Genomic DNA, 230,686 nt, shown 5'->3' on the forward strand with positions numbered 1-230,686 from the left:
GGGCCGGCGACACCCTCGCGGTGGTGACCGGGCTCGGCGCCGACCTCCGGACGGCACTGGCGGCGCAGCGCGGGCGCGGCCGGGCGCTCCTCGTGGTCCTCGGCGGCCCGGCGCCCTCGCACCCGTTGCCCGCCGACATTCCGACGATCGTCGCCGGTTCGGCCGGGGAGTTCGTCGACGCGTGGAACGGGATGGTGCGGTGAGACTTCAGATGGCCCTGGCCGGCGGTGCCGTCGTCGCCGCCGCCACGGCTGCCGCGCTGCCGGTCACCGCCGTCTACGCCGGCGGGCACCTGCCCGCCCTGCTGGGTGCGGCCGCCACCGGGGGCGCGGGCGTGGCGGCATGCGCTCGGGCCCTGCGCCGCTCCCCCGCCGTCGCGCTGCTCATCAGCGTCGTCGTGATGGGCGGCGCGGTCGTGGCGATCGGAGGGTGGCTGCCCCGGCCTCCGGGCCCGTGGCTGGCCGCCAGCGTCACGGCCGTCGCCAACTCCGGTGCCGGCATTCTCACCAGTGCGGTACCGGTGCCACTCACGTTGCAGACCGTCGCGCTTCCGGTCGGCGCCGCCTGGTTGACCGCGAGCGCGTCCGTGCTGCTGCTGTCGACGGGTCGCCCGGCGACCGCCGCGCTGCCACCCATGGCGCTGTTCGCCGGGGCCGTCGCACTGGCCGGGCCGCCGTCGGCGCCGGCCTATCGCGCCACCGCCGCGCTGGCCGCCGCCCTGGTCGTGCTGTTGGGTGTGCTCGGCCGGTCTCGCGTCGACCGCGCCTTCGCCCTGCGCTGCGCCGGGTTCGCGGTAGTGTTCGCCGGCGTCACCGGCTGGCTGGGCCCGGCCGTTCTGGGCGCCACCGGCAGGCAGCCGCCCGATCCACGAGCGCACGTGGTGCCGCCGTACCAGCAGCCGCAGCAGCTCAATCCGCTGAGCCTGCTGTCCGGCTGGGCCGCCGATCCGGAACGCTCGCTGCTCGAGGTGCGCAGCGACCGGCCGGCGCGGCTGCGCTGGGTGACCCTGCCCGAGTTCACCGGCGTGACGTGGCTGCCGGCACCGGAATACCGGGCCGCCGGTGCGGTTCTGGGACCGGCGCCGGAGCCGGGATCCACGGCGGTACACCAAGAGATCAGCATCACCGGGCTCGCCGGTGGTTGGCTGCCGGTGCCCGACGGGGCCCGCGAGGTGCGCGGCGTGCGAGTCGCGGTGGACGCCGGCTCCGGCACCGTCGCGGCACCGGACGGCCTGGGCCCGGCGGTACGGTACACCGTCACCGCGGTGCCGCCGGTGTGGGTGCAGTCCCGCCTGGCCGAGGCGCGGCTGCCCGGCGACGAGGCGTTCGACAGCTACCGGTCGCTGCCGGCCGGCGACTCCGGCCGGCTCTCCGAGCTCGCTCGGACGGCGGCCGGCACGGGCAGCCCGTATCAGCAGGCCCGGAGGCTCGCCGACCATCTGCGCGAGCACTACCGCTTCGACCCGACAGCACCTGGCGGCAACGGCTATCCGAGCGTGCAGCGGTTCCTGTTCCACTCCCCGGCTCAGGGCGGCGGGCGCGGCACGTCGGAGCAGTTCGCCACGGCGTTCGCGGTCCTGGCCCGGGCGCTGGCGATGCCGGTGCGGGTCGCCGTGGGCTTCGACCCCGGCCGGGCGATGGGCTCCGGCCGGTACGTGGTACGCGCCGGCGACGCGCTCGCCTGGCCGGAGGTCTACCTCTCCGGCGCCGGCTGGGTGCCATTCGACCCGACGCCGCCGTCCTCCACAGTGGACGTGTCGGGCGGTGCGGCGCCGCCGCCGGCCAGCCCGACGCCGAGCGTCGCACCCGAGCCGGACGACGGCGACCGCACCGACGATCCGGAACCGGCCGACGACGCCGCACGGGTGCCGCACGTGGACGCACCGCGGGGCGGCCGGCGCGCCGCGCTCAGCGCGACGGTCGGCGGGGTGCTGCTGGTCGTGCTCGGCACGGTGGCGCTGCGCGTGCGTCGCGGCACGGTCGCGGTGCGGCGCGGCGCACCGGCCGCGCGGGTCCTGGCCGCCTGGACCGAGCTGCGCCACAGCCTGCGCCTCGCCGGGCACGCGCCGGCCGCGGCGCTCGTCGTGACCGAGGTGGCCGGACTGGCGGCCGCGGCGGCCGGCGAGCGGTGGCGCGGCGACGCGCCGGCGCTCGCCGCCGTCGTCAACACCGCCGGCTTCGACACCGCCGCGCTCCAGGGGTCGGACGCCGACCGGGTCGCCCAACAGATGCGGGCACTGCGGCGGGCGCTGCGCCGCGGTGCCGGCCCGCGGCGGCGGTTGACCTGGTGGATCGACCCGCGCCCGCTCTGGTGGCGCTGATGTGCCGAACGGGTTCAGACCAGGCGGTTGGCCGGAACAACGCGTCGAATGCCGACGACACTGCGGGACCATCTCGCAAGCGTGTTGATCTGGACAAGTTCGCCGGTCTTCGGGGCCTCCACGATCAGGCCGCTGCCGATGTACATGCCGACGTGCCCGGGATTGGAAGGCGTGCCGTACGCGCCGGCCTTGAACAGCAGGTCTCCCGGCCGCACCTGGCTGAGGCCGGGAACACGCATCGGCAGGTTGATCTGGTCGAACGTCACGCGCGGAATGCTGTACCCAGCGGCACGGTAGGCCATCTGCATCAGCGAGGAGCAGTCGCAGTGCTTGCTCAGGTTGCTCGAGTGGGCGTCGGTGCAGTCGCCACCGTACACGTACGACGTGCCGCACTGCCTGAGTGCCCAGCCGATGGCGGTTCTGACGGCCGGCGGTGTGTCGGCCGGCAGGGTGAGGGACAGGTCGACGTCGCCGCATTTCGGCGGGATACCGCACGGGTCTTGGTCGAGCTGGGCACCCGTGGACGGCGACACGCTGCCGAGAATCTTGGCCACCATCGCCTCCGCCCGTGCCACGAACTGGCCGTACCGGTCCGGGCGGCCGCTGCGCTCCACCTTCTGGGCCGCCACATCCAGCGGCAGGCTCTGCCAATTCGGCACCTTCAACAGCACCGAGTAGAACTTCGTGCTCGCGTAGACCGGATCGGTCACCTGGGCATAGCTGCCCCAGCCCATGCTCGGCCGCATCTGGAAGAGCCCGGCCGAGTCGAGGTGGCCGCCGGACATGTTCACCAGATCGGACTCCGTCATCGCGGCCACGATCGCGACGACGATGCCGCGCCGCGGCACCCGCAACTTCACCCCGACCTCGACGATCGTCCGCGCGTTGGCCATCTGGTCGGCTTTGCTGAATCCCCCGGAGCCGCCGGGAGTGAGACATGACATCGACCGCTCGCGGGCGATGGCCAGGCCGGGCACCATCGACAGGCAACAACAGCCGACCACCAGTGCCATGGCGGTCACGGTCAGGTAGACGGGAAGCTTGTTCACCACTCACCCCAAATGAACTCGTTGTCGGTGACCAGCCATCGGCCGTCGATCTCGGCCACGGTGACGAACAACGTGCCCGTGTCGGTGGTCAGCCGATAGAGGCCCAGCAGCTTCGGCGCCGGTCGGTTCAGCACGACCGGGCGACCGAACACCACGGACGCCGGCACGGTGCCCGGCTCCGTGCCGCGCAGCGCTTCGGCGAAACCGGGCTCGCACAGCGGCGCGATCGCGGCCCACCACCGGTCGGCGGGGAGGTCTTTGCGCACCCACGCGGCGGCGAAATCGGCGGCCTTCCGGGCCGGCGGTGACGCCGGACCGACCAGTGGGTCCACAGTGGACATCTGGAGCGACGTGCGTGTGATTGCCGGCTGTTGCTCAGTTTGCGATGACTGCTGCCCAGAACAGCCGGCCGTCAATGCCGAGAAAGCCAGCAGTACGGCCGTGAACAGCATGCTTCGACCCATCGTCACCCCTTCCTGGATCGCTGCTTCTGTTGCAAAATACGGGCATCAGCATGGTGCTACAGTCCACCAGCATTCGCCAGATCCGATTGGACGCCCCCGGCATGGTTGACTCATCGCCAGCAAGAACCCCGCAACCGGGCCTGCCGGTGGTGTCCCGCCCGCGGCATACCCCATCGGACCAGTGGCCGGCGTTGTGGTGGATCGGCTGCCACGGCGGCGCCGGCGCCACAACCCTCGCGCGGCTCACCGACCTCGGCGCCGACGCACACGCCGCGTGGCCGACCCCGCCACCGGACGACAGCGCACGTGTGGTGCTGGTGTGCCGGGTCAGTGCCACCGGCACCCGGGCGGCGACGGTGGCCGTCGAGCAGTGGAAGCGCCGGCTGGTCCCACCGCGGACCGAGTTGCTCGGGGTCGTGGCGGTCGCCGCGTCGAGCCGCCGCCCACCGCGCCGCGCCGCCGAGCGGCTGCGACTGGTGTCCGGTTGGGTGCCGGCGACCTGGCGGGTCGGCTGGGTCGAGGAGTTCCTGGCCGCCGACGACGCCCGTGACGTCGGCGTGCCGCCCGACGTCGCCGCCCTGCGCCATGCCCTCAGCCGTGCCATCGTCTCGAAGTGAGGAAGCCATGTACCTGATCGATGCCATACACCACCAGGTCCAGAGCATCGCCGACGCGACCCCGGACTTCGGGTGGGCCGCACCGTCGCCCAACAAGAACGCAAAGGTTCCGTTCGAAGGCAAGATTCAGCAGTTGATGGGCTGGGTCTACTGGATCGCCACCGCCGCTTGCGTCGTCGGTGTCATCATCACCGGCGCCAAGATGGCGATCTCCTGGCGTGGTGGCAACGATGCCAACGTCGCGCAGCTCGGTTGGGTGCTGTTCGGCTGCATCCTCGTGGGCGGGGCGGTCAACATCGTCAACGCGATGCTCTGACCCGCGCGGTCGCGAAAGGGGAACGACACCATGTGGCGAGGCGTGGAGCAGCCCGACTACGCGGGCCCGCGGCAGCCGTGGACCCGACCCGGGTTCGTGGCCGCTGCGGCATTCATGGTCGTGGTGGTGCTTTCTGGGATCGGTGTGGCCTTGTCGGCCGGAGGGGATTCGGGCGCTTCGGCGACCGGCGCCCCCTCGGTCGACGCGGCGTCGCCGCCGGACGAGGAGGAGTCCTCGTTGCCGACGGACATACCGACCGCACCGCCGGACGATGTGTCCTGGCAACTGTTCGGGCAGGTCGCGGTGCCGGTGAGCGCCACCGACGGTCCACGCCGGATCACCGAGACGACCGCCAGCGGCTACGCGCACACGCCGACGGGTGCGCTGACCGCGGCGGCCCAGTTGATGACGCGGGCCGGATACTACAACGGACGGCGGGTGTGGGAGCCTACCATCACGGAGCAGTTCGTGCCCAGCGCGGATCGGGATCAACTCCTCGCGAAGTTGCGGGCACTGCCGGAGGAGCCAACGGATCCCGGTCGGCCGGCCCAGCTCACCGGCTTCCGTTTCCGGTCCTACCGCCCCGAGACGGCGGTGATCGACCTGCTGCTGCAAGTGCCGAACGGCACCGACTCGTCCCAGCTTGCCACTGCCACGGTGTGGTGGCGCGACGGCGACTGGCGCATGGTTGCCCCACCGGACGGATCGTGGACCTCGCTGGTGCGTCCCGTCACCGACCTGACGGACTTCATCCCGTGGGGAGCCCAGTAGATGTGCAGACCGGACGTCGATCTATTTAATTGCCTGCTCCCCTCGGTCCCCGATCTGAATCCGAGCGGCATCGCATCCAACCTTTTCGAGCAGGTGTTCAATTGGCTCTCGACGGAGATGGTCAAGTCCGCGGTCGAGGTCCTGGAGCTGACCGTCACGTCCTGGGTCAACGTCTCGTCCAAAGACACGCTGCGCTCCGGCCAGTCGACGATCGACCAACTGATGAACCACACCCAGTGGCTCACGCTCGCGATCATGGTCACCTCGTTCATGATCGCGGGCGGACGTATCGCGCTGCAGCGCAACGGGCAGGAGGCAGGTGAGCTCGCCAAGGGCGTCGCCTGGCTGGCGGTCCTCAGCGCCGGCGGAGCAGGGGCGATGCTCCTGGTGACCGAGGCCGGTGACCTCTACACAGAGTGGATTCTGAACGCGGCAACCAGCGGCAAATTCAACGATGCGCTCATGGCCCTCCCCGGGATGCTGACCACGGGGATCACGTCGCTCATGGCCATATTCCTGCTGATCATGTTGATCTCCGCCGGTCTTCTGCAGATGCTGCTGTTCTTCGCGCGGAACGCGGCGTTGATCTTTCTCGTGGGGCTCCTCCCGCTCGCCGGCGCGATCGGAATGACCAGTGGCGGTCAGGCGGTCCGCCGGCGATACGTCACCTGGTTGATCAGCTTCGCGCTGTACAAACCCGTCGCCGGCACGATCTACGCCGGGGCGTTCTGGATGATGCAGAAGGGCAAGGACCTGACGACCTTCATCACCGGTGTCGTGGCGATGTGCATGGCGATAGTCGCGCTGCCGGCGTTGATGCGGCTGATCTCGCCCGTCATCACGATAGCCACGTCCGGCTGGAACGACCAGGGCAGCGGCATGGGCAGGGCCTCGTCGACGCTGTCGGTCGCCAACGGTGCGGCGCCGTTCTTCGACAAGCTGCGGGCGCGTGGCACGGCGGCGCTCAAGGACGGGCCGAGCGGCAGCGACAGCAAGCCACCGTCCGGCACCAAACTGCCCGACCAGAAGGCATCGGGTTCGGACCGCAAAGACGGCATGGTCCCCGGGCCGGACGGCGTCATGGTCCCCAAGAGAGGAGGCGGCCAGGTCACCGGGCCCGGGGGCGGTATTTCCAAGGTCGTGTCACCCGCGCCATCATCCACCGCGACCGCCGCCTCGACCGGCGGTGCGCCGACGGCCGGGGCGGGCGGCGCTGCGGCCGGTGGTGCTGCGAGCGGCGCCGCGGCGGCCGTTCCGATCGGCGCCGCCCTCGCCGCGGTCTACATGGTCGCGAAGGCACCCGCCAACGCGGTGCGGAAGATCGGCGCGACCGCCGCCTCGGGGATCGACGAGGCCGACTACTGATGGCAGCGTCCATGACCGAGCCGGCCCGCCGGCAGCGCACCTACGGCAACTGGCGGTTGGGCACGCGGGCGGGCCTGTTCGGGCTCGGCCCGGCCGGCACGATCGCCGCGTTCGTCGTCATCGTCATCGCCGCGGCGTTGCTGGTCGTGTCCTTCATGGCGGCGGTGATCGCCGCGGTGGTCGGCGCGCTGGTGCTCACGCCCCTGGCCATCCGGATCAACGGGCGCACCGGGTTGCAGGCACTCGCCGCGCGGATATCGTGGTGGCTCGGGCGCTCGGCCCGCCAGCACATGTACTTCTCCGGCATCGCCTCGCCGGTCACCGACAAGCACAAGCTGCCCGGCATCCTCGCCCAGTCGCAACTGTTCGAGGTGGAGACCGGCCGGGCCGGGCGGATCGCCGTGGTGGTGGTGCCGCAGAGCCGCCACTACACGGTGACGCTGCGCTGCGCCCCCGAGGGCACCGACCTGGTCGACCAGCCGGTCATCGACGCCCGGGTCGCGCGGCTGGCGGGCTGGCTGTCCTCGCTGTGCCGGGAGCCGATGCTGGTGCAGGCGCAGGTCTCGGTCGAGACGACGCCCGACCCGGGCACGGCGCTGACGGCCGAGGTGGAGGCGACCACCCGGCCGGACGCTCCGGCGCTGGCCCGGCGGGTGCTGGAGGAGGTCGTACGCACGTATCCGGCCGGATCGGCGAAGGTGGACACGTTGGTGTCACTCACGTTCACCCCGCCGGCGGGTCGGAAGTGGTCGCACGAGGACACCTGTCGCGAGGTCGCGGCCCGCCTGCCCTACCTGCATGCCGGGCTGACCGGCGCCGGCGGCTCGGCGATCGTGCCGCTGACCGCGGACGCGCTGATGCGGGTCGTGCGGGGCGCCTACGACCCGGCCGTCAACCAGGATCTGGAGCGGGACACCGAGACGAGCCTGGAATGGTCCCAGGTCGGGCCGGTCGCCGCCCGAGAGGCGTGGGACTTCTACCGGCACGACTCGGGCATCAGCCGGACGTGGGGCATGGCGGAGGCGCCCCGCGGCGTGGTCTTCTCCAACACGTTCAGCCGGCTCTCCGAGCCCGATCCGACGCTGCTGCGCAAGCGCACCACCATCATGTACCGGCCGTTCAAACCTGCGGAGGCCGCGCGTCTGGTCGAGACCGACAAGCGCGACGCGCGGTTCACCGCGTCGAAGAAGCCGCAGCCCACCGCGCGCGACCTCGTCGACGTGGCGGCCGCCGACCAGGCCGCCGAGGAGGAGGCCGTCGGGGCCGGCATCGTGCGCTTCACCGTGCTGGTCACCGCCACCGTCGAGACCGAGGCCGACCTCGAGGAAGCCAACAGCATCATCCGGTCGCGGGCCGGTGAGGCGCGGCTGTCCCTGCGGCCCATGTACGGCTGCCAGGCGGCCGCGTTCGCCGCGGGACTGCCCACCGGCGTGCTGCTCAACGCCCACGCCAGCATCCCATACTGAGCGAACAGGACATCGCATGGCGCAGCAACCCACCCGCGTGCGACGACCGACCCGCACCGGTTACGCCGGTCCGGGCGGCGGGCGGCACTCCTGGATCGAGGCACCGACCGAGTACCGTGGCACCACGGTCCAGGTCTGCGGGCTGTGGCCCTTCGGCACGGGCTCCGCCACGCCGATGGTCGGCGTGCCCATCGGTCGTCATCTCTACACGGGTGCCACCGTGTGCTTCGACCCGATCTCCTGGTACACCCGTGCCCGGCTGATCAACAACCCGAGCGTGTTCATCGAGTCCGAACCCGGCATGGGCAAGTCGACGGCTGTGCGACGGATGGTCCTGGGTCTCACCGCGCGCGGCGTCACCCCACTCATCCTCGGCGACCTGAAACCGGACTACGCCGCGCTCGTGGCCGCGCTCGGCGGGCAGGTCATCCGCGTCGGACCGGGCCTGGACCGGATCAACCCACTCGACGCGGGTCCCTGGCGCGACGTGTTGAGCAGGGCCGACGCGAAGGCCGCCGCGCAGATCCGGGCAGTGGTGGCCGACCGGCGGCTCAACATGCTGCTCGCGCTGGCGACCCTGGCCCGGCGCGGACCGGTCGGCGCCGACGAGGCCACCGTCATGGCCGCCGCCCTGCGATACCTCGGGGAGCGTGAAGGAGACGAGCAACCGGTGCTCTCGGACGTGGTCCGCGTCATCCGCGACGCGCCGCCGGAGGTACGTGCGGTGACCCTGTGGCACCGCGACTCGGACATCCCGAGGTACCAGGACGACACCGCCAATCTCCAGCGCACGATGTTGGCGTTGCTGCACGGCGCGCTCGGCAGCACCTTCGAGGGCCAGACGACCGTACCGATCGATTTCGACACCCCGGCGGTGTGCGTCGACATCTCCAGCATCGACGAGAGTGACGAGCTGCGCACCGCGGCCGCGTTGCTCACCACCTGGTCGTACGGCTTCGGCAAGGTGGAGGCGGCACACCGGATGGCCGACCTGGGACTGGCACCGCCGCGCACCTTCTTCGCCGTGCTCGACGAGCTGTGGCGCGCGCTGCGGGTCGGGCACGGCCTCGTCGACCGCGCCGACGCGCTGACCCGGCTCAACCGGCAGAAGGGCACCGGCGTCGCGTTCATCACGCACACCCTGGCCGACCTCGAGGCCCTGCCGACGCTGGAGGAGCGGGCCAAGGCGCGCGGCTTCGCCGATCGAGCCGCTGTGCTGATGATCGGACCGTCGTCGGACCAGGAGCTCGACTCGGTGGCGAAGGTTCGACCGCTGTCCGAGGCCGAACGCGCCGAGGTGTTGTCGTGGTCGGCCCCACCGTCGTGGGATGCGCATGACAACGACATCGTCGGCCGGGGCAACTTCCTGATCAAGGTCGGTAGCCGGGCCGGCATCCCGGTCCACCTCGAACCGACCGACATCGAGAAGCGACTGGGCAACACCGACTTCCGCTGGGCCATGCACCAATCGTGACGTTCCACCCTGGAGGTACCGGTGGCTTCGAAGCCTGACGACGACAAACTCGGGGGTCAGCTCATCGTTGCCCTGTTCGGGCTCGGTGGTTGTACCGGCGCGGTCGGCGCCGCGTTCTGGCTCGCCGGCCAGCTCTCGGCCGTCCTGACCGGGCACGGCTGGCCACGGTCGTCGCTCCGGCACGACCTCGTCCCCATCATCCTGGCCTGGAAGGACACACCCGGTGACCCCGCACGGGCGTGGGCGACAGCGGCCGGTGTGCTCATCGGTCCGGCCTGGTTGGTGTACCTCATCTTTCTGACGCTCGTCGCGCTGCTCGGCGCCGTCGCGTTCTGGCTGGTCAAACTCTCGCTGAACTGGCGGCGCCGGCGCGGGCTGCGGCTGATGCGGCTCGGCTTCGCGTCCGGTTGGGAGATCCGGCGGCTGATCGGCGCCAAGGCCACCGTCCGGCGGGGCCTCTCGGCCCGGCCCGCGGTCGCCCGGCGAGGGCCCGTCCGGCCGTTGGACGTCGGGTTCTTCCTGGGCCGGGACTACCGGTCGCGGGAGAAGCTCTACGCGTCGGTCGAAGACACCGTGCTCATCGTCGCCCCGCCCCGGCAGGGCAAGGACGCGCACTTCTGCACGCCGTTCACGCTCGACGCACCCGGTGCCTGCGTCGTGGTCACGACCGGCGTCGAGGCCTTCACCACCACCTACGAGCACCGTGCGGCCCTGGGTGAGGTGTACGTCTTCGATCCGAACAACATGACCAAGTGGTACCAGCGGATGCGCTGGTCGCCGGTCCGCGGTTGCGAGTCACCCGACACGGCCGACGACCGCGCGAAGGTCTTCGTCAAACAGGCCGGCTTCACGCTCGGCGACGAGGGCAGCTACTCGGTCGTGACGTCGGCGATCGTCATCCTGCGCTGCTACCTGCACGCGGCCGCGCTGCACGGCAAGGGCATCGCGGATGTCGTCGCGTGGGCGACCGAGCCCGCCGACCCGGAGCCCCTGCGTCTGCTCCGCCGGGCCGAGGAGGCCCGGGTCGGCGCGCCCGGTTGGGCGAAGCAACTGGAAGCGAGCATGCAGACCGACGCCGAGACCCGCAGCGCGCGGTGGGCCGCCGTGGTCCAGTCGATGAGCTGCCTGTTCGACGCCGGGGTCCAGCGGGAGTGCTCGCCGGATCCGAACGAGGTCTTCGACGTGCGGCGGTTCGTCGCCGGCCGCAACACGCTGTACGTGCTCGGCAAGGAGCGCGGGGTCAATCCGGTGACGCCACTGGTCACCATGTTGGTGGAGGACCTGTTCGGCAAGATGCGCGCCATCGCCGCGCGGATGCCCGGTGGACGGCTCGAGCCCCCGGCCAGCTTCGAGCTCAACGAGGCCGGGTTCATCTCGCCGATGGCCAGCCTGCCGCGATACATGGGCCTGATGGGCAAGTCGTCGATCAGCTTGCACGTGTACCTGCGGTCGCTCAGCCAGGCTCGGGACAAGTGGGGCAAGGAGGGTGCGGCGGCGATGTGGGACCACGCGGCGATCCGGATCGTCGCCGGTGGCGGCGGCACCGTCGAGGACCTCGAAGAGGTCTCGAAGCTGCTGGGCGACATCTACACGCCCAGCGGCGAGAGCCTCGGCCGGCGGATCCTGACCGCGGACGAGATCCGCACCATGAGGTTCGGCCGGGCGGTGCTCGTCGCCCGCGAGGCCCGTCCGGTCGAAGTGCGGCTCACGCCGTGGTGGCGCCGCCCCGACGCACGAGAACTCGCTGCCGCCAAGGCCGACACCGAGGCGCGGCTGCTCCAGTTCGCCGAGCACGCCGACGGCGACGACGCGGTCCAGCGATACATCCGCTCCGCTCCGACGACCTGACGGCGGTATCGATGAACGAGTGGGGAGCCGACGAACACCTGCTGACCGTGCTGCACACCGCGGCACGGCGGGACGACGACGAAACCTACCTGGCCACGCTGCTCGACATCGGCCTGGTCCTGCCGACCTCGCCGAGCGACGAGGGGTGGCCGATGACCGAGACCGACGACGGTCCGATCGTGTTCGCGTTCTCCTCGGTGGAGCTGATGCGCGCCAGCCTGGCCGACCACGTCGTGACGGGCGTCGTCTGGCCGGTCCTGGACCTCCTGCACACCTGGCCGGACCCGGCCTGGTCGCTGCTCGTCGACGGCTCGCACGGCTCGCAGGTGCTCATCCTGCCGGACGCGATCGCCCAACTCGCGACGCGGGCGGTCGACGCCTACCCGCTCGACACGGCGCTGCGCGGGGCCGCCGGGCACCCGCGGTCGTACCTCAACACGCTGATCGCCGCCGACGTGGTCGTGCCGCTGCGGCCGAAGGGCTCGCCGACCCATGACCTGGCCAAGCCCGACTTCGCGTGGTGGCGGACCGGAGACTCGGCCGCAGACCCGGCGGTGGTGCTGTTCAGCTCGCCGGTCCGGTTGCAGGTGAGCCTCGGCGACGTGCCCTGGCTGGTCGCCCCGTTCGTCGAGGTCGTACGGCACTTCCCGGACGGCTGCGCGGCGCAGGTCGACCCCGACCACCAGATCGGCATGCGACTGCCGGGCGAAGCGATGGCCGGGATGGCCGCCGTGCTCGACACCGTGTTGGATGTTCACCCGATGAGGCAGGCAGGCTGATGACGACCACGAGATTGTACGATCGCATCGTCGAGGGGTATCGCGTCGTCGGCCGCATCCGGCGCGGCCCGGAAGCAACGGTCTACCACGCCGTCCGCGAGGCCGACGGCACCGCCGTCGCGCTGAAGGTGTTGCGGACCGATGCCCGCGTCGATGCGGACCTGTCCCGCCTACGGCGTCTGCCCCGGCACCCGCACATCGTGCGGGTGCTCGACGTGGGGCGGGCCGTCGACGGCCGTCCCTACCTGGCGATGGTGTATTACCCCGACGGGTCCTATGCCGACGCGCTGAACCGCTCGGGGCCGGTCGAGGTCGCCGAAGCGGTGCGCGTCGGCATCGCCGTGGCCGAGGCGCTGCAGGCCGTCCACAACATGAACCTCATCCATCGCGACGTCACGCCGGCCAACATCCTGTGCGGCACCGACGGTGCGGCGCTGACCGACTTCGACATCGCCGAGAGCCCTGCCGAGTTGGCCGGGACGGTGGCCCTCGACCGGCTGACCCCGCCCAACGCGTCGCCGGAGTCGCTCCTGCGCCAGCCGCAGGATGCGCGCTCCGACGTCTACAGCCTCGCTTCCACGCTGTGGACGCTGCTCGCCGGCCACCCGCCCTTCGCGGTCGACGGCGACGCCTCACCCGATCCGTTCGACTACCGCGAACGGGTGCTGCACGACGCCGCGCCGCCGCCGGTGCCGGTGCCGGACGTGCCGCTCTGGCTCCAGGCGTCGCTTCGCCGGGCCATGGCACGAGCCCCCGAGGACCGCTACGCGAGTGCCGCCGACTTCGCCGCCGCGCTCCGGGACGCCAGCGAGCCGTGGCCGGACGGCGTGCCGGAACCGGGCCAAGCCGCCGAGCCGGCACCACCCGTCCTCGCACCGCCGGTAGACCCACCGCTCCTCGCACCACCGGTAGACCAACCCATGCTCGCAGCACCGGTAGACCCACCCATGCTCGCGCCGCCGGTAGACCCGCCCGTCCTCGCACCGCCGCTCGACGTGCCCGTGCTCGACCTGGACGACGGCTGGTGGTCACGCGAGGAGGGGTCGCCCGGTGCGCCACCGGACGGCGACCCGTCGGACGACGCGTACGAGTCCTTCCGCCCCTACCGCCCGCGTCGCTCCCGGCGGAGCCTGCGGACGGTCGGAGTCGCCGTCGTTCTCTTCGCGGTGGTCGGGGTCGCGGCCTTCGTCGTCGCGCCGATGATCCGCGCCGCGGTCCGGGGCCCCGGGGCCAAGCCGACCCCCCAGGCGTCACCGGCGCTCGATGCCACCCCGCAGGACGTCGCCTTGTCGGATGAACGGGTCGCGGTGACCCTGACCTGGCGCGATCCCACCGCCGGCGAAGCGGCCTTCTTCATCGTCGGCACGCCCACGGGTGGCACACCTTCGACCGTTGCCAACGCGGCCCGGGGCACGACCTCCATCCGCATCAACGGCATCAATCCGACGGTCGACTATTGTTTCGTGCTCGTCGCCGCCTTGTCGGTCGACCGGGTCGCCAACGCGAAGCCGGTCTGCACGCAGCGCTTCCCGGCCACGTCCGCGTCACCGTCGACGTCGTCCGGCCCCAAGTGATCGGGCGCGAGGCTGTCGCCGATGCCGACGGGCAGGGCGGCGTGCCACCAACGGTTCCGGCGCAGCCGTTGTCCCCGGCCTTCGGCGCCGTCTTCGTGAGCACCGTGGTGCGAGCCGGAACGCGCGAACAGAGGTCGGGCGCGGTCCGGACGAGGCGCACCCTCCGGCGCTCGGTGACCGGGGACGTCGAGCACTCGTCGGCGTCCCGTCTACGACCACCGTGGTGGCCCGGACCCGGGGACGACGAGTCCGGTCTCGTAGGCGAGCACGACGGCTTGCGCGCGGCTGGTGAGATTGAGTTTTGCCATCGCCCGATTGAGATGGGTCTTGACGGTTGCCTCGGTGATGACGAGGGAGGCGGCGATCTCGGCGTTGGCGGCACCGGTGCCGACCTGGCGCAGGACCTCCAGTTCCCGGGCGGTGAGCCCGTCGAGGTCGACCGGCCGTTCGGGCGGTGTCGGACCACCACGCTGCGCGTATGCCTCGATGAGCCGCCGGGTGACGGTCGGGGCGAAGAGCATGTCACCGGCCGCTACCGTGGCGATGGCGGCCAGCAGCCGCTCCGGCGGCGTGTCCTTGAACAGGAAGCCGTGCGCACCGGCTTGCAAGGCGTCGTACACGTACTCGTCGAGGTCGAAGGTGGTCAGGACAAGGATGCGCGGCGGACTGTCCCAGCTCTTGGCCTCGGCAAGGATGCGCCGGGTCGCATCGATGCCGCCGGTGCCCGGCATGCGGATGTCCATCAGCACCACATCGGGCCGGTGGGCGCTCACCAGGTGGACGGCCTCGTCACCGTCCGCCGCCTGACCCACGACCTCGTAGCCGGGCGCGGCGCACAGCAAGGCAGCCAGACCCGCCCGGATCAGCACCTGGTCGTCGACGACCAGCACCCGGATCGTTTCGATGTCGCGTCCCATCGCCTCCCCTGTGGCACAGTTCCGCAGGCCCCCCGCGCTGGCAAGACTAGCGCCACCGTGAACCCCCGCTCCGGCCGAGGACCGGGATTCAGGGTGCCGCCGTGGAGCGGTGCCGTTCCGCACGACGACGTCAGGCAATCCCCGGCCGATCGAAGGTGTTCCTCGGTGACCGCGCCCGGCTCGCGGTTCCCCGCGATGTTGGCCGTCATGGACAGAATGTCGGTCTTCTCACTAAATCAACCGTCATAACTATCTATAACAGAGGATGGGTGGCATATGCCGACTTACCAGCGGATCCTCGCGGTCCTGAGCACGTCGCTGCTGATGAGCGCCCTGACGGCCTGCGGCTCGTCGGACGACGGCCCGGGCAGCGGATCAACGGCCGCCAACGGCCCGGGTGCCGAGTTCCGGGACCGGAATCTGCTGGTCACAGCCGTCTGCTCGACCGGCGCGAACGGCGGCTGGCTGGTAGAGGTGGACGGCTGGGACCCGAAGACCTGGAAGCACGAGGCGAAAGCCGAGTTCCCGGTCCCGGCCGATGTCGTCGCCACCGAGGAGCAGGCCGACGCCGGATCGGAGGTCCGCTCGGGTCTGCTCGCACTGTGCACCCACGACCCCCGAGGCCCGCTGAGCAGGAGCACCCGAGACGGTGAGGGCGACGCGGCATCGGTGCGGCTGGTCCGATCACTGTTCGACCGCGACTTCACAAAAATGGCCGTGGTCATCCGGAACGAGAACAGCGGTGCCAGCCACGTCGGCTACATCGATCGCGGCGGCAAGCTCACCGACCTCACCGCGACCGACACCGGCTTCGGATCCATACCCAGGGAGCAGCGCGCGGTCCTCAGTTCGGACGGAGCGGACGTCTGGTTCATCTACCGCGCCGACGGCGCGTGGAAGGTCGGCAGCCGATCGACGGGCGCGGACCACAAGCTCACGGACCGAGGTGCCGGCAAGGTGCCCGACCTTCCGCTGTTCCTGGTCGGCGACCCGGTCCGCGCGCTGACCGCGTACAACGTCGTGGTCTCACCCGACGGCAAGCGCTACAGCGGCTGGACACCGGGCAACAACAACGACGACGTCTTCGCGGTCCCGGCCGGCACCGCGGCGCTCACGGAGACCACCCCGAAGGTCGCGGACAACGGCTGTGCGGGGGCCGTGGGCTGGATCGACGACAACACCCTGCTGTGCTCGATCGGCAGCGACGACAACCTGGCAGTGGTCACCGTCGACGGTCCGAAGGGCAAGGAGCGGCAACCCATCCTCCCCGACACCAACCGAAGCAACATCGGCATGGTGATCTCCCCCGACGGCGGGCAGGTCGTCTTCCTCAGCGCGTCCGGGACCGAACGCGAATACTGGATCACCGCAACCAAGCCGGGCGCCACGCCGAAGAAGGTGGAACGCACCGGCGAATTCTCCACCCTGGGCGACACCGCCGTCTTCGTCGAATGGCGCTGACGCCACGCGCAGCGAGCACTTCCCGCAAGCCGAGGTAGGCCGGTCACAGCAGCACGGCGGCGGGATGCTCGCTGCCCCGCGGGACGGTCCGGCGGCCGGTGAGCGGGGAGAGTGCGGCACCACGCGGGTCGCCGCGGAGTCCATAGTAGACTCACGCGGCGGCCCGCGGACGCATCAGAGGGTCACGCGCAGAAGTCGCGCCACGCCGCGACCCCGCCTGCATCGCGCAAGCGGTAGTCACCGGTTGACCAGTTGAGGTCGAACCAGAGATTCCACAGCGACCCGCGCTGTTCCAGATAGGCATTCATCGCGCGGACCCACGCCGCGCGGCCGGTGCCGTCGTCGCCGGCCGCGACATGGCTGCCCATCTCGGCGACGCCGAACGGCAACCCGACCGCCGCGTTGGCGGCCACGGCGCGATCCACCAACGTCGCCGGCGCGAGGTAGACGCCCTTCGCGGCGGTGGGATCGTAGTTGTACACGTCCCAGGCGAGCACGTCGAGCACTCCGTCACCAGGGTAGTAGTCCCGCCAGTTGCGCCCGGAGTCCGGGTTCACCGTCCACTCCATCAGCACCTGGGTGGCGTGCAACCGCGGGTTGCCGGCCGCGGCGGCGAGCCCGGCCAGCCGCTGCCAGGCGGACCGGTACTCGGCGGCGGTGAACTCACCGCCGCGGATGTTGTCCTCCGGCTCATGGTAGTAGACCCAGTAGATGTCCCGGTCACGTGGCGCCGACGCGAACCACTGCCGCATGAACGCATCGTGCACTCCGGCCGCGTGGTCGCGCGCGTTGCCCTTGAAGGACACGACGAGCGTACGATCACCGGTGTCGAGCGGGCCGGGCCAGGCGGGCGGCAGGCCACCGTGGAAGAACCGGACCGCCCCCATCTTGCCGAACAGCCCCTCCTCCCGGGCCAGTCCCTGAGTCCAGGTCTCGCTCCCCTCACGGGCGAACGAGGTGCCACATCGGGTGGCTGGCGCGACCGGCGCGTAGGTGACGGCGATCCGCGGCCCGTCGGCGCCTTGCTCGCGCGAGTGGAACACCGCCGCGGACTCGGCGGTCGGGTTGGCGAGAGCGAAGGAGAGGGAACCGGTCGCGGCCGCGACCGTGGCGGTGACGTCGAAGCTCAGCTTCGTGGTGCCCTGCGCCGGTACGGACGCGGTGGCGAGCAGTGCGCCGATCGCCGGCCGGGTGGCGTAGGTGATCGACTCGGCCCACGCGGTGTCCGTCACCGCCCGCAGCTCGACCGCCGCGGGCTGCTGGGTGAGCCTCTGGAAGGTCAGGTCGAGCCGCGCACCCGCCACCCGCTGACCGGCCGGCGGTGCGGGCAGGGCGAACCGCAGGAATATCTGTGAGTGCCACGGGGTGGACCAGGACGAGGCGGCCAGCTTGGCGGCGGTGCCGAACGCCGCGGTCGGCTGCTCCTGTACCACGTATGTGTCAACGGCGGCGGACACCGGTGTTTCGGCCGCCGCCGGCGCTCGCGCCACGCCCGCCGCCGCCGGCCCTTCGGCGGTGGCCGTGGCCATTCCCACTGCCGCGACCGCCACGACGACCACGCCAATCAGCGCGAACCGCCATCCCCTGCCGCGCAATCGACTCATGACAACCTCCAGAAGACGTGGTGCTGGTAGTACACAGTTCCTCCATCGTCCGTAGTGGACATTTGTGAGCGGCCAAGGTCGACGGTGCCGCTCAGCAGATTCCGCCTCCGGTCGGGGCGGTCGCGTAGGTGGCGATGGCATGCTCGCCGTCGAGCCGCATGAGCCGCGCTCTGGCTCGGGCTCATTCGACCGGCGGTGTCCCGGCCAACTGGACACCCACACCAAGCATCAGGCCCGTCGCGGCGGCACCGGCAGCCATCGGAAGGACGGTCAGGACCCGCAGCCAACCGCGACAGGACGGGATCGGCGGCTCGGGTGGCGGACCGAGAACCAGCTCCCCGGTGGGCAACGACGGCGCGGCCCGACCAGGCGGGCGAAGGACGATCACCACCCCCACTGACACACCTCCCGTCGTGGTATTACCTGCCGGGTAAAACCGTCGCAGTATGCCGACCAGTGCCGTCAAACCCTTGTGGTATAGGCGTTTCCTGATGTGCTGGCCCATAGTAGACACCGGTGAACGCGAGCGCGACCACCGGTTGGGAACGGTTTTCCGGAGGACGCGCAACCGCAACGACGCACCACCGCAGCATCGAACGGGTCCATGCCCTCGTGCCACACCTGGTCCGCCTCGCGACGACTGACCTTGCCACCGAACCGCCGGAGGACGGCGGTTGGGTGCCGCGCCGCACCACCGGCTCGGAGCTCCGGGCGGCTACCGGCCCCACCGGCCCTCTACGGCCGGGACGGGCCGCCGGCCGGGGCGCTGCGCTGCGGGGTCACCAGCCCGGTCTCGTAGGCGACGACCACCGCCTGGGCCCGGCTGGAGAGGTTGAGCTTGGCCATGCTCCGGTTGAGGTGGGTCTTCACCGTCGCCTCACTCACGGTCAGGTGTTCGGCGATCTCACCGTTGGTCATCCCTCTGGCCACCAGCCGCAGGACCTCCGCCTCCCGTGCGGTGAGTGCGCTCAGATCGGCCGGAATGTCGACGTGTGCCTTTGATTGCTGCGCGTACGCCTCCACCAACCGCCGGGTGACGGACGCCGCGAACAGCATCTCGCCGGCGGCGACGGTGTGGATGGCGGCGAGCAGCCGCTCCGGCGGGCTCTCCTTGAGCAGGAAGCCACTCGCTCCGGCACACAGCGCCGCGTAGACGTACTCGTCGAGGTCGAAGGTGGTCAGAATGAGGATCGCGCACGGATTGCCGCCCGCTTCGTGCAGGATCCGCTCGGTGGCCATGACGCCGTCCAGGACCGGCATCCGGATATCCATCAGCAGGACGTCGGGTCTGGTGGACGCGGCCAGTGCGACCGCCTCGAGTCCGTCGCAGGCCTGACCGACCACCTCGAGGTCCGGGGCGGCGTTGATGAGCGCGGCGAGTCCCGCCCGGACGAGCGCCTGGTCGTCGACGATCAACACTCTCGTCATCAGCAGCCTCCGGTCAGCTCACCGTAGCGCGTCCTTGATCAACCATCATAGCGTTTCACCATCCATCGATTGCGCAAGTACATCGATGCGCGGCGACTGTGCGGAAACGTCGAGCGCGCTACGCTGCGCCGATGCGGTCAGGATCAACGAGGTGGTTCGCCCGGGTCAACGCGGTCGTCGTCGACGCACTCATCGCGGTGGCGCTCGCGGGCGCGAGCTGCATAGCGGGTAACCAGTACACACCCGCCGGGTGGCCCCGATTCGACGCGCCCGCCTACATCCTGACCTGCCTCGTGAGCCTTCCGCTCGCCGCCCGCCGCCGCTTCCCTGTGCTCGTACTGCTGGCGACCAACGCCACCTTCGTCGCGTACGTCGTCGCCGGCTACCAACCGTCGCTGAACTGGTGGAGCCCGATGCTCGCCTTGTTCTTCGTGGCCGCGAGCCGCACGAGCGACACGGTGCTGGTCTGCTGGGCGGTGAACGGCTCCGCGATGCTGTACAGCGGCATAGCGGCCGGCCTGCCGCTGTTGTTGTCGGCGGCGCAGACGCTGCTGATACCGCCCACCGCCGTCGCGGTGGGGGTCACCAACCGGCGGCTGGCCGAACGCAACGCACTGCTCGCCGCACTGACCTCCCGGCTGCACGCCGAGCAACGCGAACGGGCACGGCAGGCCGTTGTCGAGGAGCGGGTGCGGATCGCTCGCGAGCTCCACGACATCATCGCCCACCACATGTCGGTGATCTCCATCCAGGCCGGCCTCGCCAAGTACGTGCTGACCTCGGACCCGAGCACCGCGAACTCCGCGCTGGCCACCGTCGCCGACACCAGCCGCGAGGCGTTGGCGGAGATGCGGCGCATGCTCACCCTGCTCCGGGTCGACCCCGCCGACTTCGACGACACGGCGGGTACGGAGCCTCAGGACGCCCGCGCGGTCAACGACCCCGCGCCCGGGCTGGACCGCCTCGACGCGCTGGTCGACCGGGTACGCACGGCGGGCCTACCGGTCGAAGTGGTCGTCACCGGCGAGCGCAGACCGCTCGCGCCCGGGGTCGACCTCTGCGTCTACCGGGTGATCCAGGAAGGGCTGACCAACATCCTCACCCACGCGGGACCGGCCCGCGCCACCGTGGCCCTGATCTACCGCGACGACGGCGTCGTCGTGAGGATCACGGACAACGGCCGCCGGCCACCGGCCCGGACGAACCTACCGCGGCCGGGCCGGGGCCATGGCCTGTCCGGCATGCGTGAGCGGGCCCGCGTCTACGGTGGGTCGCTGTCGGCGGGACACCGCAAGGAGGGCGGCTTCGAAGTGGTCCTCACGCTCCCCTTCGAGGGTCTCGGCCAGGCCCGGGCCGCCGATGACACGGCCCTGCCCCTATCGGTGCCGTACCGCGCCGGTTGACCGGGATCAGACCACTACCGCAGCGGATTCGCCCTTCCGCCGCCGAACCTCGGGAAGCGCGCCGGTGACGCCGGCTTCGGCTCGACCGGCGCCGGTGCGGGCACGTTGGGCAGAGCCGGCCGAGACGCACTGCTGCGCACTGCCGGCGGATCGGGCCACAGGCGGGACAGATGGCCCGGCGAGGTCGAGTGCCAGCCGATGTAGAGCTTTGCGAGCCGCCTCGACGGCGATCCCGACAGTTCGCCGCCCGCCCGGACGCGCGGGTGCGCATCGCAGGGTCGGGTCGCCGGTCCCATGTGGTGCGGGCACATCGGCCCTCGACGGGATGCCACCGGCGGCGCAGTGTCGGCTGTAGGACGATCGGTCGCGGCGCCGCTGTCAGGAACAGGGAGGGACCCATGCGCAGCACACGGGTGCTCGGGCTGGAGCTGATCGCGCTGGGCCTGGTGATCGCCACGGCCGCGGTGCTCGGCCCGTTCGTCACGGAAGTCATCCACTACCGCACGTCGGCGTCCGGGCTCAACCAGATCACCGGCGGTGACGCGGCGGCGCTGCTGCTGGTGGCACCCGCTTGCTTCGCTGTCGGGGCGCTCGCGCTGCGCGGGCACCGAGCCGCACCGGCACTTGCCCTCGCGCCCGCCGTGTTCGCCACCTACACCTACGCCCAGCTTATCGCCGGCGAGGAGTACGGGCGGCTACCCGGAAACAACGAACGCTTCTTCCCGCTGCTGTACAGCGCGTTCCTGCTCGGCGGCATCGCCACGGTCACCGCCTGGCGCGCCGTCAACCACACCGCGCTACCGGAGCCGGGCCCGCGGCTGCGGCGGATCACCGCGGCGACGCTGGTCGGCGTGTTGCTGCTGTTGGCCGGGCAGCACCTGCCCACCCTCGCCGACGCGTTGCGCGACAGCCCGCACCGCGCCGAGTACCTGTCCAGCCCGACCGCCTTCTGGCTGGTCAAGCTCATGGACCTCGGCCTGGTCGCGCCGGCGGCGCTGGCGACGGGCGTCGGGCTGCTGCGCGGCGCCGCGTGGGCGCGTCCGCCGATGTACGCCATTGTCGGCGCCTACACACTGCTCGGCGCCGCTGTGACCGGCATGGCTGTTGCCATGATCGCCCGCCACGACCCGGACGCCTCGGCCGGCTTCGCCGCCGGGTTCGCCACCCTCACCCTCGCCTTCGCCGGACTCACCTACGCCGTGTACCGGCCGCTGTTCGTCACTGACAGCCCCGTCCGGCCATCGGCGCTGCCGCCTCTCGCGGCCGGCTCACCCCGGTAGGCGTCTGCTCCCGGAGACCGGCAGCAACGCGGCGTTTGCCGCCGGATGTACGTCCGCGAAGCAGGACGGGAACGCGGATCGGCCGACCCGGCTCGTGCGGGGCGGGTGTCCGCGGCGGTGCCGAACCTTCCGGCCGGGCAGCGCCGAGCCTTCCGGCCGGGCGGTGCCGACCGGAAGGCTCGGATGCGTTGCGGCCACCTCGGCACAGGTCGGCGCTCAGAACTCGAACACCAGGCGTGCCGGCACCCGGCCGGCCAGGACATCGTCGAAGCAGGCGTTGACCTCGTCGAGCTTGCGGGTCTGCGAGATCACCCGGGTCCGGCCGGCCGCGTGCAACGCGAACACCTCGGCGAGGTCCTGCCGGGTGCCGACGATCGAACCGATGACCGACTTGCCGCCGAGCACGGTGTCGAAGATGGGAACCGGGATGCTGCTGCCGCCGGCGGGCAGGCCCACGCAGACGAGGCGGCCACCGCGGGCCAGCGACCGCAGCGCCTGCTCGAACGGCTTCTCGGTGGCGGCCAGCACGATGGCGACGTCCGCGCCGCCGACCGCCTGGATCTCGGCGACAGGGTCTGCGGTGCGCGCGTTGACCAGGTGGTCCGCGCCGAGTTGCCGGGCCAGTTCCAGCTTGGCCGGCTCGACGTCGACGGCGGTGACGAGACCGCCGACGATCCGCGCGTATTGCACCGCGAGGTGTCCGAGCCCGCCGACGCCGAACACGGCGACCCGCTCGGCGGGACGCAGGCGCGCGACCTTGATCGCCTTGTACGTCGTGACACCGGCGCACGTCAGCGGCGCGGCGTCCAGTGAGGACACCCCGTCCGGCACCTCGACCACGCCGCGCTCGTAGGCGGCCGCATACTCGGCGTACGCGCCGTTGACCGAGTATCCGCTGTTGAGCTGCCGCTCGCACAGCGTCTCCCAGCCTGTCAGGCAGTACCGGCAACGCCCGCACGCCGCCGCCAGCCAGGGAATCGCCACCCGCTTGCCCAACCAGTCGGCGGTGACGCCGTCGCCGACCGCCTCCACCACGCCGACGCCCTCGTGGCCGGGGATGAACGGTGGTGTGGGCTTCACCGGCCAGTCGCCTCGCGCGGCGTGGATGTCGGTGTGGCACAGCCCGGACGCCTTGATCCGGACGAGAAGCTGGTCCGGCGCGGGCGTCGGGATCGGGAGCGCCTCGATCTGCAACGGCCGGTCGAAACCGGTGACGACGGCTGCTCTCATGACGGTCTCTCCTTCTTCAGCAGGTCCGATGCTTGTGGCGTACGTCCATCGAATCCGATGATCTGCTCACCCGGGCGATCGCGCGCGTGCCGAAGGAACCGTCACCGTAGGGCCGTCCGTCCCCTGTTCCGGACCGGGCACCGCTGAACAGCACGATGTGCCCGGGCGGCCCGCCGTCGACCCGCCCCAGCGGGCACGCCGGCCGGGGCGCCGCACGCTGACCAGCGCGACGACGATGCCCCGGACCCGTACTCCGTCCTGATCGAGTGCCCGGACCCGGCGCAGCGTACGACCGGCTGCGGCGAGCGCGTCGGCGGTCGCCCGGGGGTCGACGTTACTCGTTGCGGGCCCGGAGCTCGACGAGGAGTTCGTCACGGTCGGTAAGCATCTGTCCCAGGATCCTGCGGCCGACGGCGAGCAGGTCCGCGATGTCGGGGGTGCTCAGCGAGTACATCACCAGCGGGCCGTCGCGGTAGGACGTGACGATCCCGGCGCGGCGCAGGACCGCCAGTTGCTGTGAGAGGTTGGACGCCTCGATCTCGATCTCGGCCAGGAGATCGCGGACCGGTCGCGGCCCGTGCTGCAACAGTTCCAGGACCCGGATGCGTGCCGGATGGCCGAGCGTGCGAAACATCTCCGCCTTCGCCTGATACAGCGGTACCGACATGTTGCCACCATCTCCGCCCCGGTCCTGGCTCGCAGGCTAGCAGGAACCGGCCGTCGAGCGCGGCTTTCGCGGGTCGACGCAGCAGCCACTTGACAACTTGTCCACTTGAAGAAGTCGTCAAGTCGACGCTTACGAACAGTAACAGCGTCTTATGCATCCGGCACACCATGTCGGACATCGTGTGCGACTCCTGTCCCGCGGTATACGCAACGCTTCGCTCCGCAACGCACCGTCGCACCAACCGAACCCGAGCGACACCGGATACGACCGCACCATCCCTGACACGACCGCCGCGGGGCGGCTCGCCGGCTTCGGTCGGCGCCGTCGCATCCGGGCACAAGGCCGTCGTCACATCGCAGCACCTGTGAGAACTGGAGGACATCGCAAATGCCGGACATGGACGTCGCGTTGAAGGACGCGATGCAGATCGACGGCGCGCTCGGCGCCGCCCTCGTCGACTACAACAGCGGAATGGCCCTGGGCATCGCCGGCGGGGCCAAGGACCTCGACCTGACCATCGCCGCCGCCGGCAACTCCGACGTGATCCGCGCCAAGCTGCGCACGATGGAAATGCTCGGGCTGAACGAGACGATCGATGACATCCTGGTCACGCTCAGTGATCAGTACCACCTCATCAGACCGCTCACCGGACGTTCCGGCCGCGGCCTCTTCCTCTACCTCGTCCTTACCAAGGCCCGGGCCAACCTCGCCCTCGCCCGCCACCACCTACGTCAGATCGAGCAGGGCATCGACATCTGACACAGCCCGCCGCACCGCTGCGCTCACGCCCACCTCGCAGATCGAACACTCCGCAGCCGGTGATGTGACACCGGTTGCGCGGATCCGTCATCGACCTCCGGTCCGAACGCCCGGACGTGATGGCCGCGCTCTACAGTCGGCTCAAGGAGATCTGCCGGGACGAGTCGAGCGGTTTGCCGTTCGACGTCCGCGTGACAGCCGGTGGCCGAACCGGCAGGTCGGCAGGGCAAGACGTGATTCGGGAATCGGGAGCAGTTGGTGAGTAGCGCGTGCTGCGGGCCGGAGCGGGCGTCCGCCGGGAGGGCGGTCCCGTTGGTCCTTGATGGTGGTTCGCACGGCCCCGGACCCAAGGCGGGCGGAGCCGGGACTGTCGGGGCCGGGGTCTCGGACGCCGCCGCGGTCGATCTGGTCGAACTGCCGGGTGGCACGTTCCGGATGGGTTCGCAGGACCCTGACGCGAACGTGGGAGACGGGGAGGGGCCGGTTCGTGAGGTGCTGCTGCGACCGTTCGCGATCGCGCGCACCACGGTCACGAACCGGCAGTTCGCGGCCTTCGTCGACGCCACGGGTCACCGCACCGGGGCCGAGCGGTTCGGCTGGTCGTTCGTCTTCGCGGCTTTCCTTCCCGCGGCGCTGCGCCGCGGTGCCCAGCGACCCGCGGCGGCGCCCTGGTGGTGCCGGGTGGACGGGGCGTCGTGGCGGGTGCCGGAAGGGCCGGGCAGCTCTCTGGACGAGCGTTGGGACCACCCGGTCGTCCACGTGGACCACGACGACGCGCTGGCCTTCTGCGCGTGGGCGGGCCTACGCCTGCCCACCGAGGCCGAGTGGGAGTACGCCGCACGCGGCGGGCTTGACGGGGCGCGGTACGCATGGGGGGACGAACTGCACCCCGGAGGAGAGCACCGGTGCAATATCTGGCAGGGGCGGTTCCCGGCGAGGAACACCGCCGAAGACGGTTGGCGCGGTACGGCGCCGGCGCACAGCTTCCCGCCCAACGGGTACGGCCTGCACAACGTTGCCGGCAACGTGTGGGAGTGGTGCGCCGACTGGTGGGGGGTCGAGCATCCCGCCACGAGCACGGACAACCCGCGCGGCCCGGCGTCGGGTTCGGCGCGGGTCATGCGCGGCGGGAGCTACTTGTGCCATGACTCCTACTGCAACCGGTACAGGGTCGCCGCCAGGACCAGCAACTCGCCCGAGTCTGCGAGCGGCAACCTCGGCTTCCGCTGCGCCGCCGATCGTTGATCGTTGCAAGCCACGAAGCCAACAGCCCTGGGCCAATAATTCAGGCGCGGGGCGTCGCCGCCGAGACGTGCCGGCCGGCGCAATCCGCCGTCATCCCGCTCGACCTCACGATCATGGGAAAGATCTGGCTGCCGGGGCAGCCGCATCTTTCCCATGATCATGGAGTCGCCCCGGCGATCGAACGAATCGGGCAGCGGCGGAGCCGCGCTATCCGTGCGTATCCGCAAGGTGCTTTCTACTCGTCCCGTGGCTGGCGCATGTGGCGGGACGTGTCGACGTCGAGGCGTCGAGATATTCGACGGACGTCGAACCGCCATCCGCCGGCGTCCTTCACGTAGAGATCCTGGTAGTCGTTGACCGTGATGACCTCCACGTTGCCATGGTCGGGATGGTGCTGGAGGACGGTGATGACCGCTCGTCCCCTGGCCTCGGAACCGCTGATGTCGACGCTGAGGTTGCTCACAAGGTGGAGGGTCCGAGGCGAGCCGTCCGGATACACGATGACGATCTCGTCGAGCCACTTGCGGATGGCATCGCTGCCGTGGAGGCCGCGCCAGGTGCCGTGTTCGAAGAGCGCGGAGAACCGGTCGAAGTCGCCGGCGTCGATGGCATCGGCGTACTCGTAGTTGAGCAACCGGATGCTCTCCCGCGCCAAGAGCAGCTCGACCCGCTCCTCCAGGCCTTGCTCCGTCATGCCCATGCTGTGACTCCGTTCATCACTCGTACTTCGGGGCGGGCACCCAGCGGTCACGGATCAAGGAGGACGCCCAATACCGGAAGCTGTCCTCGCTGTCGATGAAGTCGTCGAAGCCGGCGGCGCGAATCTTCGTGGTGCTCAGAATCCGGTGTCGAGCCTTTTCCCACCCGTACGCGAACGCCCAATCAGCGAACTGCGATGACTTGCCCACGATGGCCGCCAGGTCATGCTGGCGGAGCTCGTGCCGGGCGGCGAGTCGCGCCCAGACGTCGCCGTTCTCGGCGAAGAACTCGGCCATGCTCCTCGGGTTGTCTTCACCGACCTCGACACCGAAGGAGTCTGCGATGACGGGCCAGAGGCTCCGCCACTCGAACACGTCTCCGTTGGTCACGTTGAAGATCTCGTTCCTGGCCGCGGGGGCGTCTCCGGACCACCGGATGGCGTGAGCGAGGATCCTCGTGTCCGTCGCCTCCCAGATCACGCTTGGCCCGCCGGGGAAGGTGAACGGCTCCTTCCGCTCCCTGCACAGAGCCGCATAGGCGCCGAGGATGGGGACGATGCTCAGGGACACGCCTGACCCCTCGCCCCAAACACACTGCGGACGAAGCACCGACCACGCGACACCCGTCCGGTCCGCATAGTCCCGGACCATGTCCTCCTGGAGAAAGTAGAAGTTCTCGTGATCGTCTCGAGGTGCTCGCTCTCGCGCCGGAATCGGGATGTCGTGTCGGTGGGCGCCGTACGCCTTGGTCCCCTGCAGCAGGGCGATGTGCTCGATCCTGTTGTCGGCGGGGATCGCCGAGAGAAGGTTGCGGAACATGGTTCCGTTGGTCTGGATCTGCTGTTGGTCGCGCCACCCGGCGACGAGACCGTCGAGTTCCAGCACCGAGGCGTAGACGATCCTGTCGCTCGTGCCGAGTTCCTCGGCGACGGTCTGCACAGACGCGCGATCGGTGAGGTCCACGGAATAGAGGCTGAGCGACGGGTCCGGTGACAGGTCGGGAACGCGTCGTGAGATCCCGACCACATCCCAGCCCTGCGCGAGGAAGTCGGCGATGCACTGGCGTCCGATGAGCCCCGTTGCTCCGGCGACCAAGACCTTCGGCACTGTACCTCCCACTGGACGATGTCAGAGGATCGCGACGGCATTCGACGGTGAACCCACAGCGCCCCTGATGTGCAACGGCACCGAGACGAACATGAAGCTGTACTTCGCGCGTCGAGCGCAGGCGGCAGCGAGTTCGTCGAGCGCGAACAGCTCACCCATCGCGAAACCCAGCAACGGCAGCAGCCGCGCGTGGAGCGTCGGGCGGTTCGGGTCACGCGGAAACACCTCGACCCCGGGGTTGTCGGCTGCGACCGCGGCGACACCCTCGTCCCAGAGGAACTCGGCCATCTCCTCGTCCGGGACCAGACCGGTGAACGACCCGTCATCGCGGATCCGCGCCCTCGTCTCGTCGTCGGCGTCAGCAAGCGCCTGTAGGTACCCCGTCCGCACCAGCAGGATGTCGCCGCGCTGGAGTCGCACGTCTTGGCGCCGCATGGTGCGCCTCAGATCCTCGACCCCGATGGCTCTTGCCTCGGTCCCGAAACTCGGCGACTGCCCGTGGGCCACGTCGACGAGTACCCCTCGTCCGATAATGCCCTCGGTCGCCCAGTGCTCCACCCCGAGCCGGGAGCCCCCCGGCCCGGCCTCGGCGTCGCTGACGCCACCGTAAAAGCCGACATCGGGGTCCTTGCGATGCCGCAGCCCGTCCCACTGCGAGGATGCCTGCAGGAAGAAGCCGTTCACGTAGTCGTCCTGCACCAGTTCGTTGAAGTCGAAGATGACATGCTCGAACGGCTTGCGTCCGAAGTACGGCGGGTGCGGCTCGTTCATCGGCAACGAGAGGCAGACCCGCTCGCCGTACTGGACGTCTTGTGCCGCTGCCGCCCGGACGGTTTCGCTCGTGATACGTCGGACCGTGCCCAGGTCGTCGAGCGGCGTGTCAGCGGTCCAGGCAGTCCTCAGCCCGCTCGGCAGCATCGGCAGGTCGCGGTATTTGACGTCGATCAGGTTCAAGGTGCTCCTCCAGAGGGGGCACCGAGGCCCGAGGGGGTCGGGACCTCGGTGTCAGAGCGTGGGTCGGGCTTACTTGGCGATGTACGACTTTGCCCCGGGCCACACCATGGCCTGGCAGTCGGGGACGTCCGCCGCCGTGAGCTGGCCGACCTTCACGCCGAGGTTGGCCTGGTTGGCCAACGCCTGGCAATCGAACCGTCCGGTAAGCGTCCGCCCGTAGACCTTGACGACCTGCTTGAGGCCCGCCTTGGAGACCGTCGAGAGCTTGGCGCTCCAGATGTCGGCGACGCTGTCCTCGTTCTTGGGGTCCCGGATGTACTCGAGGGCCCTGTCCAGTGCGCGGCTCATCTTCTCGAGCGCGCTTGCCTTCTCGTCGGCGCGCTTCAAGGTCGTCGTGTAGCTGGACATGTGGAACGGCGAGAGGCCGGGGATCTCGGTTTGGGAGCCGATGTCGTAGATGATCTGCGCGCCCTGGTCGGTGAACAGGGAGGTGATGGGCTGCGTACCCATGACGGCGTCGATCCGCTTGCTGGAGAACGCCGAGAGCGCCTGCGGCCCTAGGCCCACTGCGAGGAAGGTGACGTCCTTGCCCGGGTTCAGACCTGCGTACTCGAGCATCATCTCGGCGGCCGCCTGCCCGTTGCTGCCGATTGCCGGAACGCCGATCGTCCTGCCCTTGAGCGAAGCGAGCTTGGACTTGAGGTCCTGGGACGCGTCGATGTCCCGCCCGACCAACTGCCAGTTGCCAATCATCTGGATTGGCCAGACCTGACTCAGTTTGTTGCTCCCCGTCGCCTTCTTCGCGGCGACAAGCTGGGTGAGCGTGTTGTTGGGTGCCACGTCAATGCTTCCGCCCAGCACCGCAGCCATGCCGTCGGGTGCCGAGGCGAAGTCAGTGAACGTGACGTCGAGACCCTCATCGGCGAAGTAGCCCATCTTGTCGGCGACCATGGCCGGGAGGTCGACCATGTTGCCGAAGAAGCTGCCGACACGGAGCGACTCGCGAGAGCCTCCACCGGAGTCACCGGCCGAACCGCAGCCACTGAGAGCGAGGCAGACCGCCGTGAGGCCGATGGTGAGGAGGCGCCCCAGACCGCGCCTAGGGATGTCGGTCATGATTGGTCCTTCCTGGAGCTGAACATGCGGGGGTGAGCCGGTCGCGCCCCAAGGGGGTCGCGCGGCCTGAAAGGGAATCGGTCGGGAAGGCGTACTAGACGCGCCAGCCGAGCATGCGACGTTCGATGAGAAGGACTATGGCGTTGAGGATCAGCGCGATCGAGGCAAGAGTGAGGAGCAGTCCGAGCACGCCGGCGGTGTTGAAGGTGGTCGCGTTGTACTGGATCTGCTGGCCGATGCCTCGTTGGGCTGCCAACATCTCACCCACCACCGCTCCCAGCAGGGCGTACACCACGGCCAAGCGCATCGAACTGAGGATGCTCGGGAGGGCGGCCGGCCACATCACCTTGGTGAACACCTGAAGACGGGTTGCCCCCATGGACCGGACGGCGCTGAGGTGCTCGATGTCGGCGGAGCGGGCTCCGGATTCCGCGTTCACCATGACGATGAAGAAGACGAGACTCACGGCAAGGACGACCTTGGACGTCTCTCCGATGCCGAACCAGATGATGAACATCGGCGCTAGCGCGACTCGGGGCAGGGAGTTGAACAGCGTCATGAACGGTGTGTAGGTGTCACGGAGGAACGAGAACTCCGCGAACAGCAGGCCGACCAGTACGCCCCCGAGCGAGCCGATGACCAGGCCGAGAAGGGTCTCCCGGAGGGTGACCCCGACGTTGACCCAGAAGACCTCGCTCGGGACCGAGGCGACGAGGAAGTTCACCACTTGGCTCGGGCTCGAGAAGAACAGAGGATCGATGCGCTCCGTTCTTGAAGCCGCCTCCCACGCTCCAAGGGAGATCACGAGCGTGAGCACGCGCGTGACCCATATCGCGATCGTCCGGGTTCTCCGGGCGCGGCGCTTGCGGTCTTCGTCCGCGGAGAGGCGGTCGACCACGGACATGGTCGCCTCGATCGGACGGTCCTCAGTCGTGGTCATGACCGGCCTCCTTGAGGGCCAGCCAGAGCTCCTCGTGGAGCTGCTGGTAGCGAGGATCGAAGCGAAGGGTCTCGACGTCCCGAGGTCTAGGGAGGTCGACGGTGACCTCGCAAACGATTCGTCCGGGGCTCGGCGCCAGTACCACGACACGGTCGGCGAGCAGGACCGCCTCGGCCAGGTCGTGGGTGACGAGCACCACCGTCTTGCCGGAGCCTTCGAGCACCCGTGCGAACTCCGCCTGCACCCGGATCCGCGTCTGGGCATCCAGAGCCGCGAACGGTTCGTCGAGGAGCATCGTGTCCGGATCGGTCGCCAGGGTGCGAGCGAGCGCGACGCGCTGGCGCATTCCCTGCGAAAGCTGACGCGGGTATGCGTGCGCGTACTTGGCCAGTCCTACACTCTCCAGCGTCGCGGTGGCCCGCTCACGCCGCTGAGCGCGGCCCACGCCCCGAAGTTCGAGGCCGATCTCTGCGTTCTCCCGGGCCGTCCGCCAGGGCATCAGCGCGTCGCGGGCGAAGATGTAGCCCGTGTGCCGGCTGGGGGCCCGCACGATGTCGCCGTTGATGGACACTTCACCCGACAGCGGCTTGAGCAGACCGGCGATCGCGTTGAGAAGGGTCGTCTTCCCGCACCCGCTGGGACCCACCAGCGCAACGAACTCGCCCACCCCGATCTCGAGGCTGACATTCTCCAGGGCGACGGTCGGCGCCTCGCCTCCGGCCGTGGTGAAGGCGTGGGACACGTTGTCGACGCGGATCCGGCCACCGACCGGGAGGGGGGACGCGGTCATGCCGACGCTCCCTTCGCTACGAGCGACGCTGCCTCGCCCGAGGCCGCGTGGTCGGCCTGCCGGCTGAGGTGTTGGCGGAGCACCGCCTTCGACGACTCCAGGAGGGTCCGAAGCTCGGACTCCGCCTCCTGCGGGTTGCGCTGCTCGAGCGCCCTGAGGATGCGCTGGTGCTGGTTGATCGAGTAGACCATCCGGCCCGGGCGGGCGACCGTGATGGCCCGGTACCGCAGCGCCCGGTGGTTCATCCCGCGCACCAGAGCCACCATCTCCTGGTTCGGGCAGTCGACCCGGTACGCGTCGTGGAACTTCTCGACCAGATCGAGCCAGTCCCACCGTGCGTCCACCGCCGGCGGGTTCTGCTCGATTTCGCGCATCGTGTCCAGCAGCCGGCGCATGACGGTGAGGCCCTCGTCACGCACCACCGGGGCCGCCAGGGCGATCACCCTGGTCTCGAGCAGCACGCGACAGTCGTAGAACTGGTCCACCTGGTCCGCGTCAAGCTCCGTGACGCGCACGCCCCGGTTCGGTTCCCGAACCAGGAGCCTGTCGACAACGAGCTGGTTGAGCGCTTCTCGCAGCGGCGTCCGGCTCACGCCGAGCTTCTCCCCCAGGGCCACCTCAGACAGGTGCTCCCCGGGCTTGAGCTCTCCTCGCACGATGGCGGAGATCAGGTTCTCCGCTGCGAGTTGGCCGAGTGATGCTGGTGCGACAGGGCGAAGAAACTTCTCCCCTCGCACGCCGTCGTGCGGCATCGAGTTCATGAGCGTCCTTCCGGTATCCTGTATACAGAATACGGTCATAGCCGTTCGGGTCAAGAGTTGCCGCCTATCAGTAGCGGCGCCGCCCGGACCTCACTCGAAGGTGAGGACGGCCTCGAGGTCGAGATCCGTGACCAAGTCGTCGGGCCAGTCATCGGCGACCTCCACGTCGACGGCGCGGATCGTGCCAGTGAACTCGAACGGGCTGGCATAGTCCGGGCTGACCGGTGAGAGGCCGTCCCGACCGATCTCGAAGGGCTCGACACCGTTGTGCACGACGGGCACCGGACGGAACGACAGGCCCGACGACGCTGGCGCTCCGTTGACGGTGAGGTGCAACCGGAGCCCGTTGTCCTCCTTCTCGCAGACGAAGCCCAGCGAGTGACAGCGCTCCGGGAGTAGGTCCGTGCTCTGCACCTGGAAGCGCGGCTGCAGGTAGTAGCCGCACTCGAAGCGGAGCCTACCGTCCTGCACGAAGAGCGTGTAGCCACCGAAGCGACCACCGAGGGCGACAACGACACCCTCCGTCGACGGCCCCACGTCCTGAACCTCGGCCTCGACGCGCGCGGGCAGTCCCGGAGACCCGGGTGCCATCATCGCGGGGATCCGAGCGCCTCGCGAGAGCCGCACACGTCGCGGGTAGCCGAGGCGTCGACGATACAGGTCCTGGAGTCGACGGCCTTGGATCCTGTCGTCGAGCGGCAGCACCTGATGCTCCCGGGCGACCTCCCACCAGCGGCTCACGAGTGCGTCCAGTTGGGTTCGAGCGTCGTCGTTGCCGTCGTCGGTGAGGTTGTGGACCTCGGAGAAGTCCGTGCGAGTGTCGTAGAGCTCCCAGCGGTCCTGATCGAAGGGAGTGCCCGGCCGGTGCATGGCGACCGCCTTCATCCCGTCGCGCCAGATCGCGCGGTTCCCGTGCATCTCGTAATGCTGGTACGGCTTCTGGTCCGCCGCCGACGGGTCCCCCAAGCTGTACGCGAGGCTGGTGCCCTCGATGGGGATCTGCGCGACGCCGGCGATGCTGTCGGGTGCCTTGACGCCGCACAGTTCGAGGATGGTGGGCAGGATGTCGCTGACGTGGTGGTACTGCGATCGCCACCCTCCAGCACCTTCAGGGATCGCTCCGGCCACGATCAGGGGACCACGGATCCCGCCACCATAGGTGTGACGCTTGTAGAGCTTCAGCGGAGTGTTGCCGACCATCGCCCACCCGGTCGGGTAGTGGGTGTGATGGGCCGGGCCGCCCAACTCGTCGATGTGGGGCAGGAGCACCAGCGGGTCGAACGCGACGTCCTCCACCCAGAGCATCTCGCTCCTGCCACTGGCGCCGCCTTCAGCGCTCGCGCCGTTGTCCGACATGAGGAAGACGACCGTGTCCTCACTCATCCCCGCCGCCTCGATGTAGTCGAAGAGCCTCCCGAGCTGGTCGTCCGTGTGCTCCAGGAACCCCGCGAACACCTCCTGCATCCGGGCGTAGAGACGTTTCTCGTCGGCCGGGATCTCGTCCCAGGGTCGGACGTCGGGATTGCGTGGCGCCAGCTCGGTGCCCTCCGGAATCACGCCCAACTCGAGCTGTCGGCGGTACACCCTCTCCCGGGCGGCGTCCCAGCCGTCGTCGAACTGGCCGCGGTACCTCTCGATGTACTCCGCCGGCGCTTGGAGTGGCGAGTGCGCCGCCCCCAACGCGAGGTAGGTGAACACCGGCCGCTGAGGATCCGAGGCACGACAGCTACTGATCATCTGGATGACGTTGTCGATCAGGTCCTCGGTCAGGTGGTAGCCCTCGCGCGCCGGAGGCTCGACGAACGAGCTCCCGCGGACCAGATCGGGCGTGTACTGGTCCGTCGAGGCGCCGAGGAAGCCGTAGTACTGGTCGAACCCACGTCCGAGCGGCCACTGGGTGTACGGGCCCGAGGGGGAGATGTCCGACAGCGGGGTGAGGTGCCACTTGCCGGCCGCGATGGTCGAGTACCCGACACCTCGCAGGATCTCCGCGACGGTACCCGCCGAGCGCGAGATCTCGCCGACGTAGCCCGGGTACCCGTTCGCGTAACCCGCGACCATCCCGACGCCGACCGAGTGCGGGCTGCGGCCGGTGAGCAGCGACGCGCGCGTCGGGGAGCAGAGCGCGGTGGTGTGGAAGTTGCGGTACTTCACCCCGCGCGCGGCGAGCGCATCCATGTTCGGCGTACTGATGTCGGACCCGTAGCAGCCGAGGTGCGCGAACCCCACGTCGTCGAGCAACACGACCACGACGTTCCTGGCCCCCGCGGGCGGCATCTGGTGCTTCGGCCAGCCGGCGGTCATCGGTTCAGTGGCGGGCACGGTCGATCCTTTCAGTCAGAACGAGCGGGGCAGGCCGAGGGCCCGGGTAGCCATGTGGTTCAGGGCGAACTCCTGGGACAGCGGCGCAAGCCGGTGAACGCGGGCCTCTCGCCAGTAGCGCTCGACGTCGTACTCCTTCGCGTACCCGAAGCCGCCATGGGTCTGCACCGCCCGGTCCGCGGACTGATACCCCGCGTCCGCGGCCAGATACTTGGCCATCGCCGCCTCGACGCCGCAGTCCTCGCCGGCGTCGTACAGGTCGGCCGCGAGGTCGGTGATGGCTGCCGCCGCGGCGAGCCGCGCGTAGGAGTCAGCGAGGGGAAACGCCACGCCCTGGTTCATGCCGATGGGGCGCTCGAAGACGACCCGTTCGAGCGCATACGTCCGCGCCCGTTCGAGCGCCCGGAACCCGATACCGAGCGCACCGGCGGCCAGGAGCACCCGTTCCGCGTTGAGGCCGGTCAGTAGGTGGTAGAATCCGTGGCCCTCGACGCCCACGAGGTCCGCCTCATCGACGAAGAGGCCGTCGAAGGTGACCTCGCAGGAGGCGACGGCGTTGCGACCGGCCTTCGGGATCGCGGACCGCGTGACGTTCGGGCTGTCCAGGTCAGCGACGAACAGCGACATGCCGAGCGACGGCTTCTCGCACTCCTCCCGAGGAGTGGTGCGAGCTAGGAGCAGCACCTTCTGGCTGTCCGTCGCCTTCGACATCCACACCTTCTGGCCGCGCACCTCGTACCCGCCGTCGACCTTGACCGCGCGCGTGGAGATGCGCGTCGTGTCCGTCCCGGCGTCCGGCTCGGTGACGCCGAAGGCCATCTGCAGGGATCCGGCCGCGGCCTGTCGCAGGTACTTCTCCTTCAGCTCGGGCGAACCGTACCGGATGATGGGTTCGAAGCCGAAGATGTTGCCGTGAATGGCGGTACAGCCGTTCATGGCGGCACCGGAGGCGCCCACCGCCTCCATGACGACGGCCGCGACGGCGATGCCCTGGCCACCGCCCCCGTACTCCTCCGGGATCGTCACGTTCGCCCAGCCGCTCTCCGTCATCGCCGCCACGAACTCGTGGGGGAAGACGTGGCGTTCGTCGTGGTCACGCCAGTAGCTGTCGGGGAACCTCTTGAGCAGCGGGGCGAGTCCTTCGCGGATCTCCTCCATGTGCGCGCGTCGCTCGGGGTTCGAGGCTCGTCTCTGGATGATCTTCATCGTTCCTGCTCCTCTAGACGCCAGACCAAGTGGGCCGACGTCCCTCGCTGAATGCTCGGGGGCCTTCTTGTGCGTCGGCACTTGCGTAGATGGGTTCGAAGATCTCGTCCGCACGTTCCTCCGCCTGCCGGACTGTCAGCTCGTCGGTCAGGTAGGCGATGCGCCTGTGCCCGGCGACCGTGAGGGGGGCATTGGCGGCGATGCGCGTGGCGATCTCCCGGGCCCGCTCCAGGACGTTCCGTGCGGGCGCGACGTCGTTGACGAACCCCAGCGCGTACATGCGCTGGGCGGTCAACGGTTCCCCGGTCAGCAGCATCTCGAGCATCACCCTGCGCGGCAGCATCGCCGCGAGCGGCACCGACCACGGGGCGCCACGACCCCACTTCGCCTCGGCGATGCCGAAGGTCGCGTGCTCGGCGGCGACACACAGGTCGCACTGCTGGGCGAGCCAGAACCCGCCGGCGGTCGCGATGCCGTTCACCGCGGCGATGGTGGGCTTGGAGAGCTCAATGTTCTTGCCCGGGACGGGGAAGAAGTCCGGGGGAAGGGTCCGCAGCCCCAGCTCGGACATCTCCTTGAGGTCCATGCCCGCACAGAACGCCTTGTCCCCGGCGCCGGTGAGGATGATGACGCGACACCGCTCGTCCTCCTCCGCCCGACGGAAGGCGGCGAAGAGTCCTGAACGCGCCTCGGCGTTCAGCGCATTGCGCTTTTCCGGACGGTTGATGGTTATCTCGGCGACACCGCCCGCGGCGGTGTACACGATCACGTCGTCAGACATCGAGAGCCCCTCCCCCGACGAGCGCGACCGGGACGGGTACCACCTTGCTGCGCAGATACTCGCCCACGGCCTTTCCCTGCGCGTCGATCCGCAAGCACGAGGACACGCCGGCGTCCAGGAAGTCGTGGATCAGGAAGTTGAGCGCGCGCAGGTTGGCGAACTCGACCCGCTCCACCTTGAGGTACCGGGTCTCGGGAAGGAGCTGCTGGATTCTCTCCACCGTCAACCAGTGACGGAGCCACGTCCAGCCTTCGTCCGAGAACGCGTAGACCCCCAGGTTGGACATCCCTGCCTTGTCCCCGGATCGGGTCCCGACGACTTCTGCAAGGGGAACGGCGATCTCGTCACCCGGCTCCGGAACGACAGCGGGTGCTGCCGAGCGGACCAACGCGGCGGCCAGCTCGTCCAGCTCGTCGGCCGCGGTGCACGGGCCCCACGGGACGGCGTTGAGCGCACCGTCCCCGACGGCGAACGACTGCCGGACCGCTGACTTCGCGATGAGACAAGGCCACTGCACCGCGACCCCTTGTTCGCGTTGCGGTGGCGCGACCATGAAGAATCCGGGCACGCTCGCGGTGATGAGCGGGGCGATGCGGTCGGAGAAGAGTCTTCGGCCGACCTTCGAGCGGTCCTCGTCACGGACCGAGATGATGAGCACTGCCATCCCCTCGGTCATGGTCCCGGGATCACCGGGCACGGCTGGACCCACCAGCGAGATGTCGTGGGCGTCGAAACTGTCGAAACCGCCGACGATCTCTGCGACTTGGTTGGTGATCCACTCGGCCTTCTGTCCGATGTCCTGACCGGTGAGCCCGATGGACACGGAGTTGCGAAATCCGCCGAATCCCGACAGGGACACCTTGAGCTGGTCGGTCGGTGCGTGCCCACGGACGTCAGCCACCCGCACCCCGTCGTCGAGCTGCTCCAGGCGGACGGTCCCAAGGTCGGCGACGACGTCCGGGTTGTAGTAGAGACGACCCTTGACCTCATAGATGAGCTGCTCGGTGACCGTGGCCACGGTGACGCCGCCGCGGGTTCCGCCGCTGCTGCGCACGACGGCGGAGCCGTCAGCCGACACCTCGGCCCGAGGCATTCCGGGCGTCCCGGTCGTGCCGTCCCGCAGGAAGCCGGAGAAGTTGCCTCCCGTGGCCTGGGAGCCGCACTCGATGACGTGACCGACGACCAGTGCCGTCGCCAGTCGGTCCCAGTCGTCGCGCTTCCACCCGTGCCAGTACGCCGCCGGCGCCATCGCCAGCGCCGCGTCGGTCACGCGGGGGCAGATGACGATGTCCGCCCCGGCGGACAGGGCCTCGACGATGGGCCAGATGCCCAGGTAGGCGTTGGCGGTCACGATGGAGTCCGGTCCACCCGAGTAGGGGACGCCCGAGTCCATGTTGACCAAGGCGGCACCGTCGCTCAGCGCGTGCTGGACCTGCGGTCGGACGTCGTCACCGTGGACCCAGGCGACGGTGAGGGGCACGCCGAGCTCGGCGCACTTCTCCCGGACCGCACGCGCGCAAGCCTCGGGGTCGTGTCCGCCCGCGTTGGTCACCACCTTGGTGCCCGACCCGCTGATCTGCCGCAGTAGCGGGGCAAGGTCGTCCACGAAGCCGGCGGCGTAGCCGACGCCGCTACGCTGCTGGGTCTTGCTGAGAACGAGCATGGTCAGCTCGGCGAGGTAGTCCCCGACGAGGAAGTCGACTCCCACATCCAGGTGGGCCTGCATCGCCTCCTGTCCACGATCCCCGTAGAACGCGGCGAACTGGCCGATGCTCACGGTTGGCTTGGTCATCGCTGCTCCTCGAGGTTCAGGGTCATCACAGGCTCCCGGTCACGCTCCGCCAGAGCCCCGGCCATCAACGGGCCCACCTCCCACGGTGCCGACGCGATCAACGCGCCTTCGGCGGCGAGTCGCTCGCACTTGGCCGCGGCGGAGTCGCCCCCGTGACGAATCAGGGCACCGGCGTGGCCCATCCGCTTGCCGGGTGGCGCGGTCTGCCCGGCGATGTAGACCACGAACGGGACCCCGAGACGCTCCATCTGGTCGGCGCACTCGTCTTCGAGCGATCCGCCGATCTCGCCGACGATCACGACACCCCGGATCTCGTCACGAGGCGAGATCGAGGCCAGTACCTGCCGCATGCGAGTCCCCACGACGGGGTCACCGCCGACGTGGGCGATCGTCCGCTGGCCCAGCCCCGCAGCGGTCAGGGACGCAACGACCTCGTGGGAGAGGCTCCCGCTCCTCGAAAGGACCACGATGTCGCCCGGCGTCGTGTACCCGTACGCCACGCCACCGAGCAGCAGTCCAGGGCGGAGCAGGACGCCCGCCGAGTTCGGTCCCACCAAACGGGTCCCTGCGACCTCGGCGGCGTGGCGCAGCGCCAGGGTGTCGTGCACCGGGACTCCCTCGGTGGGGATGACCACAAGCGCCGCGCCCGCGGCGATCGCCTCGGTGACCCCGTCACGGACCGCTCGAGGCGGCAGGAACGCGATGCTGGCGAAGGTGCCGGGGGTCATCCCGGCGTCTGCGACCGTGTCGAAGACGGGGATCCCGAGGACCTGCGATCCGCCGCGTCCGGGGGTGACCCCAGCCACGACCGGCGTGCCTGTTGCCTGCATCATCGATAGCTGCGACCTGGCGTAGGAGCCGGTGATCCCTTGCACGATGACGCTGGTGATGTCGGGCCACATCACTGGCGACCCCCGTTCGTGAGGTTGCGGGCGAGAGCAACGACCGCGGGGATGCTCTCTGCCCAGGAAACGGACGTGCCGCGGAGCAACGCTGCCGCACCGGCCTCATCCAGCGGCCGGGCGGCCGCGCCAGAGGCGTGCATGTGCACCAAGATCGGAAGCGAGGCCAGGGCCGGGGTCGACGCGAGAGCCCGCTGGAGACCTTCCACAACGCCCTGCAGCGGGGTGGCGACGAGCGAGCCGACGACGACCAGCGCGGACACTCCGCCACGGCCGATCGCCCATGAGCCCACGCTCGACACCATGGTCGCGACGACGTCCGCGGAGCTCCCTCCCGCGAGTTCGCAGTAATTCGCGGCCGCCAGGCCTTCTGCGGCAAGGGCGTCCATCGTCGTCAGGGTGATGCCCGCTCCGAGCCCGAGCAGGGCGATGGAGCCGTCGAGCTCGACGAGTCCCCGCGGGAGATCGTCGTCGCAGTCGTCGTCGTGGAACTCGATCAGCCGGCGGAACGTGGCGTTGTTGTCGAGCTCGACCTTGCAGTCGGCGGCGATCACCCCGGACCCGGACACGATCAACGGATTGATCTCCACCAGGAGGGCCTCGAGCTGGAAGAACATGGTGATGGCGCCCTGCACGGCGCGGGCGACTCCCGCCCATCCCTGCCCGAGTTCCTCGCGGTCGAGCCAGCCGAGGATCTCGCTGAGCTGGGGCGTCTGCCCGGCGACGAGGGGCTTGTTCAGGAGGGTCGCGGCACGGTCCACGGCCGACTCGATATCCGCTCCGCCCGACGGGTTGACGAGCAGCACCGGAACGCCGAGCGCCCCGTCGATCGAGACCGCGACGTACACCTCGCGGTCAACCCGTTCGACCGGCGCCTCGACACGCAGTGTGCGTGTGTGGTATCCGGAGACGACCTGGTCGAGCAGTTGGCCCGAGATGCGCGCGCAGTCCTCCCGCGAGTTGACACGATGGACAAGTCCGAGCTTGCCGCGCCCCGAGACGGGGACCTCGGACTTGATGAACGCGTCGCCGCCGAGCTCGTCGAGCAGAGCGACGGCCTCGTCCGGTGACGCCGCGCTCCCGCCCACGGCCGAGACGATCCCGAACTTCGCCAGCAGACGCTTCGAGGTCGATTCAGTGAGGTGCATGCTGTGATGCCCGCCCTTCCGGCCGCTCTAGTCCAGGCCCTGCGGCTTGCCGACACCGTCGACCGGCCACTGGATGTGCTTGACTTCGAAGAACTCGTTGAGTCCGTCCTCACCCATCTCCCGTCCGACGCCGCTCTCGCCGATGCCGCCCCACGGCGCGTCCGGACGCATGCCGCCGCCGCCGTTCACGGTGACCGTTCCGACCCTCAGGCGGCGAGCCACCTCGATGGCCTCGCTGGTGCGACCGACCACGTTGGCGTTCAGCCCGAATCGGGAGCTGTTGGCGATCTCGATGGCCTCATCGACGGTGTCGTAGACGAGGACCGCGGCCACCGGTCCGAACAACTCCTCCTGGCAGATCTCCTTGGAGTTGTCGGTGTTCCCGATGAGGACCGGGTTCAGGAAGAACCCCGGAAGGTCAGGACGTCCTCCACCGGCAAGGATCTTGGCGCCACCTTGGACGGCGCGGTCGATGTATGCCTCGACCCGCTCCCGGTGGGCGGCGGACACCAGTGGGCCGACGACCGTAGCGGGGTCCCGCGGGTCGCCCACGGCGAACCCCTCGAGAATCGGGCGCGCCGCGTCGACGAATCCCTCGTAGTCGTTCCGATGCACGAGGATCCGGGTCGTCGCACCGCACCCCTGCCCCGCGTTCCGGACGAACCGGAACAGGGAAGGAAGGATCGCGTCCCGGCCCAGATCCGTACCCGGCAGCAGGATGTTGGCCGCCTTGCCGCCGAGTTCGAGGATCACCTTGTGCACGGCCGACGCGGCCTGCGCCATCACCGCTGCCCCGACGGCGACCGATCCCGTGAACGAGACGATGTCGACGCGGGGGTCTCGCGTGAGGATCTCGCCCTGCTCGGGGCCGCCCAGCACGAGGTTGAGCACACCGGCGGGTAGACCCGCGGACTCGAGGACCTCGAACATCTTGACCACAGCGGGCGCGGCCTGCGGCGCCGGCATGGCCACCAGCGTGCAGCCGGCGGCGATGGCGCCGCCGATCTTCCAGCACAGGTTGTGGAGCGGGTAGTTGTAGGGGCTGAGCGCGACGACGACGCCCGCTGGCTCACGCACCAGGATGCTGGACGTGGTGACCGGGTCATGGTGGAGCGGAAGCGGACGCTCCCACCCGCCCGCAGGACCCCGGGCCGCCAGTTCCGCGAAGTAGCGGAACGTGTCCACCGGCCCTCCGACCTGCAGCGCCTCTGTGAGCGACCGGGTGGAGCCGACGGAGTCGATGATGAGCTCGGCGAGCTCGGCGCGGCGTTCGTCGATCGCCTTCCACATGCGTGTCAGGGCCTCGCTGCGGTCGAGCGGTGTCCACTTGCGCCACTCGTCGCCGTCGAATCCGGCGCGCGCGGCCGTGATCGCGAGGTCAACCTGCGAAGGAGACGCCTGCCGGAAGGCGACGAACGGCTCGCCGGTCGAGGGGTTGGTGATGGTGCGGCTCTCGCCCTCCCCGACCTGCCAACGGCCGGCGACGTACACGGTGTTGTCGATGGTGTTTGTCACGGTGCGTCCTCTGGTGTCGGCAGGTCAGGAGATGGTCAGGCCGCCGTCGATCGCGACGGTTGCGCCGGTGACGAACGAGGCATCGTCCGAGGCGAGGAAGGACACGACCCCGGCGACGTCCTCGGCGGTGGCAAGGCGTCCTGCGGGGACTCCCTTGAGGAAGGCGGCCACCTTGGCGTCCACGTCGTCGGTCCCGCTGCGGTTGAAGAAGCCCGAGAGCATCGGGGTGTCGGTCGGGCCCGGACAGATCGTGTTCGCGCGGATGCCGACCGCGGCGCCGGCGAGGGCGATCGAGCGTGCCAGCGACGGGAGCGCGCCCTTGGTGAAGGAGTAGAGCGGGCTGAACGGGGACCCGACGATGGCCGACGTGCTGGCGGTGTAGATCACCGAGGCTCGGCCGTCGGCGTTCTGCAGGAGGTCCCACGCAAGGGAGGTGCCGAACCAAGCGGACTTCATGTTGACGTCGACGGCCAGGGCGAACTGGTCCTCGGTCACCTCGGTCAACCCGCCTGCGCCGGGGATGCCCACGTGGTTGTGGAGGATGTGGAGCTTTCCATGCGTCTCGCGGATGGAGCCGAACACGCCCCGAAGGGATTCGAGGTCGGTCACGTCGAGCGCCACAGCGTGGGCGCGGCCCTGCTTGGCCCTGATCGCGTCCGCCACTTCCTGAGCGGCAGCACCGTCGAGGTCGGTGACGTAGACCTCGGCCCCGTCGTCGGCCAGGCGCTCGGCAACCGCGCGCCCCATACCCGATCCCGCACCGGACACCATTGCGATTCGACCGTGAAGCCTCACAGGCGACGCCTCCTTGCATCGTGGGTGCCGCAACTCTTTACGCGCAGCTTGTAGAATTGTACTCTGTATACATTACGACCCACGTTCCGACAAGGTCTCTAGAGAAACGAGCGCGCGTGAAACCCCATCGTCCGCACCCGCGCCCTGGGCCGTCGGCATGAAGATCGCACTGTTCGCCACCTGCCTCGGTGACGTGCTGTTTCCCAACGTCCCGAGGGCCACCACCGCCCTCGTCGAGAGGCTGGGTCACCGGGTCGTGTTCCCGCACGACCAGACCTGCTGCGGCCAGATGCACGTGAACACGGGCTACCAGGGCGACGCGATGGCCCTCATCCGTCATCACGTGGAGGTCTTCGAGCGAGCGCTCGACAGCGGATGCGAGGCGATCCTTGCTCCCTCCGGCTCGTGTACGGGCTCGATTCGGCACCAGCACGCCGACGTCGCGCGCAGAGCCGGCGACAACCTCCTGGCGGACCGGGCCAGCGCACTTGCCCGGCACACGTACGAGTTGTCGGAGTTGCTGGTGGATGTCCTCGGGCTGACGGACGTCGGCGCCGTCTATCCACGTCGGGTGACCTACCACCCGACGTGCCACAGCCTCCGCATGCTTCGAGTCGCGGACCGACCGTCGCGGCTACTGAATGCGGTGCAAGGCGTTGAACTGGTGGAGCTTCCCGACTCCGAACAGTGCTGTGGCTTCGGGGGGACCTTCAGCCTCAAGAACTCAGAGACGTCGGCGGCGATGTTGGCGGACAAGGTCGCGGCGATCGAGGCGACGTCCGCTGACGTCGTCACCGCAGGGGACGCGTCGTGTCTCATGCACATCGGCGGGGGGCTCAGCCGGCAACGGTCGCGGGTACGGACCGTCCACCTGGCCGAGATCCTCGCGAGCACCGGAGAGGGGTGACGCCGGTGACCACGTTCCTCGGCATGCCGGGTGTCCGCGGGCCGGCGGCCAGCGCGGAGAGCGTCGTCCAGGGTTCTGAGCCGTTCCAGGTCGCCGCCCGGCGGGCACTGCGCGACACCGCATTACGAGCGAACCTCGGGAAGGCCACGTCGACCATCCGCGCGAAGCGATCATCGGCCGTCGACGAAGTGCCCGACTGGGAGGATCTGCGCGACTCCGCCGCCGCGATCAAGGCGTCCGCCATGGCGCGGCTGCCAGAGCTGCTGGTCCGGCTCGAAGGCGAGGTGACCGCCAGAGGGGGGACGGTCCACTGGGCCAGAGACGCTGCTGAGGCCAACGAGATCGTGGTCCGCATCGCCCGACGGGCCGGCGCGCGCGAGGTCGTCAAGGTGAAGTCCATGGCAACCCAGGAAATCGGCCTGAACGAAGCGCTCGAACGTGCCGGAGTGACGGCGATCGAGACCGACCTCGCGGAGCTGATCGTCCAGCTCGCGGACGATAGGCCGTCGCACATCCTGGTGCCGGCAATCCACCGCGGTCGCGCGGAGATCCGCGAAATCTTCCTCGAGCACATCCCGGGGCTCGATGGGACGACATTGACCGACGAGCCCCACCAGCTAGCCACGGTCGCACGGCGGCACCTCCGCGACGCGTTCCTCCGGGCACGGGTCGCGGTGTCCGGTGCCAACTTCGCGGTCGCCGATACCGGTTCGCTCGTCGTGGTCGAGTCGGAAGGCAATGGCCGGATGTGCCTCACCCTTCCCGAGACGCTCATCACCGTGATGGGTATCGAGAAGGTTCTCCCAACCTGGCGGGACCTCGAGGTGTTCCTCCAGATCCTGCCGCGCAGCTCGACCGGCGAGCGGATGAATCCCTACACCTCGATATGGAGCGGGGTCACTCCAGGTGACGGCCCGCAAGAGTGCCACCTGATCCTGCTGGACAACGGCCGCACACGCGTGCTCGCCGACCCCGAAGGACGCTCCGCCTTGCACTGCATCCGGTGTTCGGCGTGCCTGAACGTCTGCCCTGTCTACGAGCGAACAGGTGGGCATGCCTACGGATCGGTGTACCCCGGGCCTATCGGCGCGATCCTGTCACCCCAGCTAACCGGGTTGGACGGCAGCGCGCCCAACGACTCCTTACCGTTCGCATCGTCGCTGTGCGGTGCGTGCGCAGACGTGTGCCCGGTGCGGATCCCGATACCCGAGCAGCTCGTCCGCCTGCGGGCGGAGCACGTCGAGGTACAGGCCGCAGCGCGCCGGCTACCCACCGTCGAGGCGATCGCCATGAGGGCCGCAGCCCGCACCATGTCCGACGCGCGGTCGTTCGGCCGCGCAGGCCGGGCCGCCACGCTCGCCCGTGGAGCGGTACGCCATGGCCGGCCGGTCCTGCCTCTGCCGCCTCCGCTGAACCGGTGGACCGCGAGCCGTGACCTTCCCGAACTTCCATCAGAGACCTTCCGGAGTTGGTGGTCGCGAACCCGAGGGAGCACGGACCAGTGAACGGTCGGGACGAGGTGCTGGCGCGAGTGAGACATGCCCTCGGCACGCCGACGCACCCCGTCGAGGTACCCCGGCGCTACCGCTCCGAGGGTTCTCGGGCAGCCGACTCCGAAGACCTCAAGGCGCTGCTCGTGGACCGCCTCGAGGACTACGGTGCGACCGTCATCCGCACGATCGGCGAGGGTGAGATCGTTGCGACGCTCCTCGACGTGCTCGCTGGTCGCGCCTCGGCGACCCGGCCCGCGCTCCACGCGCCTGGGCTGCCGGATCGATGGCTCGCGGGCCTCGAGGTCCGACCTGATGACGGGTCTGCGAGCCCGCGCGAACTGGACGCCGTTCCCGCGGTCGTCACCGGGTGCGCCCTGGCGATCGCCGAGACGGGGACCATCGTGCTGGACGGTTCGGCGATGTGCGGTCGCCGGCTCCTCACCCTGGTACCGGACGTGCACGTGTGCATCGTGCCGACCACGAGTGTCGTCGAAACCGTGCCCGAGGGCCTGCGCCGCTTGGCACCTGACCGGCCACTGACCTTCGTGAGCGGACCGTCTGCGACCAGCGACATCGAACTGCAGCGTGTGGACGGCGTCCACGGCCCCAGAACCCTCATCGTGCTGCTGGCCGAGATGGTCAGCTAGCCCGGAGTTCGTCACAGGTTGTACGGGCGCGGCCCGGCGTCCCGCACACCGTGGCCGCCGCATCCGGCAAGCGCGCCGTCACGGCACGTAGACGACCCTGCCGACGGTGCCTCCGTCGGCGATCCGCTGGAGCCCGTCCGCGACCTCGTCGTTCCTGAGCGTCTCGCCGATCAGCGGGCGCACGGCACCGGCAGCAGCCATTGCTGCGAGTTCGCGATGGCACTGTGCGACCGCCGCGGGGTCGCGGGTCTTGTACAGGCCCCAGTGCAGACCCACCACCGAGTAGTTCCTCAGCAGCGGGTGGTTGAGCGTGGCCGACTGGATCTCCCCGCCGGCGAACCCGACCAGCACGATCCTGCCCTCGAACGCGACGCACTTGGTGGAGCGCCGGTATGTCTCGCCACCGACCGGGTCGTAGACGACGTCGGCACCGCGTCCACCGGTCTCGGCCTTCACCACGTCGACGAAGTCCTGTTCGCGGCGGTCGACCACGACGTCGGCGCCCAACGTCCGGGCGATTGCGGCCTTCGCCGAACCGCCGACGACACCGATCACACGCGCGCCAGCCGCCTTCCCGAGCTGGACAGCGGCGCTGCCCACTCCTCCCGCGGCCGCGTGCACCAGCAGGGTCTCACCCGGGCGAATCCGTGCGCGCCGGTGGAGCCCGAACCAACCGGTCTGGTACCCGATCAGCAGTGACGCGGCCTGGGCATCGTCGAGTACGGCGGGCGCCGGAAAAGTGGCGACCCCCTGCATCAGCGCATATTCGGCGAGTCCTCCGAACGGGAGCACAGCGGCACCGAGCACCCGGTCACCCTTCTGGCAGCCCTCGACACCCTCACCGATCGCGACGACCTCGCCGCAGACCTCCAGGCCCGGGGTGAACGGCAGCGGGGGCCTGAGCTGGTGCTCACCTCGACACATCATCGCATCGGGAAAGCTCGCCGCCGTGGCTCGCACACGCACGACGAGCTGGCCGGGCCCCGGCTCGGGACGCGCGACGTCGACCACCTTGAGCACGTCGCGGGGCTGGCCCAGTCCGGTCACCTGCCACGCCCTCATCGTTCCTCCTCGTTGTCTGGGCACCCTCACGGCCGGTCTGTGCACAGGTCACTCCCCCGCGTACACCACCTTCGCGGCGATGAGATCCTCGATCTGTTCGTCGGTGAATCCCGAGCCCCGGAGCACCCGCACCGAGTGCTCCCCACGGCGGGGGGCGGGGACCTTCACCGGAAGCCGGGAGCCGTCGAAGAAGTAAGGGGTGGACAGGTACTCCTCGGCCCGGCCGTCCTCGTCGGGGGCCATCCCGAAGATCTCGCCCGCCCTGACGTCGGCTGCGGCGCGCACCTGCGGGTAGCTCCTCACTGCGCCGACCACGAGCCCGTTGTTCGAGAGCCATTCGACGCATTTCTCGCTCGAGAGTTTCGAGAACGCGTCATCGAGGACCGCGCGGAGCTCCGCCCGGTGCGCGACCCGGCTCGGGTTGTCGACGAAACGCGCGTCGGAGGCGAGATCCTCACGACCGATGAGGCCGCACAGCGTCCTCCAGTGAGCAGCCGAGTAGGCCGAGAGGACGATGTGTCCGTCTGCTGTCCTGACCAGTTCTGCCGCAGGGGCGATCGTGGGTTGTCCGTTCCCGTTCCGGACCGGCGTGGTTCCGGTCCGGAACGACTCCGCCCAGTTCGGGGCCTGGAGGTGCACGGCGACGTCGAGCAGGGAGATCTCGACGTTCGACCCGACCCCGGAGCGCTCGCGCGCGAACAGGGCAGCCAGGATCGCCTGGGCGAGGGCGTGCGCCGTGGTGGCATCGACAACCGCGAAGCCGACGCGCAGAGGGTCGCCGCCGAGCTCACCGGTGAGGGACATCATCCCGCTTTCCGCCTGGGCGGCGATGTCGAGGCCGGCGCGGTGCCTGGACGGCCCCTGGGTGCCGAATCCTGTGACCGTGGCGTAGACGAGTCTCGGGTTCAGCTCGCGGAGCGTCTCCGCGCCGAGCCCGAGGCGAGCCATGCCGCCGGGCCGCATGTTCTGGATCAGTACGTCGGCGGAACCGGCCAGTCGCTTGGCCACCTTCACGCCGGCCGGCTCCCGGAGGTTCAACGCGATCGAGTGCTTGCCACGGTTGTAGGCGCGGAGCACTCCGTCTCCCCACGATCCGATGAACCGCGCGGCCTCGCCCTCGTAGGGTTCCACCTTGACGACCTCGGCACCCAGGTTGCGCAGCAGCGCCCCGGCCCCGGGAGCCGCGACGTACTGCCCGAAGTCGACCACTTTGATGCCGTGCAGCGGGCTGTCCATCCCTACCCCACTCGGGTCCGAGCCGCGGCGTACTGCGCGAGCAGCCGGTCCATGACGACCCCCACCGACTCTTCCTTGTCGACCATGCCGATGATCTGACCGACCGGGCTCGTCACGAGGTCGTGCTCGTTCTCCACCATGCTGGTCATGGCCTCGCTGACGAGAAGCCCCTGGAGGGGCGCCTTGAGCAGCGACGGCGCCTCCCGCGACTCCCACGCGTCGAACCAGGGCGTCCGTAGCACGCGGGCCGACTTGCCCGAAAAGGACTTGGTCACAAGGGTGTCGTCCGAAGTCGCCTGGAGGAGCTTGCGCTTGACCACCGGTGCGGACTGGCTCTCGACGGTGGTGAGCAGGATGGAACCCAACCACACACCCGCCGCCCCGAGCGCCTCCGCCGCGGCCACCTGGCGACCGTCGCCGATGCCGCCGGCGGCGAGCACCGGCACATCGCCCACGGCGTCGACCACTTGCGGGACCAGCACCATCGTCGAGATACGACCGACGTGACCGCCGGCCTCGTTGCCCTGGGCGACGATGACATCGACCCCGGCTTCCACCTGCCGCAAGGCGTGCTTCGGTGAACCGACGAGAGCCCCGACGAACGCACCCTTGGCGTGGATCGCGTCCATGATGTCCGGCGGCGGGACCCCGAGGGCCGAGACGACGAAGGACGGGTCGTGCGCCAGCGCCACCTCGGTCTGCGCCCGGGCATTGGCCATGGTCAGGCGGTGCGCGGCATAGAGATCCCCACGATCCGGATCGCTGCCCTTCGGGATCTCGAAGCGATCCATCAATCGGTTGACGAACTCGACGTGTTCGGCCGGGAGGGTGCTCCGCATCGCGCCGAGGTCATCGCCCGCGGAGGTGGCGGGGTAGACGATGTCCACGCCGAACGGGTGGCCGCCGCCGTTCTCGCTGATCCACCGCAGGTCCGCGTCCAGGACTTCGGGAGTGCGTCGAGACGCGCCGAGCACTCCGTAGCCGCCAGCGTTGCCGAGCGCGACGACAACCTCGCGGAAGGGGGTGAAGCCGAAGATCGCCGTCCTCGTCCCGAACATCTCGCAAACAGGTGACCTCACTGGCCGCGCCCTTCCCTCATTATTTGAAGCGGATGCGTACTGTATACAGAGTACAGAACACATCCATCGAGTCAAGGGTTCAGGACGATCTCGGGTTGCGGCAGTCCAGCCGGTGCAGCTTCGCGGCCTTAGCTGGTCAACCAAGGCCACCAAGTTCAGCCCAACGGCCTCTTGTCAACCCGGATCAGGCCGACAATTCGGGCGGGGGCCTCGAAGGTGCCACCGCCGAGGTGTGCCGTCCGTGCGCGCGTTCCGCCGCCGGGCCGCTCGATCGATCGACTCCGCCGCTGCCGGCCGCACCGGCCAGCTATCGGGAGACGACGTCGACCCCAGACCGGCGGCAGCGGAGCAACCGGCTCCTGACATGCGCCACCGCTCATTCCCGGGCTGATGAAGCAAGCCCAGGGATGACGCCGTAGTAGCGCACGGTCGGGTGATCCCAATGCAGGTAAGCGGTACACGACGCGGTATCGATACGCCGCGCCGACACCGTGATGGTCCTCGCCTGGTACGGAGCGGCGCCCGACGCGTCGAGTGTGCTCGCCCCGGCGCGGACCTCTCCCGATCGCATCAACTGGCCATCGGCGTCCAGCCGCCACTCGAAGACCGCGCCGGCACAGCCCTCCGATCGGCTGAGGCGGAACTCGCCGTCCACACCGCGGAATCGCAGAACCCGCGGCCGGTTCGGGGAGGCGAAGGTGGTACCGGTCTGGCCACCCGGTCCGACCGGCCACCGATAGCCGGCTATGAGCTGCGTGCAGGTGATGCTGCCCCCAGCGTCGGCAGTGCTAGTGCAACGGGTTTCCTGGATGACTTCGGGCTGATCGCCCGAACGGTAGACGGGAGCCAGGTGTCCGGCCGCCAGTATGAAAAAGGCTACGAACACCACGCTCACCACCGCCACGCAGAGGCGCGCCCGCCAATCGAGCCACCTCGATCGCTCTCCGTCCACCGCTGTGCGCGTCTGTGGTTTCGTCTCCGCGGCGGGCGCGGCGGGTGGCGGGCTCGCTCCGCCGGCCAGATGCTCCTGCAGGAGCAGGTGCCGGAACTGGTACCGCGCACCCGACTGGCGTAGCACCCCTCGGCGATGCGCGTCCTCAAGAAACCGGGTCAACCGGAACGGCAACCGGCCGGTGACGAACAGCCAGACTCGGGCGATGAGGAACGAGCCCCAGGTGTGGTCGAGCATCGCGGCCAGGGCATAGGCCGACAAGAACACGAAGACGACGAGTCCCGCGTACGACAGTTCCAAGCCCAGGAACGCCGCCAACTGCAGGCCGAGCAGGGCGCCGAAGGCGCTGCCGCCGAGGAGGCCGCGGGCGATCGTGCGCGTTCGCTCTGCCGACAGGGCCGACCGGGGGGTCAACTCCTTGGTCTCGTGGCGTCCCTGCGGCGGCCCACCTGTGTAGGCCATCAGCGCGGCAGTGGCGAGACCCACCACGGTGGCAAGGACCAACCCGACGACGGGCCCGAACACGGGCCCGAACAGCAGCGCCGTCACCGAGGCCAACACGAAGGCGGACAAACCCGTGAAGGCGGTACGGACCATCTGGCCCAGCTCCGACCAGCCCACGTCCTGCGTGCCGTGCTCGCGCATGTGCCGGGCGAGAAACGTCAACCACCGCTGGGCCTGCTCGGGGCGGTAGTCGACGCCGGCCACCGGCTGCCGGTCGAGCGCGGCGCGGCGCGGCCGGGCCGCGTAGACCGACGGGACGAAGGCCGCCAGCAGCCGAGCCTCTAGCGCGGCCTGATCAGCCGGCTGCGCCTCGTCAGGAAGCTCGTTGTGAGTGGCGCCCGGCCCGTCCGCGGCGGGTGTGAGCAGGTCGGCGGGGTCGGCCGGCGAGGGGGCCTGGTATGCGCCGCGGGCCAGCGCCACCATCAGCGGGGTGGACAGCGCCCCTGCCAGCGGCCCGTCGGGATGCGCCCGTAGGTGCGCGAAGACCGGCTCCCACCGCGGATCGGGCGCAGGCTGAGACAGGTAGGCGATGGCCTCGTCGACACCGACCGACTTCAACTCGACCACGGCAGCGCGGGACAGCACACGGCTGCGGCGTACCGCCTGCTCGTACTCTTCGGGTCGGCAGGTCACCACCAGCGGCCATCCGGCTGCGGCGAACACGTCGAGAGCCTGCAGCGCGTCGGCGGGGTCGGCGAGTTCGTCCAGCCCATCGAAGATCGGCAGGATCCGCTTGTGCTCCATCAGGTGTCGGGCCAGCGTCTGCGGGTCGCCGTAGCCGGCCAGCACGTCGGCGTAGTCTTCGGTCAGGCGGCGAATCACGAAGGCGTCCGCCCGCTCAGCCCGATCCCACGCGGTGATCGCCAGCAACACCGGCAGCGGCTCTCCCTCGGCCGGACGACGGATCAGGCCCAGGGTCAGCAGAATCGCGAACACGCTCTTGCCGGCACCTGGTGCGCCGAGCACCATCAGGTGTCGGTGAGGTAGTGCTCGAAAGGCCGTCGCGATCTCCTCGTTCGGCGCGTCGATCCGCCCCTGCAACGGATACTGCTGCCATTCGCCCCCAAGCGGGTCGTCGAGCACCATCTGTCGGTCGGCGGCCGGCCGATCCGTCGACGACCAGGACACCCGGACCGGCGCCGGCCGGGTGACGTCCCGCAGCGCGGCCTCCGCAGCCCACTCCCGCTCGATCCGTGCCGCGAGATCCGTCACCGCCCGCTGGACTTTTTCCTCGTCGACCGCGGCGCGCTCCACAGGCCGGGCGGCGACCTTGTCGAACGCGATCAAGGCTATCCCCAGACCGCCCACCCACAGGGCGTGGATGTTCGCCCACCCCACCCACCGGTCGAACGTACTGTCGGTAGCCCCCGCCGCCTGGGCTACGACCCACACGCCGGGCAGCAGCACGGCGGCGCCGAACAGACCCCACCCCGCCCTGCGCACAAAACCCCACCGCCGTCGGTGCATACAGGTATCATCGCGCACCGACGCTCCGATGACGGTCGCCGGCCGGCCCGCGGCGGCCTACCCGAGGCCGGGTGGCGTCCGATGCGGGTGGTATCTGTCGATCGCGGTCGCCGCCGGACCCGGGACGGCGCGCTCCGGGCCGGGCGCCGCCGGTCGGACTGCTACCGAGTCCCGGCGCCCCGTTGGGGATTGGCTTGCGGGCGGACTCTCGCGCATCATCGATGGCCGTTGAGACGACAGAAGCTCGTCGTGGGTTCGTGTTCGCGACGGCGAGGGATCTGTCAGTGCGCTCGCTCGTGGCTTTCTTCCGCTGAGAGGCCGTGCAGTCGCCCTTCGATGATCGACCAGAATCGGGAGCACTTCATGGGGTCGCTGGCTGGGCATCGCCTACCGTGCTCCAAGGCGGTGCGGGCCACCTCGATACGGTCCTGCCGCTCGGCCAGCTCGGCCAACTTGTGATCGATCATCTCCCGTCGGCCTTGCCGCTCGCCTGCGATGAAACGACCGATCTCCGTGAGTGAGAACCCGATGTCGCGGAAGAAGAGGATCAGGCCGACGTCCCGGACCGCTGACTGGGCATAGCGCCGTCGTCCCGCCGCCCGAGCGGCCGGCCGCACCAATCCAATTTCGTCGTAGTACCGCAGCGCACTCGTCGGCACCCCGGTACGTTCGGACAGCTCACCGATTGACAACAACATCGGCGTGACCGGCGAAGCCGGGGCGCGCTCGGTAGCAGGCATTGACTTCAAGTGTACCTGAAGTGCTTTGCTCACCTCATGGAGATCAAGGAGAGAGCGCTGACCCGCATCATGCAATGGTGGGGACCCCGTGGTGGGCTGGCACAGTTCCACCGCCCGACCGGAGCCGTGGGGCACGTCGCCGGCTGGATCATGGGCCGGCGCTCGTCGAACGTGGCGCGCAACCGCTGGGCGGCACAGCTTCTCGATGTCCAGCCGACCGACCGCGTCATCGAACTCGGCTGCGGTCCGGGCGTGGCCCTCGCCGCCCTCGCCGCCCGGGCGACGCGGGGATTGGTGGTCGGCGTCGACCATTCGCAGGTAATGATCCGCCAGGCCCGCCGCCGCAACAGAGCCGCCGTCCGGGCCGGACGGGTACGCCTGATTGACACACCGGTCGAGCGCCTGTCCATCAGCAACGGGCCGTTCGACGCCGCGCTTGCCGTCAACACCGTCGGCATGTGGCCCGACCCACCGGCCCGACTGCGCGAACTCGCCCGGCTGTTGCGGCCAGGCGGGCGCACCGCTCTGGTATCCCAGCCCCGCTGTCCCGGTGCCACCGCGGCCACCGCGGCGGCGGCCGCCAACGAACTGGCGGGCCTGCTCACCGAAGCGGGTTTCACACACCTCCGAACCGAAATACTCGACCTCGACCCGCCGGTGGCGTGCGTCCTCGGGCACGTGGCACCTGCCGATGACGCCGAGCCCGGCGCCCGTCCGACAGCGCAGTCATGACCCGCAGGCGCCGCACGATCAAGATCGGGGATCGAATGACCGTGATCATCCGGTCCTCGCGGACGTAGACGTTCCGCGGCCGGCCCGGACCCACGGCTTCACACTGGAACGGCCGTGCTGACACCGGCAGGCCGATCTGCCGCGCGACCAGCACGACTCCTGGCAGTCCTCGAAGGACCGGCCTCGACGGCGAACAGGACATTGGCCGACGCAAGATCAGTACGTCCGATCTCGACCGTCGGCATTGCACCTCGACCGCCACCGTGGCAGCCCGTTTCGGGTTTCGGGGTCTTGGCGATGCGGTAACCGTAGCCGTCGAGGAGTCGCCAGGGCACCGGGCTCAGATGTCGTGAGGGAACAGGGTCATACCGCTCAGGCGGTCGCCGGCCGGGGTGAGCACTATCAGCCCGCCGGGTCGCTCGAACGCATCCCCGACCAGCCGCGAGACGAACGCCGACTGTCCATTCATGCGAGTGGTGCGCAGCCGGATCCGTAGCCCTTGGCTGACGCGCCAGGCGGCGCTGGTCCGCAGGAACGAGACGATGGCCGACACGCCGTGGTACTCGTGCGGGGCGGGCGGCATGGCCAGCCATGCCAACAGGCGGTAGCAGTGCACCAGCAACTCGCGCCGGTGCTGCGCTATCAGATCCTCAAACGCGATCTTCGCCACAGCCGTTCCGTTTCTCGGGTCGTTGGTGTCGTAACGGGCAACACCGGAAGGAGAGATCATGACCAGCCCAGCATTGCAGATCGCTCTGGCTCACCACCGGACGTGGACCGGCAAAGACCTTGAGACGGCAATGACCTTCATCGCGGACGACGTCGTACTGGACGCCCCAGCCGGGCGGCTCACCGGCATCCAGGCGTACCGCGCTCACCGAGCCCGGTACCGCTACGATGGTGATGCGCGGCCGACCCTCACAGGGCTGGATCACAGCGGCCGAACATGCCTGTGCCACACGTCCGGACCTGGCCTCCTGGGTGCGGCGCGGGCTGACGTACGCACTGACACTGCCGGGCCGATAGACCTCATCCCATGCCACAATCGCACACCGCCGAGCACTCCAGGGACCGAGACTCCGGCAACATCGTGAACGGCGGCCGACTTGACAGGATTTGGTGGCGACGCACCCGCGCTGCGATAACAAGGCTGGCATGACCAATTCAGATCATCATCGAAGTTCATAAATTTTATTGATCATTTCCGAAGTTGGTCATGCCCGCTCCGCAGTCCCCTCTCTGCCAGCCCGGCAACGTGAGACACCTGGGTTGACACATGCTCTGAGCAGGGCGGTTTCACGCCGCACGAACGCTGACCCACGGCGGTCGAGAGCATCGATGCCTCCGTCGGCCAGTGGTGTGTCCAGTGCGCCGACGAGCCCGTCCACGAAATGGCCTTCCGCCCTCAGCACCTCGACACTGTCTGTAGAAGGCATTGACTGTCGCTCACGTTACCGCTCCCCGCCCAGGTCGGTCGCGCCGAGCATCGCCACACGGCGAATCCGTACGCTGTACTGACCGTGTGCAATGTTTGATAGTGCGAATACACGGCCGGTACGCCTGTCGCGTCCGCTTGAACCTTGCGAACGTCCGAGTAATTTTGCCCGGCGCTTACGCAGCAGCACCTACCCCCGGGGTCACGACATAGGCGGGAAGCTGATCTCGACGGTGAGCCCGCCCTCAGGATGCGCGTGGGCCGTGAGCACGGCGCCGTGGGCGACGGCGATCGCCCGCACGATCGACAGGCCCAGCCCGTGGTGGTCGTCGGCCACTCGCCGCATGCGTTGGAAGGGCTCGAATAGCCGGTCCACCTCCTCGGCTGGTACCACCGGACCGGTATTTGTGACGACCAGGAGCGCCTGATCCGCGGCGCGGCGGGTGGCCACCTCGACCACGCCGCCGGGAATGTTGTAGTGGACGGCGTTGTCACACAGGTTGGCCACCAGCCGCCCGATCAGCGCCGGATCGCCGATCAATGTGGCTGGCCGGATCATAGTCTTGACCCGTAGCCCGTGCCGGTCAAGCTCGGCTGCCCGGTCGCGCACCGCCTGCTCGGCGAGCCCGGCGAGGTCGACCGGCTCGGCCCGGCCCCGGCCGTGCTCGCTGCCGGCGAGGGTCAGCAGCGACTCGAGCAGCCGGGCCCGCGCTCGGTTGACCGCGATCAGACTCTCGAAGTTGGCCCGGTACCTCTCGACGGTCACGTTCGGGGCGACGAGCGGCTCCTCGAGCAGGGCGTGCTCGACGGTCAGCGGCGTACGCAGCTCGTGCGCGGCGTTGGCGACGAATCGTTTGTGGCCGTCTAGTGCGGTCTCCAACCGGCCGAGCAGCTCGTCGACGGTGTCGGCGAGATCCTTCAACTCGTCGCGGGGACCCGCCATCGCGAGCCGCTCGTGCACGTTGCGGCCGGAGATCTGCCGCAGGCGCCCGGTCATCGTGCGCACGGGACGCAGGATCCGGCCGGCGATCAACCAGCCCACCGCCAGCGACAGCACGGCCATGATGGCCAGCGCGACGGCCGGCAGGAGTAGGATGTCCGACCGGTAGGCATTGAGGTCGACCAGTAGGGAGTCGGGCAGGTGGCCCGGCTCGACGGAGACGCCCTCCGGCGCCGGCGCGTCGGCCGGCGGCAGGCTGCGGGACAGCACCGTGATGATGAGGAGCAGCACGACGCCGGAGGCGACCGACGCCGCGCAGTACAGCAGGGTGAGGCGCCGCCGGAGCCGGTTGACCCGCATGTCAGATGCGGTAGCCGGCGCGCGCGACCGTCACGATCAACGGCGGATCGCCGAGCTTGGCCCGCAGCCGGTTCATCGTTGCCTTGACCGTCGTGGTGAACGGGTCGGCGGCCTCGTCCCACACCCGGTCGAGCAGTTCCTCCGCGGAGACCACCCGGCCCTGGGCGGTGAGCAGATGCTCGAGGACCGCGAACTCCTTCGGGCCCAGCGCAAGCTGCGCCCCGGCGCGGGTGGCGATCCGCCGTGCCGGGTCGAGCCGCAGGTCGACGTGCGCGAGGACCGGCGGGGTGGCCGGCTGGGAGCGCCGGCCGACCGCGCGGATCCGGGCCACCAGCTCGGCGTACGCGAACGGTTTGGGCAGGTAGTCGTCGGCGCCCAGGCCGAGACCCTCGACCCTCTCAGCGACGGTGCCCGAGGCGGTCAGCATCAGCACCCGGCTGGGCGACTCCCGGGCGACCAGCGTGCGGCACACCTGGTCGCCGTGTACGCCGGGCAGGTCACGGTCGAGCACGACGACGTCGTAGTCGAGCACGGCGGTGCGCTGGAGCGCGGCGGCGCCGTCGTACGCCACGTCGACCGCCATCCCCTCGTGGCGCAGAGCCCGCGCCACTGAGTCGGCGAGTACCACCTGATCCTCGACCACGAGCACCCTCATCGGGCGAGGTTATCCGCACAACGGTCACAATGCGGTCACACCCTGACCGTGCCGTGACCGCCGACTGGCTAGAACTGACCCCCACATCCATTCGAGATAGGGGATCGCTCCGTGACCACAGCAACAACGCCGGTCATCGAGACCGGGGGGCTCGGCAAACGGTACGGCCACACCACCGCCTTGGCCGACTGCACCCTGCACGTACCGGCCGGGCGGATCGTCGGCCTGGTCGGCCCCAACGGCGCGGGCAAGTCCACTCTGCTCGGGCTGACCTGCGGAGTCATCGCGCCCACGACGGGCAGCATCGAGGTGCTCGGCAACCGCCCGGGAGGCAGCGCGGCCCAGTTGGCCAAGGTCGGGTTCGTCGCGCAGGACGCCCCGGTCTACCGCGGCCTGTCGGTCGCCGACCACCTGCGACTCGGCGCCCGGCTCAACCCCCGCTGGGACCAGCCGCTGGCCGAGCGCCGGGTGAAGCGGCTCGGCCTCGACCCCGCGCAGAAGGCCGGCGGGCTCTCCGGCGGGCAGCGGGCCCAGCTCGCCCTCACCATCGCCGCCGCCAAACGCGCCGAACTGCTCGTCCTCGACGAGCCGGTCGCTTCGCTCGACCCGCTGGCCCGCCACGCGTTCCTGCGCGACCTGCTGGACTTCGTCGCCGAGCTCGGGGTCAGCGTGGTGCTGTCCTCACATCTGCTCGGTGACCTGGAACAGGTCTGCGACCACCTGATCGTGCTGGCCGCGGGCCGGGTGCAGCTGGCGGGCGACGTGGACGACCTGCTGGCCGTACACCACCGGGTGGCCGGTGCCCTACCGGCCGCCGCCGAGCGCATCCACGAGGACGTCGTGCGCTCCGACGCCGCGCTGCCGGGCGCGCAGCCGGTCGACCTCGAGGACCTGGGCATGGCGTACATGACCCGCGCCGCGGTCGAATCGATCGGCGGTGCGGCATGATCTGGCTGACCTGGCGGCAGTTCCGCACCCAGGCCCTGGTCGCCGCCGCTGCCCTGGCCGCGATCGCGATCTACCTGGTGTACCTCGGCTCTGGCATCCGCGACGACTACGCCGACGTCCTGGGCTGCCAACCCAGCGACTGCGTCACCGCCCGGCACACCTTCGACGAGTCGTACACCGGCCCGCTGTCGATCGTCGGCCTCCTGCTCATCGCCGTTCCCGCCGTCATCGGCATCTTCTGGGGCGCGCCCCTGATCACCCGGGAGCTGGAGGAGAAGACCGACCGCCTGGTCTGGAACCAGAGCGTGACCCGCACCCGCTGGCTGGCCACCAAGCTGGTCCTGCTCACCCTCGCGAGCGTCGCGGTCACCGGCCTGTTCAGCCTCCTGCTCACCTGGAACGCGAGCCGCTACGACCAGTTCATCGGAGACCGCTTCGGCGCGGTGAACTTCGCCTCCCGCAACGTCGTCCCCCTCGGCTACGCCGCCTTCGCGTTCGTCCTCGGCACCGTCGTCGGCCTCGTCGTACGCCGCACGCTGGTGGCCATGGCGCTGACCCTGGCCGTGTTCGCCATCGTCCAACTGTTCGTGCCCACCGTGGTCCGCGAGCACCTCATGGTGCCCATGACGACCACCGTGGCGTTCGACGAGGACGCGATGAGCCGATCGGACACCTTCGGCATCAACGACCGCGGCGCCACGATCATGGGCTACACCATGGCGGGCACCTGGTCCCTGACGGACGAAGCCAAGGTGGTCAACGCCGACGGCACCCCCTACACCCTCCAGCAGGCGAAGACGTGCGAGAAGAGCTCGCAGGCGGAGAACATGGCCTGCATGGCCGGCCAGAACCTGCACTTCAGCTACACATACCAGCCCGCCGACCGCTACTGGCCGTTCCAGTGGATCGAGCTCTCCGCGTACCTCGGAGTCACCCTCCTTATGGCCGCCTTCGGCTTCTGGTGGATCCGGCACCGCTCCATCTGACGCGTCTGCGCCCGTCTCCGCTTCCCGGGGGCGGGCTCAGGGCTTGCGGTACACCGACATGTGGCTCTTACTCGACGGACCGAACGGCTCGCGTCCCGGGTCGGCGTAGCGGGCCTCGATGCGCAGGCCGGCCTCGGCGGCCAAGGTGTCGATCTGCTCGGGCCAGCGGCAGTCCACCCCGAACGGGCTGGAGGCGGACGCCGACCTCGCTGAACCCGACGGTCTGCCGGACGAAACTTTGGGCCGCGCGGTTGAATTGGTACATCGGACGGTCACCGAGTCCTAGGTCACCGACCGCACCTGCACCTCACGCTCGTCGCGGTCGAAGTCGGCCAGACCCGGCACGAACGCCTCCATGACGAACGCCCCGCCGGGCGCCAGCACCCGCGCGACCTTGCGGAAGCAGTCCTCCTGCCGCCCGGCCCCGGTCAGGTTGAACAGGGCGTTGAAGACCAGGTACACCAACGGGTACGGCCCGTTCGCCGGCCCGTACCGTAGGTCGGTGGTTCCCCGAAGCGCGGCAGCCTCTTCGGAACCGAGGTAGCACCATGATCAGGTGCACATCTGCCGCGATCCGGTGCGGCCAGGTTCAGGCTATAAGCCGGCGTGCGGCTCAGACGGTGACTCACGGTCACGGTCGTGCCCCCAGGCGGGTGACCCGTGGGTAGGACCGGTTACGGTCATCCGCCGGCACCGGTTGATGCATCAAATCCGCCAACATCACCGAGAATCCTGCCGTTTCTGTCGAAGTCCAGCTCGCGGGCACCGACCGATGACATGATCCTTGGGACATCGAGCCACGTCGCATCTTGTTGACGCGACAGCCAGAGCCGAGACCACCTTGTGCGTCTCCATCTACTTGTCGCAAGCCAACTCACCGGAGCCTGGTAGTCTCGCCCTCCGCTACTGAACCATCGCCCGGGACTTCCCCTGTTTCGCGAGCGCCGTCGCCACTGGAGCTTCCGGGGCCGGAGTCGGCGGCGTCAAGGTACGGAGAGTGACGTATGCGGCAGCCGAATCTGCAGATCACAGGCGCGACCCTCGCAGCGCCGAATCCACGTCAGCTAGCTGAGTTCTACAGCAAGCTGCTGGGCTGGGAAAGCGAGATCGAGACCAACTGGGCGCAGGTCCGGTCGGCTGATGGTCAGGGTGGCCTGCGGACGCTGAACTTCGAGATCGAACCGAACTACACTCCTCCGATCTGGCCGACCGTTCAGGGCGAGCAGCAGATCATGACGCACCTCGACATCGCCGTGGACGACCTCGACGCGGCGGTGGCCTGGGCCACGGCGGCTGGTGCTCGAGCGGCCGACGTTCAGCCGCAGACGAGCGTCCGAGTGATGCTGGACCCGGCGGGCCACCCATTCTGTCTGTTCACGAGGGGCTGACCATCGCTGCGCCCGACGAGCTGCCGTTGATCTTCGAGCGGCTACCGCGCGGCATGAACGTCGAGCAGCTCGGCAGCGGCAACCGGTTGAGCTTCAACGGAACAGCCGCGGCGGTCAGTAACAGGCGCACCCACCGTCCCACGGCTTGCCGCCGAGTTCCGTCAACCCGGGAGGAAGGATCGGGCGGTGCTCCGGCTGCCAGGAAAACTCCCGCTCGTCGTCCTCATAGACGGTCGACAGCGGGCCGCCCTTGGTGCGGAAGAGCATGAGGTTGCCGGTCGGGGACCCGAACGGGCCGTGCCACTCCTCCTCAGGGCGCCAGAAGTAGGCTCCGGCGCGCATGGTACCGACGTGGCCGACAAGTTCTCCGGCCAACAGGTACATCTCCTCGACCACCGGGTGCTTCTCCGCCCGGCGACCCCACCGCAACGGCATCGTGCCCAGCACCCAGGTCTGCTCCCCGTCGTAGGGATCCTCACGCAGGAACTTCCGGCCCGCGCCGGAGGGGAACCGGGGATGGAAGTTGCCGGTCCACGGGCCGTCGAAGGCGTCGACGGCCTCGACGAGCCGGGCCTCGTCCACGCCTCGCGTCACCGCCGCGGCGGCGCGGGGCTCACCGGAGAAGAATGTCAGCACCACCGCGCCGTGCGGGCTCGCCATCGCCGGCCGGACATACCCCGCCGGCAGGTGGGCGTAACCGTACCGTTCGTGCCGCACGTCGCCAACCGTGAGCGACCCGGCCAGCACGAACAGCTCCTCGTCAGCGGTCAGCGCCTGCGGGTCGTCCTGCCGCCAGCCCGCGGGATAGCGCAGGAGCGTGCTGGACGATCCGCTCTCCTCATCCAGGCTCAGCATCCGCATCTCGACAGCGGGCCGCGCTCCCCCGTACAGGCCTTTCGTCCAAGGCAGCACCTGACTCTGAATGAATTCGATGAAGGGCCGACCCACGGTCACTCCTTTGCCGTCAGCGGTCGCGACTGGGACGCGTCGATCACGGGTTGGACTTCGCCCGGGTAGAAGCAGGCGGTGCGCACCCCCGGCCGGACTTCGATCAGCGGGGGGACCTCCACGGCGCATCTGGACCGGGCGATCGGGCAACGCGGATGGAAGACGCAGCCGGACGGTCGGTTGATCGCCGACGGCGGGTCGCCCGCGAGCACGATCCGCTCCCGGGTCGGATTGTCCGGCGTCGGGGTGGCAGACAGCAGAGCCGCGGTGTACGGATGCTGTGGTGACCACACCACCTGGTCCGTCGTGCCCTCCTCCACGACCCGGCCCAGGTAGAGGACGGCCACCCGGTTGGAGATCTGGTGTACCAGCGCAAGGTCGTGGGCGATGACCAGGTAGGCCAGATCGCGCTCCCGCTGCAGCGTGCCGAGCAGATTGATGATCTGGGCCTGGATGGACATGTCCAAGGCGGAGACCGGCTCATCTGCGATGATCATCGATGGTTCGAGGGCCAGTGCGCGAGCGATCGAGATCCGCTGACGCTGCCCGCCGGAGAACTGCGACGGGTAGCGGCTCATCGCGCTCGCGGTCAGGCCGACCAGCTCCAGCAACTCGACGACTCGGTCGGCGATCTGGCGGCGGTTGCCCCACCGGTGCGCGACGAGGGGCTCGGCCACGACGCGCGCGATCGTCATCCGCGGATCAAGGCTGGCATACGGGTCCTGGATCACCATCTGCAGGCGGCGACGCACTGGCTTCAAGCGGCGCTCCGACAGATGCGTGATATCCGTTCCTTCGAAGATGATGCGCCCGCTGTCGGGCTCATGAGCCCGCATCAAGGCCAGCGCAACCGTCGACTTGCCCGAGCCGGACTCCCCGACGAGCGCCAGCGTCTCGCCGGCCGCCACCGACAGGGACACCCCGTCGACGGCGACGAGAGTCTGGTGCCCCACAGTGAACTCGACCCGCAAGTCCTCGGTGGTCAGAACGGGTGCCTTCGCGGCGGAGGCGGAGGCGGCAGCGGCACCTTGGCCGGTCGACATGGCGTTCATGAGCTCAACGGGTGCCAGCAGGCGACGGTGGACAGGTCGCCAGGCACGAGTTCGGGCCGCTGCTCACGGCACACTTCGGAGGCCCGGGCGCAGCGCGGCGCGAACGGGCAGCCGGCGGGGCGGCTGTACGGGGTTGGCGGGGATCCCGGGATCGGGACCAGCGGCTTACGCTCACGGTCGAAACGCGGCGCGGCCGCGAGCAGTCCGGCGGTATAGGGATGGCGAGGGCGCGACAACAGGGTGAGCGCGACTCCCTCCTCGACGATGTGTCCCGCATACATGACGATGATCCGATCGCAAATCTGGCCGGCCACACCGAGGTCGTGTGTGATGAAGATCAGTCCGGCGCTGCTCACTCGGCTGCGCATCAGGTCGATGATCTGAGCCTGGATGGTGGCGTCCAGCGCGGTGGTGGGCTCGTCGGCGACGATGACCGCGGGATCGTGCAGCAGCGCCAGAGCGATCATCACCCGTTGGCGGAGCCCGCCGGACAGTTGGTGCGGATAGACCTTGACGCGCAGTTCCGGGGACGGGATGCCCACCGCGCGAAGCGCGGCGACGGCCGACTGGTGGGCCTGCGCCCGGCTCATCCGGCGATGGCGACGCAAGGCCTCCACGAGCAGCGAGCCCACCGTACGCACGGGGTTGAGCCCGGTCATCGGGTCCTGGAAGACCATCGAGACCTGGTTGCCGCGCATCCGCTGCAACTCCCGCTGGGACAGCCGCATGACCTCCCGGCCCGCCACCCGGATGGAGCCGCTCTGGTGGAGGGTCTCGGGGGTCAGCCGCAGCAGGCTCAACGCGGTGAGGGACTTGCCCGACCCAGACTCCCCCACAATGCCCAGCACCTCCCCCCGCGCCAGCGAGAACGAGACGTCCTCGATGATGGGCACCTCCGCGCCCGAGGGATCCGCCGCGTTCACCCGCAGGCCGTCGACGTTCAACACCACGTCCGTCGCCGCGCTCATCTGTTGACCACCGCCGTTACGTTGTGAGACCGGCTACTCAGGGCATCGCCGATGAGGTTGGCCGTCACCACGATCACCACGATGGTCAGGCCCGGGACCAGCACCATGTGTGGTGCCTGCGCCAGGTACTCCCGGCTCTCCGCCAGCATCCCGCCGAGAGAGGGGGTGCCCAGCGGTACCCCGAGGCCGAGGAAGGACAGCCCGCTTTCCGCGATGAGCAGATCGGCGAACATGAAAGCCCACATGACCAGGAGGGTGTTGCGGATTCCCGGCAGGACATGGGTGACCACGGTACGTAGACCGGAGACCCCGAGCAGGCGCGCGGCGAGGATGTACTCGCGTTTCATCAGTCCGATGGCCTCGGCGTAGACCACCCGGGCGAAGATGGGCCAACTCACGAGGCCCAAGGTCAGTGAGAGTGCCCAGAACCCTCGTCCGACGATCGCCATGATCGTCACGGCGAGCACGAGCGACGGGAACGACAGGCTCATGTCGATCAGGCGGGTCAGCAGCACCCGCACGAGTCCCCGCGCCGACGCCGCCCAGAGACCGACGACCGTGCCGATCCCGGACACCAGGCAGGTGGAGACGACGCCCACGGCCACCGACCAGCGCAGGCCGGCGACACCCCGGGCGAGCATGTCCCGGCCGAGCTGGTCGGTGCCCAACACGTGCCCCGTGGTGCCCAGGCCCTTGAGGCGGTCCACCGGGGCGGTCCGCCCGGGATCGAGGTGGCCGAAGGTCATCAGCAACAGCGCGCCGCCGATCACGACGACCCCGAGGCCGATGCCCAGGAACAACGCCAGCGGCCGGCTGCGGCCTGACGGCCGCCTGCGGAACAGGCCGCGAGGTGGTACGACCGGCGTTTCTGTCATCCTCTTTGCCGCCTCAGCCGTGGGTCGAGTATCGAGAACAGGACGTCGGTCAGGGCATTCACCAGGAAGACCAGGAACGCGACGACGAAAACGGTGGCCTGCACGACGGGAAAGTCCAGCCTGAGCACCGAGTCGATCAGGAGCCGGCCGACCCCCGGCCACGCGAAGATGACCTCGGTGATCAGCGCTCCGGACAGCAGGAAGGCGAACTGGCCGGCGACGAGCGCCGTGGCGCCGAGCAGCGCGTTGGGCAACGCGTGACGGACCACCACGGTGAGCTTCGAGGCGCCGCAGGCGCGGGCCGTGCGCACGTAGTCGTCACTCATCGCGGCGCTGACGTTCGTGGCGAGCACCCGCGTCAGCCGTGGAATGAGGAATGCGGCCAGGGTCACCGACGGAAGTATCCAACTCACCAACGTCGTGTTGCCGATGCTCGGCAGGAGGCGGAACTTCACCGCGAAGATCTGGATCAGCAGGAGACCGACGACGTAGCCCGGCACGCCCTGGCCGACGACCAGCAGACCCGTTGCGACGACTCGCGGGAGCGGGTGGGGACGGGACCCGAGCCAGGCTCCCACCGGCACCGCCACCAGCAGGTTGATCAGGATGCCGAGGGCGGCGAGCTGCACCGTCGCCGGCATCCGGGCCAGGACGAGACCCAGGGCGGCCTCGCCGGACTGCACCGAACGGCCGAAGTCGAGCTGGAACACGTGCCCGATGAAGTTGCCGTACTGCACGATGAGCGGCTGGTCGAGGCCGTACTGTCGGGCGACGTGCGCGATGAATTCCGGATCCGCGTTCTCCCCGGCGAGCACAAGCGCCGGGTCGCCGGAGATACGTAGCAGGAAGAACAGCAGCGTGGAGATGGAAAAGAGCAGCGCCAGCAACTGCAGGACCCGCCGCGTGAGGGCCCGGACAAGGACCCTCACGCGGCGGCTGAGCAGGGCGCCACTCGGTGCGTCAGTTCGCGAGGACGTGAGCTCGGCCATTTCGCTGAATTTCAGATTCTTCTGTCGATGCCTAGGACACGTGCATCTTGTCGTAGGGGATGGTGCGGTTGATGTTCTGGAAGCCCTGCAGCTTACTCGACACACCGGTGATGTCGATCTGCTGCACGAGGTAGAGCGCCGGCGGGTTGTCGTGCTGCATCTGCTGCGCCTGCGCCAGCAGCTTGTTGCGCGACTCGCCATCGCCCTCCTTGGCCGCCCGCCCGAGCACCTCGGCCACGGCCGGGTCGCAGAAGAAGGCGGGCTTCTTGAGGCAGGAGAACAGTTCCATCGGACGCAGGGCGTCGAGTCGGGGCAGCGTGTTCCAGGACAGCCCGAACGCCTGCGACGTCCAGGTGTTCTTCAGGTAGTGGTCCAGCCACTCGGCGAAGGTGACCTGGCGTAGCTCGACCTTGACGCCGACATCGGCGAGGTTCTGCTGCATCAACTGGTATATCTGCGCGTCCGCCGGGAAGGAACCCACGGTGACGTCGGCCTTGAGGCTGAAGCCGTTCGGGTATCCGGCGTCCGCCAGCAGCTTCTTCGCCTTCTCCGGGTCGTACGGGTACGGCTTGATGGCCGAGTTGTAGCCGGCGGCGCCGTCGGTGATGCCGGAGCCGCTCGGCTTGCCCACGCCGAGGAGCAGGTTCTTGGCCATCGACTCCTTGTCCACGGCGTAGTTGAGCGCCTCGCGGACTTCCTTCTTCTTCAGCGGTGAGTCGCCCAGCTCGGTGATGAAGGCCAGTGACATGACTTGCGCGGCGGCGAGGATGTCGGCCCGGGTGCGCGAGCCGTCGAGCTGCTTGCTCTGGTCGGGCGAGAGCTGGATGGCAAGGTCGATCTGGTCGGACTGCAGCGCCTGGAACCGCGCGGCCGGGTCGGGCAGCGCGTGGATCTCCATCTTCGCGGCCTTGGGCGCCCGCCAGGAGTTCTTGACGGCGCTCAGCTTGATGAGGTTGGCGTTCCAGGAGTCGACCTTGAACGGCCCGGTGCCGACCGGGTCGTTGGCGAACCCCTTCATGCCGAGTTCCTTGAACTTCGCCGGCGCCGGGATGTAGACCTCACCCACCCGGGCAGGCACCATGGCGTCCGGCGCGGCGGTGGTGAATTCCACGGTCAGCGGGTCGACCGCCTTGACCCCCGAGATCGTCTTGACATCGGCCGCGACGACGCTCGCCGAGCCTTCCGGGTCCTTCACGAGGTATTCGAAGGTGGCAACCACGGCCCCGGCGTCGAACTTCTCACCGTTGGAGAACGTCACGCCGTCGCGCAGCTTGAAGACCCAGGTGGTCGGCGCGGGCTGGGACCACTCGGTGGCCAGCATCGGCTGGATCTTGCCGTGTTGGTCCACGAGGGTCAGCGCGTCGTAGATGGCGGCGTGCGTGTAGACCTCGGGCGAGCCGATTCCCTTGTACGGGTCGCCCTTGCCGGGCGGCAGCGCGTCGACGCCGACCCGGATGGTGCCGCCACCCGCCGACCCCGCCGGATCCTTCTGCTCGCCGGATGAACAACCGGCGACAACGAGGACACCGGCAAGGATGCCTGCTGTGCCTAGCCTGACCCTAAATCGCATGACTGAGCTCCCTCGGCCTGATCCCCCGGGTTCACCACGGTTGTTTCGTTCTATGGAACGCCGTACCACTATATGCTTGTGGGCGTGAGGGTAACAGCCCTCACACCTGGGGCGTCAACGCTGAGGGTGAGTCGAGACCGAGCCGTGATGGAGGTTTGTAATGCCTCGCACCGTGATCAACAATGGACTGATCATCACGATGGATCCACACCGCACCGTATACGCGGCCGGACACGTCGTCGTTGACGGCGACGCCATCACCCAGGTGGGTCCGGGCGCGGCCGCCATCGGCCGAGACGATCTCGTGCTGGACGGCACGGGCTGCGCAATTTTGCCCGGCTTTGTCAACACGCATCACCACCTTGCCTCCACCCTGCTGCGCGGCATGGCGCCCGACCGTCCCCTGCGGGTGCAGGCCAGCACCGAGTCCCCGAGCATGCGCCTGCACCGCGTCCAGGACGAGGAAGAGTGCTACGCCGGCGCCCTGCTCGGCCTCGTCGAGCTCACGCGCTCCGGGGTGACCACGACCACCGACTCCCAGTCCCCGTGGAAGGGCATGCGCAAGAACGACGGATCGCTGCGGGCCGCCAACGAGTCCGGACTTCGCGTCGTCTACTCACCGGCGTTCGTCAACCGCACCGAGATGGTGCCCTCCGCGCACCACTTCACCGTCGCCGAGGCCGTGGCGGAGTTCGACCGGCTGGCCGCCACCTGGTCGGGCGGCATGGTCACCGTGATCCCGGAGGTCATGTCCCTGCCCCGGGGCACCGACGAGCTGATCAGGAGCCTGGCCCGGGCCGGGAACGGACGCATGGCGATGCACCTGACATATTCCGCGGAGTTCGCCGAGTGGGCACAGAAGGAGTACGGACACACCGCCATCGAGCATCTGGACCGTCTGGGGGTGCTCGGCCAGGGATTCCTCGGCGCGCACCCGATCTACCTGTCTGATCGGGAAGTTCAGATTTATGCGGATCGGGGTGCGGCCGGAGCGTACTGCGCGGTAAGCAACATGCTGATCGGCGTCGGCCACCTCCCGCTGATGCGGATGCGTGAGGCGGGCATCCGGATGGGCCTGGGCCTCGACTACCCCAACCACGCCCACAACTTCTTCGAGACCATCAAGATGTCGCTGTTGTCGCAGAAGCAGCTCGCGCTGGATGCGAGCATCGGCGACCCGGGTGACGCGCTGGCCTGGGCCACCATCGACGGAGCCGCGGCGCTCGGGCTCGCCGAGCAGACCGGCTCGCTGGAGCCGGGCAAACTGGCGGACCTGCAGGTGGTGGACCTGCAGCGCGCGCACCTGTGGCCGCCCACCGGTGTCCTGTCACTGCTCGTCTACGCCGGCAGCCCCGACGCCGTACGAGACGTGATGGCGGGCGGCCGGTGGCTCATGCGGGACCGTCAACTGGTCCACCTCGACGAGGCGGCTGTCATGGCCCACGCCGCGGCCCTGCAACAGCGGATGGCCGAAGCCGTGGGGATTCCACCGGGGCCGGTCGTGCCGAACGGGTGGACCCTCAGCCGCTGAGCAGTTCGACGCGAAGGCCGTCCGGCCCGATCAGCACGCCACTCGCGATCGCGTCCGCCGGCCGTACGCCCAGAGCCACGGACGCGACGCCGGGCGGTAGGTGCCCGGGCACGGTCGGCCTGGGCACGGCCTGTCTCGGATACTGATCGTGCTCGATAGCCGTCTGGTCCAGGAGTTGCAGCGAGCTGATCCGGTGCAGCATGTCCGCGGGCAGCTCGAACGCCTTGTTGATGACCTGGACGGCCACCTGGCGATCCGAGGCCCGCACGACGTCGAACCGCTCCTCGAACCACCCGCGGGTCGTCTCGAGGTCCGCCGCGGCCACCACCGCGATGAACACCCCGTCGATGTCACCGGAGCAGCGGGGCAGGTCGAACGGCGGCAGCGGGGCAAGGATCTCCGTGAAGTACACGAGCTCGCCGGACGGGCCCGCGCACTGCATCGCGCGCAGCGCCGGCCTCGACAGCCCGGCCAGCGCCGCCGGCGGAACGAGCGTCCGGAACGGGCTGCCGTCCAGGCGGCGGGCCAGACCGTCGACGTCCGGCACGCATATCTCTATCCCGGCCCAGCCGAGGGTGCGGGCCGGACGGTAGTCGTGCGGAACTCGACCTTCGACGAGCCGTACGCCGCCGCCGATCCCGCTGGCCGGCCCGACGACGACGTACGGCGCGCCGGCGCTGCGCGGTGCCCGCCACGCCGCCGCCAGCGCGCCCGGCACCCGGCCCTCGTCCTGCGTCAGGTAGCCGAGCCATCTGCGGTAGGCCTGCGCGCTCGCGTCCAGCCGGGGGGTGACCACCGTGGCATGGCGGATGGGGCCGAGGAAGGGTCTGCTCATGTTTCCTCCTGGACGATTGACCTTCTACTCAGGCGCGCCTACTGTTTTTGAAACAGTGTTCGGAATGGCGGAACAGTCGCCAGGTGCAAGGATAGGACGCGACGACGTGACCGTAGTGACCCCACACCGCCCCACCACCACCGAACTCCTCGCGTGGCCGGAGTCGGAGCTACCGCGCATCCGCCACCTGCTGTCGCTGCGCAAGTACCTCACCGGCCCGCTGTATCGGGCCATCCGGACACAGTACGAGGCGGCGATCGACCGCGCCGACCCGCCGACCACGACGGCGGAGGCTGCCGAGGTAGCCGACCGGCTCCCCACTGTGAAGTACTGGGTCTGGCTGGACCGCCACATCCAGGACGAGACCTGGCGCATCGTCGAGCGACTGGTCGAGCCGCGCATCGAGCAACTGGTCGACGTGCTGACATCCCGCGAGGGCGACCTCGGGACGCTGGAGGAGCTACCGGCCGGCGCAGCTTTGCCGGCCTACTACGTCGACACCGATTTCCACCGGCAGACCCGCGGCATCTGGCCGGACGAACGGGCCGCCGCCGTCTACGCCATGGGCGCTCGCGTGATCCATGTCGGTCGCAACGACAACTTCGAGATGCACGACAGCTTTGCCGACTCCCTCCCGGTGGAGCGCCCCCAGCGGATCCTGGACCTGGCGTGCGGCTTCGGCAAGACCACGTTCTCGCTCAAGAAGAAGTGGCCGCAGGCGGAGGTCCACGGGCTGGACCTGTCCGCCCCCTGCCTGCGCCTGGCACGCAGGATGGCCACCGAGCGAGATCTCGAGATCCACTGGCGGCAAGGCGACACGGAGCACGCGCCGTACGAGGACAGCGGCTTCGACCTCGTGACGGTGACGATGGCCCTGCACGAGATGCCCATCGACTCGATCTACGGCACGCTGCGCGAGGCCCACCGGCTGCTGCGCCCGGGCGGCACCTTCTGCGCACTCGAGGCCCGGCTGCTCAACGATCCGCTGCGCGACCTGCTGGGCGCCTACCACAGTGACGTCATCGTCGAGCCGTTCATGAACGCCTTCCGCCAGTCCGACTTCCAACAGTTCGCATCGGCGGCCGGATTCAGCACGGAAGCGCCGCACTGGTACGGCCCGGGCACGGTCCCCGGTGCGGAGGACGACCCGACGACGTGGGCCAACGGATGGACCCTCCTCATCGCCCGAAAGGACGCCTGACCATGATGGACAATCTCCCCACTCGCCAGTTGCTGGGCGAGGCGGAAGCGGATCGCCTCAGCGGTGTGGTCCACGCCTTGCTGACCGAGCTCGCCGTGCTGTCGGAGCGGGTCGCGGCCCTCGAAGCGCGTCACGGCCAGGACGTCGCCTCCGGGGCGCAGCAGCGGATCGACGAGCTCACCGCCCGGACGCTGCACCCACTGCTGAGCGCGTGAGCCCGGGTGCCGATCCCGGCTGTCAGGCCGGCTACATCCGGTATCCGGGCGGCGGACCGGGCTCAAGGGACGTCCACACCGACTTGGTCCGCGTGTAGAGCTGCACCGCGTCCGGCCCGCCCTCACGCCCGTACCCGGACAGGCGCTGGCCGCCGAACGGCACCCGGTCCGACAGGATGCGATAGGTGTTGAGCCACACCGTGCCGACCTTGAGCTCGGCCGCCATCCGGTGCGCCCGCCCGAGGTCGTTGGTCCACACGCCGGCCGCCAGGCCGAAGTCGGTGGCATGGGCCAACGCCAGCGCCTCGGCCTCGTCGCGGAACCTCGTCACGGCCAGTACCGGCCCGAAGATCTCCTCCCGCATGATGGCCATCTCGGCCGTGACCTCGGTGAACACCGTCGGCGGCGCGTAGAAGCCACCCGAGAGCCGCTCATCCGTGGGCAGTGACGCGGAGGCGACCACACGGGCACCCTCCTGCCGGCCCTGCTCGATCAGGGCGAGGGTCTTGTCGCGCTGAGCGGCCGTGACCTGTGGACCGAGCTGGGTCGTCTCCTCGCGCGGGTCCCCGACACGCAGTGCCCGCACGCGCTCGGTGACCCGGCGCAGGAACTCGTCGTAGATGGCGTCGTGGAGCAGCAGCCGGGAGCCGGCGATACACATCTGGCCGGTCGCGGCGAAGACTCCGAGCAGCACCGCCTCCAGCGCGGCGTCCACATCGGCGTCGTCGAAGACGATCTGCGGCGACTTCCCTCCGAGTTCCATCGCGGTCGGGGTCAGGTTGTCAGCGGCCGACCGCGCGATCACCTTGCCTGTGGCGTCGGAGCCGGTGAACACGATGAGATTCGCCCGCGGATCCCCTACCAGCGCACGTCCGGTCTCGGCGCCGCCGGTGACCACCTGGGCCACGCCCTCCGGCACGCCCGCCTCGGCCAGCACCTCCGCCAACAGCAGCGCCGTCAACGGCGTCTCCTCGGCGGGCTTGAGCAGGCTGACGTTGCCGAAGGCCAGGGCAGGAGCGATCTTCTTGGCCGCGAAAACGTAGGGGACGTTCCACGGGATGATGCCGACGACCACGCCGTACGGCTCCCGTCGCGTATAGGTGTGGAAGGGTCCTGGCACGTCGATGGTGTCGCCGGTCACCTTGTCGGCGAACCCGCCGTAGTACTCGAAGCAGTCCGCGGCCCGCTCGGCCTCGCGCCGAGTGTCCTTGAACAGCTTGCCGGTGTTGAGCGTCTCCAGGTGGGCGAATTCCTCGTGCCGCTCACGCAGCATCGCGGCCACCTTCAGCAGCAACCGCCCCCGCTGGTCCGCCGGAACCCGGCGCCACTGGTCGCTGACGTTCGCCGCCTTCTGGTAGGCCTCATCCACCTGGGCCGAGCCCATGGCGGCGACGTGGTCCACCACCTCGCCTGTGATCGGCGAAAATACCGCACTCGTCACCGGTCTGCTCCTTCGCCGGGCTTCGTTCGTCCACCAGACACCCGCGTCAACGCCGAGCCAGGCGACGAACAGCGGGAGATGGAGGCGTTGTCCAGACTGTTCGCGCCGCTCATGGCAGCGGCGCGGACAGGGCCGCGAACCATTCGGGGCGCAGCGGAGCCGCGGCGGAACCCGTCTCGGTGATGACGCGCAGCCATCGGCCGAGCAGCTCGTCGCGCGTCCGATGCAGCTCGGCCCGCTGGGTCTCGTCGGGCTGGAAACCGTCGACGGCGCCGGCGTCGAGCACCCCGTGCGACACCAGCAGCATCTCCAGGACCCGCTGCCGCTGGTTGGCGGCGTTGAGCTCCACGGTCAGTTGCAGGATCAGGTCGAGCAGCCGTTCCACCTGGGGATCGGCGAAGTACACTCCTGCCGCCTTGTCGTCGTCAGCACCCATCTCATCCTGCCTTCTCAGCACACAGCACGGTCCACGGGAAATGCCACTCGTTACGGGGTTCGTAGCCGTCCGGCAAGAGGCCCTTCGCGCGTTCGTCGAACCGCACCCAGCGCGCGCCGACCAACCCGTGCTCGGCGCAGGCGCTGAGCACGTCCGTGGCGAACAGGTCACGGAAGTAGGGCTCGTTGTTGCGCTCGGCGTGTTCGTACACGGTCACGTCGCGGAAGGGCTCGCCGGTGGGCCAGAACTCGAGGAACCGCAGGGATCCGCCGGGCCGCAGCAGCCGAGCGGCCTCGGCGATGGCGCGCACGATGACGTCGCTGGGCAGCTCGTGCAGCACCATCGTGCCGGTCACCAGGTCCATGCTGCCGGACTCGAGCCCGGTGTCCGCGCCGTCACGCTGCAGGAAGCGGATCTTCTTGCCGAGCCGCTCCGCCTCCAGGTGCGCCAGCCGCAGCACCGGAGCGGACAGATCAACCCCGATCACCTCGGCCCCGGGGTACCGGTCGACGAGCGGCCGGGTGCTCTTGCCGAACCCACAGCCGATGTCGACGACCCGCTCGGCCGTGTCGGGCAGTGCCGTTTCGACGAACAGCCGATGGAAGCGGTAATCGTCGTTGTCCCGGAGCATGACGATCCTCGCGCCGAGCTCGTAGACATACGCCGACAGATCGTCCCCCCACACCCCACCGGGCTGCAGGTGGATGTCCACGCCGGTGTACCAGTCCGGCAGTTCCAGGCCGGGATGGAGCACCAACTCGCCGGTCGGCTCAGCCGGGGGCTCGGCGAAGAGCGCGCGCAGCTTCTGCTCCCGCCGCAACGCGGCGTCCCCGGCCGTCCGCCACAGGATCTTCTGCTGGGCCCGCTCCATCCAGGAGAACCACGGGTAGAGCGGCAGCGTGTGCACGATCCGCGTCGCCTCTTCGAGCGACTCGCCACTCGCGCCGCCGGCAGCCCGCACGTACTGCTCGCGCAGCGCGGGGTAGACCGTGTCCGCCCAGCGCTGGCGCAGGGCGAGGACGAAGTCAAGCTGCGATCGTTCGTCAAGGGCCAATACGGCTTCGTCGATCGACACGACAACCTCTCCTCTCAGCGTCGCCCGGTGGCTGGGCGCGGTCTCATGGGGTGAGTGCAAACATGGACATCAGGTCCGCAACCGTCCGGCCGGTCGCGGTGCCCAGCGCCAACGCGGCCTCCTCCGCTGCGTCCACCGACGCCCGCGGCAGAACGCGGCCCACGTTGCTCCGGAACTTGCGGGCCAGCTCCGCATCGGTCAGCGGGCGCTTGGACCCGCCCCGGTTGGCCAGCACCTTCTCGACCAGCTCGCGCCCGTCTGTGGTACGCAACGTGAGGATGGCCGGGAACTGGTGCGGATAGATCGCATCGCACTCCGGGTCGCCGCCGACAGTGATCTTCGCCATCAACTCGCGCCGGAACGGGTCTCGCGCGAGTTCGTCGGTGTAGTCCTCCAGCCCTACCGCGAGGCCGCCGCCGCCGATCAGGCCCGCCGCCACGGCATACGGGCCGCTGAACTGCGCCTGGTAGCCGGTCTCCGGTCGCTGCTTGACCTCGAGCGGCTCACCGATGGTGCGGACCGTGGGCGTGGCCACGGCGAGATGCGCCGAGGCGATGTCCTGCGGTCGGATGCCCTTCTCCCGCAGCGCGGCGGCCGCGTCCACGGCCGTGTGGGTGAAATGGTTGGCCGGGTACGGCTTGAAGAAGATCAGCGGCACTTCCCAGCGCTCGCCGAGCCCGTCGGAGATCTCCGACGCGTTGAAACGCCCGTGCAGGAACGCCTGGTAGAAGCCGAAGCGCCCCTCCAACGCGGTCGGCGGTCCGGTGAGCCCGCGGTGCGCCAGGTCGGCCGCGACCACCCCGGAGTGGGCCGCCCAGCCGCAGTGCAACCGCTTGACCGTACCCCCGGTGCGGTTGGCCTCGATCACGCCACTTGCCATGGAGACGGCGATCCCCATGGCGTCGGCCACCGTCTTGGCGTCAGCGCCCGGCAACAGCAGCGCGGCCGCCGCCGCGCTGCCGACGGCGCCGCAGATCGAGGTGGCGTGCTGACCGTGCTCGAAGAACGTCGAGTTGTTGGAGTCCCGGTCGTAGCCGGCCATTCCCGTTCGTACGCAGATCTCCAGACCGGCGGCGATCGCCCCGACGACCTGTTCGCCGGCGGCTCCCGTGCGCTCGGCCATGGCGAGTGCGGCCGGCACCACGCTGGCCGAGGGGTGCAGGATGGACGGTAGGTGGGTGTCGTCGTAGTCGAGGCTGTGGGCGAGCACGCCGTTACCGAACGCGGCCCACGCGGCGCTGACCCGGCCGACCCCGATCGCGTGGGCCTGCGGCTGTCCACCCTGGTCGGCGACGAAGGCGAGGGCGGCTCGGCTCGTGTCGAGGTCGGTCGCCGCCACGCACAGCCCGAGCACATCGAGCAGGCGCCGCCGCACCGAGGTGGCCACCTCCACCGGCACGGTGTTCCGCGCGGCGACCGCGAACTGCGCCAGTTGCTGGACCAACGTCAGCCCGTTCGTGGACGGGAATCCACCGGTCATGCGCCCACCACCGCGAGCGGGCGGACCGGGGAACCCGTGGCACCGACGAAATGCAACGGCGACAGGATGAAGACGAACTCGCGGATCCCGGACGCGGCGAGTTCCTCCAGGCTCAACGTCTCGATGATGTTGATGCCGTGCTCGACCAGCAGGATCCGGTGCGCGGGCAGACGCGCGTGCCCGGCGTTCGCGGGCAGGTGCTCGAAGGCGATGGTGTCGGCGCCTACGGCCCGCACCCCACGTGCGGCAAGCCACTGCGCGCCCGCCGTGCCGACTCCGGGCACACCCGATTCGCCGCCGATGTAGGCCTCACGGTCATCCCAGCGCTGGCCCCATCCGCTGCGGATGAGGACCACGTCGCCCGCGGCCACCGGCGTCCGTTGCGTCCCAACGGCCTTTTCCAGGTCGGCGACGCTGATCTCGTACGCCGGCGGGCATGCCTCGATGCCGAGCGCCGCGGGCACGTCGAGCAGGACCCCTCGGCACACCATCGGCGCGACATCCTGGATGCCGCCGGTCATGAACCGTCCGCCCACCTGCTCGGTGACCGCGTCGAGCCCGCCGTGCAGCTTGCCGTCCTGCGAGACGTGGGCGAGCGCGTCGATGTGGGTGCCGACGTGGGTGCCGAGGACGATCAGGTCGTTGGCGGCCGAACCGCCGTCGGTCCGCACCGTGTCACCGTGGCGGCGGGACAGGCTGTGTGTGTACGCCGGGTGGTTCGGGGACTGCGGCATCCCCTTCTCGTAAGGCCGGCCCAGATCGAATATCCGAACGCCTCGCTGCACGACGTCCAGCAGGGTCGGACCGGACTGTACATCGGAATCCAGCAAAGCCTCAGTCACGTCCCAGCCCTCTGTCATGTCACTCGTCCCGGGCGTTCCACCCTCGGTGCCCGCCTTCCGCTGCGTCCCACCTTAGCGAGTTGTTCCTGATAGTGGAACCCGGTTCCACGACTGACCTGAGCGGACATCCGCGCTCAGCCGGACGTACGACGCGGCTTCCATCCCGGCGCCGCGTCCAGAGGTCATCGGCCATGCCGCGTCGTGCCGCGCAGTCCCCGATCGCGGACCTCAGTGCTCTACGCCGATCATGCTCGCACCCACGAGATAGCTCCTCGCCGCCTCCGGCGAGGCGGCCAGCGCGGCGAGCTGTTCCAGGCGCGCACCCCGCTGCTCCAGATCCAGCGCGTCGACACTCTGCCGGTTCGCCGTCGTGGCCGGCTGCACGACCCGCGTCGCCACGTCGCGTCGCCGCTCGGCGTACACGCTCGCCCCGACGTCCGGGGCGTCGGAGGCAAGGGCGACGGCGAGCGCCCGCGCGTCGTGGATACCGGAGTTGAGCCCCATGCCGCCGGTGGTGCTGCTCAGGTGGGCGGCATCGCCCGCGAGCAGCACCCGGCCGACGCGGAAAGCGTCGGCGACCCGCTGGTGGCTCCGGTAGAGCTGATGCTGCGTCAGTTCGATCTCCGCGGCCGGCACCGCGCCCTTGAGCAGCAACTCGACATCCGCCACAAACTCAGGGTGGGGCTGCTGGATCCGCTCGTCGTGCTCCTCGGCACGGGTACGGGTCGACAGCGCCGTCCGCCACGTGTCCGGCGTCCTGATCAGCGAGAAGCGACCGTGCGGCCCGGACCAGTAGCACACCGGCCCCAGCCCCGCGACGTGGCGCTCGAACGGGAACGGCGTAGCGGCCACCAGGCTCATGAAGTCGTAGGTGAACCCGGGGAAGCCGACGGCAAGCAATCGGCGCACCGCGCTGTGCGCCCCGTCGGCACCGACCAACCACGCGCTGCGAACGACCCGGCGGCCCTGAGCGGTGTCGACGTCCAGCTCGACCCGGTCGCGGTCCTGCCGCAACCCGACGACCGCGCTGTCGAACGACACGTCGACACGCGCCTCCTCCGCCAACGCGTCACGTAGCTGGCGGACCAGCTTGTATTGCTCGTACTGCAGCCGATACGGGTGCGCGGTGAGTCCCTCCAGCAGCGAGTAGTCGAACGTAGCGGCGGTCTCCAGCTCCAGGTCGCGGAACGTCAGCTCGTGCACCCGCACGGCCTCCCTGAGCACCGGCCCGGCCAGGCCCAGTTCGTCGAGCATGTCCACGGTCGGCGGATGGACCGTGGACCCGCGCCACTCCGAGCGGACCTCGTCGGGGCCCTGTTCGACGAGGGTGACCTCGATGCCGCGCCGGGCCAGTGCCAGCGCGGCGAACATGCCGACCGGGCCGGCGCCGACGACGGCAACCGCGGCGTCGAGACCGCCGTTGATACTGCTCACTGGTCGGCCCCTCCACTGCTTGCGCGGTGCGCCGGCGACGCGGCGGATCGGATGATTCGGTTCAAGTGGCGCAGCGCCGTACTGCCGGAGCCCTCCGCCAGGTCCAGCGCGCCCAACTCGTCCAGGACGCTCCAGGCGCCGGCGAGGTTCGAGGAGACGATCGGCACCGGGGAGCCGGACGCGCGCCGGTCGAGCGCCTCCAGGCTGGGGGCACCGGTGCCGGTCACAACAACGGCGTGACCCGACGCCACGGCGAGTTCGTCGTCCGCGAGCACCGAGTCGACCACGGCGAGGACCTCGTCGGGCGTGAGATCGTAGATCTTCCCCGAGCCCGATATGGGCACCACGTTCGTGACCGCTATGCCGGCCGCGGACCAGAACGCGGCCGCCTGGTCGGTGAGCCATCGGGGGTACGGCGAGACGAGCGTCAGCGACCGGGTGTTGAGCTTGCCCAGCACCCGGGTGACCGCTCCCGCCGCGGTGACGGCCGGGGAGTCCGTTGCCTCTCGGACGGCGCGAGCGAGCCGCCGGTCGCCGTCGACGCCGAGGCCGTATGAGCAGCCGGTACAGGCGAGCACCACCGCGGCCGGCCGCTGCGACCGTAGCGCGGCCGACGGCTCGGCGAGCCGATCGGCGTATCCGGTCAAGCGCTCCTGTAGCGATCCCTCGATGACGGGCAGGGCGGCGATCCGAAGATCCAGACCGGACAGCAGGCGGCGGTACTCCCCGGGTGCCGCCGGGTTCGCCGGCGGCACCAGCAGCCCGATCGACAGGGTCGTCGCACGACCCCGCACTGTCATGGTCGGCTGATCCGCGGCTGGTCGGGCCGGATCTCAGCCAGAACCTCGCCGGTGTCCGCGCCGAAGCCCCGACCGGCGGAGCGGATGACGACCCGCTTGTTGCGAGCGATCGTTATCCCCGATATTGTTCCGGATAGCGGAATCATGTTTCCATCTTACCGTACCTCCACCGGCCTGGCACGGCCTCGCCCCCGCGCCGCGAGCATCAGCACCCCGGGACCGAGCGGCACCCGAGACGATCACCGTTCCCATGGCGTTCGGGGACGTACCCGACGAGCGTCCTTTGTGGATAGCCGGCTGGCGGAATCATCCCGCGTTGCCGGGTTCTCCCGGTGTGGCGCGGCAGTCGGTGGTGCGGGCCTCCCAGTGACGAGGGGTCCACCCCGATGACGTTCCCGCGGCAGCCGACGGACGAGAGTTGCTAGGGTCTTCCCGTGGAGGTGGAGCGAAGAGGCCGGGTCATCCTGCTCAACGGCGCTTCGAGCTCAGGCAAGAGCAGCATCGGTCGGGCGCTCCTTCCGCTTCTTCCTGACCCGTGGTTCCTCGTTCCCGTTGATGCGATCGGCGCCATGCGCTCTACCGTTCACACTCGGGTGCTCGACGACAGGGACATCAGCGAGATACTCAGACGGACCCGTCTCGGCTATCACCGAGCCGTGGCGGCGCTCGCCTCCGCGGGCAACGACGTCATCATGGACTACCCGCTCAGCGAGCAGTGGCGTGTGGAAGACCTGCTCGAGACGCTTCAGGGGTACGACGTGACACTTGTCGAGGTTCGCTGCTCCCAGGATGAACTCGACCGGCGTGAGCGCGTTCGCGGAGATCGTCCGGTCGGGCTGGCACGTTCGCAGACCATGGTCTACGCACACGGCGAGTTCGATATCGCCGTGGACACCACAACCGCCGGGCCGAACGAGTGCGCGGCGACGATCGTGAACGCACTCGGCACGGTTCCGCTACCGAAGGCGTTCGATCGACTTCGCCATCGTCGTCACATCTGACGCCGCCCTTGCGGGGTTCCGAAACCCCGTCATCGTGGTTGACCTGGACAGACGCAGCGCTCGGGGGCAGCAAGCCGTCCGCGCGCGGATGCCCGTCCGCACCGAGACCGGTGAAGGAAACCGGCTCACGAAGGAACACCTCGTGCCAGAGCAGGCCAAGCTCCGCGCCCTCACCAGGTGCGGTTCGCCCGAGCAGGCCGGCGAGCTCGGCCGCCACGCTGCCGTCGATCCTGCCGATCAGGGTGAGCCGCCGCGGACGCCACTCGCGCTCGATCTGGTCCAGAGCGAGCACCGATCGCACCTGCGCACAGACCCGCTACCGGGCAGGTCCTGCCCGGCGCTTGACCTTGCCCCTTGGGGAAGCCCCATCGTGATCCGTGCCGGCCGCCAGACCGGCACGAGGAGGATGACACTGTGGAGCTGCTGACGATCGGCGCGTTCGCCCGAGCGGCGCGGCTGACACCCAAGGCGCTGCGCCTGTACGACGAGGTCGGGCTGTTGACGCCCGCCGCGGTCGATCCCGAGTCCGGATACCGGTTCTACGCCCCGGCGCAACTGGCTCACGCCCGGCTGATCGCCAAGCTGCGCAGCATCGGTATGCCGCTGGCCGACATCCGTACCGTGTGCGGCCTGGAGCCTGACGCGGCGGCCAAGGCGGTCACCGCCTACTGGCAGCAGGTCACCGCCGACACCGCGACCCGCGCGCAGCACGTCGCCCGCCTCGTCGAGCACCTGTCCAGGAAGGGCGTCACCATGTCCGACCCCAATCCCACCCTGACCGTCCGCTACGCCGTGCGCTGCGATCCCGGCCACGGACGCGACAGCAACGAGGACGTCGCCTACGCCAGCGACCGACTGCTGGCCGTCGCCGACGGCACCCGCGGGGCTGGCGCCGCCGCCAGCACGGCGGCGGTCAACGCTCTCAAGCCGCTCGAACTGGCCGACAAGCCGGCCGTTGAACTGCTCGCCATGCTGGCCGCGACCGTCAACGACGTCGATCGTGCGGTGCGCGACACCGGTACCGACGACAACCAGCCGGCCACCACCTTGACCGCGATGCTGCGTCGCGGCTCGCAACTGGCCCTGGTGCACGTCGGCGACACCCGCGTCTACCTGCTGCGCGGCGGTGAACTCTCGCAGCTCACCCAGGACCACACCTGGGTACAGAGCCAGGTCGAGCACGGCAAGCTCAGCCCGGATCAGGCCGCCGCCCACCCGCAGCGCGCTCTGCTCACCCGAGCGCTCGGCGGCGGCAGCCAGCCCATCGAAGCCGACCTCGCACTGCGTACCGCCCTGGCCGGTGACCGCTACCTGTTGTGCTCCGATGGCCTGTCCGCTGTCGTCAGCCGCCGTGACCTGCACACCGCCCTCGCCGAGACCGGTGAGCCCGAACCAACAGCGCAACGGCTGATCGACCTCGCCTACGCCGCGGGCGCACCGGACAACATCGCCTGCGTCGTCGCCGACATCAGCACCGCGTAGCGGCGGCACCGTCACCACGGCAGGACATCGCAGCACGGCCCGCCCAGCGTCGACGGCGAAGTCAGGCACCCCTCCGGCCGGTGCGATCGAAACGCCGATGGTCGCGTCGACCAAGCGGCCAGCCCGCCGTCGGCACGAGCCCGCACGTTCGACATCGGCCGGTCGGGGCCTCCGACCATCTCGCAGCCCGGACGTACTGAGCCTGCGCCTTGGCGCCCATCTTGCTGTTGATCGCTCAAGACCGCGAAGCTCGGCCCAACGACCTCCCGGCGACCCGGACAAGGCCGATAGTTCGGGCGCGGCTCGGAGGTGTCGCCGCCGCGGTGCGCCGGCCGGCGCAATCCGCCGCCATGCCGGGCGACTCCATGATCATGGGAAAGATGTGGCTATCGGGGCAGCCGGATCTTTCCCATGATCATGAGGTACCGAGCTCAAGCACCGTCAAGCGCATGCCGACCGTTAGGCATGGTCGCCCATCGGAGCGCGCGCGATCAGCCGGTCGATCGAGTGCACATGACGGACCGTGCCGCCGCAGTGCTCGTCCCGATAGTCGTAGCTGCGGAACTTGACCTGGTCCCAGCCCGGAAACGCGTGCAGCAGCTCGGTGCTGCCCTCCGCCGGTTCCGGCATCAGCGGTGCCAGGTCGTCGGGTATCGGCCTGCGGCTGTTGAAGGCGACTATCGAGACCAAGCCGCCCGGCTCGACCCACGAGGCGATCCGGCGATAGGCCCGCAGCCGTTCGCGCCTGGCCAGAAAGTGCAGGACGCCGTGACAGATCACGAGCCCGAACCGGCGGCCCGGAGCGAAGGAGCGCACATCGGCGACCTTCACGCGGATCCTGTCCGGCTCCAGATCGGCGAAGCGTTGCTCGGTCGCTCGTGCCGCCTCGGGGTCGGCATCGACGGCGTGGAGCGTGCACTGCTGCCCGACGAAGGGAACCAGGTTGCGGCCGGTGCCGCAGCCGACGTCGAGCACGGACGAGAACGTCGAGGCGGCGGCGAGTTCCTTGACGTCCTCGCTCGGGTCACCGTCCGGTGAGGGATTCCAGAACGTTCCGCCCACCGCGGCCCCCTGTCCACCCGTCACCAAGCTCCAACGCTCGTGGTGAAGCAACCCTACCCGCCGGCTCGGGCCCCTCGGTGCCGCACAACTCGGCCAGGTCCCCGCGATCTCGCCATGCGCCAGGCCCTGGCCGGTATCTCTCCCGAGTGGAGAGCATGTCGATCTTGTGGCTTCGGAGCTCGATGGGTTGACCCGGCTATGGCGGCCTCGCGAAGCCTCTGGCGATCGTGCGCCGGACGCCTCATTCTTTGATCACGACGGGCGGGTCACGGCGCAGTCTGGGCAGTGCCAGGGTCGTCCACGACCGCAGGACCCATTCCAGGGGTCCGTACTGGAACCGCCGCATCCACCATCGGCTGAGGCCGACTTGGGCCGCGTAGATCAACAGCGCGACAGCCAGCAGTGACGCGGGTCCGAGACGGCCGGCGAGACCGAACCCGATACCGGTGAAGAGCAGGACGTTGGCTACGGACTGGCCGAGATAGTTGGAGAGTGACATTCGTCCCGCCGGGGCGAGCAGGGCGGCGAGTCGACTCCCGCGCGAAGTGTGCAGCGCGTGTACGACGGTGCTGGCATAGGCGGCCGCGAGCAACGGCGCCGTGACTACATCGACTGCGAAGGCGAACGCCTCAGCCGCCGCGCCGGGGTGTGTCACCGAGGCCCACGCGTATACCAATGCTCCGGTCGCTCCGATCGGGTATCCGATGGTCCGCAGCTTGCGGGACCATTGCTGTACGCGGCCGGGGTTGTCGAAGATCCGGCGGGTACCGGCCGCGAATCCGACCAGGAACGCAGCGAGAGCCACCGGCGCTTGACCAAATACGATTGCGGTCACGGCGATTGGAAGCTGGGCGAGGTGCGTGGCAATCACCGACCCGACCCCGCCTCTGAGATCGTGCAGGGCCCGTTCCGCTTCGGGCTGGGCATACACGTCGGATCCGTCATATCCCGTCGCGGCCAGGACAACACCGAGGCAGGCGAACGCGGCGGCGGACAGGACGGTGACGACGAGTGCGAGGTTCAGTGCGCGTTGCGATGTGATCCTGCGCAGGGCCAGCAGGACCAGGCCGAGCAGGGCATACAGGGTGAGAATGTCACCGGGGAACAGCAGGACGGCGTGGAGTGTCCCGAGCACGAAGAGTCCGCTCAGCCGACGTAGAAAACGCGGCGCGAAGGAGGCTCCGACCCGTTCGGCACTGCGGAGTTGCAGCGTGAAACTGTACCCGAAGAGGAACGAGAACAGCAGGTAGAACTTGGTCTCGAACCCGGCGACGACCAGCCAGCGGACGGCGTGGTCCAGCGGGTCTGCGGCCGTCGGATCGGGTGCGCCTCGGAAATGGTGCGGCGAGGCGATGTAGCTGATGTTCACCACGAGGATGCCCAGCAGGGCGAAACCACGCAACGCATCGATGTCGGTGATCCGCCGGTTGATCGAATGGTCGACGCCGACCGTGCCGTTCACGGAGCTCTCCAATCATGGTCATGTACGTGCGCCCGGGGCATCCGGAATCTATCAGATCTCATACGACCGTTTCAATTTCGATAGTTTCGGATCGACGCAGGGGCCACGGTGCCCAGGTCGCAGGTCGGCTAGGGGGTGCCATGCCCTCGATGTTTCGCCAGCATCTTGATCCCCGGTTACATACGTGTGAGCATGTATGTATGAGACGAACAGCGGAGGCCGCTGCGGCTACCCGTGCTGCCCTTTTGGACGCTGTGCTCGTCGTCGTGGCCCGTCAGGGCTACACGGCGACGCGACTGGAGGATGTCGCGGCGCAGGCGCTAGTGACCCGCGGCGCCCTGTATCACCACTTCCGCAGCAAGGCCGAACTCTTCGCTGCGGCTGTCGCCGCGCGCTGGGGCGAGCTGGCCGGGGAGATTTTTGGGCTCCTTGACGGCCCGCAGGCCCCGTTGGATCGTCTTGAGCGTTTCGTGGCCGGCTACGTGGAACGAGTGTCGACGGATGCCCGTTTCCGTGAGCTGCTCGAGGTCGTGGTCCTCAGGACCGAGGCGGACCTGGACCTGGAGCCCGGCCTGGTCGACAAGCAGCAGGCCGTCGGTGCCTGGCTTGAGGCGCTGGTCCCCGTGCTCGACGATGCCTACGCCGCGCACGCCCTGCGGCCCGGGCTGGAGGCGAGGGCCGCCGCGGCGGATGTCGTCATCGTGCTCAACGGCGTCACCGTGACCGCCGCCCTGGCCGGAGCGGAGGACACCGGGTTGATGGACGCCGCCCGCATCGCCCGCACCGTCGTCGGCGGTCTCGCCCGATGATCGGCCGCGCCCTCGCCGCCCTCGGCGCCGGCGCCGCCCGCCACCCCTGGCGTGTCGTCGGCGCCTGGCTCGTCCTCCTCGTGGCGGCCGTGGCACTTCAGCCGTCATTCGAGACTCGGCAGACCGCGATCACATACACCGTTGACGACAGCGAGTCCGCCCGGGTGGAGCAGTTGCTCCGGACCGAGTTCCCCGACCTGGGCACCGAGCGGGACCTTGTCGTCCTTTCCTCTCCGGCGGCGCCGCTGAGCGACCCCGGCATGCAACAGAGCGTCAATCGCGTCCTGGACCGCCTGCGGCAGGACCCGGACGTCGTCCGCGTCGTTGCCCCCTCGGGCGTGCAGGGAACGCAGCTCGTCTCCCGCGACCAACACACCGCTGTCGCCATCGTCGCGCTGCGAGGCAGCCGGGCCGAGCTGCAAAGCCGGGCACCGCACCTGCAGCGAGTACTCGACGGGGCAAGCGGCGCGTCACTGCGCGCCTACCTCGTCGGCTACGCGCCGATCGCCGCGCAGGTGGTCGACGCCGAGACGGCGAGCGCCGCACGGGCCGAACGCATCGGTCTGCCGATAGCGTTACTCGTCCTGCTGCTCGCGCTCGGCACGGTCGTAGCCGCGGTGCTGCCGATCACGATGGGGGGCTTGGGCGTCCTGCTGGCCTTCGGCGTGCTCGGCGGGGTGAGCCTGGTGACGCCCCTCAACGGCATTCTCTCGGCGGTCGTGCCGATGATCGGGCTCGGGGTCGGCATCGACTACGCCATGTTCGTCGTGACACGGTTCCGCGAGGAGTTGGCGCGGCGCAGAGCATCGCGGGGGTACGGTCCCGACGACCGGACCAGCCGTGAGGATGTGATCGAGGTGGTCGGGGTCGCCCTGCGGCAGGCCGGCTCGACCGTGTTCTTCTCCGGGGTCGTCGTCCTGTTGTGCGTGCTGACCCTGACCGTCGTCGAGGCCCAGACGTTCCGGCACCTCGCGGTCGGCATGTCGCTCGCCGTCGCCACCGCGATGCTCACCGCGCTGACCCTGCTGCCCGCCGTGCTGGCGCTGCTCGGCGGGCGGATCGAGCGGTGGGCACTGCCCTGGCGGGGTCGTGTGACGACCAGTGCAGAACGGCCCGACGCCTGGCTCGCGCGCTGGGCACGGACGGTCATGCGACGCCCGGTCGTCGCCGCGGCGCTCGCCGTCACGGCACTCGTCCTGGCCGGGACACCCGTGGCGCACCTGAGGCTGGGCATCGACCTCGGCATGAGCGGGTTGGGTGACTCACCGGCCGGCCGTGGTCGGCAGATCCTCGCCGAGCAGTTCAGCGCGAGCGCCGTCATGCCCCTCGACATCGTCTACACGCACCCGTTGCGGCGGCTCGACGACACCGACGCCCAGGCCATCGCCACGCTAGTGCCAATGCCGGGTAGTTAAGCCCAGCGGTGGCTGGTCAAGTGGTGTGTTGGTGTGGATGTGGGCAGCGGGACTCCGGTAGAGAGGTACGTCCGCCAAGACATGCCTTGCTGCCGGGAGTCCCGCTGTTGGTTCAGTCTGTCATTACGCGTGTGGTGCGGGTCGCGGCAGGTCCGTTCGCGCCGGGTCATCTGGGTGAGTTGACCCAGCAGGTGCCGTTCGAGATGGTCGATGCCGTACTTGCTCAGACCCGCTGCATGCAGCGGCGGGTGCGGGATCTGCCGTCGCGGGTGGTGGTGTATCTGCTGCTGGCGGGTTGTTTGTTCGCCGAGTTGGGGTATCGGCAGGTGTGGCAGCGTCTGGTCGCCGGTCTGGACGGGCTGCCGGTCGCGTACCCGAGCGAGGCCGCGTTGACCAAGGCCCGCCGGCGGGTCGGCCCGCAACCGTTGCGGGCGTTGTTCGACCTGCTGCGCGGCCCGGCGGCGGCGATGGCGGGGCCGGTGCGCTGGCGGGGGCTGCTGGTCTGCGCGATCGACGGGACCATGTTGTTCGCGGCGGACAGCGCGGCGAACCTGACCCGGTTCAGCAAGCAGCGCGGCGGGCGCACCGGCGGGTCGGGTTATCCGATGCTGCGGCTGGTGACGGTGATGGCGTGTGGCACCCGGTCGGTGATGGACGCGGTGTTCGGGGCGATCACCTGCGGCGAGACCACCTATGCCAGGGATCTGTTGGCCCGGCTGCCCGCCGGGGTGCTGCTGCTGGCCGACCGTAACTTCGCCGCCGGGCATCTGCTCAAGATCGTGACCGGCCGGCAGGCGCATCTGCTGGTGCGGGCCAAGACCGGCCGCGGCGGCCCGAAACTGTCGATGCTGCACCGTTTCCGGGACGGCTCCTACCGATCGGTGTTCGGCGGCCAGCCGGTACGGGTCATCGACGCCGAGATCAGCATCGCGACCAAGGCCGGCACGGTCACCGGTGTCTACCGGCTGATCACCACCCTGCTGGACCCGCAGGCCCATCCGGCCACCGCGATGCTGCGGCTCTACCACGAACGGTGGGAGATCGAGACCGCCTACCTGGAGATCAAGTCCAGCATCCTCGGCGGCCGGGTCCTGCGGGCCCGGACCCCGGCCGGCGTCGACCAGGAGATCCACGCCTTGCTGGTCACCTACCAGATCCTGCGCACCGCCATGACCGACGCCACCAACAGCGACACCGCAGTGGACCCTGACCGGGCCAGCTTCACCATCGCCCTGCACGCTGCCCGTGACCAGATCGTGCACGCCGCCGGGGTGATCGCCGACACCGTCATCGACCTGGTCGGCAACATCGGCCGCCTCGTCCTGAACGATCTCCTGCCCGAGCGACGGCTCCGCGTCAACGCCCGCACCGTCAAACGAGCAATCTCCAAATACAACGCCCGCGGCCCGAACATCGACCGACGCACCTACCAAGCCACCATCAGCCTCACGATCCTCGCCGAACCCCCTTGACGACCAGCCCCGACCCTTAACTACCCGGCATTGACGCTAGTGCAGCGCTTGCGCACCGAACCGGGCGTCGCGGAAGTGACCGGTGACCCGTCTTTTGTCAGCCGGGACGGCCGATCGGCGTACCTGTCGGTGACGCTCGCCGTCCCGCCCGACTCCCCGGCAGCCGTCGACGTCGTCCGCCGGATCCGCGCCAGCCCGGCGGCGCCCGGCGAGGTCCGTGTCGGCGGGCCGACGGCGGAGTTCCTCGACATGAGCGAGGAGACACAGAGCAAGACCTGGCTCGTCATCGGCCTCGTGCTGGGACTGTCATTCGTCTTCCTCACCGTGATACTCCGCAGCGTGATCCTGCCGCTGAAGGCGATCGTCATGAACCTGCTCGCTACCGGCGCGGCGTACGGGCTGCTTGTCTGGGGCTTCCAGGACGCTCACCTGGCCGGGCCGCTGGATTTCGTCAGCAGCGGCAGCGTGCAGGTGTACCTCCCGCTGACCGCGTTCGCGCTGCTCTTCGGCCTGTCGATGGACTACGAGGTCTTCCTCGTTCGGCGGGTTCAGGAGGAGTGGCGCGCCACCGGCGACACCGAGCACGCGGTAGCGGTCGGGCTGCGGCACACCGCCCTGCCCATCACCGCCGCCGCAGCGATCATGGCCGCCGTGTTCGGCTCATTCGTCACCTCCGACATCCTCGAGATGCAGCAGATCGGCTTCGGCCTCGCAGCGGCCGTCCTCCTCGACGCCACCCTCGTACGAATCGTGCTTGTACCGGCCGTCATGCGCCTGGCCAGCAGCGCGAACTGGTGGCTGCCGGCCTGGCTCGACCGCTGGCTGCCACACATCGACGCCTAGAAGCCGGGCGGATCGGTCCTCCACCGCCTCATCACGGCTCGGCGACCGCCTGGTGGCACTCCCTCCGCTGGCCGCCGCTCGATTCGACGCCGGACCGGGGGTGACCGGACCGCTCGGGCCGAACGGGGCGGGAAAGACCACGCTGCTGCGGATCATCGCCACCGTCCTGGCGCCGGACCGCGGCACGGTGACAGCCAGTACAAGCCCTGCCCGGTCGCGAATGACTCGATGTCAGGCCGGGGTGCCCGGATCTTCCGTGCGGTCGGGCCGGAAGATTTCCTCGATGGTCAGGCCGAAGACGTCGGCGATGGTGAACGCCAGCGGCAGGCTGGGGTCGTAGCGCTCCGTTTCGATGGCGTTGATGGCCTGCCGGGAGACTTGGCACCGGTCGGCCAAGTCGGCCTGGCTCCACCGGCGAGCTGCGCGCAGTTCGCGTAGCCGGTTCTTCACAGGTGCTCGCCTTCAGCGGTGGAAGCGGGTGCGCAGGTCCGCGATCAGCAGCCAGATGGCCACGCCGCCGAGGAGGATCAGTTGCGTGAGCTGATGGAGCCGGATGATGCCGGCGGCGTCGAGCAGGGTGGCCACTTGCAGTGCCACGAGGACGGCGGCGAACGCGATGGCCATGCTCTCCAACTGGATCCGGCGCAGGTATTCGTCCGCGCGCCGGAATGCGCGCAGCAGCACCCAGGCCACCGCGAGGGTGAACACGGTGGTGGTCGCGATCCACCAGGCCTTCTGGGCGGTGCTCTGGTCGGGGCTGCTGCCCAGGGTCAGGGCGACGATGCCCAACGCGGACACGGGTATGCCGTCGATGAGCACAGCGCGGCGGGCCGCACGCGTCACCTGGTCCTGCTGTACCTGCTTCGCCATGCGAGGAATGTAAGGTTCACCTTCCACAAAGTCAAGCGACCTTGACTCGATGGAAGGTACACCTTACATTTTGGCGATGTTGAACGACAGACGACTCCTGAGCCGCCGAGCGCTGCTCGGCACCGCCGTCGCGTCAGCCGTCGCTTCCGTCCCGACGGCCACCGCGGCGTCCGCCCAGTCGCGACCCGCCGCGGATTCGCTGGTCGCGGCCAGCCCCGCGCCGGCTCCGGTGCGGCTGACCCTGCCCGCACCAACCGGTCCGCATCCCCTGGGCACGGTCTCCTTGCACCTGGTCGACCGGGCGCGCGTCGACCCCTGGCAGGCTTCCCGCCCGGCCCGGGAACTCATGATCCAGCTCTGGTACCCGGCCCGCGCCGCCCATGGCCACCCGCCCGCGCCGTGGATGTCACCCGGCGCCGTCACCTTCTTCGAGCAGGCACAAGGCATCCCGTCCGGCACACTGCTGCTGCCGGTCACGCACGCCCACCTGGCCGCACCGGTGGACCGCGGCCGGGGCGGCAGGCCGGTCGTCCTGTACTCGCCGGGCCTGCGCAGCGACCGCAGCCTCGGCACTGTTCTGATCGAGGAACTGACCAGCCACGGCTACCTGGTCGTGGCCATCGACCACACCTACGACGCCGACCAGGTCGAGTTTCCCGGCGGCCGGGTGGAAACCTTCGCCATCACCGGCGACATCGACGATGCCCTCATCGCCGAGGCCCTCGCGGTGCGCACCGCGGACACCCGGTTCGTGCTCGACCAGCTCACCGCGCTCAACGCCGGACACAACACCGACGCCGGACGGCGACCCCTGCCACCCACCATCGCCGGCGCGTTCGACCTGTCCCGCGTCGGCATGCTCGGCCACTCCCTCGGTGGCGCCACAGCCGCCGCGGCCATCCGCGCCGACCGGCGTCTCCGGGCCGGCGTCAATCTGGACGGCAGCCTCCCGCCGCCCGCCACGGACGGTACCGACCGGCCATTCCTGCTCTTCGGCAGCGACCCCGGCCCAGGCCCGGAGGATCCGAGCTGGGACAAGTTCTGGGCCAGCCAGTACGGCTGGAAACGCGAACTGGCCCTCATCGGTTCCACCCACACCTCGTTCACCGACCTGGAAACGCTGCTACCCCAGGCCGCGCCCACCCTGGGGTTGACGCCCAGCCAGGTGACGCAAGCCATCGGCACCCTCGATCCGCACCACGCCATCCACGCGCAACGCGACTATCTACGAGCGTTCTTCGACCTTCACCTACGCCACCTCGACAACCACCTGCTCCGGCGCCCCTCGCCCCGCTACCCGCAGATCCGGTTCCTTCGATGAGGTACCCGCTGTCCACACTCGACGGTCATCCCGTCAGGCCCGCGTCGATCCCGGGCGTGGATCGGCGAATCTCGGGAGCCGCACTCCGTTCCACCATCGGGCCGGTATTTCTCGCGCGAACGTGACGGCGACGACGAAGTTGCCGACGAAGACCAGGCCTCAGTTGCGCAACACGCCGCGTAGGCACCACCCGGGCGCCGGTCGATCAGCGCCAGGAGCACCAGCGTGAAGACCCCGGTGAGCAGGTCGAAGCCCAGCAGGTTGGATGACTGATCCGACGGGCCGGGACTGACCGCCTCGATGCTATGTCTGGACCGCCGCGCCGCAGGCTAGCAACTCGTCCACATAGTCGATGCCCCAAGACTCCAGAGCCATCCTGGTCCCCGCGCCGACATCGGTGGGTTGAGCGCCAAGCTTCGCGACGGTCCGGCTGAATCGCGGTGCCGGCCCAGGCTCGATCCTTCCCCCGCGCTCGACGAGGGTCCCCCTCGCGACCATGTGCGGATGACGCGCCGCTTCCCGCGGCCGCAGTACGGGAGCCACACATGCGTCCGTTCCTTCGAACACGGCGACCCATTCGGCCATGGTGCGAGAGGATATTCGCTGCGCGAACAAGGTTCGCATCTCCGGATGACGATCCACATCATCCTGATCCGGACACTCGGACTCAATGTCAAGCAGGCGAACCAGAGTCTGGAAGAACCTCGGCTCGAGCGCGCCCACCGACAGATGCCGGCCATCGGCGGTCTCGTAGACGTCGTAGAACGGCACGCCACCGTCAAGCAGGTTGGCGGCGCGGTCCTCGGTGAATGCTCCAGCCGCCAACTGTCCCCAGTGCATCGCACTGAGGTGCGCGGTGCCGTCTACGATCGCCGCGTCCACAACCTGTCCTTGCCCTGAGAGGCGCGCCTCCAGCAGAGCCGCGAGTAGACCGATCACGAGATAGGTGGAGCCACCACCGAAGTCGCCGAGAAGGTTCGCCGGAAACTGGGGACGGACAGGGTCCTGCCCTAACCCGAACAGGGCACCCGCCACGGAGATGTAGTTGATGTCATGGCCGGCGGTCGCAGCAAGTGGGCCATCCTGACCCCAGCCGGTCATTCGCCCGTATACGAGCCGCTGGTTGACCGCACGACAGGCATCTGGACCAAAGCCGAGCCGCTCAGCGACGCCAGGACGAAGGCCCTCGACGAGAACGTCGGCCCGCCCGGCAAGGTCAAGCACCGTTCGGACTGCCTCAGGTCGCTTCAAGTCAAGGGCGACGGAAGGGCGGCCCCGCGTCAACAAATCGTGTGGTCCACCGCCGAGTGCCTGCCCGCCGGGTCGCTCGATACGAATCACATCGGCACCGAGGTCCGCGAGGATCATGCACGCATGCGGCCCAGGTCCGATCCCACCGATCTCAACCACACGGACCCCCTGCAACGGACCACTGCCGGGCGCCGAATCCCTTCCATTCTCCGTCACGCCCCTGACACTACTTGGCTCGGCACCCCAGTACCGACCGCTCGCCGCGGCGGCGGCGGGCCCCCATCTGCGCGTCGATCTTGCAGTCGTGGTGCCGTGAAACTCCCACGATGCGCGGGTTTGTCAGGCACCACAACTGCAAGATCGACGCTGTCGTTGTCCGGCATGGGGTCAGGAAGCCTGGGTGGGCAGCGATGCTCATATGCGGCGGATGGCTCACCATCCAGGGGTGGCGAGTGGATTCGCGACCTGGATCGGGTGCGACGAATCTGGGCCGACTGCCAGGGCGGCCGGTATGAGGTGGGAGTCCAGCCCGGACACCCCTTGGGCTTCTACTCACACGCCTATGCCGGGGAGGTCGCGCTGTGCCGGGTGCTGGCCGATCCCACCGGTGAGTTGACCGATCTGCGGACGCGTGCGCGCGAGTACCCGGCGGCGCTGGGCGACGCACTCGTCGAGGGATTGTGGGAGGCGGATTTCGCGGTTCAGTTGGCGCACTACGGCACGGCCGGAACCGACCCGACGTATGCGGCCGGGTGCCTGTTCCGCGGCATCGGTGTGGCCTGCCATGCGCTGCACGGCCGCGCCCGCCAATGGCTGATCAACGAGAAGGGCATGGTGGCGTCCGCGGCAATGCTGGCTGTCGCACCACCGAGCTTCGCCGAACGAGCCCACTCGCTGCTGGCCGGCGTCGGGGGATCCCAGCAGCGCATTGCCGAGACAGCGGCGAAGGCGGAGGCGCTGATCGCAGAGGTGCGCGCAGCCATCGCACAGCCGGCGTCGTAGCCTCGCGTGACCGTCGTGCCGGGCTGACCAAAGGCGACATGGCCGGACAGGGCTCGGAGGTCGGTGCGGCGGTCACCCTCGGTCCGGCCGCCCTGCCCGGAGCCGGTTCGGCACGCACGGCACGAGCGATCCCGGGCCGCCGCTCGCTACGCCGACACGCTGCCCGCCCCTGGTGAACCACCGACCCCCGCGTCGGTGCCCGCGTCGCCGGCGCAGCTTCTCATGGCTGCGGCGTCGACGTGATGGACCGATAGATCGCGGCAGCGACGACGAGATCTTGCCAAGGCATGCCCACGAACTTGAACAGACGCGGTCGCGTTGAGTCCACATGCGCGTTGCCGGTCACGACATCGCTCAGAGTGACGAGGACGTCGCCATCGATCAAGCCCGATTCGACGGGTATGATGATGTCGCCAGCCTCGCGCAGGACGCTCGAGCGTGACTCAATGACGACGGTCGCACGTGTGATGAGCGTGTCGTCGGTCTCCCGGGTTTCGGGCGAGTGGGAACCCATGGCCACCACGACTGCCGAGTCCCTGACAAGAGCGCCGTCGAACAAGGGCGTGGGCGAGGACGTGCAGGTGCAGATGATGTCCGCCCGTGCCACGGCCGGCGCAGCCTCTTCGAGGATGTACGGGCGCGCGGGAGTCCCAGTCTGCGTGATCTCGGCGGCCAGCGCCTCGACAGACGCGGCATCGACCCCGACCAACGACACGTCCGTCACGTTCCTCAGGGCACACAAGGCGAGGGCATGCCCACGGGCCTGGGGGCCTGCGCCGAAAATCGTGAGCCGTTCCGGCTTCCGGTCAGGAGTGAGGAAGCGAAGTGCCAGTGCCGACAATGCGGGGGTCCGCAGGTTCGTCAAAGCGATACCGTCGATGATGGCGGCCGGCCGCTGGTCCGGCCCGTCAAACAGCAGATAGGCCCCTTGGATGAGGGGAAGGCCACGCCGCGGGTTCGCCTCGGTGCTGGACAGGACCTTGATGCCGCTCAGCTCACCCAGTGTCGACGGCATCATGAGAAATTCCCCGGTGGCGGTCTCGATCCGGCTGCGCATCGGGTCACACTCAGGGTCCAGCCCGTTGAGCAGTGCGTTCTCGAGTGCGTCGACGGCCGCCTCGAACGGAACGTGCGCCGCCACCTCATCGGCGGAGATCAGCCGCATCCCCGCAAAGTGCCGTTCGTGCGCCTGGGTTGGCTTTCCGCGTGGACGCAGATTGGTCATGTCACTCCTGCGGCTCGGGAGAGGGGGAAGGCTCGACCGCGGACGACCAGTCGCCGCGGACATGCGCGAGGTGCTTGGTCATCACCTGTTCCGCGCGGTCGGAGTCATGGTTGAGGATCGCGTCGAGCAGCTCGAAATGCTCCTGCGTCGACTCGGCCAGTCGATCCTCCGCGGCCAGACTCGGCAATCCGTAGAGCCGGGTCTGGTCCCTCAACTGGCCGACGAACTTCACGAGCCGGGCATTGCCCAACATCTCCGTGAGACGCAGATGGAACTCGCGGTCGGCTGAGAGGAAGCCGGTAAGGTCGCCCGCGGCAGCGGCAGCCTGGCACCGCTGGGCGTGGTCTCGCACGAGTGCCGCAGCACCGTCATCGAGTCCCTGGCGAGCCAAGCGACGCATGGCTGGGACTTCCAGCATGAGCCGGAGGTCGTAGACCTCGCCAAGGTCGTGCCCGGTGAGGGAGACCGCGCGAAATCCCCTGTTGCCGACGACCTCCATGATTCCCTGCTCGACCAGAACGAGCATGGCCTCCCGGACGGGACCGCTCGACGTGCCGAGTCGTGTCGCGAGCGACACCGTCGAGTGGATCTCCCCGGGCGCGATCTCGCCGGTGACCAGCGACTGACGAATCACATCCAGCGCCTGGTCCTTCAGCGTCGACCTGGTGAGACGCATGCGAATCCTCCGGTCCACGGTGCCGACCAGCCGGTCCGGCCGTTCGGCAGGCGGTGCCGCTGAGGCCTGTGATGTCCGTCAGTTCGAGGGAGCCTGTTGAAGACTCCCGTGTGAGGTAGTCAGTAGTAGATAATTAACTACTGGTTGACCAGGATGGCCGTGGTCGCATCTCCTGTCAAGGCCGCACACCAGGCTTGGCTCACGAACGCTCGCCGCCTTCGATGCGTTGATCTTGCAGTTATGGTGCCCAGCAAAACGGACATCCAGGGAGTGTCGCGGCACCCTAACTGCAAGATCAACGCGTGGAAAGCCGGCGAGCGTTCGTGGGTGCCGCGTGCTGGAGCCGTGCGGCAAGCACCGCCCCCGGACTGGGCCGCTGCCTGCGCCGCGTTGCGATCAGAGACGGCGCCTGCCCGGCAGAACCGGCAGGGCGCGGGAGCTGTCCGTATGGGGACTGTCGCGGCGTTCTCTATGTATATAGAGTTATGGGGTGACCCGGAACCGACGACCGTCCCCGCAGACCGTTGCGGTGCTGCACGCACTTGCCGAGGAGCCGTCCATGTGGCGGTACGGCTACGAACTGGGCCAGCGGATCGGCCTGCGGGCCGGCACGCTCTACCCGATCCTGATGCGGCTGCGCGACCGGGGCCTGCTCGAGGCCACCTGGGAGTCCGACCCACCCGAGGGCCGGCCGGCCCGGCACCTGTACCGGCTGACCGGCGCCGGCCGACACCTGGCCGCGGAAACCGCCACCGACACGATCACCGACGCAACGCCGGCGTCAGCCCGCACGCCGCGGCCGGGCGAGCTGCGAGGTGCCTGGTGAGCCGCCGCGACACCGCCGCGCGGCTGCTGGCGACGGCGGTGCGGCTGTTGCCGGCGCCGCGGCGGGAGTGGGGCGAGGCCATGCTCGCCGAGCTGGACAGCATCGAACCGCGCCAGGACCGCCGGCGATTCACCGCCGGGTGCGTCGGCGTGGTCGTCACCCGGCCCGCCGTATGGCGCCGCGCCGGGTACGCGCTGCTGCCCGCCGCGCTCGTCGGGTACGTGGTGCACTGGAGCGCCTGGATCGGCTGGGCGCCGCGGCGCTGGAGCGTGGTCGCGTTCGCCGCCGCCCTCGCGGTCGTCGCCGAGCTCGGCCTCATCGGGCCGCTCGGCCCGGTCGCCCTCAGCCGCACCGTCCGGTTCACCCGCGCCGTGGCATATCTGCTGGTCGGCGCCCTGGCGGTGGAGGCCACGTGGTTCCTGGCCCACCAGACCAACACCGACCTCGGCGGTGCGCCGGTCCTCGCCGTCATGTTCGCCGGCTACCTCGCCGGAGCACTCGCGATGACCGGACACCGCTCACCGGCGGCCCCGCGGACGCTGCTCGCCGGCCTGGCCGGCGGCGCCGCCATCGCCGCGGCCTGGACCGCCGTCGTGGTGCTGGACCCGCCGATCCCGCCCCACGTCGCGCTCGCCGTCGTCCTCGCGGGGATCTCGATGGCCGGGACCGGCATCGTCGTCAACCGCCGCCACGGCCCTGCCGCCGCCTGGTGCGCCGCGACGACCGCCGGCACCACCGGCGCACTGCTGATCCTCAACCTCGTCACCGTGCTGTCCGTGGCCGGCCCGGCCGACCTCATCCCGCACCTCATGCCACCCGCGCTCCCCCTCGCCGACCAGGTGAACAACAGCAGGATCGAGCTCACCGACCGGTACCTGTGGCTGCTGCTGCTCGGCTGGTTCGTCGCGATCACCCAGTGGGTGGCGTCCCGACCGGCCCTCGAGCCGTCCGACAAGACCGTCATCAGTACCACAACACCCAGCGGCGCGCCGAGCAGCAGATGACGCCCCGTGGCGGCCGCGGCTGACCTCGCGGTCGGCGATGGAGACGCTGATCTCCCGCCCGGCCGCCGAGCCGGAGCTGTGGACGGACCACAACGTGCTGACGACGGCCGTGCGCAACACTCCCCCGCCGCCGGCCGGGCCGTCAGGTGGTACGGCCGGCCCGGCGGTAGGCCAGCAGGCCGGCGTGGCCGGCCAGCACCACCGCACTTTCAGCCAGCTTGGCGTGGCCGACGCCGGCCGCACCGTGCGCCGCCACCCCCGGCACGCCGGGTGCTGCCGGAAGTCGACGGGAACTGCTTGCGGCTCAGCGACGACTACCTGCTGTCGTACCCGCCCAACGTGAAGGATGTTCGATGTCGCTGTCGCTGCGTGCCGGCGCCCTGCTGGCCACCGCCGGCATGGCCCTGGTGCTCACCTTGGCCGCCTGCGGTTCCGATGAAACATCCGGTGCCGCGGCCGCAGGGCCGTCCGTCCCAGCGACCAGTACCACTGCGCAGTCCCCGCTCACGGTGAAGGACCCCTGGGTCAAGGCCGCGCAGTCAGGCATGTCGGCCGCCTACGGCACCCTGATGAACACCACCGGCAAGGAGATCGTCGTCGTGTCGGCCACGTCGACCGTGTCGCCGAAGATGGAGCTGCACGAGACGACGATGGTCGACGGGAAGATGGCGATGAAGCCCAAGGAGGGCGGGTTCGCCATCCCGGCCAAGGGCAGCCACGAGTTCAAGCCGGGCGGCGACCACTTCATGCTCATGGACGTCACCACGCCGGTGAAGCCAGGCGACGAGGTCACCGTCACGCTCACCCTCAAGGACGGCGGCACGGTGCGGTTCACCGCGCTCGGCAAGGACTTCGCCGGCGGCAACGAGTCCTACCACCCCGGGATGGGCGGATCGGGCGGCCGGAGCGCCAGCCCGACGCAGATGGGCTGACATGGCCGACCGCGTACGACCGCCGGTCACCAGGCGCGCCCTCTTGACCGGCGGCGCCCTGTCCATGGGTGGCGCTCTCGCCGGCGCCGCCGTCGCTACCGCGGTGGCGGCCGGCCGCACCGAACCCGCCCCGGCATTGAGGTCCACAGTGGACTTCGGCGCGCAGACCGTACCGTTCCACGGCGCACACCAGGCGGGTGTCGAGACACCGGCCCAGGCGCATGCCGTGTTCGTCGCCCTCGACCTCGCGGCCGGCGTCGATCGGGCGGCGCTACGGCGCCTGATGCGGCTGCTCACCGACGACGCCGTCCGGCTCACCCAGGGCACGCCACCCCTCGCCGACGGCCAACCCGAACTCGCACACGTCCCGTCCCGGCTCACCGTCACCTTCGGGTTCGGGCCCCGGTTGTTCGACGCCGCCGGTGTCGCCGACCAGCGTCCGCTCACCTTGCGGCAGCTACCGCCGTTCGGCATCGACAAGCTCCAGCAGCGGTGGTGCGGCGGGGATCTGTTGCTGCAGATCTGCGCCGACGACCCGGTCACCGTCGCCCACACGCAACGGATGCTGGTCAAGGACAGCCGCTCGTTCGCCGCCGTACGGTGGGTGCAGCGCGGATTCCGTCGCGGCCGCGGCATGCAGGACGACGGGGTGACCCAGCGCAACATCTTGGGCCAGCTCGACGGCACCGGCAACCCACCGCTGGGCAGCAGCGTGTTCGCGGGTGCCGTCTGGGTCGACGACGGTCCGCAGTGGATGCGCGACGGCACCACACTGGTACTGCGGCGGATCCGGGCCGAACTGGAGTCGTGGGACACCGCCGACACCGTGGGCAAGGAGTTCGCCGTCGGCCGGCTCCTGTCCGACGGCGCGCCGCTGACCGGGCAGCGCGAGACCGACGAGCCGGACCTCGCCGCGAAGAACGCGCTCGGCTTCCCGGTCATCTCCGAGTTCTCGCACGTCGCCCGCGCGCACGTGGCCGGCGACCGGCAGCGGATCTTCCGCCGGCCGTACAACTACGACGAGCCGCCCAGCCCGGACGGCACCGCCGACAGCGGGTTGATCTTCGCCGCCTACCAACGCGACGTCGGCAGGCAGTTCCTGCCGATCCAGCGCAACCTCGCCGAGGCCGACCTGCTCAACGAATGGATCACCCCGACCGGCTCCGCGGTGTTCGCCATCCCGCCCGGCTGCCAGCCCGGCGGCTGGATCGGCCAGACCCTCCTCGGCTGAAGGCAGGTCTTACCTGACCGGTGAGGTGGGTGGGTGGTGTACATGCCCATCACACAGGAGTAGCGCACCACCCGGCTACCGGGACGCCGAGGTCGACGCGGACATCAGCGTCGGCCGGGAGCGGCGTCCAGGCGCGGACGGTGCCCGAAGGACTTGCGAAAGTCTGTGTCGGCGAGTATAGAATTTATCCGTCAGTTGGGTCAGGTTTCCCCGGTGGGGATGGGCCCGAAGGGGGTGATCATGGTGGCCTTACCAGTGCCCGCCCACTACCACCGCCGCCGTCACCGGTTGCGGTTCGGCAGCCGTCGTCCGCCGAACCGGCGGCACTGAAACCGCTGACATCCGCTGAGGATCCCTACATCGATCGCTCCGACATGTGGAGGTGTGTTGGTCATGCAGACCCTGCGTTTCGACCCGTTCCGTGACTTCGACCGGCTCGCCGCCGACTTGTTCGGCACCGCCCGTACACCGTCGCTGATGCCGATGGACTGCCTGCGCACCCGGGATGCGTTCGTGTGCCGGTTCGACCTTCCCGGCATCGACGCGGACAGTCTGGACGTGTCAGCGGAGAACAACACCCTGACCGTCAAGGCCGAGCGCCACCGACACGACCCGGACGAGGCCACCTACCTGGTCTCGGAACGGCCGTCCGGCACCTACAGCCGCCAACTGGTCCTCGGCGACGGGCTCAGCGTCGACGACATCCGCGCTGACTATCGCGACGGCGTGCTGACCCTGACGATCCCGGTCGCGGAGCGCGCCAAGCCCCGCAAGATCGAAATCGCACGCGGTGACAGCGGGGCGATCGGTTCGCACGGCGGCCACAAGATGATCTCCGGGGAGACCGGCCACGCCCAGAAGGATCCGGAACGCGAGCAGGTCGCCGCGGCCCGTTGACCGGGATGCCCCGGCCGAGGTGCGTCCTAGTGCGCCTCGGCCCGCGTGGACAGCACATGCGTGTCCCGAGAAGGTGACGACCGAATACCAACGCGACCGGCGGCGTGGTCCCGGACCGTCCACGCCACTAACGAAGTTTCCCGAGCCATCCCGGTCAGGGCCGCCGGAGCCGTCCGCCAGAGAGGACATACCCGAGATCGTCCAGAAGGAGGTGACCCCGAATGGCCGACCTGCCCGACCCGCTGAACATGGCCAGCGCACTCGATGACACCGCCTATCCCGGCTACGCAATGGGCGCGGCAGCACAGGCCATCGGGGTCACTCCCGCGTTCCTCCGGTCAGCCGAGGCCGCCGGCCTGTTCCAGACGGCCCGCTCCGAGGGCGGTCACCGCCGCTACAGCCGCGACGACCTACACCGCGCCGACCGCGCCCGGCAACTGGTCGACGAAGGCATCCGCATGGACGCCGCCGTCCGCATCGTCAGCCTGGAAGTCCAGCTCGCCGCAGCCCACGCGATGATCGACATCTTGCGGCGCAAGGCCGATCCGCCCACCCGGGGCCGCACCAAGAGGTGACCGGCCCGGCACGACCGCTGCTGCCGACCTTGACTCGACGACTTCCTCGCACCGACCGCGAAGCCACCGCGTTGAGGCTATCGCGTGGGGACCAGCACGCCGCGCAGCCGCGCGCCGACGCCCTGCAGCACCGAGCCGGACTTCTGCTGCTCGCCGGCCAGCGCCGATACAGCGATCAGTGCGCCGGTCAGCGCTGGTACAGACCACTGGACGACACGCTGGCGCCGCTGTACCGCCCGAACGGTGGCAGGGGTCTCGGCGGTCGGTTCGGTGACTCCCTCGACCGCGACCTCGCCCGCGTTCTCGAGCTCCTTGCCCAGCTTACGGCTGTACGCGGTCGCACCAAGTGCCGCCGCGGTCAGTGCGGTCTTCACTATGCTCATCGTGCCGACCCCTCGCTGCCCGACGACACGCCACCGCTCGGAGGCCAGGATGCCGACCGCGCCGAGAAGGTGAGCACCGATCGCGGCCATGTTGATCGGCGCCCAGCGGTCCCAGCCGATGGACGAGACAACGAGCCGTTCGCGCGGGTTGCCGACCTTACCCGCCGCTCCGTTGAGACCCACCGCACCCATCAACGAACCACCGAACCACGCCGCCAGGCCAGTGTCGTGCATAGATCGCAGGACAGTGTCCCGATCTTCCATGACGTTGCGCTTCATCATCGTGTTCGCCATCATGCCCCGGCTCTACCCGTCCCCAGCGGGTCCATGCCCGTACGGGAGCAGTTCGAGCAGGTAGGCGACGGCGACCGGTCCCGCGCTCGCGTGCGCTGCCGGGCGGCTGCCGCCGTAACGACATGCCGCACCCTTCGGGAGGCATGCCCAGCCTGGACTCCTTCAATCACTACGACGAAGTGCACACCAACGGGCGATCATCCGCCGAGCGGCTACCCGCCGTTGCACTATTGGGGCCGTTGCGGTATCAGACCGGAACGAGCTGTGTGGACGGGGGTGCTGGAGATGGGTTCGCGGGCCGGTCGCCCTGCCGCCGAGTCTCGATCCGTCGGGGTTTCGGCGCGGCGGACCGCGTTGATCGCGGCTGGAGGCGGGCTGCTCGTCGCGGCCGTGGCGGCGGTGGTCGTACCGCGACCGTATGTCCCCCTGATCGGCTGGGATGCCGCGGCCGTCGTATTCCTGCTCGTCACTTGGCGGCGGATCGCCCGGATGGACGTTCCGGCGACCGCTGCCGAGTCCGAACGAGAGGACCCCACCCGGGCGGGTGCGGACCTGGGGCTGTTGATCGCCGCCGTTGTCAGTCTGGCCGCTGTGGGTGTCGTGGTCGCGCAAGCCAGCAGCGGCCAGGCGCTCGTCGAGGTACTCCAGATCGGGCTAGGGGTCGGCAGTGTGGTGGCCTCGTGGGCGGTCGTCCACACGATCTACACACTGGCCTACGCCCGGCTGTACTATGCGGGCCGCGACGGCGGCGTGGACTTCCACGACCTCGATCCGGACAGCTTGCCGCAATTCAGCGACTTCGCCTACCTCTCGTTCACCGTCGGGATGACGTTCCAGGTCTCCGACACGGAACTGCGCACCGCAGCGTTCCGCTCCGCCGTGCTGCGCCAGGCCCTCCTGTCCTACCTGTTCGGCACCGTCATCGTCGCGCTCACCATCAACCTCGTGGCGGGGCTGAGCCGCTGACCCATCACCCGCGGGCTGCTCCTGGCTTGCCACGGCCGCGCGAAGCGCCGCGGAACGGCCGGTGACAGGGGTCCACGACCGCCGGTCGTCCGGACAGCCCGGCCGGCCCGGGGTGTGGTCGAGCCGGGTCCGTTGAGGATGTTGCCGACGGTGGTGTATCGGGAGCCGTGGCAGGCGCGGTCCCAACCGGTTTCGGCCGAGTTTTAGGCCAGCCGGCAGCCCAGGTACGTCCACGCGGGTCGGCCGGACTCGAGTAGACGTCGACGAGGTCACCGCAATGGCCGTTCTGGTCGCGGCGCACCGGTGACCCGGGTGCCCGGCCGACACTACTGCGTTTGCCGGTGGGCGGCGTGGGCACTGCACAGGTATGGACGATGCCGGCGCCTCTGTCACCACCTGCGAGGACGGCCCGCTGCTGGTGCGCGGCTCGTTTACGCTGCTCACCCAGGACGGCGAGGTCATCGACCCAGGTCGGCGCACCGTCGCGCTGTGCCGCTGTGGGCGCTCGGCGACCAAGCCGTTCTGCGACGGTACGCACAAGGCCGTCGGTTTTCAGGCGCCCAGTGCGCCCACCACCAGCCGTCCGCTGGAGCGCGGCTGATCCCGCAACGAGCTACCGCCGGCGGCCCACCGCCGCAGCAGATGCCCGGCGAAGCGCCCGTCGAGGGCAAGCGCGCAAGCGGCTCCGAACAACACCAGCGAGGTCTGCTCCGCGCGGCGCTGTGACGGCAGCCCGGCGCAGAAGGCGCCGCACAGGTCGTGCACGGCGATCTGCTCGTGCACGGCGTCGGCCTCGACGTGCTCGTCGTAGAACCGCGTCGCGTCCGCGTTGCCGCCGAGCCGGCGCAGGCCGTTGCCATAACGCCGGTTCGGCAGCGACGAGGTCATCTCGAAGACCGCGAGATGACCGAGGACGGCCCCGAGCAGCCGGCGGTGCAGCCCGAACAGCGACATGAGGTTGTTGGTGGCCAGCGTGACCGCCGGGACCGCATCGAGGTAGGCGCCGTAGGCGCTGTCCAGGCCCAGCGCGCGCATCGTGATCCGGAACAGTTCGGCGTGCATGCGCTCGGCGCGGCCTCCGCCGTACTCGTCGGCCTGGATCTCGATCAGGGCCGCCTTGGCCCGCCCGGCCAGCCGCGGGACGGCCCACGTATGCGGATCGGCCTCCCGCAGGTGGTAGATCGAGCGGTGCATGACGAACTCGCGGAACTGGTCGGCGGTGGCACGGCCGGCGAGGTACTTCGACAACTGCGGCCCGTCGTCGGCCTCGACCAGCGCGACGAGCGCGCGCGGCAGCTCCCCAGGGGGAACTGGGGCCGGGAGCGGCACCAGCCGGCGCAGCGCGGCCTCGAAGCGGCGCTCCGCCGCCTGGCGCAGGGCCAGCAGCGAGGGGTGCCACTCCCAGCCCTCGTCCACGCCGTCGAAGCCCTGGTAGTGCAGCTCGTAGCAGACGTGCAGGGTCAACTGCAGATCCTCGTCGGCGAGCGGGTCGCCGGCGGCAGTGCCCATTGCGGCAAGCCCGTCCGGCAGCTCGTGCGGGGCACCGTCCAGGGCGCGCAGGAGCGCGGCCGAGAGCGGTCCCCGGGGGTGCGGCATCTGCATGGGTGAGCACGTTCCCACCCACGCGTCGGTTAAGCGTGAAATTCCCGGGCAATTGCAGGGCATGAGGTCCACCATCGACGCCCCGCCGCTGCCGGACGCAGCGCTGGCCCGGCTCGGCGCGGCGCTCAAGGCGGCCGGGTACCGGTTCACCACCGTCACGCCGGCCACCCACGAGCGGGTCAACCGCCGGCCCGGCAACGCACTCGGCCGCAGCCTCACCGACGTGCTGGGCTGGAGCCGCCCGTTCCACCCCGGCGCGCTACCCGACGAGGTGGTGACGCTGCTCGACGCGGCGGGCGCACTGCGACGTGACGGCGACGTCTGGTCCAGCATGATCCGGGTCTCCAGCTACGACGGCGAACTCTTCGTACACTCGGCGTTCCCGCCGGACGCGCCCGACGCGGTGTTCTTCGGCCCGGACACCCACCGCACCGTAGACGCCGCGCTGGCGCACCTGGCCGGGCAGGCGGTCGTGCCGGAGCGGATCGCCGACGTCGGCACCGGCAGCGGAGCGGTAGCCGTGGCCGTGGCCAAGCGCGTGCCGCAGGCCGAGGTCCTCGCCGTCGACGTCAACCCGACCGCGGTGCGCTACGCCCGGGTCAACGCCGCGCTGGCCGGCACCGCGAACGTGGAGGCCCGCCGCAGCGACCTGCTCGCCGACGTGCCCGGCGAATTCGACCTCATCATTTCCAACCCACCGTTCATGATCGACCCTGAGTGCCGGGCCTACCGCGACGGCGGTGGCCCGCACGGGCACGACCTCCCCATGGCCGTGATCGGCGCGGCCGTGCACCGGCTCGCGTCCGGCGGCTCCCTGGTGCTGTTCAGCGGCACCGGCATCACCGACGGCCGCGACCCGTTGCTGGCGGCCGCCGCGGACCGGCTGTCCGGCACCAGCCTGCGCTGGACCTACCGCGAGGTGGACCCGGACGTCTACAGCGAGAACCTCGACGGCCCCGCCTACGCCCACGCCGAACGGATCGCGCTCGCCGTGCTCACCGCGACCCGGACACAGGGGGACCACTGATGGCGCTCACCGCCCTGAGCCCGGCCGAGGTCGCCGCGACCGTCGCCGGGCAGACCCTCACCGTCGGCGTGGAGGAGGAGTTCCTGCTGCTGGACCCGGTCTCCTGGCACAACGCGCCGCTGTGCGAGGCGGCCCGCGACGCGCTGCCACCGGCCGCACGCGAGCACAGCCGGGTCGAATTCCGCCGCAGCATGATGGAGATGGTCAGCCCGGTCTGCACCAGCCTGTCGCAGCTACGCCGGCACCTGCTGGAAAACCGGTCCGCCGCCGCGGACGCCGCCGCCGCGGTGGGCGCCCGGCTGGTGGCGGTGGCCGCCACCCCACTGGACGAGCCGGACACCAGCGTCGTCGACACGCCCCGGTTCCACGCCATCTCGCGCCACTACGGTCCGATCGCCCACGACCCGGCACTGTGCGGCTGCCACGTACACGTCGGCGTGCCCGACCGGGAGCTGGCCATCCAGGTGTGCAACGCCATCCGGCCCTGGCTGCCCGTGGTGCAGGCGCTCACCGCCAACTCGCCGTTGCACGCCGGAGCAGACACCGGCCACGCTAGCTGGCGCGGCATCGCGCTGCAGCGCTGGCCGAGCCTGGGTCCGCCGCCATACCTCGAGTCGGCCGAGGACTACGCGCGCACCGTCGAGGAGCTGGTCGCGACCGGCGTGATGCTCGACGCTTCCATGGTGCTGTGGTGGGCGCGGCCGTCGTCGCGGTACCCGACCGTGGAGGTGCGCGTCGGCGACGTGAGCCCGACCGCCGCGGAAACCGTCCTGGTCGCCGGCCTCGTCCGGGCGCTCGTGGCGACCGCCGTCGCCGACATCGCCGCCGACCGCCCGGCACCGAGGGTGTCCGACCACCTGCTGCGCGCCGCCCACTGGAACGCCGCACACGCCGGCCTCGACGGCACCCTGACCGACCCGCGCCGCCGCACCACCCGCCCGGCCTGGAGCCTGGTGGACGAGCTCGTGGCGACGGTCGGCGACGCGCTCGACCGGCACGGCGACCGCGACGTCGTCACCGCGGGCCTGGCGCGGCTGCGTCGGCATGGCAACGGCGCGACCCGGCAGCGTCGTGCCTTCGGCGAGGGGGCCAGCGTACCGGCGGTGCTGGCCGAGTTGGCCGCGGCGACCACGAGCGGCTGACCGGCCCGCGCTGCTGTACACAGACTGACCCGACGTTTCACGACAGCAGGGAGACTGAGATGAGCCGCCCCAGCCCCGCTGTGCAGGTCACGGCGCGCACCAGCGGCCCGACCGAGAGCGGCCTGTTCAACGCCCATCACAACGACCTTGCCGGCGACGGTACGACCAACGACCAGCAGCTAATCCTTGCGAGGCGTGCCGCCGTCCGGGTCCGGATCCCGCTCCGCCTCGATGACGTCTTCGAGTCCGTCCCGGCTGCCGTCACCCACGCTTCTGCGGCCCCGGACACTTCGGATGATCCGTCCGACCGAGGCCCGGACGGCATCAGCAACCAGGTCCGACGCAGCGCTGGCACCAATCGAGACCACGATGGTCACTATTTCTGAAATGCCGAAGCCATGGCCGGGCTCGCGTCCGTCCAGTCGGATGGTGATCGACTCCAGCGGGCCATCTCCCACCCAGGAGCCTTCTCGGAAGAGGGTCGTTTCGGCATGAGGCGTTGAGTCCACTTCCAGTTCCAGGACTATCGATACCTCAGGTTTCAAGTCTGTGCTCCCCATCTTCACCTACGGTGCCGACGTCCGGCCTGCCGTGCAATTCGTCCCGTGCCGCTTCGAATATCGCCTGGAGAAACTTCGCCTCGTCGCCTGCCGTACCCAGTAGTCTCTTCCTGCCATACTCGTTGATCATTTCCTCGGAGAGCGCCTTCACCGCAGGGCTGTCGAGCCGGCGCATGTCGGCCTTCGCCTGCATGAGGATGACAGTGCCGATCGACTCCTCCGGACCCTGTCCGTTGGTGACACCACTGGCTGACATCAAGTCGTACATCAGTGATTCGCGATCGGCGATGGATTCCTGCTTCCAGTCCACGGGGACTTCGTTGACGACTCCGCCCACGATGCGGTCCAGCTTGAGAAGTCCGTAGAGCCACCTCAGCGCGGTAAACACGTCTCCCACGTCCGCCCGCACGTCCCCTGGCAGCGAGGTTCCCAGGACCAGCCGATAGGCCAGACTGTCGGCCTCCCGTTCAGCCTCCTGCGACGGCACGTTGGGCAGGTTTGCGTGCAGGGCTATGTGGGCGTATTCATGGGCCATTATGAAGTTGAGCTGCAACGCAGTCGTAAGCTGTGCCTGCCGAAGTGCGCTTCTGGAGTTCGCCCGAGGGATCGGCAAGGTGGTGATTTCCAGGTCCCGGTACAGCGACAGCAGGTACGGCATGAACGCCCGGTAGTCCAGCATGGAGAGGACTTCGTCCTGCCTGAGGCCGCCTTCCGTGACCTCGTGGACGCCGTTCCAGAGCAACAGGTTCAGCGTGCGCAGGTACTCCCTTGTCACCGCCGACACCTCGATCCGCTTCTGCGACGAAAAGGATCTCGCGTGGAGCCGCGTCTCCCACGTGGGGACCAGTTTCACCTGGTCGATGCCAGCGCACAGCTCGCGCAACGCCCCCTTCATGACGCCGTCGGTCCTCTCGGCCCACGGCGGGAGGGGTAGGCCGTAGCGCTCCAGTGTCAATCCGACGTTGAGCGCCTTGCTGTAGCAGACCTGACTGTACTGACGGAACTGCTTGAGCTCTCGCTCGCCGACATCGCGCCCCAGCACCACCGCTGATCGCAGCAGGTAGTGGATGACGCTCAGATGGCGCAGCGGGTCCGAGGCCTCCAAATGCCATGGAAGCCCGCCTCGGATCCAGGCGCCCTCTTTGAGCATGTATTCGCTGTAGCCATCTTGATCCATGAAGATGTCATTGACCGCGCGTCTGCGCTTACGCCTGCGCCACATGCTACCCCAGTCAATCGAACAAGGTTGTCAGCAGTCAGGGTGATCACCGCATGTCTGAAGTGGTCTTCGCTTGATCGGCTTCACCTGGCTATCCGGCCCGCCCTCCACGCTTCCATCGGCTTTCGCGACGTGCTGGGGTAAGGGTAGCGTCCGGGTGTAACCCCCACGGCTTCGTCAAAGTCGCGGTGTTATGGATGTCGTCCGGCTCGTTCTCTCCTTGAAGCTTGTGGTTCTCTGCGCCGAGTTCCTTGATTCGGACGAGTGCCTGAGCGAGGTCGTCGCGGAGCCTGCGTTCGTTGTCGGGGCAAGGCCGCGAAGTTCAGCCGTTCGGTCGTCTGCCCACCCCGGTATTGCGCTATTGGATGGTGCCGCACAGTCGTGCGGGTGGTGTCTGTCGCTCATGATCGCTGCTGGACCCGGGCAGCGCGCTCCGGGCCGGGCGACTCCATGACGCTTCTATAGAGGTGGTGATCGGGCCCGGGGTTCGTGATCCGTTAGGTTCGATGCCGGTCGTGTAGGTGTGACCCACCCATGATCTGGCTGCCGGTTGGTGTGCCTTGTTCTTGACCTGTCCACCGACACGGCCGGCGTCGACCCGTGCACGCTGCTGGCCTGATCAGAAGCCTGTCCGTGTTTGCCCACGTGACTCATCACAGATATGCCGCAGGGTGTGTTCCCGGGCCGACGCCGTGTCGACGGCAACCGCCAGAAGAAGGGAAGCACTGTCATGTCCATCGTGACAGATGCATCGACTGCATCGGCTGGTCCGGGTGTCCCGCAGTGGGTGGTCGGTGTGGATACCCACACCGACACGCATGCGGTGGCGCTGCTGGACCATCTCGGCGGGGTCCACGCCGAGATCCAGGTGGGTACCGACCCTGCCGGCCGGGACCGGTTGCTGGGCTGGGTGGCTGGGCTGGTCCCGGCCGGGCAGGTGCTGCACTGGTCGGTGGAGGGCACCCGCACCCACGGGCTGGGCCTGGTCCGGCAACTGCGTTCGGCGGGGCAGCGGGTGTACGAGGCGCCGAAACCGGTGAGCAGCCGGCGTCGGCGAGGCGGCAAGTCCGATCCCCTCGACGCGGTCCACGCCGCCCGCGCCCACCTGGCCCAACTGGCCCACCTGGCCCAACTGGCCCAACCAGCCCAACCAGCCCAACCAGCCCAACCAGCCCAACCAGCCCAACCAGCCCCGCGGGGGCGGGCGGCTGGTGGGACACGGCCGGCGGTGCCCCGCGCCGACGGCGGCCGGGAGGCGTTGCGCCTGCTGCTGGTCACCCGCCGGCACTACACCGACACCCGCACCGCCACCATCAACGTGATCAAGTCGATGATCCTGACCGCCGACGACGAGCTCCGCGAGCAGTTGCGTGGATGTGCCACCGCCGTCCAGATCCGTATCCTGCGCACCACCGCCACGAGCACCGCCACGAGCACCGCCACGAGCACCGCCACGAGCACCGGTGTCGGCTCGGGTGTCGGCTCGGGTGCGGGCATCGAGGCCGCGGTCCGCCGTGAACACCTCAGCCATCTCGCGGTCATGGTCACCAACCTCAACAGGCTCGTCGCCGCGAACCTGCGCCAACTGCGGGACCTGGTCACCGACATCTGCCCGGCCCTGCTGGACCTGCCCGGCGTCGGACCGGTCAGCGCCGCGACCCTGCTCACCGCCTGGTCACACCACGGCCGGGTACCCACCGAAGCGGCGTTCGCAGCGCTCGCCGGCGCCGCGCCCGTCCCCGCCAGCTCCGGCCGCCACCAACGCCACCGCCTCAACCGCGGCGGTGACCGCACCCTCAACGCCGCCCTACACACCATCATCACCGCCCGCCGCCGCATCGGCCACGCCCCGACCAGGGACTACCTCACCCGACGCAGCAACGAAGGCCGCAACACCAACGAAATCCTTCGATGCCTCAAACGCTACCTCGCCCGGCACCTCTACCGGATCATGAACGCCACCGCCACCACCACTTGACAAAACCCTTCACAGATCATGGGAAAGATGTGGCTGCCCCGGAGCCTGTTGCTTTTTGGTGCCGATGGGCTGGGTGATCTTGTTGGTGGCGGTGCACCCTGGTCCGGGTGTACCGCCACCAGCAGGTCGAACCGAAGGGCCGATTGCCTTCTATACCCTGATATACAACCATTCGTCTATGGCAAAACGGTATCGGCCGGTCGACCGGGACCAGCAGTTCCTGCTGCCGGTGTCGATGACCGACTGGCTGCCCGATGACCATCTGGTGTGGTTCATCATCGAGGCGGTCAACCGCCTGGACACCACCGCGTTCCACCGCCGGGCCCGTCTCGGCGGGGTCGGCCGGGCCGGCTACGACCCGGACATGCTGCTGACCCTGCTGATGTACGCGATGGCGCACGGGCAGCGTTCCTCCCGGCAGGTCGAGCGGTTGTGCCACACCGATGTCGCGTTCCGGATCATCTGCGCCGGTGACATCCCGGACCACACGGTGCTGGCCCGGTTCCGGCAGCACCACGAACAGGCCCTGGCCGACCTGCTGACCGCCAGCCTGGTCCTGGCCGCCGAACTGGGCATGATCCGCCTGGGCGTGGTCGCCCTGGACGGCACGAAGATCGCCGCCAACGCGGCGAAGGACGCCAACCGCACCGAAGCGCACCTGCGCAAACTGGCCGAACAACACCTCGCCGGCGCCGCCGCCACCGACGCGGCCGAAGACGCCCTGTTCGGCGACACCCGCGGCGACGAACCCCCACCCGATCTGCGCGACCGCACCAACCGCGCCCGCCGCATCCAACAGGCCATCGACGAGATCACCGCCCGCAAAACCGCCGCCGCACAGCCCAGCCCGGCCCAACAACAGACCGCCGACGCATACGTCACCGCCCTGACCGCCGCCGCCACCGGCCAATCAGCCGCCGCCCCACCCGGACGCACCCCGAAAGCCGCCGACCCGGTCACCATCGCCGAACTGCGCTGGCAACGCGCCCGCGCCGCCGCCCAACGCAGCTACGACGCCTGGCACGCCAAAGCCGCCACCCTGGGCCGCACCCCACTAGGCCCCAAAGCCATCCCCCCGGACGAACACGCCAAGGTCCGCGCCGCCCGCACCATCTACGACACCACCCTGGCCACAGCCGCCGCAGCAGCAGCCGCCGCAGCCGCAGCAGCCGGCTCCGGCGCCGGCGCCGGCGCCGCCAACAGCAGCGCCGAGAACACCGAGAACACCGAAACGTTCCAGGCCAACCTCACCGACCCGCAATCACGGCTGCTCAAGACCCGCAACGGCTACATCCAGGGCTACAACTGCCAAACCGGCGTGTCCGACGACCAGTTCATCCTGCACGCCGACGCCACCCAAGACCCCAACGACGTACAAACAGTGCCAATTAGTGGGTTTCTGTGGGTGGGGATAGGGGGCTGTAACGGACAAAATGGCGGCGCGCATGGGATGCCGGTTCGTTCACCAGGTTGCTGAAGACCGTTGTGAGCGAAGGGATCCACGTGCGCGCCGCTGCTGTGATCAACCGTCTGCTGGGCTTCGAGGGAACGGTTGTGGACGACGTGTGTTTCACGGATACCGCGATGGTGGTGCAGGTCCGGCTTCGCTCGCAGGTGCTGGTCTGCCCGTGCGGGCGGACCAGCCGGGCCCGGTACGACCGTTCCCGCAGGAAGTGGCGTCATGTCGACTTCGGCCGGTACCGGGTGGTGATCGAAGCGGAGATCCGCCGGGTCGACTGCCGCGGCTGCGGGCAGGTCCGCAGCGAGTGGATGCCGTGGGCCCGGCCCGGCGCCCGGCATACCCGCGACTTCGAGGATATGGCCTGCTGGCTGGCGAAACGGATGTCCAAGAGCGCCGCGGCCGCGCTGCTGGGCACCACCTGGCAGACCGTCGACCACCTCGTAGCCAGGCTCGTCGATACCCACCTGGACAGCGAGCGTCTCGACGCGATCTACCGCATCGGCGTCGACGAGATCGCCTACCGCCGGGGCCGCAAGTTCCTCACCGTGGTCGCCGACCACGACACCGGCCGGGTGGTGTTCGTCGGCGAGGGCCGCAGGCAGGACGTCTTCGGCAGATTCCTGGAGTCTCTCGGCGAGGACGGCCGAGCCCGGATCGAGGCGGTCAGCATGGACATGACCGCGATCTACCGCGGCGCCGCCACCACCCACGTGCCGCACGCGGCGATCTGCCTCGACCCGTTCCACGTGATCAAATGGGCCGGCGAAGCGCTTGACCTGGCCTACCAGACCTGCCGTGAACAGGGCGTAAAGATCGCCGTGGCTGGACTGACACCCGCCCAAACCTGGCAGAAGGCCCGCGGCGCCCTGCGCCAGCCCGCCGGGCAACACGACCCCACCCGCACCGCGATCATCGAACAGCTCCGCCGCAAACACCCCCGCATCCACCACGCCTGGCGCCTCAAAGAAGACCTCCGCCGCCTCTACCAGGTCCCCACCAGCGACGCAGCCGACCACCTACGACGCTGGATCAACCGGGCCAAACGCAGCGGTATCAACGCCTTCGTCACCCTCGCCCGGCGACTGCGCCGCCACCGCACCGGCATCCTCAACGCCATCCACCTCCAACTGTCGAACTCGCTCCTCGAGAGCATCAACGCCGGCATCCGCCTCATCCAACGCCGCTCCCACGGCTACGCCGACCTCGACAACCTCATCGAAATGATCCACCTCTGCCACGGCGGCATCACCACATCACTACCCACAGAAACCCATTAATTGGCACAACAGTACGAACCCACCATGACCGCTGTCACCGACCTGGCCCAGCACCTGACCGAACACACCGGCCGCGACGACCTGACCGTCGGCACCGCCCTCGCCGACGCCGGCTACGACAGCGAACACAACCTCACCACCCCCGGCCCCGACCGGCTCATCCCCAGCCAAAACCGCCACGACCTGGCCAAAGCCGCCACCAACCAACCAGCCACCGGCGACCCGCCCCCGACGCCACCCCCCGCCAAGCCATGAACCACCAACTCCGCACACCACACGGCCACCAGCTCTACAAACGCCGAAGCCCCCTCGCCGAAGCCCCCAACAGCTGGCTCAAAGACGGCCGTGGACTACGCCGCTTCGCCCGCCGCGGCCTCAACGCCGTCCGCAGCGAACTCCGCTTCGCCGCCACCGTCACCAACCTGCTCCGGCTCAACACCCTCGGCATCACCACCAACCGCCTGACCACCCACAACCGCCTGACCACCCACAACCGCCCCAACAACCCGGCAACCACAGCAGCCTGACACCCCACCCCACCCCAGGACCCGGGACCCAGGACCCGGGGAGCAGCGGCACACACCCACACAACACACCACGCACATGCCGCTGACACACCACAGAAAACGTCACCCTCGAAAAAACAACAGGCTCCCCGATAGCCGGATCTTTCCCATGATCATGGAGTCGCCCGGCCTGGCGGCGGGATTGCGCGGGAACGCGTGCCGGCCGGGGCCGTCAGCGGCGACACCTCCGAGGCCAGTGCCCGAATTGTCAGCCTGGTCCGGGTTGGCAAGAGGCCGTTGGGCTGAACTTCGCGGCCTTGGTTGTCGGGTGCCGGTCGTTGGTGTCGCTACTGCCCGTTGGCCGTCTCGACGCGGGCGATGAGCTGCTTGAGTCGCACGATCTCTTCGGTGAGCGCGGCGTTGCCGGTGGCGGTGAGGGTGATCCAGGTGCGGCCGCGCCGGCCCTCGTAGCCCTTCTCGACCTCGATCAGGCCGGCCGCTTCCAGCACGCTGAGGTGCTTGGAGAGGTTGCCGGCGGTCAGCTCGAGTTGGGTGCGCAGGTAGCCGAATTCGACTCGGCGTGCCTCATGCGCGATGGTCAGGATGCCGAGCCGTGCCCGCTGGTGCACCACCTCGTCCAGCCCGGTGACCGGGTGCCCGGCATCCGGGTCCGGGGTGCCGGTCGCGGCCGTCACCGCTGCCGCCTGCGGGCCGCTCCGAAGAACCCGACCGCGCCGAGCAGCAGCACCGCGCCGCTGATGACTTGCGGTACCGCGAATCGGGCCTGTAGTCCCCAGCCCGCCGGTCCCCAGCCCTCGTTCATCGGCAGTACCAGCAGCACCGCTGCCAGGTAGACGAGGGTGAACAGCAGCAGCCTGATGTTGCGCTCCAGCCGGGCCAGCACCAACAGCGCGATGCCGATCATGCTCCAGGGTGAGACCAGCCGGTCCAGTACCAACCCCCAGTACGAGAGCCGCTGCATCGATTCCGGGTGGCTCGGAAGATACAGGGCCGCGGCCACCCACGCGGCGGTGAACACGACGGTCGTCGCGGCGCCGGCGATCGCGTACGGCAACACCCGGGCACCCAGCCCCCGCGCCCGGGCAGCCCGCACGTAGGAGACGGCAATCGCCGTGTAGGCGAGCAGGAGCGCCGGTGGCCAGTAGTACAGCACGCCCCGTCGCGCGAATTCGCAGCCGTTGTCCTGGCGGCAGTGCACCGTCATACCGAGCCAGTCGAACGGGATCCCGACGAGCGTCACCACGGCTAGCACCAGCAGCGCAACCCAGGTCATCCGTTGGTCGAGACGCACCCGGTGCCCCAGGGAGCGAACGTAAGACAGCAGTCGGCGGGGATCCCCGTCGGCGGGGATCGGGTCAGTGGTCATGCCAATAGGTTTCCACAGCAAACCTGTCGGCGCTAGTCCCAAATTGGTACAGAGACATCACGCGGACCGTGAGGGGCGACCAGCCCCCGCCCGCGCGACCACCTGGAGGGGCGAGCGGACCTGCCGGACCGCCGCCGAGGCCGCGGCATTCCTGCGGCGCTGCCGGACTGTCGGCGCCTCGCTCACCGGCCTCTTCCAACTGCTCATCGCCACCGGCATGCGCGAGGGCGAGGCCCTCGCGCCGCGCTGGGCCGACGCCGACCTCGACCACCGGCTGCTCTTCGTCCGGCACACCCTCGGCGCCAGGTGACCGGCGATTGAAGGTTGCCGCCACATGGCAAGCTGTGGTCAGGCGCAAAGCCTCAACCGAGCGTTCAAGGATACGATTCAGAGACATGGCGCAGAGCATGCACACCTTGTCCGGAGGCTTCGACCTGACGATGGACGAGCTGCGCGTCGTGGCACGTTACGTGGTCCAGCACGCCGAGGACGTCCTGCCGGTCTTCGAGCAGGCCATCCCCGATGATCTCCGCCCCCGTGCGGCGATCGACGCGGCCTGGGCGTTCGTCAACGGCGCCAAGAGGACAAAATTGCAGCGCGTCAGTTCCCTTGACGCTCATCGCGCCGCCCGGTCCGCACCCTCCGAGGCTGTGCGACTGGCCGCACGATCCGCCGGTGACGCCGCAGCGGCCGCATACCTGCACCCCATTGCCAAGGCCAGCCAGGTCGGCCACATCCTGCGAGCCGCCGCGAGCGCTGCGCGCATCGGGGAGATCGAGGCGGGCGGTGACCCCGCGATCGGGAATGCCCTGCTGGAACGGTCGCGGCAGCATGCGACACCGGTGCTGGTCGACGTGCTCAGCCGCTACCCGCCCGCGACCAGCGGCAGCAATCGTGTCGCCCAGCTCATGAGCACCCTCGACCATTGCCTGCGGCAGCCGGCTGACCGGTCGCCAGGACACACCGCGCTGAACCCATCCGACCCGCGCAGAAGGGAGTGCGAGTCGTGATCCTCCCGAAGGTCCGGGACCCTCGCTTCGTGACGATCCGCCGTGGCGGGACGCTCACCGATACCGACCACCGTCTCCTGGCTCTATGGGCTGCCTCGTGTGCAGAGCACGTCCTTGGCCTCTTCGAGTCGGCCCAGCCCGGGGACCCGCGACCGCGCCACGCCATCGAGCATGCCCGGGCCTGGGTGCGTGGCGAGGTCACGATGACGCAGACCCGCGCGGCGGGCGGTCATGCGATGGGAGCAGCCAGAGACCTGCGTGGGGCGGCACGGCATGCCGCGTACGCCGCCGGCCAGGCCGCGGTCGTCGCGCACGTCGCCGCGCACGAACTCGGCGCCGCCGCCTACGCGATCAAGGCCGCAAGTGCCGCGGCACCGCAAGGCCTGAGCGCAACCGCAGCGCGCATGGAGCGCCAGTGGCAGCGCGACCAGCTCCCGGAGGCTATCCGCGAGCTCGTACTTGACGATCAGAGACTGCGCAACGACATCTGCTGGTCGGTCTTCGACTGTTGAACCCGGACCTCGCACGGCCCTTCGCCGTCGGCCCCAGCCGGTCAGAGGTGGCCGCCTTGCCGCCGGGCGATTTTCGGGCATCTCGGCACGAGCGTGCACCGGCCGAGGAGATCTGGGCCCTGACCGTCCGTAGCGCGCGACTCGCGGCTGAAGCGCGCACTCGCCTCCCCTGGCTCCCTAGCTGCCCCGGTAGGTGGTGTAGCCGTACGGGCTGAGCAGCAGCGGCACGTGGTGGTGCCGGTGCGGGTCCCGGATCTGGAAGGCGATCGTGATCTCCGGGAAGAACGCCTCGCCGCCGAAGTACGGCTCGACGAAGAAGACGAGCCGGTAGCCGCCCGCCCGCCAATCGCCCGCCGGCACCCACTCGCGCAGCCGCCCGTCGGCGTCGGTACGCCCCTCGGCGATCGGAGCCCACCCGCCGGCGTCCCGGCGGTCCAGCCGGACGTAGACGTCCCGGGCCGGCTCGCCGCGCACGGTGTCCAGGACATGCGTGGAGATCCGGGCGAACTCGACACTCATCCGACCAGCCTCTCGAGCCGGAGCAGGGCGATGCGGCGCAGCTCCTCGTGGACCACACGCCGCTCGGTCTCGTCGTCGTGGGTCAACCGCTGGCGGGCCGCGGCGAGCAGCTCCGCCTCGCCGCGGCCGCTCGCGAAGATCAGGAAGAGGTGACCGAAGCGCCGCTCGTACTCCAGATTCGCGGCGGCAAGCGCGGCCCGGGTGGCGGTGTCGCCGGCGACGCCGGCCTGCTCCCGACGCGACCACGCCGACGACCGGTCGGCGCCGTCCGGGCGCTCACCGATGCGCGGATGGTCGGCCAGTGCCCGCGCGATGTCCGCCCAGGTCAGCCGCCGCAGCGCGGTGTCGGCCACGGCGAGCAGCGCGGCGACGTCGGGATATGGCCGCCCGGCGGCCAGCTCCGCCGCCCAGGCCGGTACGGCGCAGCAGGCGCGCAGGTCCCGCTCCGCCTCCGCCGGCGGGCTGGTGTTGAAGTCGGCGAGGGCAGCATTGACTGTGGTGATGGTAATCATCTCCGTTGGTTGTCGAACAGTACGGCGGCGTCTGGCGCGCGGGGGCGAGTCAGCGGTGGATGCGGCCGTTGGTCCGCGGCAGCGGGGCGCCGTACCGGCCTGGGTGGCGGCGGCCGGGCGACCGGGACCCAGGCTCGGGACGTCGAGTGGGTTACCGGGAAGAGGCGCCGGTGCTCGCGCGAACCGAACTCGGCACCTGGGCAGACGCGTCACGCGCGCCCTCGGAGTCACCTGGTCCTTCAGGTTCGCGCGCCGTCGGGCGTCAGACGCCGATGGGGTGCCAGACCGTCTTGGTCTCGAGGAACGCGGTCATCGCCTCGAGACCCGGGTCCAGGGCCCAGTCCGGCTCGGTCGCCGGCGCGCGTCGTACCCGCTTGAGGTTGTCGGCCGACGCGACCTCGAGATCGGTGGCCAGCCCGGCGTCGCCGGCGAGGCCGGTCAGGTCGATGGCGTTGACGTCCATGTGGGAGGCCAGCCAGGGGCCGATCGTGGCGGCCGAGCCGGTGAGGATGTTGAGCACGCCGCCGGGCACGTCCGAGGTGGCCAGCACCTCGGAGAACGTCACGGCCGGGAGCGGGCGGTCGTAGGACGACACGACCACGACGGTGTTACCGGTGACGATCACCGGCGCGACCACGCTGACCAGGCCGAGCAGGGAGGACTCCTGCGGCGCGAGCACGGCGACCACACCGGTCGGCTCGGGCGTGGAGAGGTTGAAGAACGGGCCGGCGACCGGGTTGGCGTTGCCGATCACCTGGGTGACCTTGTCGGCCCACCCGGCGTACCAGACCAGGCGGTCGATCGCCTCGTCGACGATCTTCTCCGCCTTCGCCGCGGACAGCCCCTCCGCCTGGCCCACCGCCTGCACGAACTGCGGGCGGCGGTCCTCCATGACCTCGGCGACGCGGTACAGGATCTGGGCGCGGTTGTACGCCGTGCGCCCCGCCCAGCCGGGGAACGCCTTGCGGGCGGCGGCAACGGCGTCGCGAGCGTCCTTGCGGGAGGCCAGGGCGGCATTGGCCACGAACTTCCCCTTCGCGTCGCTCACCTCGTAGGAGTGACCGGATTCCGAACGCGGGAACGCGCCGCCGATGTAGAGCTTGTAGGTCTTGCGGACGTCGATCCTGCTGTTGGTAGGGCTCACTTGAGGTATGCCTCCAGACCGTGGCGGCCGCCCTCACGGCCGTAGCCCGACTCCTGGTAGCCGCCGAAGGGACTGGTGGGGTCGAACTTGTTGAACGTGTTGGCCCAGACAACGCCGGCCCGCAGCTCGCTGGCGACCTTGAGGATCCGCGAGCCCTTCTCGGTCCAGACCCCGGCGGAGAGGCCGTACGGGGTGTTGTTGGCCTTCTCTACCGCCTCGGACGGGGTGCGGAAGGTCAGCACGGACAGGACCGGGCCGAAGATCTCCTCCCGCGCGATCCGGTGAGCCTGGGAGACGCCGGTGAACAGCGTCGGCGGGAACCAGAAGCCGTGCTGGGGCACCTCGCACTCCGGCGACCAGCGGCCGGCGCCCTCGGCCTCCCCGATGTCGGAGAGCTCGCGGATCCGGGCCAACTGCTCGGCCGAGTTGATCGCGCCGATGTCGGTGTTCTTGTCCAGCGGGTCGCCGACCCGCAGGGTGGACATCCGGCGCTTGAGCTTGCCGAGCAGTTCCTCGGCGATCGACTCCTGGACCAGCAGCCGGGAGCCGGCGCAGCAGACGTGGCCCTGGTTGAAGAAGATGCCGGTCACGATGCCCTCGACGGCCTGGTCGAGCGGCGCGTCGTCGAAGACGATGTTCGCCGCCTTGCCACCGAGCTCGAGGGTGACCTTCTTGTCGGTGCCCGCCACCGTGCGGGCGATCGCCTTGCCGACCTCGGTCGAGCCGGTGAACGCGACCTTGTCGATGCCCGGGTGACCGACCAGCGCCTGGCCGGTGCCACCCGCTCCGGTGACGATGTTGACGACTCCCGGCGGGAGGTCGGCCTGCTGGCAGATCCCGGCGAACAGCAGCGCGGTCAGCGGTGTGGTCTCCGCGGGCTTGAGCACCACGGTGTTGCCGCAGGCCAGCGCCGGGGCGATCTTCCAGGCCAGCATCAGCAGCGGGAAGTTCCACGGGATGACCTGGCCCGCGACACCCAGCGGCCGCGGGTTCGGCCCGCGGCCGGCGTACTCGAGCTTGTCGGCCCAGCCGGCGTAGTAGAAGAAGTGGGCAGCCACGGTCGGGACGTCGACGTCGCGCGACTCCTTGATCGGCTTGCCGTTGTCGATCGACTCCAGCACCGCGAGCTCGCGACCGCGCTCCTGGATGATCCGGGCGATCCGGTAGAGGTACTTGGCGCGCTCCCGGCCCGGCATCCGCGACCAGACCTTGTCGTAGGCCCGGCGGGCTGCCTTGACCGCCGCGTCGACGTCGACCTCGTCGGCCTCGGCGACCTCGGCGAGCACCTCCTCGGTGGCCGGGTTGATCGTCTTGAACGACTTCCCGCGCCCGTCGACGAAGGCGCCGCCGATGAACAGGCCGTAGGACGGCTTGATGTCGACGATGCTCCGGGACTCGGGGGCCGGCGCGTACTCGAAGGGGGATGGCATCACAATCAGTCCAGCGTGAAGTAGTCGGGACCGGAGTAGCGGCCGGTCTTCATCTTGGTGCGCTGCATCAGCAGGTCGTTGAGCAGCGTGGAGGCGCCGAAGCGGAACCAGTCGGGGTTTAGCCAGTCCTGGCCGGCCACCTCGTTGACCATCACCAGGTACTTGATGGCGTCCTTCGCCGTGCGGATCCCGCCCGCCGGCTTGACCCCGACCATCTGACCGGTCATCTCCCGGTAGTCGCGGACCGCCTCCAGCATGACCAGGGTGACCGGCAGGGTGGCCGCCGGCTGGACCTTGCCGGTCGAGGTCTTGATGAAGTCGCCGCCAGCCATCATCGCCAGCCAGCTTGCCCGGCGGACGTTGTCGTAGGTCTGCAGCTCACCGGTCTCGAAGATGACCTTGAGGTGGGCGCTGTGTCCATCGGGGCGCGCGCAGGCCTGCTTGACCGCCACGATCTCGTCGAAGACCTGCTGGTAGCGGCCGGAGAGGAACGCGCCACGGTCGATGACCATGTCGATCTCGTCGGCACCGGCCTCGACGGCGTCCCGGGTGTCGGCGAGCTTGATGTCCAGCGCGGCGCGCCCGCTCGGGAACGCCGTGGCGACCGCCGCGACGTGGACGCCGCCGCCGCCGCCCAGGGTCTCCCGCGCGACGGAGACCATGTCCGGGTAGACGCAGACGGCGGCTGCGGCCGGGCACGTCGGGTCGGCCGGGTCGGGACGCATCGCCTTCGACGCCAGCGCCCGTACCTTCCCCGGCGTGTCCTGGCCCTCCAGTGTGGTCAGGTCGACCATCCGGATCGCCAGATCCAGCGCGAACTCCTTCGCGCTGGTCTTGATCGAACGGGTCCCGAGTCCCGCGGCCCGCGCCTCGGCGCCGACCTGGTCGACGCCCGGCAGCCCGTGGAGGAACCTCCGCAACGCCGCCTCCGAGCGCGTCACCTCGTGGAGGATGGTGGGAGTGCTGGTCGCCGGCCTGGTCGGGGAGAGAATGTCTGCAGTCATCTGGGACCTCGTCGTTCGACGTCGCCGGCTGAGGTGGAGACGTGGTGGTCACGCCCGTCCCGCGCCGCGGTGCTCGAGGACTTCGTTGAGGATGTGGTCTCCGGCTCACCCACCGACGATGTGCTCCGGCCGCAGCGGAACCCGGACCAGCGGCATCCCGGTGGCGTCCCGGACCGCTGCCACCACCGCCGGCGTGGACGAGATGGTCGGCGGCTCGCCTACGCCGCGCAGGCCGTACGGCGCCGCCGGGTCCGCGAGCTCGAGCACCTCGACATCCATGGGGGGAATATCCAGGATCGTCGGTATGAGGTAGTCGGTGAAGGAGGCGTTGGCGATCCGGCCGTCCACGACGCGCAGCTCCTCCATCAGGGCAAGCCCCACTCCCTGTGCGGTACCGCCGTGGATCTGCCCCTTCACCGACAGCGGGTTGAGTGCCTTGCCCACGTCCTGCGCCGTGGTGATCTCAACAAGGTGCACCAGCCCCAGCTCGACGTCAACGTCGGCCACGACCCGGTGAGCGGCGAAGGCGAACTGGACGTGCGCGTCGCCCTGGCCGGTGTGACCGTAGGCGTCGAGCGTCCTGGACAGTGGCTGGGTGGGCCGGTGGTGGAACTCGCGGGTCGCCTCGACGGCCTCACCCTCGAGGAGCTCGGCGAGGGCGGCCAGCCGCCGACCGTCCGCGGCGGTCACGAATCCCTCCGCGAGCGTGGCTCCGTCGAGGTCCCTCCGGTGCCGTGCCGCCGCCCGGTCCAGCAGCTCGGCCCGGACCGCCTCGCAGGCCAGCTTGACCGCTCCTCCGGTGCAGTAGGTCTGCCGGGAGGCCGAACTTGAGCCGGCCTCGCCGAGGAGCGAGGTCGCCGGGTGGGTGAAGACGAGCTCCACCCCGAGCTCGGTGCGAATGATCTGCGGTAGCACCGTGACCAGACCCTGGCCCACCTCGACCGCCGAGGTGAACACCTCGGCGACGACGACGCCGTCGGCCACGCTGAGTCGCACCTTCGCCGTGGAGTAGTCGTCGGCGCCCTCGGCGTAGCAGTTGTTCTTGAAGCCGACCGCGTAGCCGACCCCGCGGCGGACACCCTCGCCGTGAGTGGTGTTGGACCAGCCGCCGGGAAGCAGCGACTGGTCGGGCACGTCGGCGGGCAGGCTCGCGGGCAGCGGCCGGTCGCGCACGATACGCAGTAACTCGGCGACCGGGACCGGGCCATCGATCACCTGGCCGGTCGGCATTTTCGAGCCGGTCTTCATCGCATTCTTGATCCGGAGCTCGACCGGATCCATTCCCAGCTTCTCGGCCAGCTTGTCCATTTGCGACTCGTATCCGAAACAAGCCTGGACCGAGCCGAATCCACGCATTGCGCCACATGGTGGATTGTTGGTGTACACGACATAGGCGTCAATGGACACGTTGTCGCATTCATAAGGGCCCACCGCAAAGCTCGCCGCATTGCTCACCACCGCGGAGGAGCACGACGAGTAGGCGCCGCCGTCCAAGACGATCTTGGCCCGGACGCGGGTGAGACGGCCATCGGCGTCGGCGCTGTGCTCAAACGTCATCAGGGCGGGGTGGCGGTGCACGTGCCCCAGGAACGACTCCTCGCGGGAGTACACCATCTTGACCGGGCGGCCGGTGTACCGGGCGAGCAGGCAGGCGTGGATCTGCATCGAGAGGTCCTCGCGGCCGCCGAAGGCGCCGCCGACGCCGGCCAGCCGGACGGTGACCATCTGCGGGAGGAGGGCCAGCGACGCCGCGATCTGCTGCTGGTCGACATGCAGGGCCTGGGTGGCCACGAACAGCTCGACGCCGCCCTCGGGTGTCGGGACGGCGAGGCCCGACTCGGGCCCCAGGAATGCCTGATCCTGCATGCCGACCTGGTACTCCGTGGTGACGGTGGTGTGGCTCGGTGGTGCTTCCGTGCCCCGCCGGATGGCGATGTGGCGCAGCACGTTGCCCTCGCCGTGATGATCCGTCGGCGGGTGCTCGTGGACGAGCTCGGCGTCCGGGTCCATGGCCGCGACCGCGTCGAGAACGGCGGGCATCGGGTCGTACTCGACCGCGATGAGCGCGGCGGCCCGGCGGGCCGTCTCGGGGTGGTCGGCCGCCACGATGGCCACCGGCTCGCCGACGAAGCGCACCTCGGCGACGGCGAGGACCGGCTGGTCGGCGACCTCGAGCCCGTAGGTCTTGCGGCCCGGGACGTCCTCGTGGGTCAGCACCGCGGACACGCCGGGCACGGCGAGGGCCGCTCCCACGTCGATCGACACGATGCGGGCCCGCGGGTGTGGGCTGCGCAGCGTCGCACCCCACAACATGTGATCGAGCGACAGGTCGGAGGAGTAGGCGAAGCCCCCTGTCACCTTGGCGATCCCGTCGGGACGCAGGGCATCGGCCCCGATCCCGGACCCCGGCCCCAGCCCGGCGTCCGGCTCAGCCACGAGAGGCGGTACGTCGAGCGCACCGCCGATGGTGCTGGTCATCTCGCGCACCCTCGGCTCGCGGCCCGGTCGGAGGCGGCGGAGCGGACCGCGGCCAGGATCTGCTCGTAGCCGGTGCATCGGCACAGGTTGCCGGACAGCGCCTCCCGGATCTGGCTCGCGTCCGGGTCGGGAGTGCGCGTCAGCAGGTCGTGGGTGGACATCACGAACCCCGACGTGCAGAACCCGCACTGGACCGCGCCGGCCTCCACGAAGGCCTGCTGGACCGGGCTCAACTGGTCGCCCGCGGCGAGTCCCTCCACGGTGGTCACCCGGCATCCCTGTGCCTGCACCGCGGCCACGAGGCACGCACAGACGAGGGTGTCGTCGAGCAGGACCGAGCATGAGCCGCACTCCCCCTGCTCGCAGGCGTTCTTGGATCCCGGCAGGCCGAGCCGCTCCCGTAGGACGAACAGCAGGCTCTCCGCGAGCCGGACATCGTCAGCGGCCCGCGTCGAGCCATTGACCTCCAACGTGATCCTCATCGGTCTCCCTTACGGAACTCGGCCCAGGTCCAACGCAGGGTGCGCTGCGCCAGGACGGCTATGGCGTGTCGGCGGTACGTCGCGGTGCCCCTCAGGTCGTCGATGGGGCGAGTCTCCTCGGCAGCGAGCCGGCCGAAGGCGGTGATGTCGTCGTCCGCCAGCTCCGCGCGCGACTCCCATCCGGACCGGCGCAGCAGGCGCTCCTCGAGGAAGGCCTCGGCGGCGAGCGCCCGGACCGGGGTCGGGGCGGCGGAACCTATCCCGGTCCCCACCCGCCGCCCGGCCACGTCGAGACAGAGCGCGAACGAGCAGACGGCGATCACCATCGCGTTGCGGGTGCCCACCTTGGCGAACTGTTGGGGGCCGGTCGCCGCCGGGATCGAGACCCCCCGGATCAGCTCATCGTCGGCCAGGACCGTCCGCTTGGGGCCGACGAAGAAGTCCGTGATCGGTACCGTTCGCTCGCCGCGCACCGAGCCGACCTCGACCAGTGCGCCCGCCGCGACCAGTGGTGGCAGGCCGTCCCCCGCCGGCGAGGCGGTGGCCAGGTTGCCCCCGAGGGTCGCCCGGTTGCGGATCTGGGGCGAGCCGACGGTGCGGGCGGCCAGTGCCAGCCCTGGAACCACGGCACGCAGTTCGGCGGTCACGCGGGAGAAGGTCACCCCCGCTCCGACGCGGACGGATCCGGGCGTGTGGTCGACGACGGCCAGCTCGTGGACCCCGGTCAGGTCCAGCAACCGCTCGGGGGCCACCCGGCCGAAGTTCACCGCCACCATCAGGTCGGTGCCGCCGGCGATCACGAGCGCCTCCGGGTGCTCGGACCGCAGCGCAAGTGCCTCGGCCCAGGAGCGAGGCCGGTCGACCTGGCTCATCCGGCGTGGGCCATTTTGTCGCGACGCGGCGCGCGGCCGAGGTCGCATTGCGCGCCAACCGATATCGCGTCGCTCTCGACACTCACGCCCGACATTCGTCCTCCACCTCGTGCACACAGCGTGAAACGCGAGTGGGGCGTGCCGAAACAAAAGCGGCTCCGGCACACGCTCTTCGCCCCTCGTCCGTGACGATCGCGATCGCCGTTCCCGGGTTCGTGAAGTGCCCGGGAAGGTGCTGCGCCGTCATGAATCGTTGCCTGAGCCTTGAAGGTATCGGTAAGATAGTAAACGCGCAACCTATCTGGGGCGCACCGCACAGGCATTCGTTCTGCGACCCGAGAGACGACGACGATGACCATCGCCCCTGCCAACCCCACATCGGTTGACGACCCCTCCCGGACCCGGTCCCTCCTGGTCACACAGCTCACGCTGGAGGCAACCTCGACGCTGACGCTGCGCCTGGCCGATCCGGACGGTGCCGACCTTCCCGCCTGGCGGCCAGGAGCGCACATCGACGTGATCCTGCCCAGTGGACTGATCCGCCAGTACTCGCTGTGCGGCGATCCCGACGACCTCCGGTCCTACCGGATCGGAGTGCTGCGCGACCCGCGGAGCCGGGGTGGCTCGGAGGAAATCCACAACACCGTGCTGCTCGGCCGGCGCCTCGACGTGCGCGGACCGCGCAACAACTTCGCCTTGGTCGACGCCCCCGGATACGTCTTCGTGGCCGGAGGCATCGGCATCACCCCGATGGTGCCGATGATCCGCGAGGCGGTCCGTCGTGGCGTCCCCTGGCAACTGTTCTACGGAGCCCGGTCGCGCGACTACATGCCGTTCCGTGCTGAGCTGGCCGAGCTCGCTGGGCCAGGAAGCGGCGTGGTCCACCTGGTCCCGCAGGACGAGTGCGGCCTCCTCGACCTCGACCGAGCGCTGGCCGCCGCCGCGCCCGGGATCGTGGTCTACTGCTGCGGGCCTGAGGCGATGCTGGCCGCCGCCCAGAGAGCCGGTGCGGCTGCCAACCCGGCCCGCGAGGTGCGGATCGAGCGCTTCTCGGCCCCCGCGGCCGAGTCCGCGGACCCGACCGCGGCACCGGGCACGTCGTTCGAGGTGGAGCTGCGCCGGTCCGGAATGGTGCTACAGATTCCCGCCGACCGCGGCCTGCTCGAGGTCATCCGCGAGTCGGTGCCCGGGGTCCCGTACTCCTGCGAGGGCGGCTACTGCGGAGCATGTGAGACCAGGGTGCTGGAGGGTACGCCCGAGCACCACGACCTCATCCTCGGCGATGACGCCCAGCAGGCTGGCGACACCATGATGATCTGCGTCGGACGGAGCTCCTCCGAGAGGCTCGTGCTGGACCTGTGAGGCGCCGGGCCGGCGGTCGTCCTACTGGCCGGCCCACCCGACCAAGGAGGTCTGCCCCGAGCGAGGCTCCAGCCCGCGGGTCACGGCCTGCTTCACGGCCTCTTCCGGAGAGGTGGCCACGGTGATCGCGACCACGCGCCGTTCGTCGAGAAACTTGGCATCGACGAGGACGGGGGGCAGCCGGTCGCTCCACCCTCCGCTGCCGGCGAGGAGCACGATCGGGATGGCGTAGTCGTAGGCCAGGGTGATCTCGTTCAAGGTGCCGACCCCACCACCCACGGCAATGATGGCATCGGAGCACCGGGCCGTCAGGACATTGCGCATCGTGCCCATCCCGGTGGGGAACAACAGGTCTGAGTACGCGTGGGCATGCGAGGTGTCGGCCTGGGGAAGAAAGCCGACGGTTAGGCCACCCGCCTCCTTGGCACCACGAGCGGATGCCTCCATCACCCCGCTGGTTCCGCCCGCGATCAGCGCAGCACCGGCCCCAGCGATCGCCCGTCCCACCGCCTCGGCCGCCTGGAGCTGCTCAGGGGGCAGGCTCTCGCCTGCGCGCTGGGCATTACCGATGACACCGATCTTCAACATTCCTGCTCCAAGGTGGCTCGAGATGGACGGATTCATGCGGATGCGAGCGAGGAGACCACCCGGCTGAGCCGGGCGTCCCGCTCGTGGACCGAGATGCGGCACAGGTCGAGGGGGTCGACGCTCTCGACCGCGAAGGACGCGGCCACCGCGCCGTACATCGCCGCGTGCACCGCGTCTCTGGTCTCGACGTACGCCGCGAGGAACGCGCCGCAGAACGCATCGCCCGCTCCTGTCGGGTCGACCACGTCGACGGCCAGCGACGGGACCACAACGCCCTTGGACCCGGACCGGAAGACCTGGACCCCGTCGGCGCCGCGCTTGAGGACGATCTCGGTGTCGCCGAGGGAGGAGAGCCGGCGGGCCGTCCGCACCGGATCCGCCCGGGGGTCGAAGATCTCCAGGTCGGACGTGCTGGGGAGGAAGACGTCCAGCAACGGCAGCGTCGGCGCCATGTCGGTCTCGAGGTCGGTGATCTCGTGCCGGTTGGGGCAGTCGGCGATCACGACCGGGCCGCGCAGCCCGGAGAGGCCGCGGGCGAGCTCACGGTGAGCGGCCAGGGAGACCAGAGGGATGTGCCAGCCGGCCACCGACGTCCGCCACGAGAGCGGGATGTCGTCGAAGGACGGGTCCGCACCACGTCGACCGCCGGCGCTGATCGTGCTGTCGGTGAAGGCGGCCCGCTCGGCCTCGGGCAGGCCGGCCAACACCCGTTCGGGGACCGGCTGGAGCCGTCGACCGTCGGAGGTGTGCAGATAGGCGATCCGGATGGCGTGCGGCTCCCCGGTCGAGGCGACACCGGACACGTCCACTCCGGACGCCGCCACCCGGTCGAGCACGCCGGTCGGGAAGTCCGTGCCGGCGCGCGCGACGATGCCGAACCGACTCCCGAACAGGGAACCGCCGAGCGAGGCCCACAACGAGTTGCCGCTGGGCCTGCCGACGTACCGCTCCCCCGTCGCCATGATCACGTTGTCCAGGGCCAGGCCGCCGACCACGCCGAGGCGGGGTCTCACGGGTCCCTCCGTTGGTATCATCGGCTAGCCCACCTTGTAGGGCTGGCCGTCGGCCGCCGGGGCGCGGGAGTGACCGACGAAGGCGACCACGGCGACCAGGGTCGCGACATACGGCGCCATCAGCAGGATGTTGGGGTTGATCGGCGCACCCGCCAGGGAGAGCAGGCTCTGCAACTGGGTGACGAACCCGAACAGCAGGGCGGCCAGGACCGCGCCCTTTGGTGTCCAGCGCCCGAAGATCACGGTGGCCAGGGCGATGTAGCCCATCCCGGAAGTCATGTTCTCGCTGAACGTCACCGCCGAACCGGCGCCCACGATCAGGAACGAGCCGCCCACTCCGGCGATCAGTCCGCCCAGCAGGGTCGCTCGGAACCTGGTGCGCTGCACGTTGATCCCGAGGGTGTCGGCCGCACGAGGATGCTCGCCCACCGCGCGCAGGCGCAGACCGGCTCGCGTGTGGAACAGACCGAAGTGGGTCGCCGCGATCAGCGCGAACGCCGCGTACAGGAACAGCGTCCCCTCGGCGAGCACCGGGCCGACCAGCGGGAGGTCGGACAGCAGCGGGACCTTCCACCGCTCGAAGTTGCTCGGCGAGTTGAACTCCGTGGGATTCGGGACCAGCAACTGCTTGTAGAGGAAGCTGGTCAACCCGAGCGCCAGGACGTTGAGGACCACGCCGATGATCGCCTGGTCGACGAAGTAGCGGATCGACAGCGTGGCCAAGATGGCGCCGAGCGCCAGTCCCGCCAGGGCTCCCCCAGCCACCCCGACCCAGGGGTTCGCCACCACGGACGCCGCCAGGGCGGCACAGAAGGCGCCGAGCAACAACTGCCCCTCGATGGCGATGTTCAGCACACCGGAGCGTTCCCCGATGATGCCGGCCATCGCGCCGAAGACCAGGGGGATCGCGGCCGGGAAGATGGTCCCCTGCAGCAACGAGACCAGGTTCAGGCCGCTCGGGTTCCCCGCGACCGCCCAGGCCATGAAGGCGCCGAACAGACCGAAGATGGCCAGGCTCGCACACCACCGTCCTGAGACGGCGTCGAGGATGCGGAGGACCCCCGCCACCACGGCCAGTCCGGCCATCACCAGGATCAAGGGTTGGGCGGTCATCTCGATGATGCCCGGGTCGAACAACGCGCCGGGCAGCGCGGTCTGTAGCAGGACCGTGCCGTCGGACCGGTCACTGAACGCGAGAAGGCCGATGCTCAGCAGGCCGAGGGACACCTGGATGGCGCCGGCGACGATGTGGCGTGGCACTCGTGCGGGACGCACGGTCACCAGGGCGGGCGAGAGGTTGATCCCGCTGGACGCCGTCGCCTTGCCCCGGTTGCGCAGCCGAACGATCGCGCGGACCAGGAGCGGGGAGGCGACGAAGAGCACGATCAGGGCCTGGATGACGGTCACCAGGTCGATGGACACGCCGGTTTGGGCCTGCATGGTGCGGCTGCCCGCCCGCAGCGCGCCGAACAGCAGGCCGGCGGCCACGGTCGGCCAGACCCGCGACCGGCCGAGGAGCGCAACCGTCAGGGCGTCGAAGCCCACGTTCGAGGAGATGGCGGGAGTCACCTGGTAGGACGTCGCGCCACCGAGGGCCAGCGTCATACCACCGAGTCCGGCCAGGCCGCCTGACAACAGCATGGCCACGCTCATCGTGCGGCCGACGCCGACACCGGCCGTCCGGGCTGCGGCCTGGTTGGCCCCCACCATCCGGAGCCGGAATCCGAGCGCGGTGCGGGAGAACAGCCAGGAGACCAGGATCGCGGCCAGCAGGGCCAGGATGATGCCCAGGTCGATCGGGAGCCCACCGCCCGCCAGCCGCGGCAGTCGGGCGCTCTCCTCGACGACCCGGGAGACCTGGGGCGTCTGCGGGTCGCGGATCCCGTCCTGTTGGAGCAGCATCTGCACGCCGAGCAGCGCCACGAAGTTCAGCATGATGGTCGTGATGACCTCGTGGGCACCGGTCCTGGCCTTGAGGAACCCGGCGATGAAGCCCCACAAGCCGCCGGCGGCGACTCCGGCTGCGATCGCGACCACCAGGTGCAGGAGGACGGGCAGATCGACGGCGAATCCGACGAAGCCGGCCGCGAAGGCGCCGACCGTGACCTGGCCCTCACCACCGATGTTGAACAGGCCGACCCGGAACGCGAGGGCCATGCCGAGGCCGGCGCAGATCAGGGGCGTCGCAGCGAAGATCGTGTACGCGAGTGGTTTGAAGGCCTCCTTGAGGCCGCCCCCGGGCTGCGGGTCGTAGACGGCTCCCGCGAACAGCGCGGAGTATGCCTCGCTCACGGCCGTCCAGGCGTCGGAGAAGAAGCGTCCGGGAGAGGCGAAGAAGTACTTCGCGTCCTCTCGTACCGCCTCGTCGCCGAAGGCGATGAGGACGCCCCCCAGCAGCAGTGCCAGGACGATCGCCACCCCGGTCACGATCCAGCTATCGAAGTCGAAGCGCGGCCGCAGGCTCCACGACCTGTCGGGCGTCGGGGCACCCGCGCCCGACTCCGGTGGCTGAGCCCCGCCGCCGGGCTTGTCGCCTTCCTTGACCATGGTCACGACGCAACACCGCTCTCGGGGGTAATGCCGGCCATCATCATGCCGACCTCCTCGCGGCTGACGCCGCCGGGTACGACGCCGATGATCCGGCCGCGGTACATCACGGCGATCCGATCGGCCAGGGTGAGCACCTCGTCCAGCTCGCTCGAGACGAGGAGGACGGCGGTACCGTCATCACGTGCCGCGAGGATGCGGCGGTGGATGAACTCGCCACCGCCCACGTCCACGCCGCGGGTCGGCTGGGAGGCGATCAGCAGCTTCAGCTCGCGCGACATCTGCCGGGCGATCACCACCTTCTGCTGGTTGCCGCCGGAGAGGGTGCCGACCGGCGACTCGATGGAGGGGGTGCGGATGTCGAACTCCTCGACCCGGTGCACCGCGTTCGCCTTGATCGAGGAGGGCTGGAGGTTGATGCCGCGGCGGAACGGCGGATCGCGGTGCAGATCGAGGATCAGGTTCTCCGCCACGGAGAACGGCGCCACGATGCCGTCCAGATGGCGGTCCTCGGGTACATAGCCGGTCCCGGACCGGAGCATCGTCTGCGGCGTTGCTCCAGTCAGGTCGACCCCGGCCAGGCGCACCGACCCGGCGGTCGGCTGGCACAGCCCCATCACGGCTTCGACCACGTGCTCCTGACCGTTGCCCTGCACGCCGGCGAGGGCCAGCACCTCGCCGGCGCGCACCTCGAAGGAGACGTCGTCGACCACGAGCCGACCGTCCTCGTCCTCCACCGACAGGGACCGCACCGCCAGGACCTCACCGCCGACCCGCGCAGGCCCCTTGGTCACGGCGAGTTCGACCTGTCGCCCGACCATCATCCGCGCCAGCTCGGAGATCTCCGAGCCGGGCGGAAGCTCCCCGACGACGGAGCCGTTCCGGATCACGGTTACCCGGTCGGCGACGGCCCGGACCTCGCGCAGCTTGTGGGAGATGAAGACGATCGCCTTGTCCGCCGCACGAAGCGACTGCATGATGCCCATCAGGTCGTCGATCTCCCTGGGCGTCAGCACCGCCGTCGGCTCGTCCAGCACCAGGACCTGTGCGTCGCGGGCCAGCGCCTTCAGGATCTCGACGCGCTGGCGGATGCCGACCGGCAAGGCGGAGACCAGCGCATCGGGGTCGACGGCCAGCCCGTACCGCTCCGAGAGATCCTTGACGCGCTGCCTGGCCCGGGCCCGGGCCAGGGCGCCGAACGGGCCCCGCGTGGGCTCGCTGCCAAGGATCACGTTCTCAGCGACGGTGAAGACTGGAATCAGCATGAAGTGCTGATGCACCATGCCGATCCCGGCCGCGATGGCGTCACGCGGTCCCGTGAAGTGTTGCTCCACCCCGTCGATCAGGATCTGCCCACCGTCGGGTTGGTAGAGCCCGTAGAGCACGTTCATCAGGGTGGACTTCCCCGCCCCGTTCTCCCCGAGGAGGGCGTGGATCTCACCCGAACGGAGGGTGAGGTCGATGTCGCGGTTGGCGTAGACGTCGCCGAACCGCTTGGTCATCCCTTGAAGCTCGAGTTGCATCGGGGCGTCCTGTCCGTCCTCATCGCGGAATAGATCGAGATTCCCGATCTGCGGGAGTCAGCGATGCCGCAGACTGCGGTTGTCGCTACTTGGGCTGCCCAGGCGAGGTGATGACGATCTCGCCGGAGATGATCTTCCGCTTCGCGTCCTCGATCTCGTCTCGCAGCTTCTGGTTGACCTTGGAGTCGTAGTTGTGGAAGGGCGACAGGCCAGTGCCGTTGTTCTTCAGCACGCCCATGTAGTCCTCGGTGGGGAACTTGCCCTCGAGCCCCGCGAGCACGGTCTCCTCGACCGCGCCGCCGATGTTCTTCGGCACGCTGGTGAGGAAGACGTCCTTGTACTGCGGGACGGTCGTGTACCCGTCGCTGTCCACCCAGATGATCGAGACACGGCCGTTGGTGGTCTGTGCCACCGGGGGCGCTCCCAGGCTCGCGCCGCCGGCAACGCAGTAGATCACGTCGGCGCCCTGCTGGATGAAGTTGGTGGCGACCTGCTGGCCCTTGGTCTGGTCGGTGAACGAGCCGGTGAAGCTGCCCTGCTGGGTCAGCTCGTTCCAGCCGAGCACCTGGACGGCGGTGCCCTTGACCTTGTTGTAGTACTGGACGCCCTGCCAGTAGCCGTCCATGTGCTCGGTCACCGAGTCGAACTGTTGGCCTCCGAAGGTGGCCACCTTGCCGGTCGTCGAAAACCCGGCCGCGAGGTATCCGGCCAGGAAGCTCGACTGTGCCGTGTTGAAGCGCAGCCCGCGCAGGTTCGTGCCGTTGCCGGGCCCGTCGACGATCGCGAACTTCTGGTTCGGGTGCGCCTTGGCGGCGTCCTGGGTGGCCGTCAGGAGCTGGCTGCCCACCGAGATGATCAGGTCGCAGCCCTTCGACACGAGGGCCGACAGGTTCGGGGCGTAGTCGGACTCCGACTTCGACTGCACGTAGGAGATGTCGACACCCTTCGACTCGACGGCCTGGAGACCGGCCCACGTCGCGGCGTTGAACGACCGGTCGTCGATGCCACCCATATCGGTGACCATGCAGGCGCTGTAGTCCTTGGCCTTCGAGCCCTTGTCGTCGGCTCGGGGGTCGCTGGCACAGGCCGTCAACAGCAGCGCCGGGACGGCGACGGCAACCCCGAGCGGGATGAAGCGGGTCCTCTTGATCACGATGTCCTCGTTCCGTGAGCCCGTTCGGTGGTAGTTCGGTCGGCCGACCGGGGCGGTGATCGAGCCGGATGGCCCAGGGCTGGTGTAGCAACTGTGCGGTGAAGGGTCCGTCCGGGATGGCGGGCGTTCGCCAGCCCGGAGGACGGACGAAACCGACCGATGCTCGGACGAGCGCCGGCTCGGCTACGACTTGGCGGCGGCCGGGGGCTTGGCCAGCGGACGCGCCCAGGCGTTGTCCGGACGGGCGATCGAGTGTTCGGCGGCCAGGTCGGCCAGCACCCGGCGGTACTGGATGGTCATCCGGTCCGAGGGGGCGTGAATCTCGGTCGTGGCCTCGATCGGGAAGTCGGCGCGAACCGACTGGAGCAGCTCCCGGTCCTCGCTCTGGATGCGGCCGTCCAGTTCGCGGATCAACTGCTGCTTCTCCTCGTCGGGGTTGTCGTTGCGGGCGACGAACTGACAGAACAGCGTCGTGTGGTCGTCGATCGGGGTGGCCGTCTTGTACAGGACGTGGATCAGCCCGTTGTCGTGGTACTCCAGGACGCCGCGGAACATCAGCGGGTTGACCAGTTCGCCCCGGGTGGTGCGCTTGCTGTAGTCGGAGGTGATCCCGGTGTTCTTCCGCATCACCTCGTCGATCCGGACCGTGTAGCTCGCGCTGAAGCTCACGGACTCTCCGTCGCGGACCACCTTGACGTCCTCCAGGCGGGGGTTGGCCGAGGAACCGACCGAGTCCTTGTGCACCCAGGAGACGTGGCTGACATCCAGCGCGTTGTCGATGATGCGTGGCGCCGAGGCGTCCCAGACCTGCATGAGCTCGTGGATGAAGGTGTAGGAGTCGTCCCCGGCCTCGGGGAGCACCGGGATCGAGGTACGCGGCATGCCCACGCACATCCACACCAGGCCGTAGCGCTCCTCCACCAGCACCGGGTGAGTGCGGGCGAGGGGCGGGATCGGGAGACCCGGGTCGTTGCTCGGAATCTCCACGCACTTGCCGGAAGCGTCGAACTGCCAGCCGTGGTAGGGGCAGGTCAGGCGGCCGTTGGTCACCCAACCCTGGGACAGCCGCGCCGAGCGGTGCGGGCACTCGTCGACCGCTCCCGACACTGTCCCATCGGCCGTACGCCACACCACGTAGTCGTCTCCGAGGAGCCGCACCCCGACTGGCTTATTGGTCACGTCCGACGAGTAGGCGATGTTGTACCAGTACTCACGTAGAGCGGGAATCTCGCTGACCAGCATTTGCCAGTACCTCCATGTCTCCGCAGATGACGCCGCCATCGGACCGAGTCTGGGGGCATATAGTACATGCGCAACCCACTTTAGGTAAGGCGCATCACAAGTTGCCTTCACGGCCCGATCCCGCACCGCCCGAAGCGGGCGATCGCCGGGCCGAAATCTCCCGCAAACCCCTGTGCGGACTGGCTCCTGCCACTGCGAGCCGTCAGAGACACCACCTCGGCCCCGGGCGAATCCACGCCTCAGTCGGGCGAGGACGACTCCGTTGACACCACAACATCGCGCGGCCAGACTTCCACGATATGAACAGATCCTTCCGCATCATGGACAGGCAGCGCTGATGAGCACGGACCGGGTGCCGGCCGCCGATCTGCTCGTCGACCCCGTCCTGCACCGGTTCGTCAGCGAGGAGGCGCTGCCCGGCACCGGCATCGGCGAGGCGAACTTCTGGCGGGACGCGAGCACCCTGATCCACGCCCTCGCACCCGAGAACCGCGAGTTGCTCGACCGCCGGACCCAGCTTCAGAGGCAGATCGACGAGTACTGGCGTTCCGGCGCCGACGTCCGCGACGCCCGGGCGCACGAGGACCACCTGCGGAGGATCGGCTACCTCACCGAGGCGCCCGGAGACGTCCAGATCTCCACCGAGAACGTCGACCCCGAGATCGCCGAACTGGCCGGTCCGCAGTTGGTCGTCCCCTTGCTGAACGCACGGTTCGCCCTCAATGCCGCGAACGCCCGATGGGGCTCCCTCTACGACGCGCTCTACGGCACGGACGCGATCGACAACCGCGGCACGCTGGCTCCGGGACCCACGTACAACCCCGTGCGCGGTGACCGAGTCATCGCCTGGGGTCGCGACTTCCTCGACACCGCGGCGCCACTCACCCGTGGTTCCCATGCCGATTCCCTGGGCTACCAGATGGATTCCGACGGTCTGGTCGTCACGTTCGCGAACGATGACCCGGGGCGGCTCCGCGATCCCGCGGCACTCGTCGGCTACCGGGGGACGCCCTCGAGCCCCGAGGCGGTGCTCCTCCGGCATCACGGGCTCCACATCGAGATTCGGATCGATCGCGGCCACCCGGTGGGGAGGTCGGACGCGGCCGGCGTCAGCGACATCATGCTCGAGTCCGCCCTGACGACGATCATGGACCTCGAGGACTCGGTCGCCGCGGTCGACGCCGCCGACAAGGTCCACGGCTACCGCAACTGGCTCCAGCTCATGACGGGCTCCCTCGCCGAAGAGGTCACGAAGGACGGGGTGACGTTCGTCAGGTCGTTGAACCCCGACCGGTCGTTCACCACCCCGGCCGGCGACCCGGTGGTCGTCCCGGGGAGGGCGTTGATGCTCGTGCGCAACGTCGGCCTTCTGATGACGACGGACGCGATCCTGGACCGGGACGGGCGGGAGGTTCCCGAGGGGATCCTCGATGCCTTGATGACCGCCCTCGGAGGGCTGCACGACCTGCGCGGCCACGGGGACCGACGAAACTCCCGCACCGGCTCCGTCTACATCGTCAAGCCCAAGATGCACGGTCCGGAGGAGGTCGACTTCACGGTCCGGCTGTTCGAAGGGGTCGAGCGCGTGCTGGGGCTTGCTCCTCGCACTCTCAAGATCGGGATCATGGACGAGGAGCGTCGGACCACGCTGAACCTGAAGGCGTGCGTCCACGCCGCCAAGGACCGGCTGGTCTTCGTCAACACTGGCTTCCTGGACCGGACAGGGGACGAGATCCACACGTCGATGTGGGCCGGGCCGATGGTTCGCAAGGCGGACATGAAGACCCAGCCGTGGATCGCGGCGTACGAGGACTCGAACGTCGACATCGGACTCGCCTGCGGGCTCCAGGGCCGTGCCCAGATAGGCAAGGGCATGTGGGCAGCGCCCGACAGCATGAGCGACATGCTGGCCCAGAAGGTCCAGCACCCCGAGTCGGGGGCGTCGTGCGCCTGGGTCCCGTCGCCGACCGCCGCCATGCTGCACGCGACGCACTACCACCGGGTCGACGTCGCCGCGCGGCAACAGCAGCTCGCCAACCGCTCCGCGGTGTCGATGGGCTCGCTGCTCACAGTGCCGATCGGAGACCCCGCCTCGTGGTCGGACGGGGAGGTTCAGGCCGAGCTCGACAACAACATCCAGGGGGTGCTCGGATACGTCGTCCGGTGGATCGACGCCGGCATCGGCTGCTCCAAGGTTCCCGACATCCACGGCACCCAGCTCATGGAGGACCGGGCCACCTGCCGGATCTCCTCCCAGCACGTCGCCAACTGGCTGCATCACGGGGTGGTCGGCGTCGATCGGGTCGAGGAGACCCTGCGTCGGATGGCTATTGTCGTGGACGCCCAGAATGCGCACGACCCCCAGTACAACGCCATGTCTGCGACGTTCGACGGGGTCGCGTTCCGGACCGCTCGACGACTGATCCTGGACGCCGCCGCTCAGCCGAGCGGGTACACCGAGCCGATCCTCCACGAGGGACGGCTCGAAAAGAAGGCAGCCAGCCCGTAGGACGGGAATACAGCAATCCTTCTCCGAACCCGGTGCCCAGCGAAAGGCGCATCCATGCCCGCAACTCCCGACCGGTCGGTGCTGAGCTCGTTGATCACGAGGGTCGACGAGCTGCTGCAGGAGGCGGACGCCCAGCTCAGTGCGCGGTACCCCGGCGAGAGCACCACCCGGCAACCCGTGCACACCGTCTACGTGCCGGCGGACCGCTGCACGCCGGACCTCGTCCAGGACTGGGGCCGGGAGGCCCTCCTGGCACTGGACACCCACGGGCGGGCCGTCCTGCTCGAGGCGCTGAACCTCGGTCCATCACGAGCCGACGGACTCATCGACCGGGTGGAGCGCAAGCTCCGTGAACAGCCGATCGAAGACCTTCGGATCGATTTCGAGGACGGATACCAGGTCTCGTCGGACGACGGCGAGGACGCGGACGCCGAGGCCGTCGTGACCATCCTGCGGCACCTGTCGGAGCTGCCGTCGGCTCCGGCGCACCTCGGCATCCGGTTCAAGTCGCTCGAGGCGCGCACTCGGCGCCGGGGCCTGCGCACCCTCGACCTCGTGGTCGGCGGCCTCGCCCGCTCCGGCGGCCTCCCACCGGGCTTCGTGCTGACGCTCCCCAAGGTCACCTCGGTCGAGCAGGTGCGCGCCATGGTCACCATCTGCGAGGTGCTCGAGAGGTCGTACGACCTCGCGTCCGGCGCACTGCGTTTCGAGCTGCAGATCGAGACGCCGCAGAGCATCCTGGGCGCCGACGGCCGTGCGACCGTCGCGCCGATGATCCACGCGGCCCGGGGCCGGTGCTCCGGCGTGCACTACGGCACGTACGACTACGCGGCGGCATGTGGGATCGCTCCGGCCTATCAGAGCATGGAGCACCCCTTGGCCGACCACGCCAAGGCGACCATGCACGTGGCGGCTGCCCGGACAGGCGTGTTCGTCTCCGACGGCTCGACCAACGTGCTGCCGATCGGAGGGACGGCCGAGGTCCGCGCGGCCTGGGCACTGCACGCTCGGCTCGTACGACGCTCGATCGAGCGCGGCATCTACCAAGGGTGGGACCTTCACCCCGGACAGCTCCCGACCCGTTACGGGACGGTGTTCGCCTTCATGGACGAGGGGCTCCCCACAGCGGTCCGTCGACTGACCGGCTATCTGGCCGGTGCGGCCTCGGGGGTCATGGACGAGCCTGCGACAGCAACGGCACTCGCACGCTTCATCCTGCGCGCGCTCGAGTGCGGAGCAACCTCGGAAGCCGACCTCACCGCCCAGGGCGTTCCGGACCGGGAGGCGTTGGTCGCCCTGGCCCGGCGCAGGGACGACCTGGGCGAGGGAACGCCTAGGATCGACGGATGAGGGTCAGGGCCGAGTTCACGTCCGAGCCGTTCACCATCGGCGCGACGCCGGCGCATGCGACGGCCGCGCTCGGGATAGTCGAGCAGTCGGGCCTGAGACACGAGTTCGGGCCGTTCGGCACCTCGGTGTGGGGCGACTCGACCGAGCTGATCCCGCTCCTGTCGGCGGTGGTCGAGACCGTGCTGGCCCAAGGGGGGACGCGACTCACACTTCTGGTCGAGAGCGATGAATGACGATGGGCTCGACCGCTTGCTCGACGCGATCCGGCCGCTGCTGGCGCGGATCGACGCGACCGTGGTCGCCCCGGAGGACGCGGCCGGCGACGACGTGCCACTGCGGTGGGACGGCCATCTGGTGGGCGCGATCCGGCTGACCTCGACGTCCGACGGTCTCGACGCGCTGATCCAACAGGTCGAGCTCGAGTTCGACAGCGCGCTCCCCGATCTCCCTCGGGCCCGCAAGCAGGAAGCGGTGCGGCTGCTCGAAGTGCGCGGCGCCTTCGAGTTCCGGGGCTCAGTGGAACGGGTGGCCGAGAGCCTCGGCGTCACGCGCTTCACGATCTACAACTACCTGAACCGGAACAGGAGCGGGCAGTAGACCGAGACCTTATTTCAACATTTTGTTGACGCTCGGCCGGTTCAGCTCGTAGTCTCGCGGCAGCCATCAGGCTCGAACAGGTGGATGCCGAGCGGTCGGTCTCGATCACGTCCCGCGTGCCACACGACGAATGGCCGTACCACGTAGCACTACTCCGCAGCCCGTTCGCCTACTGAAACTCACGAGGGACCCTGACCCATGGCCATTGTTCTTGGACCCAATCAGTACGGCAAGGCAGAGAACCGCGTCGTCCGCGTCATCCGGGATTCGAGTCGCCACGAGATCCGCGACCTCAACGTCTCCACCTCGTTGCGGGGCGACTTCCATGACGCTCACGTGACCGGGGACCAGGCCGCGATCCTGCCCACCGACACCCAGAAAAACGCCGCGTTCGCCTTCGCGAAGGCCAAGCCACTCGGAGCGATCGAGGACTACGCGTTGAACCTCGCCGAGCACCTGCTCGCCCAGACACCGAACGCCACCGGCGCCCGCGTCTCCGTCGAGGAGTACGAGTGGCAGCGCATCCAGGTGGGCGGTGTCGGTCACGACCACTCGTTCGTCCGGGACGGCCAGGGCACTCGCAACACGATCGTCACCGTCGACGACTCGGGTCCCGCACGCGCCGTGCACGTCGTCTCCGGTATCGAGCACCTCACGGTCGCCAAGACGACGGGTTCGGAGTTCCGCGGGTTCCTGAAGGACGAATACACCACCCTGCCGGAGACCACCGACCGCATCCTGGCCACCTCGCTCGTGGCCCGTTGGCGCTACGCCGGCACCGACGTCGACTGGGATGCCACCCACGCCGCGATCAAGGCGCTCCTCCTCGAACGGTTCGCGACGATCTACAGCCGAGCGCTCCAGCAGACGCTGTATGGCATGGGCGAGGCCGTCCTCGAAGCGCACCCCGCCGTCGCGGAGATCAAATTCTCGGCCCCCAACAAGCATCACTTCCTGGTCACCCTGCTGCCACCCGGCACGGAGAACCCGGGCGAGGTCTTCATCGCCGCGGACCGGCCGTACGGACTCATCGAGGCCAGCGTCGTCCGCGATGACGCGCCCGACGCCGGCTCTGCCTGGAGCGCCGTACCGGCGGCCTGCTGATCCGCGATGACGACGTTCGACTTCGACCTGGTACTCCGGGCACGCGAGACCGTCACGCCGTCCGGCCTCGCGTCGCGGTCCGTCGGCGTTCGCGACGGCGTGATCACCGCGATCGACGATTTCGACTCGGACCTGGCACGGCGCGCCGAGCGAGTCCTGGAGCTCGAGGACGACGAGGTCCTGCTGCCGGGCCTTGTCGACACACACGTCCACATGAACGACCCGGGCCGCTCAGACTGGGAGGGCTTCAGCAGCGCGACCCGCGCCGCGGCCGCCGGCGGCATCACCACCCTCGTCGACATGCCGCTCAACAGCATCCCCCCGACCTGCGATGTCGACGCCCTCGAGTTGAAGCGCGCTGTGGCTCGCGACCAGGTGCACGTCGACGTCGGGTTCTGGGGCGGTGCCGTCCCGGGCAACCTGGGCTCACTTCGCCATCTACACGGCGCAGGCGTCCTGGGCTTCAAGTGCTTCACGCTCCCGTCGGGCGTGGACGAGTTCCCCTGTCTCGACGCCGGGCAACTCAGGACCGCACTGCGCGAGGTCGCCGAGTTCGACGGCCTCCTGATCGTCCACGCCGAGGACTCCGACGTGATCGAGCAGGCTCCCGGGCCGGAGGCGACTCGCTACGACGCCTTCTTGAGGTCTCGCCCGCGGGAAGCGGAGAACCGCGCGATCGCACGCCTCATCGAGGAGGCTCGGAGCACGGGGGCCCGGGTACACGTCCTGCACCTGTCGAGCTCCGACGCGATCCCGATGATCCGGTCAGCGCGCCACGACGGCGTGCGCCTCACCGCGGAGACGTGCCCGCACTACCTGACGCTGGCCGCCGGCGACGTTCCTGACGGCGCCACCCAGTTCAAGTGCTGTCCTCCGATCCGCGAAGAGGGCAACCGCGAGGACCTCTGGCGCGCCCTCGCCGACGGGGTCATCGACATCATCGTCTCCGACCACTCGCCATCGACGCCCGAGATGAAGCATCTGGACTCCGGGGACTTCGGGCTCGCCTGGGGCGGCATCTCGTCACTCCAGCTCGGGCTCCCGGTGATCTGGACGGAAGCCCGCCAGCGCGGGCACTCGATCACGGACGTCGCACGCTGGATGGCCGAGGGTCCGGCTCGTCACGCCGGGCTTCACTCGAAGGGCCGGATCGCCGTAGGAGCCGACGCCGACTTCTGTGTCCTCGCTCCCGACGAGACCTTCACCGTCGACGTCCACTCCTTGCTCCACCGCCACGCGGTCTCCCCGTACCACGGACGCACGCTCCACGGCCGCGTCAGACAGACCTGGCTGGCCGGGCATCCCATCACCGGACCATGGACCACCAGCTCCGCGCCTCGCGGGCGACTACTGAGCCGAGGAGACCGATGAACGACTTCCGGACCTATCCCGACCTGGCCTCCCGGGACCTCGCCGGCAGCGTGGTCTGGGCCAGCGACGAGCTGTTCGCCCAACGCGAGAACCTCATCAACCCGGAGCCGTCCGTCTTCTCGACCGACGAGTTCGGTCACAAGGGGAAGGTGTACGACGGCTGGGAGACCCGCCGCCGGCGCGACGGCGGCGATCGCGACCAGGTGATCGTCCGTCTCGGCGCACCGGGCGTGGTGCGCGGCGTCGTGGTTGACACCGCCTGGTTCACCGGGAACTATCCCCCGCACATCTCGGTCGAGGCGACCGGTCTCGAGGGCTACCCGTCCACGGACGAGCTGTTGTCGGCGACCTGGACCACGCTGGTCGCCAAGAGTCCGGCACACGGTGACACGGAGAACTCCTACGAGGTCGCCGACCGCCACCGGTACACGCACGTGCGACTCACCATCTATCCGGACGGCGGCGTGGCGCGCTTCCGTGTCCACGGTGAAGCGGTGCCGGACCCGCGACTGCTGACCGGGACGATCGACCTCGCCGCCCAGGAGCACGGCGGCGCGATCGTCGACTGCTCCAACCGCTTCTACTCGTCGCCGGACAACCTCCTGCTTCCGGGACGGGCACGCACGATGGGCGAGGGCTGGGAGAACGCGCGCCGGCGAGACGATGGGAACGACCACGTGACGATCCGCCTGGCGGCCGTCGGGGCGATCAGGCGCGTCGAGATCGACACGTCGTACTTCGTGGGAAACGCCCCCGGCGAGTTCCGCGTCGTCGGGATCCGCGACCAGGCGGCCCTGGAGGATCCGGCATCGTGGGTGCCGCTCGTCGCTCGTCGCCCGGCGCTCCCCGACACCCGCCACCTGCTGGCGGTCGACGAGCAGACGCCCGTCCGGTTCGTGCGGGTGGACGTCTATCCCGACGGGGGGCTCTCCCGCGTTCGCGTCTTCGGCGAGATCGACTCGGCGGCACACCGGACGATGGTCGACGAGTTCGCCGACACGCTGCCCGCCTCCCGATCGTGAACGGCGTCGCCCGCCGGGCCTTCGTCAGTCAGACACCTGAACACGGCCCCGAAGGCTCTTGGGTCGCCGACGAACGACGTGATCGTCGACTCCGGCCCGACGGGCCAGGTCTGCCGCCTCGGCCTCGACGATCTCGCGCACCGCGCCCTCGTCGAGGGTGCGCATCCGGCGTTCGCTCATCAGGATCTCGCCGTCGACCATGGTGAGGCTCACGTCGGAGGCCCGAGCGGCGTAGACCAACTGCTCGACGAGGTTGCCCAGGTGCCCCTCGTCGCCGGTGAGCGGCCACAGGTGTGGCCCGCGCAGGTCGACGGCCACGAGGTCGGCCCGCTTGCCGACCTCCACCGAGCCCACGAGATCCTCGAGACCGAGCGCCCGCGCCGAACCCCGTGTGGCGAGGCGGAGTACCTCCGGGGCGGACATGACGCTGGGGTCACCGGTGCGGAACTTCGCCACCAGGCACGCCATCCGCATCTCGGCGAACGGGTCCAGGACGTTGTTGGACATCACCGAGTCGGTGCCCAGGCCCACCGTGGCCCCTGCCGCGCGCAGGTCGACCACGGGCGAGATGTTGTTGCCGAGCTTCATGTTCGACGTCGGGCAGTGGGCCACCGCAGCACCCGAATCGGCGATCCGGGCGATATCATCGGCGGTGAGCTCGACGCCGTGCGCCAGGACCACGTCGGGTCCCAGCCCGATCAGCTCGTCGAGGTATGCGGTCGGAGTCAGGCCCGTCCGTTCGCGGATCCGGGTCACTTCGTCGCGGCTCTCGGCGAGGTGGGTGTGAATCCCCACGCGCCGCTCCCGGGCGAACCGGGCGATCTCGCGGTAGGTCCCCTCGGAGCAGCTATAGAGCGCATGCGGACCGAGCCAGCCGCGGATGCGGGGATGGGGGTCGCGGTCGAGCTCGTCGAGGAAGTTGAGCGTGTCCTCCCAGGACTCCCCCACGCCTGAGGGGTCCTCGACGAGCTGAGGGGCGAAGGTCGCCCGGATTCCCGACGTCCGCGCCACCGCCGCCGAGACCGAGGGGTAGCGGAACATGCTGAGGATGCTGGTGAAACCGCTCTTGATGAGCTCGAGCTGCACCAGCGACGAGGCCGCCCGCTGATGCTCGGGTCGGTAGGCCCGGTCCTTGGGTTGTGCGTAGGTCTCCAGCCACTCCATGAAGCCGAGATCCTCGAACCAGCCCCGCTCCATGCACTCGTGCGTGTGTGCGTTGACGAACCCGGGTAGCAGGACCTGTCCGCCGAGGTCGACCTCCTCCCGCCCCACGTGGGCGAGCCGCGGCCCCATCGCCACGATCTCACCGCCGTCGACGGCGACGTCCCCGTCGAAGCAGGTGTCGTCGTCGTCCATGGTGATCACCGTGGCGGAACGCAGGACCACGTCCACAGCCACCGGGGTGCGGGCGTCGTCGTACTGCTTGTGATGCTGATCTGAACTCACTGCTGCTCCGTCTGCTGTGGGATCCGGGAGAACTCCTGGGCCGTCCCATGAGGCGCCAGCGGGAGGGCTACTTCTTCTGGTCCGTGGCCGATGCCAGCTCGGTGACCCCGGCGAGTCGCGAGAGGCCTGCGATGAACCCGGGCAGGTCGTCGAGCACGCCGAAGAACGCGTTGTCGGTGGCGTCCATCAACGCCACCGCCCGGTCGGCCACGGTGCGTCCCTCCGGGGTGATCCGCAGGCGGCGGACCCGGCCGTCGTGCTCATCGACGGTGCGCTCGACCAGGCCGTCCCTCTCAAGCAGACGCACGACCTGCGACATCATCACCCGGTCGAGGCTGGCGTGATTGCTCACGTCGCGCTGGCTCGGGACATGGCCCTGGCGGTCGAACCACCAGATGGTGCTCAGAACCGAGAACTGCACGTGGGTGAGACTCTCGTCCTTCAGCACCGCCGTCACCTGGCGCTGCCACCGCAGCACGGAGCGCCACAGCAGGAACCCGGGACTGGTGCCGGCCGAGTGGCTCATCAGCAGCCGGGAAATCTCGCTCTCACTGAGTTGCACTGGTCATCACCGTCTCTCGGCCATACCCCTCGTCAGTGCTGTCGGCGGTCTCCGTCGCGCCGGCGCCACTCATCCATTGGTGACAGGACCCGACTCGCAGGTGATACGTTACGCGCATCCTATTCCTTTGACCAGCAGGACATGTCATGGTTTTGTACCCCGATCAACCCGTCGGTGGTCAAATAGGTTGCCGACAACCTACACCGCGGATTTCCATCCAGACCCCGCCTGAGCGCACCTCGTTCGAAGCGCTGAAGGACTACTGGCAGGCCGCGGACGAGCTGGGCGTCTTCGCCGCCTACACCTTCGACCACCTCGTCCCGCTGCACCCCGGGGAGGGGCCGGCGTACCGGCCCCACGGTCCCCGTGAGGGCGGCCAGTTGGAGGCGTGGTCGGTCGTCAGCGCGCTCGCGGCGGTGACCAGGCGGGTCCGGGTCGGCACGCTGGTCACGAATGTGACCCTGCGGGAGCCCGGGGTGCTGGCGAAGACGGTGGTCTCGGTCGACCACATCTCCGGAGGCCGGTCGATGCTCGGCATCGGCGCCGGCTGGCACCACGCGGAGCACGCGATGTTCGGGATCCGCTCCCCCAGCCCTCACGAGCGCCTGGGACGCCTCACGGAGACCGCCCAGATCATGCGACTGTTGATGGCGAGTGAGGGACCGGTGACCTTCAAGGGCCAGTGGTACTCACTGCAGGACGCATACTTCGAGCCCAAGCCGGTCCACGGCTCCGTCCCGATCCTCATCGGCGGCTCCGGACGCAAGGCCCGGCTCGCCGCGGCCCGCTACGGCGACGTCTTCAACACCTTCGCCCACGCCGAGGCCTGGCCTGGGCTCAACGCCGAGCTGAACGAGCTGCTCCGGCAGAACGGTCGGTCGCCGGGCGACCTCCAGCGCAGCGCGTTCGTCTTCGCCGACCTCTCCGGGGACGCCGCCCGGCAGGAGCGCCTGGTGACCCAAGTCGCCACCCGCTCCGGGATCTCCATGGCGGAGGCCGCCGAGCGGGTGGTCGTCGCGGACCCCGAGCGGGCCTGGCGCACCATCTCCCGCCTGGCCGAGGCGGGTGTGGACGAGGTGATCCTGGCGCTGTCCGCCCCCTACGACCCCGCCGATCTCGAACGGTTCGCACAACTTGCCCTAGCCGACCGGGCGGCCCCAACCAGTTCTGAGGTGAACCATTGACTGACCTGATCATCCGAGACGCGGTCGTGATCACGATGGCCGAGGCCGGCGTGGTGCGCGGCGACATCGCGGTGACCGACGGCCGGATCCAGCACGTAGGCCCGGTCGAGGACTCGGCGCCGATCGAGATCGAGGCCGGCGGGAGCATCGTGATGCCGGGCCTGGTACAGGCCCACACGCACCTGTGCCAGACGATCATGCGGGGACTGAGTGACGACGTCGACGTGATCCAGTGGCTGCGGAGCTGCGTGTGGCCGATGGAGCAGGCGCACACGGCCGAGTCGATGGCCGCGTCGTGCCGGCTCGGCATCGCGGAGCTGCTGCTCGGCGGCACCACCACCGTCCTGTCGATGGAGTCGGTCCACCACACCGACGCCTCCTTCGAGGCGGCGGCCGACCTCGGAATCCGTGCGTTCATCGGCAAGGCGCTGATGGACCGCGAGGAGCCCGGCACGGACATGTGGGGTGAGACCACCGAGGACGCCGTCGCCGACATCCTACGGTTGGTCGACACCTGGGACGGCCGGGAGAACGGGCGGCTGCGGGTGGCCCTCTCCCCCCGATGCCCGCGCGGAACGACGCCCGAGCTGTGGCATCTGGTGGTGAAGATCGCGGAGCAGCGTGGGCTGCCACTCCACACCCACGTCCACGAGAACGAGCAGCAGTCCGAGATGATCGGCAGCCTCGACGAGGGCCGCGACATCTGGGCACTGGACTCGTGGGGGGCGCTCAACGAGCGGATGGTGATGGCGCACTGCGTGTGGCCCACCGAAGACGAGATCACCCGGATCGCCGAGGCCGGCGCCCACATCTGCCACTGCCCGTCCGCGAACCTGAAGCTGGCGTCGGGAGTGGCGCCGGTGCCGACGTACCTCGAGCGCGGGATCAACGTCGCACTCGGCGCCGACGGCGCGGCCTGCAACAACAACCTGGACGGGTTTCAGGAGATGCGGCTTGCCGCGCTCATCCACAAGCCCCGGCACGGAGCCGACGCGATGTCTGCTGAGACCGTGCTCGAGCTCGCCACCATGGGCGGCGCCCGGGCGCTGGGCATGGGCGACCAGATCGGCAGCATCGAGCCGGGCAAACTCGCCGACCTGGTGCTGTTGCGCCCCTCCCGGGCGGCCAGCGCTCCGACCAGGCCCGCGAACCCGTTCTCCGAGATCGTCTACAGCCGCTCGGCCGCCGACGTGGACACCGTGCTGGTGGGCGGGGCGGTGGTGGTCCGGGACGGTCAGCTCGTCACCGGTGATGAGACCGAGATCGTCCGGAACGCCGAGGTGGAGCTGGCCGGGATGCTCCGCCGCGCGGGCCTGTCCGTGCCCTGACCGTTTCCCACGACCGAGTGGCAAACAACGACAACCACAACGACAAGAAGGAATGGGTGGGCAAGGCCGATGGCGTACGTCCCAGAACAGTCTCGCTACCAGAAGATGCCGTATCGCCACGCCGGGCACAGCGGGCTGAAACTTCCGGCCATGTCGCTGGGGCTGTGGCACAACTTCGGTGACGACGTCCCGCTCCAGCGACAGCGCGACATCATCCACCGCGCGTTCGACCTCGGCATCACCCACTTCGACCTGGCCAACAACTACGGCCCGCCGTTCGGCAGCGCCGAGCTCAACTTCGGCCAGCACTTCGCCCGGGACCTCCGGCCCTTCCGCGACGAGCTGGTCATCGCCACCAAGGCGGGCTACGACATGTGGTCCGGCCCGTACGGCAGCGGCGGGTCGCGCAAGCACGTGATGGCCTCGCTGGACCAGTCCCTGATGCGGATGGGCCTCGACCACGTCGACATCTTCTACAGCCACCGAGTCGACGTGGACACGCCGCTGGAGGAGACGATGGACGCCCTGGTCGCGACCCACCGCTCCGGCAAGGCTCGCTACGTCGGCATCTCGTCGTACTCACCGGAGCGGACCCGCGAGGCGGCCCGGCTGCTGAGCGGGGCGGGCGTGCCGCTGCTGGTCCACCAGGCGTCGTACTCGATGTTCAACCGGTGGATCGAGGACTCGCTCCTGGACACCCTGGCCGACGTGGGCGCGGGATGCGTAGGGTTCTCGCCCCTCGGCCAGGGACTGCTCACCGATCGTTACCTCGCGGGCATTCCCGAGGGTTCGCGAGCGGCGCAGGGCAAGTCGCTCAACCCCGGGCTCCTCCACGAGGAGATGCTCGACCGGATCCGTGGCCTCAACGACATCGCAGCGGGTCGTGGCCAGACCCTGGCCCAGCTCGCGCTCGCCTGGGCCCTGCGCGACGATCGGATGACCAGCCTGGTGCTGGGCGCCTCCAGCGTCGAACAGCTTGAGCAGAACGTGCGGGCCCTGGACCGGCTCGACTTCACGAGCGATGAGCTCGACGCCATCGACGGGCTCGCCGTGGAGTCGGGCATCAACCTGTGGAAGCGGTCGAGCGAGGCCTGATCTCCACATGCCACGTCTCCACCGAGACCGGGTCGTCCGCCTCACACAGTGCCCCAGCCACTCGAGAGGCGGACGACCCGGTCAGCGGCGGCGCGCGAAGGCCGGCCGGAGCAGCAGCGCGACGACGAGGATGCCGCCACCGATCAGGCCCCGCCAGGTGGTGAGCACGGCACTGTGCACGCGCCGGTTCTACTGCCGGTCGGACGGTGGTGGGGCGGCGAGTTCGACGCAGCAGGCGCCGGGCCGGGGAACGAGTCTGGCTTGGAGGTCGGCGATGCCCAGGCCTTCGACGAGTCCGGCGATGAGGGTGTGGTTGAGCCCGCACACCAGGGTCGTGTGGCGAGCGGCGAGGGCGTGAAACGGGCAGTTGTGCAACAGGATCCGGCCGTCCTGGGCGAGCTGCGGCTCGAACCCGAGTCCGGCCAGCACGCTCGCGATGTCGACGCGCTCGGCGCGTAGCTGTGCGCCGATGGCCTCACCGCGTGCGTGGGCGTACCGGCGCGCCGCCTCGGCGGCGTGTGCCGGGTCGTCGGCAACGGCGTCGGCGAGGATCTCGGCGATCAGCTCGTAGCGCCGCTCCGGCACGGTAATCGCCAGGCCGTCGCCGGCCGCCTCGTACACCTTCGGCGCCCGGCCCCGGCCGCGAGGCTGGTCGGCCGGCGCCTCGTAGCGGGCGCGGAGCAGCCCCGCGTCGACGAGCTTGTCCAGGTGGAAGGCGGCCAGGCCACGCGACATGCGCTGGACGTCGGCGGCCTCCTCACGGCTGACCGGGTGGTCCTGGCGTCGGACGTAGTCATACAGCGCCCGACGTGACGGGTCGGTGAGCGCGGTGAGCGAGGTCCACCGGTCCTGCACCCACCGAGATTATCACCAGCACGGACTGTTGAAATTCTCGGTGATGAGGTCCAGGATGAGGATTATTGACAACGTCAGTTGGTGAAAAACACGGGAGGTGTCGGGTGGCACGCCTCGATCAAGCGATGGAACAGGCGAAACGGCCGGTGACCGGGCTCGCCGGGCCGTACGGGCACCGGCCGCACCCAGCCCTGGTAGCGGTCCCGATCGGCGCGTGCCGGGCGTACGGCCCGTTCGCCGCCGCCACGCTGGTGCCGGCCCTGCTGACCGCGCTGGGCACCGGTGAGCGCTGACATGACCCTCGCACCGCTGCGGGTGACCCGGCAACGGCCCCGCCAGGACCTGGCCGCCGCCGAGCGGGCCGCGGCCGACTTCCTGGCCGCGCTGGGGATCGACTGCGACTCCGACGGGCTGGCCGAGACGCCCGGGCGGATGGCTCGCGCGTACGCCGAACTGCTGACGCCGCGGGACTTCACGCTCACCACCTTCGACAACGGTGAGGGCTACGACGAACTGGTACTGGCCCGCGCCATCCCGATCCGGTCGGTATGCGAACACCACCTGCTGCCGTTCCTCGGCGTGGCCCACGTCGGCTACCTGCCCGGCGAACGCATCCTCGGCCTGTCCAAACTCGCCCGCGTCGTGGAGCTGTTCGCCCACGGCCCGCAGGTACAGGAACGCCTCACCAGGCAGATCGCCGACTGGCTCACCGTTCACCTGAGCCCGCATGGCGTCGGGGTCGTCATCGAGGCCACTCACCTGTGCATGACGCTGCGCGGCGTGCAAGCGGTCGGCGCGACGACCATCACCTCGACCCTGCTCGGCACACTGCGCGACGACCCGCGTTCGCGGGCGGAGTTCTTCGCCCTCGCCGGCATCGCCCACGCCTGAGAAGTCCGCAGCGGACTATCCGTAGAGGAGCACCCATGCACCCGTTCGTCATCATCGGTGCCGGCCTGGCCGGCGCCAAGGCCGCGCAGACCCTGCGCGAGGAGGGTTTCGACGGCCCGGTCGTGCTGCTCGGCGAGGAGCCCGAGCGCCCGTACGAGCGTCCGCCGCTGTCCAAGGGTCTGCTGCTTGGCACCGCCGGCCGCGACAGCGTCTACGTCCACGACGCCGACTGGTACGACAAACACGACGTCGACCTGCGCACCGGCATCCGGGTCGCAGCCGTGGACCCGTCGTCCGGCCAGATCGAGCTCGCCGACGGGCAACGCCTCGACTACGACAAGCTGCTGCTGGCCACCGGGTCCCGCGCCCGCACGCTGTCACTGTCCGGCGCCTACCTCGACGGTGTGCTCTACCTGCGTACCCTGACCGACAGCGACCGCATCGCCGACGCTCTGACCGACGGCGCCCACGTGGTCGTTGTCGGCGCCGGCTGGATCGGCTTGGAGGTGGCCGCCGCCGCCCGCAGCCGGGGCGCCAGCGTGACCGTCGTCGAGACCGCCACCCTGCCGTTGCAGCGCGTGCTCGGCGACCAGGTCGCCAGAGTCTTCGCCGACCTGCACCGCGACCGCGGCGTCGAGTTCCGCTTCGGTGCCCAGCTCCAGCGACTCCACGGCACCGGGCGGGTCTCGGCGGTCGAACTCGCCGACGGAACCGTCCTACCCGCCGACGTCGTCATCGTGGGCGTCGGCGCCCAGCCCAACAGCGAGCTCGCCGAACTCGCCGGCCTACCGGTCGACAACGGCATCCGGGTCGACGCCAGCCTGCGCACCGCCGACCCACGCATCTGGGCCGCCGGCGACGTCGCCAACGCCCACCACCCGCTGCTCGGCACCCGGATCCGGGTCGAGCACTGGGCCAACGCCCTCAACTCCGGACCCGCCGCCGCCCGCGCCATGCTCGGCCAACCGGTGCGCTACGACCGGCTGCCCTACTTCTACACCGACCAGTACGACCTCGGCATGGAGTACACCGGCCACGCCCCGCCCGGTTCCTACGACCGGGTCGTCGTCCGCGGTGACACCGCCACACGCGAGTTCATCGCGTTCTGGACCGCCGAAGGGCGCGTGCTCGCCGGCATGAACGTCAACACCTGGAACGTCACGGAACCCATCGGCCAGCTCATCCGCGCCGGCCGCCCGATCGACCCGGCGCGCCTGGCCGACCCCGCCGTCCCGCTGACGGATTTGGCCCAGGCCGATGGATGAGCCGGTCGGATCAGGAGGGAGCCGGCCGGCCGACACCCGCAATCGCTGACATGGCCGCAACGGCTCCCCCGCGACCACGGCCCTGGAACACGCCTGGAGTGACGCACCCGCGCCCCTGCCCTCCACTTGGCCGCCCGTTTCGCCGGATGTAGCACCGAACAGGCGCTTTAGGCTGCGAGAAATCTCACCCCCCGATACCGTCGGTACAACTGGTGCGACGGAAGGCCGACACGTGTCCGATCAAGCGCAGGTAACGGGCTCCGACCGTGCGGAGCTGCGCCTTTCCAAGGGATGGGTACAGGGCGTCGCCCTCGTCCTGGTCTTCGGGTTCTTCGTGATGGGCATGCTGGCCGTCCGAACCTATACCGACTCGATGCCGTTGCCGGAACGGGTAACCGGTCCGGGCGGCGAGGTGGTCTACACCCGCGCGGACGTGACCGCCGGACAGCAGACCTTCCTGCGCCGGGGATTGCAGCAGTACGGCTCCGTCATGGGTCACGGCGCGTACCTCGGCCCCGACTACACCGCCGAGTATCTGCGCATCTCGGCCGAGCACATCAAGGGCGAACTCACCGCCTCCGGGCAGCAGGAGCCAACTGAGGCCGCCAAGCGGATGCTGCGGGAGAACCGATACGACAAAGCAAGCGGCGAGCTGGTGTTCACCACGGAGCAGGTTTCGGCGTTCCAGCACGCCAAGAAGCACTACGCCGACTTCTTCGGCACCGCCAGCACCAAATACGGCCTCCTACCCGAGGTGATCACCGACCCGCGGGAGATCCACGAGCTGACCGCGTTCTTCTCCTGGACGGCCTGGGCGAGCGCCGCGCAGCGGCCCGGCCACAGCTACTCCTACACCAACAACTGGCCGCCCGAGCCGCGCGTCGACAACACCCCGACCGCCGACATCGTGGTCTGGTCCGGCCTGTCGCTGACCGCCCTGCTGGTCGGCCTGGGCGCGCTCTTCGCGCTCTACGGGCGCTGGAGCCGCACCATCGGCTGGCACGCCACCGAGCAGCCGGCCCTGGCCTTCCGCCAACCCGGTGAGGTCCAGATCACCAAGGCCCAGAAGGTAACCGCGTGGTTCTTCTTCGTCGTCGCCGCGCTGTTCCTGGTGCAGGCCCTGCTGGGTGGTGCGATCGAGCACTACCGCGCCGACCTGAGCACGTTCTTCGGCATCGACCTCGCCCGAGTGCTGCCGTTCAACCTGGCGCGCACATGGCACGTACAGCTCGCCCTGTTCTGGACAGCGGCGGCGTTCCTCGCCGCCGGCATCTATCTCACCCCGATCATCTCCGGCCGCGAACCGCGTCGGCAACACTGGCTCGCCTGGGGCCTGCTCGGCGCACTGGTGATCGTCGTGGTCGGCTCACTGACCGGCGAGGCGATCAGCATCTTCGGCGCCGACTGGGCGAAAGGGTCCATCTTCTTCGACCAACAGTGGGAATACCTGGACCTGCCAAGGTTCTGGCAGGCTCTGCTGGTGATCGGGCTCTTCCTCTGGATCGCGATCATCTACCGCGGGATCCGGTCGCGGCTGAAGACCGAGCACAGGCTCAACATGCCGTGGCTGTTCCTCTACGCGGGCCTGGCGATTCCGGCCTTCTACGCCGTCGGCATGCTCGCGTCGGCGCAGGCCCACCTGACCGTCGCGGAGTTCTGGCGGTTCTGGGTCGTGCACCTGTGGGTGGAGGACTTCCTGGAACTGTTCACCACGGTCATGGTCGCCTACATCTTCGTGATGCTCGGCGTGGTCCGACGCCGGATCGCCATCCAGATCATCTTCCTCGACGTCATCCTCTACTCCGCGGGCGGCGTGATCGGGACGATGCACCACCTCTACTTCTCCGGCACGCCGGTGGAACACATGGCGCTGGGCGCGTTCTTCTCGGCCCTGGAGGTAATCCCGCTGACGTTCCTGACCGTCGAGGCGTGGACCTTCCTGCAACTCGGCTCCCGGCAGCAGACCCGCAGCAGCGCGCCGTTCCCGCACCGCTGGGCGGTGATGTTCCTGGTTGCCGTGGGCTTCTGGAACTTCGTCGGCGCCGGGGTCTTCGGCTTCCTGATCAACTTGCCGATCGTGTCGTATTACCAGATCGGCACGGCGCTGACCGCCAACCACGGGCACGGCGCGATGATGGGCGTCTACGGCATGCTCGCCGTCGGCCTGGCGCTGTTCGCGCTGCGCTACATCGTCCCGGCGTCGAAGTGGCCGGACAGGCTGGCCAGACTCTCGTTCTGGTCGCTCAACACCGGCCTGGCCTGGATGGTGTTCGTGACCCTGCTTCCGCTGGGCGTCCTGCAGCTATGGCACTCGGTGAACGACGGGTACTTCGAGGCACGCACGCTCGGCTACATCACCGAGCCGGGCAACGCCGTGCTCGAGTGGCTGCGCATGCCCGGCGACCTGATCATGATCATCGGTGGGGCGCTGCCGTTCCTGTGGATCACTTACCTCGGCATCCGCCACGGCATCAAACCGACAGCGACCCAACTGCAGCCGGAGACCCTCTACGTCGAGGAAACCGCCGAGGCCGCCCACGACCGCACCGGCCTGCCCGCCACGGTCGCCGCCACGTCCGCCATCGCCGAGACACCCCCGTCGAGGAGCCGCTACGCCTCCGACCGGCGCGACAAACGGGAGGAGCCGTGACCGGGTTCTCCGCCTCCGCCGTCGGGGCGGAGACCTGGCTGGCGGCCGGCTACTGCCTGGCGGTGGTAGGGCTCGCGCACATCATCGACGCGCTGGCACGCCGGGCCGCGTCGGTCGCCGAAGGCGGCGTGTCCGGCGGTTTCCGCTACCACAAAGACCACGACGCGTGGCGCTGCCCGCAGGACCAGTGGCTGTGGCCGCGATCCTTCGACCCGGACAACCGCGTGACGCGCTACCGCGGCACGCCGTCGATCTGCAACGCCTGCCCCGTCAAAGACACCTGCACCACGTCGTCCTCCGGGCGCGAGATCCAGCGCGCCGTCGACTCATGGCCGGCCTCCGAGGCCGCCCGCTTCCACCGTGGAATCGCCTGCACGGTGGCGGTACTCGGCCTGGTGTGGCCGCTCGGCACCGCGCTCACCGGACCTGGACCCGACTCGCTGCTGGTCCTCGCCGCAGCGGTGGTCATGGCACTACTGCTCAGCGTGCCGCTCTGGTCCCACCTGCGCCGCAACCCGGCCTTCATCCCCGAGGGCATGGCCCACCGCTCGCTCGACGACACGGTCGCCGAGCGTGCCGCAGCCGCTGCGACCCTGGCCCACCGACGCTCGAGCTACCGGCCCGACCGACGCGAACCCGGGACGGAGACCACCTCATGATCATCGCGATCGTTGCTGTCCTGGTGCCGCTAACCCTGGCCGTCCTCTCGCTGCGGGTGCTGAAAGAATACGAGCGGGGTGTGGCATTCCGGCTGGGACGGCTGCGGGAGCCGCTGGGCCCTGGCGTGCGGGTGCTGCTCCCGGGCCTGGACAAGCTGGTCAGGATCGACCTGCGGGTGGTCACGCTGACCATCCCGCCGCAGGAGGTGATCACCCGCGACAACGTGCCGGCCCGGGTGAACGCCGTCGTACTCTTCCGGGTGGTCGACCCGGTCCGCTCAGTGATGTCGGTGGAGAACCACGCCGTCGCCACCTCCCAGATAGCCCAAACCACGCTACGGTCAGTCGTCGGCCGCGCAGACCTCGACACACTGCTCGCCCACCGGGCAGACCTCAACGAGGACCTCGCGAAATCGATCGCCTCCATGACCGAACCCTGGGGCGTCAAGGTCGAGGTCGTCGAAATCAAGGACGTGGAGATCCCCGAGGCGATGCAGCGGGCCATGGCCCGCGAGGCCGAGGCCGAGCGCGAGCGACGGGCAAAGGTGATCAACGCCCGTGGCGAGCTCCAGGCATCGGCACAACTCCGCGACGCCGCCAAGACCCTCAGCGAAAGCCCGGCCAGCCTCCAACTGCGCTACCTGCAGACCCTGCTCGAGCTCGGCGCCGACCACAACTCCACCGTCGTCTTCCCCCTGCCGATCGACATCATCGGCCCGTTCCTCGACGCGGTCCGCGGCCACACCACAAGCCCGGCCCCAAGCCAGGTTCCACCCAGCGTCAACGGCACCTCACCCGTGACCCATGCCCAAAGGACGCACGATGACCACCAATCCTGACCGCGGCTCCCAACCAGGCCGCCCGATCCGTCTCACCCCAGTCGCACCCGGCGTCTGGCTGGTCATCCTCGGCGGCGGAGTGGCGGTCCTGGGGCCGCTCTTCGGATTCCTCATCGGCACCATCCTCGGCACCGACCGAAAGACTCTCGGCATGAGCCCGATCTTCCTGTTCCTCTTCCTCGGGTTCCTCGTCGCCGGTGCCGGACTCGGCACCGCGATGCTCGGCGTACGCCGCATCCTCCGCCACCGGGCGACGACATGAACGCCTGGTCGCTCAACGCCGCTTGACGACCGCCTGGACGCCGGGCGGCGGCAACGACTGGCGAACGTGCCGCCTGAACGGCCCGGATCACATGCTCGGCAAGCGCAACGCCGGTGCCCGCCCAGTCAACGGCGGGGTGGCCGACTTTCGGTAGGAACAGGATTGACGAGAATGCTACGTCCTGCGATGCTACGCCTAACGTAGCAACCTGGAGGAACGTATGACAGGGTTGTCGCAGCTCGGCAGGTTCTCCGAGCCTGCGTTGCTGATCCTGATCAGCCTGGCCGAAAGCGCCAAGCACGGCTATGCGATGCAGGAAGACATCGCTGCGTTGACCGGCGAGCGACCAGGCCCGGGCACACTCTACGGCGCCATCCGGCGCCTGGAGGAGCAGCGGTTGATCGAGCAGTTGCCGGAGGAGGACCGCCGCAAGCCGTACCGCCTGACCGATCTGGGCGCGCAGGCGTTGCAGGCCGAACTCGTGCGCATCCGAACGATGGCCAGCACCGGCCTGCGTCGATTGGCGACAGCCTGATGCGCGCGACGTTGATCCGCCTCGCCATGGCGATCTACCCGGCACCGGTCCGCGACCGCTACGGCGCCGAGCTCACCGACCTGCTCGCGCACTCGACCCGACCGTGGCGCGATATCGCCGATGTCAGCCGGTCCGCGCTGACCGAGCAAGCGGCGACATGGACGTGGACCCGCACCCGCCCGCAGCTTCGCCGGATGGCGTGGCTCGCCGCCGCACCGCTGGGATTCGGCCTCACCGCGCTGACCCTGGCGCTCGGTGCGCTCATGATCGCCACAACGTACGCGAAGGACGGCGGGTACGACGTCAGTCCTGCGGTCCTCAACGTGCCGATCGCGCTGAGCGTGCTGGCAGTGTGCGGGGCGATCGTCGCGCTGACGCTACCAATACCCCGGCAGCACCACATCGTGGCACCGGTGCTTACCGTACCGGCGTCGTTGACCGTGGGAATACTGGCCATCGCGAACCTACCCATTGCCGGCGACGTGCTCAGCGAGTCGCGGTCGGCCACGCTACTGTCCGCGCTTTGCTGGTGCGCGGCTATGCTCACGCTGGGTGTCGCGATCACCGTGCTCATCCGGCGCGGGCGCACTGGCATCGCCGTGGCGGTCCTCGTGGTCGGTGGCCTCGCCACGCTCGAACTGACGTCTGTGCTCTACGCGATCGCCGCTCGACGGGTCGCCGCGGACTGGGTCTCGCTGTTCAGCGTGTGGCCGCTGAGCGTCGGCGGAATCGCGGATCCGCCCTGGATTTCCACTCACGCGCTCAAAGTCCTGCCGGCCTTGCTCGCGATGTGCACGACGTTCGCGCTCACACTCGTCACGGCCAGCGCCGTACATCAGCGTAAGGCGGACCCTCTCAGGTCGCAGAGCCCGCCGCAGGATCCCGGTCCACGCGGGCCCGCGAAAGCTGTGTCCTCTGGCAGCCGCCGACGCGATCGATTGCTGTAGCCGAAGGATCGTCTGGTTCCGCGTCGCGCACGCTTCGATGACCCGTTGTGCCTGCATGGCGGTCAGTTCGTGAAGGATGGCGAAGTGGCCATCGGTGGGGCTGAGTCTGCTCGGGATCGTTTCGCCGGGTCGGATGTAGGCTGCGCGCGGTCAGCGGCCCCGCGGCGCGGCACACCTGTCGATCAGCGCCGGGTACCTGGCTTCCCCCAGCCGCAGCCGGGCGTCTACCGATCGACCTCGGCGCGGAACCCTTGGTCGGAAACTGGGCCATGCCGACCTCGAGGCGCAGAACCTGCGATGGCATCGCCGGGAGGTGTGGGCGGTGCACGACCGGGACCGCCTGGCATGGCAACCGGAGGCAGCCCGGTGGGAGCGGCGAGCGGAGTATTCCCCATGGGTGTCGGGCTGCCCATGCTGGCGCCGATCGAAATAGCAACGGGGCCCTGAGCTATAGTGCGAGCGGATGACCGTTTGCGGAGGCACCAATGGCCCGAATGCGCAGTGAAGAACTACATGACAGGCGCCGCGCGCAGATATTGGCCGCTGCTGCGGACGGATTTGCCCTCAAGGGCATCCACCAGACGACGATGCAGGATATCTGTAAGGCGTCAGGACTGAGCGCGGGCGCGCTCTACCGCTACTTCCCGACCAAGGACTCCATCATCCTGGCGCTCGCCGAGCAGGATAGGGCAGACAACGCGGAAATCATTTCGTATCTGTCTAGCGGCGCAAATATTGTTGCTGCTCTCACCGAGATCGTGCCCGACCTTGTTGACGGACTGACCGACGAAAAATACGGCCGGCTCACGCTGGAAGTGGGGGCCGAGGCCACGCGAAACCCGTCAGTGAAAATGGCATTTGATCAGAACGAAGCGCAGTTTCGTGATGTACTTGCCGAGGCCCTGCGCGCTGGACAGGAGGCGGGCTACGTCGACCCCAGCGTGGACCGTGATACGACGGTGTTCCTGTTGACCGCGTTACTCGATGGGATAGCTGGCCGTGCGACGTTCTCGCGTGATCTCGACAAGAAGAGACTCGCCAAGGGTCTCGAACATCTGATCAATCGGTGGTTGAGCAACCCGGCGGCACGTTGAGACTTGAGCCAGCCCGATGGCCGGGAGTCGCCGCCGAGCAGCCAGCGCGCCGGCGGCCATCCCGGCGATGATCGAGGTCCTACCAGGGGATGGGCGCGCGAACACCGGCGGAGTGGAGATCGAATTCCCGCCCGTCGAGGCCGCTCAGTGACAGAACTGCTGCGCGCTTCATGCTGGACGGCGTGAACCGGGCCAGGCGAACCGCCAGGTTGACAAGGCTCTGGTAGCCCGTCCAGCGGGGCATGACGCTCGCGCCTTCGTCATGCCCCTTCCGTTGCAGACTGTCGACGATTGGTCGGCGGCCCAGCTCGAACTGGTTAAGGGCCTCGGGGAGTCCGGCTTTGGTTTCCTGCTCGGCGACACAGGCGGCAAGGGCTACGGCGTCGACGAGGGCGCAGTTGGCGCCCTGACCGAGGTTTGGGCTCATGGCATGTGCGGCATCCCCAATCAGGACGACCCTGCCTGAGGACCAGGTTTCGCAGTGGACGCTGGAATGCTGAAGGCGTACCGTGCCCTGCCAGCTATCATATCCGTCGAGAACCAGACGCATCGGTGGAAAGCGATTGCACACGTCGGTCTTCCAGCTTGCAAAGTCGCTCTCCCCAACCTGGTTCACAGCCTTGCTGGAGCCGCCCCAGAACCAGAAGGTGGAACCTGCTCGCACGGGGAGCATGCCGCAAGCTTCAGGTCCAGCAAGATACTCGCCGTGCACATCGGCCGGTAGCGAGACGGGCGCAACGCCCTGGACGCTGCCCTCCAATACCGGCCAACGTTCAGGCGATATTCCTGCCGCGTCGCGCACCGCAGACTTGACGCCGTCGGCGCCCACAATGAGATCGCCGGCAATTCGGGTCGTGCCCTGTGGGGACTCACAAACGAGTACCGGGCGTCTGTCGATGTCTTCCACGGCGGCCACCGTGTGCTGAAAATGCACCTTGACACGTGCGCGAAGGCAGGCCTGCCAGAGCACCTCATGCAGATCCGCGCGGTGAATGCAGACGGGCCACAGCCTCGGAGGCAGATGGGCGTCCAGCCCTGTTTCGAGCAGTGTCTTGCCGCTGCGGTCACGCAGGGCGAATCGCGGCATCACCGCTCCGCGGGAACGCACTTCGTCACCCAATCCAAGTGAGTCGAGAACCAGCAGGCCGTTGGCCTGCAGGAGAACACCGGCACCGACGGGGCCGAACTGTGCCGCACGTTCTCCGATCGTCACCTCGCAACCGCTTCTGCGGAACGCCAACGCCGCGGCCAAACCGGCGATGCCGCCGCCGGCGATCGTGACCTCAAGACTCCCGTGCATCGCTACTGCGCTCCTTGCTCCGAAGTGGAGATCCTTCATATGCGGCCAAACGCCCACTGTGCGGCGATGACGCTGGTGCCTCGCGGCCACCCATCGCGCCTCCGTATTAATAAAGCGGTCATCCGTTCTCGTAATTGAACAAGCAGATGCGGCCGCTTGTCAAGCCAGGCAGTGGGCGGCTGGCACCAGCCGGCAGGGCCGAAACCCCGCCTATTAGCAGGTGAGCGACCGGATCGCGCGGACCCGCCGCCGGCACTACGAGCACGTCGGCCCCGTCGAGGACCAACCAGCGTTTGGCCCGGGATCGCGAGCAACACCCCACGAACCAGGCGTCCTCAACCCCTGAACCGCCGACAGCGTCCGTAGAGATACCGTTACGGTGACCGCAGGAGGCTGCGCACTTGCCATACCGCAAAGAGCAGGGTGGCCCAGCCGGCGAGGAACACGGGCCACACCCAGTCGGTGGGTAGGGCGAAAGAGGCGATCGTCGCCAGTGCCAATCCGAGCACGCGCCTGCGGATGACGCGTCGATCGTAGGACGACAGCTTGGCGCCGAAACGCCGCGGCGGACGTCTGAGCAGGATGAGTCCGTAGCCGATGAGCAGCGCGATGGGTAGTAGCAGCATCATGGTCGCGTCCGGCACGCGAGTGACGATCCCGGGCACCGCAACGATGACGCAGCCCAGTCCGACAATGAGTCCAGTGATGGCCTGCGCCCAGAAGAACGACTTGGCTGTAGCGACGCCGATCGCCGACGGCCTGTACGGCGCCGGTGGCCGGTCGGCATGGGTCGTGTCGGTGCGCTGCGATTCTGGTGTGATGGGTGGCACTGCACTGCACCTCAGTTCTCGAATGTCACACGGATAGGGCCTTGGCCGACGTGGTCGTAAAGAATGCGCGGATCCAGCCGGTCGAAGAAGACGTGCGGGCTGACGCCGGTCTCCGGGGCGAGGCCGAAGGTGCGAGGTAGGTCTGAACAGCAGACAGCCCGAGCGTCACGGTGCCAGCCGGGTCACTGACGGTCGGCGAAGTTTCGGTGGGCGTTGAGGCAGCCGGGGACGAAGAGCCGCCGCGGGGTGAGCACAGCAACTGTGACCCCCCACCAGTCGTGGTCCTCCACGGCGGTTCTGACCAGGGAGTGGCGGGCATTCGGGAAACGCCGAACTGTCAGCGATGGGCCGAGCGTCGTCCGGTAGGCGGCTTCGGTCTCGTCGATGTCGACGTTGCGGTCTTCCTCGCCGAGGAGGAGCAGGACGGGTATGCCCCGGTGCCGGAGTGCTTGCAGGTCCGCAGTAGCGTCGGCCCGATAGTTTGTGCGGGCGAAGGCCCAGCGGTCCTCGGACATCGGTTTCGGGTCGATGGTCTCCGCCCGGTACCGCTGGTAGCTGGCGTTTTCGGCAAGAAGGCGACGCCTGTCGTCGCCGACGGCGACCGCCCGTTCCCGTTCCTCGTTCGATGCATGCGCCGCTTCGAGTTCGGCCAGGAGGTTGTAACGGCCCTGGCGCAGCCAGTTGATGGCGGGAGAGACCATGATCACGAAGGTCACGTCCTCTCGCCCGGCGGCCACGGCCGGAGCCACCCAGCCCGCCTGACTCGCTCCCCACAGGCCGATGCGCGCCGGATCGATGCCCGGGCGGGCGGCGACCCAGTCGATAGCGGCCTCCACCTCGCGTGCCCGGTCCGCCATCGATTGCGCCAACCAGTTGCCGGTCGAGCCGCCGACGCCTGGCTTGCTCCACGACAGCGACGCGTAGCCCGCCTGGGCCAGCGATTCCCAAATCGGCAGATAGAACCCGCCGCTCGTCGCATCGATCGGGCCATCCCCATGCACGAACACCACCACCCCGACTGGTCTGGCGGTCACGTCCGGCCAGGCGAGCACACCGTCCAGCTCACCCGACGCGGCGGGAATCGTCACGGTTTCGGTGCGGATGGCGAAGTCGTTACCCACGACGGCAACGGCCCCGACGCCAAGAACCAGAGCCAACACGGTAGCGGCGGGGACCAGGACAGACCACCTACGGAACCAAACTATCCTTCTGCTCACGGTCGTAGTATATCTGATAGTATCGGGGAAGTTGAGTACACCAACGATCAACCGCGGCATCCCACCGCGGTGGCCGAGCAGATGCCGCGCGCCTGTACCGTCGTTGACATGTACTGGGAGACGTTTCGCCGTAAGCTCGCCCCTGCCTTCAGGGACCTGACCCGGGCCGTCGCGTTCCTGGCCCGCCGGCTCGACGCCACCCGCTTCCTCGCCGCAGTCGACGGCGGCACGGTCGTGAGGATCCTGGGCCCCCTGTACGGCTTGTCCACCGCCACCCAACTGGTGCGGCCAGTCGACCTCGACGCCACGCCGCGATGAACCCCGGCCCGCCCTCGGGGCAGCTCCGCATCACTCCACGCGCCGTGCTCACCAACTGCTTCGGCGCCGGCGGGCAGGCACCCCTGGACATCGTCTACGACGCGGCCGCCATCCTCCGCATCTCCGACCAACCGTTGCGCCTGGCCATCCGCAGACTTACCGCCGCTGGCATGATCGAACAGGTCGGCCGGGGCCGACGCGGACACCTACGCCTGACCAACCAGTCCTTGTACCGCAATCTGCTCGACGACGAGTACTGGAACTTCGCCACCCGCCAGGACCGCGGCGACGAACAGTGGGACCGACGCTGGCGCCTTATCGCCTTCTCCATTCCCGAGGCCCGACGTTCCGACCGCGACGCGCTGCGCGCGGTGCTGACACGGCTGAGCGCGGCAGCACTGGCCCCCGGACTCTTCGCCAGCCCGCACGACCTCACCACCGCCCTGCGAGCCGAACTCTTCCCCCGACACCTCGACAGCGACCTCACCCTGGCCACCACCACATCCCTCACCCACCACGGCACCACCATCGAACGCCTGACCACACAGCTCTGGCCCCTCGACACAATCAGCGCCCAATACCAGACCCTCGACCGCGTCATCACCCACGAACAGCGACACCTCGGAAACGACACCGAACCAGCAATCCGCCTCGCCGCCCGCATCACCATCCTCACCGCACTGAACGCGGCACTCCTGCCCGACCCCCTCCTCCCCGCAGAACTGCTTCCCACCGACTGGCCTGGACCAAACGCACGCGAACGAGTCCGACAACTGGAACCACACCTGATCGCAGCAGCTCCGACACCGCATCCATAGTTGCCGATTCGGCATGAGCGGGAGCGGTCGGCGACCTGGATCGCCTGCGGCGCCCCAGCGCCGGCCTGCGCCAACCCGATGTCTTCCAGCGCATCGCGGAGGCCGCCGCTGCGCGGGGTAAACCTCAATCAACCAAGTGGACCAGATCCGCTCCGGGTGGTGCCGGGGTGGACAGGGCGGTGTGCGGATGGTGCGGTGCTGGTCGAGCCGGCCGCGGTCAGGTCGGCGCGGTTGGTGGGGGGTGTCGGGTCGGGCGGGGTGTGGTGTAGGACGCGGGTGCGTGCGTAGGCGATGGCGGTGGGAGTGTCGGGGAAAACCTGTCCGTCGCGGCGTAGCTGTGCGGCGACGCCGAGGGCGGTCAGGACCTTGTCGTGGCCGGGGGCGATGCCGGACAGCAGCACGGTGATGCCGCGCCGTTGCAGTCGGGTGATCGCGTCGCCGAGCACGTGCGCGCCGGTGGCGTCGATGGTGGATACCCGCGACATGCGCAGGATGACCACGTGTACGTCGGCGACCTCGGTCAGTTCGAGCAGGAAGTGGTGCGCGGCGGCGAAGAACAGCGGCCCGTCGAGGCGGTACGCCACGATGTGTTCGCTCAGGAGTTGGTGTTCCTCGGCTGAGTGGTCGCCGGCCTCCAGGGGGACCTGCTGGAGGCGGGCGGCGCGGGCCACGGCGCGCAGCGCGAGGACGACGGCCACGCCGAGCCCGACGCCGACGGCGATGACCAGGTCCATCGCCACGGTCACGGTGAAGGTGAGCGCGAGGACGAGGGCGTCGCCGCGGGTGGCGCGGGCCAGGGCCCACAGCGAACCAGCTTCGACCATCCGCACGGTGGTGGCCAGCAACACCCCGGCCAGCGCGGCGAGCGGAATGCGCGAGACTAGCGGCGCGGCTACCAGGACGATTGCGGCCAGCGCAACCGCGTGAGTCAGCGCGGCGAGTTTCGAGGTGGCACCGGCGCGTACGTTGACCGCGGTGCGGGCGATCGCCGCGGTGGCCGGGATGCCACCGAACACGGGTGCGGCCAGGTTGGCCAGCCCTTGGCCGAACAGCTCCCGGTCCGGGTCGTGTTGCTCGTTGACGCTCATCGCGTCGGCGACGGTGGCCGATAGCAGGCTTTCCAACGCGGCGAGGGCCGCCACGGCCAGGGCCGAGGGCAGCAACGCGCCGATCGCGTGCACGTCGAGGAAGTCCAGCGACGGGGCGGGCAGCCCGGCGGGCAGCGCCCCGATCCGGGCCAGCTCCAGCGGCGTCACCTGCGCGAGGATCGTCGCGGCGGCCACCGCGATCAGGGAGAACGGCAGGCCCGGCCGCCATCGCGCGCCAAGCAGCATCACCGCGGCCACCCCGAGCGCTACCGCCAGCGAGGCGGGGTGCGGGTGCGCGGCGAACCGGATGACGGCGTCGGCGGCGACCGCCCACACCTTCTCCCCGTGCGCGTCGAGGACGCCGAGCGTAGCGGGAACCTGCTGCAGGGCGATCACCACCGCGATGCCGGCGGTGAAGCCCTCGATCACCGGGGTCGGCAGATACCGCACGTAGCGGCCGAGCCGGGCCAGCGCCAACGCAATCAATATCAGACCAGCCATGACGCCGACCATCAACACCCCGGTGGCCCCGAACTTGGCGATGACCGGCACCAGCACCACGGTCATCGCCCCGGTCGGCCCGGACACCTGCAGGTTCGACCCGCCGAAGACGGCGGCGACCGCGCCGGCGATCACGGCGGTGACCAGCCCGGCCTGCGCGCCGAGCCCGGAGGTGACCCCGAACGCCAAGGCCAGGGGCAACGCCACCACCGCCACCGTCAACCCGGCCATCAGGTCTCGACGCGGGGATCGGCGTACCGCCGCCCAGTCCGAACGCCGCGGCAACAACCCGCTCAATCGTCCGGCGACCACCCGGGCCGCGGTGGTAGCCCTCACCGGTCACGCCCGTCGGCCTGCAACTGCACCAGCAACCCGCCTCGGTCGGTCAACACCGTGCCCAGGATTCGGCGGCCAGCGGCCAGCAGATCCGCCACGTCCGAGGTGCTCAACGCGTACACCACCAACGCGCCGTCGCGGGTCGACTCCACCAGCCCCGCCCGGCGCAACACCGCTAGCTGCTGCGACAGGTTCGACGCCTCCACGTCGATCGCGGACAGCAGATCCCGCACCGGCTTCGGACCCTCCCGCAACAGCTCCAACACCCGGATGCGCACCGGATGGCCGAGCGTGCGGAACAACTCGGCCTTGGCTTGGTAAAGCGGCACGGACATGACCCGCCACGCCCTCTCCTACTACTTGCAGACATGACGACTTTAGCAGTTGAAGAACTTTTCAAGTACGCCAAGCGGCGCGGTCGACCCGGAGCGGGTGAGCGGAGGCTATGCAGGTGAGTCCCGCGATGCCGCGACGTGGCCGCTCGAGCACGGCGCGGCCAGCATCACCGTGGGCGCGCCCGGCGTGCCGGGTCGCCGTGCTCACCGGCCGGCGCCTGGCCGACAAGGTGGGTCATGCGTCAACGGGGAATACTGCGGACCGGCACCACCAGGGGGCCGTGCTCACTGTGCACCACGCGCACGCGGGCCCGGTAGTGGGTTGCGAGCAGTTCCTCCGTCAGCACGTCGGCCGGGGCGCCCGAGGCAACGACCGCGCCGCCGGCGAGCAGCACCATCCGGTCCGCGTACTCGCCGGCGATGGCGAGGTCGTGCATCGTCGCCAGGACCGTCAGCCCGGTGTCCCGGCGTAGCTGATCCACCAGTTCCAGCACCTCCTGCTGGTGCCCGATGTCGAGCGCGGTGCCCGGCTCGTCCAGCAGCAGCAGGCCGGCGCCCTGGACGAGCGCCCGGGCCAGGAACACGCGCTGCCGCTCCCCGCCGGACAGAGTGCCGAGCAGCCGGCCGGCGAAGCGGTCCAGGTCGAGCCGGCCCAGCACCTCGCCCACCACGGCCACGTCGGCGGCGGACTCCCGGCCCAGCGGCGGGATGTACGGCGTGCGGCCGAGCAGGACGTAGTCGAACACGGTCATGCCGGGCGGGACGACGGGCGACTGCATGACGGCCGCGACGGTCCGGGCCCGCTGGCGGCGAGGCAGGCGAGCCGCCGGCGTGCCGAACAGGGCGATCGATCCGGTACTGGGCACGAGGCCACCGACGGCGCGCAAGAGGGTCGACTTGCCGGCGCCGTTCGGCCCGATGATCGTGACCCATTCGCCGGCCTCGACGGTCAGGTCAACGCCGGCCAGGACGGCCGTGCCGCCCAGCGAAACCCGCAGGTCCCGCACCTCGACCGCGGTCACGCGTCCTCCACTTCGCTGCGGAACCGGTCATACGCCCTCCGCTTCGCTGCGGAACCGGTCATAGCGCTGCCCGCCCGGAGGTGCGCAGGACGAGCACGAAGAACGGCGCGCCGAAGAACGCGGTGACGACCCCGATCGGGATCTCGGCGGGGGTGGCCGCGGTGCGGGCCACCACGTCCGCGACGGCCAGGAACGCGCCGCCGAAGAGCATCGACAGCGGCAGGATCGCTCGGTAGCCGGCGCCGACGAGCAGCCGGACGGTGTGCGGCACGATGATGCCGACGAAGCCGATGAGGCCGGACACCGAGACCGCCGCCGCGGTGGCAAGGCTGGCCGCGGCGAGCAGCACATACCGCGACCGCTGCGGGTGCAGCCCGAGACTCGCGGCCTCCTCGTCGCCGACCGAGAGCACGTCCAGCTCCCGGCGCAGCAGCAGGATCACCACGGCGGTGACAGCCGCGTACGGCAGGACGACCCGCACGTCGGACCAGCCGGCGGTGGACAGGCGCCCGAGCAGCCAGGAGTACACCTCGCGGATCGTGTCGATGTTGCGCTGCATCACATATGTCTGGGCTGCGGCCAGGAAGGCCGAGACCGCCACGCCGGACAGGATCAGCGTGGTCGGCGAGCGTTCCCGGCCGGCGCCGGCGCTGAGCAGGTAGGCCAGCAACACCGCGCCCATCGCGCCGGCGAACGCGACCACCGGCGTGGTCAGCGGGACCCCGCCGAGTAGCGTGCCCTGCGCGGCGCCGCGGTACGCGATGAGGACGGTGACCGCGAGGCCCGCGCCGGCCGCCACGCCCAGCAGGCTCGGATCGGCCAGCGGGTTACGGAAGACGCCCTGGAAGCAGCCGCCGGCGAGGGCCAGCATCGCACCGACGAGCAGCCCGAGCACGACCCGGGGCAGCCGGATCTCGGTGACGATGGCAATCTCGCGCTCGTTGAGGCCGCTGTCCAGGTGCACGCCGGGGACCAGGTTCAGCAGCTCGGCGGCGACGCTGCCGGGCGGCAGGCTCACCGGGCCGAGGGCGACGCCGCCCACCAGCGCCACGAGCACCGCCAGCCCGCCGGCCAGGACCCAGCGCGGGCGCAGCCGGCCGGCGGTCTGATGGCCGGATCTCACGCGGGTACCTTGGCCACGGCCTCGACGATCGCACGAAGCAGGTCGACCACGCGCGGGCCCCAGCGGGACGCCACGTCGTCGTCCAGCGCGACGATCCGCCCGGCCTTCACCGCGGTGATGCCGGACCAGCCCGGGCGGGCGGCGACCGTCTCGGCCGACTGCTTGCAGCACTTCGCGTCGGCCAGGAACACCAGGTCCGGGTCTGCCTGGACCAGCATCTCGACGGAGAGCTGGAGATAGCCGCCCTTCGCGCCGCCGGGATCCGCCGGATCGGCCACGTTCTGCAGGCCCGCCATCGTGAACAGCGAGCCGACGAAGGTGCGGCTGGTCGCCGTGTACAGCGTCGGATCGAGCTCGTAGTAGTACGTCGGCTTGACCGATCGCGCCGGCAGGTCCTTGATCAGCTTGTCGATGTCGCGGCGCATGCGCCCGACCAGGTCGGTCGCCTCGGTGCCGTGGCCCGTCAGCCGGCCCAGCTCGTCGATCTGCCGGTACGTGTCGTCGAGCGTGACGGCCGCCGACGCCACATAGGCCGGGATCTTGAACTTGGCGAGCTGGTCGACGACCTTGTTGGCGTCCGTGGTCAGCACCACCAGGTCCGGATTCTTGGCAGCGATCGCCTCGGCGTTCGGCTGGAACCCGGAAAGCTGCGACCTCGGCGCCTCGGCCGGATAATTGGAGTTGTCGTCCACCGCCGCCACCTGCGCACCCGCGCCGATCGCGAAGAGCATCTCGGTGGTGCTCGGCGACAGCGACACGATCCTGGCAGGGCGGTGCTCCAGCGTGACGTCGCCCACCGTCACCGGATATGCGGCGGCGCCGGTGGAGGCGGGCTGCGGGGTGTCGCCCGCGCCGGCGGCGCAAGCACCGAGCGCGATCGAGATGGCTACCAGGGTGGCACCGACGATTGCCGGCGTGCGTCTGCTCATCTGTCCTCCTGTCGGTCGAGGATTCGGTGCTTCGCCGACAGGGGTGACGAACATAGCCCCGCCCGCAAAGGCGCCCTTCCTCGAGAGCGCGGTTTCGCGACCTGCCCGGCAGGCGACCTGGCTAGTCCCCGGCCGGACCGGATCCGGCGGGGCATCACAGTTGCGGGACAGCGCCGGCGTCGCACCGGTTTCGCTGCGGGTGGTCGCCTGCACGGTAGTACATCGAAGCCGGCCACGACGGCTGAGGTCCGCGCAGGACCGCCGACGTCACTGCGCGCGGCGCACCGGCACCCGGTAGGAGTTCCCGCTGGTGGTCCAGTACGACTCGGTCAGCACACCGCCGACGTTGTAGTCGATCTCCATCGCATTGCCCGCAGGATTCCACACGCGCCGGACTCGCCGAAGCCGCTATCACCGGCAGGCCGGCGTGTTGCGCCGTGACACACGTCGCAACACGCAAAGCATCCTAGGCTGCTAGGTCACTTGGTGGCCCGGCTTGTCAAGGTGGAGCGCCCTGCTGGATTCGATGCAACCTTTTGCGCCCGTCTGGACTGGTATCCCGACACGAGCCAGCAACCGTTGAGGGCAGTCGGCTGGGAAATCGTTGCTCCCGAACACGACGGCTCACCTCACAGGCGCACGAAGGGATCGTTGTGCATCGAGATCGCCCGATTGATGGGAGTCAGGGCAACACCGCAGTGCCCCCCGGCACAGTAACCCACCAAATCCATCGTCATGTCCGTCCGCGCCACGGAGACGACGGGCATGACAGGTACGCCCACCACCGCGCCGCCGCCCAAGACGATGGTGTTCATCGCGACCATCACCATGGCGGAAACACTCCCGGTTCCCGGGCCGCCGGCGGCGCCACCGATGGTCATATCGTCGACCGTGGGGTCCGAGGTCGAAGTGCGCGTCGTCGCGTCGGACTCCGCATCGGTAGGAAGAGGTGGATCGTCCTGTTCGCCGCCGTCGCGGCGGTCGTCCTCGCCGGAGGTGTCGCCACGGCGGCGACAGGTGTCGGTGGTATTCAGTTCCGGGCGGTCGGCCCGGTCACGGTCCAGGCGTTGGGGGTCGACATCGGCAGCCCCGCCATCGGGCAGGAGGTGACCGCTGGCGCCAAGGTTGTCGCAGCGAAAGAGCTGACGCTGTCCGAGGTCGCCATCGCGGTCAAGGGCCCAGATGGCAGGCGCGTCGACTTCCCGCACGTGCATGGGTGGAAACTCGGCACGACGCAGAAGGTGTTCAGCCAGACCCGAGCCTTCGACCGACCCGGCACCTACAGCTACTGGTTCACGTACAGGAAGGACAATCGTTGGACCGACCGTAGCCCGAAGCGGACCTTCACTGTGGGCGGGTCCAACTCCCCGGCTCCAGGCACGACCACGCCAGCCGTGACGCCGAGCCCGTCGGGCTCGACCGCCACGCCGTCGGCCAGCCCCGTCACGCCTACCCGGACCAGTTCCGTGACTCCCTCGACGAATGCCTCGCTGCGGAATTGTGCCAGCAACCCGGCCGGTTGCGGCTACCCCTCCACGGCTAGCGCCGGCGTCCCGGCGGGGACGACGCTCGCGGTGATCAATGGTGACTACACCGTGACGACCAACGGTGCCGTGGTCGAGGGTAAGGAAATCCACGGCTGCGTCACCGTGAACGCCTCGAACGTCACCATCCGCAACTCGAGAATCGTCGGCACGTGCTACTACGGCGTCAACAACGAGGGCGCCGGCGGGACAACCGCCATCGAGCGGGTGGAGATTAGCTGTGTGAATGGCACTGGTACCGGCATCAACGGCCCCAACTTCGCCGCTCGCGCCGTCTACATCCATGACTGCGAGAACGGGCTGGAGATGAACTCAAATTCGTCGATCATCGACTCGGTCATCTCCGCGCGCGAGGCCAGCTCGGCCGCCCACGGTGACGGGATCCAGTCTCAGGGCGGTTCAAACGTGGTGATCCGCCACAACACCCTTCTCGAGGTCAACCCCGTAACGTCGGCGATCATCACCAACTCAACGTCGATCAGCGGGTGGGTGGTCGAGGATAACTTCCTGGGCGGTGGCGCCTACACGCTCTACTGCTCCAAGCAGGGCACGAACTTCGTCGTACGCAACAACCGGTTCGTCCCGGCGAAGCTCGGCACCCGATACAGCGCCGCGTACGGGTTGAGCGATTCGTGTAACCACGCGGGCATTGTGTGGACCGGCAACTACCGTGACAACGACGGCAGCGTCGTCGAGCCGTAGTCCTGCCTATTGTTGCCTTCCTGGCCGGCGGCACGGCGCCACTCTGTCAGCCGGGCCGCCCGCCAGGAAGGCCTTGAGCTGACCCGGAACTTTTCGGCCACGGCGGCCGGGACTGCCACGGCCAGCGCGCTGCGGTACGGCGCTCCGCATCACAGACGGTCCACCGACCCGTCAGAACGCGAGCGGAGTTCCGGTGTCGTCATAGACGTTGCCATGATTCTTCGCCGCCTTCTCACAGTTGGTCCACGGGCCGTACGCACCGACGGCCGGATGGAATTTCCGGCTGAAGTGGTTGTTCACGACCTGCAGGTTGGTGCTCGAGTCCCGCGGGCAGTAGAGCGTGTAGGCGCCGCCGGCGAGGAGATTGTCGGAGATGACGACGTTCGTCGTGGTGGTCGGGTGGGTGATGATCGCGGACGTGCCGCCGTTCGCGTAGATCGTGTTGTGGGTCACCGTGACGTTCCTGCCGATGGCGAACTGGATGCCGTCGGTACCGGCTTCGGCACTGTTGTAAAGATCGTGGATGTAGCTGTCCGCGATGACAACGTCGGTGTCGACGTCGAACCCGTTCTCGCAGCCGTGGACGTTGACCCGGCGGGCGGTGAAGTTGGTGTCTCCCACCGCGGTACCACGGGTGGACCGGCAGTCGATCTCGGTGTCCTCGATCAGCAGCCCCGTGCCGGTGTAGGCGCCCGCGAAACTGGCGATGGCGATGAAGTTGGCGCAGCTCACCTTCGAGCGCCGAATGACGACCCCGGGGGCGCGCACGTTGACGCAGCCGCGGATATTCTTGCGATCCACGACGGTGTTCGGCACGTCGATGGTCAGGTCGCCGTCGACCGCAGTCAGGGCGGTGTCGGCGGGTACGCCGGCGCAGGCCGCGGTGGGGTAGGCGGGCAGCACGCAGGCGCCGGCGCCGCCGGTAGGTGCCGTGGGCGGCTGGTGAGTCGAACTCGGGCGCGCCGACGTGCTTGCGCTCGGACCCGAGGTCGGCGTCGCCGTGCCGCCTGGCGTGGGCGCGCTCGCCGTGGGGCGCGACCGGTCCCCGCGATGGGCCGGGTCCAGATTGGCGCTCTGGCCGAGCATCAGCGTCGTGCTGGTGGTCGCCGCCACCGTGGCCACCGCGACGGCCAACATCGCTAGGCGCTGCGTGCGCCGACGGCGGCGCACCCTGATCGCCTGGAACGGTGGCTGTTGCGCGCGCGCTTCGAGCTCACGTCGGAGCGTCGTGAAGTCAGGATCGGGCATTGCGCGGTTCCTCCCGCCACTCGTCGATGGGCTCGTCGGCCAGCATTCGTTGCAGCGCGTCACGGCCGCGGGACAGGCGCGCCTTGACCGTGCCGAGCGGCGCACCGACCCGGAGCGCCACCGCCGCCAGCGGCAGGTCGGCCAGGTAGTGCAGGACAAGCGCCTCTCGCTGCGCGAACGGCAGTCGTCTCAGCGCGGCCAGGAGGACCAGACGTGACTCGGCCCGCAGATGGTCGTCATCGGGGTCGTCCCGTTCCGCGCGCTGCGCGACCATCTGGCGCCCTCGGAGGGCGCGTCGCCATCGGGACCGGATGATGTTGGTGGCCACTCGGTACAGGTACGCCTCCGGTTCGTCGAGGACGCGCCGGCGACCGGTCACGCCGAGGGCGCGCACGAATGCCTCCTGCACCGCCTCCTCGGCCTCAGCTCGAGAGCCGGCGAGCGCGGTGAGCAGCCCGACCAGCCGACGGTAGTGGCCGGCGTACACCGCCTCCCAACCGTCCTCCATGCATCACTCCCTGCGTCTGAGAATCAGCGTCGGCTGCGGGGTGCGGCCCCGCGTGCCGGGGATACCAGTCCTGACAGACGCGAAGGGTTGCATCCCGTCCGAAGAAAGTTTGCAACAGCCGGTTGGACGGACAGTGGTACCTCGATCCGGAGGGCGAGGTTCGCGGCGCGATGGTGTTGGACAATCTGATCCACAGCGGTGATATCCCGGTCACCGTTGGTCTGTTCGTCGACCCCGGCGTCCTCGCGGACGCGCAGAATCCGAAGAATCGCAGCGTCGAGTACGACGCCTTCGACGACCGCCTGGTGACCTTCCTGTTGGCCGAGATCATCCCGCAGGTCGCGCAGCGGTACTCGATCACGGGGGATCCCGACCGGTGGGGCATCTGCGGTGGCAGTAGCGGCGGGAACGGCGCCTTTACGGCCGCGTGGCTGCGCCCGGACGCACTGCGCTGGCTGTTTGCGCTACCCGAAAGGTGAGCGAGGGACGCTGGTGTTCCACTTTCGTGGTGCCCGATGTCGACCAGCGCGACGCTGATGCCAGTTCGGCTGATGGCGGCGACCACGCGGGCCGGTGCCGCCAGTCGATTCGAGGCACGAGCGGCGGCTCGATGCGCTCCGACCACACATCGAGGTCAGCTAGATCATTTTTGTTAGGAGCTCCAAGAGGGAGCCGCCCCAAGGCCCGTAAACCTTGGGGCGGCTCCCTCTTCACCTGGGGCGATACGCCGCCTGCAGTTCGATGAAAGGCGTCCGGTCAGTACGTGGCGACGCTACGGACGTTGAACGGGGTCGGGTTGCTGTAGTGACCGGTGGCCAGGTCGAAGTAGGACCCGGTGCAGCCGGTCTTGCTGTAGACCCGAATCCTGACACCCAACTGGTTGGACACCGAGTGGCCCGAGCTGAACGGGGTGTAGCAGGTGTGTCGGCTCTTCCCGCCGACCCATTGGCCCTGGAAGTTGGCCTGGGGCCAGACACAGAACCAGCCCGACGGGCACAGGGTTGCGACCGAGATCTCGCCCTTCTGCGGCGTCTCGGTCGCGGGGCTGCCCTTCGCCGCAGCCGGCATGGCCAGCGCCAAGACCGCAGCGGCCGCGCCTGCGAGAGGCAGCAGAACCCGGCGAGCATTGAACATGGACATCTGTTCATCCCCCATCGTTGAGCAGATAGTTACCATTCGATATCCTAGAGTCATGCATCGATGTATGTAAAGCCCTCACCACGACGACACGACAGCGGATCTCAAGATGACGGAGCCACTACGCGCCCTCGGCCACCGGATCGGCGCCTCCACCGTCCGTCGGATCCTCAAACGCTGCGGGGATACCACCAGCGCCGGTCCGCCGCGACCACACCACCTGGCGGCAGCGGTTCCTCCGCACGCCGGCTTGGAAACGTATCCTTTGTCGCCGATGATCCGCCAAGGCCGCGAAGCTAAGCCCAACGGCCTCTTGTCAACCCGGACCAGGCTGACAATTCGGGCGCTGACCTCGGAGGCGTCGCCGCCGAGGGCGCCGGCCGGCACGCGTTCCCGCGCAATCCCGCCGCCAGGCCGGGCGACTCCATGATCATGGGAAAGATCCGGCTATCGGGGCAGCCACATCTTTCCCCTGATCATGGAGTCGCCCGGCACGGAACGCGCCGCCCGGGTCCAGCAGCGATCATGAGCGACAGACGCCAGCCGCACGACTGTGCGGCACCATCCAGTAGCGCAATACCGGGGTGGACGGACGACCGAACGGCTGAACTTCGCGGCCTTGGATGATCAGCAGTCCGGGCCGGTCGGTGAGCAGGTGCGGATCGTGGTCCAGGATCGCGGTCAGGGCCTCGCGCTCGTCGAGTTTCGGGGTGGCCAGTGCCCAGGTGACCGGCAGGCCAGCCGGGGTGCGGGTCAGATGCAGTCGTAGACCCCAGAACCAGCGTGAGTGCGAGGGGCAGAGGCCGTAACCGGCGGAGATGCCGGCCGATTTCCGGTCATCAACTGACCTCCCGCCGCACGTCGGGGAAGCGCGCGAACTCGGCCCCCGTACGCCGTTCGATCTCAAGCAGACGGTTCCACTTGGCGGTGCGCTCCGACCGGGTGGTCGAGCCGACCTTGATCTGCCCGGTGCGCCACCCGACCGCAAGGTCGGCGAGCCCTGTCGACGGCGAGCAGGCGCGGCACGCGAGCCGGGGTGATACGTCCGGCCCACTCAAGAGCGGCGGCCTCGGTGTGGGAGCGAGCAGGGTTCGCACGGCCCACGAACGGACACGACAGCGCAGGTGATCATCGCCGGCCACGCCTTCACGCGGAATCTCCGCCACCGACACTACGAACTCGCCGTCGACTCCCCGCCCGCTCTGCGGGTCGCCGCGGCGTTCGCCGAACTCGCCCACGCGATCTGACCGCGGACCCGACACGGGTCCAACGCGTCCACCGATCCCACAACGCAACGGCACCTCGCCGAGACCCCCCGACCGCCCGGACACCGCAGCCGAAGAACCTGGAAATTCTGATCCCGCACCATGAGAACGCAGTGCGGATCGCGGCTCGCGGCGTACCGCTGGGCATCGGGATCGGCTATCGTCGCGGGGTGGTCACCGTCTACGGGGAATGCGGTTTCAACGACGACAGTGGCAGTCCTCAACGCTTGCGATGCGGCAGCCGGCTGCCCGAGCCGGGGCCACCGGCCGCGGCCGCATCGCTGAGCGGTTCGGCGACGGTGCCGTGCCCGACGGCGCAGTGTTGCCGCGATAACCAATGTGGACAGTCACAGAGGTGTCCGTGTCCCAGCCCCGACGAGTTGACCGGAGTGACTCCGTGACGGTCTCCTGCCCACAGTGCGACACCGAGCACCAAGATAACGCGCCGTACTGTCTCAATCCTGGCTGTGGTGCCTTGCTGGTCGGGACCGGGTCCGAGGCATCGCCCGCACCGCCGGCCGACGCCCCGACCACGGAGCCCTCGACTGGGGACACCCCGACCAGCGGGTCCAGCGAGCCGGAACGCACCAAGTCCCCGGCGGCTACGGCCGTACCACCACGCAAGTACCTGGCACCCGCGCTCGCCGTGGGGATCCTCGCCCTCGCGATCGTCGGCGCGCTGTTGGCCGGTGCCACCGGCGACAAGGGGAAGGCCACCACACCCGGTCTCGCCGACGGCGGCAACGTGCCCGTTCCGACCTCCGTCGCCCCGTCAACCGCCCCGTCACCCGCCGCGACCACCGCTCCGGCACCGACCGCGACCGCGGTGGCCGCGACGGGCCCGACGGCGAAACGCACGGCAGGCGGCGGCACCCAGAGCGGCAACAGCAGCGGGACCGCGGCCCCCCAGCCCGAGGCCAAGAAGGCACAGGCGCCACCGGACTCCTACGACAACGCGCAGCTTTCGACGAGTTCCACGTGGCAGTGTGAGTCATTCCAGGATCCCGGGGGCGGCAACATCGGGACGTGGTCCTGGCGATACACGTTCACGGTCTACGCAACGCTGTCCGGCGCGCCGTACGGCTCGAACGCGACGCTGCACCGGGGCTCGATAAGCGAGTCCATGAGCGAGAGCGGCACTTCGTTCTCCAAAACGGTGATCATTACGGAGCGGTCCGGCTCGGGCGCGCTTGGCGGCGTCTACTACACCGTCACAGTCATCGTCCCAGACGGGCGTACGGTCAGTGCCAGTGCCTTCCAGCCGAACATGTGCTGAGCCTTCGGTGACGGCACTGGTTCCGGTCGGCCTGTACCTGGGCGCGTTCCCGGACGGTCGAGGACACTGGACGCGCCTCGGCGCCCTGGTGCACGAGGTGCGCCGGGGCGCCGAGGTGGAGGTGCTGACCGGTGAGGAGTACACAGCATGGCTGTTGGCGCACGACACGGACACCGAACGGGTCGGTTCCGACGGGCTGGCCACGGCGAGGGAGCGGCTGATCGAGCGGGGACTGCTGGTCGAGTCGCCCCGGGGGGACACGGCGGTGACGGTGTTCGCTCGGACGTACCGCATCATGCCGCTCCTGCTCGGCCTGGGGCCCAGCGGGAGCGTGGCAGGCTGGTTCGCGATCGGTTCGCCCGACCGCGAGCTCGTGAGTGTCCCGCCGGTGACCTACGAGATCTGGTCGTGCGCACCCGCCTACCCGACGCTGTGGGAGGCGTGCGCGTCGTTGGTCGCGCCGGCGGGGTCCGACCCCGTCCGGGTGGTCGAGGCCGTCCTGCGCGACCTGCACCACCTGCTCTCCTGCACCGGGGCATACGTCGATCCGGCGGTGGACCGTTGACGGTTGCCGCGGGACGGTACGCATCGACGACGGCAGCGGGGTGATGCCGCGCATGACGGCGCTGGTCCTCCCGATCGGCCACTATCTGGGCCGGGACGCGTCGCGGCACCGGGTCCGGATCGGCGCCCGCTCGGTCGTGCTCGCGGACGACAACACGGCCGCCACCTGGATGCTGGCGCACGGCGTGCCGAAGCTGGTGTCGGCGCAGGCATGGACGGCCGAGGCCATGCGCGCCGCGGCCGGGCCGGACGCCGACCGGGTCGCCGCCACGATGTCCGTGCTCGTCGCGGACGGCGTGCTGGTCGAGGTGGCAACCACCGGTCCGGACGCCGAGCGCTTCGCCCGGACGCACCGGCTGTGCCCACTGCTGACCGGGCTGGGCCCGCATCCGGAAATGCCCGGATGGTATGCGTTGGGCCGGCCCGGTGAACCCGTCGTGCTCGTGCCGGAGTTCGCGTACGAGGTGTGGCGCTGGGCACCGACGGCGGGCAGTCTCTGGGACGCCGGTGAACTGTTCGCCGCGGCGGAGGGCGATCTGGCGATCCTGGACGGTGATCTGGATGAGGAACCGGACGGGCGGGACGGTACCGACGACGCGGAACTCCGGCTGGCTGAGCCCGACGCCGCCGTGACCGACGTGCTGTACGCTCTACACCTGCTCCTAGCGAGCCACACGGCCTACATCGATGCATGCTGACGGAGGGCAACGTGGACGGTGAGGCCGATACCCACTCGGCGGCGCCCGTTGCCCGGTCCGCGTGGGAGTGCCAGCTATTCCTGACCTTGGCCGACTGCCCTGCCTGCGGAGGCGTCGGCCTGAGCATGACCGAGTTCACCGCCGGTCGGGAGATCCTGACCTACACCGCCCGATGTGCGACCTGCGCACAACCGCGAACGTTCCGGTTCCGGCCCAGCGACGAGCCCGAGCCGGTGTATCCGGCCTTCGGTGGAGCGGGACCGTCCCAGATCATCGACGCCGGCCAGTTTCTCGACATCGCGGAGCGGTCCGCCGACCTGGTGCCCGCCGACCCCGCCGAGTTCGACGAGGCGCACGTGGCGGTCGATCCGCCGATGACGCTGGACGACGCCTATGAGCAGCTCACGATCGCCGTGGCCGCGGTCGAGGAGGCCCTCAAGTTCGTGCCGGCCGGAGCCGCCCGGATCCCGCGCTCGGCGCTGTGGGCGGCCAGCAGCCTGGCGCGGTACGACCAGGAGCCCGAGATTTTCGAGCGCGATGTGCTCGACGCCGTGCTCGCGGAGTTGGCGCAGGCACAGTCCGCGTACCGGCCGGTGGCGGGCTGATCCGGTGGACCGTGCTGCCCTGGTGTTGCCGATCGGCCAGTTCGGCGGCGCGAGCGGTCCCGTGGACGATCCGGGTACCGTCTTCCCGGTGCGCCGCGGTGACCGGGTCTGGCCGCTCGACGCCGCACGGTTCACGGTGTGGGGGTACCTGCACGGCACGCCCGAACGGCCGGCAGCCGAAGGGTGGACCGTCGCCGCACTCATGGAAACGTTGACAGCCAACGGTGTCGTCGACGGCGAGCGGCACCTGGCGGCGCTGCGCGACGATGGGCTGGCCGTGCTGGTCGACCCGCGGGACGCGACGGCGTTCGCCGTCGGGCACCGGCTGGCACCCCTGTTGCTCGCGCTGGGTGAGCACGACGAGGGCCGGGCCGGGTACACGCTGGGGCTGTTCGACCATCCGGTCACCACCATCGCCGGGCCGCTCTTCCTCATCTGGGCCTGGTCCGAGGTCGAGCCCGACCTGTGGGCCGGATGCCGGCGGCTGGCCGAGGACGCGCAGGCGGCCGGCGGCGACGATCCGGACCTGACCGATCCGGCAAGGGTGCTGCACGGGCTGCTGGAGGCGCTGCCCGGTCTGCTCTCCGCCGGCGCCGCGTACCTGGACGTGGTCGGCTCATGACGGCCCGAGTGTTTCCCGTCGGCCATTACCTGGGCGGCTATCCCGACGAGGCGGACGCGCCGGACGGCGGATTCGAGGTGCGTATCGGCAGCCGCGTCGTGCCCTTGCACGGACCCGCCGAGCTGGCCGTCTGGGCGCTCGCGCATCAGCCGCCGGACGCCCCGTTCGAGGCCACGCTCGCCGACCTGTTCGGACCCGTCGGCCACGACCTGGCCGACGGGCTGGTCGCCCGCGGCGCGTTGGCGCCCGTGGCGCTCGGCGACACCCCGCCCGCCGCGGCCGATGGCGACATCGCCGTGGCGGCCGTCGGTGCGGAAGGTGTCGCCTTCGCCCACGGGCACCGGCTGCGCCCGTTGCAGACGGCGATCGGCTGGGTGAGCGGCGCGGACGGTGGCGGGTTCGCCATCGGCTTCGCCGGCCAGGCGACCGTCGTGGTGGGCCCGCTGCTGCGTGACCTCTGGTGGTGGGCGGGCCCGTCCACCGACCTGTGGGGGCTGTGCCAGCGACTGGCCGCTGCGAGGGAATCCACGCCGGAGCAAGTACTGCGACACTTCCTCGACCACGGGCACCACCTGCTGGCCGCCGGTGCCGCGTACCTCGACGCGGTCTGACCGGCGGCCGGCTCGGCTCAGTCGCGGGTGAGCAGGTACGCGCGGTCGGGGTCGATGGTGACCTCGACGTTGGTACCCTCGGCCAGCGCGTGCCGGGGGTCGCGACCCGGCTCGGTGACCGTGATGGTGCCGCCGATCGTCTCCACCTCGTAGTCGATGGACGGCCCATGAAACGTCGAGCGCAGGACGGCCCCGGTGCCGGTGCCGCCGTCGGTGACCGGGCGCAGTTCGAGCGTCTCCGGTCGTGTCATGAGGTACGCGCCTGAACTGTTGGCCGTCACCCGGGGGTGGGCCGCCACGGTCAGCCGCTGGCCCAGCACCTGCACGACGGCGCTCGTGCTGGTGACTTCCTCGGGAACCACCTCGATGAAGTTGGCCCGCCCGATGAAGTCGGCGACGAAGACGCTGGACGGGCGCAGGTAGAGCTCACCCGGCGTGGCCACCTGCTCGACCAGTCCCTTGTTCATCACCACGACCCGGTCGGACATGCTCATAGCCTCGTCCTGGTCGTGCGTCACGTAGATGCTGGTGATGCCGAACATGCGCTGGATGCGCCGGATCTCCGCCCGCATCACGCCACGCAACTTCGCGTCCAGGTTGGACAGCGGCTCGTCGAACAGCAGCACCTTCGGCTGGACCACCAGCGCGCGCGCCAGGGCGACTCGCTGCTGCTGACCACCGGAGAGCTCGTGCGGACTGCGGTCCTCCAGCCCGACCAGGTTCATGCTCGTCAGGGCCATCCGCATGCTCGCGTCGATCTCGCCCCGGCTGCGGCCACGGTGACGCAGCCGCAGCCCGTACGCGATGTTGTCGGCGACGCTGAGGTGCGGGAAGAGCGCGTAACTCTGAAACACCATTGCCATCGGTCGACGCTGGGGTGGCACGGTGTCGATGACCTTGTCGTCGAGCCGAATGTGCCCGCCGGTGGCGTCCTCGAAGCCGGCGACCATGCGCAAGGTGGTGGTCTTGCCGCAGCCGGACGGGCCCAGCAACGTGATGAACTCGCCGGGGGCCACGTCGAGGTCGACGCTGTCCACCGCGGTGACCATGCCGGTCCGGCTGGGGAACCGTTTGGTGAGCGCTTCCAGTCGTAGCCGTCCGGTGCCGGTGTCACGCGACAGCGCGGCGACGGTCGGGTCGGTCGCGGCGGCGGTCATCGGTTCTGCCTCTCGGTGTTGGCGGCGACTCGTTGCAGCGAGGCACCGGCGCCTACGGTGATGCGAATGATCGCGAAAGCGGCGAGCACGATGGCGGTCAGCACGGTGCAGTATGCGAAGGCCACGCCGTAGCGTCCGGTATTGGCCGCGCTGAGGATCTGCGACGTGATGATCTTCGTTTCCGGCGTGACCAGCAGGACGATCGTCGAGATCGAGGTCATGCTCCGGGCGAAGCTGTAGCTCAGGCCGGTCAGCAGCGCCGGCCGGATCAGCGGGAGCGTCACCCGCCGGAACGTGTGCAACGGGCCCGCGCCGAGGTCGGTCGATGCCTGCTCGATCTGCGGGTGCACCTGGGTGAGGGCCGCGACGGCGGTGCGCTGACCGGCCGGCACACTGCGGATGACGTATGCGAGGACGATCGCGACGGCGCCACCGGCCAGGGCACCGCCACCGACGAGGCTGGGCAGCACCTCGACCGGTCCGAAATACCGGTCCGGCCGATACGCCAGGACGAACCCGATGCCCAGGACGGTGCCGGGCACGGCAACCCCGAGTGTCCCACCAAGGTCCAGCAGGCCGGCGGCGATCCCCCGCAGGTGCCGCACCACCAGCCAGGCGATGACAAGTCCGAAGATGCCAGCGACAGGCGTGGCGATCGCGGCGAACGTGACGGTGTCGAGCACCGCCTCCCGCCCCACCCCGACGATGACCTCCTTGAGGTAATCCAACGTAAACGTGTTGTCGACGCCGAACACGCGGGTGACCGCACCGATGATCACGGTGCCGTAGATGCTCAGGATCACGGCCGCGGCGAACAGCGTCACCCCGTAGATCGGCCACCGTGCCCAGCCCCGGATGAGGTGGACGTTGCCGGAGGGCCGGCCGGTGATGGTGGTCCGCACCTTGCGGCTCAGCCAGTACCGCTGGGCGAAGTACATCACCAGTGACGGCACCAGCAGAATGACGCAGTAGATCGCGGCGCTGGTGGTGTCGTACTCGCCGGTGACCGCGAGGTACGCCCGGCTGGCGAGAACGGTGTAGTCACCGCCCAGCACGAGAGGGTTGGCCAGGTCGGCGATCGCCTCCACGAACAGCAGCAGGAACGGAGCCACCAGACCGGGCGCGAGCAGGGGCAGGATGACCGTACGCAGGATCCGCCACCGGCTGGCGCCGAGATTCATCGCCGCCTCTTCCAGCGCCGGATCGAGCCCGCGCATCATGCCGAGCAGGCCCAGGTACGCCACCGGGAACAGCGACAGGGAGAGCACGAACACAAGCCCGTCGAGCCCGTAGATGTCGTACTCGATGCCGAACAGGCCGTTGCTGATGACCCCGCGCCGGCCGTAGAGGACCACGGTGGCGGTCGCCACGGCGAACGGCGGGCTGACGATCGGCACCAGCGCGATGACGTGCAGGATGCGCTTTCCCGGCACGGCGAGACGGGTCTGGACGAACGCGAAGAGGAAGCCCAGCGCCGTACCGCCGGCGCCGACCAGCGCGCCCAGGACGAGCGTGTTGCGCAGGATCGTCAGGTCCACCGACGAGGTGAAGAACTCCCGGTACCGGGGGAGCGCGTCGGGGGCGAACGCGGTCGCCAGGACCGCGGCGAGTGGTAGGACACTGCCGACCGCCACCAGCACGACGCTGGCGGCGATCAGCAACCGGATACTGAGGTCGGGTCGGCGCCGCCGCGGTGCGACCGCCGTGGGCGGCGCGGACCGCTCGCGGTCGTGGAGCACGGTCGTCATGACTTCGGTGCCTGCGCGACCTCGGCGTCGAACCGCTTGGTGAGTGTGGACTTCGCGCTACCCGCCTTGACGGCGTCATACTCCACGAGCTTGATGTCGCTGAGGTTCACGACCTTGTCGGAGACCTTCGCGTTGGGGTTGGTCGGGAACTGGTAGGACTTCACGGTCGGCCCGACCTCCTGCGCCTCCGTCGTGAGCGACCAGTCGACGAACTTCTTGCCGCTCACCGAGTTCTTGGCGCCCTTGACCAAGGCGACGCCACCGATCTCGTACCCGGTGCCCTCGGCCGGGAAGCTGACCTTCAGGTCGGGGAAGCCCTGCTCCATCGTGGCGACGCAGTCGTGGGAGAAGATGATGCCGACCGCCACCTCGCCCCGGGCCGTCATCTGCGCGGGTGCCGAGCCGGACTTCGTGTACTGCAGGATGTTCGGATGCAACTTACGCAGGTAGTCCATGCCCTTGTCCTCGCTGCCGCCGAGCACCACCTGCGTCCACAGCGCGGTATAGGCCGTGCCGGACGTGGACGGGTGCGCCATGCCGATGTCCTTGGACAGTTTCGGGTCGAGCAGGTCGGCCCAGGAGTCGGGCACCTCCAGCCCGTCCTTCTTCAGCAGGGTGGTGTTGCTGCAAAAGCCCAGGGCGCCGACGTAGACACCCGTCCAGAGGCCACTCTTGTCCTTGTACCGGTCAGGGATGATGGTCGAGCCCGGCGAGACGTAGGTGTCCAACACGCCGTCCTTCGCCGCGGCGGCGTAACCGTCGGCCGGGCCGCCGTACCAGACGTCGAACTCCACGTTGCCCTTGCCCGCCTTGATACGGGCGAGCGCCTCGCCGCTGGAGAGCCGGACGAAGTCCGCCTTGATGCCGGTGGTCTTGGTGAACCGGGCGGTTGTCGCCGCGCACCAGTCCTCGGTGGCACCGCACACCACGTGCACGACCCCGCCGTCCTTCGCCGACGATCCGCCGCCGCTGTTCTCGCGGGCGCACCCGGCCGTCACCATCAGCGCGGCGGCCAACATCGCCGCCGCCCGTGTCGCACGTACCCGCAACCGTCCTGCAACCACGACGCTGACCTCCTCGGGATGCTCAATGTTGCGGTCAGGTTAGAGGCGTGTGAACCGTCGGCCGGTAACAGCGGCGTGATCCCTGGTGACACTCCCGTCACCTGGACGGGTCGTCCGGCTCCTGAGACAGGTCGGGCATCAGGTAGCCGACACCGCGCAGGGTGCGGACGTAGCCCGCACCACCCGGCGCCTCGGTCAGGCGGGCCCGCAGCCGATAGATGGTGGACTTGACGATGTCGCGGCCGCCGATCAGGTCGGTCGACCCCCAGACGTCACGCAGCAGCTCCTGCCAGGACTGCGGGGTGCCCCGCCGGTTCGCCAGGTGCGCCAGCAACTTGAACTCGGTGTAGGGCAGGTCGAGCCGCCGCTGCCCGAGCACTACCGTCTGGGTCGCGGTGTCGATCGTGAGCCGCCCGACCCGGATCGCGGAGCCGGCGCCGCGCCGGCGCCGCACGAGCGCCTGCGCCCGCAGCGCCACCTCGCGGGGGTGGAACGGCTTGGTCACGTAGTCGTCGGCGCCGTGCTCCAACCCGGCGATGACGTCGTCATGCTGGGCCAGGGCGGTGAGCAGCATGATCGGTACCTCGGACCGCGCCCGGATGCGCTGGCACAGGGTGAGCCCGTCCATCGTCGGCATAAGCACGTCGAGCACGACCAGGTCGATCGGGCGCGACCGCAGCAGGTGCAGCGCGGTGGCACCGTCGTGTGCGGTGAGCACGGTGAAGCCCTGGGTCTGCAGCGCGAACTCGATGATGATCGTCATCTGCGGTTCGTCGTCGACGACGAGTGCGATCGGGCCGGGCGGGTTGGCCCTGCCCTCGGTCGGCCCGCTCACCTGCGGCTCCTCGGCAGGGTGAGCAGGAACGTCGTTCCCCGGGCCGAAGCGGTGTGCACCATGAGCTCGCCTCCGTGCAGTTCCACGATGGTTTTCGTGATGACCAGTCCGAGCCCCGTGCCGTCCGCGAGCGGACGTCCGGTGGCGAACGGGTGGAACAGCCGGTGGCGCTCCTCCCGGGTCATCCCCGCGCCGTCGTCGGTGACGTAGACGGCGATGCCGGTGTCGATGAGCACCACTCGGACGTGGACGCTGCCACCGGTCGTGGTGTACCGGCTCGCGTTGGACAGCAGATTGGTCAACGCCTGGGCCAGCAGCATCGGATCCGCCGGGATTCTCGGCACCACCTGGGGCGTGTCCAGGCTGATCCGTTGTTGGCGCTGTGCGCAGAGCGGTCGCATCGCGGTGACGACGTCGCGCGCGACGCTCGACACGTCAACCCGCTCCAACTGCGGGACGAACAGGCCGGCCTCGATCTTCGCCTGGATCAGCAGGCTCTCGCACAGGGCGATCACCTGGGTGGACTGGTCGTCGACCACCTGGAGGAACCGCTCCTGGGCCGGAGTCAGCGGCCCGGGCCTGCCCTCCCGGAGCAGGTCCACCGCACCTTTGATCATGCTCAACGGCGTGCGCAGCTCGTGACTGAGCGAGTTGACCTGCTCGGCTCGGCGCTCCACGAGCTGCTCCAACTGGGCGACCTCAGCCCTCCTGGCGGCGGTCGAGCGTCGCCAGAGCACGGCGGCGAGGCCCAGGCCGGCGAGTGCCCCGCCCAGTGCCGCGAGCGCCAGCCACCAACTCATCCGCGTCGGTCTCAGCGGGCACCGGGAGCGCCGTGGCCCGCGCCACCGCCCCCCGGGGCGGGCGGGTCGGCACGGTACATGACGAGCTGCCCGGGATCGGGCAGGGCCAGCCGGTTCAGCCGGTCCGGTGCGGCGTCCGCCAGGTACCGCACGGCGTTGTCCAGCACCCGTGCGAACCGCTGCCGATCCCCGAGAACGGCGGCGTCCACGAACAACTGGTGCGGCTCGTACGTGTCGGCGCCGATCACCGCCCGGCCGAACGTGTCGGCCGCCGGCCGCAGCTCCGCGACGATGTCACCGGCGCCCGGGTCCAGCACCCGCACCCGGATGCTGAAATCACCGTCCGGCGTGCTCACCCGCAACAGCCCGGGCGGCGACCCGAGGCGCACCGTGGTGGCGCCCGGCCACGCCGGACCCTCCACCCGGTCCAGCGCCGTGAGCAGGGGTAGCTGGAGCGGGTCGCGGCGCCGACGGTCGGCAAGCCAGGCCTTGACCTCGGTGAGATCGGCCGTTCCCGGCGTACGCGCGTCGGGGGCGCCGACGACCAGCCGATCGCGGATCCCGACACGGTCGGGCCACGTCGCCTCGGGCCGGCGCAGCGTCCGCAGCACGTCAAGGCTGTCCAGGTCCAGCCCGTGCCGGCGCGTCATGCTGGCCTTCACGGCCTCCCAGCGCGCCCGCGCGGCGCCCGCCGCAGCCTCGCCCTCGGTGAGCGCTACCAGGCCGTGCCGTTCGAGATACAGCCGCAGCTCACCGAGCAGGACCCTGGGCACCAGGCCAACCGGGCGCCGCCCGCCCGCGGTGGCCTGCTCGATCTCCTCGACGCGGTGGAACAGCCCGTCGACCGTGGCGTGGTCGGCGCTGGACAGCACCAGTTCGCCGGCGTCGTTCGCCCCCGGCCGCAACACCGGCGACCGCATCGGGTGCCGGAGTCCGGCCACGGCGTCGGCCCCCTTGCGCAGATCGGCCTGGGTGATCCCGTGCGCCGCGGCCAACCCGCGTCGCTCCGGCACGGGCATCGGCTTGATGTCCTCCTGCGCGGTGCGCGCGACCTCGGCCAGCATCGCCATCTCCTGGGCTCGTTCGACTGTCGTGTACGGCAGCCGGCGGGCCTTCCCGAGCAGTTCACCGTCTATGTGGGCCCGTTCCGAGTACCCCGGCCGGATCCGCTGGACGCCTTCACCGATGGCGTACGCCAGTGTGTAGCCGGCCTGTCCGGCCACGTACACGACGGCGAGGCCCGGGTGCCAGAACGGGAAGAAGACCGAGGCGCCGGCGATCGAACCGACGAACCCGAGCAGGTGCTTGTTGGCCTGGTGGATCCGCGACTCCGTCCGGGGCCGGTCGATGGCATCGTCGTGCCGCTTCTGTTCCCGCGCGCTGGAGGCGGCCTCGCGGGCCTCCCGCGGCCCGACGGTGCCGGGATCGAGCATGCCCGCCACGATGCCTTCCGCCTCCTTGAGGTGGTGCAGCGCGTCCCACGCGTCCAGGGCCGCCCTGGCCTGCGCCTGCTGCCCGCTCAGCACGGTCCACAGTTTCCCGTAGAGGGCCCCGCGACCGCCCGCCGCGAGCAGGTTCGCAAAGTTCAACGGGCTCATCCCCAGCAGCGCCGAGGGCACCTGCATGATGGCCTGCTGCCCGCCCACCCGCGCCTCGTTGTACCACGCACCGGCGTTGCCGCTGGGCAAGTGCACCATGGTGTAGGTCTCCCCGGTGCGGAGACCTGCGGTGTCGTCCCACACCCAGCTCATGGTGCTGAACAGCCTACGGCTGCGTTCCATGTCGCTGATCTTGCTCTGTACCTCGATCTCGGTCGCGTCCCGGAACGCACGGATCTTCCGCAGCGTGTCCTCCAGCGCCGCCCTGGTCTCGCCGTCGGGCTGGCTCAACCGCTCGGCCAACGCCTCCGCGTGATACCGCAACGCCCTGGCGGCCTCGTTGCGGCGGCTGTCCGGCTCCAGCGCCTCCAGTCGCTTGCGCAGTTGGACGGCGTTCTTCTCGTAGGGATCAGCGAACTTGTCGAGAAATGCCTGACCCAGCGAGGCCGCTGCGGTGATGGCGCCGCCGACGGCCGCCCTGACGACGTTACCGGAAGCGAGCACAGCGACGGTCACGCCCGATGACACGACCGCGTACGGCACCCGCTTGGTCACGTTCGCGCTCAGCGGCGTGTTGTCCTGCGGGTCGACGCGCCGGTCCGGTTCCTTCGGCCCCAACTCGCCGGCCGTCCGCAGCGTCGCACTCGGCAGCCGGGACCCCAGCACCGCGTCCGCCCACGCCTGGCCCACCCCACTGCCCAGCAGGCCGGCGGCTACGCTCGTGGCGATCAGGGTCGGGTCCCGGCCGAACTCCAGGCCGATCCCGATGGTGTTGGCGGCGCCGCCGAGCCCCGAGAACCATCGGCGGAACTCGTGTGGCCACCACAGCCTGGGCGACGGTCGCGGTGCGGCCATCGGCGGGGATGCCCCGGGCCGGTGTCCCGCCCGACCGGACCGGCCTTCGAGCTTGTCGAAGAACGACCGGTGCTCGACGGCGTTACGCAGGTCGTGCAGACCTCGGGCCGCGATCTCCTGCACGACCAGGGCACGCTCGCCGACCGACGGGCTGAGGAAGACACGCTGCCGCCAGTTGAAGGACTTGCCGTCGTAGAGGTCCCTGAGCACTTCGAGGCGGGCGTTCACCGCACTGCGCGCGGCGATCCGCACCTCGTCGCCGGACTGCCCGTACCGGCCCCGCAGCCGCACCCGGTCGCCGAGCTCAGCCAGGACACCGGCGGTCTCCACCGCGATCGCCGGGTCGCTGGCATCCTGACGCAACTGGATCCGGTATTGGTGCGGGGCCGAGTCGTCGACCACGAGCCGTACGGCGAAGTCGCGGTTGCCCGGAGGCGCCACCTCCAACGGGATCCGCAACGTACGACCATTGACCGACACGGTCACGTGCGGGTCCGGCGCTGCCGGGTCGAGCACCCCGGCCGCGTCGACCTTGCCTTCCGCGTAGTCGTCGACGGCCCGGTCCAGCGCCCGGCACAGGGTGTCCAGCACCGCCGCGGCGTCCGGCGCCGAACGCGTGCCGAACAGCAGCCTGGCCAGCAGCCGCTGGCCCTCCCCCACGCCGACCCGATCGGCGAGCAGCGGCAGCCGTTCCCGTGCGCCCGCCTGATCGGTGAGCAGCCCCATGTCGCCGAGGTGCAGCACCATGGCGTCGGTGTCTCGGCGTGCCATCGCCGCGTCGAGCGCGGCCAGCCGGCCCAGGTCGCGGGCCGACAGACCGGACCACCGGTTCGGCGTGGCGGTGGGAGCCGCGCGATGCACCACCTCCGCGCCGCGCTGGTGGCTCTGCCGCGCGTGTTCCATCGCACCCAGCAGGTGGTCGGAGAGAAGGCCGGCGTGTCGGGGCGCCGTCAGGTCCGCCGAGATCGACACCACCGCTTCCGGATTGCCCCGGATGGCGGCCCGCGCGACACCGTCGGCCGGCACCTCGGTCCGCACCGTCTCCCCGGACAGTCGCGGATCGATGCGCACGGTGACGGCGACCGGCCTGCCGTGACGCGGAGTGAACACGACCGTCCCGTCCGTGCGCACGGGTCCCGGATTCTTGTTGGCGACCGACACGAACAGGGAGTCGACCCGGGTGTGCTTCGGGTCGAGCACCTGCCTGATGCGCGATCTGGCCACCTTCAGGGCAGCGCGCACGGCCGCGGCCACCAGAGCGGCCTGCTCCGGCGTGTTCGCCACCTGTCTGGGCACGAACCCGTCCGGCCGACCCGGGTCGTCGGGCGACCCCGGCTGCGCCCCGGCTCCACCGCCACCAGCCGGAGGCTGTCCCTGCCCGCCGCCCGCGCCGGACGGTGCGGCACCGGACGGCACCCCGGCGGTAACAGCGCCCGGGGTGGCGATCACCGGGTCCCCGCGGAGACCGGCGATCACCGCGGAGACCGGCGCGACGGGGGCTGCTGTGGTCGCCCCGGGCTGGCCTGTCGACGCTGCGCCCGGAGCAGGCGGTGCGCCGGAGGGCGCCCCCGGGGCGGGCGGCGGACCCGATGGCGGACCAGACCGACCCGACGGTGGATCCGGCCGCGGGATGTCCGTGATGCCCGACCCGACCGTGCCGCCGGTCGTCCGGACTTCGTCCAGCACCCGCCGCAGGGTCTGGGCCAGCCATGCCGGGTCGCCCAGCAGGTCCGGTGCGATCACCAGCCGGTGCCGGGAATCCTGCGCGGACGCCGGACGCAGCTCGGCTCCGGCCCCCTGGGCCGGGTACGCCGCCTCGACCGTGATGTGCGTCCTTACCGGCGGCACCCCCCGGACAGTGATGCGCACCGTGTCCTTGCCGACAAGCTCGACCATCCGCAGTCGGCGGCCGGTGTTCGCGATGGTCCCGGCGTCCGCGAGTTTCTGCAACGCCTTCGCCAGCCCGCCGCGTACGGCGTCGGCGTCGAGCGCCGCCCGCCAGGCGGCACGGAGCCCTTCGGTCAGCGACGGGTCATCCGGACCGTTCGCGCGAAGGTCGATGAGGTCACGCAACGCGGCACCCAGGTCGCCCGGGCCGGGCACGTGGCGCGTTCGCAGGTACCGCTTGGCGGCTTCCCACCGCTGTTCGGTGGCGGCCCGCGCGCCGGCATCGTCCGCCGGGTCTGGAAGGAGGCCGAGGTCGCCCAGGCGGGCGAGCAGGTCACGGCGGATGAGTTCCGGATCGAGGGCGAGCGGGCGGTCCCGCGTCGTCAGGGCCGCCCGGGCCAGGTCACGGAGCCGGTCGTGGACGACGTTGAGGTGCCGCCGGTCCGCCAGCGTGAGCCGTACCTCGCCGGGACGGTTGGGGCCCGGTCGCAGTGCTGGTGCGGGGTGGCTCAGCGGGTTGAGGCCGACCGTCAGGTCCCGCATCTCGCGTCCGAGCTGCCCGGTCCGGCGGTGCAGCCGGAAGTCACCGGCGGCCCGCGGGTATGGCGTGGGTGCCGCGGTGATCTCGCTGGTCCGGGCGTTGACGTCGTCGCCCAGGTCGGCCGCGTAGCGAGCCAGCTCGACGATCGTCATCGTCTTGGTGGCGGCGTCGATACGGAGATCGTTCAGCTCCTTGACCCGTTTGAAGGCCGGGGTCCAGACCCGCATCGGGGTCTCCATCGCCATCGACGCCGCGAGTTTGAGCGAACCGAGGACCATCGCGAAGGCCAGGGCCGGGGAGCCGAGCAGTCCCCCGGCCAACCCGACGCCGGCCAGCCGGCCGACGGTGCCGGAGCCGTGCTTGAACACTAGCTGTGACCACCAGTGGACCGGCTTGGGTCGTCCGGCTGCCTTGTCGTCCTGGATCCGGGCGTAGGCCTTCTTGGTATCGCCCTTCAAGAGCTTGTGGAGTATTTTGGCGCGCCGTGGCCACTGCGGCGTCGAGGTCTCTGCGGGGTCCCAGCCGTACGCGAGCCGCTCGACGGCGTCGAGTTTCCGGAGTGAGTCCCGAGCCGCGTTCCGCGCGTCCCACGCCTCGACCGCGTGCTGGTCGGCGGCCTCCTCCAGCTTCAACCGGCTCCAGCCCATGCCGTACCCGACGCCGAACCCGACGTTGGTCACGACGTTGGCCGCGGTGAAGGGCAACGCGAGGGGGCCGACCCGCACGGCGAGAGCCTTGGTCAGCGCCTGCAACGCCACCGACTGCACCCCCGAGAGCGTCTGCTGGCTGCCGACGCGCAGGGCGTTGTCCATCCACGTGGGACCGCCGGGGAAGTATCCGCGGGCGGCGTGCGTGTAGCTCATCACGCCGGGAGCCGAGCCCGGCAGGACGAGGCCCGCGGCGCGGGAGGCCCGCAGGATCGGGTTGAGCCGCTCGCGCCGCCGTACCATGTCGAAGACCTTGTCGTTGACCTCGACGTTCATGGCGGCGAGCGCGGCCGTGAGGCTGGCCCGTGCGTGCGCGACCTCCTGGAGCAGTTGCATCCGCTCCTGACCGCCGAGCCGGATCCCGGCACGCCGCATCCTCGCCAGCCGTTCGCGCAGCTCCGCGGCCACGATGCCGGCGCTCTTGGCCGCGTCGTTGCGCAGCTTGTCCGGCGACAGCGACGCCTCGTGTTTCGCCCTGTTGTCCGCCGTGCGTTCGGCCGGGTCCTGGCGGTAGTCGACGCCGGCCTGACCGAGCGCCGAGGTGGCGGTCTCGCCGATGACGACCTCCACGGCGAGGAGGGCCTTCGCGAACTGGCCGTACGCGTAGTCGTCGGGCGATTTGAAGGCGAGCGGGATCAGGCTCGCAAAGGCACCCGTCTCAGCGCCGATCACCCGCTTGGCCAGGTTCTCGGCGATGCTCGCGTCGCCGGGCGGGGCAGTCAGCTTCACTCGCGCGGTCGTACCGGGCTTGGCCAGCCGCGCCGGCTTCGCTGCGCCGGCGGCGACCGCCGCCGCCTTCTTGTCCGACGCACCCTGGACCGGATCCCGCAGCGCGCTGCGCAGTGCCGTCATCAGTGTCTGCGACGGAGACCGCCCGGCCGGCGGGTTCGTGTCCGCGGCGTACAGCGTGGCACCGACCGCGCTGGACCCGCGACGGAGCAGGTGGAACAGCAAGCTGGTGTTCGCCGAGTCGCGCGGACCGACCAGGCCCCGCTTGGCGGCGCGGCCGGCGGCCGCGGTCCGTCCGAGGGGGCCGCGCGCCCGCTTGTCGCCCATCCGGAACGCCGCCGCCGCCTCGGCGACCTTCTCGACCTCCTGCTGCGCCGGCGCGCCGAGCCGGCGCAGCCGATGCTCCAGGTCCGCGACGAGATGGTCGACGGCGACGCGTTCCACCGGCGTGGCCAATGACCGCAGTGCGGTGATCCCGACGAGATGCCGTTCGACCTTCGCGGCCAGGACCTCCGCTTCCGGCAGACCGCTCGTTCGCGCGGCCAGCTCGGCCAGCGCACCGGCGGTCTCGAGCACGATGGCGGCGTCACTGGCGTCCCTACGCACGCGCAGCCGCCACGCTCCCCCCTCGTGCACGAGCCGGACCGCCACGCCCGGCGTGCCGGCCTCCAGGATCACGGGCAACTGCCGGATCTCCTCGGGACCGCGCGGTTCGGGCCGCAGTCGTACCGTCGCCGTACCGGTCGGCTCGGCACCGGTCAGATCGGTGCCGGTCAGCGTGGCGCCCAGGACCGTCGCACCGGGATCGTCCACCGACGCGCGCCCGGCGGCATCCAGCGCGGTGCCGACGGCGGCGAGCACCTTGTCCGGGTCGGCATCGGCCCGCGTGTCCAGCATCCGCAGTGCGATCACCCGGTGTGACTCGTCCGGACGAAGCCGGCCCCGCAACGCCGTGCGGCGCCGTGCCATGTGTGCCTGGTCGCTCAGTAGTCCCATTGCCTCGAGCTGGCGTACCACCGCGGCACTGACCGCCGCCGGGCCGGGCGGATTGCGCTGCCCGATCGACGGTCGGCTGACGAGCCCGACCAACCGCTGCCACCGCACCGAGTCCCCTCGGCTGAACGGGGTGGACCGGCCCGGCGTCCGGTCGGCGGTGAGCAGTTCGGCGCGGCGAGCCGCCCTCGTCTGTGGATGCAGTTGGTCCCCGGCCTTGATCAGGGAGTCCGCCAGGAGGCGGGCCAGGCTGGTCTCGTCGGTGGTGAGCCTGGGCGAGATCTCCAGGACAGCGGCGGGGACGGCCTCCGGGTTTCTGAGCTCCGCGCGCGTCGGCATCCGCAGCCGCAGGTCGGTGCCGGCCGGCAGTTGCGCGACCCGGATCTCGACCTGGTGGGTCTCGTGCCGCTCGGCGTTGGACCGGCCCAGAACGTTCACCCGCTGTTTGAACGTGAACCGTACCGTCGAGGGTCCCTGGCGGGAGACCGTGGTATTGGCGAACCGCACCTGCGCGATGGCCGCGTTGAGCACCCGCGGGAGGTCTTCCTGGCGGAACACCTCGCCTTGGGCGACGGCGACAGCTCCGGCGAGGTTCGTCCGCACCCTCTCGAAGGAGGCCAGCGCCCGATCCAGTGTCTCTACCGCGTGCTGGTGCGCTCCGTCCGAACCACCCGCCAGTTCGGCCGGCAGGCTGGCCAGGAGGCCGGCTACCCCGTCGCTGAGCCGGTGGCGCTGCGCGACGACGGCTCCCGCCAGTTCGACAGCCGGACCGGCGGCGGCTCCCGCGCCGCTCGGGAGGGAGGCGGCCGCCGTGACACTGGTGGCCGCCTGTTCCAGGGCCCGGAGTGCCTTGTCGGCCGCTCGCACGGTCCTGTCCACGATGCTGACGCCGGCGTCGAGCTTGCGGCGCAGGTGGTCCAGCGCGGCCAGGCCCGACGCGTCAGGGGCCTGGCCGACCGTGGTCAGCTCGATCCTGCGCGCGTCCAACCCGAGCCGCACGGCGTCTCGCAGGACCGCCAACCGGGTCTCCACCTCGGCGCGTCTCGACGCCGCGTCCACGACACCGTACTGTCCGGCCCGGTCGAAGGTCACGACCGCGGCGCGAAGCCGTTCGTCGGCGACCGCCAGGGACGCGTTCGCCGCGGCGAGGACCTCCAGTGCCGGTTGCACCGTGTGGAGCAGGTTGTGCAGACTCTGCTCCGCCGCGCCGACCGCGGTCAGCGTCCGGTGCCAGTCGTCCACCGTCGCGGACGTGGTGGTGGCGGCGGTCAGCAGCGCCGTGCGTTCCCGGCCGAGCGCGATCCGGCCCGCCTCGACCCGATCCGCCAGGGGGACGCGCGGCGCGTCAGGCTCCGCGAGCAGGGTCAGCGCCGCGCCGACCGCACCGACATTGGTGTGCGTGAGGCCGATCCGGCTGGCCGCGCGCCGGTGCTCCATGAACTGATCACGCAGCACATCACCCTGGCGGTAATACACCTCGCCCAGCGCCCGCTCCACCCAGTCGGACCCACGCCGGAGCGCATCGATGTCGACCGCCGGCTGGAGCGCCAGGTCAGCCAGGTCGCGGACCCGCGGAAGCACGTAATTCCGGAGTCTACCGAGGGCCTTGGCGGCGAGCGCGCGATCGACCGTCCCATGATGCTCGACGCCGGACGATACGCGCTCGAATGTGACGGCGGTGCCGAGCACGGCGGCGACGATCTCGTGGGCCCGTTGCACCTCCGGATCCACACCGGGGCCGGCCGGGCCTCCGGCCTCGCCGTTGGCAGGGCCGTCCGGACCAGCCGGGTCGCCAGGATCGCCGGCGCCCGACGACGCCCCTCCCCCGCGCGGTACGGTCCCCTGCGGGGGGTCGCCTCCTCGGCCGGCGGACCGGGGCGGGGTAACCGGTCCACCGCCACCCCCGGACACCGTGACGGACTGTACCGGCACAGCCCCGATCACGGTGGTGTGCGGCCCGGCCGGCGTGGACACCGCGGATGCCGGTGCCGCATGCTGATCGATCGACGTCGTGGCGTCTACGGGCACCCCCACCGGCCCCGTCACCGGCACCGCCGGGTAGTCGGACGGTCTACCCGAGAACTCCACCAGCGCCGATCCGCCCGGCACCAACTCGGGCGCCGGCACGCTCGGCGGACCGGACAGCGACGTCTCCGGACCGGTCACCGACACCGCCGGAGGGCCGGACGCCGCGCCAGGCTCAGCGCCGATCGGCCCCACGACGGACGGGTGCGGCCCGGCGCCCAGGGCGGGGTCGGCCGCCGTACCCGACGCCGCCGAGTCTCCGGCGCCCGGCAACCCGTTCGGGTTCGCCAGCGGCACGCCGGTCAGGTCGGGCGGGGTCGGGTTACCGGGCCGCGCATCGACGGTCGGCGCGTCGGGCACCGTCCGGTCGGCTTGCCGGGCGTCATCCGGTGGTTCCGCTGCGGTCCGCGTCGGGGAGTCCACGTTCGGATGTGGTTGCCGGTCGACACCCTGATCGGAAGGCCGGCCCACCGGATTGTCCGCAGTGGATGTTCGGGTACCGCCGTTCACGCCGTCACCGGCGGACGGGCGGCCACCGCCAGCGGCGGCACCGTCCCCGACCGGGTTCCGGGCGCCACCGGTGTCTTTGCCGAGCGCCGACGAGGGTGGAGCGGCCGGAGCCGAGAGAGGCGCCGGCGCCACCGGGGCGTCGGCGCCGAGGAGGTTACCGAGGGCGGTATGGCCGACATCGCTGATCCGCTCACGGACCGCCTCGGCGCCGACGCCGAGGGCGAACCGGCCGGCGGCCCCACCCAGATCGTCGGGGACCGCGTCCCATTCGCCGTTCTCGACACCGTTGGCGACGAAATTCGTCAGCGCGTCGGTGGCCTGGCCGTGGACGCCGTCCACCGCGCCGCCGGCGACCCGCCGGCCCACCGCGTTTTCGACGCCGTCCGCCAGGTTGCGTGCACCGCCGAGCCCGACGCCGAGCCCCTGACCGACCAGGCCGCCGAACGCACCCCATTTCATCGATGTCGCCAGGCTGTTCCCGTCGAGCCCGGTCCGGTTGCCTTCCGCGATCTGCAGCGACTGCGCGGTGAGATCGGTGGCGAACTCCTGCAGGCCCTCGAAGAGCGCCTCGCGTGCCAGCGCACGCAGCACCCCGCGCTCCAGTTGCCCGAGCAGCAACCGGTACGCCTGCAGGACGACGGCCCGTGCCGCCGCGATGACGCCGGGCGCGGCTGACCAGGACAGCCCACCGGTGAAGAACGACGAGATCAGGATGACCGCCAGCTCCGCACAGCAGATCAGGACGGAGATCAGGATCTGGTACTTCTCGTGCTCGATCGCCAGCGCGGCCTCGTTCGCACCGGTGGAAACCTGCTTCGATCCTTCGATCAGCTTCGGCAGGACCGTGTTGAGCTTGTAGTCCCAGTGGCGCTGAAACTCGGCACCCGACACCCCTCGCCACAGCTCCTGCAGCTCGGCGACGGTGGGTCGGAAAGCGCCCTGGGCAGCCATCAGCACCTCGACGAGTCGGACAAACTCCTCCCCGTACGCCCGGATGGAGTCCTCGTCGGTTTTTGGCCAGGTCGAGCCGCCTGCGACGAGCGTCACCGCGTCCCAGACCCAGTCCCAGAAGCCGAGGTCGGGCCGCTGGATACCCATGGGCCCGACTCAGGTACGCAGCGTAAAGGAGGAACGCCGGTCGGACTCGAGCAGCCTGCCGACCGAGATCTCCCCGATGGTGCCGTCCTGCTCAACCGCGTTGGCAAACTTTCCCGTCACGTCGGCCAGCGGCCGGGCTGCTTCGATCCCCTCGGCGACCATGCGGCCCACCTCCTCGTCACCGACGATCACCGGGCACCCGGCGATGTTCGCCAACTGCCGGACGATGGCGTCGCCGTGCGCCGCAGTCTGGGTGCGTAGCTGCTCGGCGGCCGCCTGGGCGCCCGGCGCGATGTCTACCTCGGTCAAGAGACTCACTCCTCCCGCAGTGGCAACCGTTGCCGGAACCGCTCCATCGCCTGCGCAAAGTCACCCGACGCGTACTGGTCGAGATCGTCACCGCCGACGTATGGCTTGCACGCCTCCTTGACCTGCTCGCGCGACTCCTTCGCCGCGACCGCCATGGTGTCGAGGATCGTCCGCGCGAGCTTGGCCGAGTCGGCTGAGTGGTAGATACGTGAGTCGAGCCATAGGTCACGGGGCTGGCCGTCGTGTCCGACGGTCACGCGGACGTGGCCGTCACGTGACACCGCGGTCACCGTGATGTCGGCGATCCGCTGCTGGAGATCGGCGAGTGCGCCGGTCATGCGCTGCAACTGCCCGGTAAGGTCGCGGGCCTGTGCACGCATCGACGCCAAGCGTTGCTCGTCCTCGGACATGATCCGCACCTTAGCGAATCGACCGTCTTGACACCAGGTTTCGCGCCTGACGACGGACGTGACGATACACTCGCCGCGGCGCCAGGGAGGTTCGTGTGAATCGGCAATGGACAGTCGCCGCTCGACAGTGGACGGTCGTCGCCGCGGTTGTCGCGGCGTCCGTGCCGGCATTCGCGACACCAGCCGCGGCCAACCCCTGCGGATCCTATGCCCCGCCGGCCGCCGCACCGCGGATCGCGGCCGAGGACTGGGCGCAGCGCTGGCTTGGGCTGCGCCGGGTGCACGCGCTGCAGACCGGTGCCGGGGTGCGGGTCGCCGTGGTCGACACCGGCGTCGATCCAGGTCATCCGCAGCTCGCGGCAGCGGTCGACCAAGGCTGGGACGTGACCACCGGCAAGGCCGGCGGCACGATCGACTGTGATGGCCAGGGGCACGGCACGGCGATCAGCAGCCTGGTCGCCGCCCGGCCCGCGGACGGCGTCGGGCTGGTCGGGGTGGCACCGGCCGCGACGATCGTGCCGGTCCGGGTCGCCGACAACGGTCCTTCGGCGCAGCAGCCACTGTCGCCCGAACGGCTCGCCGCAGCGGTGAGCGCGGCTGTCAAGCTGCAGGCCAACGTCATCCACCTCTCGTATGCCGTCACGACGGATTCACCGGCCCTGCGCGGGGCCGTCGCCGACGCCGTCAAGCGCAACATCGTGCTGGTCGCCGCGGCGGGAGACGGCGTGACCGGCCCGACCTTTCCGGCCGCGTACGAGGGCGTGATCGGCGTCGGCGCACTCGCCTCGACCGGCGTGGTGGTGCCGACGTCCGCGACCGGATCGCACGTCGATCTCGTCGCGCCCGGCCAGAACCTCGTCGCCGCCGCCCGGGTGGGTGGTCACACGACGGCGAGCACGACCGCGGCAGCCGCCGCCCTCGTCAGCGGGACGGCCGCGTTGCTGCGGGCCGCGCACCCGGGTTGGTCCGCCGCTCAAGTGACGCAGCGGCTCTTCGCCACCGCGGACGGAACGGTGGGCGGCCCACACAACACCGCCTACGGCTACGGGTCGGTCAACCCGTACCGCGCGCTTAGCGAAGACACCGCCGGTGCGGGCGTGGTGCCGACGTGGACGCCGGCACCGGCGGGCCTGCCGCAGGCACCCGTGCAGCCGGGCTGGCCGTCCCCGTGGCGGCGATCGATGGTGTGGGCGGCCACCCTGTTGCTGGTGGCCGCACTGCTCGCCATCGGGTCAGCGGTGACGCTGGCATTCCGCCGCCGTCACCGCGACCGGACCGTATGAGGAGCCGCCGACGCGATGCCGGTCAGGAGTACCGGCTCGCCTTGCCGATGCTGGCCACGTTGTCGGCCTCACACTGCTGCATCAATCCGTTGCAGTGCTTGATCGTGCCGGAGAACTCCATACCCAGCTTCACCAGGTCGTTGGCCGCGAGGTGCCAGCGCCGGTAGGCATCGTCGTACGCGGCCTTGGACGCGCCGTCCCAGTTGCGGCCCTCCAGCTCACGCAGGCTGGCCTCGAGCTTGTTGAGCTTCGCCTGCATGTGTTGCATGTCGCTGTTGAACCTGGCACTGCCCTGCGCGACGATGTCGAAGTCCATGAACAGTCTGGTGCTCGCCATATCAGATTCCCCCTGCTCGACTCTCAGGCCTGCAAACCGGCGTAGATTCCGCCGCCGGCGGACATCGAGTGCATCGCGTTCTGGATCTTGGCTTCGGTGTCGTGCAGGTGGTTGGTGACGCCGTTCAGCGCAACCGTGAGATCGGCCAGCGCGCCGAGCAGCATGTTCTTGCTGCTCGTGTATCGGACCAGCTCGTCCCCGAACGAGTCGCCGCCCACGCCCTCCCAGGCGGCCCTGACGGTCCCGCTCAGATAGCCCATGAGCTCGTTGAGCAACGCCTCAAGGTCGTCGTGGGTCTTCTTGGCCTCGACGGCCTTCTCCTCCATGAGCGTCTTGTCGGCCGCGACCGAAGTTCCCGCATTCGTTGCCATCGTGCACCTCCTCCATCCTTGGATCCGGATACTGTACTCACTGTGCACGCTGCGGTGCTGTGCCACCGCCTGCCGGTTCCGCATGCCCGGCCATGGCGACACTGGCCTTGTCGTGAGCGGTGCCGGCGCGCTGCAGGTCCACCGTGGACGGTGCGACCGCCGGTCGTGCGGTCGCGTCGGCATGGCGCTTGCCGAGCGTCACGTGCTCTATTCGATCCGCATGTGCCGCGACGACCCGTTGTGTCTCCGACCGCACCGACAGTGCATGATGCAAACCCGTGGCCGCCGCCGTCTCCATGGACGATACTCCGCCGACCGCCGGACCGCGGCCGCCGAGCGGTTCGGCGACCTCGACGCCGGGCAGATCGGTCGGCGCCTGGCCCTTCCCCGACAGCACCGGTATGTCCCCTGTGGACGCCTGCGGACCGGCCTCCACCTGGAAGCGCCCGGTCAGCACACCGCGCGCCGCGTCGCCCCGGAGCCGTGGCACGACCGCGGAGGTCCGCGCCGTGCCCAGCCCTCGAGGCACGAGGAGTGGCAGCGCCAGCGCACCGCGGGGCAGCGGCGACACCGGCTGCGTCGCGCGCAGCGCCTGCAGGCCTTGCAGGACCAGTGGCTGGTTCGACCTCGACACGATCTGCGGCGTGGCCTCCTGCCCGGATGCGGGCAGTCCGCGCAGCGCGGGGCTGCCGGTCCGGTCGACCCGCATCGGCGTCAGCACCTCGGCGGGACGCACCGACAGCGGAGCGAGCTCGATCGGCGCGGGTGCCACGGGAGCCGGCCCGATCGGGCGTGCCGTCAGGGACCGCGCGGAGTAGTTCACCCACGGTTTGGCGATGTCGGGGCCCGGATGGGTCACGGGCACCTCATGGCCGTTCTGCATCCCGACGCCGGCGGTGACGAACCGCCGCGACAGCTTCGCGCCGACCTTGACGATCAGCTTGAAGTACTTCTTGTGCAGCCGCTCGTAGATCGCCGCGACCTTGGCCGCGAGATCGTCCTTGCCGTCCGCTTTCATCTTCCCGAGGTCGGGCGGGAAACCGTATGCCGCGGCACCGGCCGGGATGCTTGCGAAGTACTCGTTCTTGAACGCGACAAGCAGGTCGTGCGCCGCCTGGCGGGCGTCCTCGATGTCCTCGGCGATCCGACCGAGCCAGTCCACCTTGGTCTCGATGCTGTCGACCCACTTGTCGATCGCGAACACCGTGGCCCCGACATACCAGTGGAACCGCACCGAGGCGGGGCCGCGCCGCCAGACCTCGTTGAGCGAGTGGGCCCGGTCGTGCAACTGGTCCGTCACCCGCTCCAGTTTGCCGCGCAGCAACGCGAAGGCGGCGGCGATCTGGGCCGGCGGCCCGCTGCGTTCGCTGCGGATCACCCCATACACGACGAAGAACGTCCCGAAAGCCTCCCACGCCGTGCTCGACGCCGTGCCGACGTCCTCTCCCCGCTTGGTCTTGCCCGGCTTGAAGGTGAAATAGTCGTGCGAGGACGACGCCATCACCGGCTCGCTTTGGCGCTCAAGCTGTCAAGGCCGGCCGCGACCGGGTCGAACGACTGGTGTCCGGCGCGGTCCGCCGCGTCGTAGGTGTCGGCGCTGACCCCGGCGGAATTGCCGAGTGCGGAGAGGCTGAACCGGGTGTCCAACGCGTGGCGCTCGGCCGCCTGGGCATGGACTCGCGTCAACTGTCGCATCCAGTTGCCTTCGCGAACGGCCGTGTCGGGCCAGCCGTCGGCGGCAGCCACCACGGCTTTCGCCACACCCTGAACCACGTCGTTCTCGAATGTCTCGGACTCCCCGCCGACGCCGCCGAGTGGGCTACGCCCGCCGACCAGCCAACCTGCCAGTTGCTCCACCGCTTGGCCGACGGTTTCCAGCGTCTCGGTGTGCAGGGTGTCCTTCAGTGCGGAGACGGACAGCGGCATCTGCTCGTCGGGAATCACGTCTTCGCTCATTGAACCCCCCATAATGCCGTGGACGAGCCCGGAGGAACGCACGCACGAGCCCGGAGACCCGTGGACGCGCCGATCGTAGCGGCTACGGTGTCGGCGTCGCCAGTGCGAGTACGTGCAATCCCGGCCCTTGGACCAACCGCTCCACCAGTGTGCTGGGTAGCCGTACCGCAGCGACGCCCGACAATCCCAGCCGACCGAGCGCCTCGGCCGAGTCGATCGCATGGCGGCGCCCGGTCTCCGTCACGAGGAAGACCGGCCCCGTCTCAGCATCCGGACTGGGCACGGCCGCCACCAGCGCGCCGATCCCCGGCGCGACGACGACCTCATCGGCCAGCAGCGTGCCGCCGGGCGACACCGGAGTCCGCTCGACCGGCGTCCCGTGCGGTACGGGAACCGCCACTCGGATGCCCGGCGCGTCGTTGACCCCGGCGGTGACCTGGCAGATCGAGCCGCGGCTACGCGCCCTCGACACCACGCTCGGCACCGCACCGTCGCCGATGACCTGTTCCGCCAGCGGTGGCAGCTTCGCCTCGCCCGCCAACTGCACCTGGTCGAGCGAGATCGGTGGCGTGGTGTCCGAGCTGGTCGCCCTGATCAGCGCCTCCTGCAACGCGGTGACCGGCTGCAGACCCTCCGGCCTGGCGACGTAGCGCTGCTTGCCCGCGCCCTCGCCGGCCACGAGAATCTGGCCGACCTTCGCGCTGGGTCGACCGGCGACGGGCCCGCCCCGTCCGGCGATGACGATCTTACCCAGTGGGATGCCGAGCGGGACCGTGGCCAGCCACGCCGGGCTGACCGGAACCACGTCTGGCCGCGCGATCCCGAGTGCCTGGAGCACCGCGTCCGGGTCGCGGACCGGGTGGCGCAGCCCGTGGAGCACGATGTGCAGCTCACCACCGTCCACGTTGGTCACGGCGATCGCCTCCCCGGTGGCGTCCACTCCGGCGTCACCTCGCACGCCGACGATCACGACCGACCGGACCGGGCCCCCCTTCGACGCGGGACGCACGCAGAACCACCACGGGCCGGTAAACAGTTGTCCCGCCGCCGGCACCGAGTTGGGAGCCTCCGGCACCCCCACCAACGGGCCGCGCGGCCAGGTCAACGACGACCGGCTCACCCGGACCGGCCCCGGCGAAAGGCCGCGCAGGAGAGCCGCCGAGGAGAAGTTCGTGACCGGATATAGCAGACGACCGTCGCAGACGTACGGCGCGCCCGTCTCCTTCTCCAAAATGATACGGTCGCAGCTTGTCCAGCCCTTGGCCCCGGCCGGCCTGACGAAGCCGTAGATGCCGACCGCGGCGATGCTGATGACCAGCAGCATCACCGCGACGAGGGTGCCACCGGGCAGCCGGTTTCCGGACCAGTCCAATGGATCGGGCCGTAACGCCACGATCGCGGTGTGCAAGCGCCTGCGCAGGAACTGCCGCGCGTGGACCAGATCCTTGCGCGTCAGCACGGTTGTCCCCCGGCCAGCATGTCAACCACCGATCCCGCGCACATACCCGAAGAGGCCGCTGACCGCCGCGGCCAGCACGGCGCTGGTCGCGATCAGAATGAGTTCGCTGACGTCACCGATCCGGCTGAGCTGCGGGGACGGCTTCCGCAGCGCATAGGTGCGACCAGCGGCGTACGCACCGCAGGCGAGCAGCAGCAGACCGCCCGCAGCCACGAAGACCGTACGGCCGCGCGTCGCGGCGTCGATCGACTCCCACACCACGAGGAGCATGGCCGCCGTGCCGGCGGAGGCGGCGGCGAGCAGCGGGACCCGGTGACGCACCGCCGCGAACGAGCGGGCCCGCAGGGCGCAGACGACGACGATGGCCACGGCGAGCAACCGCGCGGCAAGGTCCACCCGGCTGGCCAGCACCGTGACGCAGCCCGTCAGCGTGGCACCGATCCCGTACAGCAGACCGGTGATGAGCCCGTCGCTGCGACGTACCATCAGGGCGATCGCGGCGGGTGGGGGCAGCGGGTCGTCGTCCGGCGTCTCCGGCGACGGCATGGATGTCGTCGGCGTCGCCAAGCCAGCCTGGTGCGCGGCGATCCGCGGCAACCAGGGCGAGACGAGCAGCGCCACCGTGGCGACGATCGCGGCCGCTGCGGCCGGGGTCAGCGTCATGGCGAGTGCGGCGCCGAGCGCCGCGAGGAGGCCGGCGCAGAGGACCGCCACGTGAAGCTGCTGGCGTCCACCGATACCGATCATGCTCAGCACCGCCAGGGCGACCAGCCCGGTGGCGCCGGCGAGGAGCTGCGCCGGGCCGAACCGGCCCTCACCGGTCGCGAGCAACGCGACACCCGGCGCTACATATATGTACGCCAGGCCGGAGAGCACCGAGATGACCCGATCGTTACGGTCGAACCGGGTGAGCAGGGCGCCGGCCCCGACCAGCAGGACGGCCGCGCCTGCGAGCACGGCACCCACGGCGGCCCACGCCGGACCCGCGCGCAGCACGATCATCAGCGCCGTCACGAGCGTCGCCGCGGTGAGCACCGCGCCGGCCCGGCGGGTGTGCTCGCCTTGCCAGGTGACGCCCAGATTGCGAGCCTCGTTGGCCGCGGCATCGGCCAGGTCGTCGAAATCCGGCTCCGGCCACTGCTGGTCCTGTGGTGCGAGCACCAGCGTCTCGCCGTCTCGCACCTGTTGCATCGCCAGCGACCGCTCGGCATCGAGCATTGTGCCGTCCAGGCGGCGCAGCACCCAGCCGTGATGGGCGATACCCTCGTCGGCCAACTCAGCGCCCGCATGGCGCAGCAGCATCGGTTGCAGGGTGACCAGCGGCAGGTATTCCGGGAGTGCGAGGTCTACACGTCGCTTCGGACTCAACAATACGATGCGCGTCAGCGCCGTTCTCGTCGCCTCAGCCATGGTGATGCATGATAGATCGTCCACAGGCGAAAGTGGAGGCAGTCTATTGTCCACAGTGATCCGGAGGCGACCGGCCCGTCGGCCGGCACCGCCGTACCCGAGCGGCGAAATCGTGTTGGAGGCGGCACCCGAGATTCCCGCGCCGGGCGGTCGCGGGTGGACCCACCTGCTCATGCTGCTGCCGATGCTGGCCGGGTCCCTGGCCATCGCGCTCATCTTCGCCGGGCAGCGCGGCTCCAGCGGTCCGTGGGCATATCTCACCGGCGGTCTCTTCGGCATCTCGGCGATCGGCATGCTGCTCATGCAGTTCTCGCTGCACGGCAGCGGCGCGACCAAGCAGGAGATGCACCGGCTCCGGCGCGAGTACCTCTGGGATCTGGACACCTGCCGGCAGACCGTCCGCCGCACCGCCCGGGAGCAACGGGCCGCCGAGTACTACCGGCATCCGGCGCCCCCGAGCCTGTGGGCCTTGGTCGACAGCGCCCGGCTGTGGGAGCGCCGTGCCACCGACCTCGATCACGGCCTGGTACGCATCGGGCTCGGCCCACGCGAACTGGCCACGCGGCTCGTGGCCGGCCCGGCCACGCCACCGGAGAAGGCCGAACCGGTCGCCGCGGCCGCCCTGCGACGGTTCCTGAAGACCTACAGCGAGCTGCCGGACCTGCCGGTCGTGCTGGCGCTCAACGGATTCGGCCGGGTCTACATCGAGGGCGACCGGGCCCGTGCCAGGTCGATGATTCGCGCACTCATCGCCCAGGCCGCCACCTTCCACTCCCCCGACACCCTGCTGATCGCGATCTGCCTGGACAACGGCACGCGGCCGCATTGGGAATGGACCAAGTGGCTGCCGCACAGCCAACATCCGACCGCTGTCGACGCACTCGGCCCGCTGCGGTTGGTCGCACCGGCGCTGGTCGGGCTGGAGGCCATGCTCGACGACCTGCTCGCCAACCGCCCGCGGTTCGACCCCGGCGGGGCGGATGCCTCCTACGACGGCGCGCACATACTCGTCATCGTGGACGAGGGCGACATCGCCGGCGCTGATCATCTCGCCGCCGAGGCCGGGGTCGAGGGTGTCACCGTCATCGACATGTCGAACCCGCCGCCCCGCAACATCGAACGCGCCACGCTGGTGCTGCGGGTCGACACCGACGGCACCCTGACCGGGCGCACGTTCGACGGTGTGCGGCCGCTGGGCCACGCCGACGAGTTCGGGCGGCTCGCGGCCGAAGCGCTCGCCCAGCAGCTTAGCCCGATGCGGCTGGCGACGGCGTCCCGGGGCGACCGGGCGATGAACGCCGAACACGGCCTGGCCGAGCTGCTCAACATCCCGGATCCGGCGACGCTGGACCCGGACCTTACGTGGGCACCCCGCCCGACCCGTGACCGCCTGCGGGTCCCGATCGGGATCGGACGCGACGGCGAGCGCCTGGAGCTCGACCTGAAGGAGTCGGCACAGGACGGCATGGGCCCGCACGGTCTGCTGATCGGCGCGACCGGGTCCGGCAAGTCGGAGCTGCTGCGCACCCTGGTGCTGGCGCTCGCCATCACGCATCCACCCGAGATCCTCAACTTCGTGCTGGTCGACTTCAAGGGCGGCGCGACCTTCACCAGGTTGGACCTGCTCCCGCACACCAGCGCGGTCATCACCAACCTCGCCGACGAGCTGCCCCTGGTCGACCGCATGACCGACGCGATCAACGGCGAGCTGGTGCGCCGCCAGGAGCTGCTACGCAAGGCCGGCAACTACGTCTCGCAGCGCGACTACGAACGGGCCCGCCTGGCCGGTGCCCCGCTCGCGCCGCTACCCAGCCTGTTCGTCGTCTGTGACGAGTTCAGCGAGCTGCTGTCAGCCAAGCCGGACTTCATCGAGATGTTCGTCCAGATCGGGCGGGTCGGCCGGTCGCTGGGAATCCACCTGCTCCTGGCCAGCCAGCGCCTCGAGGAGGGCCGCCTGCGCGGCCTGGACACCCACCTGTCCTACCGGATCGGCCTGCGGACGTTCTCACCCAGCGAGAGCCGCACCGTGCTGGGCGTGAACGACGCGTACGAGCTGCCGCGGGCTCCCGGCCACGGCTTCCTCAAATTCGGCACGGAGCCGCTGAGCCGGTTCCGGGCGGCCTACGTCTCCGGCGTCTATCACAGCCGTAGCCAGGTGGAGGCGAGTTCGGGCGAGGCCCGGGTCCACGAGTACGTCTCCACCTACGTCGCTGAGGTCGAGGAGGAGCCGGGCCCGGCGCCGGAGGTCGAGGAGGACGAGACGGTCGGCGGACCGACCCTGCTCGACATCCTGACCCAACGCCTGGTCGGCCACGGCACGCCCGCCCATCAGGTGTGGCTGCCGCCGCTCGACGAACCCCCGACACTGGGCGAACTCCTCGGTCCGCTCCACCGCGACGAGCTGCGTGGGCTGACCGTCTCCGACGCCTCGGCCACCGGTCAGCTCAGGGTCCCGGTGTCGGTGGTGGACAAGCCGTTCGAGCAGCGGCGCGACGTCCTGACGCTGGATCTTTCGGGCGGGCACGGACACGTCGCCGTCATCGGCGCTCCGCAGGCCGGGAAGAGCACCTTGCTGCGGACCCTCCTGTGCAGCCTGGCGCTCACCCACACGCCACGCGAGGTGCAGCTCTACTGCCTGGACTTCGGCGGGGCGTCCCTGTCCGCGCTGCGCGGGCTTCCGCACGTCGGCGGCACGGCGGCCCGCCACGAGGTCGACCGGGTCCGCCGTACCATCGCCGAGGTGTTGGGCGTGCTCAACGACCGGGAGCGGCTGTTCGCCGAGCACGGGATCGACTCGATGTCGACCTTCCGCCGGCTGCGGGCGGCGGGCGGGTTCGCCGAGCAGCCCCACGGTGACGTGTTCCTCGTCATCGACGGCTGGCTCACGGTGCGCAACGAGTTCGAGGACCTCGAGGACCCGATCACGGACATCGCCAACCGTGGCCTCTCGTACGGGGTCCACGTCGTCGTCGCCACCAACCGGTGGTACGACATGCGCAGCACGATCCGCGACAGCTTCGGCACCCGGCTGGAGCTGCGCCTGGCGGACCCCTCCGACTCGATGATCGATCGCCGGGCCGCGGCCAACATCCCGGACCGGTCACCGGGCCGGGGCATCACGCCCGACGGTCACCAGTGCCTGGCCGCGCTGCCCCGGATCGACAGTGTCGGCACCGGGGACCTCGCCGAGGCGACGCAAACGCTCGTCGCCGCCGTCCGTGACGCCTGGACGGGCGCGACCGCACCGAGCGTGCGCCTGCTTCCCGAGCGGATCGCCGTGCGGGATCTGCCGCAGGGACCCGGCACGCCGGGCGTCGCCATCGGTGTCGCCGAGTCCGACCTGGGCCCGGCCTACCTCGACCTGACCTCCGCCGACCACCATTTCCTGCTCTTCGGCGACACCGAGTCCGGCAAGTCGACGTTCCTCGCGGCGTTCGCCCAGGCGCTGAGCATGCGCTACCAGCCGTCGCAGGCGAAGATCATCGCACTCGACTACCGCCGCTCGCTGCTGGGCAGGCTCCCGGAGAGCCATCTGCTCGCGTACGGCACGTCCGGGGAAACCAGCCACAAGCTGCTCTCGGAGGCCGCGGTGGTGATGCGCGAGCGGATGCCCGGACCCGACGTGACGACCGAACAGTTGCGCAATCGCTCCTGGTGGCAGGGTCCCGACCTGTACGTCCTGGTGGACGACTACGACCTCGTGTCCACCGATCGCAATCCGGTCCATGTGCTGCACGAGTTCATCGCGCACTCCCGCGAGGTGGGCCTGCACCTGGTCATCGCGCGTCGCTCCGGCGGGGCGCAGCGGGCGTTCTACGACCCGGTCCTCAGCCGGCTGCGGGACCTCGCGTCGCCCGGCCTGATCCTGTCGGGCGACCGTGAAGACGGGCCGCTGCTGGGCAACGTCAAGCTCCGCCAACTCCCACCGGGACGCGGCTTCCTGGTGACCCGTAAGGAGGGCGCACGCCTCATCCAGTGCGGGTGGCTGGAGGAGGCGTCCTGATGCTGGATTCCTGCGGGAAGCCCCGATAGCGTACACATCGACGGATTGGCCGACGGAGGTTCTGGCAATGCCAACACCGAAGCGGGACGCCAGGCGATACATCGACCTCAAGGATCGTAACGCGTTGGTCGAGTACGCCAGGGCGCTCGACGCGGGCACGACCACCAGGGCGCTGGGCAGGATCCTCGAGGGTGGCGACGACGAAGCACCCGTCGCAAACGCCCAGAAGATCCATCAGTGGCCCAAGGCGTGGAACACCACATTCTTCGAGGCCCGTCATTTCGGTGCGGAGGCGCTCCGCCAGACGGACGCCCTGACGCAGTTCGCGAAACACGTGCAGAACGGTGTCTTGGCGCTCCAGGAGGCGGCCGGCACGTTCTACACGAGATACACCGAGGCCGAGCGCAAAGCGCAGGCGGCACTCCAGCGTCTCGATCGCGATCTGCTTCGCGAAACGCTGAACGACCCCATTCCTGAGTACCAGACCTACGCGGCGTACGACAGTCACGGCTGGGACCTGCGCAACGCGCACCCGAGCTCCATCGAGAAGGGCTCCGGGCTTCCCGCTCCGGGTGTGGCCGACGCCTACGGCCCGTCCGTCGGCATCGCCTCGACGGCGATGGCGCCGGCGGGCACCACGGACTGGCGCAAGGACGAAAACGTTCCGGGCACCATCCTGTTCCGTGTGTGGTCCGTCGTTCCGGCCGAGCCCGTGCACTACCTCAGCGTCCTCGCCCAGCAATGGGCGGCGATCGGGGCGCAGTTCGCGGCCGTTCAGGCGCACGTCACCAAGGTGTCGAAGGAGTTGAAGGAGGGCTGGGACAGCCCGGCCGCCGACGTCTTCCAACAACGCGTGACGGAGTCCGCCGCCGCCATGGCGTACTGGGCGGCCAGCAGCCAACAACGCAGCACGCAGCTCGCCGGCCTGATAATGGCCGCGGCAGAGGCCAACCGCAAGATCAACGAGGTGTACGCGACAGCCGTGCGCGAGATCAACGAGATGATCAACAGGGCGAACCAGATCCTGGACAAAGCGCGGCAGGGCACCCCGCCCGACGAGGTCACGCCGATCAGTGTCGCGGGTGAGCCCTACCAGAGTGAGTCCGACTACCTCCGGAACGTCAAGCGGTACGTCGAGACGCGGTACCACGAGTACGACATGAAGGCGGCACCGATCGCCGAGGCGTTCGCCAAGGCGTACGTGGAAGCAACGCCCTGGACCGCTCCGGCGAGATATCCGGGGCTGCTGACCGAAACATCATCGACCGGCCTCCCGCCGATGCCGGATTCGAGCCGGCCACGCACCTCCGTGCCCTCGGTGCCCGGTAGCGTCGGCAAACCGCCGGGCGTCGGCAAACCGCCGGGCATCGGCTCACCGCCGAACATCAGCTCACCGCAGAGCCCGCAGAAGATCATCGATGCCCAGAAGAAGGCCTACGACAAGTCCATCGCGGATCTCAAGAAGACCCAAGAGGACGCGCTCAAGCAGCAGAAGAACAATGCGCTGAAGCAGGAGAAGATCAACGCCGACCAACTGCGACAGCAACAGCAGCAGTCCAAAAAGGCCATCGATGAGCTCACCAAGCAGATAAGCACCAAGTCGCCACAGCTACCCAACGTGTCCGTACCGAACCTTCCGGACACCGGTGCACTGCCCGTGCTGCCGGGCCTTCCCGGCCTCGCCACGCTGCCGGCCCTGCCGAACAGCCTCGGCGGCGGGGGTATCGACGGGTTCAAGAACTCCTCCATCAGCGCCGGCCTGCCCGCCGCGACCGGAGCCGTCGACCTGATGGGCCGCGGCGGCACACCGGCCGCGACCACCACCGCCGGTGCCGCGCTGACCGGGCGTGCCGGGACGGCGGGCTCGGGCCTGGGCGGCATCCCGTTCATGCCGGGTGCGGGCGCGCCGCAACAGAGCGGCGGCGGGTCCGCGCTCAGCGGGCGCAAGGGGCGCCCGACGCTGCCTGAGGAGCAGCAGAAGCCGGTGACGCGGCCCAGGGTCGTCGACCCTGAGGGCGACGGGACGGCCGACGCCCGGCCGGCACGCGACACGGACCGTCGTGCATCCGTGACCAGGCCACCGCGCGCGCCGGAGGTCGAGCCGGGCCAGGCGCTGGGCCGGACGGCGTGACGATAGGCACGGGCGGCGCCCATACCGCCGGCCGCCTGGTAAGGTCCGGAAACACTCTCCCAGACGCCTCGTGGAGCCATGACAATCACGTTGCACGTATCGGTCTCATTGCCGGGTGCGTATCCGACGATCGGCGACGCCGTCCAAGCCGCACCGGACGGGGCGACCGTCGTCGTCGCCCCGGGTGAGTACCGTGAACGCCTGACGCTCAACCGACGGCGGCTGACGCTGACCGCGGCCGAAGGACCGAACACGGTCTCGGTTTCCGCCGGTGTCGCGGGCGCTCCCGTCATCGACTGCCAGGACTCCGCTGTGGAGTTTCACGCTCTGACGCTGCACGGCGCGGACGCGCCGGCCGTCTCCGTCGTCGGCGGCAGCATCACCATGCAAGACTGCACGCTGACCGCCGGCGCCGCGATGGCCGTCAGGATCCGCACGCGTGCCACCTTCGACCTGGCCCGGTGCAGGATCTCACGGGCACACGTCGGCATGCACCTGGACAACTGCGCGGGCACGGCGGTCGACTGCCAGATCACCGACGTGGTCGAGGACGGCGTTCTGATCGGCTCGGCGGATCCCGTGCTGCGCAACTGCACCATCGCCGACTGCGGCTACCGGGGCATCTACATCTATGATTACTCGCGGCCGACCGTCGAAAACTGCGAGGTCACCCGGGTCGGGGACATCGGTATCGCGGTCGCCCAGCAGAGCTCGCCGACGCTGCGCGGGTGCCGGGTCGGCGAGACACGCGGGGTCGGCATCAGCGTCGCGGTCGACTGCGGCGGCGAGCTGATCGACTGCCGGACCGAGCGCACGGCGAGCCCCGGCGTCTTCGTGGCGCCCGGATCACGAGCCGAGATCAGCACCTCCGACCGGCGGCCCAGTGCACAGGTCGGCGCCACGGAGCGACCCGTTGCCGCCGACCAGGCGGCAGTGGAGGGGCTCCTGGCCGAGCTGGACGGCCTCATCGGGCTGGCCGGCGTCAAGTCGGAGGTCCGAGCGCTGATCGACGAGATCCAGGTCAACGAATGGCGGCGCAGCGGCGGTCTCACCGTCGCGCCCACCTCGACCCATCTCGTGTTCGCCGGCTCGCCGGGCACCGGTAAGACCACCGTGGCCCGCATCTTCGGCCGGTTGCTGGCCGCGCTGGGCGTCCTGCCGACCGGGACGTTCAAGGAGGTAGCCCGCCAGGATCTGGTCGGGCAGTACCTCGGGCACACCGCGGAGAAGACCAACGCCACATTCGAGTCCGCGCTCGGTGGTGTGCTGTTCATCGACGAGGCCTACACGCTGTCGCGAAGCTTCGGATCCGGCGGTGACTTCGGCCAGGAGGCCATCGACACGCTCGTCAAGCTGATGGAGGACCACCGGCACGAGGTCGCCGTCATCGTCGCCGGGTACACCGACGAGATGCACCACTTCCTGAGCGCCAACCCCGGCCTCGCGTCCCGCTTCAGCAAGACGATCGAGTTCGAGAACTACACCGTGCCGGAGCTCTGCCGGATCCTCGGCAGCATGGCCGAGGCGAGCGAGTACACAGTCGAGCCGCGCGCGATCGAAGCCAGCGGCGCGTATTTCCAGCAGCGGATGTACGACCCCAACTTCGGCAACGGCCGTGAGGCGAGGAAGCTCTTCGAGGGAATGCGCAAGGCCCAGGCGCAACGCCTTCGGCAGTTGAACCGAATGCCCTCGCAGGACGAGCTCCAGCTAATCACCGTCGACGACCTCCGGGGTTCGGCCCTTATCTGAACTTCATGTTCAACGCCCGATCCGGTTAAACGGGTACAACGGCGACAGGCCGCACCACAGCGCCGTGCCGGCCGGCACGGCGCCGCACGGCGAACTCGGTCACCGGAAGGCGGACTGGCCCGTGAGCGCCTGACCCACCACCAGGGTGTGCATCTCCACGGTTCCCTCGTAGGTCAGGACCGACTCCAGGTTGTTCGCGTGGCGCATGACCGGGAACTCCAGCGAGATCCCGTTGGCGCCGAGGATGGTCCGGGCGGTTCGGCAGATCTCCAGCGCTTTGGTCACGTTGTTGAGTTTGCCGATGCTGACCTGGTCCGGCCTCAGCCCGCAACGGTCCTTGAGGCGCCCCAGGTGAAGCGCAAGCAGCATGCCGTTGCTGAGCTCGGCGTTCATCTGCGCCAGCTTGGCCTGGGTCAACTGGAAGCCGGCAATGGGTCGACCGAACTGGTGGCGCTGCGTCGCGTAGGTGACCGCGGCGTCGAAAGCGCTGCGGGCGGCGCCCATGGCCCCCCAGACGATGCCGAAGCGTGCCTCGTTCAGGCAGGAGAGGGGGCCCTTGAGCCCGCGCACGTCCGGGAACACCGCCGCCGCCGGAAGCCGCACGTCGTCGAAGGTCAACTCGCTGGTCACGGAGGCCCGCAACGACATCTTGTGTTTGATGTCGACGGCGGCGAACCCAGGGGTGTCGGTCGGGACGACGAAACCACGGATGCCGCCGTTCTCGGCGCCCGCGTTGGCCCACACGACGGCGACGTCGGCGATCGAACCGTTGGTGATCCACATCTTGGCACCGTCGAGCACCCAGTCGCTGCCGACGCGGCGCGCACGGGTGCGCATGTTGCTCGGGTCAGAGCCGTGGTCGGGCTCGGTGAGACCGAAACACCCGATCGCCTCCCCCGCCGCCATCCGCGGCAGCCACTCCTGCTTGTGCTCCTCCGTGCCCCAACGCCAGATCGCGAACATCGCGAGGGAACCCTGGACCGACACCAGCGACCGGATGCCGGAGTCGGCCGCTTCCAGCTCGAGGCAGGCCAGTCCGTAGTCCACCGCACTCATGCCGGCACAGCCGTACCCATCGAGGTGCATGCCGAGCAGGCCCATGGCACCGAACTCCTTGGCGAGCTCCCGCACCGCGGGAAGTTCGCCGCGCTCGAACCAGTCGGCGACATACGGCAGGACGCTGCGTCGGCACACCTGGTTGACCGCGTCCCGCACCGCCTTCTCGCTCTCGCTGAGCACCGTGTCGAGATCAATGAGGTCCAGCGGCCTCGGCGTACTGGTACTGGTCTTCAACGTACTTTCCTCACGCTACGTCGTGCTCGGACGGGGATGCGGTCGCCGACAGCCATGCGAGGATCTCGTCGGTATCGGCACCGTTGTCGGGTGGTGGCGTCGGCGCGGCGGTCCGGTACCGCGACCAACTGACTGGGTGCCGAAGCTGGCGCGTCCATCCGTCGCCGACCTCGACGGTCGGGTCCAGACCGAGCTCCTCGGCGAACGCGATCGCCTGCGGGATGTCGTTGACCTTGCCCACGGGCACCCGCGCGGCGCGCAACCGATCAACCCAGACGTTGCCGTCGGCGGCGCGCAGGAGGCGCTCCAGTTCGGACACCAGCTCGTCGCGGTGCGCCACCCGGTCAGCATTGGTACGGAACTCGGGTCGCCCCGCCAGCCCCGCATCGCCCAGAGCTGTGACCATACGCGCGAACTGGCCGTCGTTGCCGCAGGCGACCGCAATCAAGCCGTCGCGGCAACGCAGCGTCTCATAGGGAACGACGCTCGGGTGCCGGTTGCCCATCGGCTGCCCCGCAGCGCCGGTCTCCAGGGCGGCTTGCCCCTGATTGACCAGCGAGCCGAGCAGGCTGGTCAGGAGGCTGACCTCGATATGGTCGCCCAGGCCGGTGCGTTGCCGGGCGATGACGGCCGCCAGGATGCCGGCCACGGCGTCCTTGCCGGTCAGGACGTCGACCAGGGCGACACCGACCTTGACCGGATCACCGTCCGCATGCCCGGTGATGCTCATCAGGCCGCCGACCGCCTGGACGATGAAGTCGTAGCCGAGCAGGTCTCGCCCGCCACCGCTGCCGAAACCAGTGATCGAGCAGTAGACCGTGCCAGGGTTGCGGGCGCTCACGGCCCCGTATCCCAGACCGAGCCGATCCATGGTTCCGGGCTTGAAGTTCTCGACGACGATGTCCGCCCGGACGGCGATCTCGAAGGCGGCCTCGCGGCCGGCCGGATCGCCGAGGTCGAGCGCTATGGAGCGCTTGCCACGATTGAGGCTCTCGTAGTAGGTCGTGCTGCGCCGGGAGTACGGCGGGCCCCAGGTGCGGGTGTCGTCGCCCGTCCCCGGTCGCTCGATCTTGATGACCCGCGCACCCAGGTCCGCCAGCGTCATCGTCGCCAACGGGCCGGCCAGGACTCTACTGAAGTCGGCGACCACCGATCCTTCCAGGGGACAGCCGAGCGGCGACGCGTGCGGCCCGGTCACCATGGCCTGCCCTCCTGGTCGTACCGGACCAGCCGCCACGGGTTGGCGTCCTGCAGCGCCGGGGGAAGCGCCTCATCGGGGACGTTCTGGAAGGCGACCGGCCGGGTGAACCGTGCGAGCGCGTCGGCACCCACACTCGTGGCGTCCGGTCGGCTCGTCGCCGGCCACGGTCCACCGTGGTGCATCGCATCGACGCAGGCAACGCCGGTGGGCCAGTCGTTGACGACGACTCGTCCGGTGCGGCCGGCGAGCTGGGCCACGACGGAAGACACGTCGGGATCCGCCCCGTCGGCGGAAAACACCGATCCGGCCAGTGCGGGCTGCATGCGCGAGAGGATCTCCCCCACCTCCGCGAAGTGACCGTACTCCGCGACCAGCCCTACCGGACCGAAGCACTCCTGCAACAGCCGCGAACCCTGACGCAGCACGTCGGGTGAGACCGAAAGAGCAACCGGGCGGACGACATGTTCCCCGTCGGCGGGGCCGCCAGTGGCGAGCACCTCGGCGCCGGCCGCCACCAAATCGCCGACTCCGGCTCGAAACGCGTCGGATATCCCCGCGGTGAGCAGACGGACTCCGTCTCGCGAGGACAGCGCAGCCGCGATCGCCGCGGCGGCACCACAGCCACGCGGCACGAGCAGCAGACCGGGCTTGGTACAGAACTGCCCCCCGCCGCGGGTGAACGATTCGACGAAGCCGGCAGCGATGGGCTCGATACTATGGGCGGCCCCCGGGGTCACCACGACGGGATTGACGGTGCCCATCTCCGCGAACACCGGAATCGGCAGCGGGCGCGCCCGGACGGCGTCAACCAACGCCATCCCTCCGGATTGCGATCCGGTGAAGGCCACCGCGGCGATCTCCGGCAACTGGACGAGGGCCAGGCCCTCCGTGAAGCCCTCGATCAGACCGAACGTGCCGGCCGGTGCGCCGGCGGCGTCCAGTGCGGCCGTCACCGTGCCGGCGATCGCCCGCGACAGTCGCGGATGCGCCGGGTGGGCTTTGACCACGACGGAACAACCCGCCGCGACGGCCGCGCAGGTGTCGTGGCCGAACACTCCGAACTTGAATGGAAAGTTGCTGGCGCCGAAGACCGCAACGGGGCCGATCGAAAGGTGCGCCTTTCGCAGGTCCGCTGCCGACCCGCCGGTCCGCCGCTGGGCCTGTGCCCGCAGCCAGCCGCCGCCCTCGCCGACCGCCGCGTAGTAGCGGGCATTCGCGGCGGCATCCGTCAGTTCTTGGCGCAGTCGCACTTCGCCCAGCCCGGTCTCCTCTTCCGCGAGCGCGACCAGGAGCTCCGCCCGCGAGTGCAGCGCCTCGGCCACGGCCTCCAGCCAGCGGCGCCGCTGCGTTGGTGCGGTGGTGCTGACGCCTGCGAAGGCCGTCGCGGCCGCGCTTGCCGCCACGGCCGCCGAGACGCCGGGCAGATCGTCGAAGCCGGTCGTCGCGCTGCCGGCAGGGGCCGGCTGGCCACAATCTGACCTCAACGCTTTCCCCAAGCCGTCTCGAACACGCGAACGAGGTTTCCGCCCAGGATCGCGCCGATCTGATCGCTGGTGTACCCGAGCTTGACCAGGAGTTCGCTGAAGACGCCGTACTTGCGCAGATCGCCGTCGAAGCCGACGGGATAGTTGTGGTGACGCGCGTCGCCGACGAGGTCGGGATGCTCGTGGCGGTGCCAGATCCGACGGGTCTCGTTGTTCTCGTTGATGTCGGTGGCCAGGCCGACATGTTCAACGCCAACCAAGTTCACGACGTGGTCGAGGTGTGCTGCCAGCGCGTCCAGCGGCGCGGCTGATCCGGTCCGCTCACGCACGAAGGTGCTGTACGGCGTCAGGCAGATCACGCCGCCCTTCTCCGCGATGGCCCGGATCTGGTCGTCGGTCCGGTTGCGGGGATGGTCGTAGACGGCTCGGGCGTTGGCGTGGGAGAAGATCGACGGGTTCGCGGAGGCCTCGATCGCCTCGGCGGTCGTCCGATCTCCACAGTGGGAAAGGTCGACGACGATGCCGTACTCGTTCATCGCCCTGATGACGTCCCTGCCGAACAGGCTCAACCCCGCGTTGCCCGGTTCGAGGCAGCCGTCACCGATGTAGTTGCGAGTGTTGTAGGTCAACTGCATGATCCGCACCCCGAGGGAGTGGACGAAGCCGACCATCTCGACGACGTCCTCGATGAGGTCCGTGCCCTGCGGCCCGAAGATGATGCCGGCCCGCCCCTCGCGCTTCGCCCGCCGGATGTCGTCGACCGTCAGGCAGAGGATGGCCTTGTCGGCGGCCGTCGCGATCCACGTGCGATGTGCCCGCAGCTCTTTGACGGCGTTCACCGCGCCCGACGACGAATGCGGGACCGTCACGTTGGAGACGGTCACCCCGCCCTGGATCATCTTGTCGAAGAACTGCTCCTGGATCGGCCGGTCCAACCATGGGTCCACGATCCCGACGTTGGAGCAGTCGATGACGACGGCGTCGTCGTACGCGGCCTTCGCCGTCGCGCGGTCTGTCGGTGAAAGGCCGAGAGGGTTGTCCCTGTCCACGTTGATTCCCTTTCTGCCGGGCGCTTCCCGTGTCAGCCCACGGAGGTCGTGGGACGGAGCTGATGGTGGCTGGTGTGCTGCTGATAGTGGGAGGCGACAGCGAGCAGCAGCCGATCACTGTGACGCGGTCCGACCAGGTGCAGCGACACCGGCAGGCCGTCGTCGTCCAGGCCGCACGGCACGGCCACGCCGGGAAGTCCGGCCAGGTTCGCCGCAGCCAGCAGCCGGTCCGCGACGGACGTCGAACCTCGCGGCCGACGCGGCTCGTCACGTAGCTGAGGTTGATCGGAGATACTCACGCCCACCACCAGGTCCACCTCGCGAAACACGTTCGCGAACTGTTCCCGGGCCTGCCTTTGGACGTCGAGCGCCTCCGCGTATGCCGCCGCCGGAATATCGCGGGCGGCGCGCAGGCGCGCGAGCTGACCGGCGTCGGCCAGCTCAACGTCCGGGCTCCAGATGAGGTCGCTCAGCGACCGGTGCGCGTCGGCGCTGACGATCAGCTCGATCGCCGCCGAATAACCGATCTCTCGCGAGATCTCCACCGGCCGGACCTCGCCGACGAGCGCCGCCAGTTCGTCGAGACCACGGCGGGCGGTGGCCCGCATCGGGTCAGCGACCCGGTCCAGGTCGTTGGGCGATATCCCCACGACGAGCCGGTCGACTGCCGGTTGTCGCGCGGGAACCGCCGGCTCGGGGCGACAGTCATCATCGATCCCGTCCGGACCGATGAGCGCCTCGGCGACGAGGGCACAGTCCGCCGCCGTTCGGGCCAACACACCAACCTTGTCGAGCTTTGCCGACAGCGCCATCATGCCGGTGCGGGGAATGCGGCTCCACGTCGGCCGGTAGCCGGTGACTCCGCAGAAGGCCGCGGGCTGGACGACCGAGCCGCCGGTCTCCGACCCGAGGGCGTATGGCACGGCACCGAGTGCCACGGCGATCGCCGAACCGCTGGAGGATCCGCCCGGGAAACGGTCCGGCGCCCAGGGGTTGCGCGCCTGGCCGTGTGCGGACACGCCGGGCCGATCCGTCCCGCCGCCCCCGGCCAGCGACGAGGTCACCAGCTTCGCCACCAGGACACCACCCCGCCGGCCGAGCCGGTCGACGACGGTAGCGTCCTCGTCGAGGATCCGGTCGCGCAGACTGGTCACGCCCCAACTGGTGGGCGCGCCACGGGCGGCGATGACATCCTTCACCCCGTACGGTATGCCCAGCAACGGATCCGGGTCGCCCGCGGCTATCCGGGCATCAGCGGCGACTGCCTCGGCCATCGCCCGGTCGGCGGCCAGCGCCGCGATGGACCCGAACGGCCGGCCCGCACGGTCCGCCCGATCGAGACAGCGACCGGCCAGATCGACAGCACGCACTCGGCCCGACCGTAGCTCTGACGCGAGCTGCGCGATCGACGGCGGCCACGGCTGGTCAGCAGCGCTCTCCAACTGAGACATGGGTAGCCCTCACCTCTACGCGGTGCAACAACTGGACATGGCGGGTAGGGCGGCTCCCTGTGGCATCCCTTCCCCGGTGCAGGCTCTTGCCACCGGAGGAAGGGATGCCGAGCCGTCGCCCTACTTCTTCGTGAGTGCCCTGACGTCGAGGAACTGCGAAGCCCGCGGCGTGAAGCCTTCGATCTTCCCGTTCAGGCCGTACGCGTCCTTGGCCTGGAACAGCGGGATGAACGCCGGGTTCTGGTCGAACTCGTCAAGCATCGACTTGAAGATCTTGGCGCGCTCCGCCCGGTCCGCCGAGGCCAGTTCCTGCTTGATCAGTTCGTCGATCTTTGGGTTGGCGTAGTAGGCGTACCGGAACGTGGACTCGAACTGCTGGTACATGAAGTGCGAGTCGGGCGGGGGCAGCGACCCCGAGTAGAACACGCCCTCCAGTTCCTTGGCGACCAGCCGCTGCAGGAACGTGCCGGACTCGAGCAGGTCCTGCTTGACGGTCAGCCCGATCGCCTCGAACTGGGTGGCCAGCGCCTGCCCGACCTCCTTGATGTTGGTGGACGAGTACTGCAGGTGGAACTCAAAGCCGTTGGGGTATCCGGCCTCGGCCAGGAGCTGCTTCGCCTTAACCGGGTCGTAGGTCGTCGGCTGGCGCGTCTCGTCGTGCCCGAAGAAGGCGGCCGAGGTGATCTGACCCTTGAGCGGGAATCCGTGACCGTCCAGCGGCCCTTCCAGCAGCGCGTTGGTGTCGACCGCGTACCGCAGCGCCAGGCGAACCTTCGGGTTCTGCAGCGGCCCCGGCTTGATGGTGTTGAAGGTGGCGTAGTAGATGCGGTTGGACGGCCGGGTCGCCAGCTTCAGGGACTTCGTCGCCTCGATCTGCTCGACCGAGCCGCGCGGCACGTCGACGACGACGTCGACCTCGCCGCTCTGCAACGCGGCCACCTGCGCCGCGGGATCGGGAATGATCCGGAACTCCAGCACGTCGAACCCGACCTTGCCGTTCCAGTAGTCGGGGTTCCGCTCGAATGTGATCTTTACACCCTTGGTCCACTCCTTGAACTTGTACGGACCGGTACCAACGGGTGCGGCGGCGAACTCCTTTTCGCCCACCGTCTCGAAGTGCTTCTTCGGGTACTGGAAGCTCCCCATGGCGAGGCTGGCGAGCACCAGGTCGGACGGGCTCGCCGCCTTGACATCCACGGTGTTCTCGTCGACCACCGCAATACTGCCGATCGAGTTGGTGAACGCCTTGTACGCGTTGGCCTTGAGCATCGTCTCCAGGCTGAACTTCGCGCTCTCCGCGTTGAATGCCTCGCCGTTGGTGAACTTCACCCCGGTGCGCAGCTTCACCCGCAGCGTCAGCGGGTCGACCTGCTCCCACGATTCGGCGAGGCGCGGCTCGAACTTCGTGCCATCGGCGGAGAACTCGATCAGCTTCTCGTTGACCTGCTCGCTGATGTTGATTTCGAGCTGGGACGTCGACGAGTTGGCGAACAGACTCCTGGTGTCCGCCGTCTGCGCCACCACCAGCCGTGACTCCCCCGATGAGCCGCTGCCGCCGCCGCTGGAGCAGCCGGTCAGCGCGAGCACTGCCGCGGCCGTCACCGCAATTCCTAACCGCATGTTTCGTCTCATGCTGAATCCCTTGGTCGACTGAATTCCTTGGTTATGCATCCGACGTGTCATTCAGCTCTCTCGTCCTTCCGGATCCAATACGTCACGTAGCTCGTCGCCGAGCAGACTGAACGCGAGAACTGCGAATACGATGAAGAGTCCCGGCAGGGCGGACGCCCACCACTGCCCGTACAGGAACTGCCGCCCGTCGGCGATCATCGCCCCCCAACTGGGATTGGGCGGCTGCACCCCGAGTCCCAGGAACGACAGCGCTGATTCCACGAGCACGAGCTGCGCCAACTCGAACGTGACCAGCACGACGAGAACGGACGTGAGATTGGGCAGCAGATGCCTGACCATAATCTTGGTGTGGGTGAGTCCGCTGGCCCGGGCCGCCTCGACGAACTCCCGTTCCTTCAGGGCGAGCGTCGAGGTGTACACGACCCGGGCGTACGGGGCCCACGCCGTGATGCCCAGAATCAGTATCAGGTTCAGAACGCTGGCGCCGAACGCGGCGACGACGGCGATGAGCAGCACCATCACCGGGAACGCCAGTTGGACGTCCGCCAGGCGCATCACCAGCGAGCCGTACCAGCCCTGGAAATAGGCGGCCGTGAGACCGAGCGTCACGCCGACCAGCAGACCGATGAGCGCGGCGGCGATCACGATCCCCAGGGTGTATCGAGCGCCGGCGATGAGCATGCTCAGGATGTCCCGGCCGAGCAGGTCCGTCCCTAGCAGGTGGTCGCTCTTGCCACCATCGAGGAAGATCGGCGGCTGGAACTTCCGTCGCTGGTCGCCGCCGGTCGGGCTGTGCGGCAACCACGATACCGGCGTGAGCGCGAAGAGCAGCAGGACCGCGATGACCGCGCCACTGAAGACTGCCGTTCGCCGGCGAAGCAGTTGCTTGACCACCCGCAGTCGGTGCCCGCCGGACGCCTTGGTGACAGCTACCGGCCCAGGCTTCGGTTGCGCGCTCATCGGAGCCGGATCCGCGGATCGATGCGGGCACTGATCAGATCAACGCACAGGTTGACCAGAACGAACGCCCCCGACGCGAAGACGACGATCGCCTGCACCACCGGGTAGTCCCGGGTCGAGATGGAGTCCACCAGCAACCGGCCCAGGCCCGGCCAGGAGAACAGGGTCTCGGTCACCACCGCGCCGCTCAGTGCCGCGCCGAGCTGCATACCCACAATCGTCACCACCGGAATCAGCGAATTGCGCAGCATGTGTGTGAGAAGGACCCGGCGCTCGGGAGTTCCCTTGGCCCGCGCCGTGCGGACATAGTCCTGTCGCAGGACATCCAGCAGCGATCCCCGGCTCACCCGCATGATGAGCGGTATCAGTGCCGCGGCAAGCGTGATGCTGGGCAGGATGAAGCTCTTCGGCGACTCGTTTCCTGTGGTGGGCAGGATGCCCAGCCACACGCCGAACACGATGATGAGCAGCAGGCCGAGATAGAACGACGGCAGGGCCTGCCCGGCGAGCGCGAACGTTCGGCCGGCCTTATCCGCCCACGTGCCACGCCGAAGCCCGGCGAGCAGGCCGAGCGGCAGGCCGAGCAGGACTGCGATCGTCATCGCCACAACCGTGAGTTCCAGCGTCGCCGGTAGCCGGTCCGCGATCAGCGACGTGACCGAGTCGCCGTACCGGATTGAGTTCCCGAGATCTCCGGTGACCGCGTTGCCGAGAAACCGGAGATACTGTATCGGCACGGGCTGATCCAGTCCGTTGAGCTCACGGAACGCGTCGATCTCCTCCGGCTCGGCGTTGGGCGGCAGCATCGTGGCGACCGGGTCGCCGGTCATGCGGACCAGAATGAACGCCAGCAGGGTAACGCCGAGAAGCGTGGGTAACGTTTGCACCAAACGCCGCCCGATGAGCTGAAGCATGGAGCCTCCTGGGATTGCGACCTGAAGCTAGGCGCGCCAGACCTGATCGAAGACCCGGAGGAAGTTCAGCCCCAGGATCTTCTGTACATCGCCCGAGTCCAATCCACTGTCGAGCAGCGCACCGGTCACGTTGGGGAAGTGGGCGCCGCGGCTAAGGTCGCGGACCCGCCGGTCGTCCCATTCGAATTCCTTGACCGGCTCCAGCTCGGGGTTGCGCGCGATGTCCCTCGCATGCTTCTCCGGCGTGTTGGTCTCGTCGAAGTCCAGCCCGATGCCCACATGGTCCACGCCCAGAAGATCAATCAGGTAGTGGACGTGGCGGACGAATTCGACCAGGCCCGGCCGCACGCCGAACGCCATCTTGTTGAAGCTCGACAACGCGGTGACGCCGACCACGCCGCCCGTCGTCGCGATCGCCTTGAGGGTCTCGTCATCCTTGGCCCGGATGTGCGGCGTCACCGCGTTCGGATGGGCGTGGGTGAGCACGACCGGCTGGTCGGAGTGCTCGATCGCGTCCAACGTCGTCGGCTTGCTGCAGTGGGACAGATCGATCAGGATGCCGAACGCGTTCAACTCCTTGACCAGCGAGCGGCCGAACCCGCTCAGACCGGCCGGATTCGTCTCGCCGCAGCCGTCGCCCACCCAGTTGCGCTTCTGGTAGGTGAGCTGGAGAACCCGCAGCCCGAGGTCCCAGAAGGTTCCCACCAGCGACAGGTCGGTGCCCAGGAAGAGGGAGTCCTGCGGACCGAGGATCGCCGCCTCCCGGCCGGACGCCTTGGCGTCGTGAATGTCTTTGGTGGAGGTGCACAGCCGAATCCGGTCGGGGTTCTCGTCCAGCCACCGCCGGAAAGAGTTGATCTGCCGCAGGGCCTCGGTGAGACCCACCCCCGGAATGGTGACCGTGTGGTTGGTGGCGGTGACGCCACCCGGGTCCACCCGCTCGAAGTGCGCATCGGATTCGATGATCACGGCGCTGCCGTCGATGACTATCGAATTGGCGTGCAGTTCGGCCGCTTCCTGGCTCGGCACGTACGGCTCGACCTGGTTCAGGGTTGTGGACATTCGATCGTGCCTTTCATCGAGGGCTGCTGCCGGATCGGGCCGTGTCAGCGGTGAGCGGGAAATGGCAGGCGACGGCTTGGCCGTCGCCCACGTTCGTGATCGGCGGCCGGGCGGTCCGGCATACGTCGGGCTGGTCGAGGGCCTGGAACTTCCAACACCGGGTGTGAAAGACGCAGCCGGCGGGAGGGCTTTCCGGGCTGGGCAGATCGCCCTTGAGCAACACCCGGGTCCGGCCCCGTTCGATCGTCGGGTCGGGAATCGGCACCGACGACAGCAACGCCGAGGTGTACGGGTGAGCCGGGTGCGCGTAGAGGCTCTGCCGGTCGCCGATCTCCACGATGTTGCCGAGGTACATCACCGCGATCCGCGTGGAGATGCGACGCACCACGGCGAGATCGTGCGAAATGAAGAGCAGCGTGAGCGAGAGTTCGTCGCGCAGGCCCACGAGCAGATTGAGGATCTGGGCCTGGATCGAAACGTCCAGAGCTGAGATCGGTTCGTCGCAGACGATGAACTCGGGTTCCGCGGCGAGCGCCCGCGCGATGGCCACTCGTTGGCACTGCCCACCCGAGAACTCGTGCGGGTACCGATGCGCCATCCCCGCGTCGAGTCCCACCTGAACCAGGAGCTCGGCCACCCGCGCCTCGACCTCGCGCCCGGACCGCAGGCCAAAGGCGCGAATGGGTTCGGCGATGGTCGCTCCCACGGTCATCCTCGGGTTCAGCGATCCGGTCGGATCCTGGAAGACGATCTGCATGCGACGGCGCAGGTTCCGCATCCGGCGCGACGTACCGCTCGAAATGGCGTGCCCGTCGAAGACCACCGAGCCGCTCGCGAGGTCCCGCAGGCCGATCATCGCCCGCCCCAAGGTGCTCTTGCCACAGCCGGACTCGCCGACGAGTCCGAGCGTCTCGCCGCGCGCGATCCGCAGGTCGACACCGTCGACCGCCGTGATGAGCGGGCGCTTGCCGCCCTGGCGACCGCGCCCGCGGAACTGGACCCGAACGTCGCGAACGTCCACCAGCGAGGTCGCGGACTCCGCCGGGGGCGGGGACATCTGCTCGGTCGTCACGCGACCCACCCCTCAACGTCGGTGCCGAAGCAACGGGCCCACCGGCCGGGCCCACGCGTGGTCAGCGCCGGCTCGCCGCGCAGGCACACCTCCCGGGCGTGGTCGCAGCGAGGCGCGAATCCACAACCGGTCCGCCGCAGTGCCAGGTTCGGTGGCTGACCCTTGATCGGCGAGAACGGGCTGTCGACGTCGTCGTCGATCCGCGGCAGGCAGGACAGCAGTCCCTGGGTGTACGGCATCTGGGGCTTGGCGAACAGCTCGACAATGGGCGCGGACTCAACGAGCTGTCCGGCATACATCACGTTGACCCGTTCGCAGATCCCGGCGGCGACACCGAGGTCGTGCGTGATGAGCAGTACGGCGGTGCCGATCTCCGCTGACAGCGTCCGCAACAGGTCCAGAATCTGGGCCTGAACCGTGACGTCCAGGGCCGTGGTCGGCTCGTCCGCTATCAGCAGCCGCGGCTCGCAGGCCAGCGCGATCGCGATCATGACACGTTGGCGCATGCCGCCGGAGAACTGATGCGGGAAGTCGTCCAGACGACTGCGCACATGCGGGATACCGACCCGGCCCAGCAGGTCGGCGGCACGCCGCCGGGCCTCTGCCCGGGTGACGCCGAGGTGTGTGCGCATCGGCTCGGCGATCTGGAAGCCGATGGGGAGGGTCGGGTTCAAGCTGGTCATCGGATTCTGGAAGATGAAGCCGATGGACCGCCCGCGCACGGTGTTCAGGTCACGCGTTCCCAGCCGAGCGAGATCGCGACCGTCGAACATGATCCGGTCTGCGGTCACCCTGCCGGCGGGCTTGGCGACGAGCCCGACGATGGACAGGGCGGTCACGCTCTTGCCCGATCCGGACTCGCCGACCAGTCCCAGGGTCTCGCCGCGCCCGATCGAGAAGCTGACGTGGTCGACCGCACGAACCACGCCGTCCCGTCGCACGAACTCTGTGCACAGATCGACCACCTCGAGAACGGGTGGCCCGACTTCGGGCGGTCGCGGCTCCGACGTTGCCGGTTCAGTCATCGGCCGACCAGCGCGCATCAGCGGCGTCGATCACACCGAACGCCCAGTCGCCGGGCCTCACCAGGTAGCTCACGGCGGTGTAGAAGAGCCACCCGTCGCACGGACTGGTGAGCCGTTCTCTCTCCACATACGTCTGCGGGCAGACGACGGTCCCGAGCAGCTCGCCGGCGCGCACCTCACCACCGAGCGGTCGATCGCTGTGCTCCGGGACGAGCAGGCCACCCACGCTGGGGTTCACCCGGCGGGTGGTCGTGTAGCTCAACACCCGATCCGGCAGAACGGGATCGCCGTCGAGGATGCCCAACGCGATGGCCAAGTTGCGGACCCCGCGCACGATGTCGGCGATCCAGGCCGTCGCGGCCTCCTCGGAGAACCCGCCGCCGCCGATCTCCACGAGCACCGTGGGGATGCCGAGCGTGGCACCGGCGAACCCGGCCAGCGAACGCGGTCCCGGAAAGCCACCGGTAACGTTGAGGGCGCCCACGACCGGATATCCGAACGCGTGGCCGAGCTGTCGAGACCTCGCGTTCAACGCGTCGTCGGCAAAGTCTTTGCCGTAGCAGACCGCGCCGAACGCGGAATTCGACGGCCCGAGGTGAAAGTCGACAAGCGCGTCCGAGCCCGCCACCACCTCGCTGGTCAACACATTCGTGAGCTGGTTGGCGATCCACGTGTTGCTGCCACCCCAGGCCCGGTTCATGTCGGGCTCGTCCGCGGAGACCTGGGTGACCCGAGTGCCGTCCCGCAGCGCCGGCGGGTTGCAGACGGGAACGATGTTCACCGTGCCAGCCAGGTCCTCCCCCCTGAGGTCGCGGACCACCTCGTACAGGGCCCGCACCGTGAACCACTCATCGCCGTGCTGCGGCCCGAACAACGACAGCGTCGGGCCGGGCCGCGAACCTTTGATGGTGTGCACGGCAATGGAGATCTCGGTGCCGTCGCGGTCGAAGCTGACCGGCAGCCGCCGCACCTCGTGCCGGCTGGCCATCGCATTGCCCGCCATCAGTTCCCCCCGGCGAGACGCTCGAGCTCGACCTCGGCCGCGATGTAGCCGAAGGCGTCTCTGAATCCGTGCTCGATAACCTGCTGGAAGAGCTCCCGGGCCCGGTCCGGCTGCCCGTTGTACAGGAACCAGTTGCCGGCACCGTATCCCTGCGTGGCGACGCTCAGGTGGCTGCCCGAGTTACTGCCGATCAGATCCTCGGGGGTCGCCTCCCCCTTGTAGAGCTTCAGCCGCCGCAGGTAGAAGTCCTCCTTCGCGCTCACCGAGTAGTCGGCAATCCGTACCGCGGCCATCAGGGCCTCGGCTTCGGCTAGCTGATTCGATCGACGCAGCGACATGTATCGCCAGTCGAGAATGGCGACCCGCAGATCGTCGTCGACGGCCACCTCGTTCGCCCGCTGGAATGCCTCGTCCGCGCCCCGAAAGTCACCGAGCAGGTACTTCGCCACGGCCAGGTGGTACCAGATGCTTCCGTGCAGGGTGCTCTTGTACATGCCGCTGGTCGCCGCGATGGTCTCGTCGTCGACCGGGATGTGCTGATCGCGCACCTGCGACTCCCGGCCCATGATGATGTTCATGATGTCGGGTTCGGTGTCCGCCTGGTAGAACTCGTGCTCGTCGGGCTGGCCCGCAATGAGTTCCCCAGCCCGTTCGAGGTCCGCGACAGCGCCGTGGAAGTCGCGGATGGTGATACGCCGGTGACCGCGGTAGCGCAGCAGCCGGGCGTCGTCCGGATGCGATTCGATCGCCTCGGTGAGGATGGCGACAGATTCGGCGGGCTTGTTCAGGAAGCCCTTCAGGCGCGCGCCGTAGATGTATCGGTCCACCTCAGTCAGCACAGCCATCGTTGAGATCCTTTCGATTCATGCATGGTCGTCGTGCCTATCGATCGATAGGTCGCACAAATTGATGCCGTTCTCCGGATCTACCTGAACAGGTACGCAAACCGGGGGAACTCGTAGAAGTCGAAGGCGAGCGTCGCCCCGTACGTCAGCGTGGGGCTCATGGCTGCTCCACCTTCGCCGAGATGGGCGCGCTCTGAGCCTGCGACGCCCGCAGGTACTCCCGCAGTTCTTCGATCGACTCCGTGCGCAGTGTCATGGACAGAGCGATGGCCGGCATCGATCCCGCGCACCGCTGGACCAGTTCCGTCAGGTCCGTGGTGTGCACGACGACATTCGCCTTGCGGCAGTGTTCCCGCACCGTGGCCTCGGCGAGATCGTCCCCGGCGAGGTCCAACTGCTCGCGGAGGCCATGCTCCTGCAGTATCCCGAGGGCAATCGACCGCGACAGCGGCTTGGACAGCAGCAACACCCGGGCATCCGGCTCGATATTGAGCAACTGGTCAGTGACACTCCGGGACAGTTCGGACATCATCACCAGCACCGAGTCGGTCCGGTCGCCCAGCAGACCGACGAGATAGCGCTTGTACACCAGTGGCGTGAGGATCAGGTCGGCCCGCTCCACCAGGTTCACGGCCCCGACGACCCCGCTCTCGAGTTCGTCGAGGAAGACCGGGAAGACGCTCACCGGCAGTTCGTCGGCGAGGGCCTTTCGCAGCTCCTCGACGTGCGTCTCGATGGACGAGCCCCTCGCCCCGATGAACACTATGTCCATGGCCCAGCCGAGCCTCTCAGCCGCCTGAGACATTGCCCGGCGCAGATCCGGCGTGCTGTAGCCGATGCGCCGCAGGGCCTTGATCGCGTTGTCGAGGATGATGCTTCCGGCCCGCTCCATTTGTTCCTTCGCGGCCTGCTCGAGGTTCTTGATGTCGACGACCGTCGTTCCCACGCCGACCGCGCTGGCCAGCAGGCCCTCACCCTGCAGCGCGGCGTACGCCCGCCCGACGGTTGCCGACGTCACGCCGATCGCGGCGGCGAGCCGGCGCGCCGACGGCAACCGGGTGCCCTCCGGCACCCGCCCGGTGGCCAGCTTGTGCCGGATCGTGTTCTGGACCTGTTCCACGGGCGGGATCGCGCTTTGCCTGTCGATGACGATCTCGTGGAGGATGCTGTCCCAGACCGGCGGGCCGGAGGGCGGCCGGCGTGGCGACGGCGGGCCGGCCTCGCCCTCGACGCCAGTGTCGTTCTTGTGGTTCCCCGGTGCCATCCCGCCTCCATCGTGAACACGTGAGGCCCGGACGGGCTACCTCGAATGACTCAGCGTGTCAGGTGGGTGAGACGATAAGTGGGGCCGATCTGGAACGTCAAGAGCTTCCGGGTTGTACTGAGTTCACCGAACCCTTCGACGGAAACCATGATCACTGTCGTGAAGTCGGGGATCGGAAGGCCGTAAGGAAGGTCGGCGGCGTACTCACGGCGATGCCGCGTCAGCCAGGCGGCGTTGGCGGCGCTCATCCACAGGTTTCGAGCATTGCTCGTGCGTGGACATGGAACGGTCCGAGAGCGAGGCGCTACTCTCGGACCGCGTCCAGGTAGTTGTCAGCCGATCAGCAGGTCTGATGACAGCCGAGTTTGAACACTAAAGGTCAGTGACTGAAGGTGATCTTCGCGGCGAGAACGCCATTGTGTGTATCTTTTGCCGTGATGCGGATCTTCGGCGTGGCTACATTGTTGCCCCACGGCACCGTATGATAGGTAGAGGGCCCTGGAGCGATTGTCCCGAGGGAGTACCACGTGGGTCTGCCGTGCTCAATCCCGTACACCTCGACCACGGCGCGCTGGTGGGGGTGGTCCCTATCCCCGAACACCTCATACGTGACTTTGGTATGACTTGATCCGAAGACGCTGCAGTTGGACGATACCTCAGTGTAGGTGCCGCCGACCCAGTCGATCCCGGAGCCTCCGCAATTGGCGGCGGCTTGTGCGGAAACCGCGGCAGCTTGTGCGGGAACCCCCGCTGTACCGAGAACCATTGCGGTTCCGACTACCGCACTAGTAAGCATGTGACGCATACGAGTCGAACCGGCCGGTAGTGTGCGTTTACGCATTGATCCTCCCGATGATCGATTCTCGCCTTCCTGTTCAGAGTTCAACAGCCCACTCATCCGCAGGTCAATCCACTGGGATCGTTCCGAACAGTTCCGAACGCTCAACGCCCACCACGACCTGTGGGGTTCCAACAAGGTAGACCAGACGTAGCGACACGGGTAACGATGATGCCCGATGGCATCGCCCAGCGCGGTGCATCCGTCCAGGTCAATCACGATGACGGGGTTCTGGAACCCTACAGCGTTCGAACGGGAGGTACGGAACGAGCCGTGTCGAGATCGAGGCGGCCCAGGAGAGCTCCGCGCCCGACGAGGGTTTCGATCCCCTGACTCGGCCCGGGCGATGACGCGGGGGCTACACCCGAGCGCGATGCGACCTGCGCAACACTGACATCCGGCCCGTTCTCCGAGGAGTTGACCGAGGAACAGTTTCGAACGAGGCGAACGCTTGGCGAGAACATTCTGTTCACCGCGGGGGGAATGGGCTGGGGTGGGCAACCGGCGGGCCTGGGCGATGGTGAGTTCCTGCTGGAAGGAGGGCGCGATTTCCTCGACGCTCCCGAAATCGCGTACCGCGCGGCGGGCGGCGTGGCCATCGGGCGTGACACCGTTGGCGACGGCCGCTGCGGCATCGGTGAGGCCGTCGCGCACCTCGGTCAGCATCCGGACCTTGACCTGTGCCGGGCCGACAAGAGCGGCAGCCAAGGCTGCGACGTGGTCCTCAATAGGATCGCGGCCTGGCACGGTGCCGTGGTCGAGGGAGGTCACGTGGCCGGCCTCAGCACGACCTCAAACGTGTGCTTCCTGTGCCGACCGCACGCTCGCCCACGACCGCCCCCCATCACACAGATAGTGATGGATTGATGATGCGACCGGCGTGAGGTCAATGGCCGGCTCAGCCACCCGCCTGGGCGGTCCGAGGCGGGTGGCCCCTGGCCCGGTGTCCACATTCGGGTGAACCCTGCGGCTTCAGCTTTCTACGATCGGGTTCTTTCCATAGATTCATTGACATGTTTCTGCTGGAATTCCCTGACTCTAGATCCGTTGACCAAGGCCAACCGGCCTTCGCCGACACGTAAGGAGCAAGCCGTGTCCACATACTCCTACATCGCCAGCCGCGCGTTCGCCGCCGCAATGATCACGCTGCCTGCGGTGCTCTTCGGGGCGATTCCCGCCCGAATGTCGGTGGCCGCCCCGCCAGCCGCCCCGGGTAGCAGCTTGTACGAAACCGTATCCGCCGCAATCATGCAGCGGGCGCGACTGAGCCAGACCCAGGCAACCGCCGCCGGGCGACACGCGCGGGTCGACGTCCAACGCCAGGCCGGCGACTGGGCCTTCGGCAGTGCGGTGCTGACCGCACCCGCGAAACCCGACCGGTACCCGCTGGGGTGGATGTTCCTCGCTCACCGCACCGGTTCTGAATGGGAGGCGGTCCTCGACGGCACCGCGAATTTCAGCGCCTTGGCCAGTCAAGCGCCGACAACCGTCCTGTCCGCCCGGGAGCGTCAAGTGCTGGGACCGACCGCCGTCACGATCAGGTCCACGGCAGACACCACGTACAACACCGGGCTGCGCCTGCCGTTCGCGATCGGCCAGTCCTGGAGACTCACCGGCGGACCGCACGGTTGGAACGGCTCCGACACCCCATATAGCTCGATAGACTTGAACGGTGGGGACTTCCGAGTGCTGGCTCCCGGCAGTGGCACCGCGTATCTGATGTGCGACGGGGACAGCTCGGGACAGTACGGCGGCTGGGTTCGTGTCTACCACGACAGCGGCTACACCACCGACCATTACCACATGTGGTCGCCTGTCAACTACAACGGCGGCTCCGTTAGCGAAGGGGCCTTCCTCGGCTACACCGGCACCGACGTGTCCTGTGGCGGCTCTGCCCCCTATCGGCATGTCCACTGGTCCATCCTCAACGGCGACACCCGGGTTTCGTGGAACACGCGATCTGCCGGCAAGTGGACGTTCATCAATGGACCATCCGCGTACGGCGGCTACGCGCTGCATGGCAGCACACTCGTCGCCGCCGGGGGCCAGCACACAGATACCGGTGGATTGCTGTACAACTACGGGGCCCTCAACCTTGACCAGGGCGTCGTTGACGCCAACGACGATACGTACATCAACAAGCGCTCAGGACCCGGCACCGAGTACGCCATCGTCGGATCCGCTTCCGACGGTGCCACCGTCACCATTTCCTGCTGGCGCAACGGCACCAGCCTCACCGGCCGCTGGGGCACTACTGCGGTCTGGGACAAGCTGACCGACGGCACCTGGGTCAGCGACGCGTTCGTCTACACCGGAACGGACACCATCGGTCCGAACTGCTAAAGATCTCACTGTGGGCCCGCGCCGCACGGCGCGCCGGCCTCGGCGGACATGAGCGCCTCAGCGGAGGACCGGCTTGCCGATGCCCTGATGGCCGTTGCGCCGGACGTCCTCGATCAGCGCGTTCACCCGCTTGAGCAGCTCCCGGTCCTGCTGCCAGCTCAGGTAGTCCTCCCAGCCGCGGGAGGCGAACTGCACCTTCTGCGGCGGAGGCGGACGACCCGTCCGGGTCGATCAGGTCGTGCATCTCGCCGCCGCCGGTGCGTAGCTCCTCGATGGCTTCGTTCAGCCGACGGGCGTTGGCCGGGCTCGCCATCAGGTACGCCGTATCCTTAAGTGACTCGTACTCTCGCAGCGAAATGATGACGGCGGCCTCACGGCCAGACCAAACGTGCTGGTTCGCGAGGCCCCGTACTCCAAACGTGCGGCGCGTATCCGCAGGTCCACGCGATCTAGCTTCCCAACGTCCGCCGCCGATGGGGCGATCGAAGGGTGCGCATGCCGAAACGGTGCCCGGCGTGCTGAACGGTTGCGCCACATCCGATCACCATCGGAACACAACGCGATCGCTGCAGCGTGGGCTACGAGACCCTCGACCGCCGGTCGTGCGCCCTCGCGACAAGCCAAGATCGACGTACTCATCTGCCGAGAGTCGCGCGGACGCGCCAATGCCTATAAGCAGCGACGGTGCCGGTACGACGCGTGGCACAGCGAACGATCTCGTCGTCGACGGCCGAGCTGTGGCTTGACCGGCGTCCGCGAGCGGCGACATCGTGGCTCGACCAACCCCGGCTATCGCTCGTGAGGTCGGCCGTCGGCGAGACGGTCGTGCAGCCGGGTGTGGCGGAACTGATAGAGAGCACCGGCCAGGCGCAGTACGCCGCGCCGGTGGGCGTTCTGCAGGAATCGGTTCAGTTGCAGGGGTATCTGCCCACGAAGGGCCAGCCAAGCCCGGCTGGGCTGGTAGGCGCCCCAGGAGCGGGACAGTGCGGCGGTGAGACCGACGGCGAGCCCGAAGACGGCTCCCGCCGTCAGTCCGAGGCCCAGTGAAATGTGGTGGGCCATGGCCAGACCGCCGACGACGAAGCCCGCGAGCCCGTAGCTCGCGGCGCCGATGTACCGGAAGGCGAACCAGCCGAACAAGGCGGATACACCTGCGGCCGGCAGTGCTCGGTTCAGGTGAAAGGGGTCCGCGGCCGGGCCTAGGTTGGAGTGGGGCTGACTGACGGATATGGCGAACGCATAGAACAGCCCGATCGACACGGCCACAGACAAGGCGAAGGCGAGCGTGGCGACACGATCCTGCGCGTAGGTTGTCGCCGGACTGGACGCGTGATCCGCCTTTGTCGGGGTCTCCAGCCAGACGGGCAGTCCGGTGCTCAGCCCGAAGACCAACGCCAGGATGACCACGGGCCCGATCGAGAGCGACCAGAGCAGCCCGATCACGATGCTGATGGCCACCCCGATCAGTGCCCGGCCGAGGAACGCCACGGCTGTGCCCCGGAAGCGGAACTCGACCCTCGAGGGTGCTGGGCGTGTGCCCCAGCCTTGGGCGGCGAAACCGGCCGCCGCGGTGGACAGACCGTAGACCCAGGCCGCGGCGGGGCCACGGACCAGGAGTCCGACGATCGCGAACAAGGCCGCCGGCGGCAGGCCGAAAACAAGTCCTCGGACGTGACGCGGTATCGCGCGGCCCAGTTGCCACCAGGCGAGGTCTCGGGTCCGCAGGCTGCGGAGGTGGCAAGCGAGGAACATCAGCCATCGTTGGGCCTGATCCGGGCCGTAGCTCCGCGCGGTCGAGGGGGGCAGTCCTGGCGGCTGGGGACGCTGGGCGTACACGGCGGGGAGGAAGGCGCCGAGCAGATGGTCCTCGATCACGGCTCGATCCCTGAACCGTTGCGGGTCGATCAGCGCGGCCGGGTCGCTCGCGACGTCGCGGTAGGTCGTGCGGGCCAGGTCGACCATCAGCGGGGTCGACAGCGCCTGCGCGAGCGGAGCGTCGCGGTGGTGACGCAGGTGCTCGACGACCGGCTGCCAGCGGGTGTCGCCGGGGAGGCGGCCGGCGGTGAGAAAGGTGACGGCGTCGTCGAGTTCGACCGGTTCGATCTCCACCACTGCAGCGCTGGCGAGGATGTCGCCGTGCCGGACCGCGTTCTCGTATTCGGCGGCGCGGCAGGTCACGACGAGCGGACGGCCGCCGGTAATCGCCCGGTCGAGGGCGTCGATCGCGGCGGCGCGCACGCCCGGTGCCATCTCGTCGAGGCCATCGAGCACCGGAATCACCCGGTCCTCGGCCACCAGGCGGGTCGCTGCGTCGGGCCCATAGGCTTTGGCGTTGCCGAGCCCGGGGTAATCCTCCAACATTCGGCGGGCCAGCCAGGAGCGCAGGTGTTCCCGGTGGGGATTCCAGGATGACAGCGACAGCAGCACCGGTGTCGGATCGCCCGGCCCGCGATCGACTAGCAACCCGAGAGTCAGCAGGGTCGCCA

Annotated in this window: 210 protein-coding genes, 4 pseudogenes and 1 riboswitch (2 of these 215 cut by a window edge); of the genes and pseudogenes, 92 read left to right on the forward strand and 122 right to left on the reverse strand. The window is 69.4% G+C overall.

The genetic code is table 11. The annotated features are described in order from the left end of the window. Together Drose_RS25100 and Drose_RS25105 are read left to right on the forward strand one after the other, a co-directional pair. Positions 1-203 carry the 3' end of a DUF58 domain-containing protein gene (locus Drose_RS25100; protein ID WP_260723768.1) on the forward strand. 928 nt of this gene lie to the left of the window's left edge, so 203 of the gene's 1,131 nt are visible here — the last part of the coding sequence; its start codon lies beyond the left edge, outside the window; its stop codon occupies positions 201-203. Then, the gene (locus Drose_RS25105) at positions 200-2,320 is read left to right on the forward strand and encodes a transglutaminaseTgpA domain-containing protein (RefSeq protein WP_260723769.1); all 2,121 of its coding nucleotides are present in this window, start codon (positions 200-202) and stop codon (positions 2,318-2,320) included. Before Drose_RS25100 ends, Drose_RS25105 begins: the two co-directional genes overlap by 4 nt. Before the next feature lie 14 nt (positions 2,321-2,334). On the opposite strand, the gene Drose_RS25110 is transcribed toward Drose_RS25105, so the two are convergent. Beyond that, positions 2,335-3,369, reverse strand: coding sequence for a C40 family peptidase (locus tag Drose_RS25110; RefSeq protein WP_260723770.1), 1,035 nt, complete (start codon positions 3,367-3,369; stop codon positions 2,335-2,337). Next, on the reverse strand, positions 3,366-3,821 hold the full coding sequence (locus Drose_RS25115) for a hypothetical protein (protein ID WP_260723771.1): 456 nt from the start codon (positions 3,819-3,821) through the stop codon (positions 3,366-3,368). The genes Drose_RS25110 and Drose_RS25115 overlap by 4 nt, the downstream gene beginning before the upstream one ends. Before the next feature lie 113 nt (positions 3,822-3,934). On the opposite strand from Drose_RS25115, the gene Drose_RS25120 reads away from it, so the two are divergent. Genes Drose_RS25120 through Drose_RS25160 form a run of 9 tightly spaced genes read left to right on the forward strand, consistent with a single transcriptional unit; the run spans position 3,935 to position 14,043 of the window. Beyond that, on the forward strand, positions 3,935-4,450 hold the full coding sequence (locus Drose_RS25120) for a hypothetical protein (RefSeq protein ID WP_260723772.1): 516 nt from the start codon (positions 3,935-3,937) through the stop codon (positions 4,448-4,450). A gap of 7 nt (positions 4,451-4,457) precedes the next feature. Next, positions 4,458-4,766: a TrbC/VirB2 family protein gene (locus tag Drose_RS25125; RefSeq protein ID WP_260723773.1), complete on the forward strand. Its 309-nt coding sequence runs from the start codon at positions 4,458-4,460 to the stop codon at positions 4,764-4,766. A gap of 30 nt (positions 4,767-4,796) precedes the next feature. Next, on the forward strand, positions 4,797-5,537 hold the full coding sequence (locus tag Drose_RS25130; RefSeq protein WP_260723774.1) for a CCDC12/cwf18 family protein: 741 nt from the start codon (positions 4,797-4,799) through the stop codon (positions 5,535-5,537). Then, a complete protein-coding gene (locus Drose_RS25135; RefSeq protein ID WP_260723775.1) occupies positions 5,538-6,902 on the forward strand; it encodes a hypothetical protein in 1,365 nt (454 codons plus the stop codon). Further along, a complete protein-coding gene (locus tag Drose_RS25140) occupies positions 6,902-8,368 on the forward strand; it encodes an SCO6880 family protein (RefSeq protein ID WP_260723776.1) in 1,467 nt (488 codons plus the stop codon). Before Drose_RS25135 ends, Drose_RS25140 begins: the two co-directional genes overlap by 1 nt. A gap of 16 nt (positions 8,369-8,384) precedes the next feature. Further along, on the forward strand, positions 8,385-9,842 hold the full coding sequence (locus Drose_RS25145) for an ATP/GTP-binding protein (protein WP_260723777.1): 1,458 nt from the start codon (positions 8,385-8,387) through the stop codon (positions 9,840-9,842). Between the two features lie 21 nt (positions 9,843-9,863). Next, on the forward strand, positions 9,864-11,690 hold the full coding sequence (locus Drose_RS25150; RefSeq protein WP_260723778.1) for a type IV secretory system conjugative DNA transfer family protein: 1,827 nt from the start codon (positions 9,864-9,866) through the stop codon (positions 11,688-11,690). Between the two features lie 11 nt (positions 11,691-11,701). Continuing rightward, a complete protein-coding gene (locus Drose_RS25155; protein ID WP_260723779.1) occupies positions 11,702-12,469 on the forward strand; it encodes a hypothetical protein in 768 nt (255 codons plus the stop codon). Beyond that, a complete protein-coding gene (locus Drose_RS25160) occupies positions 12,469-14,043 on the forward strand; it encodes a serine/threonine-protein kinase (protein ID WP_260723780.1) in 1,575 nt (524 codons plus the stop codon). The genes Drose_RS25155 and Drose_RS25160 overlap by 1 nt, the downstream gene beginning before the upstream one ends. 209 nt (positions 14,044-14,252) lie before the next feature. Here Drose_RS25160 and Drose_RS25165 read toward each other — a convergent pair whose 3' ends face one another. Then, on the reverse strand, positions 14,253-14,960 hold the full coding sequence (locus Drose_RS25165; protein ID WP_260723781.1) for a response regulator: 708 nt from the start codon (positions 14,958-14,960) through the stop codon (positions 14,253-14,255). A 276-nt stretch (positions 14,961-15,236) separates the two neighbouring features. Here Drose_RS25165 and Drose_RS25170 point away from each other — a divergent pair, with 276 nt between their 5' ends. Beyond that, entirely contained in the window at positions 15,237-16,421 is a 1,185-nt protein-coding gene (locus tag Drose_RS25170) for a hypothetical protein (protein ID WP_260723782.1), read from the forward strand. Between the two features lie 182 nt (positions 16,422-16,603). On the opposite strand, the gene Drose_RS25175 is transcribed toward Drose_RS25170, so the two are convergent. Continuing rightward, the gene (locus Drose_RS25175; RefSeq protein ID WP_260723783.1) at positions 16,604-18,025 is read right to left on the reverse strand and encodes a CBM96 family carbohydrate-binding protein; all 1,422 of its coding nucleotides are present in this window, start codon (positions 18,023-18,025) and stop codon (positions 16,604-16,606) included. A 735-nt stretch (positions 18,026-18,760) separates the two neighbouring features. Next, positions 18,761-19,453 (reverse strand): response regulator, encoded by a 693-nt coding sequence (locus Drose_RS25180; protein WP_260723784.1) that lies wholly within the window; start codon positions 19,451-19,453, stop codon positions 18,761-18,763. 131 nt (positions 19,454-19,584) lie between these two features. On the opposite strand from Drose_RS25180, the gene Drose_RS25185 reads away from it, so the two are divergent. Both Drose_RS25185 and Drose_RS25190 read left to right on the forward strand, forming a co-directional pair. Then, positions 19,585-20,856: a sensor histidine kinase gene (locus tag Drose_RS25185; protein ID WP_260723785.1), complete on the forward strand. Its 1,272-nt coding sequence runs from the start codon at positions 19,585-19,587 to the stop codon at positions 20,854-20,856. Between the two features lie 398 nt (positions 20,857-21,254). Further along, positions 21,255-22,136 (forward strand): hypothetical protein, encoded by an 882-nt coding sequence (locus tag Drose_RS25190; protein ID WP_260723786.1) that lies wholly within the window; start codon positions 21,255-21,257, stop codon positions 22,134-22,136. 216 nt (positions 22,137-22,352) lie between these two features. Here the strand turns inward: Drose_RS25190 and Drose_RS25195 are convergent, their stop codons facing one another. Continuing rightward, positions 22,353-23,366 carry a zinc-dependent alcohol dehydrogenase gene (locus tag Drose_RS25195; RefSeq protein WP_260723787.1) on the reverse strand — a complete coding sequence of 338 codons (1,014 nt, stop codon included), beginning with the start codon at positions 23,364-23,366 and terminating at the stop codon, positions 22,353-22,355. A 334-nt stretch (positions 23,367-23,700) separates the two neighbouring features. Continuing rightward, the gene (locus tag Drose_RS25200) at positions 23,701-24,033 is read right to left on the reverse strand and encodes an ArsR/SmtB family transcription factor (RefSeq protein WP_260723788.1); all 333 of its coding nucleotides are present in this window, start codon (positions 24,031-24,033) and stop codon (positions 23,701-23,703) included. Between the two features lie 387 nt (positions 24,034-24,420). On the opposite strand from Drose_RS25200, the gene Drose_RS25205 reads away from it, so the two are divergent. Then, on the forward strand, positions 24,421-24,792 hold the full coding sequence (locus tag Drose_RS25205) for a hypothetical protein (RefSeq protein ID WP_260723789.1): 372 nt from the start codon (positions 24,421-24,423) through the stop codon (positions 24,790-24,792). A 312-nt stretch (positions 24,793-25,104) separates the two neighbouring features. Further along, the gene (locus Drose_RS25210) at positions 25,105-26,037 is read left to right on the forward strand and encodes a formylglycine-generating enzyme family protein (protein WP_449245939.1); all 933 of its coding nucleotides are present in this window, start codon (positions 25,105-25,107) and stop codon (positions 26,035-26,037) included. A gap of 235 nt (positions 26,038-26,272) precedes the next feature. Here Drose_RS25210 and Drose_RS25215 read toward each other — a convergent pair whose 3' ends face one another. The 15 genes from Drose_RS25215 to Drose_RS25285 form a co-directional block, all read right to left on the reverse strand. Continuing rightward, positions 26,273-26,731 (reverse strand): nuclear transport factor 2 family protein, encoded by a 459-nt coding sequence (locus Drose_RS25215; RefSeq protein ID WP_260723791.1) that lies wholly within the window; start codon positions 26,729-26,731, stop codon positions 26,273-26,275. Between the two features lie 22 nt (positions 26,732-26,753). Next, positions 26,754-27,842 (reverse strand): NAD-dependent epimerase/dehydratase family protein, encoded by a 1,089-nt coding sequence (locus Drose_RS25220; RefSeq protein ID WP_260723792.1) that lies wholly within the window; start codon positions 27,840-27,842, stop codon positions 26,754-26,756. A gap of 21 nt (positions 27,843-27,863) precedes the next feature. Next, positions 27,864-28,796, reverse strand: a complete 933-nt coding sequence (locus tag Drose_RS25225) for a cyclase family protein (protein WP_260723793.1) — start codon at positions 28,794-28,796, stop codon at positions 27,864-27,866. Between the two features lie 69 nt (positions 28,797-28,865). Then, positions 28,866-29,912 carry an ABC transporter substrate-binding protein gene (locus tag Drose_RS25230; protein ID WP_260723794.1) on the reverse strand — a complete coding sequence of 349 codons (1,047 nt, stop codon included), beginning with the start codon at positions 29,910-29,912 and terminating at the stop codon, positions 28,866-28,868. A gap of 94 nt (positions 29,913-30,006) precedes the next feature. After that, a complete protein-coding gene (locus tag Drose_RS25235) occupies positions 30,007-30,816 on the reverse strand; it encodes an ABC transporter permease (RefSeq protein WP_260723795.1) in 810 nt (269 codons plus the stop codon). A 22-nt stretch (positions 30,817-30,838) separates the two neighbouring features. Next, entirely contained in the window at positions 30,839-31,642 is an 804-nt protein-coding gene (locus Drose_RS25240; RefSeq protein ID WP_260723796.1) for an ABC transporter ATP-binding protein, read from the reverse strand. Beyond that, entirely contained in the window at positions 31,639-32,403 is a 765-nt protein-coding gene (locus Drose_RS25245) for a GntR family transcriptional regulator (protein ID WP_260723797.1), read from the reverse strand. The genes Drose_RS25240 and Drose_RS25245 overlap by 4 nt, the downstream gene beginning before the upstream one ends. A 90-nt stretch (positions 32,404-32,493) precedes the next feature. Next, positions 32,494-34,725: an arylsulfatase gene (locus Drose_RS25250; protein ID WP_260723798.1), complete on the reverse strand. Its 2,232-nt coding sequence runs from the start codon at positions 34,723-34,725 to the stop codon at positions 32,494-32,496. Positions 34,726-34,740: 15 nt separating this feature from the next. Continuing rightward, on the reverse strand, positions 34,741-35,931 hold the full coding sequence (locus tag Drose_RS25255; protein WP_260723799.1) for an acyl-CoA dehydrogenase family protein: 1,191 nt from the start codon (positions 35,929-35,931) through the stop codon (positions 34,741-34,743). Positions 35,932-35,944: 13 nt separating this feature from the next. Further along, positions 35,945-36,694, reverse strand: coding sequence for an enoyl-CoA hydratase/isomerase family protein (locus Drose_RS25260; RefSeq protein WP_260723800.1), 750 nt, complete (start codon positions 36,692-36,694; stop codon positions 35,945-35,947). Positions 36,695-36,704: 10 nt separating this feature from the next. Continuing rightward, positions 36,705-38,504 (reverse strand): acyclic terpene utilization AtuA family protein, encoded by a 1,800-nt coding sequence (locus Drose_RS25265; RefSeq protein ID WP_260723801.1) that lies wholly within the window; start codon positions 38,502-38,504, stop codon positions 36,705-36,707. Beyond that, positions 38,501-39,406 carry a succinate--CoA ligase subunit alpha gene (locus Drose_RS25270; protein WP_260723802.1) on the reverse strand — a complete coding sequence of 302 codons (906 nt, stop codon included), beginning with the start codon at positions 39,404-39,406 and terminating at the stop codon, positions 38,501-38,503. The genes Drose_RS25265 and Drose_RS25270 overlap by 4 nt, the downstream gene beginning before the upstream one ends. After that, on the reverse strand, positions 39,406-40,554 hold the full coding sequence (locus Drose_RS25275; protein WP_260723803.1) for an ATP-grasp domain-containing protein: 1,149 nt from the start codon (positions 40,552-40,554) through the stop codon (positions 39,406-39,408). Before Drose_RS25275 ends, Drose_RS25270 begins: the two co-directional genes overlap by 1 nt. A gap of 27 nt (positions 40,555-40,581) precedes the next feature. Beyond that, complete coding sequence (locus tag Drose_RS25280; RefSeq protein ID WP_260723804.1) at positions 40,582-42,069, reverse strand: aldehyde dehydrogenase family protein; 1,488 nt, start codon at positions 42,067-42,069, stop codon at positions 40,582-40,584. Positions 42,070-42,093: 24 nt separating this feature from the next. Continuing rightward, the gene (locus Drose_RS25285; protein ID WP_260723805.1) at positions 42,094-42,816 is read right to left on the reverse strand and encodes an SDR family NAD(P)-dependent oxidoreductase; all 723 of its coding nucleotides are present in this window, start codon (positions 42,814-42,816) and stop codon (positions 42,094-42,096) included. Positions 42,817-43,021: 205 nt separating this feature from the next. Between Drose_RS25285 and Drose_RS25290 the strand changes: the two genes are divergently transcribed. Genes Drose_RS25290 through Drose_RS25300 form a run of 3 tightly spaced genes read left to right on the forward strand, consistent with a single transcriptional unit; the run spans position 43,022 to position 45,911 of the window. Further along, a complete protein-coding gene (locus Drose_RS25290; protein WP_260723806.1) occupies positions 43,022-43,771 on the forward strand; it encodes a (Fe-S)-binding protein in 750 nt (249 codons plus the stop codon). Between the two features lie 23 nt (positions 43,772-43,794). Continuing rightward, complete coding sequence (locus tag Drose_RS25295; protein ID WP_260729802.1) at positions 43,795-45,276, forward strand: LutB/LldF family L-lactate oxidation iron-sulfur protein; 1,482 nt, start codon at positions 43,795-43,797, stop codon at positions 45,274-45,276. Further along, positions 45,273-45,911, forward strand: coding sequence for a LutC/YkgG family protein (locus tag Drose_RS25300; RefSeq protein ID WP_260723807.1), 639 nt, complete (start codon positions 45,273-45,275; stop codon positions 45,909-45,911). The genes Drose_RS25295 and Drose_RS25300 overlap by 4 nt, the downstream gene beginning before the upstream one ends. Positions 45,912-45,989: 78 nt before the next feature. On the opposite strand, the gene Drose_RS25305 is transcribed toward Drose_RS25300, so the two are convergent. From Drose_RS25305 to Drose_RS25325, 5 genes are all read right to left on the reverse strand, one after another. Beyond that, a complete protein-coding gene (locus Drose_RS25305; protein WP_260723808.1) occupies positions 45,990-46,973 on the reverse strand; it encodes an NADPH:quinone oxidoreductase family protein in 984 nt (327 codons plus the stop codon). A gap of 48 nt (positions 46,974-47,021) precedes the next feature. Continuing rightward, a complete protein-coding gene (locus Drose_RS25310; protein WP_260723809.1) occupies positions 47,022-48,209 on the reverse strand; it encodes a CaiB/BaiF CoA transferase family protein in 1,188 nt (395 codons plus the stop codon). A 2-nt stretch (positions 48,210-48,211) separates the two neighbouring features. Beyond that, complete coding sequence (locus Drose_RS25315; RefSeq protein ID WP_260723810.1) at positions 48,212-49,351, reverse strand: NAD(P)H-dependent flavin oxidoreductase; 1,140 nt, start codon at positions 49,349-49,351, stop codon at positions 48,212-48,214. 313 nt (positions 49,352-49,664) lie between these two features. After that, positions 49,665-51,830, reverse strand: a complete 2,166-nt coding sequence (locus Drose_RS25320) for an NACHT domain-containing protein (protein ID WP_260723811.1) — start codon at positions 51,828-51,830, stop codon at positions 49,665-49,667. Between the two features lie 662 nt (positions 51,831-52,492). Next, entirely contained in the window at positions 52,493-52,951 is a 459-nt protein-coding gene (locus Drose_RS25325; protein WP_260723812.1) for a MerR family transcriptional regulator, read from the reverse strand. A gap of 36 nt (positions 52,952-52,987) precedes the next feature. On the opposite strand from Drose_RS25325, the gene Drose_RS25330 reads away from it, so the two are divergent. Continuing rightward, positions 52,988-53,683, forward strand: a complete 696-nt coding sequence (locus Drose_RS25330; RefSeq protein ID WP_260723813.1) for a class I SAM-dependent methyltransferase — start codon at positions 52,988-52,990, stop codon at positions 53,681-53,683. 340 nt (positions 53,684-54,023) lie between these two features. On the opposite strand, the gene Drose_RS25335 is transcribed toward Drose_RS25330, so the two are convergent. Continuing rightward, positions 54,024-54,353: a sigma-70 family RNA polymerase sigma factor family protein gene (locus Drose_RS25335; protein ID WP_260723814.1), complete on the reverse strand. Its 330-nt coding sequence runs from the start codon at positions 54,351-54,353 to the stop codon at positions 54,024-54,026. A gap of 130 nt (positions 54,354-54,483) precedes the next feature. Between Drose_RS25335 and Drose_RS25340 the strand changes: the two genes are divergently transcribed. Beyond that, entirely contained in the window at positions 54,484-54,777 is a 294-nt protein-coding gene (locus Drose_RS25340) for a hypothetical protein (protein WP_260729803.1), read from the forward strand. Between the two features lie 543 nt (positions 54,778-55,320). On the opposite strand, the gene Drose_RS25345 is transcribed toward Drose_RS25340, so the two are convergent. Together Drose_RS25345 and Drose_RS25350 are read right to left on the reverse strand one after the other, a co-directional pair. Continuing rightward, positions 55,321-56,418: a sensor histidine kinase gene (locus tag Drose_RS25345; protein WP_260723815.1), complete on the reverse strand. Its 1,098-nt coding sequence runs from the start codon at positions 56,416-56,418 to the stop codon at positions 55,321-55,323. Between the two features lies 1 nt (position 56,419). After that, positions 56,420-57,073 (reverse strand): response regulator transcription factor, encoded by a 654-nt coding sequence (locus tag Drose_RS25350; protein ID WP_260723816.1) that lies wholly within the window; start codon positions 57,071-57,073, stop codon positions 56,420-56,422. A 111-nt stretch (positions 57,074-57,184) separates the two neighbouring features. Here Drose_RS25350 and Drose_RS25355 point away from each other — a divergent pair, with 111 nt between their 5' ends. Continuing rightward, on the forward strand, positions 57,185-58,021 hold the full coding sequence (locus tag Drose_RS25355; RefSeq protein WP_260723817.1) for an ABC transporter ATP-binding protein: 837 nt from the start codon (positions 57,185-57,187) through the stop codon (positions 58,019-58,021). Beyond that, on the forward strand, positions 58,018-59,007 hold the full coding sequence (locus Drose_RS25360) for an ABC transporter permease subunit (protein WP_260723818.1): 990 nt from the start codon (positions 58,018-58,020) through the stop codon (positions 59,005-59,007). The genes Drose_RS25355 and Drose_RS25360 overlap by 4 nt, the downstream gene beginning before the upstream one ends. A gap of 36 nt (positions 59,008-59,043) precedes the next feature. Here Drose_RS25360 and Drose_RS25365 read toward each other — a convergent pair whose 3' ends face one another. Together Drose_RS25365 and Drose_RS25370 are read right to left on the reverse strand one after the other, a co-directional pair. Then, a complete protein-coding gene (locus tag Drose_RS25365) occupies positions 59,044-59,184 on the reverse strand; it encodes a hypothetical protein (RefSeq protein ID WP_260723819.1) in 141 nt (46 codons plus the stop codon). Positions 59,185-59,289: 105 nt separating this feature from the next. Beyond that, positions 59,290-59,472: a hypothetical protein gene (locus tag Drose_RS25370; protein ID WP_260723820.1), complete on the reverse strand. Its 183-nt coding sequence runs from the start codon at positions 59,470-59,472 to the stop codon at positions 59,290-59,292. 539 nt (positions 59,473-60,011) lie between these two features. On the opposite strand from Drose_RS25370, the gene Drose_RS25375 reads away from it, so the two are divergent. Further along, positions 60,012-60,395: a VOC family protein gene (locus tag Drose_RS25375; RefSeq protein WP_260723821.1), complete on the forward strand. Its 384-nt coding sequence runs from the start codon at positions 60,012-60,014 to the stop codon at positions 60,393-60,395. Between the two features lie 114 nt (positions 60,396-60,509). Here the strand turns inward: Drose_RS25375 and Drose_RS25380 are convergent, their stop codons facing one another. From Drose_RS25380 to Drose_RS25405, 6 genes are all read right to left on the reverse strand, one after another. Then, on the reverse strand, positions 60,510-61,250 hold the full coding sequence (locus Drose_RS25380) for a DUF4437 domain-containing protein (RefSeq protein WP_260723822.1): 741 nt from the start codon (positions 61,248-61,250) through the stop codon (positions 60,510-60,512). A gap of 95 nt (positions 61,251-61,345) precedes the next feature. Continuing rightward, the gene (locus tag Drose_RS25385) at positions 61,346-62,386 is read right to left on the reverse strand and encodes an ABC transporter ATP-binding protein (protein ID WP_343869142.1); all 1,041 of its coding nucleotides are present in this window, start codon (positions 62,384-62,386) and stop codon (positions 61,346-61,348) included. A gap of 5 nt (positions 62,387-62,391) precedes the next feature. Continuing rightward, positions 62,392-63,363, reverse strand: coding sequence for an ABC transporter ATP-binding protein (locus Drose_RS25390; RefSeq protein WP_260723824.1), 972 nt, complete (start codon positions 63,361-63,363; stop codon positions 62,392-62,394). Further along, complete coding sequence (locus Drose_RS25395; protein WP_260723825.1) at positions 63,360-64,238, reverse strand: ABC transporter permease; 879 nt, start codon at positions 64,236-64,238, stop codon at positions 63,360-63,362. The genes Drose_RS25390 and Drose_RS25395 overlap by 4 nt, the downstream gene beginning before the upstream one ends. Next, positions 64,235-65,167: an ABC transporter permease gene (locus Drose_RS25400; RefSeq protein ID WP_260723826.1), complete on the reverse strand. Its 933-nt coding sequence runs from the start codon at positions 65,165-65,167 to the stop codon at positions 64,235-64,237. Before Drose_RS25400 ends, Drose_RS25395 begins: the two co-directional genes overlap by 4 nt. 91 nt (positions 65,168-65,258) lie before the next feature. Then, on the reverse strand, positions 65,259-66,797 hold the full coding sequence (locus tag Drose_RS25405) for an ABC transporter substrate-binding protein (protein WP_260723827.1): 1,539 nt from the start codon (positions 66,795-66,797) through the stop codon (positions 65,259-65,261). A 160-nt stretch (positions 66,798-66,957) separates the two neighbouring features. Here Drose_RS25405 and Drose_RS25410 point away from each other — a divergent pair, with 160 nt between their 5' ends. Beyond that, the gene (locus Drose_RS25410) at positions 66,958-68,328 is read left to right on the forward strand and encodes an amidohydrolase family protein (protein ID WP_260723828.1); all 1,371 of its coding nucleotides are present in this window, start codon (positions 66,958-66,960) and stop codon (positions 68,326-68,328) included. Here the strand turns inward: Drose_RS25410 and Drose_RS25415 are convergent. Next, positions 68,318-69,163, reverse strand: coding sequence for a hypothetical protein (locus tag Drose_RS25415; protein WP_260723829.1), 846 nt, complete (start codon positions 69,161-69,163; stop codon positions 68,318-68,320). The genes Drose_RS25410 and Drose_RS25415 overlap by 11 nt on opposite strands. 106 nt (positions 69,164-69,269) lie before the next feature. On the opposite strand from Drose_RS25415, the gene Drose_RS25420 reads away from it, so the two are divergent. Continuing rightward, positions 69,270-70,364, forward strand: coding sequence for a class I SAM-dependent methyltransferase (locus tag Drose_RS25420; RefSeq protein ID WP_260723830.1), 1,095 nt, complete (start codon positions 69,270-69,272; stop codon positions 70,362-70,364). A gap of 2 nt (positions 70,365-70,366) precedes the next feature. Beyond that, on the forward strand, positions 70,367-70,579 hold the full coding sequence (locus Drose_RS25425) for a hypothetical protein (protein ID WP_260723831.1): 213 nt from the start codon (positions 70,367-70,369) through the stop codon (positions 70,577-70,579). 31 nt (positions 70,580-70,610) lie between these two features. Here the strand turns inward: Drose_RS25425 and Drose_RS25430 are convergent, their stop codons facing one another. From Drose_RS25430 to Drose_RS25460, 7 genes are all read right to left on the reverse strand, one after another. Beyond that, on the reverse strand, positions 70,611-72,020 hold the full coding sequence (locus Drose_RS25430; RefSeq protein WP_260723832.1) for an aldehyde dehydrogenase family protein: 1,410 nt from the start codon (positions 72,018-72,020) through the stop codon (positions 70,611-70,613). A 109-nt stretch (positions 72,021-72,129) separates the two neighbouring features. After that, positions 72,130-72,456 (reverse strand): hypothetical protein, encoded by a 327-nt coding sequence (locus Drose_RS25435; RefSeq protein ID WP_260723833.1) that lies wholly within the window; start codon positions 72,454-72,456, stop codon positions 72,130-72,132. Position 72,457: 1 nt separating this feature from the next. After that, complete coding sequence (locus Drose_RS25440) at positions 72,458-73,531, reverse strand: class I SAM-dependent methyltransferase (RefSeq protein WP_260723834.1); 1,074 nt, start codon at positions 73,529-73,531, stop codon at positions 72,458-72,460. 43 nt (positions 73,532-73,574) lie between these two features. Continuing rightward, the gene (locus Drose_RS25445; RefSeq protein ID WP_260723835.1) at positions 73,575-75,011 is read right to left on the reverse strand and encodes an MmgE/PrpD family protein; all 1,437 of its coding nucleotides are present in this window, start codon (positions 75,009-75,011) and stop codon (positions 73,575-73,577) included. Continuing rightward, positions 75,008-75,745, reverse strand: coding sequence for a cyclase family protein (locus Drose_RS25450; protein ID WP_260723836.1), 738 nt, complete (start codon positions 75,743-75,745; stop codon positions 75,008-75,010). The genes Drose_RS25445 and Drose_RS25450 overlap by 4 nt, the downstream gene beginning before the upstream one ends. A 336-nt stretch (positions 75,746-76,081) precedes the next feature. Then, complete coding sequence (locus Drose_RS25455) at positions 76,082-77,287, reverse strand: FAD-dependent monooxygenase (RefSeq protein WP_260723837.1); 1,206 nt, start codon at positions 77,285-77,287, stop codon at positions 76,082-76,084. Next, entirely contained in the window at positions 77,284-78,087 is an 804-nt protein-coding gene (locus Drose_RS25460; RefSeq protein ID WP_260723838.1) for a maleate cis-trans isomerase family protein, read from the reverse strand. Before Drose_RS25460 ends, Drose_RS25455 begins: the two co-directional genes overlap by 4 nt. A gap of 434 nt (positions 78,088-78,521) precedes the next feature. Between Drose_RS25460 and Drose_RS25465 the strand changes: the two genes are divergently transcribed. Together Drose_RS25465 and Drose_RS25470 are read left to right on the forward strand one after the other, a co-directional pair. Further along, positions 78,522-79,088, forward strand: coding sequence for a chloramphenicol phosphotransferase CPT family protein (locus Drose_RS25465; protein WP_260723839.1), 567 nt, complete (start codon positions 78,522-78,524; stop codon positions 79,086-79,088). Between the two features lie 414 nt (positions 79,089-79,502). Next, positions 79,503-80,570 (forward strand): MerR family transcriptional regulator, encoded by a 1,068-nt coding sequence (locus Drose_RS25470; protein ID WP_260723840.1) that lies wholly within the window; start codon positions 79,503-79,505, stop codon positions 80,568-80,570. 459 nt (positions 80,571-81,029) lie between these two features. Here the strand turns inward: Drose_RS25470 and Drose_RS25475 are convergent, their stop codons facing one another. Continuing rightward, positions 81,030-81,632: a class I SAM-dependent methyltransferase gene (locus Drose_RS25475; protein ID WP_260723841.1), complete on the reverse strand. Its 603-nt coding sequence runs from the start codon at positions 81,630-81,632 to the stop codon at positions 81,030-81,032. Positions 81,633-81,873: 241 nt separating this feature from the next. Then, complete coding sequence (locus Drose_RS25480) at positions 81,874-83,094, reverse strand: DUF418 domain-containing protein (RefSeq protein ID WP_260723842.1); 1,221 nt, start codon at positions 83,092-83,094, stop codon at positions 81,874-81,876. Between the two features lie 200 nt (positions 83,095-83,294). Here Drose_RS25480 and Drose_RS25485 point away from each other — a divergent pair, with 200 nt between their 5' ends. The 5 genes and pseudogenes from Drose_RS25485 to Drose_RS25505 form a co-directional block, all read left to right on the forward strand. Continuing rightward, positions 83,295-83,903 carry a TetR/AcrR family transcriptional regulator gene (locus Drose_RS25485; RefSeq protein ID WP_260723843.1) on the forward strand — a complete coding sequence of 203 codons (609 nt, stop codon included), beginning with the start codon at positions 83,295-83,297 and terminating at the stop codon, positions 83,901-83,903. Further along, positions 83,900-85,318, forward strand: a complete 1,419-nt coding sequence (locus tag Drose_RS25490) for an MMPL family transporter (protein ID WP_260723844.1) — start codon at positions 83,900-83,902, stop codon at positions 85,316-85,318. The genes Drose_RS25485 and Drose_RS25490 overlap by 4 nt, the downstream gene beginning before the upstream one ends. 179 nt (positions 85,319-85,497) lie before the next feature. Next, positions 85,498-86,790, forward strand: coding sequence for an IS4 family transposase (locus Drose_RS25495; RefSeq protein ID WP_260723845.1), 1,293 nt, complete (start codon positions 85,498-85,500; stop codon positions 86,788-86,790). Between the two features lie 48 nt (positions 86,791-86,838). After that, entirely contained in the window at positions 86,839-87,633 is a 795-nt protein-coding gene (locus tag Drose_RS25500; RefSeq protein WP_260723846.1) for an MMPL family transporter, read from the forward strand. A 49-nt stretch (positions 87,634-87,682) separates the two neighbouring features. Then, positions 87,683-87,841 (forward strand): annotated as a pseudogene (locus tag Drose_RS25505) (ATP-binding cassette domain-containing protein); the annotation flags it as partial. A 23-nt stretch (positions 87,842-87,864) separates the two neighbouring features. On the opposite strand, the gene Drose_RS25510 reads toward Drose_RS25505, so the two are convergent. Both Drose_RS25510 and Drose_RS25515 read right to left on the reverse strand, forming a co-directional pair. Continuing rightward, a complete protein-coding gene (locus Drose_RS25510; RefSeq protein WP_260723847.1) occupies positions 87,865-88,083 on the reverse strand; it encodes a helix-turn-helix transcriptional regulator in 219 nt (72 codons plus the stop codon). Between the two features lie 12 nt (positions 88,084-88,095). Further along, positions 88,096-88,503: a hypothetical protein gene (locus Drose_RS25515; protein ID WP_260723848.1), complete on the reverse strand. Its 408-nt coding sequence runs from the start codon at positions 88,501-88,503 to the stop codon at positions 88,096-88,098. Between the two features lie 76 nt (positions 88,504-88,579). Here Drose_RS25515 and Drose_RS25520 point away from each other — a divergent pair, with 76 nt between their 5' ends. Then, entirely contained in the window at positions 88,580-89,824 is a 1,245-nt protein-coding gene (locus tag Drose_RS25520; RefSeq protein WP_260723849.1) for an alpha/beta hydrolase family protein, read from the forward strand. Positions 89,825-90,127: 303 nt separating this feature from the next. Here Drose_RS25520 and Drose_RS25525 read toward each other — a convergent pair whose 3' ends face one another. Beyond that, complete coding sequence (locus Drose_RS25525) at positions 90,128-91,192, reverse strand: CaiB/BaiF CoA transferase family protein (protein WP_260723850.1); 1,065 nt, start codon at positions 91,190-91,192, stop codon at positions 90,128-90,130. A gap of 471 nt (positions 91,193-91,663) precedes the next feature. Here Drose_RS25525 and Drose_RS25530 point away from each other — a divergent pair, with 471 nt between their 5' ends. Next, complete coding sequence (locus Drose_RS25530) at positions 91,664-92,077, forward strand: hypothetical protein (RefSeq protein ID WP_260723851.1); 414 nt, start codon at positions 91,664-91,666, stop codon at positions 92,075-92,077. Between the two features lie 220 nt (positions 92,078-92,297). On the opposite strand, the gene Drose_RS25535 is transcribed toward Drose_RS25530, so the two are convergent. Then, positions 92,298-93,302, reverse strand: coding sequence for an ornithine cyclodeaminase family protein (locus Drose_RS25535; protein WP_260723852.1), 1,005 nt, complete (start codon positions 93,300-93,302; stop codon positions 92,298-92,300). A 1-nt stretch (position 93,303) separates the two neighbouring features. Continuing rightward, positions 93,304-93,978 carry a GntR family transcriptional regulator gene (locus Drose_RS25540; RefSeq protein ID WP_260723853.1) on the reverse strand — a complete coding sequence of 225 codons (675 nt, stop codon included), beginning with the start codon at positions 93,976-93,978 and terminating at the stop codon, positions 93,304-93,306. 490 nt (positions 93,979-94,468) lie between these two features. On the opposite strand from Drose_RS25540, the gene Drose_RS25545 reads away from it, so the two are divergent. The 6 genes from Drose_RS25545 to Drose_RS25570 all read left to right on the forward strand — a co-directional run bounded on the left by Drose_RS25545 (position 94,469) and on the right by Drose_RS25570 (position 99,443). Then, a complete protein-coding gene (locus tag Drose_RS25545; protein ID WP_260723854.1) occupies positions 94,469-94,804 on the forward strand; it encodes a PadR family transcriptional regulator in 336 nt (111 codons plus the stop codon). Beyond that, positions 94,801-95,808 carry a hypothetical protein gene (locus tag Drose_RS25550; RefSeq protein WP_260723855.1) on the forward strand — a complete coding sequence of 336 codons (1,008 nt, stop codon included), beginning with the start codon at positions 94,801-94,803 and terminating at the stop codon, positions 95,806-95,808. The genes Drose_RS25545 and Drose_RS25550 overlap by 4 nt, the downstream gene beginning before the upstream one ends. Positions 95,809-96,161: 353 nt before the next feature. Next, positions 96,162-96,740: a copper chaperone PCu(A)C gene (locus tag Drose_RS25555; RefSeq protein WP_260723856.1), complete on the forward strand. Its 579-nt coding sequence runs from the start codon at positions 96,162-96,164 to the stop codon at positions 96,738-96,740. Between the two features lies 1 nt (position 96,741). Beyond that, a complete protein-coding gene (locus tag Drose_RS25560; RefSeq protein WP_260723857.1) occupies positions 96,742-97,971 on the forward strand; it encodes a Dyp-type peroxidase in 1,230 nt (409 codons plus the stop codon). A gap of 393 nt (positions 97,972-98,364) precedes the next feature. Next, positions 98,365-98,868 (forward strand): Hsp20/alpha crystallin family protein, encoded by a 504-nt coding sequence (locus Drose_RS25565; RefSeq protein ID WP_260723858.1) that lies wholly within the window; start codon positions 98,365-98,367, stop codon positions 98,866-98,868. 221 nt (positions 98,869-99,089) lie between these two features. Then, a complete protein-coding gene (locus tag Drose_RS25570; protein WP_260723859.1) occupies positions 99,090-99,443 on the forward strand; it encodes a helix-turn-helix domain-containing protein in 354 nt (117 codons plus the stop codon). Positions 99,444-99,520: 77 nt separating this feature from the next. Here the strand turns inward: Drose_RS25570 and Drose_RS25575 are convergent, their stop codons facing one another. After that, positions 99,521-100,123: a hypothetical protein gene (locus tag Drose_RS25575; protein ID WP_260723860.1), complete on the reverse strand. Its 603-nt coding sequence runs from the start codon at positions 100,121-100,123 to the stop codon at positions 99,521-99,523. A 282-nt stretch (positions 100,124-100,405) separates the two neighbouring features. Between Drose_RS25575 and Drose_RS25580 the strand changes: the two genes are divergently transcribed. Further along, positions 100,406-101,086, forward strand: coding sequence for a DUF1345 domain-containing protein (locus tag Drose_RS25580; protein ID WP_260723861.1), 681 nt, complete (start codon positions 100,406-100,408; stop codon positions 101,084-101,086). Between the two features lie 367 nt (positions 101,087-101,453). Beyond that, on the forward strand, positions 101,454-101,687 hold the full coding sequence (locus Drose_RS25585) for a CDGSH iron-sulfur domain-containing protein (protein WP_260723862.1): 234 nt from the start codon (positions 101,454-101,456) through the stop codon (positions 101,685-101,687). Here Drose_RS25585 and Drose_RS25590 read toward each other — a convergent pair. Then, the gene (locus Drose_RS25590; protein ID WP_260723863.1) at positions 101,639-102,688 is read right to left on the reverse strand and encodes an iron-containing redox enzyme family protein; all 1,050 of its coding nucleotides are present in this window, start codon (positions 102,686-102,688) and stop codon (positions 101,639-101,641) included. The genes Drose_RS25585 and Drose_RS25590 overlap by 49 nt on opposite strands. 61 nt (positions 102,689-102,749) lie before the next feature. Between Drose_RS25590 and Drose_RS25595 the strand changes: the two genes are divergently transcribed. Together Drose_RS25595 and Drose_RS25600 are read left to right on the forward strand one after the other, a co-directional pair. Continuing rightward, positions 102,750-103,715 carry a class I SAM-dependent methyltransferase gene (locus Drose_RS25595; RefSeq protein ID WP_260723864.1) on the forward strand — a complete coding sequence of 322 codons (966 nt, stop codon included), beginning with the start codon at positions 102,750-102,752 and terminating at the stop codon, positions 103,713-103,715. Beyond that, entirely contained in the window at positions 103,715-104,857 is a 1,143-nt protein-coding gene (locus tag Drose_RS25600; protein ID WP_260723865.1) for a carboxylate-amine ligase, read from the forward strand. Before Drose_RS25595 ends, Drose_RS25600 begins: the two co-directional genes overlap by 1 nt. A gap of 179 nt (positions 104,858-105,036) precedes the next feature. On the opposite strand, the gene Drose_RS25605 is transcribed toward Drose_RS25600, so the two are convergent. Beyond that, complete coding sequence (locus Drose_RS25605; RefSeq protein WP_260723866.1) at positions 105,037-105,402, reverse strand: hypothetical protein; 366 nt, start codon at positions 105,400-105,402, stop codon at positions 105,037-105,039. Further along, positions 105,392-106,567 (reverse strand): M48 family metalloprotease, encoded by a 1,176-nt coding sequence (locus Drose_RS25610; RefSeq protein ID WP_260723867.1) that lies wholly within the window; start codon positions 106,565-106,567, stop codon positions 105,392-105,394. Before Drose_RS25610 ends, Drose_RS25605 begins: the two co-directional genes overlap by 11 nt. A gap of 865 nt (positions 106,568-107,432) precedes the next feature. Between Drose_RS25610 and Drose_RS25615 the strand changes: the two genes are divergently transcribed. The 5 genes from Drose_RS25615 to Drose_RS25635 all read left to right on the forward strand — a co-directional run bounded on the left by Drose_RS25615 (position 107,433) and on the right by Drose_RS25635 (position 111,880). After that, entirely contained in the window at positions 107,433-108,614 is a 1,182-nt protein-coding gene (locus Drose_RS25615) for a transposase (protein WP_260723868.1), read from the forward strand. A gap of 178 nt (positions 108,615-108,792) precedes the next feature. Continuing rightward, complete coding sequence (locus tag Drose_RS38820; protein ID WP_313899932.1) at positions 108,793-110,091, forward strand: transposase; 1,299 nt, start codon at positions 108,793-108,795, stop codon at positions 110,089-110,091. Continuing rightward, positions 110,085-111,353: an ISL3 family transposase gene (locus Drose_RS25625; protein WP_260723251.1), complete on the forward strand. Its 1,269-nt coding sequence runs from the start codon at positions 110,085-110,087 to the stop codon at positions 111,351-111,353. The genes Drose_RS38820 and Drose_RS25625 overlap by 7 nt, the downstream gene beginning before the upstream one ends. A gap of 24 nt (positions 111,354-111,377) precedes the next feature. Continuing rightward, positions 111,378-111,608 carry a hypothetical protein gene (locus Drose_RS25630; protein WP_260723869.1) on the forward strand — a complete coding sequence of 77 codons (231 nt, stop codon included), beginning with the start codon at positions 111,378-111,380 and terminating at the stop codon, positions 111,606-111,608. After that, a complete protein-coding gene (locus Drose_RS25635) occupies positions 111,605-111,880 on the forward strand; it encodes a transposase (RefSeq protein ID WP_260723870.1) in 276 nt (91 codons plus the stop codon). Before Drose_RS25630 ends, Drose_RS25635 begins: the two co-directional genes overlap by 4 nt. Positions 111,881-112,206: 326 nt before the next feature. On the opposite strand, the gene Drose_RS25640 is transcribed toward Drose_RS25635, so the two are convergent. Together Drose_RS25640 and Drose_RS25645 are read right to left on the reverse strand one after the other, a co-directional pair. After that, on the reverse strand, positions 112,207-112,554 hold the full coding sequence (locus Drose_RS25640) for a transcriptional regulator (RefSeq protein WP_260723871.1): 348 nt from the start codon (positions 112,552-112,554) through the stop codon (positions 112,207-112,209). Next, positions 112,551-113,246 (reverse strand): hypothetical protein, encoded by a 696-nt coding sequence (locus Drose_RS25645; RefSeq protein WP_260723872.1) that lies wholly within the window; start codon positions 113,244-113,246, stop codon positions 112,551-112,553. The genes Drose_RS25640 and Drose_RS25645 overlap by 4 nt, the downstream gene beginning before the upstream one ends. Positions 113,247-113,289: 43 nt before the next feature. On the opposite strand from Drose_RS25645, the gene Drose_RS25650 reads away from it, so the two are divergent. The 3 genes from Drose_RS25650 (at position 113,290) to Drose_RS25660 (ending at position 114,768) form a co-directional block, all read left to right on the forward strand. After that, the gene (locus Drose_RS25650) at positions 113,290-113,556 is read left to right on the forward strand and encodes a site-specific integrase (protein ID WP_260723873.1); all 267 of its coding nucleotides are present in this window, start codon (positions 113,290-113,292) and stop codon (positions 113,554-113,556) included. Positions 113,557-113,641: 85 nt separating this feature from the next. Continuing rightward, positions 113,642-114,256, forward strand: coding sequence for a putative immunity protein (locus tag Drose_RS25655; protein WP_260723874.1), 615 nt, complete (start codon positions 113,642-113,644; stop codon positions 114,254-114,256). After that, positions 114,253-114,768 carry a putative immunity protein gene (locus Drose_RS25660; protein ID WP_260723875.1) on the forward strand — a complete coding sequence of 172 codons (516 nt, stop codon included), beginning with the start codon at positions 114,253-114,255 and terminating at the stop codon, positions 114,766-114,768. Before Drose_RS25655 ends, Drose_RS25660 begins: the two co-directional genes overlap by 4 nt. Before the next feature lie 177 nt (positions 114,769-114,945). Here the strand turns inward: Drose_RS25660 and uraH are convergent, their stop codons facing one another. The 8 genes from uraH to Drose_RS25700 all read right to left on the reverse strand — a co-directional run bounded on the left by uraH (position 114,946) and on the right by Drose_RS25700 (position 123,209). Then, positions 114,946-115,287: a hydroxyisourate hydrolase gene (uraH, locus tag Drose_RS25665; protein WP_260723876.1), complete on the reverse strand. Its 342-nt coding sequence runs from the start codon at positions 115,285-115,287 to the stop codon at positions 114,946-114,948. Continuing rightward, entirely contained in the window at positions 115,284-115,799 is a 516-nt protein-coding gene (gene uraD, locus Drose_RS25670) for a 2-oxo-4-hydroxy-4-carboxy-5-ureidoimidazoline decarboxylase (RefSeq protein ID WP_260723877.1), read from the reverse strand. Before uraD ends, uraH begins: the two co-directional genes overlap by 4 nt. Before the next feature lie 262 nt (positions 115,800-116,061). Further along, entirely contained in the window at positions 116,062-116,943 is an 882-nt protein-coding gene (locus Drose_RS25675) for an aldehyde dehydrogenase family protein (RefSeq protein ID WP_260723878.1), read from the reverse strand. Further along, a complete protein-coding gene (locus tag Drose_RS25680) occupies positions 116,940-118,373 on the reverse strand; it encodes an aldehyde dehydrogenase family protein (RefSeq protein ID WP_260723879.1) in 1,434 nt (477 codons plus the stop codon). Before Drose_RS25680 ends, Drose_RS25675 begins: the two co-directional genes overlap by 4 nt. A gap of 5 nt (positions 118,374-118,378) precedes the next feature. Continuing rightward, the gene (deoC, locus tag Drose_RS25685; protein ID WP_260723880.1) at positions 118,379-119,377 is read right to left on the reverse strand and encodes a deoxyribose-phosphate aldolase; all 999 of its coding nucleotides are present in this window, start codon (positions 119,375-119,377) and stop codon (positions 118,379-118,381) included. Positions 119,378-119,482: 105 nt separating this feature from the next. Next, the gene (gene pucD, locus Drose_RS25690; protein ID WP_260723881.1) at positions 119,483-121,855 is read right to left on the reverse strand and encodes a xanthine dehydrogenase subunit D; all 2,373 of its coding nucleotides are present in this window, start codon (positions 121,853-121,855) and stop codon (positions 119,483-119,485) included. Further along, a complete protein-coding gene (locus Drose_RS25695; RefSeq protein ID WP_260723882.1) occupies positions 121,852-122,337 on the reverse strand; it encodes a (2Fe-2S)-binding protein in 486 nt (161 codons plus the stop codon). The genes pucD and Drose_RS25695 overlap by 4 nt, the downstream gene beginning before the upstream one ends. Next, on the reverse strand, positions 122,334-123,209 hold the full coding sequence (locus Drose_RS25700; RefSeq protein WP_260723883.1) for an FAD binding domain-containing protein: 876 nt from the start codon (positions 123,207-123,209) through the stop codon (positions 122,334-122,336). The genes Drose_RS25695 and Drose_RS25700 overlap by 4 nt, the downstream gene beginning before the upstream one ends. 351 nt (positions 123,210-123,560) lie before the next feature. On the opposite strand from Drose_RS25700, the gene Drose_RS25705 reads away from it, so the two are divergent. Continuing rightward, the gene (locus Drose_RS25705) at positions 123,561-124,571 is read left to right on the forward strand and encodes a PDR/VanB family oxidoreductase (RefSeq protein ID WP_260723884.1); all 1,011 of its coding nucleotides are present in this window, start codon (positions 123,561-123,563) and stop codon (positions 124,569-124,571) included. 21 nt (positions 124,572-124,592) lie between these two features. Here Drose_RS25705 and Drose_RS25710 read toward each other — a convergent pair whose 3' ends face one another. From Drose_RS25710 to Drose_RS25735, 6 genes are all read right to left on the reverse strand, one after another. Continuing rightward, positions 124,593-125,159: a TIGR00725 family protein gene (locus Drose_RS25710; RefSeq protein WP_260723885.1), complete on the reverse strand. Its 567-nt coding sequence runs from the start codon at positions 125,157-125,159 to the stop codon at positions 124,593-124,595. Between the two features lie 32 nt (positions 125,160-125,191). Beyond that, positions 125,192-126,172 carry a carbohydrate kinase family protein gene (locus tag Drose_RS25715; RefSeq protein WP_260723886.1) on the reverse strand — a complete coding sequence of 327 codons (981 nt, stop codon included), beginning with the start codon at positions 126,170-126,172 and terminating at the stop codon, positions 125,192-125,194. A 24-nt stretch (positions 126,173-126,196) separates the two neighbouring features. Then, the gene (locus Drose_RS25720; RefSeq protein WP_260729804.1) at positions 126,197-128,719 is read right to left on the reverse strand and encodes an ABC transporter permease subunit; all 2,523 of its coding nucleotides are present in this window, start codon (positions 128,717-128,719) and stop codon (positions 126,197-126,199) included. Between the two features lie 2 nt (positions 128,720-128,721). Next, on the reverse strand, positions 128,722-130,242 hold the full coding sequence (locus Drose_RS25725) for an ABC transporter ATP-binding protein (protein WP_260723887.1): 1,521 nt from the start codon (positions 130,240-130,242) through the stop codon (positions 128,722-128,724). An 85-nt stretch (positions 130,243-130,327) separates the two neighbouring features. After that, positions 130,328-131,395: a BMP family lipoprotein gene (locus tag Drose_RS25730; RefSeq protein ID WP_260723888.1), complete on the reverse strand. Its 1,068-nt coding sequence runs from the start codon at positions 131,393-131,395 to the stop codon at positions 130,328-130,330. A 183-nt stretch (positions 131,396-131,578) separates the two neighbouring features. After that, the gene (locus Drose_RS25735; protein WP_260723889.1) at positions 131,579-132,637 is read right to left on the reverse strand and encodes an aromatic ring-hydroxylating oxygenase subunit alpha; all 1,059 of its coding nucleotides are present in this window, start codon (positions 132,635-132,637) and stop codon (positions 131,579-131,581) included. Between the two features lie 337 nt (positions 132,638-132,974). On the opposite strand from Drose_RS25735, the gene Drose_RS25740 reads away from it, so the two are divergent. The 7 genes from Drose_RS25740 (at position 132,975) to alc (ending at position 140,590) form a co-directional block, all read left to right on the forward strand. After that, complete coding sequence (locus Drose_RS25740; protein WP_260723890.1) at positions 132,975-135,146, forward strand: malate synthase G; 2,172 nt, start codon at positions 132,975-132,977, stop codon at positions 135,144-135,146. A gap of 54 nt (positions 135,147-135,200) precedes the next feature. After that, positions 135,201-136,496, forward strand: coding sequence for an HpcH/HpaI aldolase/citrate lyase family protein (locus Drose_RS25745; RefSeq protein ID WP_260723891.1), 1,296 nt, complete (start codon positions 135,201-135,203; stop codon positions 136,494-136,496). After that, positions 136,493-136,729 (forward strand): thiamine-binding protein, encoded by a 237-nt coding sequence (locus Drose_RS25750; protein WP_260723892.1) that lies wholly within the window; start codon positions 136,493-136,495, stop codon positions 136,727-136,729. The genes Drose_RS25745 and Drose_RS25750 overlap by 4 nt, the downstream gene beginning before the upstream one ends. Beyond that, entirely contained in the window at positions 136,722-137,093 is a 372-nt protein-coding gene (locus Drose_RS25755; protein WP_260723893.1) for a helix-turn-helix domain-containing protein, read from the forward strand. The genes Drose_RS25750 and Drose_RS25755 overlap by 8 nt, the downstream gene beginning before the upstream one ends. Before the next feature lie 198 nt (positions 137,094-137,291). Next, positions 137,292-138,197, forward strand: a complete 906-nt coding sequence (gene pucL / locus Drose_RS25760) for a factor-independent urate hydroxylase (RefSeq protein ID WP_260723894.1) — start codon at positions 137,292-137,294, stop codon at positions 138,195-138,197. 6 nt (positions 138,198-138,203) lie between these two features. After that, the gene (gene allB / locus Drose_RS25765) at positions 138,204-139,568 is read left to right on the forward strand and encodes an allantoinase AllB (RefSeq protein ID WP_260723895.1); all 1,365 of its coding nucleotides are present in this window, start codon (positions 138,204-138,206) and stop codon (positions 139,566-139,568) included. Further along, entirely contained in the window at positions 139,565-140,590 is a 1,026-nt protein-coding gene (gene alc / locus Drose_RS25770; RefSeq protein ID WP_260723896.1) for an allantoicase, read from the forward strand. Before allB ends, alc begins: the two co-directional genes overlap by 4 nt. A 24-nt stretch (positions 140,591-140,614) precedes the next feature. On the opposite strand, the gene Drose_RS25775 is transcribed toward alc, so the two are convergent. Together Drose_RS25775 and Drose_RS25780 are read right to left on the reverse strand one after the other, a co-directional pair. Continuing rightward, positions 140,615-142,036 carry an amidohydrolase family protein gene (locus tag Drose_RS25775; RefSeq protein ID WP_260723897.1) on the reverse strand — a complete coding sequence of 474 codons (1,422 nt, stop codon included), beginning with the start codon at positions 142,034-142,036 and terminating at the stop codon, positions 140,615-140,617. Positions 142,037-142,103: 67 nt separating this feature from the next. After that, the gene (locus Drose_RS25780) at positions 142,104-142,598 is read right to left on the reverse strand and encodes a MarR family winged helix-turn-helix transcriptional regulator (RefSeq protein WP_260723898.1); all 495 of its coding nucleotides are present in this window, start codon (positions 142,596-142,598) and stop codon (positions 142,104-142,106) included. Between the two features lie 146 nt (positions 142,599-142,744). Here Drose_RS25780 and Drose_RS25785 point away from each other — a divergent pair, with 146 nt between their 5' ends. The 3 genes from Drose_RS25785 (at position 142,745) to mgrA (ending at position 146,205) form a co-directional block, all read left to right on the forward strand. Then, the gene (locus Drose_RS25785) at positions 142,745-143,782 is read left to right on the forward strand and encodes an LLM class flavin-dependent oxidoreductase (protein ID WP_260723899.1); all 1,038 of its coding nucleotides are present in this window, start codon (positions 142,745-142,747) and stop codon (positions 143,780-143,782) included. Continuing rightward, entirely contained in the window at positions 143,779-145,110 is a 1,332-nt protein-coding gene (locus tag Drose_RS25790; RefSeq protein WP_260723900.1) for an amidohydrolase family protein, read from the forward strand. Before Drose_RS25785 ends, Drose_RS25790 begins: the two co-directional genes overlap by 4 nt. 69 nt (positions 145,111-145,179) lie before the next feature. Next, complete coding sequence (gene mgrA, locus Drose_RS25795) at positions 145,180-146,205, forward strand: L-glyceraldehyde 3-phosphate reductase (RefSeq protein WP_260723901.1); 1,026 nt, start codon at positions 145,180-145,182, stop codon at positions 146,203-146,205. Between the two features lie 189 nt (positions 146,206-146,394). Here the strand turns inward: mgrA and Drose_RS25800 are convergent, their stop codons facing one another. Further along, a complete protein-coding gene (locus Drose_RS25800; RefSeq protein ID WP_260723902.1) occupies positions 146,395-147,060 on the reverse strand; it encodes a helix-turn-helix transcriptional regulator in 666 nt (221 codons plus the stop codon). A gap of 125 nt (positions 147,061-147,185) precedes the next feature. Here Drose_RS25800 and Drose_RS25805 point away from each other — a divergent pair, with 125 nt between their 5' ends. From Drose_RS25805 to Drose_RS25850, 10 genes are all read left to right on the forward strand, one after another. Beyond that, on the forward strand, positions 147,186-147,353 hold the full coding sequence (locus Drose_RS25805; protein ID WP_260723903.1) for a hypothetical protein: 168 nt from the start codon (positions 147,186-147,188) through the stop codon (positions 147,351-147,353). A 1-nt stretch (position 147,354) separates the two neighbouring features. Further along, the gene (gene folE / locus Drose_RS25810) at positions 147,355-147,951 is read left to right on the forward strand and encodes a GTP cyclohydrolase I FolE (RefSeq protein WP_260723904.1); all 597 of its coding nucleotides are present in this window, start codon (positions 147,355-147,357) and stop codon (positions 147,949-147,951) included. A 35-nt stretch (positions 147,952-147,986) separates the two neighbouring features. After that, on the forward strand, positions 147,987-149,216 hold the full coding sequence (locus Drose_RS25815) for an NAD(P)/FAD-dependent oxidoreductase (RefSeq protein ID WP_260723905.1): 1,230 nt from the start codon (positions 147,987-147,989) through the stop codon (positions 149,214-149,216). 232 nt (positions 149,217-149,448) lie between these two features. Next, positions 149,449-151,866: a nitric-oxide reductase large subunit gene (locus Drose_RS25820; protein ID WP_260723906.1), complete on the forward strand. Its 2,418-nt coding sequence runs from the start codon at positions 149,449-149,451 to the stop codon at positions 151,864-151,866. After that, positions 151,863-152,525: a hypothetical protein gene (locus tag Drose_RS25825; protein WP_260723907.1), complete on the forward strand. Its 663-nt coding sequence runs from the start codon at positions 151,863-151,865 to the stop codon at positions 152,523-152,525. The genes Drose_RS25820 and Drose_RS25825 overlap by 4 nt, the downstream gene beginning before the upstream one ends. Continuing rightward, entirely contained in the window at positions 152,522-153,364 is an 843-nt protein-coding gene (locus tag Drose_RS25830; protein WP_260723908.1) for a slipin family protein, read from the forward strand. Before Drose_RS25825 ends, Drose_RS25830 begins: the two co-directional genes overlap by 4 nt. Beyond that, positions 153,348-153,626: a hypothetical protein gene (locus Drose_RS25835; RefSeq protein ID WP_260723909.1), complete on the forward strand. Its 279-nt coding sequence runs from the start codon at positions 153,348-153,350 to the stop codon at positions 153,624-153,626. The genes Drose_RS25830 and Drose_RS25835 overlap by 17 nt, the downstream gene beginning before the upstream one ends. 220 nt (positions 153,627-153,846) lie before the next feature. Further along, positions 153,847-154,161, forward strand: coding sequence for a PadR family transcriptional regulator (locus Drose_RS25840; protein WP_260723910.1), 315 nt, complete (start codon positions 153,847-153,849; stop codon positions 154,159-154,161). Then, positions 154,161-155,108, forward strand: coding sequence for a hypothetical protein (locus tag Drose_RS25845; protein ID WP_260723911.1), 948 nt, complete (start codon positions 154,161-154,163; stop codon positions 155,106-155,108). The genes Drose_RS25840 and Drose_RS25845 overlap by 1 nt, the downstream gene beginning before the upstream one ends. Positions 155,109-155,593: 485 nt before the next feature. Then, positions 155,594-156,202 (forward strand): TetR/AcrR family transcriptional regulator, encoded by a 609-nt coding sequence (locus tag Drose_RS25850; RefSeq protein ID WP_260723912.1) that lies wholly within the window; start codon positions 155,594-155,596, stop codon positions 156,200-156,202. Between the two features lie 79 nt (positions 156,203-156,281). Here the strand turns inward: Drose_RS25850 and Drose_RS25855 are convergent, their stop codons facing one another. The 3 genes from Drose_RS25855 to Drose_RS25865 form a co-directional block, all read right to left on the reverse strand. Continuing rightward, positions 156,282-157,502: an FAD-dependent oxidoreductase gene (locus Drose_RS25855; RefSeq protein WP_260723913.1), complete on the reverse strand. Its 1,221-nt coding sequence runs from the start codon at positions 157,500-157,502 to the stop codon at positions 156,282-156,284. Positions 157,503-157,876: 374 nt separating this feature from the next. Next, positions 157,877-158,332 (reverse strand): hypothetical protein, encoded by a 456-nt coding sequence (locus tag Drose_RS25860; RefSeq protein WP_260723914.1) that lies wholly within the window; start codon positions 158,330-158,332, stop codon positions 157,877-157,879. A gap of 182 nt (positions 158,333-158,514) precedes the next feature. Next, entirely contained in the window at positions 158,515-159,453 is a 939-nt protein-coding gene (locus tag Drose_RS25865) for an alpha/beta hydrolase family protein (protein WP_260723915.1), read from the reverse strand. 204 nt (positions 159,454-159,657) lie between these two features. On the opposite strand from Drose_RS25865, the gene Drose_RS25870 reads away from it, so the two are divergent. Then, positions 159,658-159,867 carry a hypothetical protein gene (locus Drose_RS25870; RefSeq protein WP_260723916.1) on the forward strand — a complete coding sequence of 70 codons (210 nt, stop codon included), beginning with the start codon at positions 159,658-159,660 and terminating at the stop codon, positions 159,865-159,867. After that, the gene (locus Drose_RS25875; RefSeq protein WP_260723917.1) at positions 159,864-160,685 is read left to right on the forward strand and encodes a PaaX family transcriptional regulator C-terminal domain-containing protein; all 822 of its coding nucleotides are present in this window, start codon (positions 159,864-159,866) and stop codon (positions 160,683-160,685) included. Before Drose_RS25870 ends, Drose_RS25875 begins: the two co-directional genes overlap by 4 nt. Positions 160,686-160,813: 128 nt before the next feature. Here Drose_RS25875 and Drose_RS25880 read toward each other — a convergent pair whose 3' ends face one another. The 6 genes from Drose_RS25880 to Drose_RS25905 all read right to left on the reverse strand — a co-directional run bounded on the left by Drose_RS25880 (position 160,814) and on the right by Drose_RS25905 (position 166,900). Beyond that, complete coding sequence (locus tag Drose_RS25880) at positions 160,814-162,505, reverse strand: SulP family inorganic anion transporter (RefSeq protein WP_260723918.1); 1,692 nt, start codon at positions 162,503-162,505, stop codon at positions 160,814-160,816. Between the two features lie 101 nt (positions 162,506-162,606). Beyond that, on the reverse strand, positions 162,607-162,945 hold the full coding sequence (locus Drose_RS25885; RefSeq protein WP_260723919.1) for an ArsR/SmtB family transcription factor: 339 nt from the start codon (positions 162,943-162,945) through the stop codon (positions 162,607-162,609). Positions 162,946-163,187: 242 nt separating this feature from the next. Then, positions 163,188-163,967: an ABC transporter ATP-binding protein gene (locus tag Drose_RS25890; protein ID WP_260723920.1), complete on the reverse strand. Its 780-nt coding sequence runs from the start codon at positions 163,965-163,967 to the stop codon at positions 163,188-163,190. A 58-nt stretch (positions 163,968-164,025) separates the two neighbouring features. Then, the gene (locus tag Drose_RS25895) at positions 164,026-165,090 is read right to left on the reverse strand and encodes a FecCD family ABC transporter permease (protein WP_260723921.1); all 1,065 of its coding nucleotides are present in this window, start codon (positions 165,088-165,090) and stop codon (positions 164,026-164,028) included. Next, positions 165,087-166,019: an ABC transporter substrate-binding protein gene (locus tag Drose_RS25900; RefSeq protein WP_260723922.1), complete on the reverse strand. Its 933-nt coding sequence runs from the start codon at positions 166,017-166,019 to the stop codon at positions 165,087-165,089. Before Drose_RS25900 ends, Drose_RS25895 begins: the two co-directional genes overlap by 4 nt. A 90-nt stretch (positions 166,020-166,109) precedes the next feature. Further along, positions 166,110-166,267, reverse strand: a riboswitch (cobalamin riboswitch). Positions 166,268-166,648: 381 nt separating this feature from the next. Continuing rightward, positions 166,649-166,900 carry a hypothetical protein gene (locus Drose_RS25905; protein ID WP_260723923.1) on the reverse strand — a complete coding sequence of 84 codons (252 nt, stop codon included), beginning with the start codon at positions 166,898-166,900 and terminating at the stop codon, positions 166,649-166,651. Positions 166,901-167,086: 186 nt separating this feature from the next. Between Drose_RS25905 and Drose_RS25910 the strand changes: the two genes are divergently transcribed. Further along, on the forward strand, positions 167,087-168,265 hold the full coding sequence (locus Drose_RS25910) for a right-handed parallel beta-helix repeat-containing protein (protein WP_260723924.1): 1,179 nt from the start codon (positions 167,087-167,089) through the stop codon (positions 168,263-168,265). 171 nt (positions 168,266-168,436) lie between these two features. Here the strand turns inward: Drose_RS25910 and Drose_RS25915 are convergent, their stop codons facing one another. Further along, positions 168,437-169,618 (reverse strand): right-handed parallel beta-helix repeat-containing protein, encoded by a 1,182-nt coding sequence (locus Drose_RS25915; RefSeq protein ID WP_260723925.1) that lies wholly within the window; start codon positions 169,616-169,618, stop codon positions 168,437-168,439. Next, the gene (locus Drose_RS25920; protein ID WP_260723926.1) at positions 169,500-170,021 is read right to left on the reverse strand and encodes a sigma-70 family RNA polymerase sigma factor; all 522 of its coding nucleotides are present in this window, start codon (positions 170,019-170,021) and stop codon (positions 169,500-169,502) included. The genes Drose_RS25915 and Drose_RS25920 overlap by 119 nt, the downstream gene beginning before the upstream one ends. A gap of 122 nt (positions 170,022-170,143) precedes the next feature. Between Drose_RS25920 and Drose_RS25925 the strand changes: the two are divergent. Beyond that, positions 170,144-170,482, forward strand: a pseudogene (locus Drose_RS25925) (esterase family protein); the annotation flags it as partial. Positions 170,483-170,777: 295 nt separating this feature from the next. Here the strand turns inward: Drose_RS25925 and Drose_RS25930 are convergent. From Drose_RS25930 to Drose_RS25940, 3 genes and pseudogenes are all read right to left on the reverse strand, one after another. Beyond that, complete coding sequence (locus Drose_RS25930) at positions 170,778-171,161, reverse strand: peptidase inhibitor family I36 protein (RefSeq protein ID WP_260723928.1); 384 nt, start codon at positions 171,159-171,161, stop codon at positions 170,778-170,780. A gap of 619 nt (positions 171,162-171,780) precedes the next feature. Then, positions 171,781-171,972: pseudogene (locus tag Drose_RS39375) on the reverse strand (IS982 family transposase); the annotation flags it as partial. Positions 171,973-171,997: 25 nt separating this feature from the next. Next, positions 171,998-172,330: a hypothetical protein gene (locus tag Drose_RS25940; protein ID WP_313899933.1), complete on the reverse strand. Its 333-nt coding sequence runs from the start codon at positions 172,328-172,330 to the stop codon at positions 171,998-172,000. Here Drose_RS25940 and Drose_RS25945 point away from each other — a divergent pair. The 7 genes from Drose_RS25945 to Drose_RS25975 all read left to right on the forward strand — a co-directional run bounded on the left by Drose_RS25945 (position 172,283) and on the right by Drose_RS25975 (position 176,799). Further along, the gene (locus Drose_RS25945; RefSeq protein ID WP_260723930.1) at positions 172,283-172,405 is read left to right on the forward strand and encodes a hypothetical protein; all 123 of its coding nucleotides are present in this window, start codon (positions 172,283-172,285) and stop codon (positions 172,403-172,405) included. The genes Drose_RS25940 and Drose_RS25945 overlap by 48 nt on opposite strands. A gap of 493 nt (positions 172,406-172,898) precedes the next feature. Beyond that, positions 172,899-173,699: a hypothetical protein gene (locus tag Drose_RS25950; protein WP_260723931.1), complete on the forward strand. Its 801-nt coding sequence runs from the start codon at positions 172,899-172,901 to the stop codon at positions 173,697-173,699. A gap of 7 nt (positions 173,700-173,706) precedes the next feature. After that, positions 173,707-174,264, forward strand: a complete 558-nt coding sequence (locus Drose_RS25955; RefSeq protein ID WP_260723932.1) for a hypothetical protein — start codon at positions 173,707-173,709, stop codon at positions 174,262-174,264. A gap of 52 nt (positions 174,265-174,316) precedes the next feature. Beyond that, on the forward strand, positions 174,317-174,961 hold the full coding sequence (locus Drose_RS25960) for a hypothetical protein (RefSeq protein WP_260723933.1): 645 nt from the start codon (positions 174,317-174,319) through the stop codon (positions 174,959-174,961). Between the two features lie 11 nt (positions 174,962-174,972). Beyond that, positions 174,973-175,566 carry a hypothetical protein gene (locus Drose_RS25965; RefSeq protein ID WP_260723934.1) on the forward strand — a complete coding sequence of 198 codons (594 nt, stop codon included), beginning with the start codon at positions 174,973-174,975 and terminating at the stop codon, positions 175,564-175,566. A 4-nt stretch (positions 175,567-175,570) separates the two neighbouring features. After that, positions 175,571-176,188 (forward strand): rhodanese-like domain-containing protein, encoded by a 618-nt coding sequence (locus Drose_RS25970; RefSeq protein WP_260723935.1) that lies wholly within the window; start codon positions 175,571-175,573, stop codon positions 176,186-176,188. Further along, positions 176,185-176,799: a hypothetical protein gene (locus Drose_RS25975; RefSeq protein ID WP_260723936.1), complete on the forward strand. Its 615-nt coding sequence runs from the start codon at positions 176,185-176,187 to the stop codon at positions 176,797-176,799. Before Drose_RS25970 ends, Drose_RS25975 begins: the two co-directional genes overlap by 4 nt. Positions 176,800-176,816: 17 nt before the next feature. On the opposite strand, the gene Drose_RS25980 is transcribed toward Drose_RS25975, so the two are convergent. From Drose_RS25980 to Drose_RS26015, 8 genes are all read right to left on the reverse strand, one after another. Then, entirely contained in the window at positions 176,817-177,956 is a 1,140-nt protein-coding gene (locus tag Drose_RS25980) for an ABC transporter ATP-binding protein (RefSeq protein ID WP_260723937.1), read from the reverse strand. After that, entirely contained in the window at positions 177,953-179,704 is a 1,752-nt protein-coding gene (locus tag Drose_RS25985) for an ABC transporter permease (protein ID WP_260723938.1), read from the reverse strand. The genes Drose_RS25980 and Drose_RS25985 overlap by 4 nt, the downstream gene beginning before the upstream one ends. Further along, positions 179,701-180,768, reverse strand: coding sequence for an ABC transporter substrate-binding protein (locus tag Drose_RS25990; protein WP_260723939.1), 1,068 nt, complete (start codon positions 180,766-180,768; stop codon positions 179,701-179,703). Before Drose_RS25990 ends, Drose_RS25985 begins: the two co-directional genes overlap by 4 nt. Before the next feature lie 97 nt (positions 180,769-180,865). Next, on the reverse strand, positions 180,866-181,603 hold the full coding sequence (locus Drose_RS25995) for a response regulator transcription factor (RefSeq protein WP_260723940.1): 738 nt from the start codon (positions 181,601-181,603) through the stop codon (positions 180,866-180,868). Continuing rightward, positions 181,600-182,403, reverse strand: a complete 804-nt coding sequence (locus Drose_RS26000) for a sensor histidine kinase (RefSeq protein ID WP_260723941.1) — start codon at positions 182,401-182,403, stop codon at positions 181,600-181,602. The genes Drose_RS25995 and Drose_RS26000 overlap by 4 nt, the downstream gene beginning before the upstream one ends. A gap of 11 nt (positions 182,404-182,414) precedes the next feature. Beyond that, on the reverse strand, positions 182,415-193,346 hold the full coding sequence (locus Drose_RS26005; RefSeq protein WP_260723942.1) for a WXG100-like domain-containing protein: 10,932 nt from the start codon (positions 193,344-193,346) through the stop codon (positions 182,415-182,417). 9 nt (positions 193,347-193,355) lie between these two features. After that, positions 193,356-193,655 carry a hypothetical protein gene (locus tag Drose_RS26010; protein ID WP_260723943.1) on the reverse strand — a complete coding sequence of 100 codons (300 nt, stop codon included), beginning with the start codon at positions 193,653-193,655 and terminating at the stop codon, positions 193,356-193,358. A gap of 5 nt (positions 193,656-193,660) precedes the next feature. Further along, positions 193,661-194,065, reverse strand: coding sequence for a YbaB/EbfC family nucleoid-associated protein (locus Drose_RS26015; protein WP_260723944.1), 405 nt, complete (start codon positions 194,063-194,065; stop codon positions 193,661-193,663). 95 nt (positions 194,066-194,160) lie between these two features. Between Drose_RS26015 and Drose_RS26020 the strand changes: the two genes are divergently transcribed. Then, positions 194,161-195,348 carry a S8 family serine peptidase gene (locus Drose_RS26020; protein WP_260723945.1) on the forward strand — a complete coding sequence of 396 codons (1,188 nt, stop codon included), beginning with the start codon at positions 194,161-194,163 and terminating at the stop codon, positions 195,346-195,348. Positions 195,349-195,370: 22 nt separating this feature from the next. Here the strand turns inward: Drose_RS26020 and Drose_RS26025 are convergent, their stop codons facing one another. The 6 genes from Drose_RS26025 to eccD all read right to left on the reverse strand — a co-directional run bounded on the left by Drose_RS26025 (position 195,371) and on the right by eccD (position 200,881). Then, a complete protein-coding gene (locus Drose_RS26025; RefSeq protein ID WP_260723946.1) occupies positions 195,371-195,685 on the reverse strand; it encodes a WXG100 family type VII secretion target in 315 nt (104 codons plus the stop codon). Between the two features lie 23 nt (positions 195,686-195,708). Then, the gene (locus Drose_RS26030) at positions 195,709-196,056 is read right to left on the reverse strand and encodes a WXG100 family type VII secretion target (protein ID WP_260723947.1); all 348 of its coding nucleotides are present in this window, start codon (positions 196,054-196,056) and stop codon (positions 195,709-195,711) included. A 37-nt stretch (positions 196,057-196,093) separates the two neighbouring features. Further along, on the reverse strand, positions 196,094-197,557 hold the full coding sequence (locus Drose_RS26035) for a hypothetical protein (RefSeq protein WP_260723948.1): 1,464 nt from the start codon (positions 197,555-197,557) through the stop codon (positions 196,094-196,096). Further along, positions 197,557-198,012, reverse strand: coding sequence for a hypothetical protein (locus Drose_RS26040; protein WP_260723949.1), 456 nt, complete (start codon positions 198,010-198,012; stop codon positions 197,557-197,559). Before Drose_RS26040 ends, Drose_RS26035 begins: the two co-directional genes overlap by 1 nt. Before the next feature lie 82 nt (positions 198,013-198,094). Then, positions 198,095-199,471, reverse strand: a complete 1,377-nt coding sequence (eccB, locus tag Drose_RS26045; RefSeq protein WP_260723950.1) for a type VII secretion protein EccB — start codon at positions 199,469-199,471, stop codon at positions 198,095-198,097. Positions 199,472-199,492: 21 nt separating this feature from the next. Beyond that, positions 199,493-200,881: a type VII secretion integral membrane protein EccD gene (gene eccD, locus Drose_RS26050; RefSeq protein WP_260723951.1), complete on the reverse strand. Its 1,389-nt coding sequence runs from the start codon at positions 200,879-200,881 to the stop codon at positions 199,493-199,495. Between the two features lie 46 nt (positions 200,882-200,927). Between eccD and eccCa the strand changes: the two genes are divergently transcribed. From eccCa to Drose_RS26065, 3 genes are all read left to right on the forward strand, one after another. Next, positions 200,928-204,884, forward strand: a complete 3,957-nt coding sequence (eccCa, locus tag Drose_RS26055; RefSeq protein ID WP_260723952.1) for a type VII secretion protein EccCa — start codon at positions 200,928-200,930, stop codon at positions 204,882-204,884. 67 nt (positions 204,885-204,951) lie between these two features. Further along, positions 204,952-207,015 (forward strand): hypothetical protein, encoded by a 2,064-nt coding sequence (locus Drose_RS26060; RefSeq protein ID WP_260723953.1) that lies wholly within the window; start codon positions 204,952-204,954, stop codon positions 207,013-207,015. 78 nt (positions 207,016-207,093) lie between these two features. Continuing rightward, the gene (locus Drose_RS26065) at positions 207,094-208,764 is read left to right on the forward strand and encodes a right-handed parallel beta-helix repeat-containing protein (protein WP_260723954.1); all 1,671 of its coding nucleotides are present in this window, start codon (positions 207,094-207,096) and stop codon (positions 208,762-208,764) included. Between the two features lie 99 nt (positions 208,765-208,863). Here the strand turns inward: Drose_RS26065 and Drose_RS26070 are convergent, their stop codons facing one another. From Drose_RS26070 to Drose_RS26140, 15 genes are all read right to left on the reverse strand, one after another. Beyond that, on the reverse strand, positions 208,864-210,057 hold the full coding sequence (locus Drose_RS26070) for an acyl-CoA dehydrogenase family protein (RefSeq protein ID WP_260723955.1): 1,194 nt from the start codon (positions 210,055-210,057) through the stop codon (positions 208,864-208,866). 10 nt (positions 210,058-210,067) lie between these two features. Further along, positions 210,068-211,258 (reverse strand): CaiB/BaiF CoA transferase family protein, encoded by a 1,191-nt coding sequence (locus tag Drose_RS26075; protein ID WP_260723956.1) that lies wholly within the window; start codon positions 211,256-211,258, stop codon positions 210,068-210,070. Continuing rightward, positions 211,252-212,742: an aldehyde dehydrogenase family protein gene (locus Drose_RS26080; RefSeq protein WP_260723957.1), complete on the reverse strand. Its 1,491-nt coding sequence runs from the start codon at positions 212,740-212,742 to the stop codon at positions 211,252-211,254. The genes Drose_RS26075 and Drose_RS26080 overlap by 7 nt, the downstream gene beginning before the upstream one ends. After that, complete coding sequence (locus Drose_RS26085) at positions 212,739-213,791, reverse strand: dipeptidase (protein WP_260723958.1); 1,053 nt, start codon at positions 213,789-213,791, stop codon at positions 212,739-212,741. Before Drose_RS26085 ends, Drose_RS26080 begins: the two co-directional genes overlap by 4 nt. Positions 213,792-213,823: 32 nt before the next feature. Continuing rightward, entirely contained in the window at positions 213,824-215,161 is a 1,338-nt protein-coding gene (locus Drose_RS26090) for an amidase (RefSeq protein ID WP_260723959.1), read from the reverse strand. Positions 215,162-215,362: 201 nt separating this feature from the next. Then, positions 215,363-216,844 (reverse strand): ABC transporter substrate-binding protein, encoded by a 1,482-nt coding sequence (locus Drose_RS26095; RefSeq protein WP_260723960.1) that lies wholly within the window; start codon positions 216,842-216,844, stop codon positions 215,363-215,365. A gap of 81 nt (positions 216,845-216,925) precedes the next feature. Further along, a complete protein-coding gene (locus tag Drose_RS26100) occupies positions 216,926-217,834 on the reverse strand; it encodes an ABC transporter permease (RefSeq protein ID WP_260723961.1) in 909 nt (302 codons plus the stop codon). Then, positions 217,831-218,748 carry an ABC transporter permease gene (locus Drose_RS26105; RefSeq protein ID WP_260723962.1) on the reverse strand — a complete coding sequence of 306 codons (918 nt, stop codon included), beginning with the start codon at positions 218,746-218,748 and terminating at the stop codon, positions 217,831-217,833. Before Drose_RS26105 ends, Drose_RS26100 begins: the two co-directional genes overlap by 4 nt. A gap of 27 nt (positions 218,749-218,775) precedes the next feature. Then, positions 218,776-219,810: a dipeptidase gene (locus tag Drose_RS26110; protein WP_260723963.1), complete on the reverse strand. Its 1,035-nt coding sequence runs from the start codon at positions 219,808-219,810 to the stop codon at positions 218,776-218,778. A 13-nt stretch (positions 219,811-219,823) separates the two neighbouring features. Further along, entirely contained in the window at positions 219,824-220,882 is a 1,059-nt protein-coding gene (locus Drose_RS26115; protein ID WP_260723964.1) for an ABC transporter ATP-binding protein, read from the reverse strand. Then, on the reverse strand, positions 220,879-221,907 hold the full coding sequence (locus Drose_RS26120) for an ABC transporter ATP-binding protein (protein WP_260723965.1): 1,029 nt from the start codon (positions 221,905-221,907) through the stop codon (positions 220,879-220,881). Before Drose_RS26120 ends, Drose_RS26115 begins: the two co-directional genes overlap by 4 nt. Continuing rightward, on the reverse strand, positions 221,900-222,910 hold the full coding sequence (locus tag Drose_RS26125; protein ID WP_260723966.1) for a succinylglutamate desuccinylase/aspartoacylase family protein: 1,011 nt from the start codon (positions 222,908-222,910) through the stop codon (positions 221,900-221,902). Before Drose_RS26125 ends, Drose_RS26120 begins: the two co-directional genes overlap by 8 nt. Next, positions 222,910-223,755, reverse strand: coding sequence for a tetratricopeptide repeat protein (locus Drose_RS26130; RefSeq protein WP_260723967.1), 846 nt, complete (start codon positions 223,753-223,755; stop codon positions 222,910-222,912). Before Drose_RS26130 ends, Drose_RS26125 begins: the two co-directional genes overlap by 1 nt. A 157-nt stretch (positions 223,756-223,912) precedes the next feature. Beyond that, a complete protein-coding gene (locus Drose_RS26135) occupies positions 223,913-225,019 on the reverse strand; it encodes a GntR family transcriptional regulator (RefSeq protein ID WP_260723968.1) in 1,107 nt (368 codons plus the stop codon). 50 nt (positions 225,020-225,069) lie between these two features. After that, positions 225,070-225,267 (reverse strand): hypothetical protein, encoded by a 198-nt coding sequence (locus Drose_RS26140; RefSeq protein WP_260723969.1) that lies wholly within the window; start codon positions 225,265-225,267, stop codon positions 225,070-225,072. Positions 225,268-226,274: 1,007 nt separating this feature from the next. Here Drose_RS26140 and Drose_RS26145 point away from each other — a divergent pair. Continuing rightward, positions 226,275-226,724 (forward strand): hypothetical protein, encoded by a 450-nt coding sequence (locus Drose_RS26145; RefSeq protein ID WP_260723970.1) that lies wholly within the window; start codon positions 226,275-226,277, stop codon positions 226,722-226,724. A gap of 225 nt (positions 226,725-226,949) precedes the next feature. Then, positions 226,950-228,200 (forward strand): M23 family metallopeptidase, encoded by a 1,251-nt coding sequence (locus tag Drose_RS26150; RefSeq protein ID WP_260723971.1) that lies wholly within the window; start codon positions 226,950-226,952, stop codon positions 228,198-228,200. Positions 228,201-228,257: 57 nt separating this feature from the next. Here the strand turns inward: Drose_RS26150 and Drose_RS26155 are convergent, their stop codons facing one another. From Drose_RS26155 to Drose_RS26165, 3 genes and pseudogenes are all read right to left on the reverse strand, one after another. Next, on the reverse strand, positions 228,258-228,395 hold the full coding sequence (locus tag Drose_RS26155) for a type II toxin-antitoxin system YoeB family toxin (protein WP_260723972.1): 138 nt from the start codon (positions 228,393-228,395) through the stop codon (positions 228,258-228,260). 4 nt (positions 228,396-228,399) lie between these two features. Continuing rightward, positions 228,400-228,579 (reverse strand): annotated as a pseudogene (locus Drose_RS38825) (type II toxin-antitoxin system Phd/YefM family antitoxin); the annotation flags it as partial. A 410-nt stretch (positions 228,580-228,989) separates the two neighbouring features. Next, positions 228,990-230,686: the 3' portion of a BTAD domain-containing putative transcriptional regulator gene (locus tag Drose_RS26165; RefSeq protein WP_260723973.1), read on the reverse strand. The gene runs 952 nt beyond the window's last position; only the last 1,697 of its 2,649 coding nucleotides appear in the window; the start codon falls outside the window, past its right edge — the gene reads right to left on this strand; it ends in the stop codon at positions 228,990-228,992.

The sequence above is a fragment of the Dactylosporangium roseum genome (assembly GCF_025264685.1).
Taxonomy (GTDB): domain Bacteria; phylum Actinomycetota; class Actinomycetes; order Mycobacteriales; family Micromonosporaceae; genus Dactylosporangium; species Dactylosporangium roseum.

What these genes read in the sequence shown, in the direction of transcription:
- Drose_RS25115 (WP_260723771.1), bottom strand. Translation starts at nt 3,821, where the DNA reads ATGCTGTTCACGGCCGTACTGCTGGCTTTCTCGGCATTGACGGCCGGC.
- Drose_RS25120 (WP_260723772.1), top strand. Translation starts at nt 3,935, where the DNA reads ATGGTTGACTCATCGCCAGCAAGAACCCCGCAACCGGGCCTGCCGGTG.
- Drose_RS25125 (WP_260723773.1), top strand. Translation starts at nt 4,458, where the DNA reads ATGTACCTGATCGATGCCATACACCACCAGGTCCAGAGCATCGCCGAC.
- Drose_RS25130 (WP_260723774.1), top strand. Translation starts at nt 4,797, where the DNA reads ATGTGGCGAGGCGTGGAGCAGCCCGACTACGCGGGCCCGCGGCAGCCG.
- Drose_RS25135 (WP_260723775.1), top strand. Translation starts at nt 5,538, where the DNA reads ATGTGCAGACCGGACGTCGATCTATTTAATTGCCTGCTCCCCTCGGTC.
- Drose_RS25140 (WP_260723776.1), top strand. Translation starts at nt 6,902, where the DNA reads ATGGCAGCGTCCATGACCGAGCCGGCCCGCCGGCAGCGCACCTACGGC.
- Drose_RS25145 (WP_260723777.1), top strand. Translation starts at nt 8,385, where the DNA reads ATGGCGCAGCAACCCACCCGCGTGCGACGACCGACCCGCACCGGTTAC.
- Drose_RS25155 (WP_260723779.1), top strand. Translation starts at nt 11,702, where the DNA reads ATGAACGAGTGGGGAGCCGACGAACACCTGCTGACCGTGCTGCACACC.
- Drose_RS25160 (WP_260723780.1), top strand. Translation starts at nt 12,469, where the DNA reads ATGACGACCACGAGATTGTACGATCGCATCGTCGAGGGGTATCGCGTC.
- Drose_RS25165 (WP_260723781.1), bottom strand. Translation starts at nt 14,960, where the DNA reads ATGGGACGCGACATCGAAACGATCCGGGTGCTGGTCGTCGACGACCAG.
- Drose_RS25170 (WP_260723782.1), top strand. Translation starts at nt 15,237, where the DNA reads ATGCCGACTTACCAGCGGATCCTCGCGGTCCTGAGCACGTCGCTGCTG.
- Drose_RS25175 (WP_260723783.1), bottom strand. Translation starts at nt 18,025, where the DNA reads ATGAGTCGATTGCGCGGCAGGGGATGGCGGTTCGCGCTGATTGGCGTG.
- Drose_RS25180 (WP_260723784.1), bottom strand. Translation starts at nt 19,453, where the DNA reads ATGACGAGAGTGTTGATCGTCGACGACCAGGCGCTCGTCCGGGCGGGA.
- Drose_RS25185 (WP_260723785.1), top strand. Translation starts at nt 19,585, where the DNA reads ATGCGGTCAGGATCAACGAGGTGGTTCGCCCGGGTCAACGCGGTCGTC.
- Drose_RS25190 (WP_260723786.1), top strand. Translation starts at nt 21,255, where the DNA reads ATGCGCAGCACACGGGTGCTCGGGCTGGAGCTGATCGCGCTGGGCCTG.
- Drose_RS25195 (WP_260723787.1), bottom strand. Translation starts at nt 23,366, where the DNA reads ATGAGAGCAGCCGTCGTCACCGGTTTCGACCGGCCGTTGCAGATCGAG.
- Drose_RS25200 (WP_260723788.1), bottom strand. Translation starts at nt 24,033, where the DNA reads ATGTCGGTACCGCTGTATCAGGCGAAGGCGGAGATGTTTCGCACGCTC.
- Drose_RS25205 (WP_260723789.1), top strand. Translation starts at nt 24,421, where the DNA reads ATGCCGGACATGGACGTCGCGTTGAAGGACGCGATGCAGATCGACGGC.
- Drose_RS25215 (WP_260723791.1), bottom strand. Translation starts at nt 26,731, where the DNA reads ATGACGGAGCAAGGCCTGGAGGAGCGGGTCGAGCTGCTCTTGGCGCGG.
- Drose_RS25230 (WP_260723794.1), bottom strand. Translation starts at nt 29,912, where the DNA reads ATGACCGACATCCCTAGGCGCGGTCTGGGGCGCCTCCTCACCATCGGC.
- Drose_RS25235 (WP_260723795.1), bottom strand. Translation starts at nt 30,816, where the DNA reads ATGTCCGTGGTCGACCGCCTCTCCGCGGACGAAGACCGCAAGCGCCGC.
- Drose_RS25240 (WP_260723796.1), bottom strand. Translation starts at nt 31,642, where the DNA reads ATGACCGCGTCCCCCCTCCCGGTCGGTGGCCGGATCCGCGTCGACAAC.
- Drose_RS25245 (WP_260723797.1), bottom strand. Translation starts at nt 32,403, where the DNA reads ATGAACTCGATGCCGCACGACGGCGTGCGAGGGGAGAAGTTTCTTCGC.
- Drose_RS25255 (WP_260723799.1), bottom strand. Translation starts at nt 35,931, where the DNA reads ATGAAGATCATCCAGAGACGAGCCTCGAACCCCGAGCGACGCGCGCAC.
- Drose_RS25265 (WP_260723801.1), bottom strand. Translation starts at nt 38,504, where the DNA reads ATGACCAAGCCAACCGTGAGCATCGGCCAGTTCGCCGCGTTCTACGGG.
- Drose_RS25270 (WP_260723802.1), bottom strand. Translation starts at nt 39,406, where the DNA reads ATGTGGCCCGACATCACCAGCGTCATCGTGCAAGGGATCACCGGCTCC.
- Drose_RS25275 (WP_260723803.1), bottom strand. Translation starts at nt 40,554, where the DNA reads ATGCACCTCACTGAATCGACCTCGAAGCGTCTGCTGGCGAAGTTCGGG.
- Drose_RS25285 (WP_260723805.1), bottom strand. Translation starts at nt 42,816, where the DNA reads ATGGGGCGCGCGGTTGCCGAGCGCCTGGCCGACGACGGGGCCGAGGTC.
- Drose_RS25290 (WP_260723806.1), top strand. Translation starts at nt 43,022, where the DNA reads ATGAAGATCGCACTGTTCGCCACCTGCCTCGGTGACGTGCTGTTTCCC.
- Drose_RS25295 (WP_260729802.1), top strand. Translation starts at nt 43,795, where the DNA reads ATGCCGGGTGTCCGCGGGCCGGCGGCCAGCGCGGAGAGCGTCGTCCAG.
- Drose_RS25305 (WP_260723808.1), bottom strand. Translation starts at nt 46,973, where the DNA reads ATGAGGGCGTGGCAGGTGACCGGACTGGGCCAGCCCCGCGACGTGCTC.
- Drose_RS25310 (WP_260723809.1), bottom strand. Translation starts at nt 48,209, where the DNA reads ATGGACAGCCCGCTGCACGGCATCAAAGTGGTCGACTTCGGGCAGTAC.
- Drose_RS25315 (WP_260723810.1), bottom strand. Translation starts at nt 49,351, where the DNA reads ATGTGTTCTGTACTCTGTATACAGTACGCATCCGCTTCAAATAATGAG.
- Drose_RS25320 (WP_260723811.1), bottom strand. Translation starts at nt 51,830, where the DNA reads ATGGTGCTCGACGACCCGCTTGGGGGCGAATGGCAGCAGTATCCGTTG.
- Drose_RS25325 (WP_260723812.1), bottom strand. Translation starts at nt 52,951, where the DNA reads ATGCCTGCTACCGAGCGCGCCCCGGCTTCGCCGGTCACGCCGATGTTG.
- Drose_RS25330 (WP_260723813.1), top strand. Translation starts at nt 52,988, where the DNA reads ATGGAGATCAAGGAGAGAGCGCTGACCCGCATCATGCAATGGTGGGGA.
- Drose_RS25340 (WP_260729803.1), top strand. Translation starts at nt 54,484, where the DNA reads ATGACCTTCATCGCGGACGACGTCGTACTGGACGCCCCAGCCGGGCGG.
- Drose_RS25345 (WP_260723815.1), bottom strand. Translation starts at nt 56,418, where the DNA reads ATGCGGGTCAACCGGCTCCGGCGGCGCCTCACCCTGCTGTACTGCGCG.
- Drose_RS25350 (WP_260723816.1), bottom strand. Translation starts at nt 57,073, where the DNA reads ATGAGGGTGCTCGTGGTCGAGGATCAGGTGGTACTCGCCGACTCAGTG.
- Drose_RS25360 (WP_260723818.1), top strand. Translation starts at nt 58,018, where the DNA reads ATGATCTGGCTGACCTGGCGGCAGTTCCGCACCCAGGCCCTGGTCGCC.
- Drose_RS25375 (WP_260723821.1), top strand. Translation starts at nt 60,012, where the DNA reads ATGCGGCAGCCGAATCTGCAGATCACAGGCGCGACCCTCGCAGCGCCG.
- Drose_RS25380 (WP_260723822.1), bottom strand. Translation starts at nt 61,250, where the DNA reads ATGCTGAGCCTGGATGAGGAGAGCGGATCGTCCAGCACGCTCCTGCGC.
- Drose_RS25385 (WP_343869142.1), bottom strand. Translation starts at nt 62,386, where the DNA reads ATGTCGACCGGCCAAGGTGCCGCTGCCGCCTCCGCCTCCGCCGCGAAG.
- Drose_RS25390 (WP_260723824.1), bottom strand. Translation starts at nt 63,363, where the DNA reads ATGAGCGCGGCGACGGACGTGGTGTTGAACGTCGACGGCCTGCGGGTG.
- Drose_RS25395 (WP_260723825.1), bottom strand. Translation starts at nt 64,238, where the DNA reads ATGACAGAAACGCCGGTCGTACCACCTCGCGGCCTGTTCCGCAGGCGG.
- Drose_RS25405 (WP_260723827.1), bottom strand. Translation starts at nt 66,797, where the DNA reads ATGCGATTTAGGGTCAGGCTAGGCACAGCAGGCATCCTTGCCGGTGTC.
- Drose_RS25410 (WP_260723828.1), top strand. Translation starts at nt 66,958, where the DNA reads ATGCCTCGCACCGTGATCAACAATGGACTGATCATCACGATGGATCCA.
- Drose_RS25415 (WP_260723829.1), bottom strand. Translation starts at nt 69,163, where the DNA reads ATGAGCAGACCCTTCCTCGGCCCCATCCGCCATGCCACGGTGGTCACC.
- Drose_RS25425 (WP_260723831.1), top strand. Translation starts at nt 70,367, where the DNA reads ATGATGGACAATCTCCCCACTCGCCAGTTGCTGGGCGAGGCGGAAGCG.
- Drose_RS25435 (WP_260723833.1), bottom strand. Translation starts at nt 72,456, where the DNA reads ATGGGTGCTGACGACGACAAGGCGGCAGGAGTGTACTTCGCCGATCCC.
- Drose_RS25445 (WP_260723835.1), bottom strand. Translation starts at nt 75,011, where the DNA reads ATGACCGGTGGATTCCCGTCCACGAACGGGCTGACGTTGGTCCAGCAA.
- Drose_RS25450 (WP_260723836.1), bottom strand. Translation starts at nt 75,745, where the DNA reads ATGCCGCAGTCCCCGAACCACCCGGCGTACACACACAGCCTGTCCCGC.
- Drose_RS25460 (WP_260723838.1), bottom strand. Translation starts at nt 78,087, where the DNA reads ATGACAGTGCGGGGTCGTGCGACGACCCTGTCGATCGGGCTGCTGGTG.
- Drose_RS25485 (WP_260723843.1), top strand. Translation starts at nt 83,295, where the DNA reads ATGAGACGAACAGCGGAGGCCGCTGCGGCTACCCGTGCTGCCCTTTTG.
- Drose_RS25490 (WP_260723844.1), top strand. Translation starts at nt 83,900, where the DNA reads ATGATCGGCCGCGCCCTCGCCGCCCTCGGCGCCGGCGCCGCCCGCCAC.
- Drose_RS25515 (WP_260723848.1), bottom strand. Translation starts at nt 88,503, where the DNA reads ATGGCGAAGCAGGTACAGCAGGACCAGGTGACGCGTGCGGCCCGCCGC.
- Drose_RS25520 (WP_260723849.1), top strand. Translation starts at nt 88,580, where the DNA reads ATGTTGAACGACAGACGACTCCTGAGCCGCCGAGCGCTGCTCGGCACC.
- Drose_RS25525 (WP_260723850.1), bottom strand. Translation starts at nt 91,192, where the DNA reads ATGATCCTCGCGGACCTCGGTGCCGATGTGATTCGTATCGAGCGACCC.
- Drose_RS25535 (WP_260723852.1), bottom strand. Translation starts at nt 93,302, where the DNA reads ATGACCAATCTGCGTCCACGCGGAAAGCCAACCCAGGCGCACGAACGG.
- Drose_RS25540 (WP_260723853.1), bottom strand. Translation starts at nt 93,978, where the DNA reads ATGCGTCTCACCAGGTCGACGCTGAAGGACCAGGCGCTGGATGTGATT.
- Drose_RS25555 (WP_260723856.1), top strand. Translation starts at nt 96,162, where the DNA reads ATGTCGCTGTCGCTGCGTGCCGGCGCCCTGCTGGCCACCGCCGGCATG.
- Drose_RS25560 (WP_260723857.1), top strand. Translation starts at nt 96,742, where the DNA reads ATGGCCGACCGCGTACGACCGCCGGTCACCAGGCGCGCCCTCTTGACC.
- Drose_RS25565 (WP_260723858.1), top strand. Translation starts at nt 98,365, where the DNA reads ATGCAGACCCTGCGTTTCGACCCGTTCCGTGACTTCGACCGGCTCGCC.
- Drose_RS25570 (WP_260723859.1), top strand. Translation starts at nt 99,090, where the DNA reads ATGGCCGACCTGCCCGACCCGCTGAACATGGCCAGCGCACTCGATGAC.
- Drose_RS25575 (WP_260723860.1), bottom strand. Translation starts at nt 100,123, where the DNA reads ATGATGGCGAACACGATGATGAAGCGCAACGTCATGGAAGATCGGGAC.
- Drose_RS25580 (WP_260723861.1), top strand. Translation starts at nt 100,406, where the DNA reads ATGGGTTCGCGGGCCGGTCGCCCTGCCGCCGAGTCTCGATCCGTCGGG.
- Drose_RS25585 (WP_260723862.1), top strand. Translation starts at nt 101,454, where the DNA reads ATGGACGATGCCGGCGCCTCTGTCACCACCTGCGAGGACGGCCCGCTG.
- Drose_RS25590 (WP_260723863.1), bottom strand. Translation starts at nt 102,688, where the DNA reads ATGCAGATGCCGCACCCCCGGGGACCGCTCTCGGCCGCGCTCCTGCGC.
- Drose_RS25595 (WP_260723864.1), top strand. Translation starts at nt 102,750, where the DNA reads ATGAGGTCCACCATCGACGCCCCGCCGCTGCCGGACGCAGCGCTGGCC.
- Drose_RS25600 (WP_260723865.1), top strand. Translation starts at nt 103,715, where the DNA reads ATGGCGCTCACCGCCCTGAGCCCGGCCGAGGTCGCCGCGACCGTCGCC.
- Drose_RS25610 (WP_260723867.1), bottom strand. Translation starts at nt 106,567, where the DNA reads ATGCTCAAAGAGGGCGCCTGGATCCGAGGCGGGCTTCCATGGCATTTG.
- Drose_RS38820 (WP_313899932.1), top strand. Translation starts at nt 108,793, where the DNA reads ATGGCAAAACGGTATCGGCCGGTCGACCGGGACCAGCAGTTCCTGCTG.
- Drose_RS25630 (WP_260723869.1), top strand. Translation starts at nt 111,378, where the DNA reads ATGACCGCTGTCACCGACCTGGCCCAGCACCTGACCGAACACACCGGC.
- Drose_RS25635 (WP_260723870.1), top strand. Translation starts at nt 111,605, where the DNA reads ATGAACCACCAACTCCGCACACCACACGGCCACCAGCTCTACAAACGC.
- Drose_RS25645 (WP_260723872.1), bottom strand. Translation starts at nt 113,246, where the DNA reads ATGACCACTGACCCGATCCCCGCCGACGGGGATCCCCGCCGACTGCTG.
- Drose_RS25655 (WP_260723874.1), top strand. Translation starts at nt 113,642, where the DNA reads ATGGCGCAGAGCATGCACACCTTGTCCGGAGGCTTCGACCTGACGATG.
- uraH (WP_260723876.1), bottom strand. Translation starts at nt 115,287, where the DNA reads ATGAGTGTCGAGTTCGCCCGGATCTCCACGCATGTCCTGGACACCGTG.
- uraD (WP_260723877.1), bottom strand. Translation starts at nt 115,799, where the DNA reads ATGATTACCATCACCACAGTCAATGCTGCCCTCGCCGACTTCAACACC.
- Drose_RS25680 (WP_260723879.1), bottom strand. Translation starts at nt 118,373, where the DNA reads ATGCCATCCCCCTTCGAGTACGCGCCGGCCCCCGAGTCCCGGAGCATC.
- deoC (WP_260723880.1), bottom strand. Translation starts at nt 119,377, where the DNA reads ATGACTGCAGACATTCTCTCCCCGACCAGGCCGGCGACCAGCACTCCC.
- pucD (WP_260723881.1), bottom strand. Translation starts at nt 121,855, where the DNA reads ATGACCAGCACCATCGGCGGTGCGCTCGACGTACCGCCTCTCGTGGCT.
- Drose_RS25695 (WP_260723882.1), bottom strand. Translation starts at nt 122,337, where the DNA reads ATGAGGATCACGTTGGAGGTCAATGGCTCGACGCGGGCCGCTGACGAT.
- Drose_RS25700 (WP_260723883.1), bottom strand. Translation starts at nt 123,209, where the DNA reads ATGAGCCAGGTCGACCGGCCTCGCTCCTGGGCCGAGGCACTTGCGCTG.
- Drose_RS25705 (WP_260723884.1), top strand. Translation starts at nt 123,561, where the DNA reads ATGACCATCGCCCCTGCCAACCCCACATCGGTTGACGACCCCTCCCGG.
- Drose_RS25710 (WP_260723885.1), bottom strand. Translation starts at nt 125,159, where the DNA reads ATGTTGAAGATCGGTGTCATCGGTAATGCCCAGCGCGCAGGCGAGAGC.
- Drose_RS25720 (WP_260729804.1), bottom strand. Translation starts at nt 128,719, where the DNA reads ATGGTCAAGGAAGGCGACAAGCCCGGCGGCGGGGCTCAGCCACCGGAG.
- Drose_RS25725 (WP_260723887.1), bottom strand. Translation starts at nt 130,242, where the DNA reads ATGCAACTCGAGCTTCAAGGGATGACCAAGCGGTTCGGCGACGTCTAC.
- Drose_RS25735 (WP_260723889.1), bottom strand. Translation starts at nt 132,637, where the DNA reads ATGCTGGTCAGCGAGATTCCCGCTCTACGTGAGTACTGGTACAACATC.
- Drose_RS25740 (WP_260723890.1), top strand. Translation starts at nt 132,975, where the DNA reads ATGAGCACGGACCGGGTGCCGGCCGCCGATCTGCTCGTCGACCCCGTC.
- Drose_RS25745 (WP_260723891.1), top strand. Translation starts at nt 135,201, where the DNA reads ATGCCCGCAACTCCCGACCGGTCGGTGCTGAGCTCGTTGATCACGAGG.
- Drose_RS25750 (WP_260723892.1), top strand. Translation starts at nt 136,493, where the DNA reads ATGAGGGTCAGGGCCGAGTTCACGTCCGAGCCGTTCACCATCGGCGCG.
- Drose_RS25755 (WP_260723893.1), top strand. Translation starts at nt 136,722, where the DNA reads ATGAATGACGATGGGCTCGACCGCTTGCTCGACGCGATCCGGCCGCTG.
- pucL (WP_260723894.1), top strand. Translation starts at nt 137,292, where the DNA reads ATGGCCATTGTTCTTGGACCCAATCAGTACGGCAAGGCAGAGAACCGC.
- allB (WP_260723895.1), top strand. Translation starts at nt 138,204, where the DNA reads ATGACGACGTTCGACTTCGACCTGGTACTCCGGGCACGCGAGACCGTC.
- alc (WP_260723896.1), top strand. Translation starts at nt 139,565, where the DNA reads ATGAACGACTTCCGGACCTATCCCGACCTGGCCTCCCGGGACCTCGCC.
- Drose_RS25785 (WP_260723899.1), top strand. Translation starts at nt 142,745, where the DNA reads ATGGTTTTGTACCCCGATCAACCCGTCGGTGGTCAAATAGGTTGCCGA.
- mgrA (WP_260723901.1), top strand. Translation starts at nt 145,180, where the DNA reads ATGGCGTACGTCCCAGAACAGTCTCGCTACCAGAAGATGCCGTATCGC.
- Drose_RS25805 (WP_260723903.1), top strand. Translation starts at nt 147,186, where the DNA reads ATGGAACAGGCGAAACGGCCGGTGACCGGGCTCGCCGGGCCGTACGGG.
- folE (WP_260723904.1), top strand. Translation starts at nt 147,355, where the DNA reads ATGACCCTCGCACCGCTGCGGGTGACCCGGCAACGGCCCCGCCAGGAC.
- Drose_RS25815 (WP_260723905.1), top strand. Translation starts at nt 147,987, where the DNA reads ATGCACCCGTTCGTCATCATCGGTGCCGGCCTGGCCGGCGCCAAGGCC.
- Drose_RS25830 (WP_260723908.1), top strand. Translation starts at nt 152,522, where the DNA reads ATGATCATCGCGATCGTTGCTGTCCTGGTGCCGCTAACCCTGGCCGTC.
- Drose_RS25835 (WP_260723909.1), top strand. Translation starts at nt 153,348, where the DNA reads ATGACCACCAATCCTGACCGCGGCTCCCAACCAGGCCGCCCGATCCGT.
- Drose_RS25840 (WP_260723910.1), top strand. Translation starts at nt 153,847, where the DNA reads ATGACAGGGTTGTCGCAGCTCGGCAGGTTCTCCGAGCCTGCGTTGCTG.
- Drose_RS25845 (WP_260723911.1), top strand. Translation starts at nt 154,161, where the DNA reads ATGCGCGCGACGTTGATCCGCCTCGCCATGGCGATCTACCCGGCACCG.
- Drose_RS25850 (WP_260723912.1), top strand. Translation starts at nt 155,594, where the DNA reads ATGGCCCGAATGCGCAGTGAAGAACTACATGACAGGCGCCGCGCGCAG.
- Drose_RS25855 (WP_260723913.1), bottom strand. Translation starts at nt 157,502, where the DNA reads ATGCACGGGAGTCTTGAGGTCACGATCGCCGGCGGCGGCATCGCCGGT.
- Drose_RS25870 (WP_260723916.1), top strand. Translation starts at nt 159,658, where the DNA reads ATGTACTGGGAGACGTTTCGCCGTAAGCTCGCCCCTGCCTTCAGGGAC.
- Drose_RS25875 (WP_260723917.1), top strand. Translation starts at nt 159,864, where the DNA reads ATGAACCCCGGCCCGCCCTCGGGGCAGCTCCGCATCACTCCACGCGCC.
- Drose_RS25880 (WP_260723918.1), bottom strand. Translation starts at nt 162,505, where the DNA reads ATGGCCGGGTTGACGGTGGCGGTGGTGGCGTTGCCCCTGGCCTTGGCG.
- Drose_RS25885 (WP_260723919.1), bottom strand. Translation starts at nt 162,945, where the DNA reads ATGTCCGTGCCGCTTTACCAAGCCAAGGCCGAGTTGTTCCGCACGCTC.
- Drose_RS25900 (WP_260723922.1), bottom strand. Translation starts at nt 166,019, where the DNA reads ATGAGCAGACGCACGCCGGCAATCGTCGGTGCCACCCTGGTAGCCATC.
- Drose_RS25905 (WP_260723923.1), bottom strand. Translation starts at nt 166,900, where the DNA reads ATGACCATCGGTGGCGCCGCCGGCGGCCCGGGAACCGGGAGTGTTTCC.
- Drose_RS25920 (WP_260723926.1), bottom strand. Translation starts at nt 170,021, where the DNA reads ATGGAGGACGGTTGGGAGGCGGTGTACGCCGGCCACTACCGTCGGCTG.
- Drose_RS25930 (WP_260723928.1), bottom strand. Translation starts at nt 171,161, where the DNA reads ATGTCCATGTTCAATGCTCGCCGGGTTCTGCTGCCTCTCGCAGGCGCG.
- Drose_RS25960 (WP_260723933.1), top strand. Translation starts at nt 174,317, where the DNA reads ATGACGGCGCTGGTCCTCCCGATCGGCCACTATCTGGGCCGGGACGCG.
- Drose_RS25975 (WP_260723936.1), top strand. Translation starts at nt 176,185, where the DNA reads ATGACGGCCCGAGTGTTTCCCGTCGGCCATTACCTGGGCGGCTATCCC.
- Drose_RS25980 (WP_260723937.1), bottom strand. Translation starts at nt 177,956, where the DNA reads ATGACCGCCGCCGCGACCGACCCGACCGTCGCCGCGCTGTCGCGTGAC.
- Drose_RS25985 (WP_260723938.1), bottom strand. Translation starts at nt 179,704, where the DNA reads ATGACGACCGTGCTCCACGACCGCGAGCGGTCCGCGCCGCCCACGGCG.
- Drose_RS26000 (WP_260723941.1), bottom strand. Translation starts at nt 182,403, where the DNA reads ATGAGTTGGTGGCTGGCGCTCGCGGCACTGGGCGGGGCACTCGCCGGC.
- Drose_RS26005 (WP_260723942.1), bottom strand. Translation starts at nt 193,346, where the DNA reads ATGGGTATCCAGCGGCCCGACCTCGGCTTCTGGGACTGGGTCTGGGAC.
- Drose_RS26015 (WP_260723944.1), bottom strand. Translation starts at nt 194,065, where the DNA reads ATGTCCGAGGACGAGCAACGCTTGGCGTCGATGCGTGCACAGGCCCGC.
- Drose_RS26025 (WP_260723946.1), bottom strand. Translation starts at nt 195,685, where the DNA reads ATGGCGAGCACCAGACTGTTCATGGACTTCGACATCGTCGCGCAGGGC.
- Drose_RS26030 (WP_260723947.1), bottom strand. Translation starts at nt 196,056, where the DNA reads ATGGCAACGAATGCGGGAACTTCGGTCGCGGCCGACAAGACGCTCATG.
- Drose_RS26035 (WP_260723948.1), bottom strand. Translation starts at nt 197,557, where the DNA reads ATGGCGTCGTCCTCGCACGACTATTTCACCTTCAAGCCGGGCAAGACC.
- Drose_RS26040 (WP_260723949.1), bottom strand. Translation starts at nt 198,012, where the DNA reads ATGAGCGAAGACGTGATTCCCGACGAGCAGATGCCGCTGTCCGTCTCC.
- eccD (WP_260723951.1), bottom strand. Translation starts at nt 200,881, where the DNA reads ATGGCTGAGGCGACGAGAACGGCGCTGACGCGCATCGTATTGTTGAGT.
- Drose_RS26060 (WP_260723953.1), top strand. Translation starts at nt 204,952, where the DNA reads ATGCCAACACCGAAGCGGGACGCCAGGCGATACATCGACCTCAAGGAT.
- Drose_RS26065 (WP_260723954.1), top strand. Translation starts at nt 207,094, where the DNA reads ATGACAATCACGTTGCACGTATCGGTCTCATTGCCGGGTGCGTATCCG.
- Drose_RS26075 (WP_260723956.1), bottom strand. Translation starts at nt 211,258, where the DNA reads ATGGTGACCGGGCCGCACGCGTCGCCGCTCGGCTGTCCCCTGGAAGGA.
- Drose_RS26100 (WP_260723961.1), bottom strand. Translation starts at nt 217,834, where the DNA reads ATGAGCGCGCAACCGAAGCCTGGGCCGGTAGCTGTCACCAAGGCGTCC.
- Drose_RS26105 (WP_260723962.1), bottom strand. Translation starts at nt 218,748, where the DNA reads ATGCTTCAGCTCATCGGGCGGCGTTTGGTGCAAACGTTACCCACGCTT.
- Drose_RS26110 (WP_260723963.1), bottom strand. Translation starts at nt 219,810, where the DNA reads ATGTCCACAACCCTGAACCAGGTCGAGCCGTACGTGCCGAGCCAGGAA.
- Drose_RS26120 (WP_260723965.1), bottom strand. Translation starts at nt 221,907, where the DNA reads ATGACTGAACCGGCAACGTCGGAGCCGCGACCGCCCGAAGTCGGGCCA.
- Drose_RS26125 (WP_260723966.1), bottom strand. Translation starts at nt 222,910, where the DNA reads ATGGCGGGCAATGCGATGGCCAGCCGGCACGAGGTGCGGCGGCTGCCG.
- Drose_RS26130 (WP_260723967.1), bottom strand. Translation starts at nt 223,755, where the DNA reads ATGGCTGTGCTGACTGAGGTGGACCGATACATCTACGGCGCGCGCCTG.
- Drose_RS26135 (WP_260723968.1), bottom strand. Translation starts at nt 225,019, where the DNA reads ATGGCACCGGGGAACCACAAGAACGACACTGGCGTCGAGGGCGAGGCC.
- Drose_RS26140 (WP_260723969.1), bottom strand. Translation starts at nt 225,267, where the DNA reads ATGAGCGCCGCCAACGCCGCCTGGCTGACGCGGCATCGCCGTGAGTAC.